The 230,686-nt window shown below is 48.6% G+C and carries 209 protein-coding genes and 1 tRNA gene (2 of these 210 only partly in view); 116 read left to right on the forward strand and 94 right to left on the reverse strand.

Annotation, left to right across the window (positions count from 1 at the left end; genetic code table 11):
- The 10 genes from CCY32_RS00995 to rmf form a co-directional block, all read left to right on the forward strand.
- A protein-coding gene (locus tag CCY32_RS00995; RefSeq protein WP_088328486.1) for a YCF48-related protein crosses the window boundary here: on the forward strand, positions 1-568 show its 3' portion. The gene continues 428 nt to the left of window position 1, outside the view; only the last 568 of its 996 coding nucleotides appear in the window; the start codon falls outside the window, past its left edge; it ends in the stop codon at positions 566-568.
- Positions 569-577: 9 nt separating this feature from the next.
- Positions 578-2,914 carry an MMPL family transporter gene (locus tag CCY32_RS01000; RefSeq protein WP_088328487.1) on the forward strand — a complete coding sequence of 779 codons (2,337 nt, stop codon included), beginning with the start codon at positions 578-580 and terminating at the stop codon, positions 2,912-2,914.
- 482 nt (positions 2,915-3,396) lie between these two features.
- The gene (locus tag CCY32_RS01005; RefSeq protein WP_088328488.1) at positions 3,397-8,223 is read left to right on the forward strand and encodes an NAD-glutamate dehydrogenase; all 4,827 of its coding nucleotides are present in this window, start codon (positions 3,397-3,399) and stop codon (positions 8,221-8,223) included.
- 108 nt (positions 8,224-8,331) lie between these two features.
- Positions 8,332-9,339, forward strand: coding sequence for a quinone-dependent dihydroorotate dehydrogenase (pyrD, locus tag CCY32_RS01010; protein WP_088328489.1), 1,008 nt, complete (start codon positions 8,332-8,334; stop codon positions 9,337-9,339).
- A gap of 104 nt (positions 9,340-9,443) precedes the next feature.
- Positions 9,444-9,971: a cell division protein ZapC domain-containing protein gene (locus CCY32_RS01015; RefSeq protein WP_088328490.1), complete on the forward strand. Its 528-nt coding sequence runs from the start codon at positions 9,444-9,446 to the stop codon at positions 9,969-9,971.
- Between the two features lie 96 nt (positions 9,972-10,067).
- Entirely contained in the window at positions 10,068-12,176 is a 2,109-nt protein-coding gene (gene rlmKL / locus CCY32_RS01020) for a bifunctional 23S rRNA (guanine(2069)-N(7))-methyltransferase RlmK/23S rRNA (guanine(2445)-N(2))-methyltransferase RlmL (RefSeq protein WP_088328491.1), read from the forward strand.
- Complete coding sequence (locus CCY32_RS01025; RefSeq protein ID WP_088328492.1) at positions 12,166-12,396, forward strand: glutaredoxin family protein; 231 nt, start codon at positions 12,166-12,168, stop codon at positions 12,394-12,396. The genes rlmKL and CCY32_RS01025 overlap by 11 nt, the downstream gene beginning before the upstream one ends.
- A complete protein-coding gene (locus CCY32_RS01030) occupies positions 12,393-14,291 on the forward strand; it encodes an ABC transporter ATP-binding protein (RefSeq protein WP_088328493.1) in 1,899 nt (632 codons plus the stop codon). The genes CCY32_RS01025 and CCY32_RS01030 overlap by 4 nt, the downstream gene beginning before the upstream one ends.
- A 44-nt stretch (positions 14,292-14,335) precedes the next feature.
- A complete protein-coding gene (locus CCY32_RS01035; protein ID WP_088328494.1) occupies positions 14,336-16,051 on the forward strand; it encodes a DUF3466 family protein in 1,716 nt (571 codons plus the stop codon).
- Positions 16,052-16,364: 313 nt separating this feature from the next.
- Entirely contained in the window at positions 16,365-16,541 is a 177-nt protein-coding gene (gene rmf, locus CCY32_RS01040) for a ribosome modulation factor (RefSeq protein WP_088328495.1), read from the forward strand.
- A 69-nt stretch (positions 16,542-16,610) separates the two neighbouring features.
- Here the strand turns inward: rmf and fabA are convergent, their stop codons facing one another.
- Positions 16,611-17,129, reverse strand: a complete 519-nt coding sequence (gene fabA / locus CCY32_RS01045) for a 3-hydroxyacyl-[acyl-carrier-protein] dehydratase FabA (protein ID WP_088328496.1) — start codon at positions 17,127-17,129, stop codon at positions 16,611-16,613.
- 168 nt (positions 17,130-17,297) lie between these two features.
- On the opposite strand from fabA, the gene CCY32_RS01050 reads away from it, so the two are divergent.
- Positions 17,298-17,543: a hypothetical protein gene (locus CCY32_RS01050; protein ID WP_088328497.1), complete on the forward strand. Its 246-nt coding sequence runs from the start codon at positions 17,298-17,300 to the stop codon at positions 17,541-17,543.
- A gap of 24 nt (positions 17,544-17,567) precedes the next feature.
- On the opposite strand, the gene CCY32_RS01055 is transcribed toward CCY32_RS01050, so the two are convergent.
- Both CCY32_RS01055 and CCY32_RS01060 read right to left on the reverse strand, forming a co-directional pair.
- Positions 17,568-19,118, reverse strand: a complete 1,551-nt coding sequence (locus CCY32_RS01055) for a Na/Pi symporter (RefSeq protein ID WP_088328498.1) — start codon at positions 19,116-19,118, stop codon at positions 17,568-17,570.
- A 12-nt stretch (positions 19,119-19,130) separates the two neighbouring features.
- Entirely contained in the window at positions 19,131-20,537 is a 1,407-nt protein-coding gene (locus CCY32_RS01060) for an MBL fold metallo-hydrolase (protein WP_088328499.1), read from the reverse strand.
- A 146-nt stretch (positions 20,538-20,683) separates the two neighbouring features.
- Between CCY32_RS01060 and CCY32_RS01065 the strand changes: the two genes are divergently transcribed.
- From CCY32_RS01065 to CCY32_RS01080, 4 genes are all read left to right on the forward strand, one after another.
- A complete protein-coding gene (locus tag CCY32_RS01065) occupies positions 20,684-21,622 on the forward strand; it encodes a L,D-transpeptidase family protein (RefSeq protein WP_088328501.1) in 939 nt (312 codons plus the stop codon).
- 78 nt (positions 21,623-21,700) lie between these two features.
- Positions 21,701-21,976 carry an Lpp/OprI family alanine-zipper lipoprotein gene (locus CCY32_RS01070; RefSeq protein ID WP_088328503.1) on the forward strand — a complete coding sequence of 92 codons (276 nt, stop codon included), beginning with the start codon at positions 21,701-21,703 and terminating at the stop codon, positions 21,974-21,976.
- Positions 21,973-22,311, forward strand: a complete 339-nt coding sequence (locus tag CCY32_RS01075) for a DUF1840 domain-containing protein (RefSeq protein WP_088328504.1) — start codon at positions 21,973-21,975, stop codon at positions 22,309-22,311. Before CCY32_RS01070 ends, CCY32_RS01075 begins: the two co-directional genes overlap by 4 nt.
- 193 nt (positions 22,312-22,504) lie before the next feature.
- A complete protein-coding gene (locus tag CCY32_RS01080; RefSeq protein WP_168171397.1) occupies positions 22,505-23,209 on the forward strand; it encodes a transporter substrate-binding domain-containing protein in 705 nt (234 codons plus the stop codon).
- 74 nt (positions 23,210-23,283) lie between these two features.
- Here CCY32_RS01080 and CCY32_RS01085 read toward each other — a convergent pair whose 3' ends face one another.
- Both CCY32_RS01085 and CCY32_RS01090 read right to left on the reverse strand, forming a co-directional pair.
- On the reverse strand, positions 23,284-24,285 hold the full coding sequence (locus CCY32_RS01085; RefSeq protein ID WP_088328508.1) for a succinylglutamate desuccinylase/aspartoacylase family protein: 1,002 nt from the start codon (positions 24,283-24,285) through the stop codon (positions 23,284-23,286).
- Positions 24,282-25,739 (reverse strand): hypothetical protein, encoded by a 1,458-nt coding sequence (locus CCY32_RS01090; RefSeq protein ID WP_088328509.1) that lies wholly within the window; start codon positions 25,737-25,739, stop codon positions 24,282-24,284. Before CCY32_RS01090 ends, CCY32_RS01085 begins: the two co-directional genes overlap by 4 nt.
- A gap of 278 nt (positions 25,740-26,017) precedes the next feature.
- Between CCY32_RS01090 and CCY32_RS01095 the strand changes: the two genes are divergently transcribed.
- The 4 genes from CCY32_RS01095 (at position 26,018) to CCY32_RS01115 (ending at position 30,116) form a co-directional block, all read left to right on the forward strand.
- Positions 26,018-27,043: a histidine kinase gene (locus CCY32_RS01095; RefSeq protein ID WP_168171398.1), complete on the forward strand. Its 1,026-nt coding sequence runs from the start codon at positions 26,018-26,020 to the stop codon at positions 27,041-27,043.
- Positions 27,040-27,804, forward strand: a complete 765-nt coding sequence (locus CCY32_RS01100) for a LytTR family DNA-binding domain-containing protein (protein ID WP_088328513.1) — start codon at positions 27,040-27,042, stop codon at positions 27,802-27,804. Before CCY32_RS01095 ends, CCY32_RS01100 begins: the two co-directional genes overlap by 4 nt.
- Positions 27,805-27,971: 167 nt before the next feature.
- Positions 27,972-29,417, forward strand: coding sequence for a hypothetical protein (locus CCY32_RS01105; RefSeq protein ID WP_141096154.1), 1,446 nt, complete (start codon positions 27,972-27,974; stop codon positions 29,415-29,417).
- A 417-nt stretch (positions 29,418-29,834) separates the two neighbouring features.
- Complete coding sequence (locus CCY32_RS01115) at positions 29,835-30,116, forward strand: hypothetical protein (RefSeq protein ID WP_141096155.1); 282 nt, start codon at positions 29,835-29,837, stop codon at positions 30,114-30,116.
- 398 nt (positions 30,117-30,514) lie between these two features.
- On the opposite strand, the gene CCY32_RS01120 is transcribed toward CCY32_RS01115, so the two are convergent.
- The 5 genes from CCY32_RS01120 to CCY32_RS01140 form a co-directional block, all read right to left on the reverse strand.
- Complete coding sequence (locus CCY32_RS01120) at positions 30,515-32,074, reverse strand: SIR2 family protein (protein ID WP_088328521.1); 1,560 nt, start codon at positions 32,072-32,074, stop codon at positions 30,515-30,517.
- Between the two features lie 13 nt (positions 32,075-32,087).
- Positions 32,088-35,498, reverse strand: a complete 3,411-nt coding sequence (locus CCY32_RS01125) for a DEAD/DEAH box helicase family protein (protein WP_246840488.1) — start codon at positions 35,496-35,498, stop codon at positions 32,088-32,090.
- A complete protein-coding gene (locus CCY32_RS01130; RefSeq protein WP_088328523.1) occupies positions 35,495-36,067 on the reverse strand; it encodes a hypothetical protein in 573 nt (190 codons plus the stop codon). Before CCY32_RS01130 ends, CCY32_RS01125 begins: the two co-directional genes overlap by 4 nt.
- Positions 36,068-36,279: 212 nt before the next feature.
- Positions 36,280-37,641, reverse strand: coding sequence for a restriction endonuclease subunit S (locus tag CCY32_RS01135; protein WP_088328525.1), 1,362 nt, complete (start codon positions 37,639-37,641; stop codon positions 36,280-36,282).
- Positions 37,641-39,677, reverse strand: a complete 2,037-nt coding sequence (locus CCY32_RS01140) for a class I SAM-dependent DNA methyltransferase (RefSeq protein ID WP_088328527.1) — start codon at positions 39,675-39,677, stop codon at positions 37,641-37,643. Before CCY32_RS01140 ends, CCY32_RS01135 begins: the two co-directional genes overlap by 1 nt.
- A 479-nt stretch (positions 39,678-40,156) precedes the next feature.
- On the opposite strand from CCY32_RS01140, the gene CCY32_RS01145 reads away from it, so the two are divergent.
- From CCY32_RS01145 to CCY32_RS01180, 7 genes are all read left to right on the forward strand, one after another.
- Positions 40,157-40,804 carry a TnsA endonuclease N-terminal domain-containing protein gene (locus tag CCY32_RS01145; protein WP_088328529.1) on the forward strand — a complete coding sequence of 216 codons (648 nt, stop codon included), beginning with the start codon at positions 40,157-40,159 and terminating at the stop codon, positions 40,802-40,804.
- A 9-nt stretch (positions 40,805-40,813) separates the two neighbouring features.
- Complete coding sequence (locus CCY32_RS01150) at positions 40,814-42,889, forward strand: DDE-type integrase/transposase/recombinase (RefSeq protein WP_088328532.1); 2,076 nt, start codon at positions 40,814-40,816, stop codon at positions 42,887-42,889.
- Entirely contained in the window at positions 42,886-43,824 is a 939-nt protein-coding gene (locus CCY32_RS01155) for a TniB family NTP-binding protein (protein WP_088328534.1), read from the forward strand. The genes CCY32_RS01150 and CCY32_RS01155 overlap by 4 nt, the downstream gene beginning before the upstream one ends.
- On the forward strand, positions 43,790-45,508 hold the full coding sequence (locus tag CCY32_RS01160; protein WP_141096156.1) for a hypothetical protein: 1,719 nt from the start codon (positions 43,790-43,792) through the stop codon (positions 45,506-45,508). The genes CCY32_RS01155 and CCY32_RS01160 overlap by 35 nt, the downstream gene beginning before the upstream one ends.
- A 687-nt stretch (positions 45,509-46,195) precedes the next feature.
- Positions 46,196-46,453, forward strand: a complete 258-nt coding sequence (locus CCY32_RS17065; protein ID WP_141096157.1) for a hypothetical protein — start codon at positions 46,196-46,198, stop codon at positions 46,451-46,453.
- A 57-nt stretch (positions 46,454-46,510) separates the two neighbouring features.
- On the forward strand, positions 46,511-47,851 hold the full coding sequence (locus CCY32_RS01175; RefSeq protein WP_088328542.1) for a hypothetical protein: 1,341 nt from the start codon (positions 46,511-46,513) through the stop codon (positions 47,849-47,851).
- Positions 47,852-48,317: 466 nt separating this feature from the next.
- Positions 48,318-49,628, forward strand: coding sequence for an aminotransferase class V-fold PLP-dependent enzyme (locus CCY32_RS01180; protein ID WP_088328544.1), 1,311 nt, complete (start codon positions 48,318-48,320; stop codon positions 49,626-49,628).
- Positions 49,629-49,686: 58 nt separating this feature from the next.
- On the opposite strand, the gene CCY32_RS01185 is transcribed toward CCY32_RS01180, so the two are convergent.
- The 5 genes from CCY32_RS01185 to CCY32_RS01205 all read right to left on the reverse strand — a co-directional run bounded on the left by CCY32_RS01185 (position 49,687) and on the right by CCY32_RS01205 (position 53,826).
- Positions 49,687-50,592, reverse strand: a complete 906-nt coding sequence (locus CCY32_RS01185) for a GGDEF domain-containing protein (RefSeq protein WP_168171399.1) — start codon at positions 50,590-50,592, stop codon at positions 49,687-49,689.
- Entirely contained in the window at positions 50,511-51,782 is a 1,272-nt protein-coding gene (locus CCY32_RS01190) for a tetratricopeptide repeat protein (protein ID WP_088328547.1), read from the reverse strand. The genes CCY32_RS01185 and CCY32_RS01190 overlap by 82 nt, the downstream gene beginning before the upstream one ends.
- 145 nt (positions 51,783-51,927) lie before the next feature.
- Complete coding sequence (locus CCY32_RS01195; RefSeq protein ID WP_088328549.1) at positions 51,928-52,218, reverse strand: high-potential iron-sulfur protein; 291 nt, start codon at positions 52,216-52,218, stop codon at positions 51,928-51,930.
- A gap of 124 nt (positions 52,219-52,342) precedes the next feature.
- Positions 52,343-53,122 (reverse strand): class II glutamine amidotransferase, encoded by a 780-nt coding sequence (locus tag CCY32_RS01200; RefSeq protein WP_088328551.1) that lies wholly within the window; start codon positions 53,120-53,122, stop codon positions 52,343-52,345.
- Positions 53,123-53,328: 206 nt separating this feature from the next.
- Complete coding sequence (locus CCY32_RS01205) at positions 53,329-53,826, reverse strand: DUF2165 family protein (RefSeq protein ID WP_088328553.1); 498 nt, start codon at positions 53,824-53,826, stop codon at positions 53,329-53,331.
- 165 nt (positions 53,827-53,991) lie between these two features.
- Here CCY32_RS01205 and CCY32_RS01210 point away from each other — a divergent pair, with 165 nt between their 5' ends.
- The gene (locus CCY32_RS01210) at positions 53,992-55,563 is read left to right on the forward strand and encodes a cation:proton antiporter (RefSeq protein ID WP_088328555.1); all 1,572 of its coding nucleotides are present in this window, start codon (positions 53,992-53,994) and stop codon (positions 55,561-55,563) included.
- 5 nt (positions 55,564-55,568) lie between these two features.
- On the opposite strand, the gene CCY32_RS01215 is transcribed toward CCY32_RS01210, so the two are convergent.
- Complete coding sequence (locus CCY32_RS01215) at positions 55,569-56,021, reverse strand: hypothetical protein (RefSeq protein ID WP_088328556.1); 453 nt, start codon at positions 56,019-56,021, stop codon at positions 55,569-55,571.
- A 238-nt stretch (positions 56,022-56,259) separates the two neighbouring features.
- Here CCY32_RS01215 and ccoN point away from each other — a divergent pair, with 238 nt between their 5' ends.
- The 14 genes from ccoN (at position 56,260) to ttcA (ending at position 68,911) form a co-directional block, all read left to right on the forward strand.
- A complete protein-coding gene (gene ccoN, locus CCY32_RS01220; RefSeq protein ID WP_088328558.1) occupies positions 56,260-57,687 on the forward strand; it encodes a cytochrome-c oxidase, cbb3-type subunit I in 1,428 nt (475 codons plus the stop codon).
- Positions 57,688-57,701: 14 nt separating this feature from the next.
- The gene (gene ccoO / locus CCY32_RS01225; RefSeq protein ID WP_088328560.1) at positions 57,702-58,307 is read left to right on the forward strand and encodes a cytochrome-c oxidase, cbb3-type subunit II; all 606 of its coding nucleotides are present in this window, start codon (positions 57,702-57,704) and stop codon (positions 58,305-58,307) included.
- Position 58,308: 1 nt separating this feature from the next.
- A complete protein-coding gene (locus CCY32_RS01230; RefSeq protein ID WP_088328562.1) occupies positions 58,309-58,500 on the forward strand; it encodes a cbb3-type cytochrome c oxidase subunit 3 in 192 nt (63 codons plus the stop codon).
- Entirely contained in the window at positions 58,493-59,446 is a 954-nt protein-coding gene (gene ccoP / locus CCY32_RS01235) for a cytochrome-c oxidase, cbb3-type subunit III (RefSeq protein WP_088328563.1), read from the forward strand. Before CCY32_RS01230 ends, ccoP begins: the two co-directional genes overlap by 8 nt.
- Before the next feature lie 70 nt (positions 59,447-59,516).
- Positions 59,517-60,005 carry a FixH family protein gene (locus CCY32_RS01240; protein WP_088328565.1) on the forward strand — a complete coding sequence of 163 codons (489 nt, stop codon included), beginning with the start codon at positions 59,517-59,519 and terminating at the stop codon, positions 60,003-60,005.
- 15 nt (positions 60,006-60,020) lie between these two features.
- The gene (locus CCY32_RS01245) at positions 60,021-62,402 is read left to right on the forward strand and encodes a heavy metal translocating P-type ATPase (protein ID WP_246840489.1); all 2,382 of its coding nucleotides are present in this window, start codon (positions 60,021-60,023) and stop codon (positions 62,400-62,402) included.
- Positions 62,399-62,581, forward strand: a complete 183-nt coding sequence (gene ccoS, locus CCY32_RS01250) for a cbb3-type cytochrome oxidase assembly protein CcoS (RefSeq protein WP_088328567.1) — start codon at positions 62,399-62,401, stop codon at positions 62,579-62,581. Before CCY32_RS01245 ends, ccoS begins: the two co-directional genes overlap by 4 nt.
- Entirely contained in the window at positions 62,571-63,230 is a 660-nt protein-coding gene (locus CCY32_RS01255) for a sulfite exporter TauE/SafE family protein (RefSeq protein WP_088328568.1), read from the forward strand. The genes ccoS and CCY32_RS01255 overlap by 11 nt, the downstream gene beginning before the upstream one ends.
- Before the next feature lie 108 nt (positions 63,231-63,338).
- The gene (fnr, locus tag CCY32_RS01260) at positions 63,339-64,079 is read left to right on the forward strand and encodes a fumarate/nitrate reduction transcriptional regulator Fnr (protein ID WP_088328570.1); all 741 of its coding nucleotides are present in this window, start codon (positions 63,339-63,341) and stop codon (positions 64,077-64,079) included.
- A gap of 119 nt (positions 64,080-64,198) precedes the next feature.
- The gene (gene uspE / locus CCY32_RS01265; RefSeq protein ID WP_088328572.1) at positions 64,199-65,131 is read left to right on the forward strand and encodes a universal stress protein UspE; all 933 of its coding nucleotides are present in this window, start codon (positions 64,199-64,201) and stop codon (positions 65,129-65,131) included.
- 238 nt (positions 65,132-65,369) lie between these two features.
- Positions 65,370-66,128 (forward strand): molybdate ABC transporter substrate-binding protein, encoded by a 759-nt coding sequence (gene modA / locus CCY32_RS01270; protein ID WP_246840490.1) that lies wholly within the window; start codon positions 65,370-65,372, stop codon positions 66,126-66,128.
- A gap of 8 nt (positions 66,129-66,136) precedes the next feature.
- Complete coding sequence (modB, locus tag CCY32_RS01275; RefSeq protein WP_088328573.1) at positions 66,137-66,820, forward strand: molybdate ABC transporter permease subunit; 684 nt, start codon at positions 66,137-66,139, stop codon at positions 66,818-66,820.
- Positions 66,821-66,830: 10 nt separating this feature from the next.
- Complete coding sequence (gene modC / locus CCY32_RS01280; protein WP_246840491.1) at positions 66,831-67,937, forward strand: molybdenum ABC transporter ATP-binding protein; 1,107 nt, start codon at positions 66,831-66,833, stop codon at positions 67,935-67,937.
- Positions 67,938-68,005: 68 nt separating this feature from the next.
- A complete protein-coding gene (gene ttcA / locus CCY32_RS01285; protein ID WP_088328575.1) occupies positions 68,006-68,911 on the forward strand; it encodes a tRNA 2-thiocytidine(32) synthetase TtcA in 906 nt (301 codons plus the stop codon).
- Positions 68,912-68,928: 17 nt separating this feature from the next.
- Here the strand turns inward: ttcA and CCY32_RS01290 are convergent, their stop codons facing one another.
- From CCY32_RS01290 to CCY32_RS01315, 6 genes are read right to left on the reverse strand one after another with little or no spacing between them, the layout of a single operon-like run.
- On the reverse strand, positions 68,929-69,585 hold the full coding sequence (locus CCY32_RS01290) for a DUF2987 domain-containing protein (protein ID WP_246840492.1): 657 nt from the start codon (positions 69,583-69,585) through the stop codon (positions 68,929-68,931).
- A complete protein-coding gene (locus CCY32_RS01295) occupies positions 69,582-70,385 on the reverse strand; it encodes a glucosaminidase domain-containing protein (RefSeq protein WP_246840493.1) in 804 nt (267 codons plus the stop codon). The genes CCY32_RS01290 and CCY32_RS01295 overlap by 4 nt, the downstream gene beginning before the upstream one ends.
- Positions 70,360-71,103: a hypothetical protein gene (locus CCY32_RS01300; RefSeq protein WP_088328578.1), complete on the reverse strand. Its 744-nt coding sequence runs from the start codon at positions 71,101-71,103 to the stop codon at positions 70,360-70,362. Before CCY32_RS01300 ends, CCY32_RS01295 begins: the two co-directional genes overlap by 26 nt.
- A gap of 42 nt (positions 71,104-71,145) precedes the next feature.
- A complete protein-coding gene (locus CCY32_RS01305) occupies positions 71,146-71,787 on the reverse strand; it encodes a LysE family translocator (RefSeq protein WP_088329217.1) in 642 nt (213 codons plus the stop codon).
- Position 71,788: 1 nt separating this feature from the next.
- On the reverse strand, positions 71,789-72,505 hold the full coding sequence (cobB, locus tag CCY32_RS01310) for a Sir2 family NAD+-dependent deacetylase (RefSeq protein WP_088328580.1): 717 nt from the start codon (positions 72,503-72,505) through the stop codon (positions 71,789-71,791).
- Positions 72,505-73,536 carry a LacI family DNA-binding transcriptional regulator gene (locus CCY32_RS01315; protein ID WP_088328582.1) on the reverse strand — a complete coding sequence of 344 codons (1,032 nt, stop codon included), beginning with the start codon at positions 73,534-73,536 and terminating at the stop codon, positions 72,505-72,507. The genes cobB and CCY32_RS01315 overlap by 1 nt, the downstream gene beginning before the upstream one ends.
- A 266-nt stretch (positions 73,537-73,802) precedes the next feature.
- Here CCY32_RS01315 and CCY32_RS01320 point away from each other — a divergent pair, with 266 nt between their 5' ends.
- Together CCY32_RS01320 and CCY32_RS01325 are read left to right on the forward strand one after the other, a co-directional pair.
- On the forward strand, positions 73,803-76,772 hold the full coding sequence (locus CCY32_RS01320) for a TonB-dependent receptor (RefSeq protein ID WP_088328584.1): 2,970 nt from the start codon (positions 73,803-73,805) through the stop codon (positions 76,770-76,772).
- Between the two features lie 120 nt (positions 76,773-76,892).
- Positions 76,893-78,422 carry a tryptophan halogenase family protein gene (locus CCY32_RS01325; protein WP_088328585.1) on the forward strand — a complete coding sequence of 510 codons (1,530 nt, stop codon included), beginning with the start codon at positions 76,893-76,895 and terminating at the stop codon, positions 78,420-78,422.
- Here the strand turns inward: CCY32_RS01325 and CCY32_RS01330 are convergent.
- On the reverse strand, positions 78,414-79,904 hold the full coding sequence (locus CCY32_RS01330; RefSeq protein ID WP_088328587.1) for a tryptophan halogenase family protein: 1,491 nt from the start codon (positions 79,902-79,904) through the stop codon (positions 78,414-78,416). The genes CCY32_RS01325 and CCY32_RS01330 overlap by 9 nt on opposite strands.
- Before the next feature lie 236 nt (positions 79,905-80,140).
- Between CCY32_RS01330 and CCY32_RS01335 the strand changes: the two genes are divergently transcribed.
- From CCY32_RS01335 to CCY32_RS01375, 9 genes are all read left to right on the forward strand, one after another.
- The gene (locus CCY32_RS01335) at positions 80,141-80,854 is read left to right on the forward strand and encodes a SapC family protein (protein ID WP_168171400.1); all 714 of its coding nucleotides are present in this window, start codon (positions 80,141-80,143) and stop codon (positions 80,852-80,854) included.
- A 356-nt stretch (positions 80,855-81,210) separates the two neighbouring features.
- Positions 81,211-82,107 (forward strand): BadF/BadG/BcrA/BcrD ATPase family protein, encoded by an 897-nt coding sequence (locus CCY32_RS01340; protein WP_088328593.1) that lies wholly within the window; start codon positions 81,211-81,213, stop codon positions 82,105-82,107.
- The gene (locus tag CCY32_RS01345) at positions 82,107-83,105 is read left to right on the forward strand and encodes an SIS domain-containing protein (RefSeq protein ID WP_088328596.1); all 999 of its coding nucleotides are present in this window, start codon (positions 82,107-82,109) and stop codon (positions 83,103-83,105) included. The genes CCY32_RS01340 and CCY32_RS01345 overlap by 1 nt, the downstream gene beginning before the upstream one ends.
- Positions 83,106-83,113: 8 nt before the next feature.
- Complete coding sequence (nagA, locus tag CCY32_RS01350; protein WP_088328599.1) at positions 83,114-84,247, forward strand: N-acetylglucosamine-6-phosphate deacetylase; 1,134 nt, start codon at positions 83,114-83,116, stop codon at positions 84,245-84,247.
- A 35-nt stretch (positions 84,248-84,282) separates the two neighbouring features.
- A complete protein-coding gene (locus tag CCY32_RS01355; RefSeq protein WP_088328601.1) occupies positions 84,283-85,614 on the forward strand; it encodes a sugar MFS transporter in 1,332 nt (443 codons plus the stop codon).
- A 10-nt stretch (positions 85,615-85,624) separates the two neighbouring features.
- Entirely contained in the window at positions 85,625-86,710 is a 1,086-nt protein-coding gene (locus CCY32_RS01360) for a heparan-alpha-glucosaminide N-acetyltransferase domain-containing protein (RefSeq protein WP_088328602.1), read from the forward strand.
- Positions 86,711-86,943: 233 nt separating this feature from the next.
- Positions 86,944-87,711 (forward strand): polyphosphate kinase 2, encoded by a 768-nt coding sequence (gene ppk2, locus CCY32_RS01365; RefSeq protein ID WP_088328604.1) that lies wholly within the window; start codon positions 86,944-86,946, stop codon positions 87,709-87,711.
- A gap of 176 nt (positions 87,712-87,887) precedes the next feature.
- Entirely contained in the window at positions 87,888-88,262 is a 375-nt protein-coding gene (locus CCY32_RS01370) for a VOC family protein (RefSeq protein WP_088328606.1), read from the forward strand.
- A gap of 89 nt (positions 88,263-88,351) precedes the next feature.
- On the forward strand, positions 88,352-89,629 hold the full coding sequence (locus CCY32_RS01375; RefSeq protein ID WP_088328608.1) for an MgtC/SapB family protein: 1,278 nt from the start codon (positions 88,352-88,354) through the stop codon (positions 89,627-89,629).
- A gap of 96 nt (positions 89,630-89,725) precedes the next feature.
- Here the strand turns inward: CCY32_RS01375 and CCY32_RS01380 are convergent, their stop codons facing one another.
- The 6 genes from CCY32_RS01380 to ppsA form a co-directional block, all read right to left on the reverse strand.
- Positions 89,726-91,915 (reverse strand): YgiQ family radical SAM protein, encoded by a 2,190-nt coding sequence (locus tag CCY32_RS01380; RefSeq protein ID WP_088328610.1) that lies wholly within the window; start codon positions 91,913-91,915, stop codon positions 89,726-89,728.
- A 95-nt stretch (positions 91,916-92,010) separates the two neighbouring features.
- The gene (locus CCY32_RS01385; RefSeq protein ID WP_088328612.1) at positions 92,011-93,030 is read right to left on the reverse strand and encodes an ABC transporter ATP-binding protein; all 1,020 of its coding nucleotides are present in this window, start codon (positions 93,028-93,030) and stop codon (positions 92,011-92,013) included.
- A gap of 14 nt (positions 93,031-93,044) precedes the next feature.
- Positions 93,045-94,556, reverse strand: coding sequence for an iron ABC transporter permease (locus CCY32_RS01390; RefSeq protein WP_088328614.1), 1,512 nt, complete (start codon positions 94,554-94,556; stop codon positions 93,045-93,047).
- Entirely contained in the window at positions 94,553-95,587 is a 1,035-nt protein-coding gene (locus CCY32_RS01395) for an ABC transporter substrate-binding protein (RefSeq protein ID WP_088328616.1), read from the reverse strand. Before CCY32_RS01395 ends, CCY32_RS01390 begins: the two co-directional genes overlap by 4 nt.
- Positions 95,588-96,397 (reverse strand): hypothetical protein, encoded by an 810-nt coding sequence (locus CCY32_RS01400; RefSeq protein WP_088328618.1) that lies wholly within the window; start codon positions 96,395-96,397, stop codon positions 95,588-95,590.
- A 217-nt stretch (positions 96,398-96,614) separates the two neighbouring features.
- Positions 96,615-98,990 carry a phosphoenolpyruvate synthase gene (ppsA, locus tag CCY32_RS01405; RefSeq protein ID WP_088328620.1) on the reverse strand — a complete coding sequence of 792 codons (2,376 nt, stop codon included), beginning with the start codon at positions 98,988-98,990 and terminating at the stop codon, positions 96,615-96,617.
- A gap of 147 nt (positions 98,991-99,137) precedes the next feature.
- On the opposite strand from ppsA, the gene CCY32_RS01410 reads away from it, so the two are divergent.
- Together CCY32_RS01410 and CCY32_RS01415 are read left to right on the forward strand one after the other, a co-directional pair.
- Positions 99,138-99,950, forward strand: coding sequence for a pyruvate, water dikinase regulatory protein (locus CCY32_RS01410; protein WP_088328622.1), 813 nt, complete (start codon positions 99,138-99,140; stop codon positions 99,948-99,950).
- 142 nt (positions 99,951-100,092) lie between these two features.
- Entirely contained in the window at positions 100,093-101,109 is a 1,017-nt protein-coding gene (locus CCY32_RS01415; protein ID WP_246840494.1) for a GGDEF domain-containing protein, read from the forward strand.
- A 7-nt stretch (positions 101,110-101,116) separates the two neighbouring features.
- On the opposite strand, the gene CCY32_RS01420 is transcribed toward CCY32_RS01415, so the two are convergent.
- The 5 genes from CCY32_RS01420 to htpX all read right to left on the reverse strand — a co-directional run bounded on the left by CCY32_RS01420 (position 101,117) and on the right by htpX (position 105,657).
- A complete protein-coding gene (locus CCY32_RS01420; protein WP_088328624.1) occupies positions 101,117-102,457 on the reverse strand; it encodes a 3-deoxy-7-phosphoheptulonate synthase class II in 1,341 nt (446 codons plus the stop codon).
- Between the two features lie 93 nt (positions 102,458-102,550).
- On the reverse strand, positions 102,551-103,288 hold the full coding sequence (locus tag CCY32_RS01425; RefSeq protein WP_088328626.1) for an ATP-binding cassette domain-containing protein: 738 nt from the start codon (positions 103,286-103,288) through the stop codon (positions 102,551-102,553).
- A 2-nt stretch (positions 103,289-103,290) separates the two neighbouring features.
- On the reverse strand, positions 103,291-104,247 hold the full coding sequence (locus CCY32_RS01430; protein ID WP_088328628.1) for an iron chelate uptake ABC transporter family permease subunit: 957 nt from the start codon (positions 104,245-104,247) through the stop codon (positions 103,291-103,293).
- Complete coding sequence (locus CCY32_RS01435; protein ID WP_088328630.1) at positions 104,247-104,723, reverse strand: low molecular weight protein-tyrosine-phosphatase; 477 nt, start codon at positions 104,721-104,723, stop codon at positions 104,247-104,249. Before CCY32_RS01435 ends, CCY32_RS01430 begins: the two co-directional genes overlap by 1 nt.
- Before the next feature lie 79 nt (positions 104,724-104,802).
- Positions 104,803-105,657, reverse strand: coding sequence for a protease HtpX (gene htpX, locus CCY32_RS01440; RefSeq protein ID WP_088329219.1), 855 nt, complete (start codon positions 105,655-105,657; stop codon positions 104,803-104,805).
- A gap of 177 nt (positions 105,658-105,834) precedes the next feature.
- Between htpX and pepE the strand changes: the two genes are divergently transcribed.
- On the forward strand, positions 105,835-106,527 hold the full coding sequence (pepE, locus tag CCY32_RS01445) for a dipeptidase PepE (RefSeq protein ID WP_088328632.1): 693 nt from the start codon (positions 105,835-105,837) through the stop codon (positions 106,525-106,527).
- 16 nt (positions 106,528-106,543) lie between these two features.
- Positions 106,544-107,170, forward strand: coding sequence for a uracil phosphoribosyltransferase (gene upp, locus CCY32_RS01450; RefSeq protein ID WP_088328634.1), 627 nt, complete (start codon positions 106,544-106,546; stop codon positions 107,168-107,170).
- A 56-nt stretch (positions 107,171-107,226) separates the two neighbouring features.
- Here upp and bioD read toward each other — a convergent pair whose 3' ends face one another.
- The 4 genes from bioD to bioB are packed head-to-tail and all read right to left on the reverse strand — an operon-like array spanning position 107,227 to position 110,948.
- On the reverse strand, positions 107,227-107,898 hold the full coding sequence (gene bioD, locus CCY32_RS01455) for a dethiobiotin synthase (RefSeq protein ID WP_088328636.1): 672 nt from the start codon (positions 107,896-107,898) through the stop codon (positions 107,227-107,229).
- A gap of 9 nt (positions 107,899-107,907) precedes the next feature.
- Entirely contained in the window at positions 107,908-108,690 is a 783-nt protein-coding gene (locus CCY32_RS01460) for a methyltransferase domain-containing protein (protein WP_088328638.1), read from the reverse strand.
- Complete coding sequence (locus CCY32_RS01465) at positions 108,680-109,849, reverse strand: 8-amino-7-oxononanoate synthase (RefSeq protein ID WP_088328639.1); 1,170 nt, start codon at positions 109,847-109,849, stop codon at positions 108,680-108,682. The genes CCY32_RS01460 and CCY32_RS01465 overlap by 11 nt, the downstream gene beginning before the upstream one ends.
- 49 nt (positions 109,850-109,898) lie before the next feature.
- The gene (bioB, locus tag CCY32_RS01470) at positions 109,899-110,948 is read right to left on the reverse strand and encodes a biotin synthase BioB (protein ID WP_088328641.1); all 1,050 of its coding nucleotides are present in this window, start codon (positions 110,946-110,948) and stop codon (positions 109,899-109,901) included.
- A gap of 104 nt (positions 110,949-111,052) precedes the next feature.
- Here bioB and bioA point away from each other — a divergent pair, with 104 nt between their 5' ends.
- Positions 111,053-112,321 (forward strand): adenosylmethionine--8-amino-7-oxononanoate transaminase, encoded by a 1,269-nt coding sequence (gene bioA / locus CCY32_RS01475; protein ID WP_088328643.1) that lies wholly within the window; start codon positions 111,053-111,055, stop codon positions 112,319-112,321.
- A 34-nt stretch (positions 112,322-112,355) separates the two neighbouring features.
- Here bioA and CCY32_RS01480 read toward each other — a convergent pair whose 3' ends face one another.
- Positions 112,356-112,742, reverse strand: a complete 387-nt coding sequence (locus tag CCY32_RS01480) for a hypothetical protein (protein WP_088328645.1) — start codon at positions 112,740-112,742, stop codon at positions 112,356-112,358.
- A 193-nt stretch (positions 112,743-112,935) separates the two neighbouring features.
- Between CCY32_RS01480 and asnS the strand changes: the two genes are divergently transcribed.
- The gene (gene asnS, locus CCY32_RS01485; RefSeq protein ID WP_088328647.1) at positions 112,936-114,333 is read left to right on the forward strand and encodes an asparagine--tRNA ligase; all 1,398 of its coding nucleotides are present in this window, start codon (positions 112,936-112,938) and stop codon (positions 114,331-114,333) included.
- Positions 114,334-114,509: 176 nt separating this feature from the next.
- Here asnS and CCY32_RS01490 read toward each other — a convergent pair whose 3' ends face one another.
- A complete protein-coding gene (locus tag CCY32_RS01490; protein ID WP_088328649.1) occupies positions 114,510-115,064 on the reverse strand; it encodes an NAD(P)H nitroreductase in 555 nt (184 codons plus the stop codon).
- Positions 115,065-115,140: 76 nt separating this feature from the next.
- Here CCY32_RS01490 and CCY32_RS01495 point away from each other — a divergent pair, with 76 nt between their 5' ends.
- Positions 115,141-115,323 carry a hypothetical protein gene (locus CCY32_RS01495; protein ID WP_088328651.1) on the forward strand — a complete coding sequence of 61 codons (183 nt, stop codon included), beginning with the start codon at positions 115,141-115,143 and terminating at the stop codon, positions 115,321-115,323.
- On the opposite strand, the gene pyrF is transcribed toward CCY32_RS01495, so the two are convergent.
- The 9 genes from pyrF to gyrA all read right to left on the reverse strand — a co-directional run bounded on the left by pyrF (position 115,320) and on the right by gyrA (position 125,732).
- Positions 115,320-116,018, reverse strand: a complete 699-nt coding sequence (gene pyrF / locus CCY32_RS01500; protein WP_088328653.1) for an orotidine-5'-phosphate decarboxylase — start codon at positions 116,016-116,018, stop codon at positions 115,320-115,322. The genes CCY32_RS01495 and pyrF overlap by 4 nt on opposite strands.
- Positions 116,019-117,188, reverse strand: a complete 1,170-nt coding sequence (lapB, locus tag CCY32_RS01505) for a lipopolysaccharide assembly protein LapB (protein ID WP_088328655.1) — start codon at positions 117,186-117,188, stop codon at positions 116,019-116,021. It abuts the gene before it with no gap.
- A gap of 5 nt (positions 117,189-117,193) precedes the next feature.
- Entirely contained in the window at positions 117,194-117,448 is a 255-nt protein-coding gene (locus tag CCY32_RS01510) for a LapA family protein (protein WP_088328657.1), read from the reverse strand.
- Between the two features lie 135 nt (positions 117,449-117,583).
- Complete coding sequence (ihfB, locus tag CCY32_RS01515; protein WP_088328659.1) at positions 117,584-117,874, reverse strand: integration host factor subunit beta; 291 nt, start codon at positions 117,872-117,874, stop codon at positions 117,584-117,586.
- A 77-nt stretch (positions 117,875-117,951) separates the two neighbouring features.
- A complete protein-coding gene (rpsA, locus tag CCY32_RS01520) occupies positions 117,952-119,625 on the reverse strand; it encodes a 30S ribosomal protein S1 (RefSeq protein ID WP_088328661.1) in 1,674 nt (557 codons plus the stop codon).
- 104 nt (positions 119,626-119,729) lie between these two features.
- Positions 119,730-120,410: a (d)CMP kinase gene (gene cmk / locus CCY32_RS01525; protein WP_088329220.1), complete on the reverse strand. Its 681-nt coding sequence runs from the start codon at positions 120,408-120,410 to the stop codon at positions 119,730-119,732.
- A 134-nt stretch (positions 120,411-120,544) separates the two neighbouring features.
- Positions 120,545-121,828 (reverse strand): 3-phosphoshikimate 1-carboxyvinyltransferase, encoded by a 1,284-nt coding sequence (gene aroA, locus CCY32_RS01530; RefSeq protein ID WP_088328663.1) that lies wholly within the window; start codon positions 121,826-121,828, stop codon positions 120,545-120,547.
- Positions 121,828-122,913 carry a 3-phosphoserine/phosphohydroxythreonine transaminase gene (gene serC, locus CCY32_RS01535; RefSeq protein WP_088328665.1) on the reverse strand — a complete coding sequence of 362 codons (1,086 nt, stop codon included), beginning with the start codon at positions 122,911-122,913 and terminating at the stop codon, positions 121,828-121,830. The genes aroA and serC overlap by 1 nt, the downstream gene beginning before the upstream one ends.
- A gap of 131 nt (positions 122,914-123,044) precedes the next feature.
- On the reverse strand, positions 123,045-125,732 hold the full coding sequence (gyrA, locus tag CCY32_RS01540; RefSeq protein WP_088328667.1) for a DNA topoisomerase (ATP-hydrolyzing) subunit A: 2,688 nt from the start codon (positions 125,730-125,732) through the stop codon (positions 123,045-123,047).
- 229 nt (positions 125,733-125,961) lie between these two features.
- On the opposite strand from gyrA, the gene ubiG reads away from it, so the two are divergent.
- The 5 genes from ubiG to yfaE all read left to right on the forward strand — a co-directional run bounded on the left by ubiG (position 125,962) and on the right by yfaE (position 131,531).
- A complete protein-coding gene (gene ubiG / locus CCY32_RS01545; RefSeq protein ID WP_088328669.1) occupies positions 125,962-126,705 on the forward strand; it encodes a bifunctional 2-polyprenyl-6-hydroxyphenol methylase/3-demethylubiquinol 3-O-methyltransferase UbiG in 744 nt (247 codons plus the stop codon).
- Positions 126,698-127,363 (forward strand): HAD-IA family hydrolase, encoded by a 666-nt coding sequence (locus CCY32_RS01550; RefSeq protein WP_088328671.1) that lies wholly within the window; start codon positions 126,698-126,700, stop codon positions 127,361-127,363. The genes ubiG and CCY32_RS01550 overlap by 8 nt, the downstream gene beginning before the upstream one ends.
- A gap of 363 nt (positions 127,364-127,726) precedes the next feature.
- Positions 127,727-130,045 (forward strand): class 1a ribonucleoside-diphosphate reductase subunit alpha, encoded by a 2,319-nt coding sequence (nrdA, locus tag CCY32_RS01555; protein ID WP_088328673.1) that lies wholly within the window; start codon positions 127,727-127,729, stop codon positions 130,043-130,045.
- A gap of 78 nt (positions 130,046-130,123) precedes the next feature.
- Positions 130,124-131,254 (forward strand): class Ia ribonucleoside-diphosphate reductase subunit beta, encoded by a 1,131-nt coding sequence (gene nrdB / locus CCY32_RS01560; protein WP_088328675.1) that lies wholly within the window; start codon positions 130,124-130,126, stop codon positions 131,252-131,254.
- Complete coding sequence (gene yfaE, locus CCY32_RS01565; protein ID WP_281492497.1) at positions 131,229-131,531, forward strand: class I ribonucleotide reductase maintenance protein YfaE; 303 nt, start codon at positions 131,229-131,231, stop codon at positions 131,529-131,531. The genes nrdB and yfaE overlap by 26 nt, the downstream gene beginning before the upstream one ends.
- A gap of 11 nt (positions 131,532-131,542) precedes the next feature.
- On the opposite strand, the gene CCY32_RS01570 is transcribed toward yfaE, so the two are convergent.
- Positions 131,543-132,337 carry a DUF2189 domain-containing protein gene (locus CCY32_RS01570; RefSeq protein ID WP_088328677.1) on the reverse strand — a complete coding sequence of 265 codons (795 nt, stop codon included), beginning with the start codon at positions 132,335-132,337 and terminating at the stop codon, positions 131,543-131,545.
- 205 nt (positions 132,338-132,542) lie between these two features.
- Here CCY32_RS01570 and CCY32_RS01575 point away from each other — a divergent pair, with 205 nt between their 5' ends.
- The 5 genes from CCY32_RS01575 (at position 132,543) to CCY32_RS01595 (ending at position 136,793) form a co-directional block, all read left to right on the forward strand.
- Positions 132,543-133,766: a pyridoxal phosphate-dependent aminotransferase gene (locus CCY32_RS01575; protein ID WP_088328679.1), complete on the forward strand. Its 1,224-nt coding sequence runs from the start codon at positions 132,543-132,545 to the stop codon at positions 133,764-133,766.
- Positions 133,766-134,362, forward strand: coding sequence for a 5'-deoxynucleotidase (gene yfbR / locus CCY32_RS01580; protein ID WP_281492498.1), 597 nt, complete (start codon positions 133,766-133,768; stop codon positions 134,360-134,362). Before CCY32_RS01575 ends, yfbR begins: the two co-directional genes overlap by 1 nt.
- Before the next feature lie 2 nt (positions 134,363-134,364).
- On the forward strand, positions 134,365-135,693 hold the full coding sequence (locus tag CCY32_RS01585) for an anti-phage deoxyguanosine triphosphatase (RefSeq protein WP_088328683.1): 1,329 nt from the start codon (positions 134,365-134,367) through the stop codon (positions 135,691-135,693).
- A 206-nt stretch (positions 135,694-135,899) separates the two neighbouring features.
- Positions 135,900-136,280 carry a hypothetical protein gene (locus tag CCY32_RS01590; RefSeq protein WP_088328685.1) on the forward strand — a complete coding sequence of 127 codons (381 nt, stop codon included), beginning with the start codon at positions 135,900-135,902 and terminating at the stop codon, positions 136,278-136,280.
- Positions 136,281-136,313: 33 nt separating this feature from the next.
- Positions 136,314-136,793 (forward strand): YchJ family metal-binding protein, encoded by a 480-nt coding sequence (locus CCY32_RS01595; RefSeq protein WP_088328687.1) that lies wholly within the window; start codon positions 136,314-136,316, stop codon positions 136,791-136,793.
- A gap of 9 nt (positions 136,794-136,802) precedes the next feature.
- Here CCY32_RS01595 and CCY32_RS01600 read toward each other — a convergent pair whose 3' ends face one another.
- Entirely contained in the window at positions 136,803-137,270 is a 468-nt protein-coding gene (locus CCY32_RS01600) for a VC2046/SO_2500 family protein (RefSeq protein ID WP_088329222.1), read from the reverse strand.
- Between the two features lie 160 nt (positions 137,271-137,430).
- Between CCY32_RS01600 and CCY32_RS01605 the strand changes: the two genes are divergently transcribed.
- Positions 137,431-139,083, forward strand: coding sequence for a response regulator (locus CCY32_RS01605; protein WP_168171402.1), 1,653 nt, complete (start codon positions 137,431-137,433; stop codon positions 139,081-139,083).
- Positions 139,080-139,355 (forward strand): hypothetical protein, encoded by a 276-nt coding sequence (locus CCY32_RS01610; protein WP_088328691.1) that lies wholly within the window; start codon positions 139,080-139,082, stop codon positions 139,353-139,355. Before CCY32_RS01605 ends, CCY32_RS01610 begins: the two co-directional genes overlap by 4 nt.
- A 69-nt stretch (positions 139,356-139,424) precedes the next feature.
- Here the strand turns inward: CCY32_RS01610 and CCY32_RS01615 are convergent, their stop codons facing one another.
- From CCY32_RS01615 to CCY32_RS01630, 4 genes are all read right to left on the reverse strand, one after another.
- Entirely contained in the window at positions 139,425-140,261 is an 837-nt protein-coding gene (locus CCY32_RS01615) for a pirin family protein (protein WP_088328693.1), read from the reverse strand.
- Between the two features lie 2 nt (positions 140,262-140,263).
- Positions 140,264-141,220 carry a glutathione S-transferase family protein gene (locus tag CCY32_RS01620; protein WP_088328695.1) on the reverse strand — a complete coding sequence of 319 codons (957 nt, stop codon included), beginning with the start codon at positions 141,218-141,220 and terminating at the stop codon, positions 140,264-140,266.
- 91 nt (positions 141,221-141,311) lie between these two features.
- The gene (gene lhgO / locus CCY32_RS01625) at positions 141,312-142,508 is read right to left on the reverse strand and encodes an L-2-hydroxyglutarate oxidase (protein WP_088328697.1); all 1,197 of its coding nucleotides are present in this window, start codon (positions 142,506-142,508) and stop codon (positions 141,312-141,314) included.
- Positions 142,505-143,335: a DUF6279 family lipoprotein gene (locus CCY32_RS01630; protein WP_088328699.1), complete on the reverse strand. Its 831-nt coding sequence runs from the start codon at positions 143,333-143,335 to the stop codon at positions 142,505-142,507. Before CCY32_RS01630 ends, lhgO begins: the two co-directional genes overlap by 4 nt.
- 106 nt (positions 143,336-143,441) lie before the next feature.
- Between CCY32_RS01630 and CCY32_RS01635 the strand changes: the two genes are divergently transcribed.
- The 6 genes from CCY32_RS01635 (at position 143,442) to CCY32_RS01665 (ending at position 151,017) form a co-directional block, all read left to right on the forward strand.
- Positions 143,442-144,449 (forward strand): ATP-dependent 6-phosphofructokinase, encoded by a 1,008-nt coding sequence (locus tag CCY32_RS01635; protein WP_088328701.1) that lies wholly within the window; start codon positions 143,442-143,444, stop codon positions 144,447-144,449.
- A gap of 261 nt (positions 144,450-144,710) precedes the next feature.
- Positions 144,711-145,391, forward strand: coding sequence for a TorF family putative porin (locus CCY32_RS01645; RefSeq protein ID WP_088328705.1), 681 nt, complete (start codon positions 144,711-144,713; stop codon positions 145,389-145,391).
- 16 nt (positions 145,392-145,407) lie between these two features.
- A complete protein-coding gene (locus tag CCY32_RS01650) occupies positions 145,408-146,130 on the forward strand; it encodes an ABC transporter substrate-binding protein (protein WP_088328707.1) in 723 nt (240 codons plus the stop codon).
- Between the two features lie 89 nt (positions 146,131-146,219).
- Positions 146,220-147,713, forward strand: coding sequence for a methyl-accepting chemotaxis protein (locus tag CCY32_RS01655; protein WP_168171403.1), 1,494 nt, complete (start codon positions 146,220-146,222; stop codon positions 147,711-147,713).
- A gap of 83 nt (positions 147,714-147,796) precedes the next feature.
- The gene (locus CCY32_RS01660) at positions 147,797-148,861 is read left to right on the forward strand and encodes an extracellular solute-binding protein (RefSeq protein WP_088328711.1); all 1,065 of its coding nucleotides are present in this window, start codon (positions 147,797-147,799) and stop codon (positions 148,859-148,861) included.
- 38 nt (positions 148,862-148,899) lie between these two features.
- Entirely contained in the window at positions 148,900-151,017 is a 2,118-nt protein-coding gene (locus CCY32_RS01665; protein ID WP_168171404.1) for an ATP-binding protein, read from the forward strand.
- On the opposite strand, the gene CCY32_RS01670 is transcribed toward CCY32_RS01665, so the two are convergent.
- From CCY32_RS01670 to CCY32_RS01685, 4 genes are all read right to left on the reverse strand, one after another.
- On the reverse strand, positions 151,011-151,829 hold the full coding sequence (locus CCY32_RS01670; protein WP_088328715.1) for a LytTR family DNA-binding domain-containing protein: 819 nt from the start codon (positions 151,827-151,829) through the stop codon (positions 151,011-151,013). The two genes, CCY32_RS01665 and CCY32_RS01670, sit on opposite strands and share 7 nt — an antisense overlap.
- Entirely contained in the window at positions 151,819-152,898 is a 1,080-nt protein-coding gene (locus CCY32_RS01675) for a histidine kinase (RefSeq protein ID WP_088328717.1), read from the reverse strand. The genes CCY32_RS01670 and CCY32_RS01675 overlap by 11 nt, the downstream gene beginning before the upstream one ends.
- A 130-nt stretch (positions 152,899-153,028) precedes the next feature.
- Positions 153,029-153,490 carry an Mpo1-like protein gene (locus CCY32_RS01680; protein WP_088328719.1) on the reverse strand — a complete coding sequence of 154 codons (462 nt, stop codon included), beginning with the start codon at positions 153,488-153,490 and terminating at the stop codon, positions 153,029-153,031.
- Between the two features lie 54 nt (positions 153,491-153,544).
- The gene (locus CCY32_RS01685; protein ID WP_088328721.1) at positions 153,545-154,237 is read right to left on the reverse strand and encodes a flagellar brake protein; all 693 of its coding nucleotides are present in this window, start codon (positions 154,235-154,237) and stop codon (positions 153,545-153,547) included.
- A gap of 132 nt (positions 154,238-154,369) precedes the next feature.
- Here CCY32_RS01685 and CCY32_RS01690 point away from each other — a divergent pair, with 132 nt between their 5' ends.
- Together CCY32_RS01690 and CCY32_RS01695 are read left to right on the forward strand one after the other, a co-directional pair.
- Positions 154,370-156,187, forward strand: a complete 1,818-nt coding sequence (locus CCY32_RS01690; RefSeq protein WP_088328723.1) for a M61 family metallopeptidase — start codon at positions 154,370-154,372, stop codon at positions 156,185-156,187.
- Entirely contained in the window at positions 156,177-156,401 is a 225-nt protein-coding gene (locus CCY32_RS01695; protein WP_088328725.1) for a hypothetical protein, read from the forward strand. Before CCY32_RS01690 ends, CCY32_RS01695 begins: the two co-directional genes overlap by 11 nt.
- Before the next feature lie 68 nt (positions 156,402-156,469).
- Here CCY32_RS01695 and CCY32_RS01700 read toward each other — a convergent pair whose 3' ends face one another.
- From CCY32_RS01700 to yejK, 4 genes are all read right to left on the reverse strand, one after another.
- A complete protein-coding gene (locus CCY32_RS01700; RefSeq protein ID WP_088328727.1) occupies positions 156,470-158,554 on the reverse strand; it encodes a M13 family metallopeptidase in 2,085 nt (694 codons plus the stop codon).
- A gap of 406 nt (positions 158,555-158,960) precedes the next feature.
- Positions 158,961-159,791: a M23 family metallopeptidase gene (locus CCY32_RS01705; RefSeq protein ID WP_246840495.1), complete on the reverse strand. Its 831-nt coding sequence runs from the start codon at positions 159,789-159,791 to the stop codon at positions 158,961-158,963.
- Entirely contained in the window at positions 159,772-160,653 is an 882-nt protein-coding gene (locus CCY32_RS01710) for a 6-carboxytetrahydropterin synthase (RefSeq protein ID WP_088328729.1), read from the reverse strand. Before CCY32_RS01710 ends, CCY32_RS01705 begins: the two co-directional genes overlap by 20 nt.
- 83 nt (positions 160,654-160,736) lie before the next feature.
- Positions 160,737-161,753 (reverse strand): nucleoid-associated protein YejK, encoded by a 1,017-nt coding sequence (gene yejK / locus CCY32_RS01715; protein ID WP_088328731.1) that lies wholly within the window; start codon positions 161,751-161,753, stop codon positions 160,737-160,739.
- 281 nt (positions 161,754-162,034) lie between these two features.
- On the opposite strand from yejK, the gene CCY32_RS01720 reads away from it, so the two are divergent.
- Positions 162,035-162,280, forward strand: a complete 246-nt coding sequence (locus CCY32_RS01720; protein ID WP_088328733.1) for a DUF1414 domain-containing protein — start codon at positions 162,035-162,037, stop codon at positions 162,278-162,280.
- Entirely contained in the window at positions 162,277-163,815 is a 1,539-nt protein-coding gene (locus tag CCY32_RS01725; protein WP_088328735.1) for a DUF3413 domain-containing protein, read from the forward strand. The genes CCY32_RS01720 and CCY32_RS01725 overlap by 4 nt, the downstream gene beginning before the upstream one ends.
- A gap of 106 nt (positions 163,816-163,921) precedes the next feature.
- Here CCY32_RS01725 and CCY32_RS01730 read toward each other — a convergent pair whose 3' ends face one another.
- The 5 genes from CCY32_RS01730 to CCY32_RS01750 all read right to left on the reverse strand — a co-directional run bounded on the left by CCY32_RS01730 (position 163,922) and on the right by CCY32_RS01750 (position 169,593).
- Positions 163,922-164,683, reverse strand: a complete 762-nt coding sequence (locus CCY32_RS01730; RefSeq protein WP_088328737.1) for an SDR family oxidoreductase — start codon at positions 164,681-164,683, stop codon at positions 163,922-163,924.
- A complete protein-coding gene (gene mmsB, locus CCY32_RS01735) occupies positions 164,684-165,580 on the reverse strand; it encodes a 3-hydroxyisobutyrate dehydrogenase (RefSeq protein ID WP_088328739.1) in 897 nt (298 codons plus the stop codon).
- A 9-nt stretch (positions 165,581-165,589) separates the two neighbouring features.
- On the reverse strand, positions 165,590-166,735 hold the full coding sequence (locus CCY32_RS01740) for an enoyl-CoA hydratase/isomerase family protein (RefSeq protein WP_088328741.1): 1,146 nt from the start codon (positions 166,733-166,735) through the stop codon (positions 165,590-165,592).
- Between the two features lie 92 nt (positions 166,736-166,827).
- Positions 166,828-167,985 carry an acyl-CoA dehydrogenase family protein gene (locus tag CCY32_RS01745; RefSeq protein ID WP_088328743.1) on the reverse strand — a complete coding sequence of 386 codons (1,158 nt, stop codon included), beginning with the start codon at positions 167,983-167,985 and terminating at the stop codon, positions 166,828-166,830.
- Between the two features lie 117 nt (positions 167,986-168,102).
- Positions 168,103-169,593, reverse strand: coding sequence for a CoA-acylating methylmalonate-semialdehyde dehydrogenase (locus CCY32_RS01750; RefSeq protein ID WP_088328745.1), 1,491 nt, complete (start codon positions 169,591-169,593; stop codon positions 168,103-168,105).
- A gap of 240 nt (positions 169,594-169,833) precedes the next feature.
- On the opposite strand from CCY32_RS01750, the gene CCY32_RS01755 reads away from it, so the two are divergent.
- Positions 169,834-171,489, forward strand: coding sequence for a response regulator (locus CCY32_RS01755; protein ID WP_088328747.1), 1,656 nt, complete (start codon positions 169,834-169,836; stop codon positions 171,487-171,489).
- A 65-nt stretch (positions 171,490-171,554) separates the two neighbouring features.
- Complete coding sequence (locus CCY32_RS01760; RefSeq protein WP_088328749.1) at positions 171,555-172,358, forward strand: thioesterase family protein; 804 nt, start codon at positions 171,555-171,557, stop codon at positions 172,356-172,358.
- 40 nt (positions 172,359-172,398) lie between these two features.
- On the opposite strand, the gene CCY32_RS01765 is transcribed toward CCY32_RS01760, so the two are convergent.
- The 3 genes from CCY32_RS01765 to CCY32_RS01775 form a co-directional block, all read right to left on the reverse strand.
- Positions 172,399-172,920, reverse strand: a complete 522-nt coding sequence (locus CCY32_RS01765; RefSeq protein WP_088328751.1) for a DUF2937 family protein — start codon at positions 172,918-172,920, stop codon at positions 172,399-172,401.
- Positions 172,917-173,309 carry an MAPEG family protein gene (locus tag CCY32_RS01770; RefSeq protein ID WP_088328753.1) on the reverse strand — a complete coding sequence of 131 codons (393 nt, stop codon included), beginning with the start codon at positions 173,307-173,309 and terminating at the stop codon, positions 172,917-172,919. Before CCY32_RS01770 ends, CCY32_RS01765 begins: the two co-directional genes overlap by 4 nt.
- A gap of 101 nt (positions 173,310-173,410) precedes the next feature.
- Positions 173,411-174,208: a transporter substrate-binding domain-containing protein gene (locus CCY32_RS01775; protein WP_168171405.1), complete on the reverse strand. Its 798-nt coding sequence runs from the start codon at positions 174,206-174,208 to the stop codon at positions 173,411-173,413.
- Between the two features lie 161 nt (positions 174,209-174,369).
- On the opposite strand from CCY32_RS01775, the gene xthA reads away from it, so the two are divergent.
- From xthA to CCY32_RS01795, 4 genes are all read left to right on the forward strand, one after another.
- Positions 174,370-175,176 carry an exodeoxyribonuclease III gene (gene xthA, locus CCY32_RS01780; protein WP_088328757.1) on the forward strand — a complete coding sequence of 269 codons (807 nt, stop codon included), beginning with the start codon at positions 174,370-174,372 and terminating at the stop codon, positions 175,174-175,176.
- Positions 175,177-175,192: 16 nt separating this feature from the next.
- Positions 175,193-175,852 (forward strand): energy-coupling factor ABC transporter permease, encoded by a 660-nt coding sequence (locus tag CCY32_RS01785; protein WP_088329224.1) that lies wholly within the window; start codon positions 175,193-175,195, stop codon positions 175,850-175,852.
- Between the two features lie 10 nt (positions 175,853-175,862).
- Positions 175,863-177,191 carry a hypothetical protein gene (locus CCY32_RS01790; RefSeq protein ID WP_088328759.1) on the forward strand — a complete coding sequence of 443 codons (1,329 nt, stop codon included), beginning with the start codon at positions 175,863-175,865 and terminating at the stop codon, positions 177,189-177,191.
- 69 nt (positions 177,192-177,260) lie between these two features.
- Positions 177,261-178,469 carry a GGDEF domain-containing protein gene (locus CCY32_RS01795; protein WP_246840496.1) on the forward strand — a complete coding sequence of 403 codons (1,209 nt, stop codon included), beginning with the start codon at positions 177,261-177,263 and terminating at the stop codon, positions 178,467-178,469.
- Between the two features lie 6 nt (positions 178,470-178,475).
- Here CCY32_RS01795 and CCY32_RS01800 read toward each other — a convergent pair whose 3' ends face one another.
- The 5 genes from CCY32_RS01800 to rimI all read right to left on the reverse strand — a co-directional run bounded on the left by CCY32_RS01800 (position 178,476) and on the right by rimI (position 184,420).
- The gene (locus tag CCY32_RS01800) at positions 178,476-179,414 is read right to left on the reverse strand and encodes a glutaminase (RefSeq protein ID WP_088328761.1); all 939 of its coding nucleotides are present in this window, start codon (positions 179,412-179,414) and stop codon (positions 178,476-178,478) included.
- On the reverse strand, positions 179,414-180,463 hold the full coding sequence (locus CCY32_RS01805; protein ID WP_088328763.1) for a CNNM domain-containing protein: 1,050 nt from the start codon (positions 180,461-180,463) through the stop codon (positions 179,414-179,416). Before CCY32_RS01805 ends, CCY32_RS01800 begins: the two co-directional genes overlap by 1 nt.
- An 81-nt stretch (positions 180,464-180,544) precedes the next feature.
- Complete coding sequence (locus CCY32_RS01810) at positions 180,545-182,587, reverse strand: S9 family peptidase (RefSeq protein WP_088328765.1); 2,043 nt, start codon at positions 182,585-182,587, stop codon at positions 180,545-180,547.
- A 105-nt stretch (positions 182,588-182,692) separates the two neighbouring features.
- Positions 182,693-183,139 (reverse strand): terminus macrodomain insulation protein YfbV, encoded by a 447-nt coding sequence (gene yfbV / locus CCY32_RS01815; protein ID WP_088328767.1) that lies wholly within the window; start codon positions 183,137-183,139, stop codon positions 182,693-182,695.
- A gap of 171 nt (positions 183,140-183,310) precedes the next feature.
- Positions 183,311-184,420 (reverse strand): ribosomal protein S18-alanine N-acetyltransferase, encoded by a 1,110-nt coding sequence (gene rimI, locus CCY32_RS01820; RefSeq protein WP_088328769.1) that lies wholly within the window; start codon positions 184,418-184,420, stop codon positions 183,311-183,313.
- Between the two features lie 183 nt (positions 184,421-184,603).
- Here rimI and CCY32_RS01825 point away from each other — a divergent pair, with 183 nt between their 5' ends.
- The 5 genes from CCY32_RS01825 to infA all read left to right on the forward strand — a co-directional run bounded on the left by CCY32_RS01825 (position 184,604) and on the right by infA (position 188,993).
- Positions 184,604-186,070, forward strand: coding sequence for a RimK family protein (locus CCY32_RS01825; RefSeq protein WP_088328771.1), 1,467 nt, complete (start codon positions 184,604-184,606; stop codon positions 186,068-186,070).
- Positions 186,071-186,136: 66 nt separating this feature from the next.
- Positions 186,137-187,090 carry a thioredoxin-disulfide reductase gene (gene trxB, locus CCY32_RS01830; RefSeq protein WP_088328773.1) on the forward strand — a complete coding sequence of 318 codons (954 nt, stop codon included), beginning with the start codon at positions 186,137-186,139 and terminating at the stop codon, positions 187,088-187,090.
- A gap of 42 nt (positions 187,091-187,132) precedes the next feature.
- Positions 187,133-187,849, forward strand: a complete 717-nt coding sequence (gene aat, locus CCY32_RS01835; RefSeq protein ID WP_088328775.1) for a leucyl/phenylalanyl-tRNA--protein transferase — start codon at positions 187,133-187,135, stop codon at positions 187,847-187,849.
- On the forward strand, positions 187,846-188,523 hold the full coding sequence (locus CCY32_RS01840) for an arginyltransferase (protein ID WP_088328777.1): 678 nt from the start codon (positions 187,846-187,848) through the stop codon (positions 188,521-188,523). Before aat ends, CCY32_RS01840 begins: the two co-directional genes overlap by 4 nt.
- A 251-nt stretch (positions 188,524-188,774) precedes the next feature.
- Positions 188,775-188,993: a translation initiation factor IF-1 gene (gene infA, locus CCY32_RS01845; RefSeq protein WP_062479992.1), complete on the forward strand. Its 219-nt coding sequence runs from the start codon at positions 188,775-188,777 to the stop codon at positions 188,991-188,993.
- A gap of 78 nt (positions 188,994-189,071) precedes the next feature.
- Here the strand turns inward: infA and clpA are convergent, their stop codons facing one another.
- A complete protein-coding gene (clpA, locus tag CCY32_RS01850) occupies positions 189,072-191,336 on the reverse strand; it encodes an ATP-dependent Clp protease ATP-binding subunit ClpA (protein WP_088328779.1) in 2,265 nt (754 codons plus the stop codon).
- A gap of 31 nt (positions 191,337-191,367) precedes the next feature.
- Positions 191,368-191,685 carry an ATP-dependent Clp protease adapter ClpS gene (clpS, locus tag CCY32_RS01855; protein WP_088328781.1) on the reverse strand — a complete coding sequence of 106 codons (318 nt, stop codon included), beginning with the start codon at positions 191,683-191,685 and terminating at the stop codon, positions 191,368-191,370.
- A 202-nt stretch (positions 191,686-191,887) separates the two neighbouring features.
- On the opposite strand from clpS, the gene cspD reads away from it, so the two are divergent.
- Entirely contained in the window at positions 191,888-192,106 is a 219-nt protein-coding gene (gene cspD, locus CCY32_RS01860) for a cold shock domain-containing protein CspD (RefSeq protein ID WP_088328783.1), read from the forward strand.
- A gap of 128 nt (positions 192,107-192,234) precedes the next feature.
- Here the strand turns inward: cspD and CCY32_RS01865 are convergent, their stop codons facing one another.
- Positions 192,235-194,475, reverse strand: coding sequence for an NADP-dependent isocitrate dehydrogenase (locus CCY32_RS01865; RefSeq protein ID WP_088328785.1), 2,241 nt, complete (start codon positions 194,473-194,475; stop codon positions 192,235-192,237).
- Between the two features lie 319 nt (positions 194,476-194,794).
- On the opposite strand from CCY32_RS01865, the gene CCY32_RS01870 reads away from it, so the two are divergent.
- From CCY32_RS01870 to CCY32_RS01895, 6 genes are all read left to right on the forward strand, one after another.
- The gene (locus CCY32_RS01870) at positions 194,795-195,334 is read left to right on the forward strand and encodes a pseudouridine synthase (RefSeq protein ID WP_088328787.1); all 540 of its coding nucleotides are present in this window, start codon (positions 194,795-194,797) and stop codon (positions 195,332-195,334) included.
- Between the two features lie 93 nt (positions 195,335-195,427).
- Positions 195,428-196,528 carry a tRNA 2-thiouridine(34) synthase MnmA gene (mnmA, locus tag CCY32_RS01875; RefSeq protein WP_088328789.1) on the forward strand — a complete coding sequence of 367 codons (1,101 nt, stop codon included), beginning with the start codon at positions 195,428-195,430 and terminating at the stop codon, positions 196,526-196,528.
- Positions 196,529-196,540: 12 nt separating this feature from the next.
- Positions 196,541-197,179, forward strand: a complete 639-nt coding sequence (gene hflD / locus CCY32_RS01880; RefSeq protein WP_088328792.1) for a high frequency lysogenization protein HflD — start codon at positions 196,541-196,543, stop codon at positions 197,177-197,179.
- A 3-nt stretch (positions 197,180-197,182) separates the two neighbouring features.
- Positions 197,183-198,556, forward strand: coding sequence for an adenylosuccinate lyase (gene purB / locus CCY32_RS01885; RefSeq protein WP_088328794.1), 1,374 nt, complete (start codon positions 197,183-197,185; stop codon positions 198,554-198,556).
- A 119-nt stretch (positions 198,557-198,675) separates the two neighbouring features.
- Entirely contained in the window at positions 198,676-199,950 is a 1,275-nt protein-coding gene (locus CCY32_RS01890) for an adenylate/guanylate cyclase domain-containing protein (RefSeq protein ID WP_168171406.1), read from the forward strand.
- A gap of 69 nt (positions 199,951-200,019) precedes the next feature.
- The gene (locus CCY32_RS01895; protein ID WP_088328798.1) at positions 200,020-200,478 is read left to right on the forward strand and encodes a GNAT family N-acetyltransferase; all 459 of its coding nucleotides are present in this window, start codon (positions 200,020-200,022) and stop codon (positions 200,476-200,478) included.
- Between the two features lie 32 nt (positions 200,479-200,510).
- On the opposite strand, the gene CCY32_RS01900 is transcribed toward CCY32_RS01895, so the two are convergent.
- Both CCY32_RS01900 and CCY32_RS01905 read right to left on the reverse strand, forming a co-directional pair.
- The gene (locus CCY32_RS01900) at positions 200,511-200,927 is read right to left on the reverse strand and encodes a DUF4826 family protein (RefSeq protein WP_088328801.1); all 417 of its coding nucleotides are present in this window, start codon (positions 200,925-200,927) and stop codon (positions 200,511-200,513) included.
- A gap of 5 nt (positions 200,928-200,932) precedes the next feature.
- Positions 200,933-203,974 carry an FAD-binding and (Fe-S)-binding domain-containing protein gene (locus CCY32_RS01905; RefSeq protein ID WP_088328804.1) on the reverse strand — a complete coding sequence of 1,014 codons (3,042 nt, stop codon included), beginning with the start codon at positions 203,972-203,974 and terminating at the stop codon, positions 200,933-200,935.
- A 10-nt stretch (positions 203,975-203,984) separates the two neighbouring features.
- Between CCY32_RS01905 and CCY32_RS17300 the strand changes: the two genes are divergently transcribed.
- Positions 203,985-204,383 carry a hypothetical protein gene (locus CCY32_RS17300; protein ID WP_246840497.1) on the forward strand — a complete coding sequence of 133 codons (399 nt, stop codon included), beginning with the start codon at positions 203,985-203,987 and terminating at the stop codon, positions 204,381-204,383.
- A 327-nt stretch (positions 204,384-204,710) separates the two neighbouring features.
- Positions 204,711-204,787 (forward strand) — tRNA-Val (locus tag CCY32_RS01915).
- A gap of 72 nt (positions 204,788-204,859) precedes the next feature.
- Here CCY32_RS01915 and CCY32_RS01920 read toward each other — a convergent pair.
- The 3 genes from CCY32_RS01920 to CCY32_RS01935 form a co-directional block, all read right to left on the reverse strand.
- Positions 204,860-205,159, reverse strand: a complete 300-nt coding sequence (locus CCY32_RS01920; protein ID WP_088328807.1) for a Rho termination factor N-terminal domain-containing protein — start codon at positions 205,157-205,159, stop codon at positions 204,860-204,862.
- A 60-nt stretch (positions 205,160-205,219) separates the two neighbouring features.
- On the reverse strand, positions 205,220-205,837 hold the full coding sequence (locus CCY32_RS01925) for an isoprenylcysteine carboxylmethyltransferase family protein (protein ID WP_088328809.1): 618 nt from the start codon (positions 205,835-205,837) through the stop codon (positions 205,220-205,222).
- 395 nt (positions 205,838-206,232) lie between these two features.
- Positions 206,233-207,297, reverse strand: coding sequence for a hypothetical protein (locus CCY32_RS01935; protein ID WP_088329227.1), 1,065 nt, complete (start codon positions 207,295-207,297; stop codon positions 206,233-206,235).
- Between the two features lie 274 nt (positions 207,298-207,571).
- Between CCY32_RS01935 and CCY32_RS01940 the strand changes: the two genes are divergently transcribed.
- From CCY32_RS01940 to CCY32_RS01960, 5 genes are all read left to right on the forward strand, one after another.
- Positions 207,572-208,090, forward strand: a complete 519-nt coding sequence (locus CCY32_RS01940) for a PTS glucose transporter subunit IIA (RefSeq protein WP_088328815.1) — start codon at positions 207,572-207,574, stop codon at positions 208,088-208,090.
- 104 nt (positions 208,091-208,194) lie between these two features.
- Complete coding sequence (locus CCY32_RS01945; RefSeq protein ID WP_088328818.1) at positions 208,195-208,554, forward strand: ArsC family reductase; 360 nt, start codon at positions 208,195-208,197, stop codon at positions 208,552-208,554.
- Entirely contained in the window at positions 208,544-209,674 is a 1,131-nt protein-coding gene (gene dapE / locus CCY32_RS01950; protein ID WP_088328820.1) for a succinyl-diaminopimelate desuccinylase, read from the forward strand. Before CCY32_RS01945 ends, dapE begins: the two co-directional genes overlap by 11 nt.
- Positions 209,668-210,333 (forward strand): M15 family metallopeptidase, encoded by a 666-nt coding sequence (locus CCY32_RS01955; protein ID WP_088328823.1) that lies wholly within the window; start codon positions 209,668-209,670, stop codon positions 210,331-210,333. The genes dapE and CCY32_RS01955 overlap by 7 nt, the downstream gene beginning before the upstream one ends.
- Positions 210,334-210,404: 71 nt before the next feature.
- A complete protein-coding gene (locus CCY32_RS01960) occupies positions 210,405-210,581 on the forward strand; it encodes a DUF2897 family protein (RefSeq protein ID WP_088328826.1) in 177 nt (58 codons plus the stop codon).
- Here CCY32_RS01960 and CCY32_RS01965 read toward each other — a convergent pair.
- Both CCY32_RS01965 and CCY32_RS01970 read right to left on the reverse strand, forming a co-directional pair.
- The gene (locus CCY32_RS01965) at positions 210,578-210,901 is read right to left on the reverse strand and encodes a heavy metal-binding domain-containing protein (RefSeq protein WP_088328830.1); all 324 of its coding nucleotides are present in this window, start codon (positions 210,899-210,901) and stop codon (positions 210,578-210,580) included. The two genes, CCY32_RS01960 and CCY32_RS01965, sit on opposite strands and share 4 nt — an antisense overlap.
- The gene (locus tag CCY32_RS01970; protein WP_088328832.1) at positions 210,879-211,322 is read right to left on the reverse strand and encodes an HIT domain-containing protein; all 444 of its coding nucleotides are present in this window, start codon (positions 211,320-211,322) and stop codon (positions 210,879-210,881) included. Before CCY32_RS01970 ends, CCY32_RS01965 begins: the two co-directional genes overlap by 23 nt.
- 159 nt (positions 211,323-211,481) lie before the next feature.
- On the opposite strand from CCY32_RS01970, the gene CCY32_RS01975 reads away from it, so the two are divergent.
- The gene (locus CCY32_RS01975) at positions 211,482-212,117 is read left to right on the forward strand and encodes a transporter substrate-binding domain-containing protein (RefSeq protein WP_168171407.1); all 636 of its coding nucleotides are present in this window, start codon (positions 211,482-211,484) and stop codon (positions 212,115-212,117) included.
- Here the strand turns inward: CCY32_RS01975 and astE are convergent.
- The 5 genes from astE to seqA form a co-directional block, all read right to left on the reverse strand.
- A complete protein-coding gene (gene astE, locus CCY32_RS01980; RefSeq protein WP_088328838.1) occupies positions 212,104-213,144 on the reverse strand; it encodes a succinylglutamate desuccinylase in 1,041 nt (346 codons plus the stop codon). The two genes, CCY32_RS01975 and astE, sit on opposite strands and share 14 nt — an antisense overlap.
- A 99-nt stretch (positions 213,145-213,243) precedes the next feature.
- Positions 213,244-214,557, reverse strand: coding sequence for a bifunctional diguanylate cyclase/phosphodiesterase (locus tag CCY32_RS01985; RefSeq protein WP_088328840.1), 1,314 nt, complete (start codon positions 214,555-214,557; stop codon positions 213,244-213,246).
- A 131-nt stretch (positions 214,558-214,688) separates the two neighbouring features.
- A complete protein-coding gene (locus CCY32_RS01990; protein WP_088329228.1) occupies positions 214,689-217,181 on the reverse strand; it encodes a glycogen/starch/alpha-glucan phosphorylase in 2,493 nt (830 codons plus the stop codon).
- Between the two features lie 231 nt (positions 217,182-217,412).
- Entirely contained in the window at positions 217,413-219,056 is a 1,644-nt protein-coding gene (gene pgm, locus CCY32_RS01995) for a phosphoglucomutase (alpha-D-glucose-1,6-bisphosphate-dependent) (protein WP_088328842.1), read from the reverse strand.
- A 24-nt stretch (positions 219,057-219,080) separates the two neighbouring features.
- The gene (gene seqA, locus CCY32_RS02000) at positions 219,081-219,638 is read right to left on the reverse strand and encodes a replication initiation negative regulator SeqA (protein WP_088328844.1); all 558 of its coding nucleotides are present in this window, start codon (positions 219,636-219,638) and stop codon (positions 219,081-219,083) included.
- Between the two features lie 110 nt (positions 219,639-219,748).
- On the opposite strand from seqA, the gene CCY32_RS02005 reads away from it, so the two are divergent.
- The 3 genes from CCY32_RS02005 to fldA all read left to right on the forward strand — a co-directional run bounded on the left by CCY32_RS02005 (position 219,749) and on the right by fldA (position 221,344).
- The gene (locus tag CCY32_RS02005; protein ID WP_088328846.1) at positions 219,749-220,507 is read left to right on the forward strand and encodes an alpha/beta fold hydrolase; all 759 of its coding nucleotides are present in this window, start codon (positions 219,749-219,751) and stop codon (positions 220,505-220,507) included.
- A gap of 63 nt (positions 220,508-220,570) precedes the next feature.
- The gene (locus tag CCY32_RS02010) at positions 220,571-220,792 is read left to right on the forward strand and encodes a DUF2788 domain-containing protein (protein WP_088328848.1); all 222 of its coding nucleotides are present in this window, start codon (positions 220,571-220,573) and stop codon (positions 220,790-220,792) included.
- A 27-nt stretch (positions 220,793-220,819) separates the two neighbouring features.
- A complete protein-coding gene (gene fldA, locus CCY32_RS02015; RefSeq protein WP_088328849.1) occupies positions 220,820-221,344 on the forward strand; it encodes a flavodoxin FldA in 525 nt (174 codons plus the stop codon).
- Positions 221,345-221,524: 180 nt separating this feature from the next.
- On the opposite strand, the gene cysB is transcribed toward fldA, so the two are convergent.
- A complete protein-coding gene (cysB, locus tag CCY32_RS02020; RefSeq protein WP_088328850.1) occupies positions 221,525-222,499 on the reverse strand; it encodes an HTH-type transcriptional regulator CysB in 975 nt (324 codons plus the stop codon).
- 208 nt (positions 222,500-222,707) lie between these two features.
- Here cysB and CCY32_RS02025 point away from each other — a divergent pair, with 208 nt between their 5' ends.
- Positions 222,708-223,400, forward strand: a complete 693-nt coding sequence (locus tag CCY32_RS02025; RefSeq protein WP_088328851.1) for a HAMP domain-containing sensor histidine kinase — start codon at positions 222,708-222,710, stop codon at positions 223,398-223,400.
- 51 nt (positions 223,401-223,451) lie between these two features.
- Entirely contained in the window at positions 223,452-224,216 is a 765-nt protein-coding gene (locus CCY32_RS02030) for a hypothetical protein (RefSeq protein ID WP_088328852.1), read from the forward strand.
- An 8-nt stretch (positions 224,217-224,224) separates the two neighbouring features.
- Here the strand turns inward: CCY32_RS02030 and CCY32_RS02035 are convergent, their stop codons facing one another.
- Positions 224,225-225,172 carry a LysR family transcriptional regulator gene (locus CCY32_RS02035; RefSeq protein ID WP_246840498.1) on the reverse strand — a complete coding sequence of 316 codons (948 nt, stop codon included), beginning with the start codon at positions 225,170-225,172 and terminating at the stop codon, positions 224,225-224,227.
- A 155-nt stretch (positions 225,173-225,327) separates the two neighbouring features.
- Between CCY32_RS02035 and CCY32_RS02040 the strand changes: the two genes are divergently transcribed.
- Both CCY32_RS02040 and CCY32_RS02045 read left to right on the forward strand, forming a co-directional pair.
- A complete protein-coding gene (locus tag CCY32_RS02040) occupies positions 225,328-226,029 on the forward strand; it encodes a CoA transferase subunit A (protein ID WP_088328856.1) in 702 nt (233 codons plus the stop codon).
- A 10-nt stretch (positions 226,030-226,039) separates the two neighbouring features.
- Positions 226,040-226,696 carry a 3-oxoacid CoA-transferase subunit B gene (locus CCY32_RS02045; protein ID WP_088328858.1) on the forward strand — a complete coding sequence of 219 codons (657 nt, stop codon included), beginning with the start codon at positions 226,040-226,042 and terminating at the stop codon, positions 226,694-226,696.
- A gap of 83 nt (positions 226,697-226,779) precedes the next feature.
- Here CCY32_RS02045 and CCY32_RS02050 read toward each other — a convergent pair whose 3' ends face one another.
- On the reverse strand, positions 226,780-228,363 hold the full coding sequence (locus CCY32_RS02050; protein WP_168171408.1) for an amidohydrolase family protein: 1,584 nt from the start codon (positions 228,361-228,363) through the stop codon (positions 226,780-226,782).
- Positions 228,364-228,641: 278 nt separating this feature from the next.
- Here CCY32_RS02050 and CCY32_RS02055 point away from each other — a divergent pair, with 278 nt between their 5' ends.
- Both CCY32_RS02055 and CCY32_RS02060 read left to right on the forward strand, forming a co-directional pair.
- Positions 228,642-229,847, forward strand: coding sequence for a polysaccharide biosynthesis protein (locus CCY32_RS02055; RefSeq protein WP_088328862.1), 1,206 nt, complete (start codon positions 228,642-228,644; stop codon positions 229,845-229,847).
- On the forward strand, positions 229,837-230,686 hold the 5' portion of the coding sequence (locus CCY32_RS02060; protein WP_088328864.1) for a glycosyltransferase. The gene runs 248 nt beyond the window's last position; 850 of the gene's 1,098 nt are visible here — the first part of the coding sequence; it begins with the start codon at positions 229,837-229,839; its stop codon lies beyond the right edge, outside the window. Before CCY32_RS02055 ends, CCY32_RS02060 begins: the two co-directional genes overlap by 11 nt.

The raw sequence follows: 230,686 nt of genomic DNA on the forward strand, positions 1-230,686 counted from the left end.
CCGCACCGAAGATGGCGGACAGACATGGAATAAGGAAGCCCACGTTTCGCTGCTCAATGAGATGGATGTGGAGTATCTTGAGTCACTGAAAGAAGAAAATATGGAATTTTATCAGAGTGAGATGGAAGCCATCTTGCCCCATCTTAATCGGGTTTCCGTGGCAGGTGACCGGTTGTTGTTGGCAGGAGAGGCCGGGACCCTGGCCATCAGTGAAGATCAGGGCCGTAATTGGCAGCGTATGGACGTGGATTACTTTGGCTCCTTTTTTGATGTTCAGCAAACCGAAGAAGGGCGAATACTGGCCGCTGGATTACGCGGTAATTTATTCGAATACGCAGATGAGCAGTGGCAGGAAATTGATACCGGTATCAGTTCGACACTCAATTCCATTATCAGTGTGGCGGGTCAGGCACCGCTAATCGTCGCCAATAAAGGCTACTATCTGTGGCTCGAAGATACTCTTCGGGTAGAACAAACTGACGATGAAGAAGCGCTGGTCAGCGGTTTGTCTTTCAATGATAAAGTCCTGGTGGTATCCGAAGCCGGTATTCAAGAACTGCAGAAGTAGAGTGCAATTATGACAAAACTGATAGATTTTTTAGAGTTAGTTATCTTCAGGCACCGGGGCTGGGTTATTGCACTTTTTGCCCTGTTCAGCGGCTATTTATTGTTACAGGCTACCAACCTGCGTTTGGATGCAGCGTTTACCAAAAATATCCCCCTGAATCACACCTATATGAAGAATTACATGAAGCACCAGAAGAACTTTGGTGGGGCAAATAATATTCTGGTATCGGTGTGTGACAGAGACTCTGATATTTTCAATGAGACGTTTTTTAATCGCCTCAAAAACGTTCATGACCAGTTGTTTTTCATACCCGGAGTCGATCGTTCTCAGGTGAAGTCACTGTATAGTGCATCAACCCGGTTTACGGAAGTGGTGGAAGAGGGGTTCTCTGGTGGCCCCGTGATTCCTGCTGATTTCTCCGCTTCTGATCCACGTGGTCTGGAGCTGGTTTCTCAGAATATCAGTAAAGCCGGCATCGTCGGACGTATGGTTTCTGATGATTTCCAATGTGCGATGGTCAGTGCACAGTTGCTTGAATTGGATCCGCAAACCGGCGAACAGCTGGACACTCTGGCCTTTGCAGAAGATCTTGAGCAGCAGTTGCGCGGTAAATTTCAGGACGACGAAATCAGTATTCACATTATTGGCTTCGCCAAAATGGTAGGCGACGTGGCAGATGGAGCTAAAGACGTCTTACTGTTTTTTGCTATCGCCATCGCCATTACCGCCATCATGGTGTACTTCTTTTGTAAGTCGTTACTGCTGACTGTATTGCCGTTGGCCTGTTCTATTATTGCTGTTATCTGGCAGATGGGATTGGTCACACTACTAGGTTTTGGCCTGGATCCCATGTCGATTCTGGTACCGTTTCTGGTCTTTGCTATCGGTGTCAGTCATGGCGTGCAGATGATCAATTCTGTGGGCAAACAGGTGGTCATGGGGCACACGGCGAAGGCCGGCGCTCAGATGGCGTTCAGGACCTTATTGATCCCAGGTGGCGTTGCCTTATTGTCTGATACCGTAGGCTTTATGACGTTGCTGGTAATAGACATCGGCATCATCAGAGAGCTGGCAATAACGGCGAGTTTGGGTGTGGCAGTGATCATTCTGACAAACCTGATTCTGCTACCGGTACTGATGTCTTATGTCAAACTGGGTGATAAATATAAAGCCAAGTTTGCCAATAAAGAGAAACGTTCAGACCATTTCTGGGAAGCGATTTCCAAATGCTCCAGCCCCAATGTAGCGAAAGTCATACTGGTTCTGGTGGCCGTGTTATTTGCCTTTGGCTGGCATCAGTCGAGTAAAATGAAAATAGGTGATCTGCATGCCGGCGCACCGGCGTTGCATGAAGACTCCCGATACAACCAGGATACCTTCCTGATTACCGACAAGTATGCCATCAGCGTAGATTATCTGTCTGTACTTGTGGAAACCACGCCTTCGGCCTGTACATCGCATCAGATTATGAGTGATATCGATGAGTTCCAGTGGAAAATGGAAAATGTGCCGGGCGTTCAATCCACGGTTAGTCTGGCCTCGGTCGCCAAGCTGATTAATGCCGGCTATAACGAGGGCAATCCTAAGTGGCGAATTCTGCCCAGGAACCAGCAAACCATGGTGCAGGCCATTTCCCGCGTGGACACATCATCGGGCCTTTTGAACGGTGATTGCTCAGTGATGCCGGTGATCCTGTTTATGGAGGATCATAAAGCCGAGACCATCAATCGTGTTGTGGATGCGGTGAAAGAATACCGTCAGCAATATGAGCGGGAGGATTTACAGTTCAAACTCGCGTCGGGTCCGGTAGGGGTGATGGCGGCAACAAATGAAGCGGTGCAAGCAGCTCAGAACCCAATGATGGCCTACGTGTTTGGTGCGGTGATTTTGCTGTGCTTACTCAGCTTCCGATCTCTGCGGGCAACATTATCAGTGGTTGTGCCGTTGTACGTCGTTTCGGTATTAGCGCAGGCGCTGATGACCAGGCTTGAAATTGGTCTGACGGTGTCGACGTTACCGGTCATTGCCCTGGGCGTGGGAATTGGTGTGGACTATGGAATTTATATTCTGTCGACCATGAGCCAACAGCTCAAGAATGGTATTCCGGTGCGTCAGGCCTATTTTGATGCACTCAAAGAGCGCGGCAGTGCCGTTCTCTTTACTGGCATTACCCTGGCGATAGGGGTCAGCACCTGGGTCTTCTCGAGCCTTAAATTCCAGATGGATATGGGCATATTGCTGACCTTTATGTTTGTGGTGAACATGCTCGGCGCCATTGTCGTATTGCCTGCTTTGGCATCGGTGTTCTGGTACAAACAGAATAGTGATAAAAAAGTGCGAAAATAATTTACATTTTTTTTATGCAACAGAGCCCGGCGAAGCTAACGACTTTGTCCGGGCTTTTGCTTTTTTGTAATTGGTTGGATCCTGCATAATTAAAGCTTTTAGCAGCCTTTATCTATAAATTCTGCACAGTTTGCTGAAAAGTTACTTAACCCCTTACAGCCCATTAAAGGTTATTTTTATCCTGGCTCCGTGCATATCTATTTTTAGCGGCTTTTTTTCCCTTGTCTGGGGCCTTTCAAAGGCCGCAGTAATCAGCGAGAATATGCTCAAAATCTAGAGAACTCAGTTCTTTAGCTGCTGATGTCACCAAGCCGGTACGCTTAGCTTAAATGCAACAGCAGTGTTTTAACGCCAAGGTACTCTGAACCTGTCACATAATAACTGGCACAGCAAACAACCCTGTTGCCTGTGTCGTGAAATCGATGGATAGGACGCTTTGGTATACAATTTGCCCTACAAAGTCTGCATAACAAGGTAGAAAAATGACGGTTGATAACCAGCACTCTGTACTTCTGGATAATGTTTACACATTAATTCGCAAGAAAGTGGATAAATCGCAGGCGCAACTGGTGGAGCAGTTTGCCAGAATTCTTTTTAAAAATATTTCCCGTGATGATTTGGAAAACCGCGTCGATAGCGACCTTTATGGCGCCAGCCTGAGTTTGTGGAACGAGTTTTCTGACTACCATGACAGCGAACCTTTTATCCGTGTGTTTAATCCGGAAATTGGCAAGCACGGATGGCAGTCATCGCATACCATCATAGAGATTATCACTGAAGATATGCCCTTTCTGGTTGATTCAGTGCGTATGGCCATCAACCGTCTGAGTATTACGGCTCATCTGCTTCTGCACAGCCCCATAGCGGTAAAACGCGATAAACAGCATCGCGTAGAAAGCCTGTTAGACAGCAAGCAGGAAGGTCACGGCAAGCAGACCATTTTCCTGATTGAGATTGACCGTCAGACCAGCAAAAAAGCACTACAAGAGATTGAAAAAGAGTTGCACTCTGTACTGGATGAAGTGCAGTTAGCCGTATCCGACTGGATGCCAATGAAAGCGCAGCTCAAGGACATTATTGCTAATTATGACAAGCAACCCTGTCCTGCGGGAGAAGAAGCACAAAAGCAGACCCACGCTTTCTTGCGCTGGATCAGCAATGAAAACTTCACCCTGATGGGGTATCGCCATTATCAGGCGAAAGCGATTGAAGGTGATTACCGCTGGATCGCAGACAATGATTCCAGTCTGGGACTGATGAAAAACTCTGTGAGCAACAGAGAGCGGCTACTTTCTAAGCTACCGGTTTCCGCACAACAGGAAACCCTCAGTGATAATCCGTTGATTCTGACGAAAACCAATTCGAAATCACGGGTTCATCGCCCAGCCTATATGGACTATATAGGTATTAAGGAGTTTGATAAGCAGGGCAATGTGGTGGGTGAGCACCGCTTTATCGGTTTGTATTCTTCCGCCTTTTACAATGCCGGTGCATATGAAGTGCCTGTGCTCAAAGATAAAATTGCGCGCATGAGCAATAACTCCGGATTCGATAAGTCTTCTCATGCGTACAAAGCGTTTTTGAATATTCTGGAAACCTATCCCCGTGATGAACTGATTCAGGCCAATGAATCTGAGTTGGGTAAAATTGCGCTGGGTATTTTTCAGATGCAGGAGCGAGGCATATCGCGCCTGTTTATGCGTCGCGATGTATTCGGTCGCTTCTATTCCTGTATGGTGTTTGTGCCCAGAGAGCGCTACAACACCCAATTGCGTAAAGAAACACAGGCCTTACTGCAGAAATCCTTTAACAGTAATCAGGACGTAGAATTTACCACCTATTTTTCTGAATCTGTTTATGCCCGTACCCATTACATCGTCAGGGTGAAGAATAACAATGTGGAAATCAATGTGAAGGAAATTGAGAAAAATATCATTGAACTGAGCAAACGCTGGGAAGATAAACTCAGCAGTGCCCTGAGAAGCACCTATGGTGAAGCCCGTGGCAAGCAATTAGATGAAAAATATCTGAGCGCCTTTCCCCGCAGTTACAAAGAACACAATCTGCCTACCACGACGGTAGTGGATATTGAAAAAATTGAGAGTCTGACCGATACCCACACGCTGGATATGTTGTTCTATCGGCCGCAGGAAGAGTCGGCTGACAGTGAGGCAGTGAAACTGAAACTGTTCCATCGTAATCAGCCTATTCATCTGTCCGCTGTGCTCCCGATGCTTGAGCACTTTGGTTTGCGGGTGATTGACGAGAGTCCATATCAGGTCAAGGCCAGTGATGGCAGCGTAAACTGGATCATGGATTTTTCCATGTTACACACGGCCAGCAATAAAATGAGCCTTGAGCAGGCCCAGGAGCTGTTCCAGGACGCGTTCTCCAAGGTTTGGTATCAGCAACTCGAGGATGATGCGTTCAACCGGTTGGTTCTTGGAGCCGGTTTACCTGGCAGAAAAGTAACCATTCTGCGGGCCTATGCGAAATACATGCGCCAGACGGGCAGTTCCTTCAGTAAAAACTACATCGCGCGAACGCTGGATGCCTATCCGGGGATCGCGACCTTGCTGGTCAACCTGTTTGAACAACGTTTTGACCCAAAAGTTAAGCGGTCTGAGAAGAAAGAAGAGGCCCTACTGGCCAAGGTTAAGGAAAGTCTGGACAACGTTTCAAATCTTGATGATGACCGGATTATCCGTCGTTATCTGGATATGATCATGGCCACACTCAGAACCAACTTCTACCAGTTGGATGAACAAGGTAATGACAAGTCCTATATTTCCTTCAAATTGCTCCCTGAGCTGATCCCGGAAATGCCATTGCCGCTACCCAAGTTCGAAATTTTTGTGTATTCGCCAAGAGTTGAAGGGGTGCACTTGCGCGGCGGTAAAGTCGCCCGTGGTGGTCTGCGCTGGTCTGACCGACAAGAAGATTTCCGTACCGAAGTGTTGGGGCTGGTGAAGGCGCAACAGGTAAAAAATACGGTGATTGTGCCGGTGGGCGCCAAAGGCGGATTTGTATGTAAAAACCTGCCAGTTGGTGAGGGACGCCAGGCGATCTTTGAAGAGGGCAAGGCCTGTTACAAGATTTTCATTCGTTCTTTGCTCGATATTACCGACAACATTGTTCAGGGCGAAGTGGTGCACCCGAAAGACGTGGCAAGACTGGATGAGGATGACCCCTATCTGGTTGTTGCTGCGGACAAAGGTACGGCAACCTTTTCTGACATTGCCAATGGCATTGCTGAGGAATACAACTTCTGGCTGGGGGATGCATTTGCCTCAGGTGGCAGTGTGGGCTACGACCATAAAGGTATGGGAATTACGGCCCGTGGTGCGTGGGAATCCGTTAAGCGCCATTTCCTGGAAATGGGCATCAACTGTCAGACCACAGATTTCACCTGTGTGGGTATCGGTGATATGGCGGGCGATGTGTTCGGTAACGGCATGTTGTTATCCAAACATATCCGTCTGGTTGCCGCCTTTAACCACATGCATATTTTCTTCGACCCCAACCCGGATGCCGCCAGTACTTATAAAGAGCGTGAGCGTTTATTTAAAGATCCGTCTTTGAACTGGGCCGATTATGACACGTCACTGATTTCTAAAGGCGGTGGTGTGTTCTCGCGCGCGGATAAATCCATCAAACTTTCTCCTGAAATGAAGAAGTGGCTGGGTACCAAGCAACTGACCATGACGCCTAACGAGCTGATTAAAAACATCCTGCAAATGGAAGTGGATCTGCTCTGGAACGGCGGTATCGGCACCTACATGAAGGGCTCAAAAGAAACCCATGCCGATGTGGGGGATCGCGCCAATGATGACTTGCGTGTCAACGGTAAGCAGGTTAAAGCCAAAGTCATCGGTGAGGGTGGCAACTTAGGTTTCACTCAGTTAGGCCGTATTGAATATTGTGCGAATGGCGGGCGCATGAACACCGACTTTATTGATAACGTGGGTGGCGTGGACTGTTCGGATAATGAAGTGAACATCAAGATCCTGCTCAATACGCTGGTGCAGGACGGAGAGTTAACCATCAAGCAGCGCAATAAGCTGCTCTATGATATGACCGATGACGTAGCACAGATAGTGCTTCAGGATTGTAAGCGTCAGACTCAGTCAATTTCCATTGATGAGTTAGGTGGTGGTGACAGGCTTAAAGAGCAACTGCGATTTATCCATGGTCTGGAGCGCGAGGGTAATCTGAATCGCGAACTGGAATTTATTCCATCCGATGATGAATTGTCAGAGCGCCAGGCGTCTGCAAAAGGCCTGACTCGTCCGGAAATGTCGGTGTTGCTGGCATATGGCAAAATGGGTCTGAAAGAGAAGCTGAATATTCCTGAGGTGACGGATAATCCCTATCACGCTAAGTTGCTGATCAGCGCCTTTCCGAAACCCTTGCAGGAACGGTTTGCCGAGCAGATGACTCAGCATCCACTTAGGGCAGAGATCATTGCCACTAAGCTGACCAATAACATGCTCAATGATATGGGACTGAACTTTGCGTTCCGCCTTCAGGAAGAGACTGGTGCCAGCATCTCAGAAGTGGTTAATGCCTACTCGGTGGTGAAGGGTATTTTCGGTATGGAGCGCCTGTGGCGTGATATTGAAAAACTCGAAGATAAAATCAGCAGTGAACTGGTACTGAGCATGCTCGATGATATGCGCCGCACCTTACGTCGTGCTTCACGCTGGTATCTTCGTCATGGCAACAAATCTCTGGCCATTGACGAGGCTGTTGAATCATACCGTGACACCTTTGCGGATCTGAGCAAAAACCTGCAGCATTATCTGGTGGAAGAGGAGTATCAGGAGCTTGAATCCAAAGCGCTGAAACTGACTAAGGGCGGTGTTCCCGATGATATCGCGTATCAGGTGGGCAGTCTGAGTAACTTGTTCTCCTGTCTTGATTTGGCGCAGATTGCCAGGAACGAGAACAAACCGGTTTCCCTGGTGGCGAGCCTTTATTACCGTTTGGGTAATAAGCTGCAACTGCACTGGTTCCTGGATCAAATCAACCGTCAGTCTGTCAGCAATCATTGGCAGGCTCTGGCAAGGGCCTCTTACCGTGAAGAATTGGACTGGCAGCAACGGGCGATTACCTCGGTGTTGTTGAAGTTCGAACCGGATAACAAAGATGCTCAGGCCATCCTGGATAACTGGATGGAAGCACATAAAGTGCTGCTGGAGCGCTGGTACCATATGATGTCTGAATTCAAGACCAGTACCACACATGAATTTGCAAAATTCTCGGTGGCCTTAAGAGAGCTTATGTTGCTTAGTCTGAATTGCGCCTAAGCATCGATTGAGATTTTGTATATAATGCCCCGGTTTTACCGGGGTTTTTTTTATCCGTAAGAGCCCACTACGCGGTATTGTTTATTTTTCGGCGAGGAGCCAGTGCCCATGTATGCCTTTTTCAGAGATCTGTTGTTTAGCCTGGACGCGGAGCGTTCCCATGATCTGAGTATGGGATTTTTAAAACACAGTCAACACACCTTATTTAAGGGCATCTATTCACAGAAGTTGCCACCTAAACCCGTTCAGCTTCTGGGCATGAACTTTCCTAATCCTGTGGGACTGGCCGCAGGCTTAGACAAAAATGGAGAGTGCATTGACGCGTTTGCTGCCATGGGCTTTGGTTTTATCGAAATCGGTACCGTGACACCGCGCCCTCAGCCGGGCAATGATAAACCCCGGTTGTTTCGCCTGCCTCAGTCACAAGCCATTATCAATCGTATGGGCTTCAATAACAAAGGTGTGGATTATCTGGTTGAGCAGGTGAAACAGGCCGAGTATCAGGGCGTGTTGGGTATCAATATTGGCAAAAATAAAACCACGCCGGAAGAAAACGCGCTGGATGATTATGTCGCCTGTTTGCACAAAGTCTATGCCCATGCCAGTTATATCACCATCAATATTTCTTCACCGAATACGCCAGGACTGCGCAATCTGCAGTATGGCGAAGCGCTGGATTCGTTGCTACGTGGACTGAAATTACAACAACAACAGTTAGCCCAGCGGCATGGTAAGTACGTGCCTATCCTGGTGAAGATAGCGCCGGATCTCAGCGATGAAGAATTAGAGGATATCGCGCGTTCTCTCATGCAAAGCGGCATGGATGGTGTCATTGCCACGAATACCACCCTGAGCCGTGAAAAAGTGCAAGGACAAGAGCATGCCGAGGAGAGTGGGGGACTCAGTGGTGAACCACTGACGGATCAGAGCCAGGCGATCGTGATCAAGCTTAAATCGGCTCTGCAAGGCAGCATGCCCATTATTGGTGTCGGTGGCATCCATTCAGCCGAGACGGCCAAAGCGAGGTTAGAGGCGGGATCGGATTTGATCCAGATATACTCCTCATTGATCTATCAGGGGCCTAAGTTGATCGCAAAGATCCTCAAAGGCTTATAAAGATCTTGCTGCGATCCTGACTGACTATCAAAAAAAATTATTAATGATAATAAGTGCTTAGGTGTATCGTCAGGATAAATAAGAACAAGCGCAGGAGGCTCATCATGTTGCAACCCGATACAGACTGGCAATGGTTTTACGATACGCAACACGGGTGTTTATCGCTGTCTATGGGTGAGATGCAGTTTACTACGCCATACACGTACAAAGCGCTGAATCGGGCACCGGTCAATCCGGCGCCTTTTGACTTGCAGGATTTAGAACATTATGCCGATGTCGCTAATGAACTGGAGCAATGCAGTCTGTCCTACAGCGCCGCTCAGCGAACACAGATAGCGCTGAATACCTGTGCTGCGCTGCGTTATCATAAGCCGCTCATGCCCAAAAGCTGGTTTTTCAATCGCGTCGCACAATCCGGCCATTTTCATCGTCTTGCCTACTTAAGTACCTCTGCAGCAGAGGTCAGAGTATGGGTGGTGGAAGACAAGCAGAGTAGTTGTTTGTGCATGCTGTTGGATCCACAGCTTGAGCTTCAGCCAGGCAAAACACTGAAACAATTTGAACTGATTCGGGTGACTCCGGACTGTCTGTTACCCTGCATGGAAACGTCTTTTCAGCTTAAACGCGCCTGAAAAACTGCCTAAAGCCGTCACGGAACCATGGGTATACATGGATTGGTGCTGGCATTTCCCTTATAATCCCCGCCTTTGAAATTTAACGGCCAGTCTATGCACGCTTTTCTGATAACCACATCCAAGGGGCTGGATGATCTGCTGATGCAGGAGATCGCAACGCTGTGCCCCGAACTCAGCCTAAAATCCAAGCCTGGGCAGGTGTTGTTTGAAGGAGAGTTAGAGGATGCCTACCGGATTTGTTTGTGGTCCAGGCTGGCCAATCGGGTTCTGTTGTGCCTGGCAGAGGGCGACGTTAACGATGCAGAACAGTTGTATCAGATAGCGAGTAGTGTCAACTGGTCCTTGCAAATGGACGTGACGCAACAATTTGTGGTGGATTTTATCGGAACCAACCGGGCTATCAACAACAGCCAGTTCGGGGCCGTTAAAGTTAAAGATGCCATTGTTGACCAGTTTCAGGAACTCTATGAACGTCGCCCCAATGTAAGTAAAGACAACCCGCATCTGCGTATCCAGTGCCGCTTGTGGCGCCAGCATCTGGGCATCTATTTGGACCTCAGTGGACACAGTTTACATCAGCGCCATTATCGTCTTAAAGCAGGGGATGCGCCGGTTAAAGAGCATATCGCTGCGGCCATGCTGTATCGCAGTGGTTGGGCTAATGACAGCGCCAAGACATTGGCCGACCCGATGTGTGGAGCCGGCACGGTAGCGATCGAGGCCGCATTGATTGCAAGCAATGTTGCGCCGGGCTTGTCTCGCCAACAGTGGGGTTTTAGTCACTGGAAAAAACACCAACCAGCGCTTTGGCAAAGCTTGTTGGACGAAGCGGAATCACAACAGCGCCCTTGTAGTTGTGCCATTTTTGCAAATGATATTGATCGCAACATGGTGACGCTGGCTAAACAGAATGCGTCGGCCGCAGGTGTTGCCCATGACATCATCTTTTCCAACCAAGATGCGCTGAGCTGGCGTTGCGATACACAGCAGCCAGGCTACATCGTATCAAATCCACCCTACGGCGAGAGGCTTGGTGAGCTGACTCAGTTGCTCGGGTTGTTTGCCCAGTGGGGGCTGCACCTGAAACAAGATTTCAAGGGCTGGAAACTCTCATTGCTCACGTCTAACCGTGATTTACTGCGTCAGATGAAATTGATGGCTGCCAAGGCATATCAGTTATACAACGGTAAGCTCGCCTGTCAGTTAGTGAATTTTCAGTTGGATGAACAAAACTGCGAGATTCGCGAGCAGGCCCCGCCGGGTAGTGACTTTGCAAACAGGCTGAAGAAGAACCTGCATCGGTTGAAAGGGTGGCTGAAACAGTTAGATAGCAATTGCTATCGTATCTACGATGCGGATTTACCAGAATATAATCTGGCCATCGATATCTACGCTGACTGGGTTGTGGTGCAGGAGTATGCGGCACCTAAAGACATACCCGAAAGCAAAACCCGCAAGCGTCTTATGGATGCGCTGATGCAGCTTCCTTCGGTACTGGATATTGATAATGAAAAGGTGGTGCTGAAGGTTCGTCAGCAGCAAAAAGGCAAAGAACAGTATCAGAAGCTGGCAACCGAAAAAGAGTATATGCAGGTGTGGGAAAACGGTGCCCGATATTGGGTCAATCTCAAAGATTACCTGGATACCGGCCTGTTTCTCGACCATCGCACTACTCGCGAAATGGTCAAAAAAAGAAGCAAAAACAAAGATGTATTGAACCTTTTTGCGTACACCGGGACGGTATCTGTGCAAGCCGCGTTGGGTGGCGCTAAATCAGTGACCACGGTGGATATGTCCAAAACCTATCTGGAATGGGCGAAGCGTAATTTTGAATTAAACAAACTGAATAACGTTTATCAGTTCCGTTTTTTACAGGAAGACTGTCTGAAGTGGTTGCAGGAGCATCAGGGGCAGTACGATCTTATTTTCATCGATCCACCTTCCTTTTCAAACTCCAAACGGATGCAGGATACCTGGGATGTGCAGCGTGACCATGTTGCATTATTAGACGATGCTAAACGTTGTCTCAAAAAGGGTGGAGAGATCCTGTTCTCAAATAATCTGCGCTCGTTTAAGCTCGATGAACAGGGGCTAAGGGAAAAGGGATTAATCGCAGAAAATATCAGTAACCAAACCTTACCGGAAGATTTTAAGCGTAATCCTAAGATTCATCATTGCTGGGTGCTACGTCATGCAGACTAGTGTCACGCTGTTCAGCACCGAGGGCTGTCACTTATGTGAGCAGGCCAAAGAGATGGTTGAGAAGATCGCTCCGCACATCTCCATGACGGTTAAGGACATTGCTTATGATGATGAGCTCTACGAGCAATATCGTTACCACATTCCGGTGCTAAAAACGGCATCCGGGGCAGAGTTGAACTGGCCCTTTGAACCCGCAACACTGAAAGAGTTTTTGTCTTGAGTTTATTGCAGCTGAAAAACGCACAACTGGCTTTCGGCCATCATGCTTTATTGGATCACGTGGAGCTTGTCATCCAGCCTCAGGAGAGGGTGTGTCTGGTAGGAAGAAACGGGTGTGGCAAGTCGACACTGTTGAAAGTGATAGAGGGCAGCCTGCAACTTGATGATGGTCAACGTATTACCGCAGCAGAAACTGTCATAGCCCGACTCGAACAGGATCCCCCGCAGTCTCTGCAACAAAGCATCTTTGATTATGTGGCAGAAGGGCTGGCTGAATCGGGCGAGTTACTCAAGGCCTGGTTTGCCATCACCGCTAAAGTGGCCAATGAGCCCACTGAGCAAAATCTTAAACGCATGGAGAGCCTGCAGACGGAGCTGGACCATTTGAACGCGTGGCAGTTTGAACAGCGTATCACACAGGTCCTGACGCAACTGGAACTGGACGGTGAACAATCGTTGTCGTCCCTGTCGGGTGGCTGGCGACGCAAAGCCGCACTGGCCCGGGCACTGGTAACGGCACCAGATATTTTACTGCTTGATGAGCCGACCAACCACCTTGATGTACAAAGTATTCAGTGGCTGGAAAAAGTGCTGGCAGAATTCAACGGTACCGTGGTGTTTGTAAGCCATGACCGGGCATTTATTCGCAATATTGCAAGTCGCATCGTGGATTTGGATCGCGGGCAGCTGACAAGCTACCCGGGGAACTACCAGCAGTATTTAGATAAAAAAGCGGCGGATCTGGCTGTTGAGCAAAGTCACAATGCCCTGTTTGATAAAAAACTCTCGGAAGAGGAGCGTTGGATCCGTCAGGGAATCAAAGCTCGGCGTACACGCAATGAAGGGCGGGTCAGGGCACTTAAGGCCCTGCGTCAGGAGCGCGCGCAACGACGTCAGGTACAAGGTACCGCCAAGGTAAGTCTGGCCGATAGTCAGTCATCCGGGAAGCTGGTCTTTGAAGCGAGTGACTTGCGTTATCATATCGAGGGCAAGCCCATTGTAGAAAACCTTGATTTCACGCTCATCAGAGGTGATAAGTTGGCGCTAATTGGGGCCAACGGTTGTGGTAAGAGTACGCTAATCAGGTTGTTATTGGGACAATTACAGCCGGATTCTGGTAGTGTCCGCCAGGGTACTAATATTGAGCTGGCTTACTTCGACCAGCACCGAATAGCATTGGATCAGAATGCCAGCGTAGTAGATGCTGTTGCTGAGGGGAAAAAAGAGCTGACCATAAATGGTCGTACCCGTCATGTGATCAGTTATCTACAGGATTATCTGTTTGCACCCGATCGGGTTCAGGCTCCGGTCAGTTCACTCTCAGGGGGTGAACGAAATCGCCTGCTGCTGGCTAAGTTACTGGCCAAGCCCAGTAATCTTTTGATTCTCGATGAACCGACCAATGATCTGGATGTAGAGACCCTTGAGCTCCTTGAGGAAACCCTGAGTCAGTACCCTGGCACCGTGATTTTGGTCAGTCATGACCGGGAATTTGTCGATAATGTGGTCACCTCCAGCCTGTATTTTGAAGGTGAGGGCAAGGTTCGTGAGTTTGTTGGTGGCTATACGGAGATAAAACAGTGGTACGGGCAACAAAATAATACCGTACGAACGGAAACTAATCGCAAAGCGCAAAGTCCAACGGCCAGAACTGCGCCGGCCAAGGGGCAGAAGCTTTCGTACAAATTTCAGCTTGAGCTTGAACAGTTGCCACAGAAGATAGAACAACTTGAGCAACAGATTGAGACATGGGAAAAGCAAATTAATGACCCGGATTTTTTTAATCAGGATCCGGAACAAACCTCCAGCCAGCTGGAAAAGCTTGCTAAAGCGCATAAAGAACTTGAGCAAGCCTATGACAGATGGGAAGAATTAGATAGCATGTCACAGGCCTGATGGCCCTGGAGACCAATAGTGCTTGCAGTAACACAGGATAACAGATGATAAAAACAAGATTTTACCCCTTATCGACATTAGCACTGGCCTGTTTCAGTCTCGGCGCGAGTGCCGCCAGCTACGAGATAATCGAACTGGATGCAGCCTCCAAAGGGGTTGCCAGCTTCGCTGCTGCTGCCGGAGCACAGGGGCAGGCAGGCGTGCTGGTGCAAACACCGTTCAATCCGCCTATCGATGTCAGTTTACTGAATCTGGATGACAATGAAGCCCTGCGCACGCAATTGAATGATCCTGACGCGGTAGAGGCCGGGCAGATCAGTGAAGAAGATTTAGTCGTTATATACCGTTTTTTAATCGGCAGTGTGCCCAATAATCCCTTGTACCAAAAGTTGGGCAGCATACAAAGCTACCTGACTGACGCCAATGGCAGTGAAGAAGTGACAGGCTTTGATGTAACAGATGCCGATATAGGGGGGCTGAGTCGCAGTGTGGATACCTTTGTTACCGATATCAATGGTACCGGTGACGTGGCCGGTTATGGCAGTGCACCTTTTACAAAGTATCCCTGGGTGAATGAGAATGACGAAGCCCTGACCTATGTTGCCAGAGATTTTGAAACACGGGCGTTTGTGCAGATTAATGGACAAACCGTTCCGCTGGTGCCGGAAGATACCTCCCTGGGAGGATACAGTCGGGCCAATGCGCTGACCGACAATTACCTTGTTGCAGGCGAGATAAGCACCGAAGCCAATGAAATTCTGCTGGATGCACTGGATAATTGTAATGACGAAGATACTCGGGGCGATGTTCCCATCGAGGTCTGTTTTAACAATATCGCCAATGGACTGGAGTCTAACTATAGCCGCACCTTAGATCGCTTCTACCAGATACGCGCCAGTGTCTGGCAACTGGATGCCAGCGGCAGCATTGTAGATCAGACTCAGTACGGTATCAGCTATCAGCCGGAAGAAGATGATACGGGCGTCTATGCCAGCCGCGCCGCTGACGTTAATGAACAGGGCATTGCGGTAGGGCAAAGCAGCCATCTCAACCCGTTCCGTGATTCTGTGGTAAGAAATTATGCGGCGGTCTTTGCTGATGGTGAGGTAAAGGCATTTGCTGATCAGGAAGACTACTCTATTTCGACGTTAAACCGGTCTAATACCCTCAGTGCGGCAACTGCGATTAATAATAACAACGTGGCCGTCGGCTATGCGGTGAAGACCATCAATGGTTTCGATCGTACGAAGTTTTTCACTTATGACATCGACAGTGAGGAGCTCGTGTTTCCGGATGACTTTTTCCCCGGCTCTGCAAGTATAGCCAGAGACATTAACGATCAAGGGATGGTGGTCGGTGAAGGTGAAGTCGATACCGTGATCGGCGGTTCTACCCGACGTCGCCACGCCTTTTTGTACGACCTGAATGATCAGAGTTTTACCGATTTAAACGATGTGGTGGCATGTGACTCGCCTTACACTCTGGTACAGGCCCACAGTATTAATGAACGCGGTGAAATCGTCGCTGTGGCCACTGTGAGCGGCGTACGCAAAGACATTACCGGCGAGCCTGTTCTGGATGATGCCGGAAATCAAATTGCTGAGGAAACGGTCGTCACGGTTAAGCTTGCTCCTATTCCGGGTGGTTCAGTGGAGGAATGTGATAACGCAGAAGATAAGCAGGAACGCCAAGGAGCCGGAATCAGCTGGTTATTACTTCCTTTAATGCTGCTGGGCTTCAGACGGTTTTTATCCCGCTAGGTGTGTCACCCTGGTTGGGCTGTTCAATCTGATTGACAGCTGTCACTACCCTCCAAGAAAAAAGCCCCTGTTTTCAGGGGCTTTTTCTTTTTCCTGGAGTTATCCAATTGATTTAAAATCATATTCCATAAAGCGCGTTTTATGACAAATTTATTACAAAATAATGTAAGGAAAATGTCAGAACAATTCAGTGACTTAATAAAAGTCAATCACTACCTGTAAACGACTGCATTGAACCATTTGTTGAGATCCTCTATCACATATATGTGGTCGCAACGATCACACCATTAAACTCTACGGATGAGGTATCTAAATGAAAAGACAGAAAAGAGATAAACTTTCCCGTGCTCATGCTAAAGGCTATCAGGCCGGCATATCTGGTCGTTCAAAAGACATTTGCCCATATCAGACAATGGATAGCCGTTCTCAGTGGTTAGGTGGGTGGCGAGCCGCCCAGGAAGATCGAAGTATTGGGTTAGTGAATCGCTAGTCCGTCATCTCGTACGAAAAAAAAGCCCCCACGGGGCTTTTTTAATGTCTGTTAGCGGCATATCCTGCCTCAGAAATTACTGGTGTCCTGGAACAGTCCTACCTTGAGGTCTTTTGCCTCATAGATTTTTCTGCCGTCGACTTCAACAATTCCATCAGCCATTCCCATAAACAGCTTGCGCTTAATCACACGCTTCATGTGAATTTTATAGGTGACTTTTTTAGCGGTTGGTAGAATCTGGCCCGTGAATTTCACTTCACCCACCCCTAAAGCACGTCCTTTTCCAGGACCTTCGCACCAGCCCAGGAAAAAACCAACCAATTGCCACATTGCATCCAACCCCAAACAACCGGGCATGACGGGATCACCGGGGAAATGGCAGTCGAAGAACCACAAATCCGGTGAAATATCCAACTCAGCCACGATATGACCTTTGTCGTAATCGCCACCTTGCTCTGAAATGGTGACGATTCTGTCCATCATTAACATATTGGGCGCGGGGAGCTGACTGTTGCCTGGACCGAATAATTCACCGCGGCTACAGGCCAACAAATCTTCCCGGGAAAAGCTAGATTGTTTGAGTGTCATATTTCACTTATGGTTGAGGATGATTGAGCGCCTTAATTTAGCGAACACTCGTGCGCCAAACAACTCTGAACAGTGATATTTTTTTGTTCAGTATCAACAGAATAAAACACCAAGTCCGGTGAGAGTGATAATATTCACGCAAACACAGGCAAAGATGTTCGGTCTCAGATGAAAAACACCAATGTGAATGCAGAAAAACAACGACGCTTCCGTGAAAGGCAAAAGGAAAAGGGACGTAAAGAAGTCCGGGGCTATGTGAACCCTAAAGCGATGCAGTGCTATCAGGAATTGGCCGAAAAAAGCGGCTGGACAGACAGTGAACTACTTAGCAATGCGTTACGCGTAACCTATGCCGCCTACCGCTGCGGACAAATTAAGCTGTTAAATGAATGGCTTAAAAAGCACGACTACTAATAGGTAACAGCAGGATGGCTATGATTACGCCTGAGTGGCAGAAGGTTCTTGCTCATGCGCTTCAAACTCACTCATGCTCCTACTGACTTCTCGCAGTCGACGCACAAAGCGCAAGCCATTGCTCAGCCCGTTAAGGCACTGCTCTAAGCGGGTCAAATCTAATTTTTTCTCGACACTGGTACGTATCATTGTCAGCCTGAGTTGCTGATACTCCTGATTCAGTTGCTGCCAGACTGACTCATCCTGTTCCCCTGTATCCTGAACCACATGCTGGAGTTTCTCTAACCACTGCGTGACCGCGGGAAGATAAGCATAGATTTGTGGATCGTCATGATATGTTGTTGAAAATTCTGTGTAGGACTGTATGGCTGTAGACAATCCATGCAGGGTAGCCAGTGCGGTTTCGAACTCTGCACTCTGTGCCTCAGTGAGCGTATTGCGACTGGCTTTTCCGACGAACTCTTTTGCCAGCTTTATCTTCAGGGATGCTTCGTTAATAGTGCTCAGCGAAGCGGGGGTAATGACGCCAAAAGATTTCACATGATCATGGAGGTGTCGGGTTTGTTTGTATAAGGCGTTAAGCGCAAGTTCCGGTACCGATGCGATATTGCTGTCCAGTTCACTATGACGATATTTGTTGCTCCTGAAACAGGTTAACAACCATTTTGATAGCAATGGCTCAATGGGTAGCATCAGCAATACGCCCAAAACATTAAAACCGCTATGGAAAATTGCCAGCATGAGCGGCAGAGACGCTGAATCCGCATCGATATGATTTCGTACCAGCCACAATAAGAGTGGCAGAATAAGCAGTGCGACAGCGCCCGTTAACAGGTTAAACAGAATGTGTGCCAGTACCAGTCGTTTTGCGCTACTGGAAGCGCCAAATGCAGAAATGACAGCTGTAGACGTGGTGCCGACATTCGCCCCTATGACGGCCGCAGCAGCCATGTCCAGCTGTGCCATGCCGGTGGCACTGGCGGTTAAAATGATCGCCAGAGATGCACTGGAAGACTGAGTTAAAATGGTTAAAACAATGCCAAGGAATAGTCCCATTAACACCGGGCTGCTTATGACAGTACTGAGGTTTTCCGGTCCTATATGAATGCCAGAGAAACTTTGCTGCAGTGAGGCGATGCCCATGAACAGCAACCCAAAACCCGCCAGGGCCATACCCAGCGACTGGCCTCTGACCCTTGGCGAAAACACTTTTAGCAGGGCACCTACGCCAATCAGGGGGAGGGTAATGGCGCTGATATCCAGTTTAAAACCCACCAGGGTCACCAGCCAGGCCGTTAGGGTGGTTCCTACGTTACTGCCGAAGATGACCCAGACCGACTGAGAGAAGGTCATCAATCCCGCATTGATAAAACCGATGGTGGCGACCGTCACCGCACTGGATGATTGCACGATGCCGGTTACCAGTACGCCGGCTAAAAATCCTTTGCGCCGGTTAGAGATCCATTTTCCCAGAAGGTGCTCAAGGGCCTTACCGCCCGCCACTTTGAGCCCTTCTGTCATCAGCCACATGCCCAACAGAAAAAGGCCCAGGGCACCGAGTATTTGCATCCACATGATATTGTCTCGTTAAAACACCAGACTATGGTTTCGTGCCGGAATGCTGACCCGCAGCTGTTGCTCTTTATACAGACGATCAGCAAGTGCCTGCTGAGCTTTTGGTTCGCCATGCACCAATACCACCTCGGGCACTGGTTTAAAGTGGCTAATCCACCGTACGAGTCCTGATTGGCCCGCGTGGGCAGAGAAACCGCCCAGTGTTTCGATTTGCGACTTGACTACATACTGCTCGCCGAAAAGCTTGATGTGTTTCGCGCCGTCTACCAGTATTCTGCCCAGCGTTCCTCTGGCCTGGAAGCCGACGAATATGAGGGTGTTATGGGGATTCCAGATACGTTGTTTAAAGTGGTGGCGAATTCTTCCACCGGTGCACATACCGCTTCCGGCGATAATAATGGCGCCATTTTTTATTTTATTGATGGCCATAGAATCTTCCGGTGTGACAGATAAAAACAGGTTAGGTAAAAAATCCTCCAGCGGCGCTTTGTGTGATGCATCAAGATGACGAGTGTCTTCTTTGGATAGCAACTCCAGCCACTTTTCATAGATTCTCGTCACCTCAATTGCCATGGGGCTGTCGAGAAAAATCTGCCAGTTATCGAGCTTATTCTGTTGGCGCAAGCACCCCAGATGAAACAGAATTTCTTGTGTGCGGCCAACGGCAAAAGAGGGGATCATGACATTGCCGCCACGCTTCCAGGTTTCCTTGAGTATTTGCTCCAGTTGCACCAGTGTATCTTCTTCAGTGCGGTGCTCCCGGTCTCCATAGGTACTCTCCATCAGAACCAGATCCGCTTTGGTGGGAGAGCTGGGATCGTTCATCAACACCGCATCCCGTTTACCAAGATCACCGCTGAAGACCAGCGTCTTCTCTTTACCTCGCTCTGTAAAGGTCAGTTCAACAATTGAGGAACCCAGTATGTGCCCTGCATCATGCAGACGAAGCGTTACCGCAGCAGAACAAATGAGCCTTTTTTCACAGTAGTCTAAGCCATCACAAAGTTCGAAAACCCGTTCCACATCTTCCATGGTGTACTCAGGCTCACGAACAGGCTTACCCTGGCGTTTACGCTTAAGGTTGTCACGCTCCAGATCTCTTTCATACAGTCCAGCAGCGTCTTTCAACATGACGGTCAACAAATCGGCCGTGGCCTTGGTGCAATATATTGGCCCTGAAAATCCCTGGTGAACCAGTTTGGGCAGCATGCCACAATGATCAAGGTGACCATGGGACAATACCAGCGCATCAATAGTCTCCGGATTAAACGCAAAGTGTTCCTCTTCGAGACGACTGATTAAATCACCGCCCTGATGCATTCCGCAATCCAGCAATATTTTCCCGAAACACTCAGATTCCAGCAGGTGGCAACTGCCGGTGACTTCCTGCGCCGCACCTAAAAAGGTTACTGTAGCCATACTCTCTATTCCTTTTATCCGCTTGCTGTTAGCTTAGCCATATTGTGATGTTACGCCAGATGTATCTGGCCTGTGTTGATATAGATCAGCGATTGGAACGACGGACAATGACGCAGAGGTTCTAATTAAAGTAGACTAGTGATGAAATGAGTAAAGGCGGTAAGCTATTGAAAAAAAATGGCCTTTTAAGGAATTTCCGGGCGCTATTGGGGATAACCCTAGCCGGTTTAGCGGCAGCGCGATGCTGGGCGGTCAGTTATGATCTGCCCGGTGTTGACAGCGATCTGATTGGTAAAAATATTGAAGTGGTTGTCCAGAAGGGGCAAACACTGGCGGATATCGCAGACCAATATTCTCTTGGATTTAACGAGCTGGTGCTGGCTAATCCGGGCGTAGATCCCTGGTTACCCAAGCCAGGTAGTCAGATTCTGTTACCGATGCAGCGGATATTGCCAGACATTCGTCATGGGGTGGTGATCAATCTGGCTGAGTTCAGGTTGTACTATTTTCCCCCAAAGCAGAGCAAGGTGATCACTTATCCTGTTGGTATAGGCCGTCAGGGGTGGGAGACGCCAGTGACGCAGACCCGGGTGACAGGTAAAAATAAAGATCCATGGTGGCGGGTTCCTGAGAGTGTCAGGGCTGAGCATCGCAAACAGGGCAGGGAACTGCCGGAGCTGGTGAGACCTGGCAAAGATAACCCTCTTGGCGGATATGCCATTAACCTGGATTTACCCGGCTATTTGTTACACGGCACCAATAAGGCGTTTGGTGTGGGCACCCGCATCAGCCATGGTTGTATCCGTCTGAGAAATGACGACATTGCAAACTTGTACCAGCAGCTGCCGGAAGGCACCCCGGTAACGATTATTGACCAACCGGTAAAAACAGGCTGGCATAAAGAAAAATTGATGCTGCAGGTTTATCCGCCGCTGGCAACACCTCAGTGGAATAATCTGACCCCTGTGACATCAGCGGTAGTTAAAGCAAGTCAGTCGCACGACAACGTAAAAATAGACTGGAAAATATTACTGACAACGGCAAAAAAACAACAAGGACTTGTGCAACAGGTGTCTGATAATTGAAGAATAAATTGCACACTGGCGAGATTTGACTAGGTTTAATGGGGCCAATACCGTTAATTTAATGAACAAGGAGGCAATATGAAAAAACACCTTATAACGATGATATCTCTTGCTGCAGTGATGAGTCTGGGGGGGTGCGCATCGAATAACAGCGATGCACTGCAGGCTCAGGTTGATCAACTGCAAAGTGAAATGAATCGCCTGAAAAGCAAAGTTAGCGAGAATGGTACAGCGGTAAAGGCCGCGCAGCGACAGGCTGATATGGCAACGAGTGAGGCAAAAAAAGCGCAACAAATGGCCAGTGATAATGATGAGCGTGCCAAGCGTATGTTTGAACGTTGCTGCAATAAATGATTGTTACCTTCAAAACAAAGGCATACAGCAACATCACCTTGTTTGGTGATGTTGCTGTGCAGTTGCTTAAAATGATGGGACAAACAGGGAAAGTCCCCGGTGCCATTAAAGACGAGGATGTCATATTGGCTCATGACCGTCTCAAAAGAGCCCTTGCAACCCTGCCCGAGAACGAGGAAACAGATAACCCATCCGATGACTCAGACGCAGAAGACCAGGATGATGAGGAGCAGGAGAGCCCCGTAAGTCTGCGAAATCGTGCTAAACCCTTGTTGGCGTTGTTGGCCAGTGCGGCAAAGGACAACGTTCATGTCAGTTGGGAGGCAGGCGGATAAGTTAGGCGGTGATGTTAATTCAACGCCTAAAGTCGCCTGCTCCTCTTACTGATATTTTACTCAGTTGTCACTCGCGCTAGGATATTCGCACCATATCTGCTTTTATGAGTAAGCTATCAACACCCGATTGAATAGACACCGAAAGTTAAAATGCTTAGTTAGGCGCATCAGTCATCCAATGCTGGTGTGTATAGTGATACTGCTTGTTTCTCAGGTGAGTAGGGCGGCAGAACCCCTGAGGATCGCAGTTAATCACATTGAAGGGATGTTGGAAGAGCATAACAACGAAGCCCCCTACACCGAGATTCTGACCCATTTGCAGCAAGGTACATCTGGCTCGGTAAGCTATTTCTATTATCCGGGCAGCCGGGCCTCTAAGGCTTTTAATGAGCATGAAGTGGACTGCCTTTTTCCCAGTAGCTTAGGTGTTCACAACGAAAAAAGCCGGCTGATAGAAAGCCTTGCATTCAATACGGCGAAAGCGTACTTCATTGGTTATGAAGAATACCGCACAGAATCCTTGCTGTTACCACGACAGCGTCCGGTGATGATTGCGTATCGCCGGGGTAACACCTTCGGAGGGCGTATTGAGGAACTGGTACACCAGGCACTGGTTGAGGTAAACAGTGACAGTCAGGCCAAATTGCTGTTGGATAAGGGAAGAGTCGATGTGATGTTAGTTTATCTGCCTGATGCGATGCATCTGATTAATCAACAAAAGACTCCTGCCTTGATCTACACCGACGCATCCCACTTTTATTCTCAGAATGACAGCATGCTGTGCCATGACTCTCAGGGGGCCAGTCGCTTTATCACGACTATCAACGAAAGACTGGCTAAAATGCAGGATAGCGGCGCGCTCAAGCGTATTCTTAGTAAGGCTTATATTCAGCCCTGAACAACCGATACAAGGGCAACCTGTGTTCTGTTTTGTTAAACCCAACTCACGCGTTGTAAAAGTATCTGATTGACTCAATCCTCAACCACATAAAACAAACAGTCCGATTTGGCGATATCCGCATTGGTGGTAATCATAAAGAGCTTGAGCGGGCATTTTGTCATCAGTTGATTTCTCTCTACCCGAAACCAGCGTGTGAGCAGGTTAGCATCACCATCTAAACTCAGTGCATTCAGATTGTTATTGTTGATCCACCCCAAAGCCGTGCCTTCAGGGGTCTCGCCAAAGTTGTATTTTTCAATGTCTTTATGTAGGGTCACCGCTTTGTCGGCGAGGGGAACATCGGCATAGGCGATATCACAACCCTCTGATAACTCAACCCGACGAGGCATCTTAAGCTGCTCTACATGTTGTTTTGAAACAAACACATCCTTGGCACTGAGGAATGAAATAAGCCCGTTGTAAGCGACTCTGTCAGCCACTTCATCCTGGGCTCCACCGGCCTCTACTGTAATGATGGGCCCGCCCAACTCCTGTTCCATAATCGCGCCGAGGCGGATCGGGGTAAGGATCATACGATGACTAAAATGAGAGGCCAGAGCCAGGTGTTGTTCGGTAGCCTGGGTACTGACACAAAACGCCGGGCCACTCCCCGAGGTGTTATGCATATCAACCACTGCCTGCGGTGAAAATCCGCGGATTTGCGCTTCGATCGCCTGTGCAAGTTGGTGTTGTAAGTCTTTGATATCCTTCCCGAAGCAGCGATTTAAGTCGGCTTGACCTGGCAGCATGCGATGACTGAAAAGCGGCTCGGTTTTGGCTGCGGCTACTGAGGCTATAATGAATTTTGTCTCAACTTCAGGAATAAAATCCTCATTGAGCAAACGGTGTAAGGCCTTGAGCCCGGAGGGCTCATTGCCATGCAGAAGCGTAACGATGATCCTGCACTGAGAACGATTCTTTCCCGGTATATGAAACACGCAGGGGCCGGGAAGATAATGCAGAAAACGGCTGAGGGTTTTACCTTTTGCCAGCTCAAATGGCGGATGAAGATGCTGTAAGTGTATTCCACTCATTTTGCCAGCTCCCAATTTGCTACCGGCTCGCCGCTGGTAGAAAAGTGCATGTAGTCCTCAAGCATTCGACTCAGTGCTTGCTGTTGATCTCCTTTACCCAAATAGCTATCTAGCCGGTTCAGTTGCCAACTCGCTCCGGTTACACCGTGACTCAGACGTTTTTCAACGACGCTCAGAAGACTGTCTATTTCGCTCCTGGATACCTCAAGATGCTCCAGTCCTTTAGCCGCCTCTGGCAGTAATTGGCCAATAATCTCAGTCACCCGACTTTCTCGCAATCCGTGCTGGTTGTCTAAAGGCCATAATATACTGGCATCCAGCCCATGTTGTGCGGCGCGATAGAAGTTAAATTCAGCGTAAGGGAAGGGGACTTTAGGTAGTAGCTGGGGCATGTGTTCTGCCAGCGCCACCGTTAAACCTATAGCCAGTGCAGCATTGGCCATCATATCGATAACAGAGGGGCCTGCCGGTAAATAGCGGTATTCAATGCGTAAATGGCCTCCCTTTTTATGTTCAAAGACCGGTCGGTTCCATGACCAGACTGTACCATGATGCAGGCAGAGTTCAGCAAAAGGGGTATTATCTTCGCTGATGTAGGGCATAAGCGGGCAGTGTAGCGCAACGTTCTCCGCAAACAGTTCCCAGGCACCTTGGCGCACCCAGCCGTGGCCAAAGCTGACTCTCGAGGGTTGTCGCCATCGCGTCAGCCCTGGGTGGCGGGAGTCGATAGACTGTTTAAACAGTGCAATGCGGGTTTCCTGCCATAGCCTTTGTCCCAGAAAAGTGGGTGAGTTCCCTGATATGGCCAGTACCAGCGAGGTGGCCAGCTGGGCGGCGTTGAAATAGCGTGCAAAATCCGCAGCAGAAACTTTCAGATGAACCTGAAAAGAGGTATTGGCACCTTCCAGGGTCACTTCATCACAGCTCATCTTCAGCGAGTCCTGGCCATTAATATCAACCACAAAGGGTTCGCCTTTAAGGGCACTGAGTTCATTGGTCAGTGCGCGATAACGGGCACGGTCTGTCATATAGTCGCGCTGTAGATGGGTGCTGTTTAAGGTTGGCAGGATGCCAATTGTCGCAATTTTTGCATCCATGCTCGCCGCTTGCTGACGCAATGTTTTAAGAATCGGTAATAATTCAGCTTCCATTGCACTGAAGGGTTTACCCTGAGCCGTGACCGGCGACAGATTGATCTCCAGATTAAAGCGATTCAGTTCTTCGGTGAGTAACGGATGCGCCATGGAGGTAAGAAGCTCTTCATTGTACGGGGCGGGCAATCCATTTTTGTCTGTGATGTAGAGCTCGAGTTCCGCACCGATACTGGCTGGTCCATCAGAGAATCCTGGCTGCTCAATAACCGTTTTAAGCTCATCAAGTTGCTGCTGCAGACGTTTACGGTACTCAGTGTGTTCGGCTGGTGTAAAGTGATCTTTATTAAGTGCTTGTCCCATAAGCGCCATTTTGAATTGGTTTACTATTACTATAGGCTAATTGTCATATCTTGACCTAAAACGAATCTGATTAAGTCTGTGTTTTTTGTAAAGATTTTTGCTTTTTGAGCAGGAAAGTGGGGGAGGTCTCCGAGCTGCAAGAAGAGTAAACGAGAAGCCCAACTCAATCACCTTATGCTTTATCGTTTTGACCCCAAAGGTGGTAGTTAGCTGAACAGAATCAGTTTATAGTTCAAGCCTGTCTAGATGCCCTAAACCCGCTGATGCAAGGCGCTAAAGTGTTTAAGTATCCCGTTCTTATTCTGGCCAACGTCGCCTTCTGGTTTACCTACCTGTTACTGGAACATATCAGCCACCTGCTGTATGGGAAAAACCACTGGCAGGGAAGCGTTTTTGTATCCCTCTTTATGATAATGGCGACCACTCTTTTGGCGTGGTTCCATCATAAACTCAGAAATCATTCTGTTGTCATCAGATACTCGGTACTGCTGGTTTGGAGCGCAGTAACCCTTATTATCTGGAACAATCTGGCCATAGTGCTGCATGGGCACTTGAGTATTGAGGCGCTGTTCAGTGCGCCAATGCTGGATTTGCTCTCGGGTAGCGCCTACCGGGTGTTATTGATTCTGTGTTGGGCAGGGCTCTTTGCCTTAGGTTATGTATATCTGGAAAAACAATCCCAAAAACGCGATGCGGAGAAGGCTATTCACACCGCAAAAGACGCTCAGTTGCAGCTGTTGATGTCACAGTTAAACCCTCACTTTCTGTTTAACGTGCTTAACTCTCTGGATGTTGCCATATTGGAAAAAAATACAGAATCGGCCCATGCCATGCTGGTGAAGCTTAGCCAATTTTTGCGCACCACCTTAGATAACCAATTTGACACCAAAATACCACTTGAGCAGGAGCTAAAACTCCTGGGCCACTTTGTCGAGATAGAACAGCAGCGTGGTAAAGATCTTCTGAATATTAACTATCACATTCAAAATCAGGCGAAGTCAGCCTTTCTACCACCACTGATACTGCAGCCTCTTGCAGAGAATGCGATAAAGTTTAGCCGGCAACTGATGGCCGACTGTGATATCGATTTACGTGCCAGTGTCGAAGCTGGCAGGCTTTGCGTGGAAATTACCAATCCTTACCGAGAAAGCCAGGGGGATCAAATACACGGAACCCAAACCGGACTCAAGAATGTTACAGAACGATTAGCGTTACTTTATGGTGATGACGCCCAGATAACTTCTCGGACTGAGAATGCCCGCTTTACGGTCAGGATCTGCCTGCCTTATGAGGTAGCAGCATGACGGTGAATTGCTGGATTATTGATGATGAGCCTGCTGCGCACAAAGGCATATTGTTGGCGTTACAAAAGCACCGTGACTTTGAGGTGATATACCAGGGGCACAGTGCCGATGACCCACAGCTCAAACAGCTGGCGACACCCGATCTGGTGTTTCTCGATATAGAAATGCCTACGGGCACTGGCTTTCAATTGCTCAGCCTTTGGGAGCATCAGATCCCTCAGATCGTATTTATTACAGCTTATCATCAGTATGCGGTTGAGGCCTTTGATCATAACGCACTGGACTATCTGCTTAAGCCAATTGAGCAGGCTCGTTTTGATGTGATGATCGAAAAAGTTCGTCAGCGAATCAATGAAAAGTCACTGGTGTCTAAGCGCTCTGCCGTTGAAGCCCTCTACACACAATTGAAGCAACAGGCTTCCCCCATGGGGCTGAGCATTAAAACCAGTGAGGGACTGTTTTACGTCAGGCAGAAGCAGATTATCTACATAGAAGCGGTGGCTGATCACCTTGCGTATCATTTTGAAAATAAGACCCTGTTATCTAGAGACTCCTTCAAGCGGTTAAGTCTGGATCTGGATCCTGACTTTTTTTTTCGCTGTCATAAATCCTATATCGTAAATACTGCTCACGTTTTGCGAGTAGAAAAAGGTCGTTATGGCGATGCCATACTGACGATGAGTCAGGGCGACAAGGTTAAAATGAGTCGTCGCTATAAAGACCTGTTGAAACACCTGCAAAAACACGGCATTAAAGCGTAGCCGCTCAGCGTAGATTTCTAGCCGCTTATTTAATCTAGGTAGGTTTGCATTGGGCTGGATGTCAATGTGCCCTCACGACCATCCATGAGGATTACTTTGCTATGCCATCAACTAAACTATACCGGTTCACACACAGGCTTTTTAATCGCCTCATCTCATGCTTCATATTGACTTCAATAAGCGTTATTTCATTGCAGGTCTCTGCTGATAACTCACAAAGTGAAGACATTGGAGCCATAGAGTCTCAGATCATCAATAAAGTGATTGCCGCTTATGGCGGTGATGCGCTGATCAATGCGGCCGCCCTCAAAATCACTGACTATAACAAGGGGCCCTGGCCCGGGGAGAGTGAAATACCGGGTGTACCTGAAATTTGGCGAATCAATGAAGAGCTTACCATTGATTATTCGACCAAGCGTAAGAGCCTGTTATCTTACCGTGTTCCCCGTACCACCATTGATTTGGAAAAATGGATCCATGATGGAACAACCACCATCATGTATGACATTTTGCATAACAAGTACTCAGTAGAAAACTGGGCAGACTTCCATCGATTGGGTGCCAGTGTTGAGCGCAGCAGTGATACCTTGCAGGCCAGACGATTGCATTACGATGTCAAAGAAGCGGACTATCTCGGCGATGAGTATTACCGTGGAATACCACACCAGAAACTAGCGGTAACGCTTAAATCAGGCGCTCAGTTCACCTATTTTGTTGATAAAGAGACCGGAGTGATTCGCAAGATACGCAGAGAACACCCCAATATCGACCTGTTGTACATCTTCGCCAACCACCAGAAGGTCGATGACTTGCTGTTTGCTGCGGATTTAAATTTCTTTGTTGATGGAAACTTGCGACTGACTTCAGTCAAACGAGCCCTGGAGACAAACCCTGATCTTGAACTCGCTTTTGAGGGCTTCAAAGACTATACCCCCTGGGGCGAGACCATTGACCGCTCTATGCTACGCGCCGAAAAGTTAGCCGATGGGGTGTACCAGGCCGGTAAAGGGCGCTCCATGACGGTTTTTATCGAACAATCGGGCCATTTTACCGCCGTTGGCTCTGCAGATGCGTTAAGTGAAAATTTCGCCGCCATTGCAGCCTTCACTGACATCAACAAGCCCATCAACGAATTTATTGTGACGCATCACCATAATGCCAACCTCAGAGGCTTAGAACAGGCACTCGAGCTGGGCGCTAAGCTGGTTGTGGCTGCTTCACATAAACCCAGTATCATGGCCTCATTATCCGGCAATTGGTCTGATGACGATGTGATTGAGATAACTGATCGCCATGCATATTCTCTGGGCAACATTGAGCTTTATGATATTGCCACAGCCCATGCACAGCACTACCTGCTTGTGTATTTACCAGCAGCCAGGATGGTGATCGCTGAAGATCACTATGTTACTGATTTAAAAACTGCCAAACCGAGGGTCTATCATGACATGGTCCGTTTTGCCCGGGCTCTGGATGCATTAGCTCTGGATGTTCAATCCCTTATCGATATCAGGGGCTGGAGAAAATTTAGCCTTGATGAATTCAAAGCCTGGACTCAGAGTTTTGAAATAAAAGGCTGCCCCAAAAACATGCATATTTGCGCCAACGGCTGATGAAGTAGGGGACTCAGTCCCCTGTAAATCAGTGGGCTTGCTGTTGTTGCATATTTATTGTGCAAATGGCTTCACAGATTCTTCACAGCAATGTTGTCTTACTAGGGTTCCTGTCATCCAGAAAAAGATAATGAACATGAAATTGCATGCTAAAACGATCAAGTTAAATACTGTGGGTCCGGCTAACTTTCGCTCACACCGCTTACACAATGAGGACAGGCGGCTGCTGGTCATGCCGCGCCGGCGTTCTTTATTTGGCGAATACTTTATGCTGGCAGGACTGGGTTTTATGGGGGGATTTTCATCCTGCTGTTAATTGATGAGCAAATCAGCGCAAGACCTTTTACCATCATTATGCTGGTTCTCGGAACCTTATACATTGTCCTGAAAAAGCTGTTTAAAAGATGCTACAACCAAGTGATTTTTGATAAAGACAAAAATCTCATTTTCAGTACCTACCAGAAAAATGTCTCTGTGCCGATGACTGACATTATTGATGTGGGGATAAAGAAACGGCGTATATACGGCGGATTACACGATGAGCATTCGGGTGCCTACAGGGCTTATGACATTCAGCTTAGGGATAAAAACGGACAGCGCTATTCGGTGCTCAGCCATGCAGGATTTAACGATGTTGAGACCATGGCTATTCAGATTGCACAGTTTTTAAAGGTGGATCTGGTGATACACGATAGTTAAATCTAATCGCGTATGAGTTCGGTGCGAGTTTGACACATGGTTGAGTGATATTTGAAAAACGGTCGTGCACATTTACTACGACTTATTGCCAGACATGATCCCAAATTATGAAACCACACTGAATGCGGATTTCTTTAAGCATCAGGTTGACCGTGTTCTGCATTACATTAATCAGCAATGATGGATGGGTGCTGCTAAGCAGCCGCGCACTTTAGGGCGCGCCTGCGTGCAGCAACCCATACCAATTGCCACAGATAACCCCCCTGACCATCTGATACTTAATTACCACTAATGTATATTATGTTAAATTAATAACGTATTTATTATAGGGCGTGCAGGCTATGTGTGTCGTTTCTATTCCAGTTCTGGAATGGCTTTCTAGCGAAGCTGGAATTTCACTACCAGCCCCACTTTAATCGATCGTAGAAGGAAGCTAGCTTTCGGAAGCTACTAGCATAATTAGAATTGCTGTATTCAGTCTTATCTATGTTGTCGATTAAGAATTTTTTGAGCAAATCCAAATCGATTTTGTCACGAGTAAGAAAAGGTATATATGCCGACGCATTCTCTGGAGTACATGAATCTATGATATACGCTAAGTCTTTATGTCGGTATTTCCTGAAAAATGGCTTAGAATACATTTGCAGCCTGTAAGTCTTGAGGTCCTTTTCAACTACTTTTGAAATGTTCCATTGTAAGCACTTATCATCATATGTGTCTCTGTCAGCTATTCCGATTTCTTGAAGATATTTGAAAGTTGGAACATATGGAGTGTTTTTACAGAGTGTTGGAATAACCTTTTCAAGGAGCTGAGCAGGATCATATTTCTTGTTGTCTAACAATAAATCCTCGATTAATTCTGGGACTTTTATAGTTGCATAACCTTGCTTAGCTGGTTTATCTATCTCTTGTGAAGCAACACCCACCCCTACAAGGAACTCAACGTCTTCTTTAGTTTCAATTTCATCAATATCTACAACGCATATCTTATTTTCAGGTTCTGACGATCTCACCAGTTCATATAACTGCTCTTTACAGTAGCGTAACACTCTTGCTGGAATCTTTCGTTTAGTAGCATCTATTGCTTCATAAACTGGTATAAAATCATTTGTCTTGACTAGCACCAATGGAATTTGAGTTCCATCAATCGATAGGTATGTTTCTGAAATACTTGGGTTTTCACCTTCATTGAGCCTTTGTACAAATATGAGGTTTCGTCTTAATTGATCTAACTTATCTTCCCCCATACAAGCTGTAATCGCGCTTAGTAGGCTGCTTACATTTTCATCAGATATTGAGTATCCAATAAATACTATTGGATGTTCAACGAAGAGGGTTATCAACTTTGCTGCTAGGTAGGTATTCTTGTCATTAAATTCAGCGTAGTCATTATCTGTTATAACTAAAGAGTTCGGTCGACTAGAACACCCATGAATCTTATATATCTCCCCCACTTCTTGTGGATTTGAAAACAGTAACTCGTCTTGCCCTATATAAGTGCGATGCTCTGGAAACAACTGTTCTATAAACATATCCCAGTTTGTTGTAATCACCCCATCGACATTCAATCCAGAAAGTAGTGCTACCTCTTGCTTGTAATCTGATGATAAAGCTTTTGATTGATCTAGTGTTGAAAGGTAGTTGCAGATTTCAATTCTTAGCGCAGATGTCTCATCTATAACTTTACTTTTGAACCGGTCGACGTTTTTTTTATACTCTTCGGCTTCCCACCAGTATTTATTAAAGTCTTTCGCTAATAATGTAGCGACAGCTGGAAGGTTCCCGTTTGCTGTTGCTAAGTAATACTCGAATGGTTTGCCTGCAACACAATACTTTTCTAATAGGCCCCTCCAATCCTCAAGTCCAAGGTAGCGCCGAGAGAAGCCAGATCCTAAGAATAGAAATGGGCCTGCCATACTACTTTGAAATATTTCTATTAATGCGCTCTTTATATCCATATTTAGCTCTTTTTCATTTGTTTTGTATTAACATATCAAACATCAATTCGGCAAAGCGCTTTGATGCATCCTTGCTCGCCAGTACCTTCATGGCCATATCACTGTGAATGCCCATGCTGTCTATTACGGCTTTATTGATCGCATTTGGGAAAGCGCCAAGTAGCGCTTGTTCCTTGGTGTTATTGCTAACCTGTTCCATGGCCTCTTCGTTCTCTTCCACTTTTGTTCTAATGGTATTGGCATAGCTGAGCATGTCACCATCAGTGAAATTTTCACCGGCGAACAGATCATTCAAGCGCTCTATGATCTCACGTAATAGCTCTGTCTTTTTCTCGCGAGGTGTGGCCCCTGCCCCCTCTTTCACTGCTTTTAAGTATGCTTTTTCCTGTTCGGCTACTAACCTGAGGTCCTGCTCTCGGCGCTGATGTAGTTTGTAATGCGTCATTACCACATCTTCCAGTGGGATCTCCTCGTTAATCACTTCAATCCGCAACAAAGGGTGCAGCTCTTTTGCAAACAAGGTCAGCTTTTCTAAATCTTCATCTTCGAAATTGACAATTTGCGAGCTGAATTCGTAAAAACGGCAGAAACCTATTAAGTCTTTGCGGAAGACTTCCAATGCATCACGTGCACGTTTCGTTTCTACCACGCTGTTATCAGCGTAATTAATAGCTTTCTCGTTACCGTCTTTCTTTGCGCGTTGCAGCTCTTTTTGTGAATGCTGATAAACTTCATTAGCATCCTGATAGCGTTTTTTAAAACGTTCGACTGCGGGTTTACAGATGCTGAGCAGCTTGTCTTGACCGACTTTCTTATCGTGGTACGCATTAAAAAAGGCTTCCACTTCATGCCATTGATAAATTCGGGCGTCATCAAGTTTGTGTTTAAGCTCATACACCAAATTGGGATCAGAAACAGCGTTTAGCTCAGCGGTTTGAAAGAAAACCTTGAATTCCTCCAGCACATCTTGTGGGTCGTTAACGAAGTCCAACACAAAGGTTTGCTCTTTACCCCGATATATCCTATTCAACCTCGACAGTGTTTGTATGCATTCAACGCCTTTAAGTGGCTTATCTACGTACATGGCTACCAGCTTAGGTTGGTCGAAACCTGTCTGAAACTTGTTCGCAACCAACATTACCTGATAGTCGGGCGTATCAAAGGCTTTGCGCATATCACGGCCCTTTAACCCCGGATTCATGCCATTTTCGGTAAAAGCAGAATCAGGAATATCAGGATCATTCACTTCACCAGAGAATGCCACCATCGCATTAATACCCTGATAGCCTTTGTCCCGAACATATTTTTCAAAGGCGAGTTTATAGCGAACCGCTTCTAGCCTGCTTGATGTAACGACCATGGCTTTAGCTTCACCATTAAGCAAGTGCTTAATACGGCTATTAAAGTGCTCGACGATGACTTCGACTTTCTGAGCAATATTGTAAGGATGCAAGCGCACCCACTTGGCTAGCTTGGAAGCCGCTTTTTTGCTATCTACTTCAGAGTCTGCATCTGGCGATTTATGTGCAAGCTTATAAGCCACGTTATAGCTGGTGTAATTTTGTAGTACATCAAGAATAAAGCCCTCTTCAATGGCCTGTCGCATTGAATACACATGGAAAGGCCGTGGCTTGTTCTCATCACTCAATGGTTCATCTGGTTTCTCGGTACGACCGAATAACTCAAGGGTTTTGGCTTTGGGTGTCGCGGTAAACGCGAAGTAACTGATTTTGTTCGAGCCTTTACGGGCCTCTAACGTTAATCGAAGAATGTCTTCACTGCTGAGCTCTTCATCTGAGTTATCAATTTGTTCTGCCATCAGCACTTCACGCAGCTTACGCGCGGTGGTTCCCGTCTGACTCGAATGTGCTTCATCGGCAATCACCGCAAAGCTTTTACCGGCAAGGCTGGTATCTTCCCGTATCGCGTCAAGTACAAAAGGAAAGGTTTGGATCGTCACAATGATAATGGCCGTGCCGGATTTTAACGCTTCGGCTAGCTGAGCCGATTTTGCGCCCTGCCCATCCTCACGGTTCACCCGTGCAATCATGCCCTCATTGTGTTCAAACTGATAAATGGTGTCCTGAAGCTGGCTGTCTAGCACGGTGCGGTCGGTGATCACAATGACAGAATCAAATACCTTATCACCGGCTTTTTTATTCAGTTCAGGGTGTTCCGTATGGTAATGCAAAGACGCAGTTTGATGGCTTAGCCACGCAATAGAGTTCGATTTACCTGATCCGGCACTATGTTGAATCAGGTATTTTTGCCCCGTTCCTTCCAATTCAACGGCGTTAAGCAGAGTCGACACGGCAGACCACTGATGATACCGGGGAAAGATCATGGTCTCTTTACGTTTGATCCTGCCGTCAGGCTGCTCTTCTTCAGTGATTTGAAGATGAATATAGCGCCCCAGAATGGTCAGTAGGTTGTCGCGGTCGAATACTTCCTTCCATAAATACTGGGTTGCATAACCTTCATCTGGGGTGTCGTTACCACTGCCGCCATCGGCTGTGCCTTGGTCAAACGGCAAGAAGAAGGTTTTAGCGCCATCCAGTTTGGTGGTCATGGCGACGTTGTTCTGACTTACAGCAAAATGAACCAAGGCACCACGCTTAAATATCAGTAACGGCTCTGGCTTTTTGGTGACAGGATCTTTGGGTAACCTGTCTTTCATATACTGAATTTTGGCGTTTTCGATACTTTGCTTAAATTCAGATTTCAGTTCCAGCGTGGCAATGGGAAGCCCGTTGATAAACAGCACCAAATCAATACGCCACTTTTTAGCCGTCTTTTTGTTTGGATCCGGTTGAACATCATCTTCTTTGACTTCCGCATACGGGCTATAAACGACCTCGGGCACTACTCGCAGGATATTTTGGTTATAGCGCTCAGTCGCATCAGGATTAAGGTCATGGTCGGGCTTAAAGGCACAGAGCGAAAACTTAGCCCCGCGATCCACTACCTTGTTACGTAGCACCCAAAGCGTACCTTTGTTTGGGTTTTCCAAATCTCTCACAACAGCTTTTAATAGCGCTTCTTCGGGATCTTTATGAAAACTGGAAAGCTTTTGCCATTGTTGTGGATGCGTGGCTTTCACATAGGCAATGAGGTCTTGCGGGTACAGCGCCCGCTCTTGATCGTAATACTTGTTCTCGCCGACTTCCCAGCCTTGGTCAGCTAACGCCTGAATAATATCGTTTTGGAAAACTGCTTCGTTGACTTTGCTTCTATTCGGATTTTTACTATTACCACTCAAATAATTGAAGGGGTCCTTATGAGATTTTGAGAGTTTCATCATTGCTAGCCCTGAAAACTCTTCAACACCGGAACTTAATTCAACTCTTCTTCGCCTGTTTAATGGTGGCGCTTCATTGTCATCTCTGTCAACTGGGCTATTTTTTTTATTGTTTTTATCTGTCATCTCTCAGCCCCTAAGCAACTATCAACCACATTCACATTGATTGGTTTTCTAGAAGATGCTTCATCTAAATCAGCACCAATGAACACAGCGGCACCCATCACTAGCGGCACGCACCCGCCTAAAACAAACCTAATGCCTGCATTCAGTTTGCTGTTTCTTTTATTATTTACGGTAGAGTTCTCATCGCAACACTCGGCAAGCTCTCTAAAAATCTCATTAGTAATCCCCTCAACACCTGTGTCTGAATCACCTGAATTGATGTGAAATTGACGCCTTTTCTCAAAGTCACCCAAAGATGGGATATAGGAGTATTCGTTTCCCCAAAATGATTTAATCACTAAGATAGCGGCTCCTGCTAGAGTGAGCGTGGAGATTAAAAGGAGAATTGCCGTAGTAATGACCGGCCAAGAAACACCGATTGTTAAATTTTTGGCCATGTAGACAAGTAACCCGCCTACTGCCACGAGAAACGCCAACAGCAACTGAGCTCTCGCCGTTATTTCTCTCTTCGTTTCCAGCTCTAGGGCGTATTGCTCTCTATAAAACTCTAAAAGGTTATTAACTTCCATGATGTATTCACTTTGTTTTTACAGTTATCTCGCGACTACTTTTTCTGGCTTACGGTTTCCTAACGCCAACGTTTGTGGCTTTAACATAGGCAATCAGATCTTGTGGGTACAGCGCCCGCTGCTTGTCATAATGTTTGTTCTCACCAACTTCCCAGCTTTGGTCCGCCAATGCCTGAAGTATATCGTTTTGAAAAATCACCTCCTGTGATTTGCTAGGCATGGGCTTCCTCCGTTTTGGGTGGTTGCCAGTTGCGGACGTCGATTTTACCGGTAACGGCAGCAGCAATTATGGCTTGTTTTTTTTCTTTTAATAACCTTACTGCGTCTTCTGATTTTTCTACTAAGTATGAAAACTTATTATGTGTTTCGAGACAGAATGAAACAATTTTAGTTTGCTCTGCCAATGAAGGCAGTGTGCATTTTAAGTCACCAAGGATTGCCATATTTAGCCCTTCCATTGTTGAGCCTTGGGAAGCCTCTCGCAGCTTATTTTGATAGGGTTTAGATAATATTAATTGCTTCATAAATCTATTATTTACCAACGCGCTATTCAGCTTATACCTAACCAAACGAGGATTAATGATGCCGGTTTCAAATGTGTCTGGCACAACAGTAGCCTTTCCTATTGAACCCATGACAGATATTAATAGGTCTCCAGAGTGAAGTTTATATCGCCTCATTTCGTTAAATTTTTCTTCATCAATGTAGTAATCACCAACTGTTAGGTCGTCCGCAATTACCTGCTGCTGCCCGTAAACCTTATAGCCATTTTCTGTGTACATGCTTTTAGTGAGGGACGCTCCATACGGTCCTGCGGCTTTTTCAGATACAAGGTACTTTAAACTAATTACTGTCCAATGTTCCGGCACTTCACCCAGCCACTCAACCCCCGAATCTTTCATCGACACATCAGGATAAAGGCCTTTGGTAACGGCATGGGAAATCACGGCTTGGCGCTTTTCTTTTAGCAACTCAATCAGCTTTTCTTGCTTAGCAATCAGGGCATCGATTTTGGCGGTTTCGTGGTCGAGGAAGTTGGCGATATTCACTTGTTCATCAAATTTAGGAGCAGAAACCTTCAATGCTGCAACTTTTTCTTGATTGATATTTGGTTGCCCACCACCCGACGCTAAATTGACAATCTCTTGTCTAAAAGCACATAACCAGTAAAAAACATACTTATTACTAAGGCGCTTTGATGTTGGCAATACGCAGCAAGCTTGGTTCGTGGTGGCATCAATCCCGAAAATTCCTATTCGACCAATTGTTGCGCCATACATAGCAATAGCTACTGAACCAATGGGATATGTTTTGAGTGTTGGATATCTTTTTATTGCTTCAAGGCTAAGTTTTTTCCTAGTGTTTAGTATGACGTTTTCTCTAAGCTCGCCTGTAGTCACCCATGGAATCTCACCAGAAAAATACTCTTCTTTATTCGTGTCTGGCGTCGTTCCAGAGCCTATTCCGCTGACTGCATGCGATAATTTCCATAAATCCCAACTTACTGGAATCTCTCCCAACCACTCAACGCCTGTATCCTTATACTCAGGATATCTATGATACTTCCCTGTCATCAGGAGTGTACCTCCTGAAGCAGTTGCATGATTTCAGCACTGACTTTATCCAAGTCTGCGTCGATTTCTTCTAGGCTGCGTGGTGGCTTGTATTCGTAGAAATGGCGGTTAAACGGGATTTCATAGCCGACAATGCCGACCTTTCCGTCTTTTTCATCCCGCTTCGTTTCGTCTATCCATGCCAGTGGTACGTGGGGTTTTACCTCACGCTCAAAATACGAGTAAATATCTTCTTTAAGCGGCACATTTTCATAGTCACGCAGGTCCGGGTTTGGCTCCATCTCGCCTTTATTTTTGCCCGATTCGAAATAGCATATTTCAGCGTCGTCATTATGCTCACCGAAGAACTTGACCAATGCTTTTTTGTTGGCGGCTGAAGGCTTCGCTGGTGCGATGACCTTTAGAAACTCATTGCGACTCATCAGCGTGGTGCCTTCAGCCAGTGTTGACAGTTCCGCGTAACCAATCGGAGGCTCTGGTAGGTCTTCTAAATCCGGCTGCTTCTTGCGCTCAGATTCCAGCATCTGCTGGTAATAATCATCGAGTTTTTCTTTGGTGATGGTGAAAGAAAGCTGTAGTGGTCGTTCGACAGTGATACGACGATAGCCGAAATCTTTATAATCAAAAATCTTACTGACTTGCTTCGAGTTTTCTGGGGAGGCCTCAAATTCACCGAACAACCGAACAATCTTCTCGATGCTCTCGTCTGGCAGGTATTTACGTTTTGAGCCTAATGACTTGCGCATTGACGAGTAGAAATTATTTTCAGGATTTTCTTTATCGTCGGTACTGGCGTTAATCAGCTGCACCTTGCCTTTGCGATGGGCAGGTTTATGATTGGTGAGCACCCAGATGTAAGTCGCAATGCCTGTGTTGTAGAACATGTCGGTGGGCAGCGCGATAATCGCTTCCAATAAGTCGTGCTCTAACACATAACGGCGAATTTCACTTTCACCACTACCCGCGCCACCGGTAAATAACGGCGAGCCATTTAAAATGATACCAATGCGTGAGCCACCTTCTGATGGGCTGTGCATCTTACTGATTAAATGAAGCAGGAAAAGCAGCGAGCCGTCAGATACACGGGGCAAGCCCGGTCCAAAGCGGCCATCATAGCCTTTAACCTTATGCTCATCGCTGATGACTTTCTGGACTTTCTTCCAATCCACACCGAAAGGCGGATTACTTAGCATGTAGGAAAAGTTCTGATGGATTAATTGGTCGTTAGAGAGCGTGTTGCCCAGTTTGATTTTATCGACATCCTGCCCTTTGACCAACATGTCGGCTTTACAAATCGCGTAAGACTCTGGGTTTAGCTCCTGACCAAAGGCGACCAGTTTGGCCTTTTCATTCATTTCATGGACGTATTCCATCCCTGAAGATAGAAAGCCGCCGGTTCCGGCAGTCGGGTCGTAAATGGTACGAACAATTCCCGGCTGCGTCAGCACATCATTGTCTTCAATAAACGTCAGCGAGGTGGTCAGGTGAACGATATCACGTGGGGTAAAGTGCTCCCCTGCTGTCTCATTTGAGCTCTCTGCAAAACGGCGGATAAGCTCTTCGAACACCAACCCCATATGATGGTTGTCGATGGTGTCAGGGTGCAAGTCAGTATTAGCGAAACGCTTAGCGACCTTGTATAGCAAGTCCGCCTCAGCCAATTTATCCAGTGTGTTGTAAAAATCAAAGTGCTCAAAGATTTCGCGAGCACTGGGGCTAAACGCACGAACATAGGCTTCGAGGTTATCAACGACACCGGTCTCGCCAAGGTGGTTTAAGTCCATTTTGCTGGTGTTGTAGAAGCTCAGCTCTGCCACGTGCTTAAGGATTTGCTCTTGCGCCTCGGGTGGCATGTTCTTTACTTCGTCATACTTATCCAGAACCGTCTTTTTCTTGTCTTCCAAGACGCATTCCAGTCGGCGTAATAAGGTAAACGGGAGAATAATGCGGCCATACTGGCTTTGCTTGAAGTCACCGCGAAGAAGGTCAGCTACAGACCAGATAAAGGCAGCGGTTGATGAGAAATTTTCAGTCATACGTTTCTTATTCTTTTACGCTTGTCCATAAACTTGCACCAATGTAACGCGATCTAACGAAAAATGCATGGCCTTCCAACCACGCTTTGTGGCTGCTGAACGACATCGAGCCCCTTTTCTTGTCTCTAACTCAGGAAAAGGTTGGCTTACCACACCTGCTTATCGCTCGTTTTTTAAACTGATTTCATCTAACCCACTTTTCGTATAGAACATCCTGCAATAACAAGTCGCCCCCGTGTTTATGTGCTTTATATAGTAATTATCTTTTTTGTGTCGAAATAGGATGGAAAAATTTTAATATTTTCATCTGCTTAAAATTTAAGCAAAAAAATAAAACACAAAAAAAGATAATAGTTATCTTTAAACAAGCGTAAGGCTCAAAAGTGATACTTAACTCTGGCGGAATTTGCGTTATCTTCACAGGTTGACTTAAATCGTATGAGGTTTAATCAAACCTGTTTCATGGAGTTAGAGAGCAGATGCGCAACGTAGAGAACAATACCGATTTAACTAGACCGATAAAGCGAAAAGGACCGGTTTTCGCTACGGGTTACTTTGCGACGAGCAAGAATATTCATCGTCTCTACTTTGAATCTTTTTTAGAGCTTTCTGCCATGCTGCACTATGAATACGATCCTACTGTTGATTTCATAGACTCCCAGCCCGCCTCATTTGAACTACAAGTGGGTAACAAAATTGTCAGATACTCTCCCGATCTTTTAATAAGACGCATGCCCAATGAATTGGTTTATGTCGAAGTCAAACCAACAAACAAGCTTAAGAAGAAGAAAGTCCGCAACAAGCACGCAGCACTTCGGATAGCGTTAAAACAGTTAGGCCGGGAGTTTGTCGAGTTTACTGAAGAGGACATACCGAATACCCGGTATAAAAATCTAGAGTTGCTGCATCAAGGCGCGAGCTCTTATCAAGGGGCTATTCCAAACGTTAACGATGCTCTAGTTGCGCTGCCACAAGAGTGCACCACTGTCGGCGACGCCCTCTCGTCACTTAGCTCCAGTGGCCTGCACCAGAACATGCTGCATTACCTGTTATTTAAACAATATTTTCGCTGCGATTTGGATAAGCCGCTGACCAATGATTCGGTGATTTATTCGAACGTAGCCTAGGAGATCCCGATGGCTGATTTAACAATGGCTAACCTTTCATTCAGCGAAGGGCAGATCTTTTATTACGAAGAGCATGAAAACCACTTTTACATAGAATCTGTGGCGAATAGAGAGCCCACAGACATTCTGTATTGTGTGCCCTTTGATACTGAATCGCGAACCCCCCTATCAGATTTACCTCCACATCGGTTCAAAGCCAGTGTTGTGACCAAAGCTATGTGGGATGGACAGGCTGAGTTTATCGATCCTACTGCGGCTCAAGCAGAACCTATTTCACCGACCAGCAAGCAACAAGCGCGAATCGACATGTGGGTCGAGTTCATGGAAATTCTCAAAACAGACAACTATGGACGACTTCCCCGCGCAAATGACGCTGTCAGTAAAGCAATACAAAAAATGAACTGGGTGAAATACAACTATCAAACGCCCAGCCTTTCAAATTGCCAAGAAAAGATTAAACGGTACGACGAGGCTGAGCAGCAAGCGCGAGCATTATGCCCACATGGCTCACATGCAATGACAGGCGCATCAAAAGTAGCACCTGCGACCGAAGAGTTGATGTTGAACTATCTTGACGATTATTTCTTAGTTCATAAACCAAAGCACAACGTAAATCCCGCTGAAATCTATCGACAATTCAGCGAAGAATTTGAATCACTACATCGCAAGCATCCTGCCCTATATCCCAAGCTTCCGTGCATGGAAACGTTCTATAAGCGCATCCGAGCGTTGGATAAAATCGTCGTGGCAATGAAACGCCTTGGCGATAATGAAAGAAAAAAATTACAGCGTCAGCGTAAGACAGAGTTTATTGTGGACAGGATCCTTCAACGTGTCGAAATTGATGCCGTTCATGTGTCGATGGGGATCATCAAATATGTCGACAATGGCAGAACGCAGAAAAGAATTTATCGTGGCCGTATTGTTCTTATGCTGGCTATTGATGTTTTTTCTCGGGCTATTATTGGTTACTCCTATCACATCGGCAAGAAGCCGGGCGAAAACGCAGACCTTTCTGTTGAGTGCTTCAAAAGTGTATTGATGCCAAAACGTGGGGAGCTTGATTGGCCTATTTTTGGCAAACCGATGTATGTGGTCTCCGATGGCAGCACTGCTGCCGCAGGTAATCAACATCATGAGGCGGTGACCTCGACCGGTGCAATCCATATCACTACCCAAACAGGTCAACCATGGAAGAAGCCCTTCATTGAGCGGCTGATAGGCACGGTTCGCAAGGAGTTTTTCGGTAAATTAGATACCTACTTGGGAAGCAAGGTATTCAGAAACCATGACCACCTCAACAGTGATGATGCAGTTGAAAAAGTGGTGCTGCAAAAAGGCAAAAAGCACTGTTTTACAGAAGAAGAGTTTTTAGAAAGACTGGAACACTATATCACTGAAATTTATAATAAAAATCCACACAAAGGTCTTGGAGATAACTCCCCTCTTGAGGTCTGGAAAAAGTCGGTCAGCAAAAATCAATCCCACTTTGTGACACTGCCCCGCGAACACTCAGCCTTTACTCGCATGGGACTCTACTTGAAATCGAGAAAAATCTACTCCGATGGGTCGGTGCGAGTAAAAAATGCACTCTACTCCTCACCAAAGTTAAAGTCGCTGTACGGCACAGTTAGCGAGATTGATATTTATTATTCAGATGTCAATGTAAGGCATGTTTCATTTATGCATAAAGGTAAATGGTATAGCGCTGATCTCTGCCCCGCGAATTACACGCCGACTGATACGGACCAGCGCAGTGAGCTTGATTATTGTCGTGACAATCAACATGGGCCGAAAAAAACAAGCAGCAGAAGAAAGAGTTACGAGCCGGAACCCGCCCTGCATGTGGTTAAGAAATCAAGCTCCAACGGCAAGTCTGATGGTGTTACCCAAGACAAGGTACAGAACATTTCTCTTGATAGTAATACTGCAAAAGCGGACATAGAAGCTTTGGAGGCAGAACGGCTGAAAAACCTTCCACCTCAGGCGAAAAATATCAATCCGGTCAGCGTGACGGAAGACGTTACTAAAACTAAAACCACCGATACTACAAGTAGAAAACGCAATATTGGGAAAAAACTATGACACTTTTAGACAAATCGGTGCTACTAGAGAGTTTGACCGTCTCTCAGGGCTCACTGGAGAAGGACCTAGATACCCTGAAGCTCGAACTGGATAAGATATTGGCCTCTTCAACAAAAGGCCGAGGGGTCGTCATAAGCGGTGAATCTGGTTCCGGCAAAACAACATTACTGAAAAAATTCATTGAACAGATCCGAAATGAAGTCAGTGAGTCGAAGGCATTTGAAATTGTGTACATGGAAACGCCAAGCAACCCGGTTGGTAAGGATCTATTTGAGACCATGCTTGAGGCCGCTGGTAGTCCTTTCGATTCTATCGAGAAACTATCCAGACTCAAAGAGCGTCAACAGCAACGCGAAATAGAAACCTTAATTAAAAACCGTAATATTCGGGTTTGGGTTCTTGATGAGTTTCAGCAAGCCACTGAAAAGTGGGGAGATAAAAAAATACGTCAAACCGCTGACTTTTTGAAGCTTATACTCAATAACTTTCCCATACTGCTTATATTCGCCGGAACCGATAAAGTTAGGAGACTGTTGGAAAATGAACAGTTTGATTCCCGCGCTACCCCGATAGAGAAACGTCCGGTCACAATCAGCAATATTTCAGCATGGACAGAGTACCTAGATTATCTTGCGACGCTGCAAGAGTACGCAAAAATCGAAGGCATCAAATGGGACGATCCGAAGATTGCGCTTTCTATATTTTATGATTCTCGCGGCGACCTCAGAAAAATCACAGATATCCTTCAGACCGCACTGCTACTAGCGCATAGGAGTGGTGACAGCAAGTTATTCAAAAAGCACTTTATAGAAGCATGGAAGCCGCGATATAGGCACTCTGAAAACGAAGAAGTGTACTTTAAAAGCAATACCTTTGAGCAGCCACTAGAAAAGCTCATGGATGCCTTACGTATTAATTACGATGTCGATGCATAGTATGAACAATAGCAGTATCTACGGCGCCATCGCTCGCATTGCCGATTTTTACGGTATGTCCTCGGCGGTAGAATTGCTGAGACGGCTAAACATTCCTGCGCCAAAGACACCCATGGACTACTCAAGCGAGCTAATCGATGCCGTGATGAGTAACGCAACAATCTGTCACGATGCAAAGCGTTTTATGCCATGGCTAACAAACACTATGGTATGTGAGGAACGCTATCCGGCAATCGCATATAGTAAAAAATTCAGAGCATGTAAGCATTGTCTCCGGGAGGGTATTCTTCACCAAGAATACTGGCAGAAGATTCATTACACCCATTGCTTAACACATTCCGTTCCCCTTACAGATAGTTGTGTTCACATCTATGCCGATAACGACTGGGAAGAAGATGAGATTGGTTGCAAACAGTGTGTTTACGATGTGGAGTCAGCCCCTACCCCACACTACCTTCGGCATTGGGACTCTTTTACGGATAAAGCTCAGGCGGATGCTTTTGTACAGCAATTGCTTAATATTGCTGAGCTGATGATCCGTCCCTTCGACTTTTTTGATGCACAGATAGCATGGGACAAACTTTCTATATCGGAAACAACATCCATCTTAGAAAACGCTTTTATTCTTGCTGGGAAACCTGAAGCCACAGCTGTTTGGACGAAACTGGTAACTGATCATCGCGCGTCGGTAGCTTCGTTAGGAAATACGGCTTTAATGTATGGCTTAGACAAAGTTAAATCCGCGCTTCGCCGCGTGAGTTGGGATACAAGCGATACCGACATCAATATTGCGACGATACTAAATCACTATCATACCCAGCATGACAAAGGGCTATTGCGCACGAGATACCACATTGGCGACGAAGATTCGGGTGACGCAGTTTCTTTCAAAGCTTCGGGAGCTGTGATTGGCACTATTCTGGATGTCGATAGCCGGGGATTGACAGAGCTGGTGAATAACAGAGTTTTACCTGTCAGGAAAACCTCAGCTCGTTTTGACAAGCTTATCTTTGACGTAAGAGACGTAGCGAGCGCAGTCCGAGACATTTTTGTGTTTCCCTTACCGGGGCACGTCCAAGCCGTATCTGTTGCTGGAACAAGTCAGAAAGTGCTTGATACCTTGTTGCTGGATACTAAACGAATAACGACAGCGTTGATTTCAGGACGACTGAAAGGTTATTGGGCAATAAACTCGACAGAGTCACTTATCAACCGTTCTACAGTATCCGCTAGCAGCCTTGCTGAACTGTTCGAGCATGAGCTTGAAAATAGCGACCATTTATCAATTGTAGTGACAGCAAAATTGCTGGGTATTCAAACGACCGGAGTAAAAGGACTGGTTCAACGCCAACTACTCAGGTGGGCGCCTTGGCAAAGAACATGTGCACAAGTGGTCGATATTGAATCCATAAGAACATTCTTTGAGAACTATATTTGCATTAATCGCGAGGCAATCTTAAAGGGTAAAAACGTAACAGCCATCGTCGACGATATTTTTAACTGCTGCGGAAAGTCGCCTGATGTCAGGTTCAACGAGTTCAGAGACCCAACCACGGTTGTACTATATAAAAAGGCATCATTGGCCCCATGCTGCTCTGTCTTAGCAACTAACCAACTGGAGGCCCTGAAGAAGGTTGGTGTAGACCTATCTAAAAAAGTTAAACGCTTTGCGAATGCAGCGTAGCTGATCCGGACATTGAGCAGTTATTCGGACAGGCAGCTGTGAGTGATTGCAGTTCATCGCACCTATAGAAATGTAATCCAGACATTCATTCGAATCCACCGAGTTCTTTTGACTCGACGAACAGGAGTAACGCTTCAACACTTCGAGCATCATCTTCACGAATTATTTGCGCGGGAGCTTTACCAGCGAACCCCGATAAAGAACTAGTTGTAAACCATCGCCAGTGCTCGGCCGGAGAGTCAAACCAACTTTTCACTCTGTCAAAAATTGTCAACACGGCCTGCAATCGCCTATGCGAAGCCTCATCTTTGCTGTTCTGCAAGACACTGGGACTTATCCCTATTGACGAATAGAACTCGGCTTCACTAATCCCTGCCGATGAGATGATTTCTTGTATTTGCTTTCGGTTTTGGAAGTCCAATTGAAAATTCGACGGATCGTATTGCCATACTTGAATTATAGACACGTTAATCCACGATTGAAGCACTCTACTGATATCAATATTCGTTGGTGGCGACAAGATATAGCCGAAGATGCGGCAGCGGGACTCAAACAATTCCGCCTTCGAATTTACCGGCGCGATTCATTGTGTCATTTTGGGGGGAGAGGTCACTAATCACATTACAATGCAAGACCACATTAGAAGCGCTAATCTTGTAGACTACTAAATCAGATCCCCTAAATTGCATGGAAGTTACTGATGGAAAAAATGCACCACTTAATTCCTGCATTTCGCTGGACCAGAATGGGATGATTATTCCTGAAGTTAGCAACTACAGGAGAGCAACCATGACTTCAAAGAAAACAACCAAAACAGCGACACCTATGACAGTTGAAGCGGCACAGCGAATACAAAGCGCAACTGCCACCGCTAATGGAGGGAAAGTCCCCAAAGGAAGCTTCGCTGCAAGAGCTATGAGTAAAGCTGCCAAGTCAAAATCGTGAATGGATTCAGGAGGGGCTAATATGGCCCCTCAAACGGAAATAGGATGAATACTCGACATGACTATTTTTAATGAACCTTATCCAAATATCGGGATTGTTTTACAGAAAATAGCAGGTCTAGCTGATACCAGCAGATTAGCATTCAATAACAACAATAAACGGTATCGTAAAGATGAAGACTATGGGGCTAGAAAGACGGTGGATGCCGCTGTACTCCAAGACTCCATCGAGCAGTTGTTTTTAAAACCACTAAGCAAAACAGTATCAGATGAGTTTGGACGATACTTTGCGGCTTACGTGCGCCTTGGCCTATCAAACTACATAGAACTCATGAAGCACGTGCCGATGGAAGCTATTGAGCGCAAAAGGGTTGTGGAAATGCTAAACCTTCATCTATTTGTTGAGTCACTAGCAAGCTTAATCTGGCAGCTTGGTAGAGAACAGATGCAAGCCAACGACATCCCTGCGTTTTATTTCGAAGAAAATCCAATTCAAACTCTCATTCGTTTTTACGAAACTCAAGTTTGTTCAGGCGGCCCTAACTTTAATCAATATTTTGAAGAAAATATTCGCACCGCAACGAAATGGCGTTCAGGTCATGAGATCCCAAATATTGGCAGCTTGCAGAGCATTGCTAGGTGGGCAACTTTGTCCAGCCCAGATGCCGCAGATGAAGATAAACAAGCTTTATTTTTATGCCGCTTCATCGCCGCTTTTCACAAAAAAACACAGTATAAGTATGTAGAGCCATTGAGGCATGCCATTGCCTTTAGGTTAAAAAATGGCACCGAACCGCAGATATACCTCCACAACCTGTTTCGTGAATTCTATGCACAAGAAATACAACGGTCAGACTTACATGATTTGGCAACCTTTGCCCTGCAACTACACCAAGAGTTGAAGCGGTCATCAGGAAAACCAGAAGGAAGCTACAAAGAGCTAACTGAAAAAGTGAACTTTCTTAATGACCTAATGTTGCGACATGGTGTAGAAGCACAACTCGATTACCATTGTGAGTGGTTTAGAGGGCGTCTGGCGATATTGAGCGGTGACATTGAGAACGCAGGAGATCACTACGCCAATGCTGTCGAAAAATCTTTATATAAAGCAGGTAACAACATTAGGGACTTATTAAAAGAAGCTTTAGCGGTAAATGCCATTCAGAAGAAACCCTACAAACCCACTTTAAAAAAATTAAAAAATCGCGCTCTTACATTCTACCCCAAAATAATAGAACCCAAACTGAGGAATCTTCCGGTAACAGTTACAGATGAGGATATCTTCGAGTGGCGATTGTGGTTCATTGCCCGATTTCCAAAACGTGGTTGGTTCAAAGAAGGCATCCCGGTTTTGGAAAGGAGGGTGCAAGAAATGAAAATTAGAGGTTGTGATAAGTAAGTGATAAAGCTTTGGTGGCACTGGCTTGTTTAATCACTTCCGAGAAAAAGGCAAACTGTATTTTACAGCAAGTTTGTTAGCCGAAGACCTAAGACATAAGGAAAATAGTCTGCTCGAACACGATCGTTTGCGAACGATGGCAACGTGTGTCATATTATGACAATAAAAAGATAATTCTGTTTAAATAACAAACGATTCCAGTGCTTGTAGATTTTTAGTCGGATTCCGGCTTTTAAATAGAATACTTTTTTCCTCCCTAATAGATTTTCATCTCTAAGTTATTGATATTGCTAATAGCGGATTCCAGTCATGGAATGGAACCGACATGTGTGTAATAACTAAGATAAGTGCCCTTTCCGACCGTAATGGCCTATCAGTCGCAAACCATGAGCAAGTTCATCGAAGAAAAATGACGGCGTTTTCAGCGGCCAACTATACTGGAACTAACTTCACTGGAGATACCTCAATGCACCGCCGAAATTTTCTCACTGGTACAGGCCTGCTCGCTGCTGGCAGTTTAATGGGACTGAATTTATCAGCATCTGCCAAAGCGGCAGAAACAGCAGGTAAAACTGTCATTGCTCAAGCCGATTGGACTACTTTACGTAATCTGTTTTCGCTGACTCATGACTACATTCATTTGGCGACGTTCTTACTGGCGTCTCACCCAAAACCTGTGGCTGATGCCATAGCCGCTCACAGACAGGCTTTTGACGAAAATCCTGCTGATTACTGGCATGAACATTTTGAAACTATCGATCACCGTGTATCAGCTTCGGCGGCAGCCTATATGGGTGGAAAAGCTGAACAAATTGCCCTTACGGACAGCACTACTATGGGTCTTGGGATAATCTACAGTGGTTTAAAATTAGAGCCAGATGATGAGGTGATTCAAACCGTACACGATCATTATTCTACCGATTTATCGCTACAGCTAAGGGCTGAGCGAACAGGAGCGAATGTTCGCCGTATTAAACTCTACGAGAGCCCCGAGAATGTCAGTATTAATGAAGTGATTAACAATATTTCAAAGGCGATTACAGATAAAACCAGAGTATTAGCAGTGACCTGGGTGCACTCCTCTACCGGAGTTAAGTTGCCGATTAAGGATATCTCAGAAGTTGTCGCCCGCACGAATCAAAGCAGAGCTGAAAAGGATAAGATTTTGTTTTGTGTAGATGGTGTACACGGCTTTGGTATTGAAGACGTCGACATTGAAGCACTGGGTTGTGACTTTTTTATTGCGGGTACGCACAAGTGGATTTTCGGCCCCAGAGGTACCGGAGTCATTTGGGGTTCGGATCGTGGATGGTCGAGAACGACAGCGGTTATTCCGAGTTTTAGTCGCTCATATGATGTTTGGCTTGGAGGCAGTACTCAAGATCAGGTACCCGTCGGTGAACACATGTCACCAGGCGGATTTCATTCATTTGAACACCGCTGGGCACTGCCTCAGGCTTTCGAACTGCATTTGCAGCTTGGTAAGGCTCAGGTTCAAAAACGTATCCATGAATTAAACCAGCAAACCAAAGAAGGCTTGGCCAAGATGTCTCATGTGAAGCTTTATACCCCCATGAACCCTGACTTGTCCTCTGGGCTGGTGTGTTTTGATGTGGATGGCATCCCTGCGAATGAGGTCGTAAAGAGAGTGCATGATAAAAAAATCATTATGAGCGCTACGCCCTATCGTCAAAGCTATGCGCGTTTTGCACCCGCCCTCATAAATAATGAAAGAGAGATAGATGCAGCGTTAGAGGCTATCAGCAAATTAGCCTGATACTGCCAGGTTCAGTTCTGGCAAGAGAGGTATTGCAACGCTTTTCTTATAGCCAGGGCTAGGGCCAGCGAATGTTTTGCTCACTTTCTAGTGACGTCACAACAGTGGAGTCGGCCTCATTGAGTAAACCTTGTATCTCTGTTGTAGAGAGCTTTTCGACTTGTGATAACCGGGTTGATATTGATTCGATACCCACGAAACAGTTTCGACCGCTGCGCTTTGACGCATACAGACAATGATCTGCCAGCTTAAGCAACGTCGAAAACTGACCGGCCGGACCATGTTCAGAAATGACTAAAGGAAAGCAGGCAAAACCAACCGAACAAGTCACATCCAGCGAACCAGGTGACATGTCAAAACTGGTATCGCTCACCGCCGTTAGCAGTCGAGCGGCAATGTCCGTAGCTTCCCTTCTATCAGTCTGTCGGGCCACACAAACAAACTCTTCACCACCCCAGCGAATCAGATAGTCGGATTCACGGAACACACTTTTTAACCTGGCTTTAAGCTGTATCAACACACGATCCCCGCCGTCATGCCCGAAGCGATCATTGATCTGCTTAAAGTGGTCCAGATCGAGAATAAAGAGGATCAGGTCGGCGTTTTTTGGTAAGGCCTGCTTACCTCTGTAATGATTTTCATAAGCTCGTTGGCTCAGATCCAGGTCGCTGTGTATATGCTGTTCAACGTATAAACGGTTGTTTAATCCGGTTAATGAATCGCTTAGGCTGAGGGCTTCCACCTTCTCATAAGCATCACGGAGCTTCTGGTTAGTATTTTGAAGTTGCTCGGTTCGCTCTTTGACAAGTTTACTGAGACGGCTATTCAGTCGCTTTCGCTGATAACCGCGGTAGCCAAGCAACACAAGGATAAAACCGGCGATTAAGCCAGTGATAATCCATTTTCGCTGATACTGTTGTCTTTCCAGCTGAACATCCTGCAGTGCCCTCTCCTTTTCCAGCAAGGCGTTCTGTGCTCGTTCTTTACAAATTCGGTTTGTGCCTGCATGGCTGCTATTGCTGCGACACGCTTCTCATTAAGCAGCTTGTCATCCAAGGCCTGCTTTCGTTTTAGTGACTCAAAAGCGTTTTGCACCTCATCGAGGCGTAAATACACTTCGCTGCGCTGTGCTTCGAGTAGGGCTTCATCGCGTAATTCGTTATTGAGCCTGGCCAGTTCAAGCCCCCGCTCTATGTAATTCAACGCTTCAGCGTAACGCTCTTGTTTAAAACTGACATCCGCCAGCATCCCCAGGGCATCCAGCTCCAGACTGCGGTACTGACCCGCCCTGGCACGTTCGAGAATCTCAAGCAATTGAGCATAGGCGCTGTCATAGTTGCCTGTATTAATATCGACCTGAGCCATAGAGCTCAGTGCCCAATCTGTATCTCTAGGTGCCTGGATCTGTTTGAAGAGCCTTATGGCCTCAAGGATATGAGTCCGCCCGTCTTCATGCTTGCCCAGATGCGAAAGCATGTAGCCCACTTTATTGTGGCTATAGGCCATATCTTTAGGGTTGTTGCGTTCGGTATCCATTTTCAGGGCATCCTGAAAGAACTCCAATGCCTTTTCATGGTCTCCCATGACTCGATACAGATCGCCGAGATTATAGATGCCCGTTGCAATGCCACCGCTATCGTCAAGCTGGTAATCAATCTCCAGAGATTTTTGGTGGGCTTGCAAGGCTTCTTCAAATTGTCCCATTTTTTCCAGCACCAGACCGATACTGTTATAGGTATTGCCAATTGAGACCAGATCATTCAGTTGCTGATAAATCTGCATAGAAAGATATATGTAGCTAAGCGCCTGGGGATAGTCAGTCTGGTACCGATAGGTCAAACCAAGTTGACGATAACTGTCGGCAAGCCATTTTCTCTGTTTAGCGTCCTGAAAGATGGTAATGGAGCGATTGAGGTAGTCCTGGGCCAGACTATACTCGTTGCGTTCCATATGGTTTCTGGCCAGAGCAAAAAAGGCCCGGCCCTGAAATAATGGATTGTCAGATTGCTCTGCCTTACTAACCAGTTGTTGAGCCAGCTCGTCAGCGCGATCCATCTGCCCCTGCTCACGGGCCTGGGTTACCTGATTGTAGAGTGTATCGATTTCGTTTTCGGAACCAGCCGCGCTGGCATGACTAGCGACCCAAATGGTCATTATTAGCAGCGATTGTATGGTATGTATGAATCGCAACGGGACAGGCCCCGGCAGAAAAAATGTAGGCACAACTCTACCCTATTCTCGCTGACGGTCACAGCGGTTATGAGGGTGGTTGTACCTGATGAATGGTTACGCGTTACCCTTAACCACCCTTGGCCCAGGCCGCACACCAACCTTTATTGGCAACCAGTTTATTCGGGAACAAGGCGCAGGGTCGCCAGTCTTTATCAGCCTCCCCTTGAATATGCATGCAATTCGAACAGTCCTGCCCATCTTTTGTAGATTCATGCACGTACTGAAGTGCCTTAGCACTCGGATTATCCAGGCTGAGCTTTTCCTGAGCTCCGGCTCTGAGGCTAATGCCCCCTGTGGTCAGGCCAATAAGCGTAGCGCCTGATATTTTAAGAAAACCGCGTCTGTCAATATTCGACATGTTTTCACCTCTGGTCTGTTGAGAAAGAGAATAATTGTTATTTATCAGCCCCCTGAAACAACAAAGGCCCGTCACATGACGGGCCAATGAGGGACACACACCAACTTATACTAGCAGATGCGCATTATGGATCGATTTGCAGTACCACTTCGCCCAACTTAAACAAAACACACTCCCCTGGCTGCATCTTTTGCCAGTGCTCGTTATTAGTCAGTGGCTCTGTGGCTATAACCGTCACCACATCATTGATGGTTGTGTGCTCAGAAAAGTCGATATCGACATCAATGTCTGACAACCGTGCCACGCTGAATGGTGCACGTCGGGTAATCCAATGCAATTTCGTTGAGCAAAACGCCAACAAATAATCACCGTCGGTAATCAACATATTAAAGACCCCGCGTTGATGGAGCTGCTTTGTTTTTTTGCTGAGAAAGCGAAAAGCCGCTTTGCGGTTCGAAGGACGATTAGGATAACGCTTTGCCAATTCGCTGAGTAAATAACAAAACGCCCTCTCACTGTCGGTGGTGCCAACCGGGGTATAGCCAGAGCATGGCAAATCCTTGAAGGTACTGAGCTGTCCATTGTGTGCATAGGTCCAGTACCGTCCCCACAATTCACGGGTAAAAGGGTGAGTGTTCTCCAGTGCAATACGTCCTCTGTTGGCCTGACGGATATGGGCAAGTACTGCACAGCTTTTCATTGGATAGTCGGAAACCAGATCGGCTATCTGAGAATTGTGACTGGGATTTGGGTCCTTAAAGGTATTGACCCCTTTATTGTTGTAAAAGGCCACACCCCAGCCATCTTTATGAGGACCTGTCCGCCCTCCCCGTTCACGCAGCCCTTTGAAGCTAAAGCAAATATCCGTTGGCACATTGGCCGACATTCCCATCAGTTCACACATTGTAATCTGGCGCTATCTAGGTAAAAACGGTTGGATAGACTATACCCTAGGGCATTCACAGCCGCCAAGCACTGTAAGAGAACATGATATGCCGCGTCGCTAATATGCTGTGCTGATGGGGCAAAGCACATACATCCTCTAACGCTAAGGGACATATGTGCCACTTTCTGTGATGTCGCTAGCTTTCTCTCGCGGTGTAATGCCGGCTAATCAATCAGATCTTCGGAATCTTTTTGCAGGATAATCATTAATACCACCGCCATTTGGATTGAGTACCAGAAAGCCCCCTCCAGTGCTGTGCTACCGGTTGCTGTTTGCCACATCTGGAAGTACGCACCGCCAATGGCGGAAAACAATCCTAACCACACCAAAATGGCGACCATTAAACCGATCGCAGCAAAGTGTTTTGCCTTATGAAACGTTGCAGCATCACGCTTCAGTGCTCTGAACATGTCATAGGCCCCGCGGAGGATAAGAAAGCCGGCGAGCAGTTCAAACAAAATAATCAGGCCTAAGATAAGCCAAATCAGGCCGTCCGTGGTGATAGATGGGCCAATACTTTGGGGGTAAAGTTCATGGCCTTGCATCGAGACCGTCAGTTTGACGAAACTAAATGCAGCATCCAGGTTCATGAGGTTTTGCAGCCCATACAGCAAGCAAAACAGTGAGGCGAAGGCCACTAACAGGGTTTTTAACAGCCGCATAGGGATATCCTTATAATTTATGTCTCCTGCACTGTTCAATTTAGCAGCTAGATCAATGCTTTGCACTTTTTCGTTTAAATGAATTAATTATGGATAAGGCTTTGATTTAACCCGGGGGTGTCTATTATTCTAGGCATCATCACTGCGCCATAGAGAAACCGCAACATGGATTTTATCTGGATACTGTTCGCCTTCGTTTGTGGCCTGGGCGTTAAGCTGCTGCATTTCCCGCCACTAATCGGTTTCCTTGCCGCTGGCTTTATTCTGAATTTCGCAGGTTTTCAACCTGCCGACAGCCTCAATACTCTGGCCAATCTTGGGATCACGCTACTGCTGTTTACCATCGGGCTTAAACTCAACATCCGTGATCTGTTAAAGCGAGAGGTCTGGTTAGGAACCGGCGGCCACATGCTTGTGTGGTCGGCGCTGGTGTGCCTGTTTTGTATCGGCCTGAGCTCTGTGGGTCTGGCTTATCTGGACATTTTAGACTGGCAGTCGGCGGCATTGCTGGGCTTTGCATTGAGCTTCAGCAGTACAGTGTGCATCGTAAAAATGCTCGAAGAAGCGGGTGAAATGAAAACCCGGCACGGTAAAGTGGCCATCGGCGTGCTGGTTATGCAGGATATTTTAGCAGTACTGTTCTTGGTGGGCGCCACAGGTAAAGTGCCATCCGTGTATGCTATCGGGCTGCTGGGGTTGCTGCTGATAAAACCGCTTCTAAACCGCCTGGTATCCATGGCGGGACACGGTGAACTCTTGCCCCTGACCGGATTTTTTCTTGCCCTTGGGGGCTATGAACTGTTTAACCTGGTCGGCATAAAAGGCGACCTGGGCGCTTTGCTGATGGGTATTCTGCTCAGCAGTCATATCAAGTCTGCCGAACTGAACAAGGCATTGTTGAGTTTTAAAGACCTGTTTTTAATCGGTTTTTTCTTATCAATCGGTTTTACTGCCCTACCCGATTTACAGATGGTAGGAATAGCGCTGCTGCTTTGTCTTATCCTGCCACTTAAGTTTATTTTGTTCTTCTTTATTTTCACAGGTCTGAGGTTACGTGGACGTACTGCTTATTTATCAGGCATGGCGTTATCTAATTTCAGTGAGTTTGGTCTGATCGTCGCAGCGTTGTGTGTTGAGCAGTCCTTGCTGAGCAAGGAATGGCTGGTGATCCTGGCGCTGGCTGTCTCATTTTCCTTTGTCATTACCAGTGTTATTTACCGTTACGCTCATACCGGATACTCCCGATATCAGAGTCTCATAAAAGGATTCGAAAAATCGCGGCGCCTGCCAGAGGATGTCTATCAGCAACCAGCCAACGCAGAAGTGTTGGTCGTGGGCATGGGACGTGTCGGTAAAGGGGCCTTTCTTGCCCTGAGTGAAGTGCTCGGTGAACAGGTCTGGGGTATGGACGCCGACCGGGACCGCGTAGAACGGCAGCAGGCGCTGGGTATGCAGGTGATGCTGGGGGACGGTGAAGATGCGGACTTATGGGATAATATGGATCTCCGCGGCACTAACCTGATTCTTCTTGCGCTGCCCTCCACTGAAGATATACGACACATTCACGATCAGTTGCGCAAAGCCGGTTACAAGGGGCAGTTGGCGGCCATCGCTCGCTATGAGGATGAGCGTATTGAAATGATTCAGCATGGTATCGATCACGTATTCAACTTTTACACCGAGGCCGGTACCGGCTTTGCCGAAGAGAGCCTGCAATTACTGAAAAAAGCGGCCTGACACGATTATTGTGGGTAGTGAGTATGGAAGTCCAGCTGGCGAAAAAAGGAATTACCATCGCGGCTGAATTCCATGACCAGCTTCCAATGCATGCTGGGTTCTCTGCAACTTCCAAGAAAGCTCATGCCAGTAACCGGGGCTTGTTGACGATCAAGAAACACCACTGTTCGTCCCATATACATGTTGACCCCCTCTATATGGGCGGATTCCAGGCGATACTGATCGGGTACATAGAATACAAAATTCAGCGGCTCCTCAATTGGAACGGGGCGTGGTGACAGGCTTACCCGGCCCCACTCGGCGCCAAGTTTGAATTCACAGTCAGATTGATCCAGGACGCAATGCCCTTCGTTCACAGAAGTATTCTTGCCTGGGTTTTGCAACCAGGCGGAGAGACTGAATAGGGCTATCAGCACCACCGCACTTAACACCATATAAAAGGATTTGGTTGCCGGCATAATGTTGTGTTTTGGTTAACAAATTAGCGCATCAGTGTGAATTATTGACCGGGATCAATCAAGGTTCAGATAGTCTATCTTTTTGGGGGTAAAAACTTTATCATTTGCGCCCGAAGTCCAGTCATTTACAGGTGAATTATCAATCGCTTAATTCATCTGTTTATTGGCGAAATCTGTTTTGTTTTCTAAGGTTGTCGAAGACAAAACAATTCATACTAGAAGCGGAAGATTCAAAAAAATGAATGAAACCAGTCGAGCACATCCGGAATACAACTACAAGGTAGTGCGGCAGTTTGCCGTCATGACGGTGATTTGGGGAATTGTCGGCATGACAGTTGGTGTTCTCCTAGCAGCGCAACTTATCTGGCCTGAGCTGAACTTTAATACGCCCTGGCTCACCTACTCAAGGCTCCGTCCACTGCATACCAATGCCGTTATTTTTGCCTTTGGGGGCTGCGCCCTGTTCGCCACCTCATACTATATCGTCCAGCGAACCTGCCAGACTAAAGTCTTTAGTGACAAATTAGCGTCATTTACCTTCTGGGGATGGCAGGCTGTGATTGTGCTTGCGGCCATTACCCTGCCACTGGGCCTGACTTCATCAAAAGAGTATGCCGAACTGGAATGGCCCATTGATATTCTGATTACTCTGGTATGGGTTGCCTATGCGATTAACTTTTTTGGCACCCTGGTGATCAGAAAAACATCTCATATCTATGTTGCCAACTGGTTTCTTGGCGCCTTTATTCTTACCGTGGCGGTCTTGCATATTGCAAACTCCATGGCGATACCGGTTTCCTTTACCAAGTCCTACTCCCTGTATGCCGGTGCAGTCGATGCGATGATGCAGTGGTGGTATGGACACAATGCGGTCGGCTTCTTCCTGACGGCCGGATTCCTGGGCATGATGTATTATTTTGTGCCCAAGCAGGCGGGACGTCCGGTATATTCCTACCGCTTGTCGGTGGTGCACTTCTGGGCGCTAATTTCCCTGTATATCTGGGCAGGTCCTCACCATCTTCACTATACCGCACTGCCTGACTGGACTCAGTCGCTGGGCATGGTGATGTCTGTAATCCTGTTTGTTCCCTCCTGGGGCGGTATGATCAACGGTATCATGACGCTCTCCGGTGCCTGGCATAAACTGCGTACAGACCCCGTTTTGCGTTTCCTTATCGTGTCCCTGTCTTTCTATGGCATGTCTACATTTGAAGGGCCAATGATGGCCATCAAAACCGTGAACGCCCTCTCCCATTACACGGACTGGACAGTGGGCCACGTGCACTCAGGTGCATTGGGTTGGGTTGCCATGATTTCTATTGGCTCCATCTATCATCTGATTCCGGTATTGTTCGCGCAGCCTCGCATGTACAGTACCAGGCTTATCAATATTCATTTCTGGTTGACGACGATTGGCGTGGTGCTCTACATCGTTGCCATGTGGATCTCCGGTGTGATGCAAGGTCTGATGTGGCGCGCGGTGAATACCGATGGCACGCTCACCTACAGCTTTATTGAAAGTATCGAAGCGTCAAAACCTTTCTACTTTGTTCGCTTCATAGGCGGCTGTTTTGTGGTGGCAGGCATGATCCTCATGGCCTACAACTGCTACCGCACCATTCGTGCACCCAAAGACAGCCTGCAAGCTGAACCGCAACCGGCATAAGGGAACAGGCAGAAATGAAAAACGTACATGAAATTGTAGAAAAAAACACCGGTCTGTTGGCCATTCTTATTCTGGTGGTCATCAGTTTTGGTGCGCTGGTTGAAATCGCGCCACTGATGTTTCAGAAGCAGGTAACTGAGCCGGTTAAAGGACTCAAACCCTACACTGCACTGGAATTAGAAGGTCGCGATATTTATATTCGTGAGGGCTGCGTGGGATGTCATAGTCAGATGATTCGTCCCTTCCGCTCAGAAACGGAACGTTACGGCCATTATTCTGTTGCGGGTGAGTCTGTGTGGGAACGTCCCTTCCTGTGGGGCTCTAAGCGCACCGGCCCTGATTTGGCTCGTGTTGGTGGGCGCTACAGTGATGAATGGCACCGTGTGCATCTGATAGATCCCAGAGCCGTGGTGCCTGAATCCAATATGCCGGGCTTCCCCTGGCTGGCTGAAAACACCCTCGACGGTGAGTTAACTGCCAAGAAAATGGAAGTGTTCAGAGATCTCGGCGTGCCCTATACCGATGAGGATATTGCCGGTGCCAAGGATGCGGTCAAAGGTAAAACGGAAATGCAGGCGCTGATTGCTTACCTGCAGTCACTTGGAAAGGCGTTGAACTAACATGGATGCGGTCACCATAAACGTCATCTGGACTGTAGCCATCTTTGTCATTTTTGTTGCCATTGTTATCTGGGCCTACAGCAAGCGTAACCGTAAAGGCTTCGAAGAAGCCGCTAATCTGGTGTTTGACGACGATAAGTCCGCCCAGGACAAGGTAAAACAAAATAAGCGGGAGTCATCTAGCAATGAGTAGCTTTTGGAGCATTTTCATTTCAGTCATTACCCTGGGGACCATCCTCGGCTGCTTTCTTTTATTACGCTGGTGTTTAAAAAACATGACCGGCGTCGAAGAAGGCGACGATATGCATCATGAATTTGATGGGATTGTTGAGATTAATAACCCTCTGCCCCGTTGGTGGACCATCATGTTTTATGTGACCATCGTCTGGGGTGTGATTTATCTGGCCCTTTACCCTGGTCTGGGCAATTTTGCCGGCTTGTTAGGTTGGAAAAGCTCCAATCAGGACGTTCGCAGTCTGGAAGAATCCCGCGCGGCTACGCAAAAAGCGTTGGAAAATGGCGAGTTGGTGGAGTATGACCGTCAGATGCAGCAGGCTGAAGAGCGGTTTGGCCCTATTTTTGAAGCCTATGCCAAACGTGATGTAAAAGATTTAGCCAATGATCCAGAGGCACTCAAAGTTGGTCAGCGTTTGTTTCTGCAAAACTGTGCTCAGTGCCATGGTTCCGATGCCCGTGGTATGCGTGGCTTTCCTAACCTGACCGATGACGACTGGTTATATGGTGGCAGCCCGGAACAGATCCGCACCTCCTTGTTGCAAGGCCGTCAGGGCGCGATGCCGGGATGGATTGACGCGTTTGGTGAAAAAGGCATTGAAGAGATAGTAGCTTACACACTGAGCCTCAGTGGTCGTAAGGTGGATCCAGATCTGGCGCAGGCCGGTGAAGCGAGATTTGCGGCCTGTGCCGCCTGTCATGGTCAGGATGGTAAAGGAAACTATGCCATGGGGGCACCTAACCTGACGGATAACACCTGGCTTTATGGCGGCAGTGAAAAGGCGGTGACGGAAACGCTCACCCATGGTCGAAATGGTGTGATGCCGGCCTGGAAGAAGATCTTGGGCGAAGATAAAATCCATTTGCTGACGGCATATGTATACAGTTTGTCTCAGGACGAATGAGATTAAGCTAATCCAAGAAAAAGCCTCGTTTTGACGGGGCTTTTTACCATTTACTGGAAGAAATATTGATATGAATCCAATGCCCCCGCCCTGGTATAAGCAGTTCTGGCCCTGGTTCCTGATTGCTATTCCGGTAGTATCCATAGCTTTGAGTATCAATTTGCTGAGACTGGCAACAACCGGTCAGGACAGCATGGTCATCGAGGATTATTACAAAGAAGGTAAAGCCATCAACATGCGCCTGGAAAAAATCACTGCGGCGCAAAACTTAGGAATAGAAACCTTACTCAGTGTTGACGATGACACGGTGGTATTGAATTTTACGCAAGGGGCACCGTCGGACGGCACCGCACTGAAACTGTTTTTTCAGCATCCGACCTTGCAGGACGAGGATTTTCAGCTGATGCTGACGCGCAATTCGCCGGGACGATACAGTGGCGAATTACCGCGGTCTATCTCTGGTAAATGGCATCTGACGCTGGAGCCTTTTGATCAGCAATGGCGTATCTATCAGGTTATTGGTCTGCCCAGGCAGGATCCGATCCGTTTCATTCCTTAACCACAGGCGTTTTACGTGCACTGTTACCATTGCCATCAGGAAGTTACTGAGCCTCAGCGCTATACCACAGAGGTGTTGGGTGAGATGCGTCAGATGTGTTGTCCGGGGTGCCAGGCGGTGGCCGAAGCGATCGTCGCAAATGGCCTGGAAGACTACTATAAATTCCGAACGGAACCGGCAAGTCGTGCCGATGAAAAAATGCTGCAAACGACGCTGGATAAACTGTCATTATATGATCAGCCAGAGCTTCAGGAAGAGTTTGTTACCAGTGACGCCGAGCACAACACCATTCAGCTGAGTGTGGAAGGCATCAGCTGTGCCGCGTGTGCCTGGTTAATAGAAAAGAAACTCAGCGTCATCCCGGGGATCGTTCAGGTCGGGGTGAATGTCAGTGCCCGGCGTGCATTAGTGCGCTGGCAGCAGAATCGCATTAACCTGAGCGATATTCTCGCGGCCATTGAGAAACTGGGCTATCACGCCCTGCCTTTTCAGCCACAGCAACATGAGGAGCAGTTCAAACAAACCAGTCAGTCTTTTCTTAAGCGGCTGGGACTTTCTGGCCTCATGACCATGCAGGTCATGATGATTGCTTTTGCCCTGTATTTTGGCCTGTTTGGTAATCTCGATGATGATATTCGTATTTTCCTTCACTGGGTGAGCCTGCTTCTGACCTTACCGGTGGTGCTTATTTCCGGTGCGGGCTTTTATCGTGGTGCTATAAGAGCCCTCAGAGCCGGTAGTGTGAATATGGATGTTCCCATCACCGTGGCCATTTGGGCCTTATTTATTGCCAGCGCCAAGGCGACGGTGCTGGAACAGGGCGAAGTCTTCTTTGAATCGGTGTGTATGTTCATCTTCTTACTGCTGATTAGCCGGTATCTGGAACATAAATCTCGTCACCAGGCAGCCCTCATTTCTGCCAATATGAGTCAGTATGTACCCGTCACTGCGCGGGTTATCCAGGATGGCAAAACAACCGATTGTCTGGCAAAAACGCTCAAACCCGGGCAAGTGGTACTAGTGCGAAGCGGTGAAACCATACCTGTAGACGCTATTGTCACTGAGGGTAAGAGTTACGTAGACGAGTCTATGCTAACCGGTGAGTTCTCGCCGGTGGTCAAGCAGTCGGGGGATCGGGTCTTCGGCGGCACAATTAATCAACATAGTGCGCTGACGCTGGAGGTGTCTCGACCGCTAAAAGAAGCGCTGGTCAATCAGATTATCCGCCTTCAGGATCAGGCGATGTTGAGTAAGCCCGCTATTTCACAGCTGGCTGACAAGGTAGCGCGCTACTTTGTCTTTGCAGTGCTGATCATTGCCGCACTGACCTATGGGTTCTGGTATTGGCAGGACAACCCGGATGCGTTTTGGATCATGGCAGCGGTATTGGTAGCCACCTGCCCTTGTGCGCTGGGATTGGCGACGCCCTCCGCGTTAACCTGTGCCATGGCCAGTCTCAATCATCGTGGTGTGTTGTTAAAACGCGCCGATCTGCTCGAGGTGATTACCCGTGTTGACCAGGTGGCTTTTGATAAAACCGGTACCCTGACACAAGGACGCTTCAGCCTCAACGGTATTCATAACCTGTCAGATGAACCTGATGCGCAATTATTGTCCCGTGCTGCATCGCTGGAACACTATTCAGAACACCCTATTGCACGAGCCTTCGATCCCTACCCTGGGGAATACAGTGTATCAGCCATAACAACACAGCCTGGCTATGGCCTCAGTGGAGAAATAGAGGGGTGTTGTTATCGCCTAGGCAGCGCCAGAATGATGCGTCATGCAGTGCCCGAATCGTTAGGCGAGTGTAATGTTTTTTTAGAGAATGACCTTCAGTTGCTCGGGGCATTTTCGATCACTGATAGCCTGCGTGAAGAGGCGCCAGCGAGCCTTGAACAGCTGAACTTCTGCGAAAAGCTGATTATTAGTGGCGATATACAACAAAATGTTGATGCGGTGGCCTCTCAACTGGGGATTGAGCATTGTTATGCGCAATGTACCCCTGAACAAAAACTCCAACATCTGACCACCTTGCAGCAACAGGGGCATGTTGTGATGATGGTAGGAGATGGTATTAATGATACACCGGTGATGGCTGCGGCAGATGTTTCGGTGGCGGTGGGCGGTGCCACCGATCTGGCAAAAAATGCGGCCGATATTATTCTTGTGACGCCGTCTTTGGCGCTGCTGCCCGAGCTTTTTAAAATGGCACGCAAAACCCGTCGTAAAATCATTCAGAATATGGCCTGGGCGCTGGGGTATAATTTGTCTGTCTTGCCTCTGGCTGTGGCCGGATTTCTCACCCCCTGGATGGGTGTTATTGGCATGTCTGTCAGTTCCATTCTGGTGGTCGGGAATTCGGTACGTTTATTAACAAAAAGGTCCTCTTCTTGAGCATATTGTACTTTCTGATTCCAATCGCCATTTTGTTGGTGACCGTTGCTGTGGTGGTATTCTTTTGGGCTGTAAAATCCGGGCAATTTGAAGATCTGGAGCGCCACGGCACCAGCATCCTGTTTGAAGAAGATGACGTGAAACAGGAAAAACAGCACAAGGAAAAAGATGAGCACTGAACCCTTGTGGCTGGGCGCGTTGCTGATTGGCCTTGCAGGGAGTGTTCATTGTGTGGCCATGTGCGGCGGTATCGTCGGTGCGTTGACCTTCTCTATTCCGCAGCATAAAGATGCCCTGCCCTTTATTCTTAGTTATCACTTCGGGCGCATTCTCAGCTACACAGCCGCAGGTGCCCTGACAGGAAGTCTCGGTGCGCTGTTTTCCCATCAGGTTACTCACGGCGTGATGATACTAAACCTGCTCAGTGGAGTGTTTTTGATAGCGCTGGGACTCTATATTGCTAACTGGTGGCGTGGATTGGCTGCATTGGAAGCATTGGGTGCCAGGCTCTGGAAACCGCTCGTCCCTTTTTCAAAGCGCTTTATTCCCTTTAAACACCCTATTTCTGCCTTACCCTATGGCATGATCTGGGGATGGCTGCCTTGTGGTCTGGTTTATTCTACCTTGTCCTGGAGCCTGGCCAGCGGCGGGGCCAAACAGGGTGCCATTGTCATGCTCATGTTTGGTCTGGGCACGCTGCCAGCACTAGTGACACTGGGTGTGTTTAGTCAGCAGTTAAAAGGGGTGCTGCGCCAGCCTATTACCAAGAACATCATCGCATTGTGCCTGCTCGTATTAGGCTCGTATATCATAGTAAACGCGTTGTAACGCTGATATTTCATGATGATTTCGACCATAGTCTGCTGGTGACAGTCAATCAAATAATGCTAAGCTCAAAAGCGAATGAAATTAAGAATAAGAGATTACTGGTAGCCTATGAATCAACATCGTGAATGTGCCATTAGTTGTCAGAACTGCAGTATCAGTCAGCTTTGCCTGCCTTTTACCCTAAACAGCAATGAACTGGACAAGCTGGACAACATTATCCAGCGTAAGCGGCCGTTCCAGAAAAACGATAAGTTATTTCAATCAGGTGATGGTCTCATCAGCCTGTTCGCTGTGCGTTCGGGATCGTTTAAGAGTTATGCGCTGGCCAGCGATGGTGAAGAGCAGATTACGGCATTTCATCTGCCCGGCGATATTATTGGGTTTGACTCTATTAACAACAAAGTGCACAAAACCTCTGCTCAGGCGCTGGAAACGTCGATGGTTTGCGAGATCCCCTTTCAGACGCTTGAACATCTGTCCGGTGACCTACCACGGCTCAGACAGCAGGTTATGCGTATGATGAGCAATGAGATTCAATCCGATCAAGAGATGTTACTACTACTCAACAAGAGAACCGCGCATCAACGACTGGCTCATTTCCTTACCCAACTGGCTAATCGCTATCATCAGCGTGGATTTTCAGCGACCCAGTTCAGGCTCAGTATGACCCGGGCTGAAATTGGGAACTATCTGGGCTTGACGGTGGAAACCATCAGCCGTTTACTGACCCGCTTTCAGAAGCTGGGTATGATTCAGGTCGACGGTAAATTTATTACCTTGCTGGAGCCTGAACTGCTCAAGGAAGCACTGGAAAACCCCGTGTTGGCAGGACTGGACAGCAAAGCCTGAGCGAGTGTGCGCTGAATCATTGATTTAAAACAACAAAGGCTGCATTTTTCTCATCCTGGGTTGGAAAAAAACGTCTGTTGTACATAGACTTATGGCATCTTTAAAGAAAGGGACAAAAGATGGTCAATTATCAGAAACTGCTCGTTGTTATCGATCCTACCAGTGAACAGCAAAAAGCGTTGAGTCGCGCTTTGCTGATTGCACAGAAAACCGGCGCCAGCATTACCGCCTTTTTATCTATTTATGATTTTTCCTACGAAATGACCACCATGCTGTCAGTAGATGAACGTGAAACCATGCGTCAGGCGGTGGTTGATGACAGGACCGAGTGGTTGACTGATCTGATTAATGAGCAAGTACAGGATAAGAATCTCGCTGTGGATGCCAAGGTTGTGTGGCACAACCGTCCCTATGAAAGCATTATTTATGAGGTGATTGATAACCACTACGATCTGATTGTCAAAGGAACCCATGAGCACAGTGGTCTTAAATCCGTCATCTTCACGCCTACTGACTGGCACCTGATGCGCAAGGCGCCGGTACCGGTATTACTGGTCAAGGAGCATGAATGGCCGGAACACGGCAATATTCTCGCTGCAGTGAATGTCGGTACGGAGGATAAGGATCATCAATCATTGAATCAGCAAGTTACACATACGGCACTGGCTTTCGCCCGCACCCTCCATGGGAAGCTGAATCTGGTGAACTCCTATCCGGGGACGCCGGTTAATATTGCCGTGGAAATTCCTGAATTCGACCCATCGGATTTCAATGAGTCAGTTAAAAACTATCACACTGAGTCGATGAAAACCTTCGCTAGTGCCCATGGCGTGGCCGATGAGCACTGCTTTGTAAAAGAGGGACTGCCAGAAGATGTGATCCCCTCCATCGCTAAAAAAATCGATGCGGAGCTGGTTGTCTTAGGAACAGTGGGACGGCATGGCATTTCCGCTGCTCTGATTGGTAATACGGCGGAACATGTCATTGATGCGTTGGACTGTGATGTCCTGACCCTCAAACCCGAGGGCTTTGTCAGCCCGCTACAAAAGTAACCTTAGCCGCCAGACCGGGAATACACCGGTCTGGCGTTCATGACCTTCTCACCCGCCCTTACCCGCTTTCCCTTGTCTATTTATTTGCGCGCCAAGGTGTGTTGCCAGGGTCCGTTTATCGCCCGGTGGGTCCGGACTTCCGGATTAACGCGCTTTGTTTTCATCTTGAACTCGGAGACAACTTGAGTAACTGTATAGGCATCATGAACAATGCCTGCAAGCTGATAAGGATGAGAAGTTGGTAATACGCAACAAACTCAGGGTAGCGATACTGTTTATGGCGTTGTCCTGTCATGCCGGCGCACAGGATGTCGATGTGGCAGTGGCGAGTAATTTTGCCGCGATTATGCAGGATATTAAGGGGAGATTCGAAAAAAACAGCCCCTATCAGGTGCGGTTATCCTTTGGCTCTTCAGGAAAGATATTTGCGCAGATACAACATGGCGCGCCTTTTGATATGTTTTTATCCGCAGATCAGGCCAAGCCTGAGGCATTGGAAGAACTCGGCCTCGGTGTGAAGGGCAGTCGTTTTACTTATGCCGTGGGTGGCCTCGCGTTGTGGTCATCTGAGACTGGAATAACCCCGACAGATCTGGAAGCGATGTTAAAGGGCGCGAAAATGAATAAACTCGCGTTGGCTAACCCTAAACTGGCCCCATATGGGGTCGCTGCGGCACAGGTGTTAGAGCAGCTTGATATCAAAGCGCTCACAGAGCCTAATTGGGTAATGGGTGAGAATATTGCGCAGACGTATCAGTTTGTGGCTACCGGTAATGCAAAACTGGGGTTTGTGGCACTATCGCAAGTGTTACAGGACAATAAGGTGAAAACAGGAAGTGCCTGGATCATCCCACAAACACTGTATTATCCCATACGACAACAAGCCGTTTTACTGCAACGCGGGCGTGAAAATATGGCGGCCAATGCGCTGCTTAACTATCTCAAAAGTGCAGAAGCCCGCGAGATAATTACATCATATGGCTATACAACGGAATAATCCCCCTTATGTTATCTGAAACCGATCTGGGCGCGATTTGGCTAACACTGAGACTAGCTACCACAGTGACGTTGCTGTTGCTGCTAATCGGCACGCCGATTGCCTGGTGGCTGGCCCGCACCCACTCCTGGCTCAAAGGTCCTGTGAGCGCCATTGTTGCCCTGCCTCTGGTACTGCCGCCTACCGTCTTAGGCTTCTATTTACTCATTGCGATGGGCCCTCAGGGAATGATAGGTCAGTTGACTCAGGAACTGGGACTTGGACTGCTGCCCTTCACTTTCTGGGGATTGGTGGTGGCATCGGTTTTTTATTCCATGCCCTTTGTCGTGCAACCCATACAAAATGCCATGGAAAACCTTGGTAACCGTCCTCTTGAGGTGGCAGCCACCCTCAGAGCCGGACCATGGGATCGCTTTTTCACCGTGGTGATCCCCATCACCAAGCCCGGTTTTGTTACCGCATCAATTTTGGGTTTTGCTCATACTGTGGGGGAATTTGGCGTGGTATTGATGATCGGGGGAAATATCCCAGGTCAGACGCGAGTGGTGTCAGTACAGATCTATGATCATGTGGAAGCACTGGAGTACACACAGGCCCATACACTGGCAGCCACCATGGTAATTTTCTCTTTTGCAGTGTTACTGGCCATGTATGTGTTTCAGCGTAATAAGCCTGTATGGGGCATAAAGTAGGACGACATCAGTGACTTCCATTGGCACACGGGATGGGCTGATTGTTCAGCTCGATATGCAGTATAAAAAACAACACCACGAGAACTTTTCCCTGAGGGTGGCGTTGACGCTCCCGGGCTCGGGTATTACCGGCATTCTGGGCCCTTCAGGCTCGGGGAAAACCACGTTATTGCGCTGTATTGCGGGCCTGGAGCAGCCCCATGATGGGTTGGTGATGGTCAATGGACAGCGATGGCAAGATAAAGATAATGTGGTTCCCACTCATGACCGTCCACTGGGGTATGTGTTTCAGGAGGCCAGCCTGTTCCCCCACCTTAGTGCCAAAGGTAACCTGGAGTTTGCGCTTAAACGGGCGACATCCAGCGCTGCGTCAATTGCCTATGACAAGGTTCTCGAGGTGATGGGAATCGAGAGGTTACTGGGCCGTTACCCGACGGAATTATCTGGAGGCGAACGACAGCGTGTGGCCATCGCCAGAGCGCTGCTTATTCAACCCCAACTGCTGTTAATGGATGAACCGCTGTCGTCTTTGGATGATGCAAGAAAACATGAAATTCTGCCTTATCTGGAAGACATTCGACAGAGTTTTGATATTCCAATCCTGTATGTCAGTCATTCGATGGAGGAGATCGCCAGACTGGCTGACTACGTTGTCGTGATGGAAAACGGACAGGCTATTGCGCAAGGGCCGTTAAACGAGGTCTTTACCCGTATGGATTTGCCGCTGGCAATGGATGATCAGACAGGCGTGGTGTGGCAGGGTGAGATCATTGAGCATGACTCAACCTGGCAGTTAGCCAGAATCCGATGCGCCGGAGGGGAATTATGGATTCGTGACGGTGGAGATCGCATTGGGGATAGGGTAAGAGTCAGAGTGCTGGCCAAAGATGTTAGCTTATCTTTAGGATGTCATACGGATTCCAGTATCCTGAACCGTGTGGCAGTGACGGTATCACAACTGGGACCGGATCAGGACAGCGCGATGCAATTGGTGAAACTCAAAGCCGCTGAGGATTACATCATAGCCCGCCTGACGCGCCGCTCAGTGGCGCACCTCAAACTCGAACCCGGCCTGAATCTTTGGGCACAGATTAAATCGGTAGCAATAGTGCAATAGTGACACATAGCTGTGCTGTGCTTATTTCGCTATAATCGCCCCCCTCAGTGATACAGGGCAGAGAGTCGATGCATTTTTCCGAGCTAAGCAGCAAACAGAAATACAGCTTTAATAAATTACAAAAACGCCTGCGTCGTGGCGTAGGTAAAGCCATTGAAGACTTCAACATGGTTGAAGAAGGCGATCGGATAATGGTATGCCTTTCCGGCGGCAAAGACAGCTATACCCTGCTTGATATTTTGCTCTATTTGCAGCGCATTGCCCCAATTCGTTTTGATTTGGTGGCTGTTAATCTGGATCAGAAACAGCCAGGCTTTCCGGCACATGTGCTTCCTGAATACCTCAGTCAGCTTGGTGTTGAATATAAAATCGTTACCGAAGACACCTACTCTATCGTTAAAGACAAGATTCCCGAAGGTAAAACCACCTGCTCATTGTGTTCACGGCTCAGACGCGGCATTTTATATCGCACCGCAACGGAGCTCGGCGCCACCAAAATAGCCCTCGGGCATCATCGTGATGATATGCTCGAAACCCTTTTCCTTAATATGTTTTATGGTGGCAAGTTAAAGTCCATGCCCCCTAAACTGGTTAGTGACGACGGTAAGCAAATGGTCATTCGTCCGCTGGCTTACTGCGCCGAAAAAGACATTGACCGTTATGCGCAACACCTCAACTTCCCTATTATTCCCTGCAATCTTTGCGGCTCTCAGGAAAACCTGCAACGTAAAGTTATCAAGCAGATGTTGCAGCAGTGGGATAAGCAATACCCCGGGCGTATCGAAAATATGGCGCGCGCATTACAAAACATTGCCCCTTCACACCTTGCCGATACCAATTTGTTTGACTTTGTTGGTCTGAAAACGCAGGACAAGCCCTTTACCGACGGAGATATCGCTTTTGATGAGCCGCTTTCCAGCAGCGAAGAGCCGGTCAGAGCCTCGGCAGAGGTACAGGTAATTAGTCTGGGCTAATGCGGGGCCTGGCAGGGTTATTCCAGCCAGGCAAGAATACGCAGCGGTTTCTCAGGTAAAGTCAGAGTAGCCCTGCCCTGTTGTTGCAGCCAGTCATTACTCAGACGTAATTGCTCGTCGTGCAAAGCAGGTAATGCATTGTCACCGTCATAGGCAATCTGTGACGTGGGCGAGTTACCAAATTGCAGAATCAGCCCTTTCACCTCTGGCATCATAAATGACATGAAACCACCCATCTGCTCGAAAAATGCAACATACTGGCGTTGTAATAATTGCAGAGTATTAACGGAATATTCGGTGGCAAGCTGAGAGTCAGTGGTTTCCAGTTGCACCGACATATCACAATACTTTGCACTATCATCGAATTCGATATGCACGGCGGCCTGAGCCAGCTTTAATGCGCGCTCTGACGGTAACCGAAAGCGCTGTTCCGCAGAGACCTGCAACTCAATATCCTGCTTTGGCGTGCGAATAAAGGCGCGGTTTATCCGGCACAGTCTGCTTTCTTGCTGGTGCGCAAAACCAAAAGCGAATTGCAGGTCAGGCATGCTCTCGCTATCGAGCTTGCGCGTATGACTGTACAGGCTGGCATAATCAAGCTCCAGCGTATCGGCGTGAGTCAGACCGGCAAAACCACTCAGCAGGGCTGCAACCCCATAACACCATTTCATCATGCGTCAATGTACTTTCTGTTAAACCGGATCATCTCCAGCAGTTCATCAATATAATCCTGCCCGCGCTCTGAGTAGCTCATCAAACCTTGCGCTAGTGGTTCTGCGGCAATCTGCTGTTGGTTATTACGCAACTTAGCGCGAATGGTACGCAGATCACTATAGGCATAGTGGGTATTGATATTGCGCAAATAGGCACTGACAGCATGGGACAGGTCCCGGAATTTGGCCACTTCATGGGCGGCATCGTCATCCCGCGATTTTGGCACAAAACCACAACCGCGGCGGAAACACCACATGCCGAAAAAGTTATAGCCTTTGCGCGCGAATCGTGAGGTACCCCAGGCGGATTCGTTAGCGGCCTGCGCCAGTACCAATTCGAGCGGAACAATATCGACCCGTCGCAGCAACTTGCTTATGTCCTGTGCCGTGGTCGGAGTTGCCTCCAAATCATACTTTTTGGCAATTTTTTCCAGCTTGCTTTTTTGCACTTGTGTGAGCTTTTCTGAACTGGCCATTTTTTGTTGCAAGGCGTGCAATAAGGCCCGTTCTTTGAGAATGATCTGATTATGATATCTGACAGCTGGCCTCAGGTAGTCAAAAAAGGCTTCTTTCTTGGCTGGAATACTGTCCATTTTAGAAAACTCAGGGATCGGTTGTGACATCACCTCAGGGACAGGAATGCCATATTCCGGCTCACGTTGTGTAAAGGGATAGATAAGCGCACCGGTCACAAGCACGGCAAACAGCCCCCGCAGTGCAAGATGAGCAGGATGTTTACGCATAAAATATCGATTCCGCATTGTCTTCTCCATCGGGTGACGTGACCTGCACAGCAATACCAAAGATATCGCGATACAGTACTCCTTTCACATTATAATACAGTGGTCCGACCCAGATAAGCGCAATACCCAAAGTCGCAATCACCAGTAAGAGCAGGATAGCAAACAACAGATACAGTAAAACGAACTGCGGCCAGCTGTGGCTGACGACCCTCACCGACGTATAGATAGCACGCCATGGCGTCATGCCTTTTTCAACAATCAGTGGCAGGGTAAAACTGCAGGCAATCATCAGATACAGGCCTGGCACTATCAACAACATCAATCCAATATTAACCAGCAGGCCCACCATCAGTGATGCCAGCCCCAGGACCAATGTTTTTGGCACGAAGTGAAACAGGTGTGTGGGTCTTGAAATACCACCGACACTGTGGTTTACCCCCATCATGATAAGTCCGGTAATAAGCGGTGCACTAATCAGCGTGATGATTAACTCGATATAAAACTGAACACTGGGATTTAGTATGTCTCCGCCTTGGTTTTGGATCAGGCTGAAACTGACCATAACCACCAAAAACACCAGTGAAAAGAGCATTAAAAGGGCTTGTAACAATGTCCACTTAGTTAACTGCGTAATTTTCCAGGCTTCTTTGAGCACGGCTTCAAGATTGACGTTAAAATCGCCGGACAGGGCTTTATGCATGGAACCGCCCAACTCCAGTCTTTTCTTTTCCTGCACGGGATAGTATGCCTGTTGCTGTCTTTCAGTGACCCTATTTTATCAGCTATCTGTCGGGAACACTAAGCGTAGCGCAAGAGCAATAAGCACCAGCCCCATTAGTCGGTCAAACCAATAGCCCTGTTGGATTAGAAAAGAACGAACCCTGGTAGCGCTTAACAGGCAAGATAACCCGATAAACCAGAGTGCCGTTGCCAAAGCAAGGTATGCACCATACACGAGTTTGATACTGGTGGGGGTGTGTGCAGAAATGGCCACGGCAAACAGCGACAAAAAGAATAACGTGGCTTTAGGATTCAGGCCATTGGTGACAAATCCAACGACAAAAGCCCGTTTGTCGGACAAATCACCCTGATGCTGTTGTTTATCCTTCACTAAAGAAGTGTCAGCGGCAGGACGGCTTTTCAGGGCCATCAGTCCGATGTAGCCCAGATAGAGAGCAGCAACATAGCTGAGTAAATTAAACAGCCAGGGGGTGGTCTGAATCACCAGACCTATACCCAACATGGAATACGCCACATGTAATAAAATGGCAATACCAATCCCCAAACTGGTAAAAATGGCGGCTCTGCGACCAAAACGCACACTGTGGCGAACCACAACAGCAAAGTCTGGTCCGGGACTCGCCACGGCCAGTAAATGTACACTGGCGATAGTTAAAAACTCGACCCAGCATGACGACAAATCAGACACGGTATCCGTCTCCAATCAGACTGCGAATATACTCTGGGACTACGTTTGAGGCAGGGCCATAGTGACCAGCATCGAATGCCAGGCCGCTTTTTTCCATATTCAGTTCCACCGTTTTCGCTCCACTGTGTGCTGCCAATTGCGCAAAGCCTGCAGCCGGGTAAACCTGCCCAGAGGTACCAATGGCAATAAACAGGTCCGCCCGACGTAATGCCGACTCAATTTTGTTCATTTGCTTTGGTATTTCGCCAAACCAGACAATATCCGGGCGCATGGCAGAGGGAGGCTGGCAACACTGACATAAGGTTGTGCTGTCCAGATCACCACTGATGACTACTGTTTTGTGGCTTTTCAGGCAACGGGCCTGATTGAGCTGACCGTGCATAGCAATCAGTTGTTCACTTCCCGCCCGCTGATGAAGGTTATCGACATTTTGAGTGACCAGCAAAAAGTCTCCCAGGCATGCCTTTTCCAGTGCCGCCAGAGCCAGATGAGCGGCATTAGGTTTGATATCATCCTGTTTAAGTTGCGCGCGCCTGGCATTGTAAAAACGGTACACCAGCGCGGGGTTGGCGGCAAAGGCCTCTGGTGTCGCCACCTCTTCCACCCGGTGCTGCTCCCATAACCCATTATTATCACGAAAGGTTTTAAGGCCTGATTCAGCAGATATTCCGGCACCGGTGAGCACCACAATATTGGCTTTAAGTGACATCACTGCTGTACTCTCTGCGTAGACTCCCGTACCACCAAATCCGGTTCAAAGTGCTGATGTTGAACCGTTTTACCTTTACCGGTGCGCTGTGCGACCACTTGTGAGATCAGTAATTCGGCGGCTTTTCTGGCAATAATATTGGTTGGCTGCGCCGCAGTGGTCAGTTTGGGCCAGGTCTGCCTTGAAAACGGGCTGTCCTCAAAGCCGGCTATCGACAATTGTTCGGGAACCTCAACATTCATCAGGCGTGATGCGAACAGCGCACCGGCAGCGATTTCATCGTTACAGGCAAAAATCGCCGTAGGTGGCTTGGGGAGGCTAAGCAAATGTTTGGCTCCCTTAACCCCGGTTTCAAAGGAGTATTGGCCTTCAAAAAGGTAGTCGGAATCAACCTTAATCCCCGCCGTTTCCAGTGCTTCACGATAGCCATTGTAGCGCTCGTCGGTAGAGCGGTGGCCCTTATCCCCACTGATAAAAGCAATATCCTGATGCCCAAGCTGAATAAGGTGTTCGGTAATATGTAATGCCGCCTCATGGTCATGTACAAATATGCAGGGTGTCGCTTCAGGTTGCTTGCCAGACCCGGAGATAATCCGCACAAATTGAAGGTCCATTTCAGCCAGGGCTTGCAGGACTTCGGGCATCTCAGATAAAGGTGGTGAAATCACCAGACCCGCCAGTTGTGATTTTGTCACCATGTTTTTCAGTTCATCACAGATATTTGGTGAACTCGATTTGCATGGGTGTATGACCAGCTCGTAGCCTCGGTCTTTGCACTCTGCCAGAATGCCGTTTTGCATATCGATAACATAGTATGCATTGGGGTTGTCATAGACATAGCCGATGGTATAAGAACGGGTGCCAGCAAGGTTTCTCGCAGCAAGATTTGGTTCGTAGCTCAGTTGGCGAATTGCTTCGTTGACTTTATCGATGGTGTCGGCCCGAACCGATGCTTCTTTATTAATGACCCTGGATACGGTCTTAATGGACACGCCTGCCAGTTGTGCAACGTCCTTAATAGTTGATTTCATTTAATTTCCCGGCAAATGTTTATGGTGATTAGTAAACATGATGAACCCCTGAAATGCCAGCCCTTTATAGCTCATTCGGCGTCGCGATGGCCATACAAGTGTGAATGTAAGTTTTTTGTAACATACAGGTTGCCACCTTGAAAATTATGTTGTAAGTTAAGCCTTAATGACAACGCTGTCATGGATTTTGTCGGCGATTGTCATTTTAAATAAGAGTGAATGACAACGCTGTCATCACAAAATAAACAGCTTCATGAGAGGGCATCATGACATCAACTAAACTCAATAAAATCACTCAGGGTCTTAGCCTGGCGATGATGGTGACGGCGACCATCAGCACTCAAAACGTTATGGCACAACAAGAGGACTCTGACGAAGCAAAGAGTAACGCAGTAGAAGTTATTCAAATTCGCGGTCTGAGAGCATCCACTAAAGCCGATTTAAACAATAAACGCTTTGCTGACGGCATTCTGGATAGTATTACCGCAGATGACATTGGTAAGCTTCCGGATATCACTATTGCAGATACCCTGCAGCGGGTCCCTGGTATCCAGATCAACCGCTCAGCGGGTGAAGGTTCTGGAGTGAATATCCGCGGCGTGGGCTCTGTAGGTACATTACTAAATGGAGAGCAATTCTTAAGTGCTGGCTCCATTACAACGCTGCAGCCTAACTTCTCTGACATTCCCTCTGCTCTGGTGAGCGGTATTGATGTTCATAAGTCCCCTACTTCCAAAATATTGGCTGGTGGGATTTCAGGTACCTTGGATCTGAAAACGATCAGACCTTTTAGCCTTGATGAAGGTGTAACCTTTGCCAGCTCCGCAGAAGTTTCCCGTGGTAATTACACTGGTGAAACCGATCCGAAAGTTACCGCATTCGTTGGTTACAATACTGACCGTTTTGCTGTATCTACCTCAGTGTCATGGGATCGCGTAAATCTGGCCAATTATCGACTGGGCACGCCTAATATTGGTTGGTCTGGTGCACAAACTGAAGGTAACGCCTGGGATGGCATAGGCGAAGATCGCACCGGTGACGGTGACCAAAACGATGCGCTAGTGACCTTCATCGGCTACGGCAACATGAACAGAAACACTGAGCGGGAGCGTCTGGGTATTACCTCTACGATGCAAGCCCAGCTGACCAATTCTGTGGAAATGGTTGCCGATGTGTTTTATACCGAAATGGATGATGCTGACCGCTCTATCGGCCTGGTGGCGGACAACGCCTGGGGCGATTTTGGCTGGGAACAGCATGGTGACGACCTGACCTCGCGCGGTGTTATTGCCGATGGTGGCCTGGCAGGCTCTGAATTATATACTGCCAATACCGGTGTGCTGAATGCACCGCGTGTCGCCTCTACCTCAGAAAGTCGCACTAATGATCGTGATTCTCTCAACCTGAACCTGGAATTTAAATTTGATAACGGGGGGCCGTTAAGTGGCTCGGTTCGTTATATTCACGGTGAAGGTCAACGGGAAACCACCCATAATATTGCGCAGTCTTTCTTAACCGATGGTGCCAGCCAAAGCCTGTTCCGTAACGATGGCACGGGTGAGATTCCTGTGCATCCACAGGGTGTATCCGGCCGTGTTCCGGTCATCCGTGATTTTAGTGGTGAACATCCTCAGCTGACCTATCCTTCTGACCTGGGTCAGAATATGGAAGACTATGCGATTATCTCTACCTACTCAGAAGAGAACTACTACGAAGAAGCCACGCTGGATGTCTTGCGTGCCGACGGTACCTACCGTCTGGAATCTTCAGATTTAACGACGGTTGAGTTTGGGGTACGCAAAGGGCGTCGTGATGTGAAGCGTGACACTTATGTATTGCTGGCGCCAATCAACCAGGATGGTTTGAGCACCGATGTAATGTGGAAAGATCAGGGCGAGGTTGCCAACGATACCAATGGCGATGGTGTGTTCAGCCGTGCCGGTGGTGATAAGACCATTGGTTATGACAATTACCTGAATTTTGCCAATCTGCCCTCATCCTGGGTTATTCAATCCAATGATTTCGGTCCCGCAGATATTGGTAATTTCTACTTTATAAACCCAGAGATAATGGACGATCATATTGGGTTCCAAAATACCCTTTATCCGGGGAACTTTAAACAATCCCAGCCTGGCGAATCCTACAATGTTTTAGAAAGTACCAAGTCAGCTTACTTTAATCTGAAATTTGACGGAGAATTAGGCAGTTTGCCCTACAAAGCAAATGTTGGATTGCAGTATATAAAAACCGATCTGACGGTAATGCAGAACTTGCTGGGTTCTGAGGTAGTTTGTCGTGCTTGCCCTGGCATCGTAGATTCTGTAGGACAGGTCGTGACGGATCAGTCTTACTCAGACACCCTGCCCGCGCTGAACTTGCGTCTGAATCTGACCGATGATCTGGTTGCCAGAGCCAGCTACGGTAAAACCATGAATCGTCTGGACACCCGTAATCTAGGTGGTGGTATGAATGTCGGCACGACGATCAACCAGGGTGAAGTGTCTGATGTACCAGTGGGCGAACGCTATGCGGTTGAAGCTAACCGGACTGGTAACCCTAACCTCAAACCAACACGCGCCACTAACCATGATCTGACCCTAGAATGGTATTTCTCTGACACCGGATTGCTCAGTGTGGCCTGGTTTAAGATGGATATTGAATCTAACCTGACCACTGACGTCAGCACCGAGTTTGTACCGGATGCCGATGGCATAGTGAGACGTCAGGTGCAGGTTCGTGGTCCGGTGAATGGTGACGGCGGTACCATTAAAGGGTATGAGTTTGCCTATCAACAGGGCTTCGATTTCCTACCCGGATTCTGGAGCGGTTTCGGTGCGGGTCTGAACTATACCTATGCACCGAGTACCTCTGACACCCGTGATTTTGAAGGCAATAAACTGCCACTCAATGACAACTCAGAGAACTCCGGTAATGCCGTGTTGTGGTATGAAAAAGGCCCCTTGCAGGTTCGTTTAGCTGCAAACTATCGCTCTGAGCGTTTTGTTGGTCAAAGCGGTCGTAACTTTGGCGGTGGCGGTCTTGCTTTGTACGCCGAAGGCACCACTTATATTGATATGTCGGCCAGTTACGATATTAACGACAATATCAGTGTGTACTTCTCAGGCAGCAACTTAACGGAAGAGTTTGAGAATATGTACTACCAGTGGGAAGACTTTACCATAGCTCAGGATATCTATGAGCGTCGACTGACAATGGGCGTTCGCGGTCGTTGGTAAAACCTAACCTCTGTTGGTTACGTTAAATACGCATCCCCGTTGTTTACACAGCGGGGATTTTTTATTTTTAATCGTACAGAGGGCTGTGTAGCATAGTGACCTCTGTAAGGTGTACCAATCATGCAAAACAACACTGAGAAAACTCGGCATATACTGGTGCTGGGTGGCGGCACAGCGGGCTGGATGACGGCCATGATCATGGCGAAACAGTGGCAGCATCAACCCGTGCATATCTCCCTGCTGGAATCCAGTGATATCGGTATCATTGGTGTAGGGGAAGGCTCCACACCTGCTCTGAGACAGTTTTTTGAGCGTATGGATATTCCTGAACAGGAATGGATGCCTGCATGCAATGCCACTTATAAGGTGGGCATTACGTTTGACCAGTGGTCCACCCGCCAAGGTTATGAAAGTTATTTCCATCCCTTTAAATTCCGGTTGGACGAGCAGTTTGCTCAGGCCTTTTTTCATAGTGCAGCGATGCGCCGCCAAGGGTTAGATGTCAGTGCCCATCCCAATCAATTTTTTCTGTCTCCGTTACTGGCACAGAAACACCTTGCACCGGTGCCTCATTACAATTTCCCCTTTGAGCCCAATTACGGCTATCACTTCGACTCTGCATTGCTGGGACGTTTCTTAAGAGATAAGGCCAAAGCGTTGGGCGTGACGCATGTAGAAGGTAAGGTACATGATGTATTGCTATCACCCAGTGGCCACCTTCAGGCGCTGAAGATCGAACAGGGCGAGCAGATCGGCGCGGATTTTTTTGTAGATTGCTCAGGATTCGCGGCTGTGTTGATACAAAAAGCCCTTAAGGTACCGTTTATCAGCTTTGAGTCTAACCTGTTTAACAACGCGGCAGTGGCCATTCCCAGTGAAATCACAGATGAAGTTCCCTCCCAAACCCTCTCCACGGCGATGAAAAACGGCTGGCGGTGGCAGATCCCTCTGACCAACCGTTTTGGCAATGGATACGTTTACAGTGATCATTATTGTAGCGCTGATGAAGCTGAGACGGAGCTGCGACATGCTCTGGATCTTGTGGACAGTGCCGTCGAGGCCAGGCACCTGCATATGAAAGTCGGAAGAGTGCAGCACCACTGGTATAAAAACTGCCTTGCCATTGGCCTGTCTCAGGGATTTATAGAGCCCCTTGAAGCAACGGCGCTGTTTCTGGTTCAACAAGCGGCGGCACTGTTTGTGGATGCCTATGAAAAAGGCCAGTTCACTGAACAACACCAGCAGGCTTATAACGCGAGGATCAATGGTTACTTTGAAGGAATACGCGATTATATTGTTGGCCACTACATCACCAACAGTCGTTCAGACAGTCAATATTGGCTGGATTGTCAGAATAACCAGGACAATCTGTCCGACTCATTGCGTCATATTCTGGAGGTTTGGAATAGCGGAGGAAACCTTGTAGAGGAGCTGCACAGACAAAACGTTACGCAGTACTACTCACCGATTTCCTGGCACTGTCTGCTCGCCGGAAGCGGCTATTTTGGTCAGCAAAATACGCTACAGCGCCCCGCTGCCACGGACAAACAGGTGAACCTGAAGAAAATCTCTGAGTTTCTGCACCGCTGCAGCCTGAATTTTGATTCTCACAAGCAGTTCCTGGAACAAAAGCTAACCCGGTCAGCTTAAACAGCGGCGCAGGAACTCAGTGTGAGAGGGACTCTTCTGAACGGCCCCCATGATGCGTTCGCGCATGGTAGATAATCCCCGGTTGATCATCGTGTCGGGGAACTGCCGGATGCTGGCATCATAGCTCGACGGGTAGTACCGGCAACCATCAAACAATGCCAGCCAGCTGTTAGGTTGGAAAATCTCGTGACGCTGGCGGGGCAACAAACCGTTTGCCTTGAACAAGGCCATTCTGTGAGTGAGGCTTTCAGGCAGGCTGATATCTCTGTAGTCCTGCCAGAATTTTCCTTGGCGCTGATTAAGACAATAATGTAACAAGACAAAATCGCGCACGCTCTCATATTCTTTTTGAATACGAAGGTTAAATTCATCACGCAATGCTACCTGCATCGAGGTGTCTGGTAACAGCAGTTTAATTTTTTCAATAGCGGTTTCGATCAGGGCTATATTGGTACTTTCTATGGGTTCAAAGAACCCGGCCGCAAGCCCCAGAGCAATACAGTTTTTATTCCAGGCCTTGTTACGCATACCGGGAACAAAGCGCAGTATCCTCGGCGCGTGCAGCAAAGGCTCGCCAATATTGGCTCTGAGCTCATTTTCAGCTTCCTCATCGCTCTGGTGAGCACGACTGTACACCAGACCATTGCCCTGACGGTGCTGCAACGGAATCTTCCATTGCCACCCGGCTTCTCTGGCATTTGCCTGCGTATACGGAGCAGGCTCTCCTTCCAGTTCACTTTGTGCCACCACTGCAGAGTCGCAAAGCAGCCAATGACTCCAATCCTGGTAACCTGTTTTGAGTGTTTGCTCGATCAGTACGCCACGAAAGCCACTGCAATCAAGGAATAACTCTCCTTCTACACAGCGCTTATTGTCCAGATGAAGCGCACGAATAAAGCCATTTTCCAAAACGGTGTCTACCCGTTCAACTTTGGCATCGATACACTCTACCCCGTTGGCGATACCATGTTCTTTGAGCATGGAGGCAAACAATCCCGCATCGAGGTGCAGGGCCCAGTCAAAAACCGACAGGGATGACTGGGGATTGGTGGGCGGCAGACTAAATCGATGATGCCTGGCCAACTGCACGGCCACGCAATATTCTTCTAATGCGGTTGCTGCATCTGTTTCACGTTGTTTTAACCAGTAATGATGAAAAGGCACGCCGTTTAACGCTTCGCCGTAGCTACCAAAGGGATGTATAAAACTGCTGTTTTCTTGTAGCCAGCCATTAAACTGGATACCCAACTTGCAGGTTGCCTGTGTTTTGCGCATCACGTCTTCATCCGTCAGTCCCAATTGTGCGTAGAATCGACGTATAGTGGGTATTGTTGCCTCCCCTACCCCAATAGTGCCAATCTCTGAAGACTCTACTAGGGTCACTTGCAAGTGGGGATAACTGTGTTTAAGACTGGTGGCTGCCATCCAGCCCGCTGTTCCGCCGCCCACAATGACCAATTTCTGAATCGGTTGATGTGCCATCTTCGCCTCATTGTTATACCGTGATGTCAGTCACGTACTGTGCTTACAACAAACAATTCACCATAATGACAGCGTTATCATTTTACAAGTATTTTCATTTCCCTGGCGCGCATAAAGCGCTGTCACAAAATACGAACAACCTTGTTGCCCCTTATCCGGCAGGCCTACTCGTCTTCCTGTTGAGTTTGTGTCAGAGTATGGCGCTATTTCTTAACCACTACATGCAAGGTAAATCAATGAGTGAAAAAATTGTCCCTGTGGATCACGCCCATCACGCTAAGCTGAAAGTCGACAATAAAGCGATGCATACACTGTTCAGCAATGATCACGTCATTCCCGTGCTGGTTCGCGAATTTGTGGGTGTGGCAGCACAGTTCCCCATCGTGTTTGTGCGCAATGAAAACAGTCAACAACTTCACGCTGTGGCCATGATGGGGCTAAAGCGGGGCGAAAACCTTTATTGTCAGGACGATAAATGGTCAGCACTTTACCTGCCACAATCTATGCGCAACGCGCCCTTCTCCATCGGTCCCAAAAGTGAAGGAGCTGAAGAACTCGCCGTGTGCATTGATGAAAATCACCCTCTGGTAGGGACGGACAAAGAATTTGCCTTGTATGATGAACAAGGAGAGCAAACAGAGTTTTTGCAGGCGAGATCGAAAGCCATTGCATCCTATATTAACGATACGCAGCAAACGATGAAGTTTATTGCTTTGCTGGAACAACACGATTTGCTGAGTCCCCGTGATATGCAGATTAAGATGAACAACGGCGAGGAACTCACCATCGGTGGGATCCTCGGAATTGATGAAGAAAAACTCAGTCAACTTGATACAGAAGTGTTTAACACGCTTCGCCAGCAAGGATTGTTGGCACCCATTTATGCTCAGTTATTCTCAATGCAGCAAATTCACCGTCTTACGGCGCTCTATATGCAAAAGCATGGTTAACGCTATGTTCTGAACAGGGAGTATCCTGCTCCCTTTTTTTCTGCTCTTCTTGCTCGTATTCACATAAATTACCACAAAGCCTTTGCATATTTTAAAAGCTTTGTTAACATAAATGACAGCGCTGTCATTTAACCTTAAGAAGTGCACTAAATGTGTCCAGAACGATGCGGCATCTCTAATGATTAAGCTCACGAAACAGCAGCGCAGTATGACGAGAAAGCAAAAAGAACATAATGGTCTTCCCGTTTTGTTTTGCCAGTCGTAATGACAACGCTGTCATTATCCTGTTATGGTAAGCAACTCTGGTAGATACCTGAAGCATCACTTAGTCAGCTTCAGTACGTAAAGGGTAATCTATGATAAACCAGCAGAAATACTTCCTGGGTGTAGACGGCGGCGGTAGCAAGTGCCGGGTCTTATTGACCAATGAGCTTGGTGAAGCACTGGGTGAAGGAATTTCCGGCCCGGCTAACCCTAACCAGGGTTTGGACCAGGCCATAAACTCTATTCTGTCTGCCACTGAACAGGCGCTGAAACAGGCCGACCTTCCATCCCATTGCATTGATAAAATTCATGCGGGTGTTGGGCTGGCTGGCGTTAATCTGCCAAAGTATCGAAGAATGCTGGAGCAATGGGATCATCCTTTTGCACAAATGCATATCACCACTGATCTGGAAATTGCCTGTCTGGGTGCCCACGACGGTGAGGACGGCGCGGTGATCATCTCGGGTACGGGTTCGGTTGGTATGGTCTGTAACAAGGGTACACAACATGCCTTTGGGGGCTATGGTTTTAGTGTCGGAGACCAGGGCAGCGGTGCCTGGATTGGTCATCAGGCCGTGATTCAGTGCCTGCTCGCACTCGATGGCCTCAGACCCCGTTCAGAACTCGTGGACAAGCTCCTGAGTTTTACCCAGTGTGCTGATACCCAGCAGCTCGCCGAGAAAATGGCTAACCTGCCCCCTTCAGCCTATGCCCGACTGGCTCCATTGGTCATTGCTCAGGCCGAATCACAAAAAGATGCAATAGCACTGGATATTCTTATGTCAGCCGCGGACTATATCAACCAGTTGTCGAGAAAGCTGCTGTCATTTCATCCGCCCCGACTGGCGATGATAGGAGGACTGGCTGAGCCCATCAGAAGTTGGTTGGCAGAAGACGTCAAGCCTCATATACAGGAGGCTATCCATAGTCCTGAAGTCGGCGCCATTTTGTATATTAAACAAAAATCTGTAATAAGTGAGAACGTGTAATGTCCACCACTCTGATGGCTTTGGAAGCCACACAAACTCCGCAACGTATTCAAACTCAGTTGAAAGAAAACCGCCAGGCATGTGCTGAACTGGGCAAAAAGATTAGGGATTTTGACCCGGCATTGGTGCTGATGGTTGGCAGAGGCTCGTCGGATCATGCTGGCGTGTTTGCCAAATACCTGATCGAGGTCGAGACCGGCACCCCGGTTACGGCATCGGCCCCCTCTGTGGCCAGCGTGTATGGTAAATCCCTCAAGCTTGAACGGGCATTGGTGATTGTGATTTCTCAATCCGGTCGCAGCCCCGACATACTGGCGCAGGCGGAGTCTGCAAAAAACGCCGGTGCACTGGTTGTGGCACTGGTTAACGATATCAGCTCCCCCTTGGCTCAGTGTGTTGACATGGTATTGCCACTCAATGCAGGTGAAGAGAAAGCCGTTGCCGCGACAAAAAGTTATCTATGCACGCTCAGTGCGTTGTTGCAAATGGTGGCCTACTGGAAAGAGGATGCGTCTTTGATTGAGGCTCTCGATGGATTGCCTGCCCAGCTGCAGCAGAGCATCGAATCACCGGCACAACTTAGCGTCGATTTTATTCGTGATTTGCGTCACTGTGTGGTGCTAGGAAGAGGCTTTGGTTATGCCATTGGACGTGAGATTGCCTTAAAGCTCAAAGAAGTGTGTAGCGTACATGCCGAGGCATTTTCCAGCGCAGAGTTTCTACATGGCCCGGTGACTCTGGTTGAAAAAAAGCTGGCAGTGATTGATATCACTATTGACGATGAATCCTTTGAGTCTCATCGCCAGCAAATAAGCGAAGTAACGCGCCGCGGAGCAAAGGTTACTGGCTTCTCTCAACCGGTCAGGACCATGCATCCAAGGTTAGCACCGCTGAGCCTACTGCAACGCTTTTATCTGGATGTTGAAAAGGTCGCCCTGCAATTGGGATATAACCCCGATGCACCGGCTGGCTTAAATAAAGTTACTCAGACACTGTAGGTGTGATGATGTTGATTACCTATCAGGCAAAACATTTCTTTGACGGTGATACGATGCATGAAAATGCCACGGTTACTGTCAAAGACAACCGAGTGCACTCCCTGGCACCGCAACCCGGAGCGAAGGTTATCGAACTAGATGGCCTGCTTGCTCCGGGTTTTATCGATGTACAGGTTAATGGCGGTGGTGGTGCATTGTTTAACACCGAGACCAATATCGAGGGGCTGCGCACGATCAGCAAGGCCCACAGTCAGTTTGGTACAACGGCCATGACACCCACACTGATTACTGATGATATTACACGCATAAGCATGGCTGCAGATGCCATGGCCGAGGCATTAGCGCAAAGGCTTCCCGGTGTGATAGGCATTCATTTTGAAGGTCCTCACCTGAGCACTCCCAAAAAAGGCATTCACCGGGAAAAGTTTATCCGCGCTATCAGTGATGCTGAACTGGCGCAATTTTGTCGACAGGATCTGGGCAAAGTCATTGTTACGCTGGCACCAGAAAACGTGCCGCCTGATATTATCGCCGAGCTGGTCAGACAGGGCGTAAAGGTCTGTCTTGGCCACACTAATGCCGATGCCGATACCACTTTAAAAGCTCTGGAGGCCGGTGCCACAGGGTTCACTCATTTGTATAACGCCATGTCGCCGCTTACAAGTCGTGCACCCGGTGTGGTGGGTGCGGCCTTGGCTGATGATGAAAGCTACGCGGGTCTGATTGTGGACTTATACCATGTTCATCCAATCAGTGCCCGGGCAGCCATTCGGGCTAAAGGTAAAAACCGCATCATGCTGGTTACTGATGCAATGGCCCATGTGGGCTCCAATGTCAGCGAACTCCCCTTCTTCGATACCCGAATTGTCAGAGAGGGTGACAAACTGACTATTCCTGGCGGCACGCTGGCCGGTTCAGCCCTGGATATGGCCAGTGCAGTGAGAAACAGCCACCTTCAACTGGGGCTGCCGCTCAACGATTGTCTGCAAATGGCCGCGCTGACGCCAGCTGCGTATTTAGGGCTCGATCATAAGATGGGTAAGTTACAACCTGGTTACCAGGCGGACATGGTGCTTTTAGATAAGCACCTTGAGGTGAGCAACTGCTGGATAGCAGGCAATACCTGCTTCAGCGCAGAATAACAAAAACAACCCGACACTATTAAAAGGTATTTTTTATGGCTACAGCAGAAACCACAAGTAATCCGACTGCCAGTAATAGCAGCCTGGTGCCCATGATGATCATTGGTACGCTGTTTTTTATTTTTGGCTTTGTCACCTGGCTAAACGGCGCCCTTATCCCGTTTTTGCAGATTGTGTGCGATCTTACGGAGACGCAATCTCTGTTTGTCGCCTTTGCCTTTTATATTGCCTATACCGTGATGGCACTGCCGATGGCCTGGTTATTGGAACGCACCGGATATAAAAATGGCATGTCTCTTGGCCTGGTGATGATCGCCGCAGGGAGTCTGGTGTTTATTCCAGCCGCCTGGTCACAGGAATTCGCCGTATTTTTGCTTGCGCAGTTTATTGTTGGTACCGGACTGACCATACTACAAACCGCATCCAACCCCTACATAGTGCATATTGGTCCGCAGGAAAGTGCAGCAGCACGGATTTCTGTCATGGGGCTGCTAAATAAAGGCGCCGGCATTGTTGCGCCAATCGTGTTTACGGCATTGGTGTTGGGAGAATTCTCTGATGTCACTGCAAAATCGGTTGCTGCTATGGCACCCGCTGAACGGGCGGCACAAATTGATGCACTGGCGAATGGTTTAATTCTGCCTTATCTGGGGATGGCAATCGCATTGCTGGTGTTAGCCTTGGCGATGAAGTTCTCGTCTTTGCCGGATCTTGATATTGAAGAAGGCGATGAGGAAACGAGCGCAAGTAACAGTGAAAAAACCTCCATTTTGCAATTTCCACAATTGGTGCTCGGTGCCCTCGCCTTGTTTGTCTACGTGGGTGTAGAAGTCATCGCAGGTGACACTATTGGCCTGTTTGGCTCTAAGCTGGGTGTCGCCAATGCGACGTCCCTCACCTCCTACACCATGGCCTTTATGGTGCTGGGGTACCTGTTGGGGCTGGTGTTGATTCCTCGCTACCTCAAACAGGAACAAGCTTTGATGCTGTCGGCTATTGGCGGTATTGCCTTGTCACTGGCAGTGGTGTTTTCCAGTGCCGAGAGTCAATGGTTAAGCGCCATGTTGTGGGGCTGGATGGGGTTACCCACCTTGCCAAATACGGTGGCGTTTGTGGCATTGCTTGGCTTTGCCAATGCGCTGGTATGGCCTGCTGTCTGGCCACTGGCCTTGTCGGGGCTGGGCAAGTTTACCGCGCGCGGTGCAGCATTACTGATTATGGGCATTGCCGGAGGTGCCGTTTTGCCGCTTATTTATGGGCTCATATCTGATGCGAGCAACAATCAGCAGGCTTATCTGATGATGATTCCCTGCTATCTCTATATTCTGCATTTTGCCCTTGTCGGCCATAAAAAACGCAGCTGGTGAGGAGCAGATAATGCAACGTGAAATCAGTCTGGATATATTCCGAGGTCTGACACTGGCTGCCATGATTCTGGTCAACACTCCGGGCTCATGGGGTGCCGTGTACTGGCCTCTGTTACACGCAATGTGGCACGGCCTGACACCAACCGATCTGGTCTTCCCGTTCTTTTTGTTTATTGTTGGTGCGGCCATGTTTCATTCCATGAGTCGACTACCTAAAGGTCATATTCCGTGGCTGAAAATCTTTAAACGCACCGCGCTGTTGTTTCTGATTGGCTTGTTGCTGAGTATTTATCCCTTTGATGAATCGCCAAGTGAGTGGCGTATTATGGGTGTTTTACAGCGTATCGCTCTTTGTTACTGCCTAGCCTCATTATTGATACTGAGTATTGGTAATAAAACGGCGCTATGGCTGACCTGTGGTCTGATATTGCTGGGCTATTACCTGATAATGATGACGGCTTCTGAGCCCTGGGCGCTGGAGTCTAATCTGGCCAGGCAGTTTGACCTCTTCGTATTGGGCGCGAACCACCTGTATACAGGTTTTGGTGTTGCTTTTGACCCAGAAGGGTTGCTCTCTACCTTACCGGCCACGGTTACAGTGTTAACCGGCTACCTTACCAGCGCCATGTTAAGCCGCTGCACCACCAATCCCGAAAAGCTAATACGACTATCCGCAATGGGCATTCTGGCGTTACTGGCGGGACTCGTCTTTCATCAGTGGATGCCGATTAATAAGCCTTTATGGACTTCCAGTTATGTATTGGTATGCAGCGGTTTTGCCTGGTTGCTGCTGGCTTTGATTATATTTGTCTATGACATACAGAACTGGAAGAAACCGTTACACTGGGCGCAGGTATATGGTAGCAACCCCCTGTTTATTTACGTGCTGTCCTCATTGTTTGCTACCACCATGGGGCAGGTGTTGCGCTTTAATATTGATGGTGAAATGACCAGTGCGTATCGCTTAGGCTATACATTGCTTAACCAGTTTCTGTCACCCTACAATGCCTCCCTGGCGTTTGCTTTGATCGTGGTTGGGCTGTTCTATTTGCTCAGTGCCTGGCTGTTTAAGCGTCAGATCTTTATTAAGCTGTAAATACCAGGGAGCAGCCCCACATTGGTCTGCTCCCACCCTTCATTGTGCACAATTTGTGTGTTGCCTCTGCTATCTTTTAGCCAGAACATTTCTCGTGCCTTGTGGACATCCATTTTCTGAAAACGCCCCTGTCTCTCATCGCAGCCTTTTAAAGACAGGTTCGGAATTTTCACTGATACTGACCATGACAAAGCATATACTCTGGCTTCATGCTTAGCGACAGGCAGGTTTTGATGAACAAGCAGGATTACAAAAAACACCTCAGGCAACTACAACAGGAACTGATTCATTTGCAACAGTGGGTCGCCGAGACGGGTCAGAAACTGGTGGTGGTTTTTGAAGGGCGCGACGCAGCAGGCAAAGGCGGTGCAATTAAAGCCATCAGCGAAAGGCTTAATCCACGCATTGTGCGAACGGTCGCGCTCGGGAAACCCTCTGACAAAGAGCGCCAGCAGTGGTATTTCCAGCGTTACGTTGAGCATCTCCCCGCGGCGGGGGAAATGGTGTTGTTTGATCGCAGCTGGTACAACCGGGCTGGCGTTGAGAAAGTCATGGGATTTTGTACCGACAACGAATATCAGGAGTTCCTGCGGGCCTGCCCCGAGTTCGAGCGAATGTTAATTCGCTCTGGGATGTTTTTGGTAAAGTACTGGTTTAGTGTATCGGCAGATGTTCAGGAATTGCGCTTTAAAGAGCGCCTTAACAACCCGCTGAAACGCTGGAAATTTTCAGACATGGACCTGATATCTCGTCGTCGCTGGCGTGAATACAGTGTTGCCCGTAACCAGATGTTTGCCTATACAGACACGCCGGAGAGTCCCTGGTATGTGATTGACAGTAATGAAGACAAAACGGCCCGCTTAAACTGTATGGCTCATTTGCTTTCATTGTTGCCCTATCAACCTGTGCCCTTTCCTGAGGTGACACTCCCGGACATCAGTGAATCACATCGTGACATTGCTCTTCCCGAAAATATTAAGCGCGTGCCGCCTAAGTTTTAGTCCATACCAGTAAGAAACAAACCTAGAGTGTAAAGCCCGTTAAGTGAGACGCTGTTTTTAGGCTGATACAGGAGTCCCATTTTGTCCCCGTCTGCAGTGGTTTTAACACAATGATGTGGCTGACGGGTCGAGTCTCTGCTTTACTGACTAAGTGATTAATTTCAACAAGGCAGAAAATGATGAATACAAATCCCGTAGGATGGTTTGAAATACCCGTAACAGATATCAACCGGGCGAAGGCGTTTTATGCCGCAGCTTTTGATATGGCCTTTGAGATGCTCGAAATGGGCCCGTGTCAGATGGCCATGTTCCCATTTAACCACGAGCAACCGGGGTGTAGCGGTGCGCTGGTAAAAGGACCAGACTATGAGCCTGCTAAAGGGGGCATACAAATCTATTTTATGTGCGAAGAGGTCACTGCACAGTTAGCCAGAATTGAAGAGTCAGGTGGTCAGGTGATTCAGGAAAAGCTAGAGATCGGTGAGCATGGCTTTATTGGACTGTTCAAAGACTGTGAGGGAAATACGCTGGGGCTGCACTCCAGACAATAGAATCTGTTCGCTCCTGAGATGGTATTCCTTCCTGCTCTTGCACTGTGCAGGCACTATTAACTATGCTGGTGACATTCTGTTAAACCATCATGTTGTGGGGCACATTGCCAGACTATATCTATAATTCATCTTTCGTCTTACTCGGTATTTCGCTGGCCATTGGCCTGTTGATTGGTATCGAGCGAGGTTGGAAGCAACGAACCGCCAATGAAGGTCATCGCATAGCCGGCCTTCGCACTTACGGTTTAACCGGATTAGCCGGTGGCTGTAGTGCCATCATGCAACCCTTTGTGGGACAACTAACCATAGGATTATTGTTCCTTGGCTTTGCGCTGGCTGTCAGTATGGCTTACCTGCGTGGTAAACAACATTCCGAAGATGCCAGTATCACCAGCCTGGTCAGTTTGTTACTGACCTATATGCTGGGCATGTTAGCAGCATTTGAACAGATTGAACTGGCGGCATCCGCCGCCATTATCACCGCCTTGCTGCTGCGCTACAAAGAACTTCTGCATGGCTGGTTACGCCAGTTAGAAGACCATGAGCTCAAAGCCGGCCTGCAACTGCTGCTCATCTCCATTGTGCTGCTGCCGGTCTTACCCGATCAGGGTTATGGTCCCTGGCAGGTTCTCAACCCTTATGAAATCTGGTGGATGGTGGTATTGATCGCCGGGATTTCCTTCGTTGGCTATTTCGCCATGAAATTTGCTGGCACCGACAAAGGCATCATTTTAACCGCGCTGAGTGCCGGTCTGGCTTCTTCAACCGCACTGACTTTGCATTTTTCCAGACTAGCCAGAGAACAAACATCACTACAACGTCAGCTGAGCGCGGGTATTCTAATCGCCTGTGGCACCATGTTCCCCCGGGTGGTACTGATTGCCACGTTAATCAATCCGGCACTGCTGTCATTATTGTGGTGGCCAATGGCGGTGATGATGCTGGTCATTCTGCTCAGTGCCGGGTTGCTGTGGAAAACCCGCGCAGTACAACAGCCAGCCTCTCTGACACGGCTTCTTAATCCCCTGGCGCTTCAGTCTGCGGTGTTATTCGGCGGATTGTTAATGGTGATTTTATTATTAGGGCAGTGGATGCGTGAACTCTTTGGTGACACGGGCATTTATGCCCTGGCACTGGTATCGGGTATTGCTGATGTGGATCCGATTAACCTGACGCTGGCCAGAATGAGTCTGGACAATACCACGCTGACGGTCGCTGTCAGCGGCATAGTCATCGCTGCGTGCAGTAATTCACTGGTAAAAGCAATAATGGCGGTATCCATTGCCGGCAAAGCCATGCTGTTTCATGTGCTGCTACCCTTGTTGGGCGCCATCAGTTGTGGCCTCTTAAGTCTGTTGATGGTGTAATCCTGTAAGGCAAACAGAGCGACTCACTGAGGCTATATATCGACGCTAAAACCCGGGAAAGCGACATACTTTCCCGGGTATAGGTTTATGAGAACCTTATGGCTTCGGGACTCTGCTGGTATTCTTGGCCGTGCGGCGTTTCTTCTGCCATCTGGGCTGAGGCGGCAAGCCGGTATGTTTGGTTAATGCGCGCTCGCCACGGCCGGGTTTCTGGGCCTTCTGACGTTTTTCATCGACGCTTTCTGGGGGTACCAGGTGTTGTGGTCCCCGCCCTATCAAATCCTCACGTCCCATTTTTTTCAGTGCCTCGCGGATCTGGGCAAAATTCTTAGGATCATGATAACGCAGCATGGCTTTATGCAAACGTCGCTGAATCTCACCTTTCGCTGCAGGTACGGTTTCACTGTCCTTGGTCACTTTTTTCAGTGAATTAACCCCTGTATGGTACATCGTAGTGGCGCTGGCCATGGGCGACGGATAAAAGTTCTGTACCTGATCCAGCTTGAAACGATTTTCTTTCAGCCAGATCGCCAGCGCCAGCATGTCTTCATCGGTTGTGCCCGGGTGCGAAGCGATAAAATAGGGGATCAGATACTGCTTCTTACCCGCTTCGGCAGAATACTTATCAAACAGCTCTTTAAAGCGGTAGTAACTGCCCATACCGGGCTTCATCATTTTTGACAGCGGGCCTTCTTCTGTATGCTCAGGTGCAATTTTCAGGTATCCGCCCACGTGGTGGCGCGCCAGCTCCTCAACATAGCGAGGATCTTCCACGGCCAGGTCATAACGCACCCCTGAGGCGATCAGAATCTTTTTGATCCCTTTAAGCTCTCTCGCCCGTCGATATAAGTTAATCGTCGGGGTATGGTCGGTGTCCATATGGGCACAGATTGAGGGGTAAACGCAAGAGGGCCGTCGGCAGGTCGCCTCTGCTTTGGGGCTGCGGCATTTCAACCTGTACATATTGGCAGTGGGGCCACCCAAATCTGAAATAACCCCGGTAAAACCCGGTACTTTGTCGCGAATGTCTTCGATTTCACGAATGATTGAGTCTTCTGAGCGGCTTTGTATGATGCGCCCTTCGTGCTCAGTAATAGAACAAAATGAACAGCCTCCATAGCAGCCACGCATAATGTTTACCGAGAAACGAATCATCTCATAGGCAGGGATCTTTGCATCCCCATACACAGGATGAGGTACGCGCTGATAGGGCAAATCAAATACGGCGTCCATCTCTTCTGTTTCCAGCGGCATGGCCGGCGGATTGATCCAGATATGTCTGTCACCGTGACGCTGCATCAGTGCTCTTGCACAGCCAGGATTGGTTTCCTGGTGCAGAATGCGTGAAGTATGTGCGTATAGAGGTTTATTCGCAGAGACCGTCTCAAAGGCGGGCAACTTGACGTAAACCTTTTCCCAGGGTTTGCGGCGTGTATCTGGTTGTACGACCACCGGCTTGGCCTGTGCAGACGTATCGCTATCGCCCTGGGCCTTCTTATCGTCACAGTCAGAGATGGTTTGATAAGGACTCGGGATCGGGTCTATTTTTCCGGGTCGGTCTAATTGGGTAGAGTCCACACCCTGCCACTCTTCAAGCGCCTGCTTTACGATAATGGCCGTGCCGCGCACATCACGAATATCGGATATGGCTTCTCCGGCAGCAAGACGATGCGTGACTTCAATCAGAGGACGTTCCGCATTTCCATACATCAACATGTCAGCTTTGGCATCAAATAACACCGACCGGCGTACTTTTTCAGACCAGTAGTCATAATGGGCTATGCGCCTGAGGCTCGCTTCGATACCACCAATGATCAGTGGTACGTCTTTGTAGGCTTCGCGACACCGTTGAGCATACACGGTCACCGCCCTATCCGGGCGTTTACCCCCAACATTGCCGGGTGTGTAGGCATCATCGTGACGCAGCTTTTTGTCCGCAGTATACCGATTAATCATCGAGTCCATGTTACCTGCGGTAACGCCAAAATAGAGGTTAGGTTTACCCAATGCCATAAACGCGTCTTTACTGCGCCAGTCGGGCTGCGCAATAATGCCTACCCTAAAACCATGAGACTCCAGCACACGGCCAATAACGGCCATGCCAAAGCTGGGATGATCCACATAGGCATCGCCCGTTACCAGAATGATATCGCAGCTATCCCACCCCAACTCATCCATCTCTGCGCGACTCATTGGCAGAAAAGGCGCTGTGCCATAGCAATGGGCCCAGTACTTAGGGTAAGAGAACAGCGAGCGTTCGGCTTTAATCGTAGCGGTTACATTCATATATGGGGCAGCACCTGAAGAAGTAGAAGGCGAAAAACGCTGCGCAGTATACCTGATTTCACCTGATTATTTGTAGAAATATTAACCAAACATTGTCAGAGTCGATTAAACGCCGCAAGCGGATGGGTGGTGGTGATTCGCATGCTGACCCGCTGCCCCGGCGCCAGTTGTTGTTCATGATTCACCCGGACTCGCAGTTCAATATCCTTGTCTTCCAGTTGCACAGCATAAAAGCGTGCGCCCCCTTCATATCTGACCCACTTTATGTAGCCCTCTCCTTTTTCATCCTGATGCACACTTAAATCATCTGGACGCAACAGTAAGTCAATGTTGTCACAGGCTTCATTGATGGGAATAGCTGGAGCCTCACCTAATGTGGTCATAGCTATTTTCTTATCTGCTGACAAACGACCTGGCAAAAAACTCGCTTCCCCGAGGAAGCGGGCAACGAAACGGTCTGAAGGCTCTGAGAAACACCGTTCTGGCGTGTCCAGTTGATGCAATCTTCCGCCTTTTAGCACGCCAATTCTGTCACCAACAGAGAGCGCCTCTTCCTGATCATGTGTCACCCAAATTGCGGGTACGCCTGCTTTTTTTAGTGCGTCTCGTATTTCCCATCTCAGGCTGTCTTTGAGTGCAGCATCCAGATTTGACAGGGGTTCATCTAACAGAACACATTGGGGATCGTGCGCAAGTGTACGAGCCAGCGCCACACGTTGCTTTTGCCCTCCTGACAGCGTGGCGGGCCAGGCATGGCGATGTGCATCTAATCCCAGTAAACGTATCCAGTGTTCTGCCCGATCGCGACGTTTGAGTTTAAAATAAATGTTCTGCTCGACACTTAGATGTGGAAACAAAGCGAAATCCTGGAAAACCATTCCCAGTTGGCGCTTCTCGGGTGGAATCAGCTGTTTTGCGGTGGCGCGCCAGTTTGCTAGGGAAATCGTCCCGGCGTGTATCGGCACCAATCCGGCAAGGACGTTTAAGATGGTCGTTTTACCGCACCCGGTGGGACCTACCAGCATCAGTATTTCGTCTTTTTCGAGGCTGAAACTGACGTCACTGACCACCTGATGCTCGCCGTAATAAACGGCTAAATTACTAACATCTAACATATGACCACCTATCCTTAAGGATCTGACAGTTCGATTTCGGCACGACGCTCACCCGATAGCATGAGCATGAGTATCAGCACCGACATCAGAATAAGTAACAATCCGGGTATGGCGGCATGACCAAAATAGCCGGCTTCGTATACCCGCCATAAATACGTGGCCAGTGTCTCAAATCCGGTAGGGCCTAACATCAGCGTTGCAGGAAGTTCACGCATTGCTTCCAAAAAAACCAGCGCAGCGCCGGCAACAATGCCGCGCACTGTCAGCGGCAGAGTAATGCGCCTGAAGGTCTCCGCTGGGCGTGCGCCAAGTAAACGAGCTGCGCTGACCAGACTCGGATCCAGACGTTCCGAGGCGGTTCTCACGGCACCGACAGCCAGCGGTAAAAAACGCAATACATAGGCGATGACAAGCAGCCCCAGCGTTTGATAAAGCCAGGGCAATTGCAAACCGACATACACCAGTGCCGTACCCATAACAATTCCCGGCACCCCAAAGCCAAGATAGGTAATACGTTCCATTACCCTGCCGGATTTTGAGCGTATCGCAGCATGCGCTACTGGAATGGCCAGCAACACCGCGACCGCGGCGGCAAGCAACGAGGCATAAGCTGAATTAAAGGCGTATTGTAGCTCAAAGTTGCCGCTGCCCTCACGCCACAGCCACAGGCTGAAAACGGATAAAGGTAGCATAATCGCCAGGATCAGCACCGGCAAAAAAGCACTCACCATTACCGCCCGCTGCCATCTTCCCGGCCAGAGTCGTAATGGTCGTCCGGGCATTTCTTTAGTGCCTGTCACCCTCGACTCGATAAACACTAACAGCGCGACAATACACAGTAACTGCAGTGACAACATGGCTGCCTGGCTTAAACCAAAGGCGTTATATTCCACGTATATCACACGGGTAAAGGTGTCCACTTGCATGATGGCCGGTGTGCCAAAATCAGATAACGCATACAGGGCAGCCAACAAGGCACCCGCTGCAATGCCCCGAGTCACTCTGGGCAGCACCACACTAAAAAGACAGCCTGGCAATGACATACCGAGTGTTCGCGCTGCATTAACCTGACTGGCATCCAGACTGCGTAATGCGCTGCGCGTGGTTAACAAGACAAAGGGATAGGTATAGAGGGTCATCACCATAACAGCACCGGGCATGCCTCTGACCGCAGGCAGCGACAGTCCCAGGGCATTGTCGATTTCACCACCAGGGCCAAACGCTGCATAGAGTGTAAAGGCACCAATATAACTAGGCATAGCCAGCGGCGCAGTCAGTAACACCAACCAGGTTTTACGCAACGGCGTTTCTACATAGGCGGTAAACAGGGCCAGAGGCACACCAATCAGTGTCGCACCCAGCGCGGTCAGTGACATCAGAGTGAGTGTGTTAATCATCACTCTGATATTATGCGGATCAAAAACTTGCGCAGACTCAGAGGCGAGCACCGCCAACACGATAATCGGCCCTATCGCCAGTGCGGCAATCAGTGCACTGGGAAGATATGACAGGGGAATGGTCTTCATAACACTCCGACATCCCGCATCATATCTAAGGTAGGACGTAAATCAGCGAGTTGGGTAAGATCCAGTTTTGGCGGCGACATGCTGGATAAGCCTGGCAAACCCGCTGGCATAGAAACGCCATTGACCAGTGGAATTTCATAGGCTTCGGAGGCAAGATAAGACTGCACTTCCTGCGTTAACAGGTAACGAATAAAGTTAACTGCCGTGCTATTTTCACTCAAACATACGATGCCGGAGGCATTAACCAGACACCCTGCATCGTTCTTCGTAAAGGCAAGTTCTATATTCGCCTGTGGTTTTCCGGCTTTAAGACGCAGACTGTAATAATGGTTAGCTAAACCCAGGTCCACTTCTCCCCGTTCTACAGCCATTACCACGCCGAGCTCGCCGGCATAACTGGTAGAGCGAGCTTTCATTGCACTAAGCCAATCAGCGGTCTGCTGTTCGCCGTTGAGTAAGCGCATGGCGGTCACAAACGACTGAAAAGACGCATAGGCGGGTGCCCAGCCTATAGACAGTTGGCTGTCAGCCAGTGCCATAATGCTATCAGGGATGGCACTGGCAGCAATGCGTTGTGGGTTGTACGGTAAAGTACGAATACGCCCCGTGACTGGCGCCCACTGAGGATACTGAAACCCTGCCTTAAGTTGCGACGTCAGTTCTGGCGGCAAGGATTTTGCCAGACCGTTTGCCGTCACCAGCCCAATGGCACCAGAATCTACTGCCCAGAACAGATCAGCCCGCCGAACACCGGCCCTGGCTTCTGCCACAAGCGTATTAGCCAGTGCAGCAGTGGCGCCCCGGCGTACACGTAAATCCAAGTCAGGGTTCCTATCTCGGATCGCATCCAGGACCTTTTCATATAACCCCCCTTCTCCCCGACCCAGGTACAGGGTCAGTTCACCGGTTAATGACGGTAGTTGCTCCACTGAAAGGGCCATGCGCTGATCGCTCTGAAATGCGCGTGCCCAGGGCGTCGCTGTGAGAAAACTGGCAGCGGCTATACCCTGAATAAAGGATCTGCGATGCACTTAAAATACGTCCCTGGTGCTCTTTTCAGCCTTGTTGAGTAAGCCTTGTGCCTGATTAAGCTTGGTCTGCATCTGCGTCACAATTTGACGAATGATGGTAATGTCAGCCTGTTCTTTGAGAGCCACGGGTAAGGTCACATTGAAATCTTTTTCCAGCCCTTCTACCAGCGATGCATCCTGTTCTATGAGTTGCCCTTCCAGACCTTCAAACAGATTCAGGTAAGTGCTATGCACAATATCAATAGCCTGTTGAGGCAGTTTTTCCGCCGCTTTGGCCACAACACGGTCTAAACGGTGGTTAATTTCAGTAATGGTCTGACTGGCAGTACCCGGGCTGTTTTCCTTACCGGCTTGCGCGAGCTTACCCTGCTGCTGATATTGAGCCGCCAGCTTAACCGCACCTAACGCCTGCCACAGACTCGTTTCAAAAAGCCTTTGTTGCTGACGCACCTGTTGTAGCGCTTTACCTTTTTCTATTGCATCTTTGACACCGAATAAACCCTGCCAAATCAAGGCATAAACCGGCACATAGCTGGTTTCGATGGCGGCATGAAAATCAACGGCTTCCCAGTAATCGATCAGAACATCGGATTGCACTCCCTGTTTGCCTTTGTCGGCATAGGTTGCAATAACCTCATCCACCTGACGGATCAGCATGTCGACTTCTTCGCTGTAGTGAGGAATATGTTGTTGCAGTTGATGGACATGCTCACCAATAGGGCCATTTGCGTAAACAGATGTCGACGCCACTGCCAGGCCCATTGCGATGCCCGCCACCATACGTTGACTGGTTTTATAGATGCGCTGCATAGTTAGCCTTTGTCTAGTATAAAGAAGTGCAAATGATACTTATTATCAGCAAAGAATGAAAGTCCCCCAATGTGGGTACCAGGGCCTAGTGACCATAAAGAAGAGTCAGCATCTTCTGCCATTCAATAAAAAAAGGGAAACGCCACGGTTTGCGTTTCCCTTTATTGTTCAGTTCGTTCTCAGCTGACGAACCATCAGCCTGCGTGGTTGTGCCCCATCAGTCCTGGTGCTGCTCTGCCAGGTAAAGCCAGGTGTCGATGACGGTGTCCGGATTAAGCGACACACTGTCGATTCCCTGCTCCACCAGCCAGGCCGCAAGATCTTCATGGTCTGATGGTCCCTGACCGCAGATACCGACATATTTACCGCGCGCTTTGGCAGCCTTAATCGCCATGGCTAACAAGATTTTAACCGCTTCATTACGCTCGTCGAATAGATGAGCAATCACGCCCGAATCCCGATCCAGTCCGAGTGTGAGCTGCGTCAAATCGTTCGAGCCGATAGAAAAGCCATCAAAAATATCCAGGAATTGATCGGCTAACAGCGCATTGGACGGTAATTCACACATCATGATGACACGCAATCCATTTTCACCCTGTCTGAGCCCCTGCTCTTCGAGTAGCTCAATCACCTTGCGTCCCTCTTCGAGGGTTCTGACAAAGGGGATCATAATCTCCACGTTGGTCAGGTCCATCTGGTTGCGTACCCGCTTGATGGCTTCACATTCCAGCGCAAAACAATCACGGAAATCTTCGGAGATATAACGACTTGCACCACGGAAACCCAACATCGGGTTTTCTTCGTGGGGCTCATATTGGTATCCGCCCACCAGGTTAAAGTATTCGTTAGACTTGAAGTCTGACATGCGCACGATCACTTTCTCAGGCGAGAATGCGGCACCGATAGTGGCAATACCTTCTACGAGTTTTTCAACATAGAACTCAACCGGCGAGCTGTAGCCTGCCATTAAATCATCGATTTCGGCTTTGACATCATCGGGTTGTTGGTCGTAGTTCAGCAACGCTTTGGGATGTACGCCAATCATACGGTTGATAATAAACTCAAGACGGGCAAGGCCCACCCCGGCATGAGGCAACCGGGCAAAGTCAAAGGCCCGATCCGGGTTACCCACGTTCATCATGACTTTTAGCTTCATATCAGGCATGGCATCAATGCGCGACGTCACCACATCGAAATCCAGCACATCGCCATAGATATAACCGGTATCCCCTTCTGCGCAGGAAACAGTGACTTTGTCACCGTTCTGGATTTGTGCCGTGGCATCACCACAGCCGACCACTGCCGGAATACCCAGCTCTCTGGCGATGATTGCTGCATGACAGGTGCGTCCACCACGATTAGTTACAATGGCAGAGGCCTTTTTCATGATCGGCTCCCAGTCAGGATCCGTCATGTCGGTAACAAGCACATCACCGGGCTGAATTTTATTCATTTCATCAATAGAGCCAAGTACTTTGGCTTCACCGCTACCGATTTTATGTCCGATGGCGCGACCTTCGCAGACTATGTTAGCTTCGCCTTTGAGCTGAAAACGCTCTATGCTTTGCGCGTCGTCACGGCTGCGCACCGTTTCAGGGCGTGCCTGTACGATATAGAGTTTCCCGTCAGTACCATCTTTTGCCCATTCAATGTCCATGGGCCGCTGGTAATGCTTCTCAATGATTTGCGCCTGCTTGGCTAATTCCATCACTTCCTGATCATTGAGTGAGAACCGATGACTGTCAGCAGCATCAACATCAACAATGTCCACCTGTTTACCGTGACTGGCATCGTCTGAGTAGATCATTTTCTTCAGTTTGCTGCCCAGATTTCGACGCACAACGGCGGGTTTGCCTTTTTCAAGGGTTGGCTTGTGGACATAGAATTCGTCTGGATTCACCGCCCCCTGTACCACCATTTCGCCGAGGCCGAAAGATGAGGTGATAAACACCACATCTTCGAAACCCGATTCGGTGTCAATGGTAAACATGACGCCGGAGGACGCGCAATCAGAGCGCACCATGCGCTGAATGCCAGCCGATAACGCCACGCCTTTGTGATCGTATCCCTGGTGAACACGATAGGAAATCGCTCGATCATTAAATAAAGAGGCATACACATGCTTAATCGCAATCAGCACATTGTCGTAACCCTTTACATTAAGAAAAGTTTCTTGCTGACCGGCAAAAGACGCATCGGGCATATCTTCGGCTGTCGCAGAAGAGCGTACCGCAAACGAGGCCTCACCGCCTGCTTCTTGCTGGAGTTGGTCGAACGCTGCCTGGATGGCGGCTTCGAGTTCGGGCTGGAAGGGCGTGTCGATAATCCACTGACGTATCTCTGCGCCCGCTTTGGTCAGCGCATCCACATCATCCACATCCAGAGCATCCAGGGTTTCATGGATACGCGCATCCAGCCCACTTTGTTCGAGAAATTCGTTAAACGCCTCAGCGGTAGTCGCAAATCCTCCCGGCACCATGACACCGGCATTGGCCAGATTGGAAATCATTTCACCCAGAGAGGCATTTTTGCCCCCCACTCTATCCACATCATGCATGCCTAACTGCTGATACCACAAGACGTATTTCTGCACCGCTAGCTCTCCTGAATATATCCGTGAATTCAAAGCCAATGAGATAACAACTGACTTTTATCGCTGGGGATTTTAGAATGCGGGTAATAACAAAGTAAAATTTTATTTGTTTTCGTAATAAATTTACAACATTGTTAAGGAATTGTTTTGCGCACTGCCTACTATATATCAGATGGAACCGCGATAACCTCAGAAGTGTTTGGTCATGCGTTATTGTCCCTTTTCCCTACCGAATTCAATCATATCACCATTCCCTTTGTGGAAACGTCGGAACATGCAGAACGCGTAAACGCGCAAATCGCCAAAACTTTTAGTGACAGCAGTGAACGTCCTTTGGTGTTTTATACCATCGTTAATTCTGATGTCCGTGAAATTATTTCAAACTCCGTGGGCATTAATTACAATTTCCTCGACCAGTTTGTGGCGCCATTGGAAAAAATACTGGGTATTCCGGCCAAACCGGAAAAACATCGTACCCACAGCATTCATGAAAAGACCTATGATATTCGTATTGAAGCGGTCAACTATGCACTGGCAAACGATGATGGCAGTAATACGGACAATTATGATGAGGCGGATATCATTTTAGTGGGAGTATCACGCTCGGGTAAGACACCGACCAGCCTTTATTTGGCATTACAGTATGGTATCAAAGCGGCTAACTATCCATTCACAGAAGAAGATATGGGCGATATGCTGAAACTGCCTGCAAAATTGCGCCGTTTTAAACAAAAACTATTTGGCCTGACCATCAATCCTGAACGTTTACATCAGATTCGATCTGAGCGCAGGGCTAACAGCAAATATGCCTCTATGCGTCAATGCCGTATGGAATTGCGGGAAGTGGAAAATCTGTATCGCAGAGAATGTATTCCGTTTTTGAACAGTACAAAGTATTCCATTGAAGAGATTTCAGCAAAAATTCTGGCAGAGACCGGACTGCAGCGTAAAAAATACTGATAATCCGAGGTGAAAATGGTACACAAAGGCAATGTAAGGTGGCAGTGGACGCCGGGTATTCGCGCCTTAAGTGGCAAAGATACTCGCCTGTTACATACAAAAATACGCAACAGGCCCAGCGCGGGTCAATAAGCAAAGGCCGATGATGTTATACCGACTGAAAAATGATTTTCGACTCTCTATCATCACGCTGCTGAGTGTCTGCGCCATTGTCGGTATTACGCCCTTTGCGGTGTATCGCCTGATTAACGGCGACCAGTTAGCCGCCATTGTCGATACCCTTATTTTACTCAGTATTTGCAGTGTCATGGCATATGCCTGGATGTCCGGGGATACCCGTCGCAGCGGCGTTATTATGGCAGTGGTAGTATGCTGCGGTGGCCTGGTAGTGGTGAGTCTGCAACACATTATCGGGTTGTTCTGGCTGTACCCATGTTTTATCACCAGTTTTTTCCTGACCTCCTCCCGGTTAGCTGTGCTAATCAATGGTCTGGCATTATTTACCCTTGGGGTGTTCAAGGTGGGTAATATCCCATCAGAACAACTCGTCTCGTTCATTACCACCGCGATCGTGGTCAGTGCTTGTGCCTATGTGTTTTCTCGTCGCAATGAGTCTCAGCGACGTCGCCTGGAACAGCTGGCGACGCTGGATCCTCTCACCGGTGTTAAAAATCGTCGCGCCATGGAGGAAGAGTTACATAAGGCTGTACTAAACCTGCAGCGCCATCAGATTCAATACGGGCTGGCGATCATCGATTTAGATCATTTTAAAGCGATTAATGACGAGCATGGACATGCCGAGGGTGACCAGGTTCTGATTAAATGTGTGGATATCATCACTGACCAGATCAGACAGTCAGATCAGCTTTTCCGCTTTGGTGGCGAAGAGTTTGTGTTGCTGCTGCCAGGAACTGATGAGTCCGGGCTGATTTCTGTCACGCAAAACCTGCTTGAGGTGATCAGAGAACAATTACAAAGCCCCTCTGCCAGAGTAACAGCGTCCTTTGGCCTGGCCTGCCTTGGGGCCAAGGAAAATGCTGATGACTGGATGGCGCGCGCCGACAGCGCGCTTTATCAGGCGAAAGAAAACGGCCGCGACCAGGTGGTGATGGCGGACTCTGCGTCACACCATCCACAAAAAGATACCGCCGTGGCGTAACCGCCGGTTAGGCTTTGAGGTGATCAGCCACCAGAAAAGCCAGTTCCAACACCTGATCGGCGTTCAGCCTTGGGTCACACTGTGTCTGATAACACTCAGCCAGGTCCGATTCGCTAATCTTGTAAGCGCCCCCGGTACACTCAGTGACATGCTGTCCGGTCATTTCAAGGTGAATACCCCCTGCATGGGTGCCCTCACTCTGATGAGCCTGGAAAAACTGACGTATTTCGCGCAATATGGCATCAAAATTACGGGTCTTATAACCACTTGAGGCTTTAACCGTATTACCGTGCATGGGATCTGAGCTCCATACCACTTTACGTCCCTCCTGCTTTACCCGGCGCAGCAACTTGGGCAGTTTGTCAGCAAGATTGTCGGCGCCCATTCGGGTAATCAGCGTCAGGCGGCCTGCTTCATTATCAGGGTTGAGTGCATCGATTAAACGGATAAGTTCATCTTCCTGCATGCCGGGACCAATCTTGACCCCCACAGGGTTATGAATACCCCGGAAGAACTCAACGTGGGCATGATCAAGCTGTCGCGTTCGCTCCCCAATCCACAACATGTGTGCAGAGCAGTTGTACCATTTTCCGGTCAGGGTATCGTTGCGGGTCAGCGCCTGTTCATAATTGAGTAAAAGTGCCTCGTGTGACGTAAACAAACTGGTTTCATGGAGCGCTGAATTGTTGCTGGAATTAATCCCCACCACTTCCATAAAAGAAAGTGCATCCTGAATGCGCTGGGCCATATCCTGATACCGCTCTTTGAGCGGATTGTTCTCAACAAAAGCCATATTCCAGCGATTCACCTGATGAAGATCCGCCAGTCCACCCTGCGCGAAAGCCCGCAGCAGGTTTAATGTGGCCGCAGAGCGGTGGTATGCTTCAATCATTCGTTCCGGATTGGGCTGACGTGCCTCATCAGTGAACGCAAAGTCATTGATGATATCTCCCCGGTAACTGGGTAAGGCCACGCCATCAATGGTTTCCATATCGCTGGAGCGAGGCTTGGCGTATTGACCAGCCATGCGTGCAACTTTGGTTACCGGGCAGCGCCCTGCAAAGGTCAGCACGATGGCCATTTGCAGAATAACTTTAAAGGTGTCTCGGATCTTTGGCGCGTTAAACTCATCAAAGGACTCGGCGCAATCTCCCCCTTGCAGCAAAAAACCCTTTCCTTCAGCCACGTCTCCAAGCTGACGGAACAGTTCACGGGCTTCGGCAGCAAACACCAGAGGTGGATATTTGGCCAACCGCGCTTCGGCATTTTGCAGTTGTTGCTGATCTTGATAGGTGGGTTGTTGTTGAATAGGCAGCTTGCGCCAGCTATCAGGTTGCCACTGAGTCACGTCAATTCCTTAAATGCGTTGATTATTCCAAAACGATATGAATTCTGCTCAAAGCAGAGTCTGAAACTTACGGTTTCTGAAAGAAAATTTCAATTAGAGATAAGTCTGAATTAGGCGATTTTGTTCTGTATCGGCAACAATGCGCACATTACAGGCAAACACTTCGCTCAGTCGAGCTTCGGTCAGTACCGCGTTAGGCACATCGTCTGCCGTGAGTTTTCCTTCGTGCATCAACCAGATGCGGTTGGCATATCGTTCAGCCAGGTTAAGCTGATGATGGCTCATGATGAGCATATTTCCCTTTCTTACCAGTTCATTGAGCAAAATACACAGTCGGTGTTGATGGGAAAAATCTAACCCCTGTACCGGTTCATCCAGCAAAATCAGCGCTTTTCCGTCGTCTATGGCCGGCCAGATTTGCATCAGACAGCGGGCAATCTGTACCCGTCGTTGTTCTCCACCGGAGAGCTCATTTAGCGGACGATGCAGGAACTGCGTGATATCCAGAGCCTGTTCCAGCTCATCTGGCAGTGGGCGCGTATCGCAAAAAAAGCTCAGGCTTTCTTCTACGGTCAGCGCAAAAACACTGCGATGGGTTTGTTCCATCAGGCAGCGACAGGTTGCAAGTTCTGCCGTAGAGTAATGGTAAAGGTTTCTGCCTTCGAGCCAGATAGTGCCCTGCTGCGCAGTGATAAGCCCGGCAATCAGGTTTAACAGACTGGATTTGCCGGAACCGTTAGGACCCAGAAGATGAATCGCATCCCCTGGAACCACATCCAGGCTGACCTGTTTTATCCGTTGGGGAAGCGAGAGCCCCTCAATCCTTAACATGGTTATCGTGCCGCCAGTTTAATCACAGAATAGAGAAATACCGGCCCACCCAGCGTCGCCGTCAGCATCGACACCGGTACGGCGACACCGCCAAACAGATCAGAGACCAGAATGACCAGCAACATGAGTATGGCCCCCAGCAAAGCCGATGCGGGGAGAATAAAACGGTTGTCAAAACCGAATACATTGCGCAGTAAATGAGGCACCAAAAGCCCGACAAAGGCGATTGAACCTGCTAGGGATACGGCAACGCCAACTAAAAAGGCACTCACGAGCAGCATTCTGGGATAAAAGCGGACGATATCCAGGCCCGCCAATTGAGCGCTGCGTTGCCCCATATACAGCCAGTTTAACGCCCGTCCCTGAATGATCACCACGCCCAGTGCCAGGCAAACCGGCAGCAATGCCAGCAACACCAGCTGCAGGCTGGCCTGATGAAGACTGCCCAGCAACCAGAACGTCAGGTTTCTCAGTGACTGAGCATCAGAAAAGAAATACAGCCACGCAATAATCCCACCGCTGAGTGTAGATATCGCAATGCCAGCCAAGATCACGCCACTTCCAGACACCAGACTCAGCCGTCTTGCCAGTACATATATCAACAGTGTCGAGAGCAGCGCGCCAATAAAACTGAACAAAGGGAGGCCGTACTCCAGTAAGACAGCGCTGAGACTGCCTCCGATGAGCAGATAAATGGCTGCAAACAGGCTTGCACCACTGCTAATACCAATGATGCCGGGGTCTGCCAGGGGGTTGCGCAGCATTACCTGTAATAAGGCCGAGCTGGTTGCCAGACTCGCCCCCACCATCATGGCGCATAGTACCAGGGGTAAGCGCAACTGCAGCAAAATTTGCCGGTCTACCTGCTCGGAAAACTGAAGATCACGGAGCAGGACAAAGACAGCAAGGGTAAGCAATATCAATGACAACAGACTGAGCAGTCTGGTGCGGTAAAACATCAGGGTGCAGAGCTCTTCATTTTTCGGATCAGGCCGTCACATCCCTGCTCCACTAAATCTAACACCAACTCAAAACCGCGACGACCACCATAGTAGGGATCGGGCACTTCAATTTGTTCGTGACCGGCATACTCGAGAAACAGTTGAATTTTATGCTGGTACTCTTCAGGACAGCGCGCCAGCAGATCATCCTGATTGGACTGATCCATAGCCAGAATCAAATCATACTGCGCAAAATCTTCCTCACTCACCGGTCTTGAACGCTGTCCCTTAAAGCTGTACCCACGCTTTTCTCCGGCCTCACAGGTGCGCCGATCAGGAAGGCTGCCAGCGTGAAACCCCGATGTGCCGGCTGAATCAACACGCACCTTTAGCGCCGTTTTAGCCACCTTGTGCTTGAAAATCGCATGGGCTGTCGGTGATCGGCACAGATTACCAAGACAAACAAATAAAACCGAAAACTCACCCTGAGACATGCCTGATTCCCGCGCTAAAAAAGGGGCTCTACTATGTCAGAATTACTCTGCCAGTCAAGCCGCGCCTGTCGCTATAGTATTACGCTTTGTGTTGTAACGCCTGGATGCGTTTTTCCAGCGGAGGATGGCTGCGAAACAGCTCTGCCACCGCCGACTTGCCGCGAATACCAAAGGCCATCATGGTACCGTCGAGTTGCGATTCCTGGCTGTATTTTAGTCGTTGCAAGGCGGCAATCATTTTATTGCGTCCTACTAATGCGGCAGAACCTGAATCAGCGCGGTATTCGCGGTAGCGACTAAAGGCCATAACAATAATACTGGCGAGAATGCCAAAAACCATTTCAAGAATAAAAACGGTAGCCATATAAGCAAAGAATCCGCCTTGATTATTATTGCCGCGTAGCGCATTGGCCACAACGCGGGCCAGGAAGATCACAAAGGTATTCACCACCCCTTGTAATAAGGTCATGGTGACCATGTCTCCATTGGCGATATGGCTGATTTCATGTGCCAGTACGCCTTCAATTTCGTCCTGGCGCATGTTCTCAAGCAGCCCAGTGGATACCGCTACCAGGGCATTGTTTCGGTTGGCCCCGGTAGCAAAGGCGTTCATGTCAGCAGAGCGATAAATTGCCACTTCAGGCATTCCAATGCCGGCTTGTTCCGAGAGTCTGGCGATGGTATCGACGAGCCATTTTTCAGTGCTGTTGACCGGCTCTGCAATGACATGAGCACCAACAGAACGTTTAGCAATCCATTTGGACATCAGCAAAGATATAAAAGCGCCGCCAAAGCCAAAGATGCTGGCAAAGACCAATAAACCACCATTACCTTGCATGGTCAGCCCAAACAGCGGCAAAACCAGGTTAAGTACAATACCGAGAACCAGAACAACGGCTAAGTTGGTAGCAATAAACAGCAGTACACGTTTCATCATCAACACTCCAATGACATTTCTGGACTAATATTGGGCCCTGGGACCGCCTTTTCAAATGTTTAAACTGTGAGCAAATATTTCGCCATAGCATTTAATGGCCGCGCTCGTGCCTGACTTATAGCAGCACGGCGGGTATACTCAAACTCTTTTTTATGGTGTACACAGGAAAGTTTCATGCAGCTTCTCATGCTTAGCAGCTCCAAAGAGGGAAACAGCGAATTTTTACAAACCGCCCGGCCGATGATTGAGCGTCATCTAGACGGTATCCAGAATGTGCTTTTTATTCCCTATGCGGGGGTTACCCTTGACTGGGATGACTACACTAAAAAAGTGCAGCAGGCGCTGCCGAAACTCCAGGTCACAGGTATTCATGAGCATGAAGATGGGGAAGCTGCCCTCAGTCAAGCCAGCGCAATTGTCACCGGTGGTGGCAACACTTTTCATCTGCTTAATGAGCTGTATCAACGTCAATTGATTGAACCACTTCGAACACAGGTATCAAACGGTGTGCCTTATATTGGCTGGAGTGCCGGGGCCAACATTTGTGGCAATAGTATCCGCACCACCAATGACATGCCCATTGTTGCCCCGCCAAGTTTTGAGGCCTTAAATTTGGTGCCCTTTCAGATTAACCCCCATTACAGCGATTATCAGCCCCCCGGCTTTAATGGTGAAACCCGCGCTCAGCGCTTAGCTGAATTTATGGTACTGGAACCACACATGCCCATCGTAGGTATTCGTGAAGGCGGAGCCTTAGTGAGGCAAAATGACCGCCTGACCCTGGCGGGCGTCCACCCTGCTGTGGTATTTCAGGGGGGACATCAACGGGACGTGCAGCCGGGCGACGATCTTTCTGATTTACTCTAATACTTAAGGAGTCATCATGTCAGTCACTGAAATCAATCATCCACTGGTCAAGCATAAAGTCGGATTGCTGCGAAAAGATGGCATCAGTACCCGTGAGTTTCGTCAGTTGGCCAGTGAAATTGGCAGTTTATTGACCTATGAGGCAACTGCTGACCTGGCTTTGGAAAAAACCCCTATCCGCTGCTGGAGTGGAGATATTCAGGTCGATCAGATTCAGGGTAAAAAAGTGACCATCGTGCCCATTTTACGGGCAGGTCTGGGCATGCTCGATGGGGTACTGGAACTCATCCCTAACGCCAGAATCAGCGTGGTGGGAATGTATAGAGATGAGACCACGCTAAAGCCGGTATCTTATTTTCAGAAACTGAGTGCTGACCTCGATCAGCGCCTGGCCATTATCGTCGACCCGATGCTGGCGACCGGGGGTTCCATGATCGCCACCATAGACTTACTCAAACAACATGGCGCCACGTCCATTAAGGCGCTGGTACTAGTTGCCGCCCCTGAAGGCATTCAGGCATTACAACGTGCACATCCTGATGTGGAACTGTATACCGCAGCTATCGATGAGTGTTTAAACGAACGGGGCTACATCCTGCCTGGCCTTGGTGATGCCGGTGACAAACTGTTTGGCACTAAGTAAGCCTTAGCAGGGATGCAAATCAACACAATGGCGCTCACCGAAGGCATGATAAAACCTTAGAACAACGGGGTTAAATCAAGGTATTGCTGTGATGATTCAGGATCATTAAGACGTGGGATATAGCCTAAAAAGGGAGCCTGGATACGCTGTTTAAGGCTCTCCAGGTTGGTCTCAATGTGTGGCATATCCAGTTCCACCTGATTGGCAACCCATCCTGCCAGATTCAGACCGTCAGCAGCAATGGCTTCACAGGTTAACAGCGCATGGTTAAGACAACCCAGGCGCATACCCACGACAAGAATCACATCTATCTTTTCTGCTTTGACAAAATCAGAGAGATAATCGTCATCGCCAAGGGGCAACCTCCACCCGCCTGCCCCTTCCGTAAACAGGTAATCTGCGCCGAGTTGCTTGAGTTTATGATAGTGTTCGGTGAGACGCTTCAGAGAAATCACCTGCCCCTGCTCTTTTGCCGCAATATGCGGCGCAATGGCAGGTAAAAAAGTAAAGGGGTTCACCTGCTCATAGGTAAGGGCGAGCGTTGATGCCGCCTGAAGCGTCAACGCATCTGCATTGCGCAAGCCATCCTCTGTCTCTTCGCTACCGGAGGCCACAGGTTTAAAACCAATGGTCTGAAAACGTCGATAAGCAAGCTGATGCAACATGGTTGCTGTGACAAAGGTCTTGCCGACTTCGGTATCGGTGCCGGTAACGAAAAAGCTTTTCATAAGTTATTATTATTCCGTTTGTTTTTGTATTTCCAAGAAAGTTACCTGATAGCTCAGCGGTAAGCCTTTATCTTGTGCAAAATGTTCACTGTAGCATGCCTGAAGGCGTTGTAATTGTTTACGAGATAACCGCTGCTTTGGATGATTTACCAATACGCCTGCACCGACGTCTTTAATCGAATGCAGGACGGCAAAGATATCCGTATGCCAGCTGGTAAAACACTTTTCTGTTACGCCAGCGTCAAACCCTGCCGCAATGGCAGCGGTGCACATGCTGTGACTATCCTCAAAGCTGTTAACATGAGCAGGTTCAGCGAGCTGCAACCAACTTTGATTAAGCTCTGCTAATGACCCCTTAGCCATAATTGCCAGCACCCCCCTGGCCCCGGGCTTCATCACCCGGTAAAGCTCCTGCATGACCTTCTCAAGAGGTTGGCACCACTGCAGTGCCATTGAAGAAAAGACGCCATCAATAGTGCTATCGGCCAGGGGCAGGTTTTCTGCATCCGCCACCTCAAAGTGCAGGTTATTGAAGGGGTAACGCTGCCGTGCAACATTGACCATACCCGCGGCGATATCCACACCGATAACCCGGGTAGCCTGTTGCGCCAGCTGTGCGCTGATTCTGCCTGTTCCGCAACCAAGATCCATGACCCATTTCTTTGCGGGTGAGAACAGACTCATTGCATGGCTGGCAATGTCCCGCTGAATTCCGGCAACGTGGTCATAGTCTTCGGCCGCTTTGCTGAACTGGCGTGCAATACGTTGTTTGAGCTCTGCTTCATTGTACATGTGTCATGCCTTTTTCTATGGCACTGACCAACAGACGTATTGTCTTTGCATCATGCGCAGTGGTAAGCGTTACGCGTAACCTGGCGCTACCTTCGGCAACCGTTGGCGTGCGTATCGCTCCAACCCAAAACCCTTCATTTTTTATGTATTCTGCCACTGCCATTGTTTTATCGGACGGCCCGATAATCACCGGCTGAATGGCGGTTTCAGAGTCACTGACGGGCAAACCACAGGCTGTGCTTAACTGACGAAATAACCGAATATTTTCATTAAGACGATCCCTGCGCCACTGTTCCTTATTAAGTAGTTTGAGACTGGCCAATGTGATCTCGGCCATCAGCGGTGACATGGCGGTCGAGTAGATATAGTGCCTGGCAAAATTAACCAGATAGTCATATATCTGAGTATTCGTCGCGATAAACGCGCCACTGGTGGCTGCCGCTTTACCAAAGGTTGCCATTAGCAGTGGCAACGCGGTTTGCGTTAACTGATGAGCTTGTGCAGTGCCGCCACCCTGCTCTCCTAAAACGCCAAAGCCATGAGCATCATCAAGCATCAACATGGCGCCATGTTGATTGCACATTTTAGCCAGGTCTTTACTCGGTGCCTGGTCACCGTCCATGCTGAACACGCCCTCGCTTAGCACTAAGACATCCTCGCTTTGCTGAGCACGAGTCAATAACCGGCTCAGATGTTGTGTGTCATTATGAGAGAAGCGCTTGAGTCTCGCCTTACTGGCTAACGCACCATCCAGCATGGAGGCATGACTTAACCGGTCAGCCAGAACCACCCCACCGTGGCGCATTAAGGCCTGAATCACAGCGTGGTTGGCACTGAATCCTGAATTAAACAGCAGAACCCTGTCCCGATTAAGCAGTTGTGCTAAGTGGTCTTGCAGGCGCTGATGGCTGGCGGTATAGCCCGTTACCAGGGGGGAGGCCCCACTGCCAGGGGCAGCGACTTCAACGGCATCGATAACATGCTGTCGAAGCGCCTGTTGCTGGCCGATACCCAAATAATCATTGGAGGCGAAGTTATAATACCAGCGACCTGCGATCTGTATTCGGATCCCATCTTGTTTTTCTATCAGCGCTTGTTCACGATACAAATCGCGCGTTGCCCGTTCTGCCAGATCGTTGGCAATAAATTCAAAGCTCATGGTTAATCCGGCAAATATGTTGTGGACTATCGACTGCGGCGGACTCTATTTACACACTTGCATCATAAAATAACGTATCAGTTTGCTTGTCATGTAAGGCGTCTTTCAGCACCGCTTCATGGGCTTCATCAGAATATTCACGGCGTCGTTCGGTATTGATTCCGAGCTTTTTAAATAACCGTACGTCGGAATCCTCTTCAGGGTTGGAGGTTGTCAGCAGCTTGCAACCGTAAAAAATTGAATTGGCCCCGGCAAAGAAACACAGCGCCTGCATCTGCTCGTTCATGGCTTCCCTACCCGCTGAGAGGCGCACATGGCTCTTGGGCATCATAATGCGCGCCACGGCAATGGTACGAATAAATTCGAATTGGTCCAAATCCTCAACCTGATCTAAGGGCGTCCCCTCGACCTTGACCAACATGTTAATCGGCACGCTTTCAGGCTGTGGTTCAAGGTTGGCCAACTGGGCTAACAATCCGGCCCGATCATTCGCGCTTTCCCCCATACCAACGATGCCACCAGAACACACATTCATACCCGCGGAACGCACATTATTGAGTGTATCCAGACGGTCCTGATAGGTTCGGGTACTGATGATCTCGCCGTAAAATTCCTCTGATGTATCGAGGTTGTGATTATAGTAATCCAGTCCCGCGTCTTTGAGCATCATCGCCTGTTCCCTGCTCAGCATACCCAGCGTCATGCAGGTTTCCAGACCCAGCGCTTTGACCCCTTTAATCATCTCTATGACATACGGCATATCCCTGTCTTTGGGATTGCGCCATGCTGCGCCCATACAGAAACGAGTGGATCCAGCCTGACGGGCTTCTCTGGCACGCTCAAGTACCTTTTCTACTTCCATCAACCGTTCTTTTTCCAGGCCGGTGTCATAGCGAGCACTTTGCGGGCAATACTTGCAGTCTTCCGGGCAGGCTCCTGTTTTGATGGACAACAACGTGCTGACCTGCACCTCATTGGGATTGAAGTGCTGGCGGTGCACCATTTGCGCCTTGAACAGCAGATCGTTAAATGGCAACGCAAACAATTCACGTACCTGTTCTTTATTCCAGTCGTGGCGGATTTCTGCTGACACCTGCATGGGGTTTCCTTTACTTCGAAATTTAGCTCCAGTAGTCTATGCGCGGACCCTGAGTTGTCAACCTGTTTCAGATTTATAACTTTACATCTGGTTAAATTATCATCATGGATACCGCATTCGATCAACGCCATATCTGGCACCCCTACACGTCAGCAATCAATCCACTACCTTGTTATCCGGTTGCTCGCGCGGATGGCGTGTATCTGCAACTTGAAAGCGGTGAACGGCTGATTGATGGCATGGCGTCCTGGTGGGCGGCCATTCATGGCTATAATCATGCCGCTTTGAATCAGGCCGCACATGAACAAATCGACACCATGGCCCATGTGATGTTTGGAGGGCTCACCCACGCCCCTGCCATCGAGTTGTGTAAGAAGTTGGTTGCGATGACACCTGAGGGGCTGGAGCGCGTGTTTCTGGCCGATTCAGGCTCGGTATCCGTTGAGGTAGCGATGAAAATGGCCCTACAGTTCTGGGCCTGCCAGGGCAACCGTCAGAAAAGGCGCTTTTTGAGCCCGCGCAATGGTTATCATGGCGATACCTTTGCCGCCATGTCAGTTTGCGATCCCGTTAATGGCATGCACAGCTTGTTTAGCGACGCACTCAGTCCGCAGATTTTTGCCCCGGCACCGCAGACCCGTTTCAATCAGCTTTGGAATGAAGATGACATCGCGCCATTGGCTGAACTGATGGAGCAACATCATCATGATATTGCCGCATTAATCCTCGAACCCGTGGTTCAGGGTGCCGGCGGCATGCGAATTTATCACCCGGAATATTTGCGCCGTTGTCGTCAGCTTTGTGATGAGTACGATATCCTGTTGATTTGCGATGAAATTGCCACCGGGTTTGGCCGAACCGGTAAGCTGTTTGCCTGTGAACATGCCGATATCAGTCCTGATATACTTTGCCTGGGTAAGGCACTGACCGGTGGCTACATGACTCTGGCGGCAACGCTGTGCAGTGAAGATGTTGCCATGGGAGTCTGTCAGGGCAGCCCAGGCGTGTTTATGCACGGGCCAACATATATGGGTAACCCACTCGCGTGCGCGGTAGCCAATGCCAGCCTTGACATCATTATGCAGGGACAATGGCAGCGTCAGGTCGGGCAGATCGAAGCGCAGCTTAAAAAAGAACTGTTACCACTGATCAAGCTCGACGCTGTTACCGATACCAGAGTGTTAGGTGCTATTGGCGTTGTAGAAACGCATACAGCGGTAGATGTTGCCCGTATTCAGCAACATTTTGTCCAACAAGGCGTGTGGATAAGGCCATTTGGTAAACTGGTGTATATTATGCCGCCCTACATTATCTCACAAGCACAACTCAACCAGCTCATTGGGGCGATAAAAAGCGCGTTGCAACACGCCTGAAGCCATCAGGACATCGTGCTAATGGCCGTTCCGGTTAGATAAATTCCCACAACAACCAGATCAGACTGATGAGGGTGCCGGCAAAAAGAAAAAACAGGTTCAGCCACAACCCATCATTGCGGCGCCGCGCCCGCTTGGCCCGTAAATACAGAGCCAGGCCGCTTAGAAGAAAGCAACTGGTGAGCAGCAACAGCAGTATGAGAGTCATCGGCGCATCCCAGACATCCCTGCTCTCAACGTTTTTATAATCGAAGAAGCCTGGAGACAGTTCCGGTCTTGCATAATGAAACACGAGCATGGCAACCACAAACAGGCACCAGCCGAGAATGACCCCGACCGTTAAAGTGCGGTACAATGCATCCTGCTTTGCTGGGGTTTGTCGGCGGTCGGTGCCATCCCAGTGTTTATTGTCTTTATTCATGGTTTATTTTTGCTTGAGTCTGCCTGCCAGCCAAGTAAGATGACACCCCTTATCGGCAGCACTCATTCAGGCTGTGAGGTGTCGATATCCTGAATAGACCAAAATAGCATCATTTGCTAAATTTTTTCGAATTTTCAATTAATTGTAGAACATATTAGCAGGATCCCGGGCCGGGATTCTACGGAGAGGTTAGATGGCGCATACCCCAGTAGTTGATATTCTTACAGGCCAACATGCACAAGGTGCAACGGTAACGGTTAAAGGTTGGGTTCGCACCCGCCGTGACTCGAAAGCCGGATTGTCTTTTATCGCCCTGCATGATGGCAGTTGCTTCGATCCGGTTCAGGTCATTGCCCTCAATAGCCTTGAAAATTATCAACAGATTCAGAAACTCACTACAGGATGTTCCATATCGGTACGCGGTGTCGTGAAAGCGTCTGAGGGACAGGGCCAGGCTGTGGAAATCGAAGCAGACAGCGTGGACGTACTGGGCTGGGTGGAAAACCCTGATAGCTACCCTATGGCGGCAAAACGTCACAGTGTCGAGTTTTTACGTGAACATGCCCACTTACGCCCTCGCACCAATGTCATTGGTGCCGTAACCCGGATTCGCAACTGCTTGTCCCAGGCCATTCACCGTTTCTTCCACGAACGAGGCTATTTCTGGATCAGTACCCCCATCGTCACCGCAAGTGATTGTGAGGGGGCTGGAGAAATGTTCAGGGTCTCAACCCTCGACATGCTTAATCTCCCCAAAAACGACAAGGGAGAGGTAGATTACGGACAGGACTTTTTCGGTAAAGAAGCGTTTCTGACCGTTTCCGGCCAGCTTAACGTAGAAACCTATGCCTGTGCCATGTCTAAAGTATATACCTTCGGTCCCACCTTCCGTGCTGAAAACTCTAATACCAGTCGCCACCTGGCAGAGTTCTGGATGATTGAACCGGAAGTCGCCTTTGCGGACCTGAATGATGTCGCTCAGCTGGCTGAGGACATGCTCAAATATGTGTTTAAGGCCGTACTCGAAGAGCGAGCTGATGACATGGCCTTCTTTGCTCAGCGCATTAATAAAGATGCCATCAGCCGACTTGAGAAAGTCATCGACCAGGACTTCGTGCGTATGGATTACACCGATGCCATCGATATCCTGCAAAAATCCGGCAAAACCTTCGAATTCCCAGTCGCCTGGGGAGTCGATCTGTCATCGGAGCATGAGCGCTATCTCGCCGAAGAGCACGTGGGTGCACCGATCATCATGCAGAACTATCCAAAAGACATTAAAGCCTTCTATATGCGTATTAATGATGACAACAAAACCGTTGCGGCCATGGATGTACTCGCGCCGGGTATTGGTGAAATCATAGGTGGCTCACAGCGTGAAGAGCGTCTTGATGTGTTTGATTGGCGCCTGGAAGAGATGGGGCTGGATAAAGAGGATTACAGCTGGTACCGCGATCTGCGCCGCTATGGCACGGTACCCCACTCTGGCTTTGGTCTGGGTTTTGAGCGTTTGGTCGCTTATGTTACCGGCATGCAGAATGTGCGCGATGTGATCCCCTTCCCCCGCACACCCGGTAGCGCCAACTACTAGAAAGATACACTCAGTACAACAAAAAACGGGCCCCTGGCCCGTTTTTTTTATCCTAAATTTTTCTTTAACCAGTTTGTTGAGACTCAAGAGAAGATGAGTAAAAGTTGTTTTTCACAGCTTAGCGAAATCGTGTTGAAAGAGAACACTTAACATCAACCCGGGCAAGCGAGCCTGAGCTACTCGCTCCAGAATTCAAAGAATTGACTTGGATCCGGCACAGGTTTGGGTAAGGGTTGAGTGACCGGCGAGCCTAAATACAAAAAGCCCATAATTTCATCTTGTTCTGCAACATTGAGGGCCTTTTTCACTTCTTCATTCTGTGCATAACTCCCCGTGCGCCAGATACCTGAAAATCCCTGTGCAACGGCAGCCATTTGCATGGCATGCACTGCACACGCTGTTGAAGCCACCTGCTCTATCCATGGCACTTTATCGTGCTCTTTATGGTGGCATATCGCGACAATCAGCATGGGGGCACGAAGCGGTAACTGCGATGCCCGTTCGATATCTTTTTCCGACATATCCGTATTAATAGCCGCCAACTCAAAGACTTCACCCAGTCTTTTCAATCCTTTTCCCTGACAGACAATAAACCGCCAGGGTTTGAGTGACATATGGTCTGGCGCTCTCAAGGCTGCCTGCATGATGTTGTCGAGGCTTTCACCGGTTGGAGCAGGATCTTGCAGTCTCGGCTGAGACGAGCGATTGAGTAATAAATCCAAAGCTTGCATAAAATGGATACCAGTATTCAGATTGGTGTGTTCTACACTAAAAATGCCACTTCATCCGCCTGGAGTAAACCGGTAAATGACAAAAGCAGAGAGATCAGCCCAACGCGGTAAATTACAACAGTTGTTTGATAATGCCGGGCTTAAACGCAATGAAAATACGGCCCGGCTAATTAAAGCTTACGCCGAAGACGATCCTAAGCGCATTGCCAGGCTAATTCAGGCCTGGCTGAAAGAAGATGAGAAAAAAGCACGACCTTAGCCCATTAACGACTGATTAATGTTACTCAATGCCTTCGCCGGATCGGCTGCCTGAGTGATAGGTCGGCCTATGACCATATAATCCACTCCCGCATGAAGTGCCTGCTCGGGCGTCATTACCCGCTGCTGATCGCCCAAGGCTGCGCCCTGAGGTCGGATTCCTGGTGTGACTAACTTAAACGACGAACCAAAACGTTGCTTCAGTGCCTTCGCTTCCTGGGCTGAACATACCACACCATCTAGTCCGGCCTGGTTTGTCAGGGTCGCCAGATGATTTACCTGATCAGCGGGTGAGCGTGAAATGCCAATCTCAGACAAATCGTCTGCCGACATACTGGTAAGTACAGTCACGGCAATCAGCAATGGGCGCTGCTCACCAAATTCCTGTAAAGCCTGAAGGCTGGTTTGCATCATTTTCGTGCCGCCACTGGCATGTACATTTATCATCCACACCCCCAATTCTGCCGCGGCACAACAGGCTTTTGCTACCGTAGTCGGGATATCGTGAAACTTCAGATCTAAAAATACGTCAAAATCACGGGAAACCAGTTGTTTGACAAAGTCAGGGCCAAAATACGTAAACATTTCTTTGCCTACCTTCAAACGACAGGTTGTGGGGTCGACACTATCAGCAAAGCTGAGCGCTTTATGCTCAGAATCAAAATCTAATGCCACCACTACTTTTGCATCTTTCATCTATTCTCCGTCCAAGCCTTTGATAGGCTTCACAACCCCCCATTTTTTGCAGGATGGGCATAACCAATGAATTTTGCGGCCGGAAAAACCGCAGGAAACACAACGATACTTAGGCCGTTGTTCAATTTGTTCGTGGATCAGCTCTTGCAACATCCCCAGACTGATGTCCACCTGTTGCCCACCATCGTGCTCACGGTACTGGGAAATCAGTGTTTCGAAGCCTTTCATGGTGGGTTTCTCTCGCAATTGTCTGAGCAGGAACTCGGACGCCTCCGCCGTCTGCCCTTTTCTTGCCAACAGTCTTGAACGCGCCAGGTAGGCCGTAGCACATTGCTGATAATACGCTTCCAGCATGGCTTCCAGAGCACTATAGTCGTCACACTGCTGTGCACACTCCTCCATCAGTGGTACCGCCTCACTGAGCCAGGTAATATCGCGTACAGGTACCTGCTGTAAATAATTCTGGGCTTGTGCATAGTCTTGTTGTTCGATCGCCATTTTCCCCAACGTCAACCAGGGACGTACGGCGTGCTCATCGGACAAAATGGCTTTTTGCAGACACTTTTCAGCTTCTTTATAGCCTTGCTTCTTTAAGTGAACTTCTGCCTGCTCACAATAAAAATGCGATACCCGCTCACATAGTTCCAGACTGTCGCCGTGGCAATCGACCATCTTCTCGGCCAGTTCAATGGCCCTCTCCCACTCCTTGGTGCTTTGATAAATATTAAACAGTTGTTGCTGGGCATCCAGAAAATACTTGTCACTGTCGAGCAATTGTAAAAAGACGGCTTCAGCGCGTTCTAAAAAGCCCGCCAGCAGATAATCTCTGCCTAATTCTTTGAGGGCCTGCTGTTTTTGCGCCTCGGAGAGCTGTTCCTTGTCCACCAGGTTTTGATGGACGCGGATAGCCCGATCGAGCTCACCCCGATGGCGAAAGAAGTTGCCCATCGCAATGTGTGTCTCCACTGTGTCGCTGTCCACGTTGATCATTTTCATCAAGGTATCAACCGCTTTATCAGGCTGATCGGACAGCAAGAAATTGAGACCACGATAATAATGGCGGGAGAGAATACTGGACTGTTTTCGTTGCGCCTGGCGCACACTGTTGCGTCCCATGACCCAGCCATATCCTGCGGCAACGGGCAGAAGGAGGAAAAGAAGCTCAAGCATTGAGCTCAGGCTCCCGGAGAAGCTTGGGTCACTTTGCTACGCCGGCGCGCCCTGATGCGATAACTGATAAACCATAACGCCCCGATGATCAGGCTCAGCAGGATACCGCTGACCAAACAAATGGCCATTAATACCGATAAAGGAAGTGTGCTTTGTGCAATCAGATAATTAACCTGAACCAGTTGTTCATTTTGTGCGCCTACCGCCAACGCCAGCAGGAACACCAACAAAGCAAGCAATAACGCCAGTATCAGTTTCAAGGGGAACTCCAGCAGACCACATAAAACGGCAGAACATTTTATGCAGTATAAAAAATAGAGATTTGATTATACCAATGAATTGCAAAGAAAAAAAAACGGCATTCTGAAAAGAATGCCGTTTTTATTCAATATCTATTAATGGCTCATACCATCATTGACTCGTTCCCTGAGTTCTTTACCCGGTTTAAAATGTGGAACGTACTTACCATCCAGTTTAACAGTTTCACCTGTTTTAGGGTTTCTGCCCACGCGGGGTGCCCGATAATGCAGAGAGAAACTACCAAATCCGCGGATCTCGATGCGCTCTCCTTTTTGCAGAGTCTGCGCCATCTGTTCCAGCATTTCCTTTATTGCCAGCTCAACATCCTTAGCAGGAATATGTTGAGACTGTTCGGCCAGTCTTTCGATTAATTCCGATTTGGTCATGGCAACCTCGTTGTCCTGGTAAAGCCCTACAGTTACCGATGAAGTCAGAGGGGAGACCAAAACGGTCTCCCGTTCTGTTACTCTTCGCCTTTGGCTGCTTTAAAGGCTTCTGCCATTGCGCTGCCAAAGCCACCATCGTCCTGTTGGTTCACTTTTTCAATCGCTTCTTTCTCTTCCGCCTGATCTTTTGCCTTCACAGACAAACTCACAACACGGTTTTTGCGATCTACACCAACGAACTTGGCTTCAATGTCTTCACCGACATTTACCACTTCAGAAGCATCTTCTACACGGTCACGCATCAAATCAGCTGCGCGGATGTAACCTTCAACTTCTTCAGCCAGCTCAACTGTTACGCCTTTGGCGTCTACAGCGGTAACCTTACCAACAACGATAGCACCTTTCTTGTTATCTGTCAGATACTTATTGAAAGGATCTTCTTCGATTTGCTTAACGCCAAGAGAGATACGCTCACGCTCTGGATCAACCTGCAGTACGATGGCAGAAATTTCATCACCTTTCTTGAATTCACGTACTGCTTCTTCTCCGGTCTTGTTCCAGGAGATATCAGACAGGTGAACCAGACCATCGATGCCGCCATCCAGACCAATGAAGATACCGAAGTCAGTGATAGACTTGATCTTACCTGACACTTTGTCGCCTTTGTTGTGCGACTTAGCAAACTCTTCCCAAGGATTAGGTTTACATTGTTTCAGGCCAAGTGAAATACGGCGACGTTCTTCGTCGATTTCCAGAACCATAACTTCAACGGTGTCACCAAGATTGACCACCTTAGAGGGGTGAATGTTCTTGTTGGTCCAATCCATTTCTGAAACGTGAACCAGACCTTCAACACCGTCTTCAATCTCAACGAAACAACCGTAGTCAGTCAGATTAGTCACCTGACCGCTCAGGCGAGTACCTTCCGGATAACGATCTGCAATTTCTGTCCATGGATCGCTGCCCATTTGCTTCATGCCCAGAGACACGCGCGATTTTTCGCGATCAAACTTAAGGACCTTAACCTGAATCTCATCACCTACGTTAACGATCTCGCTGGGGTGTTTAACACGCTTCCAGGCCATATCGGTGATGTGCAACAGACCGTCTACACCACCCAGATCAACGAACGCACCGTAGTCTGTCAGGTTCTTAACAATACCTTTAACTTCCAGACCTTCTTCGAGGTTGGCCAGCAACTGCTCACGCTCAGCACTGTTTTCAGCTTCGATAACAGCGCGACGGGAAACCACAACGTTATTACGCTTGGCATCCAGTTTAATAACTTTAAATTCGAGTTCCTTGCCTTCCAGGTGAGTGGTGTCACGCACTGGACGAACATCAACCAAAGAACCAGGCAAGAAGGCGCGTACGGCATTCACTTCAACCGTAAAGCCACCTTTGACCTTACCATTGATCACACCAATGATAGTGGCCTTTTCATCATAAGCTTTTTCTAACTCAACCCAGGCTTCATGACGCTTGGCTTTTTCGCGAGACAGGATGGTTTCACCAAAGCCGTCTTCCACCGCATCCAGTGCCACATCAACGGTATCGCCCACTGCGATTTCCAGGTTGCCTTCAGCATTTTTAAACTGCTCGGCAGGGATGGCACTTTCAGACTTAAGACCCGCATCGACCAGAACAATATCTTTATCGATCGCAACAACAGTACCTTTTACGATGGCACCAGGACGGGTTTCAAGTTGTTTTAAACTTTCTTCAAAAAGTTGAGCAAAATTTTCAGTCATAATTTGATTAATTTACATATTGACATCCACTCAGCACTCCCGCTAATGTGGGGTTGTTCGTATTGGCTCGTACCTTCCTGGCCCCGAGCAGCTTTTCCATTTCGCTACTGTTTATGAATTTTACTTTCTACAAAATCCATAACAGTATCAAGCACTTGCTCTACCGTCATTTGCGTAGAGTCAACCACTAATGCATCTTCAGCCGCCTTTAAAGGCGCGACCGAACGGTTCATATCCCGCTCATCACGCGCTTTTATGTCGGTCAAAAGGCGGTCAATGCTAACATCGCGCCCCTTATCTTTCAACTGCTTGTAGCGTCGCTTCGCCCTCTCCTCGGCGGATGCGGTAAGAAAGACTTTTGCTTCTGCATTAGGGAATACCACCGTTCCCATATCTCGTCCATCTGCCACTAATCCTGGCGACTCTTTAAACGCTCTCTGACGACGTAATAATGCTTCTCTGACACGAGGTAAAGAGGCCACCTGGGATGCCAGTGCCCCCACTTCTTCACTACGAATACTGTCGCTGACATCTTCGCCTTCAAGAATAATGCGGGTATGTCCATCCTGGATGTCGAAGTTGACGTCTAACCCGGAGGCAAGCGGAACAAGCCCAAGTTCATCCTGGGTATCGATCTGGTGATGCACAGAGGCCACGGCTAACACACGGTAAATGGCACCGCTGTCGAGAAAGTGCCAGCCGAGCCGTGCTGCGAGCAGTGCACTGACAGTGCCTTTTCCCGCTCCACTCGGTCCGTCGATCGTTATGACAGCTGCTGATTGCATCTCTTCTCCAATATCAGTCCTGGCTAAAAACGCGCGCAATTATACGCCTTAACCAGGGATAAGCAATTTAAGTGGGAAATAGGTTGGCTAAACGGGACAATCTAGCCGGCCCCGCTAACCAAACTGAGAGCAATTCAACGCTGGCAGACCCGAGCGAATTGTTCGAAGTAATCCGGAAAGGTTTTTGCCGTGCATCCTGGATCATTAATCACAACGGCTGTATCTCCCAGTGCAACCAGAGAAAAACACATGGCAATCCGATGATCATTGTATGTATCGATACAGGCTTCGTGTAACTTGGCTGGCGGGGTGATCTCTATAAAGTCCTGTCCTTCCACAACATGGGCACCCACTTTTCTTAATTCGGTGGCCATCGCATGCAGGCGATCGGTTTCTTTTACACGCCAGTTGTAGATATTGCGAATCGCAGTGGTGCCTTGCGCAAAAAGCGCAGTGGTGGCGATGGTCATGGCCGCATCGGGAATGGCGTTCATATCCATATCGACTGCGTTCAACTCACCACGCTCTACCTCTATGGAGGCTGCATTCCATGTGATCCGTGCACCCATCGCCTCGAGCACCCTGGCAAAGTTCTTATCGCCCTGAATACTGTCTCTGCCAATACCCGTGACACGCACTTTCCCACCCTTTATTGCTGCTGCGGCGAGGAAGTAAGAGGCCGATGACGCATCCCCCTCAACTAAAAAGTGCCCGGGTGAACGGTAGGTTTGTCCCGCGGCGATCACAAATCGTTGATGATCATGATTTTCTACCTGTACACCAAATTTCGCCATGGTATCTAAGGTAATATCAATGTAGGGCTTTGATACCAACTCCCCGATAATATCGATCTGCACCTCGCCTTTGAGCAGTGGAGCCGCCATCAGCACGGCTGTCAAAAACTGACTGGAGACACTGCCGTCCACTTGAATCGTCCCACCTGACAAGGATTTACCTTTAATCAGAAGCGGTGGAAAGCCATCGTTTTTAAGACATTGAATATCCGCGCCCAGTGCAATTAATGCATCGGTAAGCGCACCGATAGGCCGCTCTTCCATGCGCGGTTCGCCGGTCAGTTCAAACACGCCCTGAGAAACAGCCAGGGCTGCCGCCAGAGGACGCATTGCCGTACCAGCATTCCCCAGGAACAAGGTTTGAGGTTGAGACACATTAAATGCACCTCCCAGTCCTTGCACACGGCACTCAGTCTTATCATCACTCAGTTGATAACTGACACCCAACTGGCTCAGTGCCTTTAACATATGACGAATGTCTTCACTGTCGAGCAAATTAGTCAGCAATGTCTCGCCTTGAGCCAGTGCTGCTAACAGTAATGCCCGATTGGATAAACTTTTGGAACCTGGCAGGTTAATTTCACCGTCGATGCTGGCGACGGGTTCAAGTCTGAGTTGCTCCATCAGCCCATCCTTTTTTCAAAGTCGGTCATAAAATCAACCAACGCCCGCACACCCTCTAAAGGCATGGCATTGTAAATACTTGCCCGCATCCCCCCTACACTCCGATGCCCCGCCAGGGCAGTCAATCCGGCTTGTTCGGCTTGTTGCAAAAAGACGTTGTCCAGTGCAGGGTCCTGCAACTGGAACGGAACATTCATTTTTGAGCGGTAAGAAGCGTGGATCCGGTTGATATAAAAACCCGACTCGTCGATACATTGGTACAACAGTGCGGCTTTAGCATCATTGCGACGCTGCATCTCGCTTACCCCACCTTCTGCTTTAAGCCATTTGAAGACCAGACCTGCCAGGTACCAGGCAAAAGTAGGCGGTGTATTGAACATCGAGCCCTGCTCGGCTTGCAGCTGATAGTCAAATATTGACGGGGTGTCTTTCCTGGCTTTACCTAACAGCGCGTCATTGACAATTACGACAGAAAGTCCGGAAGGCCCAATATTTTTCTGCGCACCAGCGTAAATGACTCCAAAACGCGACACATCTACCGGCGATGACAAAATGGTAGACGACATATCTGCCACAATAGGAACATCCCCGGTTTGTGGTATGTCGTTAATCGCGATGCCATCCACCGTTTCATTGGGACAATAGTGAAAATACGCTGCGGCCGGATTAAGACGCCACTTATCGGGATCCGGCATCTGAATGACGCCGTCCAGGGTTTCAGCTTCCGCCACCTGAGAAGGTTGCAGATATTTTTCCGCTTCCTTGATGGCAGCGGCTGACCATGAACCCGATACCAGGTAGTCGGCCGACTGGCCTTCACCACTTAAGTTCATGGGCACCGCAGAGAACTGTCCGCGGCCTCCTCCGTGAGTAAAAAGCACCCGATAATTGTCCGGGATACTGAGCAACTCACGCAAATCTGACTCGGCCTGTTGCGCTAACTCCACAAACGCTTTGCTGCGATGACTGAGTTCCATTACAGAACAACCATGACCCTGCCAGTCCAGTAATTCTGCCTGGGCCTGGGCCATAACCGGGGCCGGCAACATAGCGGGACCGGCACAAAAATTAAACACCTTACTCATTCATACTCTCACAACAACAAACGAGCGGCCTATCGACCGCTCGTTTTAATCAGACTAAAGAGGACATAACCTTCTTACTGAGGTCTTTTATGATCAGGTGAAAATACCGCACCTGACATGCATCCTCCGGCTCAATCTTCTGTCGTTATTGCGCCGTCATTATCGGTATTGGCATCCGAGATGCTGGACTCGTGTTCCTGCACACCTTCTTCTTCAGCGAGGGCATCAGAGGCATCAACCTCTTCAATCCGCTGTAGTCCGACCACGTGCTCATTTTCACCCGTACGGATCAACCTGACACCCTGGGTGTTACGGCCAACCGTAGAGACTTCGGATACCCGGGTACGTACCAATGTACCCTGATCACTGATAAGCATGATCTCATCTGTCTCGTCAACCTGTACAGCACCCACAACAGCGCCATTTCGTTCCGAAACTTTGATTGATACCACGCCCTGAGTGGCTCGGCTTTTCGCCGGATAATCATCCAGTGGCGTGCGTTTACCGAAACCGTTTTCTGTCACGGTCAATACCGCACCATCCCCTTGGGGCACAATCAGGGATACCACTTTCTGATTATCCTGCAGACGAATGCCACGTACACCGGTTGCTGTGCGCCCCATTGGCCGCAAGGCCAGAATTTCTTCACCTGTTTCAGGATCAATTTTCACCTCACCGGTCTCTGAATCCCGAGCTTTTTCGTTAAAGCGCACCACTTTGCCCGCATCGGAGAACAGCATGATATCACTTTGCCCGTCAGTCAGTGCGACACCTATCAATTCGTCACCTTCGTTCAAATTGACGGCAATAATACCGCTGGCGCGCGGACGGGAATATTGACTCAGTTCAGTTTTCTTAACCGTACCAAAGGCGGTTGCCATCAATACATAGCGATCATCCACAAATTCACTGATTGGCATCATCGCTGTGATGCGTTCATTTTCTTCCAGTGGCAGGATGTTGACAATTGGCCGGCCTCTGGCGTTACGTCCTGCCAATGGCAGACGATAGGTCTTAATCCAGTAAAGTCGCCCGCGGGTGGAGAAACAAAGGATATAGTCGTGTGTATTGGCTACCAACAACTTGTTAATGAAGTCTTCATCTTTCATCTTCGTGGCTGACTTGCCTTTGCCGCCCCGCTTCTGTGCTTCATAGTCGGCCAGGCGCTGATACTTCACATAACCTTCATGAGACAAGGTAACCACGACATCTTCACGTTCGATCAGATCTTCGATATCAATGTCATGACTGGCCGCAGTAATTTCTGTACGGCGTTCATCACCGTACTCATCGCGGATTTTTTCCAGCTCTTCACGAATCACTTCCATCAGGCGTTCTGGACTGGCAAGGATATGCATTAATTCAGCAATCTGTTCCAGTAACTCTTTGTATTCGGCCAGAATTTTATCGTGTTCCAGGCCTGTAAGCTTATGCAGACGCAATTCCAGAATGGCCTGTGCCTGGGCTTCCGTTAAATAGTACTGACCATCACGAATACCGAATTCAGGCTCTAACCAGTCAGGCCTTGCTGCATCCACGCCGGCTCTCTCAAGCATATCGGCCACGTCACCCAGAGCCCAACCTTGTGCAACCAGCGAGGCCTTTGCATCTGCCGGGCTTTGGGACGCTTTGATCAAAGCTATAACCGGGTCGATGTTTGCCAATGCAACCGCGAGACCTTCAAGGATATGAGCACGATCTCTTGCCTTGCGCAGTTCGAAAACAGTTCTGCGGGTCACCACTTCACGACGATGCAGGACAAACGCTTCAAGTATTTCTTTGAGATTAAATATCTTCGGCTGGGTGTTATCCAGCGCCACCATGTTAATGCCAAACACAGTCTGTAACTGGGTCTGAGCATACAGGTGGTTAAGCAATACTTCGGCTGATTCGTTACGCTTCACCTCTACCACGATGCGCATACCATCTTTGTCAGATTCATCGCGCAGCGCAGAAATCCCTTCGATTTTCTTTTCTTTAACCAGTTCGGCAATCTTTTCTATCAACCTTGCCTTGTTAACCTGGTAGGGTATTTCATTGATAATGATGGTTTCTTTACCATTATCTTCGGTTTCTATCTCTGCCTTGGCCCGAAGATAGATACGACCGCGACCCGTGCGATAAGCTTCCTCAATACCCTTGCGTCCGCTGATCATTGCTGCAGTGGGGAAATCAGGGCCGGGAATATACTGCATCAGCTCTTCAATGCTGATGTCCGGATTATTAATCAGTGCAATACAACCCGTAATCACTTCCGTAAGGTTGTGAGGAGGGATATTTGTTGCCATCCCAACCGCAATACCAGAGGAGCCATTCACCAAAAGATTGGGCACTTTGGTCGGTAAGACTTCTGGAATCTGTTCGGTACCGTCATAGTTGGGCACAAAATTAACCGTTTCTTTTTCCAGATCGGCTAACAATTCATGTGAAATTTTGGCCATACGAACTTCGGTATAACGCATGGCAGCAGCAGAGTCGCCATCCACTGAACCAAAGTTACCCTGACCATCGACCAACATGTAGCGCAAGGAGAAAGGCTGGGCCATTCGCACTATGGTGTCATATACCGCCGAATCACCATGTGGGTGATATTTACCTATTACATCACCGACGACCCTGGCGGACTTTTTATACGGCTTGTTGAAGTCGTTTTTCAGCTCATTCATGGCAAACAGTACACGCCGGTGTACTGGTTTGAGACCATCGCGGACGTCAGGCAAGGCACGCCCTACAATGACGCTCATGGCATAATCCAGATAACTGCTTTTCAGTTCATCTTCTATATTAATGGGGAGAATTTCTTTGGCGCGATCAGTCATATACAGCCCTGTTCCCTTTTTTATAATCTACATCTTCCGGTCTCAATATCGGCCATAGCCGTTAACGGGCACCGGTAAATTTTTTGGTTTCGTTTAGGGTTTTGGTAGCCGTCAATAGTACCACCTAAATTTACAAATAAATAGCCGCTGATTGCTCATTCAGCCCTATCTATGCCAGTGGCAGATGTTTATACTGATGTCCTTATTTTTTTAGCCGAAAGAGCATGCGATGTTGCAACAAGATGCCCCTTCAACCAACCACTCAGCGAATGTGGATCAACAGGAAATCGATAAGTTTTCAGCCCTCGCCAGTCGCTGGTGGGATCGGGACGGCGAATTCAAGCCATTGCATCAGATTAACCCCTTGCGTCTTGATTACATTAGTCAGAACAGTCATGGCTTGTTCGAAAAACGTGTGCTTGATGTGGGCTGCGGTGGTGGCATTCTGGCCGAGAGTATGGCGCAGCAGGGAGCTAAGGTCACCGGCATAGATATGGCGCAGGATGCGCTGGAAGTCGCGCGTCTGCACGGTTTGGAAAGCGGGGTTGAGGTAACGTATCAACTTTGCACCGTTGAGGACTTCGCGGCACAGCAACCGGCACAGTTTGACGTGGTCACCTGCATGGAAATGCTCGAACATGTGCCTGATCCCGAATCCGTTGTAAAAGCCTGTGCCAAATTAGTCAAGCCTGGCGGACAGGTGTTTTTTTCGACCTTAAACCGCAACATCAAGTCCTATCTGATGGCGATTATAGGTGCAGAATACGTGCTCAATCTGGTGCCCAAAGGGACTCATCAACACAGCAAATTTATTCGTCCCAGTGAACTGATTGGCTGGCTCGATGATACGGCCCTGTTGTGTCGCGATATTCAGGGTTTGCACCTCAACCCACTGGGGGGGGATTATTATCTGTCTGATAAGAATGTCGATGTAAATTACCTTTTGAACTGCATCCGGCCCGAGCATGACTGATATCATCTCCCCCAAAGCGATGCTGTTCGACCTCGATGGCACCTTGCTGGATACGGCCAGAGACATGGGCAATGCTCTGAATAAAATGTTAGCGCAGTATGCGTTGCCGTTACGTGAATACGATGAATATCGACCCATCGCCTCTCACGGCGCCAAAGGAATGTTAGCGCTGGGTTTTGGTAATACTCTGGCCGATTTCTCTTATGACACGCTCAGGGCAGAATTTTTATCTCACTATGAACAGCAACTGCAGCACCATACCTGTTTATTTAACGGCGTCAGACAGGTGATTGAGGGGTTGCACAGTGCCAATTTGCCCTGGGGCATTGTTACCAATAAGCCCGGTTATCTGACTACCAACCTGCTATCCCATTACCCGGAATTGCGTCAGGCGCATATTATCATCAGTGGCGATACCCTGCCCCAGCGTAAACCCCACCCGGCTCAGTTGGTAAAAGCACAACAACATATTGGCGTGGCGGCAGAACAGATCTGGTACGTGGGCGACGCTGAGCGGGATATTCAGGCAGCGCGGGCTGCAACAATGGTGCCTGTACTGGCTGAATATGGCTATATTTGCCCCAGTGAAGGCCCCGAGCACTGGGATACGGCATTACGTATTCAGAGCCCGGACGCTCTGCTTGAGTACCTGAACTGAATTTGCTTGCCTGTTGCTTAAGAGGAAGCGTTTTGTCAGGGGCATAGATCGTATTTTTATAGCGCCAACCTTTTTTGGATTTAAATATTTTATGAGTCAAATATCTGATTTTCAGCTATTGCATTCCTGAGCATCCCTTGCTGTTAGCCACTATTCAGTGAGTCGCTACTAACCTCTTTTCACCCTGGTGTCTGAATGCCCAATAAAACACCAGATATTGGGTTGCATATCATCAAAAACCTCACTATCTTGTGTCCTGTTGAGAAGCGGTTGTGACCATTTTTCAACATAAATTCCTCCGTACAGCAGTATATCGCTGTGCCTAGAGTGCGCTAAACAGATAACAACAAGACGGCTACTGGCATGAATAATACGCTTCTCGTTACCAAACGCTCTGGCGAACAAGAGCACCTTGATCTGGACAAAATTCACAAAGTCATCACCTGGGCTGCCAAAGGATTACAGAACGTATCTGTGTCTCAGGTAGAGATAAAGGCACATATCCAGTTTTATGATGGCATCAAAACCTCAGATATCCATGAAACACTGATCAAGTCAGCCGCGGATCTGATCGCCAAAGAAAGCCCCGACTACCAATATCTGGCGGCCAGACTGGCAATCTTCCATCTGCGTAAAAAAGCCTATGGTCAATTTGAACCGCCTGCGTTGTACCAGCATGTGGCGAAAATGGTCGACATGGGCAAATATGACCATCACTTACTGGAAGATTACACCCAGGCCGAGTTTGAGCAGATGGATGAGTATCTGGATCATTGGCGGGATATGGATTTCAGTTATGCTGCGGTGAAGCAGTTAGAAGGCAAATACCTTGTTCAGAACCGGGTAACCGGCGAAATCTACGAAAGCGCACAGTTTCTGTATATTCTGGTAGCGGCGTGTCTGTTTGCCAATTATCCAAAAGAAACGCGGATGGACTACATCAAACGTTTCTATGATGCCGTCTCCAAATTTAAAATATCGCTGCCTACCCCAATCATGTCCGGTGTGCGCACCCCTACCCGTCAATTCAGCTCCTGTGTTTTGATTGAATGCGGGGACAGCCTTGATTCGATTAACGCCACGGCCAGTGCCATCGTTAAATATGTCAGCCAACGTGCAGGCATCGGTATCAACGCTGGTCGAATTCGCGCTCTGGGTAGCCCCATTCGCGGTGGTGAAGCCTTTCATACGGGCTGTCTGCCTTTTTACAAGTATTTCCAGACTGCCGTAAAGAGTTGTTCTCAAGGTGGCGTTCGTGGTGGTGCTGCAACCTTGTTTTATCCCCTCTGGCACCTGGAAGTGGAGTCATTGCTGGTATTAAAAAATAATCGGGGCGTTGAAGAGAATCGCGTCAGACATCTCGATTATGGTGTGCAATTTAACAAGCTCATGTATCAGCGTTTGATCAAGGATGAACATATCACGCTGTTCAGTCCGTCAGATGTACCTGGATTATATGATGCGTTTTTCGCCGATCAGGATAAATTCGAGCAGTTGTACATCAAGTATGAGCAGGACCCGGGCATCCGTAAAAAGCAGATTAAAGCGGTGGAACTGTTTAGTCTGTTTATGCAGGAGCGCGCCAGCACAGGCCGGATTTATTTACAGAATGTGGATCATTGCAACACGCACAGCCCGTTTGATCCGCAGGTTGCCCCTGTACGTCAGAGCAATCTGTGTCTGGAGATCGCGCTGCCGACCAAGCCCCTTGAACATGTCAATGACGAGAACGGCGAGATTGCCCTGTGTACCCTTTCTGCCTTTAATCTCGGCGCCATTGAGAGCCTGGATGAGCTCGAAGAAATGGCTGAGCTTGCCGTGCGCGCCCTCGACAGTTTGCTGGATTATCAGGATTACCCGGTTCCGGCCGCATACAATGCGACAATGGGTCGTCGGACGCTGGGGGTCGGTGTCATTAACTTTGCCTACTACCTGGCCAAGCATGGAGTACGTTACTCTGATGGCAGCGCCAATGGACTCGTTCACCGTACATTTGAAGCCATTCAGTACTATTTATTAAAAGCCTCAAACAATCTGGCAAAAGAGAAAGGTGCGTGTCCGAAATTTAACGAAACCACTTATGCCAAAGGCGTTATGCCCATCGACAGCTATAAGAAAGATCTCGATGGGGTTTGCAATGAGCCATTGCAATATGACTGGGATGGCTTAAGAGAGGCGATTCAGCAACATGGCCTGCGCAACAGTACACTGTCGGCGCTGATGCCATCAGAAACCTCATCGCAGATCTCCAATGCCACCAATGGTATTGAACCGCCCAGAGGCCATATCAGTATCAAGTCGAGTAAAGACGGCGTACTGAAACAGGTCGTGCCAGAGTATGAGCGCCTGAAAAATCAGTATGAGTTGTTATGGGACATTCCATCGAATGACGGATACCTGCAGCTGGTGGCCATTATGCAGAAGTTTGTTGATCAAACGATCTCAGCCAATACCAGCTATGACCCGGGCAAATACGATGGCGGCAAAGTCCCCATGAAACTGCTGCTCAAAGACTTGTTAACAGCCTACAAACTGGGCGTAAAAACGCTGTATTACCATAACACCCGTGATGGTGCCTCCGACACCCAGGGTGAGATGGTTGCGAAAAAAGCAGAGCGCCCTGCGGTAGAAGCTGTAATTGAAGAAGATGACGATTGCGCAGGCGGTGCCTGTAAGATTTAACCTCTATCCGTGGTTGGCAGTCCCTGTCTCAGATAGGGACTGCCAATGAAATATCAGCATCACTAAATCGAACAATCAATGAAATACACCACGTTTAACCAGCAAGTATCCAATCCGCTGACAGAGCCTATGTTCTTCGGCAATCCGGTCAATGTTGCCCGTTATGACCAGCAAAAACACAGTATTTTTGAGAAGTTAATTGAGAAGCAGATTTCATTCTTCTGGCGTCCCGAAGAAGTGGATGTCAGCAAAGACCGGGTCGACTTCCAAAAACTGACCGATCCTGAAAAGCATATTTTCATTTCTAATCTTAAATACCAGACATTGCTGGACTCTGTTCAGGGACGCAGTCCGAATATCGCGTTTCTACCTATCGTTTCGTTACCCGAACTGGAAACCTGGATAGAAACCTGGTCGTTTTTTGAGACCATACACTCCCGTTCATATACCCATATTCTGCGTAACTTGTTTTCTGATCCCAGCGATGTCTTTGAAGATATCGTGCTCAATGAAGAAATAAAGTTGCGTGCATCCGATATCTCCCGCTACTACGATGACTTGATTTTTGCCACGCAGCTTTGGCAGACACAAGGGGAAGGCCGTCATCATGTTGATGGACAGGATTATCTGATCAATCAACGTGAACTGAAGAAAAAGCTTTATTTGTGCATGAACTCAGTGAATGCACTCGAAGCCATTCGTTTCTACGTGTCTTTTGCCTGTACTTTTGCCTTTGCCGAGCGCGAAATGATGGAAGGTAATTCGAAAATCATCCGTCTCATTGCCCGTGACGAAAACCTGCACCTGACATCAACGCAGCACATTCTCAATCTGTGGGCGAAAGGCAAGGATGACCCTGAGATGCAGGAAGTGGCCGAGGAATGCCATGACCAGGCCAGAGATATTTTCATTAAAGCGGTAGAACAAGAGAAAAAGTGGGCCAGTTATCTGTTCCAGCACGGCTCTATGATTGGGCTTAACAAAGACATCCTGTGCCAGTATGTAGAGTTTATCGCTACCCATAGAATGTCCGCTATTGGCATGGAGTCTCCTTTTGAGGTGACCACCAATCCACTGCCATGGATGAATAACTATCTGAACTCTGACAATGTTCAGGTGGCGCCGCAGGAATCAGAGATCAGTTCTTACCTGGTGGGTCAGATAGACAGCGAAGTAAATGCGGATGACTTCGGAGATTTCGATCTCTGAGGTCATGGATAAAGTCTGTAACACCTTTCAGGTCAGTGTGGAAAATGTCACACCTTCCCTGCCTTGTACCAATGAATGTACCTTGTTAGAAAGCCTCGAGTCTCATAAGCTCGAGGTGCACTCTCATTGCCGCGAGGGCTTCTGTGGTGCCTGTCGAACCAAACTCATCAGTGGCACTGTGGATTATGTTACCGATCCGCTGGCCTATATTGATGACGACGAAATATTACCCTGCTGCTGTATCCCCACTTCCAATCTGGTGATTAAACCCGGCTAGCGGTGTATTTACTACTGGTATTGGCGCGGCCGCTTCACCTCTATGGTATCGATATAGCCGTGCCAGGTGGCGTAGCCAATCAGTGGCATGAGTATGATAAATCCGGCGAAACCCGTTACAAACCCAATCCCAACACTGGTTGCAATGATCCCGGCCCATATCAGCATCGGCACTTTGTTAGTCCATACCGCATGCATACTGGTCAGCACCGCTGTCGCCAAATCCACCCGACGCTCCATGAGTGTGGGTTGGGTAAAGGCACTGATAAAAAACACCAGCAACGTAAAGCCCATACCAATCACCGTGCCCAATGCCAGAAATGGCAACAAATTCTCAAAGTTTTCGTCCAGATATGGGGGGTACAGTGCATGTATTATCGATGCAATACGTAACCAGAAGATCATCAGCATGACCAGTAACAACCCGAAACCCCACTCGTTCACGGCATTGCGTTTTACCGCTTTAATACTGTGCCACAAGCTGGGTTGATGGCCCTTTTCCAGTTCCCAACTAATGTCATACAAGGCTGCAGCCAGGAACGGCCCGATTAACATGAAACAGACAATAGAAGGCAGAATAACGAGGTGCCAACCGGTTAGCGTCACCAGATAAGTAATGAGCCAGGGAATGGCCGCAAAAATTAAACCATAAAAGGCTGTTAACACAGGCGCTCTAGTCACATCCCGCCAGCCCAGTACCAACCACTTCACAGGGTCGCCGGCAGCTAGCTTCCTGCAAGGAATGACTCGGGCTATGCCGCTCTGTGTCATCGGGGTTTGAGGCGCCTGTTTAAAGGACTCTGACATCGTCACTCCGGAATATTTGACTGATATAATGACTTTACGCCAAGAATAACCAAAGGGGTCAATATATAATCAATTATTATTAAAAATCTGCCCACCAAATACGGAAGCTATATCAAAATGCCATGCATATAGACAAAGATCTTCTTGCCACACACCAGAGCCCGGTAATACCCTGTAGGCCTTATTTTCACGACCTGATTGCTAGATGAGACAGATTGTAAAATCCAGTAAACTCAATGACGTATGTTATGACATTCGTGGACCGGTGCTAACCGAAGCAAAACGCCTCGAAGATGAGGGACATCGGGTACTGAAACTCAATATCGGTAACCCCGCACCTTTTGGATTTGAAGCCCCGGACGATATATTAAAGGATGTCATCCGTAACCTTCCGACAGCGCAGGGCTATGGGGATGCACAGGGCATCTACTCAGCCCGGGTGGCGGTGATGCAGTATTACCAGCAACAGGGCATCACCAATATCGACATTGAAGATGTGTATATTGGTAATGGCGTCAGCGAACTGATTGTTATGGCCATGCAGGCACTGCTGAACACCCATGACGAAGTCCTTATTCCAAGCCCCGACTATCCTTTGTGGACCGCAGCGGTCAGTCTGTCATCCGGAACCCCTGTGCACTATCAATGTGATGAACAGGCCGGGTGGTTTCCTGATATTAATGATATCAAAGCAAAAATTACCGCCAATACACGTGCCATCGTACTCATCAATCCCAATAATCCCACCGGAGCGGTATATTCCCGCGAACTGTTGTTACAGGTAATCGAGCTGGCACGACAGCATAATCTGGTGATATTCAGTGATGAGATTTACGATAAAATTCTCTACGATGAAGCCAAGCATCAGTGTATTGCCGCACTCGCCGATGATGTGTTCTTTGTGACGCTGAGCGGATTGTCAAAGAATTATCGTGTAGCCGGTTTTCGGGTAGGCTGGATGCTGATCAGCGGCAATAAAAAATTAGGCCGTAGCTATATGCAAGGTCTAACTCTGCTCAGCTCCATGCGTATGTGTGCCAACGTTCCATGTCAGCATGCCTTACAGACCGCATTAGGTGGATATCAGAGTATCAATGATTTAGTGCGCGCAGACGGACGCTTGCGATTGCAGCGTGATATTGCGTGGCGCATGTTGGATCAGATACCGGGTATTTCATGCGTTAAACCTAAAGGCGCCATGTATTGTTTTGCAAAGGTGGATGAGCGCAAATTTTCGATTCAGGATGACGAACTAATGGTGCTGGACTTGTTACGTCAGGAAAAAGTGTTGTTGGTGCATGGTCGGGCCTTTAACCTCAAACAAGGGTGTTATTTTCGCCTGGTGTTTTTACCGCATACGGATCAGCTTCATAGCGCGCTGAATAAAATTGAACGCTTCTTTACCCATTATCAGCAGAGGCAACTGTAGTGAAACCTCAATCCAGCCATTTTTTCGCCCATTTATCGAGAATGAAGCTGATTAATCGTTGGCCATTGATGCGCAACGTCAGTACAGAGAATGTACAGGAGCACAGCCTGCAAGTGGCGATGGTGGCCCACGCCCTGGCACTGATTCGCAATAAATACTTTGGTGGCAATTTGGATCCTTACCGCATTGCGACACTGGCGATGTTTCATGATGTCTCAGAAGTACTGACCGGCGACCTGCCAACACCGGTGAAATACTTTAATCCGGCAATCAGTAAGGAATATAAAAAGATAGAGACTATCGCCGAACAGAAGCTGCTGGATATGACACCGGATGCCTTTCGTGATGATTACGCTGAATTAATTGATCATCACCGCCACAGTGAACCGGAGCGTTTTATTATCAAAGCGGCAGATGTCATTTGTGCCTATTTAAAGACACTTGAAGAGCTGGCCGCTGGCAACCATGAATTTGAACTGGCTAAAAAACGGCTGGATAGAATTCTCAGTGATTATCAGTCCGATGAAGTGAATTATTTCATTCAGGCCTATGTGCCGAGCTTTTCACTGAGTCTGGATGAAATTACACAGGAATAAACATGATACGAGCTCCCTGGCTAGCCCGACAGCATCCACAACCTGAACGTCAGGGAGATCAACGTAGCGCTTTTCAACGTGACAAAGCACGTATTTTGCATTCTGCCGCATTCCGGCGATTGCAGGCCAAAACACAGGTTTTAGGTGTAGGAGGCAATGACTTTCATCGTACCCGCCTCACCCACTCTCTGGAAGCGGCACAAATCGGTACTGGCATTGCCTCACAATTGCAGCAGAAGTTCCCTCAACTGGCCGATGCGCTGAAACTGAGCGACCCTCTGATTGAAGCCCTTTGCCTTGCTCATGACATCGGGCATCCGCCATTTGGTCATGGCGGCGAAGCGGCCCTGAACTACATGATGCGGGATCACGGTGGTTTTGAAGGAAATGGGCAGACTTTCCGAATCCTTACCAAGCTCGAACTCTATACCGCCGATGCCGGGATGAACCTTTGCAGGCGCACCCTGCTCGGCCTGATAAAATATCCCGGACTCCTTGACCAACTTCAAAAGTGCCCCACGCCTCAGCCGACAGGAGAGACACTCAAACTTAATCAGTGGTATCCGGCCAAAGGGTTATTTAGTGATGATGCCAGCGTTTTTGAGTGGTTACTCGAGCCCCTCAGTGACAATGACAAGAGCTTATTTACACAGATAGAACAACGCGATTCTGAACACAGCAAAACCCGTTACAAATCCTTTGATTGTTCAATTATGGAATTGGCAGACGACATTGCCTATAGTATCCACGATCTTGAGGACGCAATTGTCAGTGGGATGGTCAACAAAGAAGAATTTACCACTCTGGTTTCTGAGCCTATCGCCGCCCTTCAACTGACAAATCTGAGTGAATTACTTCCACTTCTGACTGAGAAGTTATTCAGTGCACGTCATTATGATCGCAAAGACGCCATAGGTGCTTTGGTTAACAGCTTTATCACAGCGGTCGACATCCGACGTTTAGCGGTCCCATTTGACGAACCCCTGTTGCAATACAATGCGGTGCTCACCGAAGATGTTGCCTTAGCCCTGAGCCTGTTCAAAAAATTTGTATACGACAAGGTTATCCAATCACACGACGTACAAATGATGGAGTTTAAAGGACAGCAACTGGTGATGGCACTGTTTTCAGCGTTAAGCTCTGACCCAATGCGTTTGCTCCCCGAAAACACCAAAACACGCTGGCTCGAAGCTCATCAGCAGGGCCAAAACATGCGTGTTATCGCAGATTATATCGCTGGTATGACCGATGAATACGCCTCCAGGTTGTATAACCAGCTGTTCTTACCCAAAAGTACTTTGGGCTTTAGTCACACCACCCTTCCCTACTAAAGCAGTCTGTTGCCAGACTCTGGATAACGAATAACGCCGGTAACGCGTAACCCAAGTCTCTGTTTTTTTGTCTAAAACCTCAACTCAAATTGACGTTTAAACCGATCAAAACCCGGTCTAAAAGCGGTAATAAAAAAACACTTGCATGTTTATATATACAGTACTACTGTTTATACAACCACTGTATATATAAACAAGGTATCGACATGGCTGGTATTACTGCTCTTTCACAAAACACCCTGAATTCCGGGTTAGTTGACCTCTCACTGAGTCATGATGACATGATGGAGTGGACTGACCGGTTCAAATCAGGTCGCCGGTGGGTATACCTGTTGTCTAATCAACTGTGCTTTAAACAAGCGGGTCATAAGATTCATCTTCCAAATCCAGGTAAGGAAACCCTGCTCCTTTGGCTGGAAAAAATTATTCTGGGTGGTCAGGCCGCGGTCCTATTCGTTGATAATCTTGAACTCGACGAAGTTCGCCGGACCCGGTTACAACAGGTTTGCCGTAAAATGGATGTGCTGCTGGTCAATCTTCGCGACAAACCTGCGGATGCCAACACATTGGTGTATGGGCCGTGGTAAACTAGCGCTTTAGCGTATTAAAACCTAATTCAAATGAGTGACTATTGTGACTGCGGCATGCCGCTTCCCTACTCGGATTGCTGTGGATTATTACATCAGAGCAAGACGGTGGCAGATTCAGCTGAGCAGCTAATGCGCTCAAGGTATACGGCTTTTGCGCGCCAAAATGTTGATTATATTCTTAAAACTCAGACAACATTGCCGGAAAAAGCGTCGCGGCTGGAGTTGGAGCGGGATTTATCTACCATAAAATGGTTAAGGCTTGAGGTCATCTCCTATACCAGCGTTTCTCAGACACAGGCACAGGTTGAGTTTTGTGCGTACGCAATGGACTCGTCAGGTTCCCATAAGCAGCTTGTCCGGCATCATGAAATCTCTTTATTTTGTCTCGCTGAAAAGGGTTGGTTGTATGAAAGTGGCAAGATCCAGGCCGATTCCGGTGAGCTGAAATGGCAACGTAATGCTCCCTGTGTCTGTGGTAGCGGGCGTAAATTTAAACGATGCTGTGCTTAAACTGTCGGGTCAGGCAGCCTGGTATTGACGTGCTTTATCGATAACCTCAAGTAAATTGGTCTCATCAACCTGCAAAGGCTCAACGCTTCCTCCTTTTAACTTCTGACGACATGACCAGCTGGTATTTTCCACCACCTCATCATCGAGTCTTTTATTGTCGTTAAAGACCGATAACGGGCTCGGGTGCAAGCAATGCCAGAGCCTCGCAGAAGCCAGTTGCTGCTGATTTACATACTGAGCATGTTGAGCTTCAAACTCCCAGTGCTGGGTTTCTGCTTTTAGGGGGATCTCTGGTGCTTTGTCTAAATGTGACTGGCTTTCAGCCCAATGCTGTTCTTTCGATGCCTCCAGACGAGGCCTGTCAAGCAGGTTGTCCTGCAACATGGCCAGCAGCAACGCAAAGTTCGCTCCGTTACCCTGGCTGGCAGCTTTGCTCAGACTGCTGTTTAGCTCAAAATCCAGTACAACAGGTTGCATAAGATCCCAAAAAAAATACCTACACAATCGTTATCGTCATGTCCCTGCAATACTTAATCAGAACCTGGTTCACATCGCGCCCTACAGCCCTTGCTTTCATCTACAGATTCAAAGAAGATGGCATAAGTATCTGATATTCAATAGACGTTGTTACTTTTTCATGGCCTCCCTGTCTTATCACAATAAACGTGTTCTGGTTGTAGACGACCAACGCCCTTTTTTGATCTTGTTGCGTGGTATTATGAACAACCTTGGCGCACAGTCTGTGGTGGTGGTGCAAAATGGCGAATCCGCTATCGCTGCCTGTCGACATGAAAAGTTCGACATTATTATCTCTGACCTTCATTTGGGCAGCGATAAGAAAAATGGCTATCAATTGTTAGAAGAACTCAGAATCCGCAAACTGATCCGCCCCACTACCGTGTACATTATGGTAAGTGCCGACAGTGACCGGCCTATGGTTTTAGGCAGTATTGAAAAGCAACCCGATGATTATCTGATAAAGCCTTTTTCCCAGGCTCAGCTTCACAACCGTATCGCCAAAGCGCACCATAAGAGACTGACATTACGACATGTGTACGAAAAAGCGATGAACGGCGACAACGATGGCGCCATTGCTGCGTGTCGTGCACTCATCAGTGACAATAAAAAATACAGCCGCGCTTGTGCTGCTGTGCTCATCGATTTGCTGTGGCGCGAACAGCGCTATGCTGAGGCGCTCAATCTGCTTGAGTCACTCTCTCAGTCAAAGGCCCTCCCCTGGGTGACCATTGCCCTGGCAAGAACACATTTATTAATGAACGACACCAAAAAAGCCATGTATTTCGCCCGCAAGATTTGTATGCAGCGGCTGTTTATGGTGGATGGTCTGGACTTACTCGCACAGGCGCATATGCAAAGCGAATCTCTTGAAGAGGCCCTCGACTCCATCCAAAAAGCATTAGCGATGGCGCCTTACTCACTGACCCGACAGTTTCTGGGTTGCGAAATTGCCAGGCTGGCGGGTGACTACGAGATGGCTAAAAACTGCTGCCAGGCGATTTTGGAACAGAGTAAGAAGTCTGTTCATCGCAGCGTTTTACATCTGTGTAATTACGTACGCAGTATCTTAGATGCCGCCGAGAAAGCCGAAGACAAACGACAGAAAAACAAGTTTCAGCAAGAGGCAATGTTGGTCTTGCAGCGCAATCGCAATGACGAGTTACTGACCCGTACCAAAGAGGCGTTCGATTACGGCGTATATGAAGATTTGGTGGGTGCTCGCATTAACTTTATCGATGGTAAGCTGATCGAAGCGAAACGTCTGCTCAATGAAACGCAGTATCAATTGCGTAAAAAGTTTGATCATTACCCGATGACTCTGGCCCCGGATTCCATCGATCTGATGTGTGATTTAGGCGAATATGAAGAGCTTGGGGATCTGCTCGAACAACTCAAGGACAGCGATATTCAACTGGATACCAACCTCAAATATCTCATCGATAAAACCGAAGACCGCACTAATAAGGTTAAGCAGCAGTATAATAAACACAACCGGGATGGCCTGAAAAAGTATTCTCAGGGGCAATACCAGGCGGCGTATGACGCCTTCATAGCAGCTCAGGAGCTGGCACCTATGAATACGGGTGTGGCCCTTAATTTATTGCAATGCCTGCTAAAATTACAGGAAAAAGCCGCCAAACCTGATCTCACTCTGCTGGCTAAATGTCGGCAGACATTCAGGATGCTCGACGGAATGCGATTGTCTGACTCCCATCAGGCCAAATTTAATAGCATCAGGGATGATGTAAAACACTATCTGGAGCGTACATGAAACGATTTTTAGCCGTGTCCTCAATCCTGCCTATGTTAACGGCCTGCATGAGCACAGAGAACCCCTGTGAAAGAGTCTTAGAGGTAAAGCAGCAGGAGCAACAGTGCGCTGAATGGCGAAAAGTGATGATGGATAAGAATCACCCTCAACAAGCTCTGACAGCCAAAAAACGCTACGAAGAAGCCTGTCTGGACTTGCGTTATTATCGTGACCAGTACGATACCATCTGCAAAGGTGATGAGACCCCTATCGGGGAAAGACGAAAAAATTAAGAGGATTATCCACTTTCCATACAGGATGCGACAACCCGTTAAGGTTATCGCATCCAGATCTGACATAGATTATTGTCTTTGTACCAGCTTTCCCTGCTGGTAGTCCTTTAGCGCTTGCTCTATTTCTGCTCGAGTGTTCATCACAAATGGACCGTACTGCTCCACCGGCTCATTGATTGGCTCCCCGGCGACCAGTATCAGCCGGGCATGCTCCTGCAACAGGATTTCCACCTGGTTTCCTTCGCCCAACACCCCAATTTCGCCGCGTTTTAATGTGGTAGCGCCAATGCTGACCTGCCCTTCATAGCAGTACACAAAAGCACTGTGTCCCGAGTCAGTGGGCAGTGTGATCGGCTCACAATCGGCACTATGGACATCTAAAAACAATGGTTTAACGGCCTGAGTTGTGACCGCACCGCTGACACCATCTAACTCGCCGGCAAGCACACGAATACGGATACCATCACCTTTAGACAGCTCAGGAACTTGTGCAGAGGGAATATCCTGATATCCCGGTGCTGACATTTTTTCCGATGCGGGTAAGTTTACCCAAAGTTGAAAGCCACGCATTTCACCCTCTGTCTGTTTCGGCATCTCTTCATGGATGATGCCACTGCCTGCATTCATCCATTGCAACCCCCCATCTTCAATCAGCCCCTCGTTACCGACAGAATCCTTATGACCCATTTTACCTTTGAGCATATAAGTTACGGTCTGAAAACCTCGGTGCGGGTGTGGCGGAAATCCAGCCAGATAGTCACCGGGCACATCTGAGCCAAACTCATCTAACAGCAGAAAAGGGTCGAGACGTGTCAGTCCGGGTTGTCCGATAATTCGTGTTAACGCAACACCCGCCCCATCACTGGTTTTCATCCCCCGTGCTTTACGCATGATTGTTCTGTTCATTGTCAGGCTCCTCTTCCGTGAGGTTGTTTAAAGTTCAGCTCAGGGCCTTTTGGAACCACTCTGGTTGGATTAATGGTCTTATGGCTGAAGTAATAATGGCGTTTAATATGATCAAGATTTACGGTCTCAGCGATACCAGGGTACTGATAGAGCTCACGCAAATAACCACTGAGATGTTCGTAATCCGCAATACGGCGAACGTTACATTTGAAGTGCCCGACATACACCGCATCAAAGCGAATTAATGTGGTAAACAGGCGCCAGTCGGCTTCAGTGATTTGATTTCCAGCAAGGTACCGTTGCCCCGAAAGTCTCTCTTCCAGGCGATCAAGTTCAGCGAAAAGTTCGTCAACGGCTTCCTCATAAGCTTCCTGCGTCGTTGCAAAACCTGCCTTGTAAACCCCGTTATTGATGTTGTTGTACACCGTTTCATTAATATCATCTATTTGAGATTTCAGGTGCTTGGGGTAAAAGTCCAGCGTATTGCCCGTTAGCGAATCAAATGCTGAATTAAATATGCGGATAATCTCGGCAGATTCATTGTTCACTATGGTCTCGGTCTGTTTATCCCACAAAACAGGGACGGTGACCCTGCCTGAATAATCCCCCACTGCAGTTGTGTAGAGTTGATGCATATATTGATGTCCATACACCGCATCGTCCGTTGCATCCGGATAGCCACCAAACTCCCAGCCATTTTCAAGCATATCGGGACTCACTACGGACACCGAAATGTGGGTCTCCAGTTGCTTTAGCTTTCTGAATATCAGAGTCCGATGTGCCCAGGGACAGGCTAGTGATACATAAAGATGGTAACGCCCTGATTCGGGTTTAAACTTGCTGTCAGCACTGCTGGAAATCCAATCCCGAAAGCGTGCCGCATCCCGCTCAAAGCGCCCTCCTGATTTTTTTGTGTCATACCACTTGTCATGCCACTGACCATCTATCAGCAAACCCATAAGGCTCTCCTGTTGAATTAATCGACAGCCGCATTAAAGCAGTTAACTAAAGTGATTAATATTGCAATAAATACTCATCATCATTCTAATTTTACGAAAGTTTATCGACTACCGCTTCTGCAATGGGCAGTGCTGAGGTGGCGGCGGGCGACGGTGCATTGCCCAGGTGCAGAGAGCGTTCAGTCGTCACAAATCTAAAGTCATGCAGCAATTCTCCCTGCTGACTGACTGCCTGCGCTCGGATACCACTTCGGTAGGGCTTGAGATCAGCTAGCTGTAGCTGTGGGCAGTATCGCTGTGCCTTGTCAAGGTAAGCGCGTTTATTTAACGAACCATACATCTCACTGATGCCACTGCGCCAATACTGGCTGAGTAACTTCCACAGCCCCGGGTAGCTTAAGGTTTGGCTCAGTTCTGCAGCATTGATTGAGCGCCAGCTGTAGGCTTCTCGTGCCAGGGCCAGTACAGCATTAGGTCCAACAGTGACAGAGCCATCGATCATTCTTGTCAGGTGCACGCCCAAAAAAGGTAATTCGGGATCAGGCACCGGATAAATCAGGTGACGAATGATGTCATTATGCTGTGAATCGAGTCTGAAATATTCACCGCGAAAAGGAATGATACGAAAATCAGGTTCCAGCCCCTGGAGTCGGATCAAATTGTCTGCATAAAGTCCGGCACAGTTAACAAATCCATCGCTCCTGAAATGTTGCTCTCCACAACGCAGACGGATGCCCTGTCCATTTTCTTCCAATGCCGTGACCTTATGGTTATAAAAAATTTGTGCGCCAGCCGATTGCGCCAGTCCCAGTAAAGTGCGGGTAATGGCGGTGTAGTCAGTAATACCTGTCTGGGCAACATAGATGGCCGCCTTGCCGCGTATCGCGTTTTCTTCTTTTGCTAACTGTCGCTCATCCAGCACGACGGGCGAAAGCTGATTCTGCTGACACCTGTGATACAGGGTATTCAGTCTCTCCTCCTCTTTATCGTCGGTGGCCACAATCAGCTTTCCACACTGCAAAAAGGGCAGATTATAACGCCGGCAAAATGCCAGCGTTCGCTCCAGCCCCTCTCTGCAGTAGCGGGCTTTGAGGCTACCCGGTTGATAATAGACACCGGCGTGAATCACGCCTGAATTACGTCCTGTCTGATGCTGAGCTGCCTGCAGTTCTTTCTCAACTATTGCCACACGTTTTCCAGGATGACGCTCGAGGTATATGTGGGCGCAGGCAGCGCCCAGTATGCCGGCTCCGGCAATAATCAAGTCAAAGTGTTGTTCTGTGCTCATGATGGTCCAATCAAATTGTCCAACTGCTGAATAAGGTTATTGATTTCACGATTAAGGTGCGCCCGTTGTCGAGAGGTCAGGCTGCGGTTAAGCTCATGCAGCATTTTTGCATAGACGCCACGATTATGCGCCGCTTGTTGCTGATATTGAACTGATTCGAATTGCTGAGGGCGGGTAAGCACATCATTCAATTGTGTGCGCCACGGGTTACCATCCTGTCGTTCAAGCAGCACAGAACGCGCCGCGTCCTGCCACGTCCGCCGGTAAGCCATCCAGGCATCGAAATTATCGGTTAACTGTTGTACATGGGCAGTGATCAGATGTTGCTGATATTCCGTTAAGGGGCCAATCCAGCGCTTCACGTCGTCTATTCTCTCCTCAACACGCTCATCATTTTCCTCCCGATAGTGCCGCTTCTCACGTTTCTCGTTACGCGCTTGTAATGCAACAAATAGAGACTGAATTTGCTCATCTGTAAGGGTTAACGCAAGATCACTGATATCATCGCTCAGGGTCTCAATCAGCCGCAACCAATGCGCACGTCCTTTATCAAACTCCACCATCCATTGTGCCTCGGTTAATGGTGCTTCGTTTATCCGGGCCTGCAAATCAATCAGATGGCGCCGATAGCTGTCCAGCTCCTGGTTGCGGTGCCATTTCAGCCATTTTCCCATGTATTGGTCAAATACCCGCTTTTGCGCCGTATTGAGCTCTACATAATCATCAATATACCAATGCACCAGCCAATCCAGATTATTGTATACAAAGCCAGTGGAACACCCCGCTAAACTGATGGTGAGAACCACGCCGAGTAGAAACTTTTTCATCTGACTACCTGATACTTTAATTTGCCTGTTATCTTATACCCTCAGATTTACAGAATTGATCGTTACCTGTCTAATCAGAAACGAAATACCAGCATCAGGAAGCGCTATGAAAAGAATTGCCTTGTTAACCTCAGGTGGCGATGCCCCTGGAATGAATGCTGCTATCCGCGCCATCGTTCTGGCCTGTCACTATGAGGGCATTGTGCCGCTTGGTTATCGACATGGTTTTAACGGGTTACTGGAACAAGAATACCGTGTTCTTGAGACGGAAGATGTGTACAACATTATCCAACGTGGCGGAACGATTCTTAAAAGTGCTCGCTGTCAGGCCTTTACTACTGAACAGGGTGCTCGCACCGCCGCCCGCAATCTCGATGAGGCCAATGTAGATGGCTTGATTATTATCGGGGGAGATGGCTCCTTCCATGGTGCCGAGCACCTGTCTAAATATTGGCAAGGCAAGATTGTCGGACTGCCTGGTACCATCGACAATGATATCAATGGTACGGATGCCACCATTGGCTACTACACCGCTATTGATACGGCTTTAGAGAGTATCGATAAAGTACGTGATACGGCGGATGCGTTTGAGCGCATTTTTTTAATAGAAGTGATGGGAAGGCACGCCGGGTTCATCGGTCTGAGTGCCGCGGTATGCTCAGGTGCAGAACAGGTCCTGCTGCCTGAGCTTTATGCGGATGCGCCGCCTGAGCTGGAAATCCTCGCGGAACACATCAAACGGGCTCAGAGAATACGTGGAAAATGCAGTTATATTATGGTCATGTCTGAGAACCTGTGGCCCGGTGGCGCCACAGATCTGGCCAAACAGTTGCAGTCCAGTACCGGAATTGAATGCAGGCCGGTTATTTTGGGACACGTGCAACGTGGCGGCTCACCGGTTAGCCTTGATCGTATGCTGGCCTCAAAACTGGGCGCCTATGCCGTTGAAGCCTTATGCGAAGGTAAAACCGGCATCATGATTGGTGAGCGCAATCATCAGTTGGTTGAAGTGCCCTTTCAGCAAAGCTGGAATAAGACTAAAGCTCTTGACCCCTATCTTGTAAAAATTCAGCGTCAGATTTTCGATTTGGTCAGCAACGAAAAGCCACACTGACACCGCTTTAACCTTAAAGACCGTTTTTAGTTATAACAATAAAGTCGTTTCCCGGATACCGTCACCGTGCGCGCCGGGAGTCGTCCCCTCCCTGCCTATCGGTTTTACCTGCATATAAATATTCCTGTCATGGGCTTTCCCTCGCCATACCTGAGCTACAGCGATACCAGAAAAAATTATTAGTAAGAGTTTGATTACAAAAAGTTGCAAAACCTGAAACTGCACTATACTTAATCTGAAAATCTCTTAGGAAACAACACTATGCATCGTAAAACACTCGCTTTACTTGCCACTCTTTCTTGCTCATTGAGCGCACAGGCCGAGTGGTCTTCAACCGTCACCCTCGCCAGCGATTACCTGTTTAACGGCGTCAGTCAGACAGATGAAAAGCCCGCGTTGCAGGCCAGTCTCGATTGGGCTGGCGACAGCGGCTGGTATGCCGGCGTCTGGGGATCTAACGTTGATTTTGGTGATGACACCAACCTGGAAGTGGATCTGTATGCCGGCTATTACCAGGATATTAATGACAGTGTCGGCCTTGATGTTGGCATCGCACAGTACACCTATCATGGGGCCAGTTACAGTGATGAAGGTAACTACGCAGAAGCCTATATGAAATGGGCTTTGGGTAATACCGAGCTCAACTTCTGGTACGCATGGGATTACTTTGGCACTGGGGCCGGTCATTACATCGTCATGCTCAACCACACCATTGAAATCAATGATGATCTCTCTGTGCTGCTGGGTGTCGACCGTTCTACCAGTATGGACAGTGACAAATTTCAATGGGAAGACGGCGAAGATTCTTACATACACTGGCAAGCCACTGCCAATTACAGCCTCTCGGGTTTCGACCTTTCTCTGGGTGTCCAGGGAACAGACCTGGATACCTACGGTGATACCCGTGTGCTGCTAACCGTTGGCAGAACTTTCAGTTTCTGATTAGGGAGATGCAACCATGAAATCCATCCTGATCCTATTGGTCATACTTGTTTTTACGCCCTTTTCTCGCGCGGAGACGCTCTATCTGACATCGCTGGACTGGCCGCCCTACTCCGGGAAAAAGCTCACAGAACAGGGAGCTTCTGTCGCCGTGGCTAAGGCCGCCTTTGCGGCCATGGGGCATGAACTGATTGTTGAATTCTACCCATGGAGCCGGGCTGTAAAGCTCGCCAGTGATGATAAAAAGTATGTGGGCTACTTCCCTGAATACGCCTACGAGTCGGAGCAATTTGTTTTTTCCGATTCCATGGGTCAGGGACCTCTTGGACTCGTGCAGAACAAGAGTAAACCCATAAACTGGAATACGGTTAGCGATCTTACCCAGTATAAGCTCGGAGTGGTTCAGGATTACGTCAACACCGAGGAATTGGATGCACTTATCGCCAGCGGTGACATCAGTGCCCAGGCCGTGGTATCAGACGATAAGAATGTGCAAAAGGTCGCTGCTGGTCGAATTGATGCCGCGGTTATCGATGGCAACGTACTGAGCTACATGCTGACTCATGATAGCAATCTGAAGTCGCTGGCAGACAAAGTTGAACTGAACGAAAAGCTTCTTGTAAACAAAGATCTGCACATTGCCTTCGAAAATACTAATGAAGGTGCCAAATGGCGCGATATCTTTAATCAGGGACTCAAAAAAATAAATATTGAGGCCATTATGGCTAAGTACCTATGACGGCCCCTTAATATTAAGGCCATGGTGTTAGCGGCACAGAGGAGGTGCTGCGTAACACACAGAAACTAACCTCTGACGTTGAGATGCTCATGAAGTTTACAAAGTCCATATCCTTTAAGCTGATTATTGCTGCGCTGACCCTTGTTTTAGTCGTTGTTCTGGTGTTGGGCGTTTATGACTACAATGTACAAAGCAAACGATTAAAGCAGCGCCAACAGACCCAAATTACCCTGATGGAATCGCGTTTGCAGCTTAACTTACCCGCCGCCATGTGGAATTTTGAAGAAGGCCAGATGGAGCGCATTCTCAATGCAGAGCAGCAGTCAGAGGATGTGGCAATGCTGGAAATCATCAACGATTCCGGTGAAAAGGTCATGCAATCCAGTGGTAAAAGTACCAGTGAGACCCGCAATATTACCCTGCGTTATGAAGAAGATGGCAATGCCACCGAACTGGGTAAGGTTCGCATCCATATTGATAATACCGCCATTGAAGAGCAGCTCAGCAGCCTCGCCATCGGCGCTCTGGTCAAAGGCTTATTGCTGGCAGGATTGTTGGTGGCAGCTATTTATCTGTTGTTCAATAAGCTTGTCATCGCCCCGCTGTCAGATGTCGCCAATGCGCTTGAAAATATTGCCCGGGGTGAAGGTGACCTGACCCGCAGACTGGTGGTAAAACGTGATGACGAAATTGGCAAAGTGGCCGAGTCTTTCAATGTGTTTGTAGAAAAAATTCAGACCCTGGTGTTATCCATTCAGGAAGTGGTTGAGCAGACTCTGAACAATGCACAAAGCGTCCACGATGGCACAGAGGCCGGCCGTGGCCACCTGCAAAAGCAACAATCGGAAACAGATCAGGTTGCCACCGCTATCACACAAATGTCTTCTTCTGCTAAGGAAATTGCACACAATGTTCAGCTAACAGCTGATTCCGCTGACCATGTTAGTGAGGATGCAAAGAAAGTCTCAGAGATCATTCGTACCTCGGTCAACTCTATCAACAACCTGTCCGAGCAGCTCGAACAGGCTGCCTCGGTGGTCGGGTCACTTGAAAGCGACGTAGAAGGCATCGTTACCGTGCTTGAGGTAATTCGTAGCATTGCCGAACAAACCAACCTGCTCGCCCTTAATGCCGCTATTGAGGCTGCCAGGGCCGGAGATCAGGGACGCGGCTTCGCCGTAGTTGCCGATGAAGTCAGAGCGCTGGCTTCCAGAACACAGGACAGCACGTCACAGATTCAACAAACCATAGAAAAACTGCAAAGCAGTGCCAAGTCCGCCGTTTCGGTTATGGAACAGAGCCAGAGTCAAAGTAAAGAGTCAGTTGAAAACGCCCGCAGTTCCGGCGATTCCATCAGTGGCATTCTTGAGTCAACCAGTGAAATCACTTCAATGGCGACACAAATTGCCACAGCCGTCGAGCAGCAGAGTACCGTTGCTGAAGAACTCAGTCATAACGTTAATCGTATCGTCAGTGCCGGTCACGACAGCCTTCACCAGCTTGAAGAAATGACTGAGAGTTCACAAAGCATGCATGAAACTGCAGAGCGACTGAGTCGCCTTGCCCGACAGTTTAAAGCCTGACACTCAGGGACGACCTCCATTGCACGGAGGCCCAACTGCGGGAACCTTTCTATCGGGTTCCCCTACTTTTGAGGAGCATCCCAATGCGACTTATTACCCTGAGTACGGCGCTGGCTGTACTGGTGTCCTGTTCAGCCTGGTCAAAGATCCAACTCAATGTACTGGAGTGGGAGGGCTACGTCAGTCCTTTTGCTGCTGAATTTACAGCGTATGCAAAAGACAAAGGCATGGATGTCGAACTCAATATTCTGTCCCCCTATATCACCAATCCGGAACAGATTTTTAAAGCATTAAGAGCTAAAACCGCTGACGTTGTTACCCCAACCCACAATTACTATAAAATGAATCAGGACAAGCTGTTTCAGGTGTTACAGCCAATAGACTTCACTCGGTTACAGCACTACCCCAAAGTTTTAGCGTCATTACGCAGCGCCGGCTACGATAATTTTAACGGTCAGAAATATTCGGTGCCACTGCTTGGTGGCTCATACGGCTTAGCCTACAATCAGGACAAAGTCAGTGCGCCAGAATCCTGGGCTGTGCTGTGGGATCCGGCAAACAAGGGCAAATACAGCGTCACAGACGACCAGTTCGAAGCCAACTTGTATATCACGATGCTGGTGCTCGGCTATCCCCCACAGACATTCTATGATGTAGACAGCGGCAGCTTCGATGAGCAACAAGTTCAGGCAAAACTCAATCAACTGGTGGCAAATGCGCAATCATTCTGGGGAGGCATGCCAGAAGCCAGCACCATGCAGCAACTGAGTTATGTAACCGATTATTGGTTTGGTGTCGCAGCGGCCAATGATGCGGGACAGAGCTGGGCGCTCGCGAACCCTAAAGAGGGGCAAACTGTCTGGCTGGATACCCTTGCTATAGGTAAACATGTTGATGCAGAGAAGCTTAAGGCCAGCTATCTACTCTTTGATTTTCTGATCAGTGAGCCAGTTCAGAAGCGCATCCTGGAAATGTACGGCTCTATCATCGTCAATAGTGCTACCGCAGAGCTGTTGGAACCAGAAATGGCAGAAAAAGGTCGGGTTGGGGATGAAACATTTTTCGTAGAGGAAATGTTCTGGCAACCGATGAACTCAAGAACCCGCAATATCTATAAAGATATGTGGAAAAAAGCACGTCAACAGTAAATGTTAATGTGCCGATGCTGCCAACTCTCAGACAGAATATGAATATTAAGACGCGCATACTGGTGTTTGTGATTCTGTTTGAGGTGTTGGCGTACTCGACACTACAGATTTTCAATACGCTGATTTACAAACAAGCACTGGATGAGTTTAAACAAGGTGAGATCCGTGCTGTTTTCAATACCACTATCAGCAAGATCAACAGCCTCACTCAGTCTATGGAACAAAGCGTTATCGATCTGGCGATTAACGGTGAGGCCCTCTATCAGCTGCGTCATACCAATCATCTGTCAACCGACGCAATCAGCGCATTGGCGCAAAGCACACTGATAAAGAAGTTTTCCAGTTTCAGGCAGGCCATGGGGGGAGGTCTTTGGTATCAGCCTTATGTTATTGACAATCAGACCCGTTACTTTGGCCCTTATGTATTTAGAGATGAGCAGGATAACATTACCTTTACCTGGGATCTGAATACACCAGAATACGACTATCTGAATCAGGATTGGTATCGACTCGCGGTTGATAATGACTGGGGACGAAAACAACCTGATTTCAGAGCGACGTTCTGGACCGAGCCGTACCGCGACGGCGCCGGTTCTTTTTCACTGATGATGACGGTAGATGCAGTCATGGTTGATTCGCGCCAGGAGCCGATTGGATTGGCAACCGTCGACTGGTCACTGGCTCAAATCACCCGCTTTCTTGACAGCATCCGGGTCACCGAGAACGCTATCCCATTTTTGTTTCACCGGGCGTCAGGGCTCATTTTAAGCTATCCGGCCGATGTTAGCCTGGTAATGGAGTCGACCACTCAACTGCCCTGGGCGGCACCGTTAATACAACGTCCCCATCAGGCGGGAATTAATCAGATTTCGGCACTACAACATAGCGACAACCTCGTGTTCTACCAAACCACTGAACAAGGTTTTGTGTTTGGCTCGCTGGTGCCCCAAAGTGATCTTCGTCGAGCTGTGGATGAAGTGTCGCGCCTGACGTTACTGACCGGCAGTGCCATCGGTCTGGGATTTATTCTGCTGATGATTTTTATTCTTCGCGCCCTGTTCAGCCCCTTTGACCAGGTATTGAGCACCATTAAACGCTCCATCAGCTATGGCAAAAATAAACAGGTGATGCTTAATCAGGTTGAATATGACAAGAAAAACGAATTCACCCCAATCATTACCGCACTGAATGATGTCTACCATCAGGTAAAGACGTACGTCAGTGAAATAGAACAGACCAATGCGCAGCTGATGGCTTCACAACAAGAGGTCAGGCAACTCAATGCCATGCTAGAGAAGAAAGTGGCGCTACGTACCGCCGAACTGGAAACCAAGACGAAAGAAGTAACAGACTCACTGGAGCGGTTAAGACGCACGCAGCAGCAATTGGTTGAGAACGAGAAGCACGCCTCTCTGGGCAGATTAGTAGCCGGCGTTGCACATCAGATTAATACACCACTGGGTATTTGTGTTACGGCGGCCTCCATGTTGGAAAATATCGCCAAAACGGTTCATGACAAGGCCGTCACCGGGAAAATGAGTAAAAACGAATTCAACCAGGCTCACGAAAAGATTATGCAAAGTGCGGAACTGCTCAGTGAAAATCTGCAACGGGCCACGAACCTGATCACCAGCTTCAAACAAGTGGCGGTGGACAATGACAAGCAACAAAACCGCTGGTTTAATCTGTGTGAGTATATCGACAGCATCTTGTTGTCATTACGTTCGCGCATAGAACAAACTCCCCACCGCATCGAGTGCCAGTACGAACAGGAAATCCGCTTGTTCGCCTCACCTGGTGCGTTGGCGCAGATACTCAGCCAGCTGGTAGAAAACGCGCTGACTTATGCCTTTGATGATACAAGACCCGGCACCATCACGATTGGGGTTAGTCAGCAACATGAGACACTGAACATTAAGGTCAGCGACGATGGCTGTGGAATGCCAGAAGCCGTCCGTAAGCAGGTATTCGACCCGTTTTTTTCAACCAGTAAAGAACAGCTCGGCAATGGACTCGGCCTGCATATCGTTTACAACCTGGTAATTCAGAAACTGGGCGGCGATATCCGCTGTGACAGCGAGCCCGGGTCAGGTACCACGTTTACCATCAGTATTCCACTGAGCAAAGAGAGCGAGCCTGAATCACAACATCAGTGATTAATCATTTCTTTGACTCTGTCCCGGTGACTACGACTGACTTTGAGCTCAGTGCCGTTTTCCAGTACCAGATGATATTCACCGCTCACATGGCTCACCAGTTTGCTGACAAAATGGATGTTAGCAATGGCTGAACGATGCACCCTCACAAAGCGTCGGGGATCGAGCTCCTGCTCCAGTTCTTTCATGGTGCGGCGCATAATGTGGGTACCACTTTTCGAATGCACACACATATAGTCTCCAGCGGCGTCAATCCACTGAATTTCAGATACCGGCACACGGGTTATTTCGTTTCCGTCTTTAATCGCCAGGATGTCGGGATACTGGCTGATAGGCTCGCCCTGCGACAAACGCCTTAATATGTCCTCGCAATCATCACCCGTAAATTCCGCAACCAACTGAGCAAGGGTGTTCTTCTGCTGCCCCTGTTGCCTCAGAGCCATGTTCTGATGCACTTTCTCCAGCGCATTTGCCAGGCGCTTTTCGTCCACTGGCTTCAACACATAATCAAGCGCGTGCACTTCAAATGCCTTGATAGCATAAGTATCGTATGCCGTTACAAAAATGATCAGGGGCAAGGTTTCCATCGACTGTTCCAGCATATGGATAACCTGAAAACCATTTAAACCTGGCATCTGAATGTCCAGAAACACCAAATCAGGGGCTAACTGTAATATTGACTCCACCGCCTCGTTACCATTTTTACATTCCTGCACCAGTTCGATTTCTTCAAAAGCCCCCAGGCGCACGGCAAGTCCCTTTCTGGCAAGCGGTTCATCATCGACAATAATGGTAGTTATTTTAGTTTGCATCCTGAGCCACCTCATAAGGAATTCTGATACTGACTTTTACCCCGCTGGGCTGATTGTCGGAAATTACGAAAGAAAAATTGTTCTGATACAAAGAATGCAGGCGCTGCTGAATATTCGGGAGTCCCACACCGCCATGCCGGCGAAGTTGTCCATCCACAATTTCGGCGCCAGGGCCATTATCAGAGACCTCAATCAACAAATCCTGCCCGAAAGACTTGGCGTGGATACTGATTTTTCCCCCACTCTCGGTTCTGGCAATGGCATATTTGATGGCGTTTTCAATCAAGGGTTGCAAAATCAGACTGGGGACCAGTGCTTTACGGGATTCCGGGGCAACATCCCAGGTTACCGTAAGGCGGTCTTCAAAGCGGACTTTCTCAATTTCCAGATAGAGGTCAATAGCCTGAATTTCCTGTTCAAACGGGACCTTTTTAATCGGATCCTTATCCAGCGAATAGCGCAGAAAGTCACTCAGCCTGGATACCATGGCGTTAGCGGTCTGATTGTCTTTTATCAGTACCAATGTCGAAATGGCATTGAGGGTATTGAACAGAAAATGTGGATTGAGCTGATAACGAAGCATCTTTAGATGAGCCTGGTGGGCCATCGTCGATGCGGTCAGAGCATTCTGTTTTTCTTGCTGCATCAACTGGTAATACTTGATACCAAAGTACAAGCCACTCCAACACACAATAATAGAAAAAGAATTCACACTGTTACTGAAATAGTAAATCCATTCATCAGGACGATAGCCGTGTTTGTAGATTTCCCAGTAATTGATGTTTTTTATCACGGCCCATAGTACGCCTACCAGATAAGAAGCAGCCAGCGCGAATAACACCATTTTCCAGGGTTTGAGATACCAAAGTCGACGAAACACATAACGCAGGGGTATTGTGATCAACCAGCCAGCGTAGGCATTGAGAAGGATCACAAACAGCCAGATACTGCGCATATCATGTAAAAAGGAGCCGAGATAGTAAACCAACGCGAAACCAGCCCAGCCTGCGGTATGCAGCAACCAGAACTGACGCTCCTTATCTTCAAACAGCTTTTGCCAATGGATCAATGGAGACTCTCAGCGATTAATCACAATCTTGATTATACGGCATGGCGGAGTGAGTCTGACGTTGCTTATCGTAGTCCTGGCCTGATCTGCCGCAATCAGGCACTCCTTCGGAAAATGTGAGCCTGGCGATTCAATACGGAATATTGAGTCGCTTGAGCCAATGCACCCACCACCAGGCCGGCCCTACCAACAAAAACTGTATATCTTTAAAAAATGAAGGTTTTTTGCCTTCAATATGGTGGCCTACAAATTGTAGGATCCACATCACCACAAACAATCCCAGACAGAACTGCCACACTGAAATCTGTAGATTATGTAAAAGATAAATCAACTGAAAAGAAAACACGGAAAGTAAGGTCATTGCCGCACCAATAGGTCCGGACAAACGGAAATAATAATACAATACCGGCACCATCAGTAAATGCGCCCAGGTAGCACCAAACTGTTCTAACCACTGCGGTACCGGTATCGACCAGATTAAGCCAATGGTGACAAAGTAAATCGCCGGCACGGCAATGCAGTGGATGATCACATTCGTTTTGTTCTGATGACTTTCGCCATATTCATTTAGCAGTCTTTCAATTTGTCTCATGCTTATCCCCTAACGGATGCGCCAGTTCCTGGCATTATCTTGATCCTTTGTTTACTAGAACTCAATGGATATTTCCGCCAGCAAGGTATTGAGTTTGTCAGGATCATTCTCACCTTCAACAAACTGAATCCCATAAAAAGTGCTTACATCATCGCTCTTATTATTCACTACCTTACCTTTGACTGCGTACTCAGTATCATTGTTGCCCGGTATCTTCAGCATGAGTTGCTTGCCCACCAGTTTGAGGTTGCCCAACTGCTCTTTTTTGATGCCAATTCGACACCCTTTTGAGGAGATATCCAGGATCATTGCTTTTAAAAACGGCTTGTCGGTCTCTATGGTGGCTAACTGCACCGGCGTGCGTGTGGAGGTACGCTTTTCCGATCTTAGCCCCTGATTCTGAATGGCAGTAGGAAAGCTCAGAAAAATTAACGGCACAGGACGGGTTGCAACCAGAATGATGTTGCTCTTAAACGCGATCACTTCGCCGGTTTCATCCTCCAGAATAAAGCGAACAATCAGACTATTGTCCGCGTAGATAGCGTCTTTCAGCGAGCCCCATTTAGATTCATCAGGATAGCGAAGAATAATACAGCGGGTGCCGTCCATACCAACAAACTCAGTGCGCACACGCTTGGCAGCGGTGGGCGATTTAACCTGTACATCCAGGGACATGCCTGGTCGCAGTGAGCGTAGCTTACGCAAATCACTGGTAGACAGACCGCTTTTCTCCGAGAGTATTGCCATCTTTATTACTCTGCACACTACATTAAATTATTATCTTGTTATTATTGTGTTTTTTCGGCGGCGATACCAGTAAAGCCGCACCTCAACATGCTAATGCACCCATTTTTTTGAGATTTTGAGAAAAGGTAACCTATGTCCCCTCGCCTCAGCTATCAGCTAAACCTTGAACAAGCAGATCGCCATCTTTTTGAAGTCACCCTGCGCATTCCTGTGCAGCCTCAGGATAGCCTGACCTTAAGCCTGCCTGCGTGGATCCCCGGGTCTTACATGATTCGGGATTTTGCCAAGAACCTTGTCAGTCTTAAAGCCTTTGATGAAAAAGGACAATCCGTCCCCATTACAAAAACAGAGAAACACAGCTGGCATCTCAAGAATACGGGGCAGGCAATACAGGTTGTCTATCAGGTCTACGCGTTCGACACCTCTGTGCGTACCGCTTATCTGGATAATCAAAGGGCCTTTTTTAACGGCACCAGTCTTTTTTTAAAAGTCAGTGGGTTAGAGAACTGTCCTCACCATCTATGTATCCAGGCACCACCGGACAAGCCAGCATGGCGGGTTGCAACTGGCTTAACACGGGCGCAGGAGACAAAAAAGTATGGGTTTGGTGACTACCAGGCAAAAAGCTATGCAGAACTCATAGACTGCCCGGTGGAAATAGGCAGCTTTGATGTGCACGAATTTGATGTTGCCGGTGTGCCTCATCACCTGGTCCTAAGCGGCAAACATTATGCAGACATGCCGAGAATCTGTGCTGATATTGCCGCTATCTGCCACCACCATATCAGACTGTTTGAACCGCAAACCCAAACCCCACCTTTTTCCGAGTACTGGTTTTTAACCAATATTCTGCCTGAAGGTTTCGGTGGATTAGAGCACAGAAACTCAACCGCACTGTTATGTTCCACATTTGATTTTTTGTGCACCAATGATACGAAAAAATCAGACGCCTACATTGGTTTTCTCAGCCTGGTCTCCCATGAGTATTTTCATGCCTGGAATGTCTGTCGTATTAAGCCTGACGTGTTTATTGAGCCCGACCTGAGCAAAGAATGCTATACCCGTCAGCTTTGGGCTTACGAAGGCATCACATCTTATTATGACGACTTTAGCCTGTTCCGGTGCGGCCTTATCGATTTCAGTCAATATCTTACACTGCTGGAAAAGACCATGAGTCGGGTATATCGGGGGCGCGGGCAGATGAAACAATCGGTGTCAGATTCCAGCTTTGATGCCTGGACCCGCTTTTATCAACAAGGCGAAGACGCCATCAATAATATTGTCAGCTATTACACCAAAGGTGCATTGATTGCGTTGTGGCTGGATATTCATATTCGTATGCACTCCGATGGGCAGAAAAGCCTGGACGAGATGATGAGCGCCCTGTGGCAGAACTACGGCAAACAGGACGTTGGCACCAGCGATGAGGATTTTTATACGCTGATCACCAACTTAACGGAACCGTCTCTGGCAAAACGTCTGAAACAGTTGCTGCACGAAGAAGGTGTACTGGACTTATCCTCAGAGCTTAAAACCATGGGTGTTGAGCAATCCGTGCATCCTGTGGCAGTGAAAGACTGCCTGAGCCGGGCAGAAAACAGTACCGAGCTTTACTTAGGGCTGCTGCATAAGCCGCATTTGCAGGGTCTTGAAGTCAGCGCTGTGTTAGAAGACTCACCAGCAGAAGCGGCCGGTATTTACGCAAAAGACATCCTTTTGGCACTGGATCATCTGAAACTGGACAATCAAAGCCTGATATCACTGAATAACGTTTTAGTTCCCGGTAGCGCTTATAGGGTGCATCTTTTTCGCCAAAACCGTTTGATTGAAACGACCATCACGCCGAGTCCATCGCCATCTCTGGCTATCAGGCTCACGGAAAAAGACAACGCCAAATCTCAAATCTGGAAAAAGCTGACGGGTGAAAAGGATAATACCAATGTCTGTTGAAGTGCTGCTCACCTATACCTTTGGCTCAGAACAACAAGCCAACCGCTTTATTAATGTTCTGAAAAACTGGGATGTTAATGACGTAGATGCTCGACTGCACGCTGCCAGTCACAGGGTTCAAGTCCGCTATCAATACTCACAACAGGGCTTTGATTTTACTTGCTCTGCACTTGATGATTTGGCGGGAGAATATGGAGGCAGTGAAGACAAATAATGCCTAAAAGCCTCCTTCAGCAATAAAAAAGCCGGCCCTGGGCCGGCTCTTACTTTATTACTCGCTGCTTACCAGATACGCACTCGTTCTTCCGGTGGCAGATACAGGGCATCACCCGGTTGCACATCAAACGCCTCATACCAGGCGTCATGATTTCGCGGTGCCAAGGCACGATAGCGCCCTGGTGAATGGGTTCCTGCTCTTAACTGATTAAGCATGCTCTGCTCGGTACGTTTCTCTTTCCATACCTGTGCCCATGCAAGGAAGAAGCGCTGATCGCCGGTAAGACCGTCAATTACCGGCGCTTCCTCTCCATTGAGGCTGAGCTGATAAGCATGATAAGCCATAGCGAGCCCGCCAACGTCACCAATGTTTTCACCAAGACTGTTCTCGCCGTTTACAAAATTCCCCTCTATGGGTTCATATTGACTGTATTGTTCGGCCAGCTTTTCGGTTTTCGCTTCAAAGGCAGCGCGGTCAGCATCGGTCCACCAGTTGCTTTGTATGCCTTTGGCATCGGATTTTGAGCCCTGGTCATCAAAACCATGTCCCATTTCATGACCGATAACGGCACCAATAGCACCGTAGTTTACCGCCGGATCCGCATTAGGATCGAAAAACGGAGCCTGCAGAATGGCTGCAGGGAACACGATTTCATTAAAAGAACTGTTGTAATAGGCATTGACCTGTTGAGGAGGCATACCCCAGCGCTCGCGATCCGTTGGCAGCAATTCACGTTCTACGTCCTGGGCCTGGAAGAACTTGCGTAAATTACGCACATTGGTCATCAGATCCTCATCACTGATTTGCAAGCCCTCGAAGGACTGCCACTCATCGGGATAACCGATCTTCGGTCTGAATGCCTGTAACTTAGCCAACGCATTCTCTTTGGTTTCCTCGCCCATCCAGTCAAGATTACGAATACGCTCTCCTAACGCAGTGCGCAGGTTCTCGACTAACTCAGCCATTTGCTCTTTCGAGCTTTGCGGGAAATAGCGATCCACATACACTTTGCCTATGGCGAAGCCCAGAGACTCCACACCAGACATTTGACTAATGGCCCGTTTCCAGCGCGCACGAGGCTCTTGCTGTCCACTGAGGGTCTTACCATAGAAATCAAAATTAGCCAGATAGATATCATCTGACAACAACGACGCATTGCCACTGATACTGTGATAAGTCAGATAGTCTTTCCAGACGTCAATAGGAGTGCTGTTTACAATCTCGATTACCGCTCTGATGGGTTCGGGTTGTGTCACGTTAAGCTGGGGCACTTTTAACCCTGAAGGCGCAAAGTACGCATCCCAGTTAAAGCCTGGGTAAGCCTCACTGAGATCGGCACGCGCTATCTGATTCAGCGTCAGATCCCGGTCTCGGCGCTTTTCTCTTGGCCATTGAGCCTGAGCGATTCGCGTTTCAAGCTCCAGAATACCCTGGGCCTTTTGTTCAGCATTTTCGGCACCGGCAAACTGCAACATCTGCGCGATATGAGCCACATACTGCTTACGTATGGTGTCAAAGCGTTCTGTTTCCTCGAGATAGTAGTCTCTGTCTGGCAGGCCCAATCCGCCTACGCCCATGCTGACTTCGTACTCATTGGGGTCGAGTCTGTTATACCACATGCCACTCCATATTGGCGTGCTGGTGCCTGTCAGCCATGCATTGCCAAATACAGCAGGCAATTCCTCAGTGGATTTCAGCGCTTCAATGTCATCAAGAAGGGGCTCAATAGGGCTGATGCCTTTTTGATTGACGGCCTCCACATTCATGTACGCATTATAAAAATCGGCGATGAGCTTCTCTTCACCGGACAGGTCAGAGGCCGCAGCCAACTCTTCTACAATTGACTTAACCTGTTCCTCGCTGCGATCTGCCAGCGCAGTAAAGGCACCATAACGGGTCTTGTCTGCAGGCATTTCAAAGTTTTCATACCAGTTACCACTGGCATACATGAAAAAGTCATCACCAGGTTTGACGGATTCGTCACGGGCGCTCAAATCTACGCCAAATGAACCCATTTCTGGCGCAGCACTTTTCGGCGCGACCTGGGCGGTGGTATCGGGCTGATTAGCCTGTTGTTCAGCGCTATTGTCTTTACAGGCCCCCAGCATCACTGCTGACGCCACCATGGTGGCTACTAGGGTTTTTTGCATCGTTATCCTCACACTGTTGTTTTGTATTAATCCGCAGCTAAACAGACCAAGCCGAAGTGACAAAGCAGCGCTTTGGCAAACTGGTTCCGCAAGGGATTGAAGGGATTAACTCAAAGGGTGATAAACACAGGCTTGCCGACTTTTTCACCATGGGCATCAGGGAGAGTTCAAGCGTCCTACCCACTACCGCTATATTGGGGGCCAAGCCACAGAGCCTGCTAATGACCGCTTTTACATCAAGCTCTTCTGACCCACTTGGGGTAGGCTGTTATCTGTGCGGATTAACATTCTGGTTATAAGCCATACAGTTATATCAGATTTGTCACGCTGAGTGTGCGCTTTGTGACTGGAACGGTCGCTTTATGACTATGCTTCAGCGGATTTTTTGTAAAAAGATATTGCCAGATTAACGAGGCGGGACCAAAAGTTGCGGATCTAATCGCTGTGACAACCAGTTGATGCGCCAGTCCAGATGTGGACCAGTGGTGCGCCCCGTGGCGCCCATTTCAGCGATTTTATCGCCTTGTCTGACTTCATCCCCCTCCGTCACAAGACTCTTGGAGAGGTGTATAAACGTAGAAGTCACGCCAAAACCATGATCCAGAATGAGCGTGCCGCCAGAGTAGTACATATCAGCAACCCACAGCACTACCACACCGTCAGCCGGAGCAACCACGGTGGTGCCAACGGGACCGGCCACATCCAGGCCATAATGAGGGCGCTTAGGAACACCGTTAAACACACGCTGACTGCCATACACGCCGGAAACCGGCCCCTGTGCGGGCCAAATAAAAGGTTGCAAGAAATGCAGGTGCTCTGACAGCGTATTACGTGCACGATAAATTTTACGATTATCCTCGGCGATGCGCTGCAACACACTATCCGCTGGCGTCACATACTTTTGTGCAACCCCTTCGATACGTTGTACAGGGTAGTCTCTTTTTTCAATCTCCAGATTCAGGGTGCGGCGGTCCTGACCATTGATAACCGTCAATGTTTGTGAAGCACTGGCATCACGGCCAAACCCCACTACAAAATGCCCCTTCTCGCCCACTTTTACGTCTTCTGAATTGAGCATCAACCGACTGCCCGGGGTAACCTCACCTGTGATCCATCCGCCCTGAATAAGATTCCCCTGATAGCGAATTTCAGGTGTTGCCGTCACTGCCACAGAACACGACAGCATCAGCATAAACAGCGCGACATTCACCTGGCATTTAATTGCTGGCAATGGCACCTTTGCCCACTCCTTCATATGCCTGTACGGTGAAGTGCTTTTCTGGTTGTACACCTTTGAGTTCATCAGCCATAAACTGAGCCAGACACTCTACCGTTGAATCGGTGTCGATGAGGTCACATTCCGCTTCCGCGATAGCCAGCTCGAAAAGGCCCTGAGAGGATTCATAGCTGAACAAACAATGACCACTAAGATCCACCTCGCGGGCTTCCTTCGACAGATTCAAAACCTCAGCATCCACCAGATCTTCTCGCGTTCCGATATAGATATCGCGCCATCTTCTCGCCCAGTATTGCTGCGCGTCAACATCCGGTTCATTATTCACATACACCTTAATGCGTGAACGGTGACCATGAGCGATACGCTGGCAATTACCCTCATGCTTCTTCAGTCCATGAGTATAGTGATAGTAAGGCTCATTAATTTCTTCACAACGCAGGTTCAGGGTTAATCCCTGAACATTCTGTGGTAAATGGGTTGCGATAATGTCCTTGAGATACTGGCTAACCGATTGCATACAAATACGCTCAGCATAAATGAAGGCATACGCCTCGGCAGGGCAATACAAGTGGATTGAGCGTCCGTGGGTACGCATAAAATCCACCCAGACCTGGTCCGTACTGGCTTCGTGGGTAATCTGGCTGCAATGGTGTTCAGCGGGAACCAATAGCTTGTGATCAACATGTTCATCAATAAGCCGTTTCAATTGCTTTTTCACCAGTGAAAAGTCCAGAACCATGCTCTGGTCATCCAGTCCACCATCGAGGATCACATCCACAATCCAACTCTCACCGACCATGCCCCTCTCAGGGCACAGGTAAGAAAAATCCATTACGGTTAAATCATTTACAAATAATTGCATGGTCAGAGTAGTCAAAAAATACAGCGTTTATTATAACCTGAAGTGCAGCCAAAGTGTCAGCTTCAGCGTGGCTTCGCGTAAACCTATGATTGTGATTTAAGCAGCTGGTCTTTCAGATTAGGTGGCACCCCATTTATGATAAGGGTATCACTGGCGGCATCGTATTGAACCCGCTCGCCCAATAACGTGCGGTCAAAGTTAATACTGAGTCCGCCCCCCTGACCTGAAAACTTACTCAGCCCTTTTAAAACAGCGCGATCAGCGGGAAAATCTTCCTCTATGGCGGTCTCCTGCTGGTGCTGGCGAACAAAACTGTAGAAATCCTGACCAGGTTCTGACGAGGGTATCCGTTCAGACAATTCCGGTAGACTAATATGCTCACCCTGCTCCAGCTTTTCCTTGTAGTAGTCCGATACGGCCTTTCGGCTCTGCTGTTTTTCCTGTGCATCAAGTTGCTCACTGGCCAGGAATTCATCTACCTGAGACACCAGTTGTTTGTTTTGCTCTTTGGTATCAACCTTTTCTTCACAGGCTAAAAAACTAAGGAAAAAATCCGATACTTTGCGTCCGGCCCTGCCTTTGATAAAACTCACATAACGCTGCTTATCACGATTAACCTGCATCTCGGTAATATCGATCCTGGCCGCCAGTTGCATTTTCGCCAGGTCCAGGTGATCACTGTAATTTAATTCCAGATCCTGATTGATCTCGACATGCTCACGGGTATTGATCACCGCAACCAATAAGTAATCTGTGGCCAAAAACTGATAACGGCAAAATACCACAAAGCCCGTTTCCAACGTGGCAAAATCCATCAGTTTCTGGCGCAGTAAATCTGCCGTTTTAACACTGAATTGGTGAAATGACAGTTCGTCGGCAAACAGCCCGGTCAACAAGCCGGGAAAGGCCCCGTCAGGCTCATCACTCAGTCCCCCAACTCCCTTACCCGGCTTAGTGTTGTAGGTATGATGTAGCTGTTGGGCCAACCCTTCGATGGCGGCACTGATTTCAAAACACGCGGTCCTTGGTACCAGTACCAATTCCTGATCAGCGTTAAGCCTGAGTTGATGTACAACAAAATCTTGAATAACGGCACTCATGTATGCGCACTCTTTGGTTTAATGACAGGAATCAAGCGGGTGAACGATGGTGATGCAGCATCAACCATTAAAAAAGTACCTCACACGCTTGCACACAGGGCCGACAAGGATATGATATCAAAAGGAATAATCAACCACCCAAGGTAATTTCCTTATGTTACACTCTAGCCGATTGACCATTATGTTGGGCTTTCATGCCGAATAACAACATAACGGGACAATTTTCCGACGAAAACAGTTAATCATCCACGGCCACCGACGGGTTGGGTAAAGGTTAGAACATGCCGCAAAAATCAAAATATTCAGATAGCCAATTCGATCATCTCACCCAGGACCTCATCACCGTCTTAGAAAAGCACCAGGCAGACAGAGAATTATCTTTGATGGCGCTGGGTAATCTGATTACCGGCATATTCAATCATCAGGTAGACGCACAGCGACGGGCATCGCTGGCAAATGACTTCACCCGCATTCTGCTAAAAAGCATCGACCTGCCCGCCAACAGTAAACAGAATAACAGCCAATGATTTTAGGTGATACGCCAAGACGCCAACGCGTCTCAAAATTGGTTGCCTGGGGCCATTGGTTTGCCCTGAGCAATATCATTATTGCCATCTGTATTGCATCGATTTACGTGTTTAATTCCGGCATGCCGGATACCGCCATCGGCATGCTTTACCTGTTCAGCAACTGGTTTAGTCACATTGCCTTTCTGACCTTTATTGGTTTTATCCTTTTAGTGTTGCCGCAGTGCTACCTGGTCCCCAATGTTAAAGTGGTTAAGGTTGTCAGTTCCGTGTTTGCGGCCATTGGCCTCGCCTTACTGGCATTTGATGCATTGTTGTATACCAAACATGGCTTGCATCTGAGTCTGAGTTCGGTGGAAGTGATTCGCAGCGAAACCCGCAGCGCCATGGCCAGCTTTACCTGGCAACAGTGGAGCTACCTGAGTCTGTTGTTTATGGTGTGGCTGTCACTGCAGCTGATTATTGCCAATGCGCTGTGGCAGCGCGTAGAGCGATTACAAAAGCAACGGGTAGGACTGCCGATCCTGACCTTCTTCGTGATTTGTTTTGTCAGTAGTCACGGGGCACATATATGGGCCGATGCCAAGTTATATCAGCCCATTGTCAAACAGGATGATATGTTTCCCCTATCCTATCCGGCAACGGCAAAAACCTTAATGTCTAAATACGATTTGCTCGATCTGCAAAATTACCAGCGACGCAAAGAACTGCAACTCAGCAGCCCTTTCCAATCCGCCACCTATCCTCTGGAGCCTGTGTATTGCGGGATTAATGAGGCCTCCAGTGTAGTGGTTCTGCTGAGTAACGAGCCGGGCGAACTGGGGCACTTTGGCTCGGCGTTATTGTTACGTCAATATCCACAGCATTATGATATTTCAGCCGATCAGGCCTCTGCCCGCTTTTCTGTGCTCTACGGGCTGCCCGCACTGTATCGGACCGCATTGGAGTCTCGTGTCCCGGTGCCACTGGATTTGACTCATGAATTAGGTCTGGATACCTTCATTTACGCCTCAGCATCCCTGCCTGCTGGCGTAACCAGCCTGCAGGTGGACTGGGCCGAATTTCTCACACGGGTCACCGCAGACAAGCCTAAACTGGCCATTGGCTTTGTCGACGAGCAGGAGTTAAACATCTTGCTTGCCGGCAAACTGCATCAACGCAACAAACTCGTGCTGACACAGATGAGACCGAATCAGGAAGTGAATTTGTTGACCAATTTCCCGTTGCCCGACTCTCGTCCTCCATCGAGCCACGAAGACCTGTTGCCTACCGTAATGGACCTTGTACAGTGCAGTGCACCCGTCAGCCACTACAGTACCGGTCAGTCACTGCTCAGCCCTCAGCGAAACTGGCTGGTTAGCAACAGCAACAGTAAGCTGGTGTTATTAGAAGGTGATCAACGCATCGAGGTGGACGGTCAGGGAAATTACAGAATATCCGATCTGGTTTCAGGTGAACGTAGCCCCGACAAACTGAACATGAGCCGCTTGAGCCAGGGGGTAAAACATCTCAGTCGCTTCAGTGCACAGCGATAAATCCAGGGCTAAGATGGTCTTTGATGGAATGTAATAAATAAAAAAGCGTGGTGAAACCACGCTTTTTTTAAGATTCGGTCACAACAGAGAAGGTAATCTCTTCTGGTTAAACCCGCGTACCGCCATCAAGTTCCAATACACGCCCGGTAAAGTACTCGTTTTCAAATATAAACCGAGCGGCATCGGCCACTTCTGATGGCTCTGCTAGGCGCCGCAGTGGCACAGCACTGAGAAAACGCTCACGCATGTCCGGACGCATTTGCGCTGCCATCGCCGTTTCTACCAGTCCCGGAGCGATGCAACCTGTGCGAATCCCAAAGCGCGCCAGCTCTTTCGCCCAGGTCACCGTCATTGCGGCGACGGCAGCCTTAGACGCCGAGTAGTTACTTTGTCCTGCATTACCAGCCCGTGACACCGATGAAATATTAATAATCACGCCCTTACTCTGGCTTTCCACCATAACCGCTGCGGCTTCTCTTGCACACAAAAACGTGCCGGTCACATTCACATCGAGTACAGATTGAAATTGCTGTTGCGACATTCTGTCTACAACCTGACCTTCTTTGACTTTCAGCAACATGCCATCTCGCATGATACCCGCACTGTTTACCAGACCGTTCAGGGCACCAAAATGCTTGCGAACCTGAGTAAACGTATTAGCGACATCTTGTTCATTGGAAACATCCAGTACAAACCCTTTTGCCACGCCACCTTTTTTTTCCAATTGTGCGACTGCGTTCTCGAGGGATTCCTGCTGTCTGTCTAATAACGCCACTTTGGCACCGCGTTCACAAAAATGCTCTGCCATAGCGAATCCCAGACCCTGTGCAGCCCCGGTAATGGCAATGACTTTATCGGTTATTTGCATTTACTTATCCTTATCATTCTGTTCAAAAAGGGTAAAAATACTGGAGAAATCTTTGCCACCATTACCCTTAAGGCTGTGCAATCCATAAAGGCTCTGGGCCAATGCGCCCATGGGTGTGGGTGAATTACTCTGTACGGCGGTATCCATCGCCAGACCTAAGTCCTTTTTCATCAGATCTACCAGAAAGCCGCCCTGATATCCGTTACTCGATGGCACATTCTCCATCACTCCGGGGCACGGATTGTATTTATCCAGCGTCCAGTTAGCGCCTGAGCTTTGCTGCATGATTTTTGAAAGTACATTAGGATCCAGACCATTATTCATACCTAAGCGCAGTGCTTCGCTGGTTCCTGCCATGAGTACCGCTAACAACATGTTGTTACAGATTTTAGCAACCTGACCGGCCCCATGGTCTCCGGCATGAAAGATATTCTTACCCATGGCTTCAAGCACAGGCTGAGCCTGTTTAAACTGCATTTGTGTGCCACCTACGATAAAGGTCAGGGTCCCCGCTGTGGCACCGGCCACCCCGCCTGAAACCGGGGCATCGATAAAGTTAATATCTTTGTTACTGAGCTCCCGGGCCAATGTTATTGCCGACTCGGCATCAATAGTACTGGAATCGATCACCAACGTGCCGGGCTTAAGGGCTCTGACCACCTCTTCATTTTCAAGATATAGCGCTTTAACATGGCGCCCCGCGGGTAACATGGATATGACAACGGTTGACTCGGCGACAGCTTCAGCGGCTGTCCCTGCTAATTTGGCCCCCTGTGCAACCAGTGGCGCTGCACTTTCAGGTTGCAGATCAAAAACAGTGAGATCAAATCCGGCTTTGAGTAAATTGGCCGCCATTGGCCCACCCATGTTGCCTAATCCAATAAACGCAATTTTCATTGTCGATCCTTATTCTTGTAAATCATTGAGCGGATGATCTTGTGCCGCCCATGGGGACGTAAAAAAGTGCTCTATCAGCGAATCCGGCACCCCTTCCACGTCGGCGTACTTCCACTTTGGCTGATTGTCTTTATCTATCAACAGTGCCCTGACACCCTCGGCAAACTCACCCACTTCTGCGCAGCGGCAGGACAAGCCCAGCTCCATACGAAAGCATTCTTCGAGACTTTTACCCTGCCCTTGCTTGAGTTGTTCGAACAGAATTCTCGCCGTGATGGGCGAGCCGGCTTTTAGGGTGGCAATCGCTTTATTCAGCCATTTATCGTCACCCTTATCCGCAGCAATCAACTTGGCAATGACATCTGCCAACTGCGCTTCTTTGCTGATCTGCTCAATGAGTGAGGTATGGGGCTGTAGATTGGACGCAGGCATCAGTTGATGGCTCTCTTCTGAGAATTGCATGCAGATTTCACTGAGCTTCTCATGATTTAAGGTTGGCGCATCGGTCCACTGGCATTGTTGCAGTTGTTCAATAAAATCGTCATATCGTTGCTCATCAATAAGATGATCAGCAAGTCCGACAAAACAGGCGTCATTGGCATTAATGCTGGCACCGGTGAGCCCCAGAAACAGACCGCAACCACTGGGCATGCGATTAAGAAACCAACTGCCTCCCACATCAGGATACAGACCGATTGAGATCTCCGGCATGGCGATACGGGCTTTTTCTGTCACGATACGATGACTGGCCCCTGCCATTAAACCCAGACCTCCGCCCATGGTAATGCCATGTCCCCAGACCACCAGTGGCTTGTCATAACGATGAATCAGGTGATCAAGACGGTACTCTCGGGTAAAAAACTCTTCCACCAGGGCGGGGGTTTCACCCGGCTCTGATTGCATGGCCTTGTACATGGCAACCACATCGCCGCCTGCACAAAAGGCTTTCTGCCCCGCTCCATCGAGCACCACCAGAGCCACATCATCATCTTCTCGCCAGGCTAACAGAGTTGGCAGCAGAGCCTCGATCATAGGCAGACTCAACGCATTTAATGCCTTGGGGTTGTTCAGCCTCGCATGGCCTATGACTTTACCGCTTTGGGTTTTTATCTTGTTAAAGATAACCCAATCCTGTGTTGTATCTTGTTCTGACATCTTTTCTCCTTAAGCAGTGCACCAACGACCACTGATGTTGCCGTATCGTTGGACGATTCACTTATGCGCTGTCGGTGTTGGCCACCCTCTACCTAGCGTATTTCTCCGGCACCCTCTGCCAAAACCCTGCGGGCGATGATCAGTCGCATAATCTCGTTGGTGCCTTCAAGAATCTGGTGCACCCTGACATCCCTGACATGACGCTCCAGGGGATACTCGCGGATGTATCCATAGCCACCGTGAATTTGCAGAGCCTGGTCACACACCTGAAAACCAACGTCGGTGGCAAAGCGTTTTGCCATGGCACAATAAGCTGTCTTTTCCGGATCCTGCTGATCCAATTTAAACGCGGCGAGTCTGACCATTTGTCTGGCCGCCACCAGGTCAGTATTCATATCGGCCAGTTTAAATTGCAGTGCCTGAAAAGCAGCAAGGGGTTTTCCGAACTGTTGACGTTCATGCATGTAATCACGGGCCGTATTCAGGGCCTGTTGTGCGGTGCCGATTGAGCAAGTGGCGATATTGACCCGACCGCCATCCAGGCCCTGCATCGCAAACTTAAAGCCCTCACCTTCCTTGCCCAGCAATGCATTCAGCGGAACCTTTACATCCTCAAAACTGACCAGTCTTGTAGGCTGCGCGTTCCACCCCATTTTTTCTTCGGCTTTACCGTACACAATGCCCTCTGCATCTGCCGGAATGACCAGTGCCGAGATGCCCTTTGGCCCGGCTTCGCCAGTGCGAACCATGACCACCATGACATCGGTTTCGCCAGCACCGGAGATAAACATTTTTGAACCGTTGACCACATAATGATCACCCTCTTTTTTAGCGCTGGTACGCAGGGCTGCGGCATCAGAGCCTGAACCGGGTTCTGTGAGGCAGTATGAGGCGAGTTTTTCACCACTGACTAAATCGTCACACCACTGTTTTTTTAGCGCTTCTGTTCCCCAGGTAGCGATCATCCAGGTGGCCATATTGTGTATGGTCATCATGGCGGTAGTGGCCGTACAGCCCATGGATAACTCTTCAAAGATGATGGACGAATCCAGTCTGGACAGTCCAAGCCCACCGGCTTCTTCTGGCGTGTAAAGACCACAGAATCCGAGCTCACCAGCGCGCTGTATCACATCTTTAGGAAAATGATGCTGCTTGTCCCACTCTGCGGCATGGGGTGCCAATTCCTGTTGCGCGAATTGTCTGGCTGTTTCGGCAAATGCCTGCTGGTCATCAGTAAGGTTAAAGTTCACGTGCTATCACCTTCTTATCGTATTTTTAACGGTCGCCCCGAGGCGACCTGACTTTCTCACTCGCATCCTCTGGCCCATTGCTTCTGCGAGGATCCTTTTTTTTCAATGACTACCCGATCAACGCAGGCTAATGGTCATGTTGGGACCATGGGAAATATCGTCTTCGAACCAGCGACTGGTAATGGTTTTGGTTTCCGTATAGAAACGAACCGCCTGCTTACCGTATGCATGCAAATCACCGTAGAAGGAATTCTTCCAACCGGTAAACGAGAAGAACGGCAGTGGCACCGGAATCGGAACATTGATACCCACCTGACCCACTTCAATTTCATGCTGATACTTACGTGCTGCGGCGCCATTGGCTGTAAAAATGCTGGTGCCGTTACCATACGGATTGCGATTGACCAGTTCGATAGCCTCCTCCAGAGTATCCACTGTCACACAGCAGAGCACCGGACCAAAGATTTCCTCTTTGTAGATGCTCATTTGCTCTGTCACATCACTAAATACCGTGGGGCCAACCCAGTTACCCTGTTCGTATCCGGGCAAGTTAAACTCAGAGCCATCTACCAGGCAGGTGGCGCCTTCCTGCTTACCTTGCTCTATCAGGGATAGCACACGCTGCTTTGCTTTATCACTGATCAGTGGACCAAATCCGGCTTCTTTGTCATTCCACAGACCCGGTTTAACCTGGGCTATCTTCTCTGACAGTTCCTCAATCCAATCCTTAGATTCACCGACAAAGACCGCCACGGATATCGCCATACAGCGCTGACCTGCAGCCCCCACCGAGGCCCCTACAAGATTATTCAGTACCTGCGCTTTATTGGCATCGGGCATGATCACGGAGTGGTTCTTGGCACCAGCAAAGCACTGGGCTCGTTTCATGTTATCGGTAGCAGTTTTATAAATGTGTTGTCCCACCGGTACCGAACCGACAAATGACACTGCCTTAATGTCTTCATGATGGAGCAAGTGGTCCACTTGCTCTGCGCCACCATGTACAATGTTTAACAGACCTTTAGGTGCCCCTGCTTCTAAGAAGAGTTCGGCCAGACGTGTTGGTGTCATCGGATCCTGCTCTGAGGGTTTCAGCACAAAGGTGTTGCCGGCCGCTATGGCTAAGGGGAACATCCACAGCGGAATCATGGCCGGAAAGTTGAAGGGCGTGATCCCCGCGCAAACGCCTAAGGGTTGCGTGTAACTGTAGGTATCGATTCCTCTTGCAACATTTTCAACTGTCTCCCCCATCATCAGTGACGGAATGTTCATCGCTTGCTCCACGACTTCTATGCCACGCCAGACATCGCCTTTCGCATCATCAAATGTTTTACCGGTTTCCTGACTGAGAATTTCTGCGATTTCATCATGATGGGCTTTGAGTAGTGCCTGATAACGCATCATTAACCGTGCCCGCTCGGGAACCGCCACATTGCGCCAGGTTTTAAAGGCTTCTTTGGCACTGGCAACGGCCCGTTCCATCTCGTCATGGGTGGCACAGGGTGCCTGGGCAATAACCTGATTATCTGCCGGGTTCGTCACATCGAGGTATTGGGTTGAATCGGAAGCAATAAACTCTCCGTTTATCAATAAAGGAATCTTCTTCATGGGCCACCTGTCATGTCTTACGCTGCGCCGAATGCAGTCTGTTAATAAAGTGTGAGGTACATTAGCAGAATTTTTACCTTAACGTTAACGTCAACAAAGTAAAAACGATGAACTAGTTAAATTTCTCTGTAAACTAGCTTAGACAGCTTGCAGGCAACTGTCATACTGTGTGCATCCGGCGTACAGCTTGCTATGCTAAACCCTGTCTGGCCCATACTTGTTCGCGGTAGAGAGGAATATTTGGATACCAACAAAATCAACATTGCCGTTGTAGAAGACAATGGTGTTGCCCGCATCAACCTGCGAAATCACCTGCTGGAAATGGGCTTTTCTGATATCGGTTGTTACAGCCACGGCAGAGAACTCAAGCCTGCACTCAAACAACGCCACTTCCATTTGCTACTGATGGATTTTCATCTGGGCCTTTACAAAAATGGCGTTGAAGTCATCAACGAGTTACAAAAAGAGGGCCTGCTTAAGCCCTCAACCTGTATTGTCTTTGTCACCTCGGACCGGGTACCCATGATTGTAGGCCAAATCATGGACGTGCATCCCGATGCCCTGGTTTTAAAGCCATATACCATTCGTAACCTGGAAAAAACCTTACTCTCCTGCATGCGTTTTCATCATGTGATGAAACCCGTTTTAGATTGCATGGATAAAGGCGATTACGAGAATTCCCTTGCCAGGTTAGAGGAGTTGATGGCGCACAACAAAGAGCCCAAATATCGCACCAATATGATCAAGCTCAAGGCGAGGATTTTGCTCAAGCTCCAGCGCTATAAAGAAAGTGCTGCAATCTATGAGGAGGTATTAAAAACCTCTGACAAAATTATCTGGGCCAAATGGGGCCTGATCCAAAGTACCCATTTGATGGGGGAAACGCAAAGAAGTGAAAAAATGCTGGAGGCCATGCTCGATACTCACCTTACCAGCGATAAAGCCTGTGAATGGCTGGCACGCATTAACATCGATAAAGAAGATTATGACAACGCTCAGCGTTATCTGGACAGAATCAAAGACGGTGAGTTGTCTCTTTCAGCTGCACGCCTAAAAGCCTACCTATACGAAACCCAGGATCAAATGGACGAAGCCATTCGTCTGCTGGAAAAGAAACGCGAATCGAATCGCAATATCCGTGAGCGCTTCACCGAACTATCACTGGATCTGGCCCGGTGTTATCTCAATAAGGCGCGCGATACACCGATGAACGAGCGTGGCAAGCATCTCCAGGTTGCGCGCTTTCTGATAGGTGGTGCCGGACGAAATATGCAGGGCAATGATATTGAGATAAAACGCAATTACATGACAGCCCTGGCAGCCGTGCTGGAGGACGACAAGGTCAAGGCCCGTGAGTTGCTATCCCAGGAAGGTCTGCAAGATACCAGTTTTATGGATATTCCAACCCTTTCTGATGCGGTCAGCACCTGGCATGACCTCGGTGAAAAAGGCAAAGCCTCTGAGTTATTACATGAGCTTGAAGTTAAACTGACACAGTTACCCGACGAAAATGAACGTACTGTATCCAGTCTGATGATGCGTAAAAACGAACAGGTGATGGGCGACAAGAAGTCGCGGGCACTGGAGTTCAATAAAAAAGGCCTGGAGTATTATGTTAAGGACAACTTTAACGATGCCATCGATCTGTTCTATCAGGCTTATATACTCTTCCCGAGTGAGCCCGCTTTCAGTCTCAACCTGCTTCAGTCCATGGTTGAGGCGAAAAAACTGGTCCACAAAAAAGCCAGTATCGCCAGTGTTAAAGAAGAACTGACCAGTCAATCGCTATCTACTGCCAACGCCAAGCGCTATGCCGGTATCGCGCAAAAGATAGACAAAGATCAACTGGATAAATTAGCCATTGATGAACTTAATAACGCTCAACCCGAGGGTTGAACTTCTCCTTTACCCAACACATCTGACCAGTTAAGCTGCAGCTTTTCAGCCGTTGTGAGAACACCATGCATATTGATCAGCTACTCGAACAGATACAGCAACATGCTGACCAGGAGACCACGCCCATTACGGTGCCAAAGAGCTGGACACAAGGTCGAACACTATTTGGCGGCATATCTGCAGCGCTGCTTTATGAAGCCATCAGACACAAAGTCAAAGGGGATCGCGTACTGCGCTCGCTGACGACGAATTTCGTGGGTCCCCTGGCCCCGGAACGCCCCTTTGAGATCCGGATTAGTGTGTTAAGGGAAGGCAAAAATGTTACGCAGGTAACCGCCAACGCGTTGCAGGATAACCAGGTGGCTGTGTTTTGTCAGGCCTGTTTCGGTGTTCAGCGTGAGTCGAAAATCTCGGTTAAAAGTAGTACCACGCACACCATGACACCGCCACAAAAAGCTAAATTTATTCCACAGATACCGAAAGTCACGCCTAAGTTTCTTAAGCATATCGATCTTAGTCTGACAGAAGGCGGCTTGCCTTTTACGGCTAAAAAAACCAGTAAAACCTGCGGTTGGATGCGCTTTAGCCAACACCCTGAAAAAATAACCGATGCTCACCTGATTGCGCTGATTGATGCCTGGCCCCCAACAATACTGCAAATGTTACGCTGGCCCGCACCCGCCAGCACCATGAGCTGGAATCTGGAATTTATCCATCCCCACGCACCGGTAGCCAGTGATGACTGGTTTGCGTATCAGGCCGATACACGCCAAGCCGCAGATGGATACTGTCACAGCGAAGCAAATATCTGGGACGCTAAAGGCGAACTGGTTGCCATCAGCCGTCAAATCATTGCTGTTTTTGATTAAATCCACTCACCTCATGCTCTGTGGACAGCTACCAGTGAATTCAACGATGCTGACGCGAACGAAAGGGTAAAGCACAGACACCAATCAGTATGTCCACTAAGACCATGACACTGATAGCCACCACTAGCCCCCAGCCAATCGCCTGGGCATTGAGCACCACCTGATAATCATATTGTGCCCTGGCTTCTGCAAACAATCGGGGATCAGCAGCGAACAGAGCGTACCAGATCCGATGCCACTGGGACTGCTGCAGCTTCGCTTGCAGTCCGTGCAAATAATCTCTTCGGTCGACGAGCGTTTGCAGGCTAGTGCCACCGGCTCGAATGGCCGCATCGGCATTTTGTCTATATCGCGCAATTAACTGCTCAATACTGCCATCGGTATGCAGGCGTGCATCCTCAATGAAAGGCCCTAAACTTTGCTGTGCTTCACTCAGGTGAGACAGCAAGGTATTTTCATACTGATTGATAAAAGCAGGCAGTTGAACACCGGCCAGCAAAGCCGCCATAAAAGCGAGGAGCCTGATATAGCCATGACAGGTATGAAGCAGGCCTTTTATCATCCCCCCCACCCCAGTCTTGGCAAGGTAAAGCCAATGGCGATTCCCGCGCCGGCTAACAGCACCATAAAGGTAAATAACATGCCCAACACCCTCAAGCGCATATTTCCCGCCACGATGGCATAAGCGTGGACGACGCGACCGCCCAGTAACAACAGACACAACCCATGAATCACGCCTGCAGATAACCCCAACGCTTCAAGCATAAAAATCATCAGTAGCGCCAGCGGCAAATACTCCAGTGCATTACCCTGTGCGCGAATCGCTAACTGCAATTGTGGGTTGTTACCATCCCCAATCGCCACTTTGTGCTGATTTCGCAAGACGATCACTCTGGCTGAGAGAAAGGCTACCAATAAGCTGAGAATGCCAGTGTAAAAAAGCGTAATCATAAGCCTCCTTAGTTCGTATTCCAGGTTTAACGCTACACGGCAAAAACCTGTATGTTTTCCTATGCCTACACCAAGTCAGTAAAAAGGCTATTTACTTTCTCTTATGTGCCTGCTTGTTCTGATGCCAAATGTGTTCGTATGGTCTGCTGCCACTGCACATAATCGTGTTTGCTAAAACCATATTTCTCAAAAAGCTGTTTTAACATGGGTAAGGGATATACGGCTCTAAGCCCGTCATTCAGGCGGTTTAAAATTCTGTTACCCTTAGCACTGTTTTTAAGCGTGACGACGTGGATATGACTGCTCATTAACACCTCACCGACAGGCTTAAGGCAGTCCTCACCAGCGGCACTGTGGCAATAAAACCTGGCTAAAGTCGTTCCCAGAATCACATAATCCAGGCGCTTTACCTTGAGCATCTGATACAAATCCGAGCTGTCTTTAACCGGATAGATATTGGCAAACCCTAATTCATTGGCCAGTTTTTCATGCTGTGACTGTGCTACCGCGCCAACCACGGCACTCTGCAGAGGAATCTCTTGCAACTTTTTAACAGGATTTGAAGGTAGGGTGTACAGCATACTCCCCTCCGCCGCCAAAGGATGACTAAAACTCAACCAGGTTTGTCGCTGTGGGGTTTCCAGCACACCGAAAATCAACTGAATTTTGTGGTTTTTCAATCGCTTTATAGCCCCATCCCAGGAGCCTTGTTGGGGGATCAACTCTATTCCAGCCTGCAAAGCCCCGTGCTGCAGGATTTCCCAGGACAGTCCGTAAGCAGTCGATGCTGACACAAAGCCATCATGGGGTTCAAAAACAGCGATAGGTACCTGCTTTTCGGCGGCCGCCACCCCCTGAATGAGCAGATAAAAAGTAATTGTTTTGAAAAAGCCTCGCAAGCTCATCATCTCCACGACTGGTCTTCGCTCACTTAACAACCACACTATGACAGAGCAGTACTGAAGAGTATAGCGGCCTTGTGCTGAATAGCTTTAAACAGGGTTACCGCTGCCGGGTGATTTTGCTACCATAAGCCAACTTTCCTGAAACAGCGACCGACATGAAGTTTATTTCTTTTAATATCAATGGAATACGAGCAAGACTGCACCAGTTACAGGCCCTGATCGATAAGCATCAGCCCGATGTTATCGGATTGCAGGAAACCAAGGTGCATGATGACATGTTTCCCCTGGCAGATGTCCAGGCCATGGGCTATGAGGTCCATTATCATGGCCAGAAGGGCCATTATGGTGTTGCCTTGTTGTCGAAACAGTCCCCTTCTTCAATCCAATGCGGCTATCCCGACGACGACCCGGAAGCACAACGTCGCATGATTATGGCCACCTATACCCTGGCTGACGGTCAGTCCGTCAGAGTCCTTAATGGTTATTTCCCGCAGGGAGAAAACAGGGAGCACGAGACGAAATTCCCCGCCAAGCGCAAGTTTTACGCGGACCTGATGACCTACCTCAAAGCCCATCACACGCCACAAGAGAACCTCATTGTTATGGGTGATGTGAATATATCCCACCAGGATCAGGATATCGGCATCGGTGAGCCAAACCGTCTTCGCTGGCTGAAAACCGGTAAATGTAGCTTTCTTCCGGAAGAGCGGGTATGGCTTAACACGCTGCTGGACTGGGGTCTGAATGACAGTTTCCGTAGCCAACACCCCGATGTGGACGATCAGTTCAGCTGGTTTGATTATCGCTCCCGCGGATTTGATGACAACCGGGGCCTGCGTATCGATCTCATTCTGGCCACAGATTCCTTACATCAAAGGTTGGTTGATAGCGGTATTGATTATCAGCTAAGGGGGATTGAAAAGCCTTCTGATCACGCACCAATCTGGGCCGAATACCAGTGATACAGGACAGCTGATTTTGTTTGAGAGCATCACCTTACTCCAGGGTTTGGCATGGGGTGTCTATATTGCTATTTTGGCGACATTGTTACGCGCATTACCTGGCGATATGCTAGCTAACAGCAAGAAACACCAGCACCTGCTGTTTGGCTCGGCAGCGTGCTTGTTTGTGCTGTGGTTGTTTCGCGCCGGTATTTATCAGGGACTAAATGTACATTTTCTTTGGCTTACCGCGCTGACGCTGGTGTTGGGGTATCGTGTGGCGCTGCTCAGTGCCAGTATCGCCCTGTTAGGTGTCACTCTGGTAGGCAAAGAGTCCTGGTCGATGCTCGGTGTCAATGGTCTGTTAGGGCTGGTGTTGCCCATCAGCCTCAGTTACCTGATCTACAACGTTTCTTTTCACAAACTTCCACGACACTTTTTCATTTACGTGTTCGTCTGTGCGTTTTTGCCTGGTGCGATGATGATCGCGCTGAAAATGCTGACGCTGGGCGGATACTATTGGCTGGAGAATATTCACGAGTGGGAAGTGATACGGGATAATTATCTTATTCTGATTCCCTTGTTACTGTTTCCGGAAGCCATGTTAAATGGCATGACTATGACCCTATTGGTCATGTATAAACCCTCGTGGGTGTATACCTTTTACGATAAATTTTATCTTAACGATAAACATTGAGGAATTAGCGATGGTGCACAAATGTTCCAGATTGGCCCTATTAAGCGTTCTTTTCATTTGTGTGCCGATTGCACACGCACAGACTCCTCTAAACGCTCAGCAACGTGTAGAAGCCAGCCTGCAGGATGAGCCTTTTTATCAGCAGGTGCTAAAAGCATCCGCTTTAATGCCCGCAGACACCACTGATACGAATCTGGGGTGTGAGATTCGAGGTGGGGCACCGGTTCCAGAATATGCGACGGCAACACAGAGTCAACTTAACCAACCTGACTGGGAGTCCCGCATTCGCGCTGACTGGGACTTTTTTAAAGGTACCGAAGAGAATACCCGGTTGTTGGTCATCGATTATCGCATGCAGGAATCGCAATTGGCCTACCGTTATCTAGCCAACCGGCAAAGCCAAAACCAGTTGTATGAACCCTGGAGCACGTCCAAAGTCATGGCAATCACGGCGGCCATCAGTGCGGCACGGGCACAAGGAGTCGGTGCACAGAGCCTTGCTGGTGGTGTCGTCCCTGTTGCAGATCTGATCACCAGTATTCACACCTACACCCCCTTTGGCGGCGCTGACGGCAATTCCAACGCCATTGCCACGTACTTAGTCAATGCCGCAGGCCGGGACTATATTACGGGCCTGTTTCAGGGGAATTGGCTGAAATTAAATGACGCACGTATCGGTTTGCGTGGGGGGTATTATGTTGAAATCTTCAACCCCGGTGCCCCTTTTTGGAGCGATCCTGTTTCAGGTAAAAAAGCTGCTATGCCAGTTCTCACTGCGAACACGGCAGATCCCGGCTACCGTAGTTATCGCTGTGATGCGTGCGCCCTGACCGGCAATAAACCTATGACCACCCTGGCGCAGGCAGAATGGCTTAAGCGCCTTGCCGTGCATGGACGTGACAATGTCAGCCCACATCCGAATCTGACACCATCAGATGTGCGTACACTCTTTTATGGCATGGGTCATTCCGATGCTAAAAGCGAGCATGGCGGTATGATTGCCGGGATTTCACGTCTCATCCCCCATGCGATCAGTCGCGCCCTGGGCGGGAATGAAGATAACGCCAAAGTCCTGCTGGATGAACTTAACCAAGGAAAGTGGCGTATTTTTCAGAAGCTTGGCTGGGGTCCCAGTGGTACCCGGGGAATGTCAGAAGTGGCAATGCTGGCCCATGTTTGTTTGCCTGGCGTTCAGGGAGGGCGAGAGTTTACGCTCGCGGCACAGGCTGCTGTGGAAGGAGACGCTGAAATACGGGTGAATGATGCCGCTAAGAAAATACAAACGCTGTTAACCTCTGGCATGCATGCACTGCTCAATCAGCCCGTTGCTCGTCAATGAGCAATTCATCCTGTTTCGATACGCGAATGACGCTCATGATGAGGTAGACCCGTGCTCAAAGAGAAATTCATGTCGTTATTGCATCGTCTGCTACCGGTACTGATGCTGCTTGGCCTGGTGCAATGGGTGGCACAGCGTAATCATTCGCTGTTATTTCGCTGGTCAGAACAACTCAGTTATCTGCCACTGGTCAGCATCATTTTTACCATGCTGGTGGCCACAAAATTCGGTCGCAGTCGGGTGGTCATCGCCTGTCTGCTACTGGCATACCTGTGCATTGAGGGTCTGTGGCCAGCCAACCAGTACATTGCCTTTGTCTCACTCTTTCTCACAGCCCCGGCATTGACCGTACTATTGGGATTGTTACTGTGGGACAGAGACAGAGGTTTCGCGCTGCCAAACCTTTTGCTGACACTACTTTGGATGACCGCAGCGGTACTTGTTACGTACGCCTTATTTGAGCATTTCCCCGAACAATGGTTACATTGGCTAAAACCGATTAATACACTGCTTCCACAATCCATAAGCCCCCTGCTTTCTCCTGTCCACTGGAGTCTGTACCTTGTGCTGTTATTGTTCGGCTTGTTAAGACTGATACTCAATACCAGTCATAGCCATTGTATGTTGTTTACCAGTATGTTGATGATGCCCGTGCTGGCACATCAGGATCAGTTTTTTATCACTCAGGTAACGGTCTTTACCCTCTCTTTGGTGTTTCTTACTGCGGTCATCATCGACAGTCATAACATGGCCTTTAAGGACGAGTTGACCACCATCCCCTCCCGTCGCGCACTGATGCAGTATGTTCAGACACTCGGCACCCGCTATGTGGTAGCGATGGCAGACATCGACCATTTTAAATCATTCAATGATAGCTATGGCCATGATGTTGGCGATCAGGTGCTCAAACTGGTGGCAAGTAAACTTCAGAAAGTCAGTGGTGGGGGTAAGGCTTTTCGTTATGGTGGCGAAGAGTTTACGCTGCTCTTTCCCCGCAAATCTGTACACCAGGTGCTTCCTCACCTGGAACAACTGCGCGAGGACATCGCTGCGTACACCATGGTTATCCGTGCTCATGACCGGCCGGTCAAAAAGTCGGCAAAAAAGACCAATCCGCACCGCCGCGCATCAGTCCAGAAAAAGGTCAATGTGAGCTGTAGTTTTGGGGTGGCCTCGCGAAGCAGACTCCACAGTCAATTTTCAGCCGTTCTTAAACTCGCCGATCAGGCATTATACGACGCCAAAAAAGCAGGCAGAAACTGTGTTAAAAGTCGTTAAGCCCGACTAATACACTGACAGGCCTAATTGTTCGGCCAGCCTGGTAATCATGTGCATCCCCAGACAAGAGTTACCAAAATGGTTAAGCCGCGGGCTCCAGGCACAGATAACGCCATACCCCGGTACAATCGCAACAATCCCCCCGCCTACCCCGCTTTTTGCAGGTAAACCAACGGTAAAGGCAAACTCACCAGACTGATCGTACATGCCGCTGGTAGACAAAATGGCATTGACACGGTGTGCGTCACGGCGTGAACAGATCATCCCGTTGGTCTGGGGATGAACACCTCGGTTAGCCAGAAATGTGAGGCTTGTGGCCAGTTGCTGACAACTCAGGGTTACCGAACATTGGTAGAAATAATGCTCCAGTACCCTTTCTACGTCAGCCTCAATATTTCCAAAACTTTTCATCAGATATGCCATGGCAGCATTGCGACTGCCATGTTGCTTTTCCGATTGAAACACACCCTCATCAACAAATATCTGTTCACAGCCGGCCAATTGACGAATAAAGCTGATAAACGCCTGGCGACTGGCCGAATAATGCTTCACCAGCACATCGGCAATCAAAATAGCACCGGCATTAATGAAGGGATTACGCGGAATACCGTGCTCGTATTCAAGTTGAACAATGGAATTAAAGGGCAGACCTGAGGGCTCCATATGTACCCGTTGCCAGAGACTATCGCCAACCCGGTTCATGGCCATCACCAGTCCCAGAATCTTTGAAATACTTTGAATCGAAAAACCCGTCTGAGCATCCCCTGCACTGTAAAGTTTTCCATCAATAGTGGCTAACGCCAACCCCACCTGTTCTGGTTTTACGTTGGCCAAAGCAGGAATATAGTCAGCGACCTTGCCGGTTGCCGGAAGCGCTCGCGCCTCCTCTACCAGTTGCTGTACGAAAGTCGGGATGTCAAACTCATGCTTTACCGTCCAGTCCATTAGTCGTCCTTATGAATCATCATTTCTGATTCCCGACGCCGGCTCATCAAATGTGCCAGTTTCTTCATACTGATGTTTTTGTCTTTCTCATCAACGATTTCCATGCCCAGCATGGCTTCGAGCAAATCTTCCAGGGTCAGAATGCCTTCTAATCCCCCGTATTCATCTACCACCAATAGCATGTGTGCGCGATTATCGAGGAAATAGTCAAAGGTGCGTACCAACGGCATGCTACTGAGCATGGTCACCATCTCTTTGCGGTACTCTTTGAGTTCACGTTTGCCATTGCCTCTGGCCTGAGCGAGCAATAAATCGGTTTTCAGAACAAAACCCGATACTTTCTCCGGCTCATCTTCGTACACCGGAATACGGGAAAACGACGTGTTGTCGTGCTTGTGAAAAAACGTCTCTACGTTCATCGACTCGGGAACAGAAAACACCACGGTGCGGTGTGTCATGGCTTCTCTGATAGTCAATTGATGCAGATTGAGCAGATTTTGCAGAATATGTGCCTCGCGCATGGCCAATTGCCCTTCGTCTTTAGACAGTTCTGCCATTGCCAACAATTCTGCCCGGTTGAGTCCCTTTAACGGATTATCATCGGTAAAATGCCGGGTTAGCCAATCTGACATTTTCACGAAAGGATACAAAACCACGATCAGATATTTGAGGAAATATGCCGTTGCAGGGGCCAATTGGCGCCAATACGTGGCTCCCAGTGTTTTAGGAATGATCTCTGACAAAATCAATATCAACAGGGTCAATACTGCCGAGGCGAGGCCCAGGTAGGCATTCCCAAACACAACCGCTGCCTGTGCACCGGCTCCTGCCGCACCAAAGGTATGAGCGAACGTGTTTAAGGTAAGGATAGCGGATAACGGGCGGTTGATATCGCTGGTTTGCTGGCGCAGCAGTGCACCGCTTGGCTTGCCCTGCTCTTCCTGAACAGAAATATAGGCAGATGACACACTCAGGATCACCGCCTCGGCTACAGAACATAAAAACGAAAAGCCCAGCGCAACAAACACATAGACTAAAAGCAAAATCATAATGCCGGTATCCTTAAAAAAACAGGCTCCTGATTGGGAGCCTGTTTTGTATCAAAATTCCTTGGCAAAGGCCATCATGGATTAGGGCTTGTCGCTGTTTTCAGGTTGATGCTGCCTGAACCACCATAAAATGTACTCAACCTTACTCATCAGATTACTGGGGCGCTTATAGATTCCATGTGGGGCATCAGGAATTCTTACCATTGCCGTCTCAACCCCCTCCAGTTTAAGCGCCTGATAATATTGTTCAGATTCCGAAATGGGAGTCCGATAATCCGCTTCCCCGGTTAACAACATCGTTGGTGTTGTGACATTGCCCACATAACTGATTGGTGAGCGCTGCATATACCCCTCAAGATCTTCCCAGGGTTTTGCGCCAAACCAGTATTTATAAAAATACGGATACAAATCCGAGGTAAGCACGAAGCTGTACCAATTGATCACGGGTTTTGCCACTACGGCTGCCCGAAAGCGATCCGTGTGCCCAACTATCCAGGCCGTCAGCACGCCGCCACCGGAGCCTCCCGTCACATAGAGTTGTTGTTCGTCAATAAAACCGCGTTCAATCACCTTATCGACCGCCGACATGAGATCATCGTAGTCCTGGCTCGGATAATTCAGATGAATGGTCTGCGCAAACTCCTTACCATAGCTGGAGCTGCCCCGTGGATTGATGTACACCACCACATAACCAGACGCCGCATATAACTGGATTTCAGAGGCAAAATGAGGCCCATAGGCTGTCACCGGCCCCCCATGAATTTCCAGTATCATTGGATAGGTCTGCTCTTTATCAAATCCTGGTGGATAAGCTATCCATCCCTGAATATCACGCCCATCTGCAGAAGACTTGAACCAGAACTCCTCAATCTCTGCCAAGGTTTTATGACCCAATGCATCGTCGTTAAGATGGGTCAGTCGAGAATCCTTACCGGCTTTATGCATACCCACATCCGCGGGCCTGTCGGGGGAGGAATAGGCATAGGTGAGCACACCGTTTTCCGCAACATCGAATTCGCTGCTGGTATAAGGGCGGCCGTAGGACTGACCACCTAACTTATCAGTGATCTGACGGCGTTCACCTTTAAGTGGCTGGAATGCTATGTGCGTTTTGCCCTGATCATCATATTGAATATACAACCCGCGGCCCTTTGCATCCCAATGGATACTGTCGATGCGACGATCCAGATCCGCAGTCAACGTGCGGGTGTTCCCGGATGACAAATCACGCACATAAAGTTGCGCGTTCTCATAGTTAGTGCCTTTATCATCGTAACCCAGATAGGCAAGGTATTTTCCATCAGGCGACAGAGACGGCTGATCATCGGGACCATTTCTGTCAGTCATGGCATGTATCTCTCCGGTTGCCATGTCCAGACGATAAATATCGCTGTTTACGGGCTCCAAACGGAAATTTTCATTACGGTTCGCAGAGAAATACAATGCACTGCCATCCTGACTCCAGCTCATTGCACCATTATGATTAAACTCATCAAAAGTAAGCTGACGCGGTGTGCCGCCATCGGCACTTAACACAAAAATCTGCGTGTAGCCTGGCGTCGTATAACCGCCACCATCGAATCGATAGTACAGGTCGTCGATGTAAACAGCCGGTTCTGCCCACTCTGCTCCCTCAGGCTTACCAGGCAATGAGACTGGCGGTGTGGTTTTTTCAGGGACAAACATCTGAAAGGCCAGATACTTCCCATCAGCAGACCAGGTCAGTCTTGAGGGAGATGAGGTAAGGTTTGTCATCTGTCCACTGGCGCCGGTTTGTAACCATCGCATATGTATCTGAGGTTGTCCCGATTCGGTAGAGATATACGCCAGCCGATGGTTATCCGGAGACAACGCCAGTCCAAATTGTTGGTGTTTACCGGTGGTAACAGGGGTGAGTTCTCCCTGTGCAGTGACTTTCCAGATATTACCCAGCTTTTTGTCACTGTGAATATCCATATAGTGGCGAACAAAATACACCGCGTCACCTGCATCGGTGATGTTCAGGTCAGCAGCATATTCTAGATCGAAGACGTCAGCTGATTTCAGTATCTGATGCTCTTGTGCCGACACAGCACAACATGCCATAACCAGAGCTGAAGCACCTAAAGCTGTGATTAATTTCATTGTTTTTTCCGTTTTTTGGTCGTGAAGCTAGTGTTGCATCCCTGTACTAACTTGTCACCCGGGCTTTGTCGCAGAAAATCAGGTACTGAGCAGTATGGCCTTTAGTCAGAACCATTGGCGGGTAAAGACTTTATCCAGTTCTTTAAATGCGGTTCCAAGCAGATGAGCTAACTCTTTGTAGCGCGGGCGCGCTTTGGCTTGCTGTAAATTACATCCCTGTTGGCGCATCTTTTGGTGGATTTCACGGTACCAGTGGGCCATGGCAGGTGGTAGTTGTTGATTAGAGCGATGCCCCAGCCACAGTAAGCCCTGCATTGGCAGACTGATAAAAAAAGCCGCCAGAGCAAGTGCCTGCGGTAAGGCACCGTGTCCTAAGGTCATCACATGCGCAAAGGCTACCAAAATTGCCATCGCCGGCATGTAGCGAATACTAAAACGTGTAGCGGCAATCACACGGCACTCAGGAAACAGACCATAAAGTTCTTTCTTCATTGGCCATGTTTGCATATAGGCCTGACCATCTTTGAATAAAGTTGGAATTGACTGCGCCATATTTGCCTCTCGTCATAACGCTGCGGACGCCCAGAACCGAAACCTTTAGCGCCCTCTAAATTATAAGTGTATCAGCTATCCAGACCACGACGGTTAAAAAAAAGCCTGTTTCAGGCTAAGGCTCAGTTTTCACTCGTGATTTAACCACAGCATATGTTGTGTCAATCCCCTTTAGCTTTGCTCGCGAGGTTGTAATACCAGCGTGCTGGTGAGCCTTTCTCGACCAAACAAAGCCATTTTAATAAACTCTTCTCTGCTCACTGGCACGTCGATAAAATCCAGTTCCGTTTGCCAGGGTTCATGATCCATCTCAGGGTCTGTAACGGAAACACATTGAGAATCGGCGGCTGAAACCAGCACCCAGTGTGGCGCCTTGTTCCGGGTTAATCGCCAGACACTAATCAGGCTTACCAACACGGCTCCCTGAGACAGATAGTGGTCCAATTGTGCCAAGGTTAAAGGTGAATAATGCTGGGTAATGTCCGTGTGCTCGGCTTCACTGAGAAAGTGTTCATGTACCCGTTGCATAACCTCTTTTTTCTGTGGATCGCGCACCGAATTCAAAAAGGGCACACTGGTCTGGCTGACAAATAAATCCACCTTATAGCCTCGACGCCAGGCACTCAGCGCCAACCCCAGACCACTGCAACCACCGTGTCCCGACGTCATATAGATTGTCGTGGCTTCACGCCATATCTGAATTTCTTCCTGTGCTGTCATGCAGTAGGCTTTGTCGATTTTGTGCATTGCCATCATCAGGCTCGCCGGTCCACACGTGAAATCCAGGGTTTGCTGATAGCGCTTGGTAGGATGCGTATTGCGCGGAGCGGTGCCAAGACTTTTTTCCATCTGCAATGCGTCGCTGCCATCTTCATAGTATCCCTTCACGACGCCTATTCTGTGGTAACCCAGCTTACGATACAGACCGATAGCAGCCTCATTGTCAGTCCTGACTTCCAGGCGCATAAACAGGCACAATTGTTCTGCTGCTCGTCGCTGTACATCTTTAAGCAGAGTATTGGCAACACCCTGTCCACGGCAATCATCTGCTACGGCGATTGAATAAAGCCTGGCCAGTTGCGTTCCCTTGCGATACAGCACCAGCGCATAGCCAGCAAGCACCTCTCCTTGCATGGCAAGGATAAGGCTGCAATGCCCTTTGCGGATAAAGTAGCTGAAGCTGCGTCTGGATATCTTATCGGTACTGAAACTGTGTTTTTCTAGCGCCACTAAGGCGGGTATGTCTGCAGCAACAGCACAGCGTAAATGAAAGCGATTCAAAGAAGGTAGCCTGCGTTAATTAAGCAATGCAGTGTATTGCGTATGTAGAAAAAAACAACATATCAAAAAAGATTTTTCTAATCGATTTATTCCATTATTAAAATGGATATTTTCCTGTACTTTAGCGCTGATTGATATCATCTACACTGAACAGTCAGATTCAGTCTTTTTTTAAGGAAAACTATGTCCGGATACTATGTGGTGGTTGACGACCTGGATGACTGGGGCCCCTACTTCCCCAGTCGGGAAGTGATATCGTTCGAGCAATATCTGGCTAAAACAGATGGGACAAATGAACGTACGGTACGCATTCTCAACCTGTGTCGCAACAAACGTGCACTGGGCCGTGGATATTACTGTTCATTATTGGCCGAAGCCCGTGGCCACAAAGTTATTCCAGACATCAGCACCATTAATGACTTGCGTCGCAAGAAGCTCTACAGCCTGCGCTTAGAGGATATTGCCAAGTCATTGCACAAGCTAAAAGCAGAAGATGAGCATGACACGCTGACAATCAGAGTCTTTCTTGGTGAAACACCGCATAAGGATTGCGCAGATCTGGCCAAGGCTGTATTTGATCGCTTTCCGGCCCCCATACTGGAAGTGACGCTGAGCAAAAACCGTCATTGGTCTTTAGAAAAAATCCAGCCTCTGTCTTTGCAGGATATTGAAAATGAGGCGGAACAGGAATTTTTAGCCAATACCCTTGAGCGATTTAGCAACAGGCTCTGGCGAAAACCGAAAGCACGAAAACATTATCGCTATGATGTCGCCATGCTATGTGATGCAGCAGAGGCGATGCCTCCCAGCGATAAAAAGGCGCTGAATAGTTTTGTCAAAGCCGCTGACAAGCTGGGGATTAACCTCGAACCCATTGGCAAGAAAGACTATGTTCGACTGGCAGAATACGACGGTCTTTTTATTCGCGAGACCACCTCCATCGATCATCATACCTATCGGTTTGCTAAAAAGGCAGAAGCCGAAGGAATGGTGGTAATCGATGATCCGACGTCGATATTACGCTGTACCAATAAGGTGTATCTGGCGGATTTGCTGCGCACAAATAAAGTGCCGACGCCCAAGACACTGCTGCTGAGTAATACAGACAAACCCAGTTTAGAGCACGCCATTGAGTATTTGGGGCTGCCCATAGTACTGAAAATTCCCGATGGCGCATTCTCCCGTGGCATGTTCAAAGCCACGAATATGGATGAACTGGTGGATGCAATGAAACAATTAACTCGCACCTCTGCCTTGGTTTTGGCGCAGGAGTTCCTATATACCGACTATGACTGGCGAATCGGTGTGCTGAATAATAAGCCGTTGTATGCCTGCCGTTACTTTATGGTTAAAGGTCATTGGCAAATATACCGTCATGATGATGCAACCAATGTTGCCACAGGTGGGTTTGAAACCATGCCCACTTATGAGGTTCCTCCCAAGGTATTGGATGCAGCATTGCGCGCTTGCAAGCTGATTGGCAATGGTTTTTATGGGGTTGATATCAAACAAACGGCCGAAGGAAAAGTGGCGGTGATTGAAGTTAATGATAATCCCAGCATTGACTCTGGAGTTGAAGATAAATTCCTGGGTCAAGCACTGTATCAGGAAGTTATGGCAGAATTCCTGCGCCGGATGGAGTTACAATAAACCATCTCGCCGGCTTTAAGCAAAGCAGGCGAGCACGACGTGAACTTTTAATGAATTGGAGAAATTATGGCTGAATCAAGACATAGCCGTCTGATGATTTTGGGCTCTGGCCCTGCCGGCTATACCGCTGCGGTCTATGCCGCACGGGCGAACCTGAACCCGGTACTGATTACCGGGATGCAACAGGGTGGACAGTTAACCACTACCACAGATGTCGAGAATTGGCCTGGTGATGCTGAGGGGCTGCAGGGTCCTGATCTGATGGTCAGGATGCAAAAACATGCTGAACGCTTCGATACAGAGATCCTCTTTGACCACATTAATGAGGTGGATTTTTCAAAGCGCCCTTTCACCTTAAAAGGTGACAGTGGAGCCTATACCTGTGACGCATTGATCATTTCCACCGGCGCATCGGCAAAGTATTTAGGGCTGGAGAGTGAGCAGGCCTTTATGGGTAAAGGTGTGTCTGCCTGTGCGACCTGTGATGGTTTTTTCTATCGCAATCAGAAAGTCGCCGTTATCGGTGGCGGTAATACCGCTGTTGAAGAAGCGCTGTATTTATCCAACATCGCCTCAGAAGTCCATGTAATTCACCGCCGCGACAGTTTCCGCAGCGAAAAGATTCTTGCCGATCGTCTGATGGAAAAAGCAAAGAATGGCAATGTCGTCTTGCACCTGAACAAGACATTGGATGAAGTGCTGGGTGACGATATGGGCGTTAATAAAATCCGTATCCGCGACACGCAAAATGATGGTACTGAAGAGCTGGAGGTCATGGGGGTATTCATTGCCATCGGACACAAGCCCAACACCGATATGTTTGAAGGTCAGTTAGACATGAAGGATGGCTACATCAAAATCAAGAGTGGCCTGGATGGTGGCGCAACATCCACCAGCGTTGAGGGCGTTTTCGCTGCCGGGGATGTCTGTGACCATGTCTATCGTCAGGCCATTACTTCGGCCGGAACCGGCTGTATGGCTGCACTGGATGCAGAAAAATATCTGGACGGTCTGGAGTAACACCAATCGAGCAGACCGCACCGCGGTCTGCTCCACCCGCCTATGACTCTGTCTCTGCCCAAACTCAATCAGGAACTTCAATTCCCCTCTCCTGAATACGCGCTCAGCGATCCCGATGGATTGCTCGCTTTTGGCGGCGACCTGTCTGTTGAACGCTTACTGCTTGCATACCGTAATGGGATATTTCCCTGGTTTACGGAAGGTGAACCCGTTCTTTGGTGGTCCCCCTCTACACGCGGCATTCTGGAGCTGGATGACTTTATCTGCCATAGGAGTCTGCGAAAGCTGGCCCGCAGCGGAGCGTATCGGGTGACACTCAATCACGACTTTGAACAGGTTATTCAGTGTTGTGCCAAGGTGCCGAGGTCAGATAATGGCACCTGGATCACCACGGCCATGGTGGACGCCTACATTCACTTGCATCAACGCGGCTATGCCCACTCCATAGAGGTCTGGCAACAGGACTCGCTGGTGGGAGGGCTCTATGGCGTCAGCGCCGGCCGGGTTTTTTGTGGTGAGTCGATGTTTCATTTGCGCAGCAATACATCCAAACTGGCGTTTTATTACCTGGTCATGTGGCTGAAGCGTCATCAGTTCGACTTTATCGACTGTCAGCTACCCAACCCCCACCTGAACAGCCTCGGTTGCCGAGCCATATCAAGAGAAGTTTTTTTACCGCGTCTGCGCGCAGCCTGTAAACAGCACACCGATGCCGCTGTCTGGCATGCTACGCCCCTTACAACGCAGCTTCAGCCATGAGATTCGCTGTTACTCAGGCTTTTCCGTGCAGTTACCTATCTGATAGGCAAGAACAGGTATTGCTGCACCTGAATGACGAGCCTATTAGCAATGACACTTACACCCGCTTACTTCAGAACGGCTTTCGCCGCAGTGGAGATGCCCTGTATCGTCCTCACTGCCCTGCCTGCAATGCCTGTCAATCTCTGCGGGTACTGGTGTCTGAGTTCGAACCCAGTCGCAATCAACGTCGCATCCTCAGCAGGAATCACGATCTGACTGTCACGCTACAAACACAAAGTCAGGATGACTACTATCCCTTGTTTGAAGCCTATATTCATGAGCGCCACTCTCAAGGCAGCATGTTTCCACCAAGTGTGGAGCAATACCGACATTTTATTAATAGCTACTGGGCTGATACCCGCTTCATGGACATTCGGCTGAAGGATCGACTGGTGGCCGTGGCCATCACCGATACCATCGGTGACGGACTATCGGCGCTGTATACGTTTTTCGACAGCGCCCTGCAAAAACGTTCTTTAGGAACCTTTGCCATACTCCAACAAATCGCTTTGGCTAAAGAGTTGCAAAAACCGCATTTATATCTGGGTTATCAAATAGACGAATGTAATAAAATGAATTACAAGGCCCGTTTTCAACCTAACCAACGCTTTATTGGCAATAAATGGCTGTGATTTTCTGATAACAGGTAAAAATAGCGGCTTTAGCTTTACACTGGGTCGGTTATTGGGCAAAATCTGCGCGGCATTTTATGTTAAGCTGTTAGCACTCTATAATTCGCACAGTGAAATACTTCGCAGGGATAGCGCTCAGCACGGGTCCAGTACCACATGTTCTCTGAGGAAAAAGTATATAAATGACAATCTGGCGAGCGGGATTGCTTGTTTCAGATGAGACTGAATTTTTAAAAAGGTAATAATTTTAGATGGCGAAAGAAGACTGTATTGAAATGGAAGGCACGGTTTTGGACACGCTTCCAAATACCATGTTTCGTGTTGAGTTGGAAAATGGTCATGTGGTTACCGCACATATCTCCGGTAAAATGCGTAAAAACTACATCCGAATTCTCACCGGTGACAAAGTCACGGTGGAACTGACACCCTATGACCTTACCAAGGGCCGCATCGTTTATCGTGCCCGTTAGTCTTCAAATTATTCTCAGATAATTAAAAAAGCCCAACAACGTTGGGCTTTTTTATTAGTCTTGCATAAAGCCGTGCCGCTAAGCCTCTACTTCATTGTCATCAGTGGCATAGTCAAAGTGCAACTTATCATCCACCAGATCAATTTTGACACTGCCACCGGCCAGAAGCTCACCGAATAACAACTGGTTAGCCAGCTCTTTTTTGATCTGCTCCTGAATCAGGCGTGCCATCGGTCTGGCTCCCATGGTTTTATCATAGCCCTGCTCGGCCAACCATGCCCGGGCCGCCGTAGACACTTCCAGCGAAACGCCCTTTGCATCCAGTTGCACTTGCAACTCGACAATAAACTTATCAACAACCTGCAAGATCACTTCCGGCTCAAGGTGATTAAACCAGATAATGCCGTCAAGGCGATTTCTGAACTCCGGACTGAACACCCGGTTGATTTCGTCCATCGCATCATGGCTGTGATCTTGTTGCTTAAAGCCAATAGACTTACGTATCGTTTCCTGAACCCCCGCATTGGTGGTCATCACCAGCACCACATTTCGGAAGTCGACCTTACGCCCATTATTATCGGTGAGCGTGCCGTGATCCATCACCTGCAAGAGAATGTTGTAAATATCACTGTGAGCTTTTTCAATCTCATCCAGCAAGACCACCGAATAAGGGTGTTTGATCACCGCATCTGTCAGCAAGCCGCCCTGATCGAATCCCACATACCCCGGAGGCGCGCCAATTAAACGGCTGACCGCGTGGCGTTCCATGTATTCTGACATGTCGAAACGCTGCAGCTCCACCCCCATTATCTTAGCCAATTGCTGAGTGACTTCTGTTTTGCCCACGCCGGTCGGCCCCGCAAACAAGAAGCTACCAATCGGTTTGGTTTCATTACCCAGCCCCGAACGGGAGAGTCGAATGGCATCCGTCAGTGTGCTTATTGCATTGTCCTGACCAAATACAACCATCTTAAGATCCCGGTCCAGGCTCTTCAGCACTTCTTTATCAGAGGCTGACACAGACTTTTCCGGGATACGGGCCATTTTCGCAATAATATGCTCAATTTCACCGACACCAATGGTTTTTTTGCGTTTTGACACGGGCAACAAGCGCTGACTGGCACCCGCTTCGTCCATCACATCAATCGCTTTGTCAGGTAAATGGCGCTCATTAATGTATTTGGCCGACAACTCCGCTGCGGCCTTTACGGCCTTTTGAGTAAAACGGACACCGTGATGTTTTTCATAGCGTGACTTCAATCCCATCAAAATTTTTGTGGTGTCCTCAACGCTCGGCTCATTCACGTCAATCTTCTGGAATCGGCGTGCCAGTGCACGATCTTTTTCAAAAATACCCTGATATTCCTGATAGGTGGTGGAGCCAATACAGCGCAACTCTCCGCTAGAAAGCTTGGGCTTAAGCAAATTCGACGCATCCATAACGCCTCCGGATGCTGCTCCGGCACCAATGATGGTATGGATTTCGTCGATAAACAGGATAGCATGTTCGTCTTTTTCTAAATCTTTCAGAATAGACTTCAACCGTTTTTCAAAATCACCACGATATTTGGTACCGGCCAGCAACCCTCCCAGATCCAGTGAATACACGGTGGCTTTAGAAATCACTTCGGGGACTTCTTCGTTGACAATGCGGTACGCCAACCCCTCCGCGATAGCGGTTTTACCCACGCCGGCCTCTCCCACCAACAGAGGGTTATTCTTACGACGACGGCACAGGATCTGAATGGTCCGTTCCAGTTCCAGGTTACGACCGATCAGCGGGTCTACTTTACCTTCTTTCACCATCAGATTGAGATTGCTGGCGTACTTCTCCAGCGTAGTGCTGCCTTCCTCGGTTTCCTGGGCTTCTTCCTCGCGATCCGTATGCGGTGCACTCTCGTCTTCTGATTTAGTCACACCATGGGAAATATAATTGACCACATCAAGGCGGGTTACATCGGCTTTTTTAAGAATATATACCGCCTGGGATTCCTGCTCACTGAAAATAGCCACCAACACATTCGCCCCGGAGACCTCATCTTTACCAGATGACTGCACATGGAACACCGCTCTTTGCAGTACGCGCTGAAAACCGAGAGTGGGCTGTGTTTCCCGGTCAGATTCCGGCCCGTCAAGAATTAATGGCGTGGTATCTTTTACAAAATCGGTAAGCTCGGCTTTCAAAGAGTCGATATTTGCACCACAGGCTCTGAGTGCGTCACGCGCTGAGATATTATCCAGCAGCGCTAGCAGCAGATGTTCTACCGTCATAAACTCATGACGGTGCTCTCTGGCAAATACAAATGCCTGATTTAATGTCTGCTCCAAGTCTTTATTCAACATATCCGACCCTCTTACTACTGACGATGCGTCTTCACGCCTGTTCCATAAAGCACATCAATGGATGTTGGTGCTTTCTGGAGAACTGATTAACCTGCATCACTTTGGTCTCTGCCACCTCCGCAGTGTAGACACCACAGATGGCTTTGCCCTCATAATGCACGGTTAACATTAACTGGTTGGCCTTTTCGGCACTCATATTAAAAAAACGCATCAATACTTCGACTACAAAATCCATTGGCGTGTAATCGTCATTATTGAGCATAACCTTATACATAGGTGGTGGCTGAAGCTTTTTCTTTACCGCTTCTAGCTGCTTATCATGACTGATGATGCTGCTGTCTTTACCCATACAGAAATAATAGCCGTTGTTCGTCAAATCAATCAGTGGATTTGTTATTTTTTAATGAAATGTAGAAATTGGCCTTGACATAAACAGGTTAAAAAATCTACATTTTTGAGTGCACCCGGCATTTGGCGGATGCTTTTAGCCTTACACTACCATTGTGGGGGCTAAATCAGGACAGTTCAAGGGATCAAGAGGAAGCAGAAGTATGACAGTTGGTAAGGTCAAATGGTTCAATAATGCAAAAGGGTTTGGTTTTATTGTTCCAGAGGATGGTGGTGAAGACGTTTTTGCACACTATTCGACAATCCAGATGGACGGGTATCGTTCCCTGAAAGCCGGTCAGGAAGTGAAATTTGAAGTTCAGCAAGGCCCTAAAGGGTTGCACGCTGAAAACATCGAGCTCTCTGACGAACCGGAACGTTAAGCCCCCATGCGCAGTGGTAATCTATCACCACTTAGAACAGCGTATCGCCAGGCATAAAAAAAGCAGATAGTTACCTATCTGCTTTTTTATTGGTCAGGGCCTGTGACTCATGCGCAAGCCCGTGGGGATCACGCCTTCTCTTTTAGCTCGCTGAGAATGCGGGTAAACGTCTGGCTTGGGAACATCGCCTTACGGGTTTTTTCTTCATCGGGATAATAGTAGCCACCAATGTCCGCGGGTTGCCCCTGTGTGGCGTCAATTTCGGCAAGAATCTGCTGCTCATTTTCACGCAATACTTTGGCCAAAGGCTTAAACAGCTCTGCCATCTGAGTATCTTCTGTCTGCGCAGCCACTTCATCGGCCCAGAACATGGCGAGGTAAAAGTGCTCGCCGCGGTTATCCAGTTCACCGGCTTTGCGCAACGGTGATTTACCTTCGTTAAGCAAGGTTTCTGTGGCTTTGTCCAGTGCTGTTGCCAGCACCTTGGCCTTGCCATTACCTTGTTTAATAGCCAGGTCCTCCAAAGATACCGCCAAGGCAAGGAATTCCCCGAGCGAATCCCAGCGCAGGTGACCTTCTTCTGTGAACTGCTGAACATGCTTAGGTGCAGACCCGCCGGCTCCGGTCTCGAACAAGCCGCCACCAGCCATTAGTGGCACGATAGAGAGCATTTTTGCACTGGTGCCCAGTTCTAAAATAGGGAATAAATCGGTCAGGTAGTCACGCAGTACGTTTCCGGTCACAGATATGGTATCCAGACCACGAATACAGCGCTCCATCGTGTAACGAATGGCGCGAACCGGGGACATTATCTGAATGTCCAGACCGTCTGTGTCATGCTCTTTGAGGTATTCCGTCACTTTCTTAATCAACTGAGCATCATGCGCGCGCTCGTCATCCAGCCAGAAGATCGCTGGCATACCGGAGAGACGGGAGCGGGTTACTGCCAGTTTCACCCAATCACGAATCGGTGCATCTTTGGCCTGACACATGCGCCAGATATCACCCTCTTCCACTTCATGTTCCATCAGAACTTTGTCGTCCTGATCGATAATACGTACCACACCGTCCCCTTTCATTTCAAAGGTTTTATCGTGCGAGCCATACTCTTCGGCTTTTTGCGCCATCAGGCCTACATTGGGCACGGTACCCATTGTAGTAGGGTCAAACGCACCGTGTGTCTTACAGAAGTTAATCACTTCCTGATAAATCGTGGCGTAGGTGCTTTCTGGTATTACCGCTTTCGTGTCATGCAGTTTTCCATCGGGTCCCCACATCTGGCCAGAGCTACGGATCATGGCTGGCATAGAGGCATCGACAATTACGTCACTGGGGACATGCAGGTTAGATATGCCTTTGTCAGAATTCACCATGGCAATAGGCGGACGATTCGCATAAACCGCATTAATATCATGCTGAATCTCAGAACGTTGAGACTCGGGCAGGCTTTCAATTTTTTCGTACACACTGCCCAGCCCATCGTTTGGATTCACACCCAGCTCTTCAAATAAATCGGCATACTTATCAAAGAGTTCTTTATAGAATACTTTGACACAGTGGCCGAATACGATGGGGTGCGACACCTTCATCATCGTGGCCTTCACATGCAAAGAAAACAGCACACCGGTTTCTTTAGCATCTTCTATTTGTTCTTCAAAAAAGCGACACAGTGCTTTCTTGCTCATAAACATGCCGTCAATCACTTCACCTTCAAGCAGATCGACACGAGACTTAAGCACTGTAACCTGGCCGTTTTTATCGCTAAATTCGATACGAACATGGCCAGCCTTGTCTACAGTTAACGACTTCTCACCAGAATAGAAATCACCACCTCGCATGTGCGCTACGTGTGAGCGGGACGCCTGACTCCACTCCCCCATCGAATGCGGATGCTTCTTAGCATAGTTTTTTACCGCTGTCGGCGCCCGACGGTCAGAGTTACCTTCTCGCAACACCGGATTTACTGCACTACCCAGTACCTTGGAATATCTCTGGTTAATTTCTTTCTCTTTATCATCCTTTGGCTCAGCCGGAAATGGCGGCACCATGAACCCTTTGCTGCGCAGTTCTTTTATGGCGGCATTAAGTTGTGGAATCGATGCACTGATATTGGGCAATTTGATAATGTTGGTTTCTGGTTGCTGGGTCAGCTCACCCAATATAGTCAGCGCGTCGGGAACCTGCTGTTCGTCACTGAGATAATCCGGGAACGTGGCCAGAATACGTGCTGCCAACGAGATATCGCTGGTTTCTACCTCAATACCTGCAGGCGCAGCAAAAGAGCGGATAATAGGGAGCAAAGAATAGGTAGCCAGCGCGGGGGCTTCGTCCGTCTTGGTGTAGATAATCTTAGACTTGGATGTCGTCATGGTATACCTCGGTTCTGGCAGCCCTAAACCAGGCTGCTTTGTGTTTCCGGGCCAGCATAACGGCTGTTGTTATGCCCTCCCTGGGATTACTGATGCCGTATGCTGGGTCCGGCGGGGACACAACGGGAGATGCGCATCAGGATTAAAAGGTTTGTGTTGCCCTATTTGTTGCTTCACGCAACGGCATTTTGCCTTGCGTCGAACAAAACGTTGGCTGATCATATATGGTCATTTTAGTGAAGTACAAGTCCTGCCAGGTATACTTTGGTGCAACATCGACACCTTTTTTCTTTACGGGATACAATTTTAAGGTCTTTTAATGCATAAAAAACGCCTTGTCTTGTTCAACAAACCCTTTGGGGTATTGACGCAATTTACCGATGACGATAACCGTCCGACCCTCAAAGACTACATTGATATTCCCGGTATTTACGCCGCCGGACGCCTCGATAAAGACAGCGAGGGATTGCTGGTATTAACCGACGATGGAAAGCTACAACATAAACTGGCCGACCCTAAACATAAAACCAGCAAGACATATTGGGTCCAGGTAGAAGGAGAACCTTCGGAACAACATCTGCAACAGCTGCGGGACGGTGTCGAGCTTAAAGATGGCCCCACTCAGCCGGCCAAAGTGGACTTTATGGAAGAGCCGCGACTGTGGCCGCGCAATCCTCCCGTAAGGTTTAGAAAGTCTGTTCCCACTACCTGGCTGAGTATCACTCTCACGGAAGGGAGAAACAGACAGGTCAGACGCATGACGGCTCATATTGGGTTCCCCACCCTTCGCCTGGTGCGCTATCGTATTGGCAACTGGACGCTGGATGGTCTGGATGTGGGTACTTATAGACAAATTTAGACTGCCATAGCACGCATTGCAGATGCGCTGCACGGTCAATTCTGCTAGAATTCGCGCTCTTTTAAACCGGTCTGGATTGTAAGCTCGTTTTCTATGTCAGATAACAGTCAGATTAAAGTCATAGTCGGCATGTCCGGCGGTGTAGATTCCTCAGTTTCCGCTTATCTGCTTAAAGAGCAGGGCTATCAGGTTGAAGGCCTGTTTATGAAAAACTGGGAAGAAGATGACAACGATGAGTATTGTGCCGCTGCAGAGGATCTTAAGGACGCACAAGCAGTAGCCGATAAACTCGGCATTCCCCTGCGCAGCATTAATTTTGCTGCAGAATACTGGGATCAGGTCTTTGAATATTTTCTTGCAGAATACCGTGCCGGTCGCACGCCTAATCCTGACATTATGTGCAATAAGGAAATCAAGTTTAAAGCCTTTTTAGACTTCGCCACCGAGGACCTTGGCGCCGACTATATTGCCACTGGCCATTATGTACGCAGAGTGAAAAGGGATGGCCACTGGCAGTTGCAGCGCGGGTTGGATGACAACAAAGATCAGAGCTATTTTCTTTACACCCTCAAAGAGCATCAGTTGGCACAAACCCTCTTTCCGGTTGGAGAATTGGAAAAGCCTCGGGTCAGGGAAATTGCTGCCGAACAGGGCCTGATCACTCATGATAAGAAAGACAGCACCGGCATCTGCTTTATCGGTGAACGCAAGTTTAAGGACTTTCTCAGCCAGTATTTGCCAGCCCAGCCCGGCATTATCGAAACCGCCGAAGGCGAACAAATCGGTGAGCATGAAGGGCTGATGTATCACACACTGGGGCAACGTAAAGGTCTGCATATTGGTGGTCTCAAAGACCACGGCGATGAGCCCTGGTACGTCGTCGACAAAGACGTTGAACGAAACGTGCTGATTGTAGGCCAGGGAGATGACCATCCTCGCCTTTATTCCACTGGCCTGATTGCCAAACAACTGGAATGGACTGACAGCAGCGGCCCCGGGCAAGCTATACGTTGTATGGTCAAGACACGTTACCGCCAGCAGGATATTCCCTGTCAGATAACACCGACGCAAACAGGCCAACTGGAAGTTCACTTCGATACGCCGCAAAAAGCGGTCACACCCGGACAATCAGCGGTCTTCTATAAGGATGATATTTGCCTGGGTGGCGGCATTATCGAACGTTACATTCGCTAATTTGATGATAAAATGAACAATACTGAACTAGACAAAGCCATTGCCCTTGCTGGTGTATGCCAGTCGGCAAGCCTGGTAAAGCTGCTTGCCCGAAAAGGTAAAGCCGATGAGCAGGCATTTGCCGCCAGCATCAACAGCCTCATAGTTACCGATCCGAAACAGGTCGAGGACGTCTTTGGCTCGATGGATAACCTGACACTGGGTTTCACCACGCTGGAATCACAATTAAGCAGTAAGCCTGACGCAAAAGACGCGGAAATCACACGCTATATTGCCAGTATTTTAGGGTTGGAACGAAAACTCAGTCGTCATAGTAAGAGCATGAATGAACTGGGCGAGCGTATCTCTCACATTAAGCGCCAGCAGACACTGTATGATCTGCTTGATGAACCGGCTTTGGCCAATATGGCGCGTATCTATTCGGATGTCATCAGCCCCATCGGTCCGAAAATTCAGGTGGCGGGCGATCCGAATATACTCAAGCAAACCAGTATTCAACATCGGGTCAGAGCCTGTCTGCTGGCCGGCGTTCGTGCCGCGGTTCTGTGGCGCCAGCTCGGCGGAAAGCGCCGGCAGATACTGTTCTCACGTAAAACGATTCTCAGCTGTGCCGAGCAGGCACTTCAACGACTTAACGCTTCAGGAGCCTAAATCATGGAACTTTCATCCTTAACTGCGGTGTCACCGGTAGACGGCCGCTATGGCAGTAAAACCGCAGAATTACGATCTATTTTCAGTGAATTTGGTCTGATCAAATTTAGGGTGCAGGTAGAAGTACGCTGGTTGCAAAAACTGGCCGAGATCGACGGGATTAACGAAGTTCCGTCCTTTAGCCCTGAAGCCAGTGCAGCGCTTAACACTATTGTAAACGAGTTTTCTGAGGCAGATGCTGCACGCATAAAAGACATAGAGCGCACCACCAATCATGACGTGAAGGCGGTGGAGTATTTTCTCAAAGAAAAAGTGGCTGACAATGAAGAACTCAATAATGTGACAGAGTTCATTCATTTTGCCTGCACCTCAGAAGACATTAACAACCTTTCCCACGCACTGATGCTCAAAACCGCCCGGGATGACGTTATTCTGCCCTATTTTGACAAGCTTATCGGTGAGCTGGGACGCATGGCAAAGGAATACAAATCCATCGCCATGATGGCCCGCACTCATGGTCAGCCTGCCTCTCCCACTACCATGGGCAAAGAAATGGCTAATGTGATGGTCAGATTAAAGCGCCAGCGCAATCAACTGGCTCAGGTGGAACTATTGGGTAAACTAAATGGCGCCGTGGGTAACTATAACGCCCATTTGTCAGCCTATCCGGAGCTTGATTGGGAAGCCATCTCGGAAGCATTTGTAACCAGTCTGGGGATTCAGTGGAATGCATACACCACTCAAATTGAACCACACGATTATATCGCTGAAATGTTTGATGCCATTGCCCGATTTAACACGGTACTCATCGACTTCGACCGAGATGTTTGGGGTTATATCGCTTTGGGTCACTTTAAACAAAAGACGGTGGCCGGAGAAATTGGCTCATCAACCATGCCCCACAAGGTTAATCCCATTGATTTTGAGAACTCTGAAGGCAACCTGGGATTGGCCAATGCCATTTTCGATCACCTGGCGGCAAAGCTGCCCATATCACGCTGGCAACGGGATCTTACGGATTCCACGGTACTCAGAAATCTTGGCGTCGCAATAGGCTATTCACTTATCGCCTATCAAGCCAGTCTTAAGGGCATCAGCAAACTGGAAGTTAATGAAGCGAGTCTGGCACAGGAACTGGATGCCAACTGGGAGCTTCTGGCAGAGCCTGTACAAACGGTAATGCGTCGCTACGGTATTGAAAAACCTTATGAAAAGCTCAAAGAACTGACCCGTGGCAAGCGCATTAACCAACAGAAACTGGCAGAGTTTATCGACACACTGGCGTTACCTGATGAGGCCAGAGCAGAACTCAGGGCACTGACCCCCGCCACATATGTGGGCCAGGCCGAGCAATTGGTAGATAAGCTCTTTCGCTAAACATAGTTAACAGCTTATCGGAATCGCCATAAGCTTGCGTACGTGTCATAAGTCAGCCAGCCTGAACTATACTTAAAGCCCAACGTTGTTGGGCTTTTTTTATGGCAGAAGGAACTGGCATGCTCACATCCCTACTCAAGACCTGGATCTGGGCCGGAATCTCAGATAACTGGCATCAGGATATCAGTCCGCTGCGGCTCACCAACCTGCTTGCGTTACTTGTGTTCATCGTACTGATGATGCACTTACCTTTACACCTTTTATACTGGTCACAAGGGGGTGATCGCCAGGCGATCATGCTTTTGCTGCATTGCCTGATCACGCCATTGGTACCCTTGTCTGCACAGATGGGTCACCCGGCTATTGGGCGACGTATTCTGATCTTGTGCTTTGCCAGTTATATCACCCTCTCCAGTTTGTACCTCGGACATTACAGCGCGACCCACCTTTTTCTCATTCAGGGTTTTGTTATCAGTCCCTTTTTATATCAGGCCCATGAAAACAAGTTGATATGGCTGAGCGTCAGCACGTTCTTATTGCTGTTTGTGGTATTGGCCTACCAGCAGGTTAATCATATTGGCATTACGTATCAGGGTGACTATCAGTATGCGGTGCGCCAGTTCACCCATATCAGTTTTGCCCTGGCGTCATTATTGTGTGCCTATTTTATCCGCAAAGATCACATCAGCAGTTGGCGCAGACTGTATGCTGAACAAAGTCGTTCACATCAGTTGCTGCTCAATATTCTGCCTGAATCCATCGCTGAGCGTCTGAAACACAACCCTCAGACACTGGCCGATTATCACAGTAGTGCCACCATTCTGTTTGCCGACATTTGCCAGTTTACTGACATCACCAATAGCCGCTCACCGCGCCAATTAGTGGCTTTTTTGAGCGAGCTTTACGGTGGTTTCGACACCTTGTTGAAAAAGCATGGATTGGAAAAAATCAAAACCAATGGCGATGAATACATGGCGGTTTGTGGTGTCCCTGACTATTTTGATGACCATGCATGTCGTGCCTGTCGCTGCGCGCTGGACATGATGCGTTGTTTTGAGCGAATCAGTACCAGTTATAAGATCACCAATGGCCTGCGCATTGGTATTAATACCGGCGAGGTGGTCGCTGGCGTTATTGGCACCAACAAGTTTAGTTACGACTTATGGGGTGACAGCGTCAATCTGGCATCGAGGATGGAAAGTCAGGGCGCCAGCAACCAGATTCAGATCAGTGAATACACGTACCGGCAGGTTCGCCAACTATTTCACTGTTTGCCTCGAGGCCGCATACCCATAAAAGGCATGGGCGAATACCATACCTATTGGCTAACGCAAACACTCCCCAGTGGACAGCCTTCATCGCAAAAAAATCCACGCCAGCGCCAATTTGATTAATATTTAATCACATCCTAAACTTGTAGGTCGGCGCAATGATGCGCCGTATGGATACCGGAGGCCAGCTCGATGTCTTTTACGACAAAAAATGTCGACTGGATGAGTGCCAGAAAAGAGCTCACTAGAATCAGAGAAAAAGTGTTTGTGTGCGAATGGCGAATCCCCAGGGAAGTGGAGTTTGATCAACAGGATCACAGCGCCTGCCACGTTTTAATCTGCAATGAGCAGGGTGAAGAAGTCGCCACAGGGCGCATCACACCTGCCGGTGAGATCGGTCGCATTGCCGTGGTGAGTGGTTGTCGCAAGCCGGAAGTGTATACACAGTTAATTTCCGCACTGCTAACCATTGCAAGAGCCCAGGGGTTAGAGAGTGTGACCGTTCAATGTGAGTTGGAAGGCGTTAGCATTTATCAACAACAAGGTTTTCATCCCGTCGGAAGTGTCTTTATGGATGCCGGCATCCCGCGTCAGCGGATGTGCTGCAATATCGACCATTTCAACATCCCCAGAGTGGAGTTAACCCACTAGCTTAATCAGGGGCCGTTAGGCCCCTGCTATTTTTATCCCTGCCTCCAGACATTATCCTGCTCAGTCATTTGGTAGAGTAATTGCGCCTTGTTGTCCAGCAAGTCAGCGAATTCCTCCTGAGTCTTGTCGCCGGCAGACACCTGACGGATATTTTCTGATTTCATCTGCCAGCCCAATGCCAAATGGCGAAGCGCCGCACGTGCATCTTTAGCCGCACTAAGCGGAAGCACATCGGTAGGAAGGTCTCCTGCCACAGCCCAGTAATATTTGCCTTCTGTACTTTGCACTTTCCAGGCTGTTACCCAGGGTGCCAGATAACGACTCTCTTCCATTTTTACACTTTGTACGATTATTCCTTTCTCGGCCAAAAACTTACTGCACTTTTGCAATTGTGTTTTAACCCAATCAGAAACTTGCTCTTCATTCATCGGCTGCGGTTGTTGTGTCATTATTATTATTCCTCTAAAACGCCAAGCAGTGCTTGAAGCGGATGCCGTGGTTTAAACCCTTGTATTCTAGCGGTTTGACTTCGGCATGAATAGCCTGTGGCCAGAACTTGAGCCGGGCTAAGCTCTTTGAGCGCGTGTTTCCAGCTTAAGTCAAAGATACCGAAGGAGTTGTCCAGGTGGCTGGTTTCATGTCCGTAGGTTCCTGCCATGCCACAACAGCCTACGGACACCGGTGTCAAGGTCAGGCCAAAGCGACTAAAAATCTGTTGCCACTGTTTTTCAGCACTCGGCAGCGCCGTTTTCTCTGTACAATGGGCAAAGAGCGCAAAATCTGTATTTTCTAGATTATCATCAGAGGCCTCAGGCAACACCTCTGAGTCAATCGTCTGCAACCATTCATGCACCAGCAATACCTGAAAATTCCCACGCTCTTGTCCCAAGACTTTGCTGTACTCGTCTCGGTAACACAACACCAGTGATGGATCGACGCCCACCATGGGAATTCCCAATATGCCAACCTGATTAAGAAAATCCGCAGAATTTCGCGCTGTTGCAGCGAATTCCTTCAAAAATCCTTTTACATGCTGCGGCTTTCCATTGGGCTTAAAGGGCAACAAGACGGGGGTCAGACCCAGTTTCTTTGCCAGCTTGACCAAATCGGTGATGACCTCCGCTTCGTAGAAACTGGTAAAGGGATCCTGCACGATTAATACGTGGCGCTGACGTTGCTTTTCATTTAGTTTCTGCAACGCGTTCAAATCAAAACTTGCCGCTTCCCCGACACGCTGGTTCAGCACAGGTACCGATAATATCGGCGCATCCACATAGCCAAGCGTATTCCTAAGTAATGCCTTAACAGGCTTTAGGCCCATCACGTTGTTCACCAGGGTTGGCATTTTTGCCAGCCAAGGCGCCATTGTTTCAATATTCGCAACCAGATAATCTTTCAGCGGCCGCGCATAGCGACTGTAATACAAGCTCAAAAAACGAGCCCGAAAACCAGGCACATCCACATTTACCGGACATTGACTGGCACAGGCTTTACAGGCGAGGCATCCCTCCATGGCTTCCATCACCTGGTGAGAGAAGTCTTCTTTTTGTCGTTTATCGCGACTGTTTCTGAGGCGTTGCCAAAATGAAGGCGCACTGTCGCTTTTTTCCAAGTCATTAATATCCACCCCCTGATTTGACAACAGACGCAGCCACTCGCGCATTAAGCCCGCCCGCCCCTTGGGGCTGTGGCGTCGATCTCGGGTAATCTTACTGGAGGGACACATGGGCGACGTGGTGTCATAGTTAAAGCATAAGCCATTGCCATTACAACTCATTGCCGGCTCAAAGGCTTCACGCACAGCAACAGGAATTTGCCTGTCATAGGTGCCACGCTTAGTATCAGCGACTCTGACCAGCGCTTCATCCGAGTCAAACGGCGTACAAATTTTACCTGGATTCATTTTATTGAGTGGATCAAAGGCCGTTTTGATGTGACGCAATTCGTTAAACAGCTCGTCTCCGAAAAAGGCGGGCCCATACTCACTCCGATAACCTTTGCCATGCTCACCCCACATCAGGCCACCGTATTTTGCCACTAAGGCCACCACCTGATCGGAAATTTGCTGCATCAGTTTTTCCTGCTCAGGATCACACAGATCCAGTGCAGGTCTGACGTGCAGCACCCCGGCATCCACGTGACCAAACATGCCATAATGCAGGCCCTGGCTATCTAATAATGCTCTGAATTCCATGATGAAATCAGCCAGCTTTTCAGGTGGTACTGCCGTATCTTCTGCAAACGCTACCGGCTTTTTATCCCCTTTGGTTTTGCCAAGTAACCCCACTGCTTTCTTGCGCATGGCGTATATCTTACTAATTTGGCTGGTGTCAGAAGTCAGCTGATAGCCAATCACACCGGCCTGACCACTGGCGATATATTCATCCAGCTTTTCACATAAGGTTTTCACCTTGTGTTCCATGTCCCTGGCATCTTCGCTGTTGTATTCCACCATATTCAAACCCAGCAGCGTTTTATCCGGTACCTCCTGAATAAGATCGCTGACTGAGTGCCAGATAATGTCTTCTCTGGCCAGGTTAAGCACTTTGCTATCAACGGTTTCTACCGAAGTAGCTTGCGCTGCCACCATCTGAGGTGCATGTCGAAGCGCTGACTCAAAGGAATCATATTTAACATTCACCAGGGTTTTAAATTTGGCGATAGGCGTGACATTGAGCTTTGCTTGCGCCACAAAGGCTAAGGACCCTTCGGAGCCGGTTATAATGCGGCTGAGATCAAAGTGGGACAAACTGTCGTCAAAGACATGTTCAAGATCATAACCGGTCAAAAAGCGGTTAAGGCGCGGAAACTTTGCCAGAATCTGTTCGCGCTTTTGCTCACACGTGTTCAGTACCTGTTTAACGACCCTGCCGATAGGGCTGTTTTCATCGGCTTGCTTTCGGGCCTCTTCAACCGGTACAGGATGTGTATCCAGTAACGTCCCGTCTGCAAGCACACTGCGCAATGCCAGCACATGATCACTGGTTTTCCCATACACCAGTGATCCCTGCCCTGATGCATCAGTGTTAATCATGCCACCAATGGTGGCACGGTTGCTGGTAGAGAGATCCGGGGCAAAAAAGTATCCATGGGGTCGTAAAAAGTCATTTAGCTGGTCTTTTACCACGCCCGCTTCCACCTTGACCCACCCCTCTTTGGCATTGAAGTCCAGAATACGATTCATGTAGCGGGACAAATCCACCACGATACCAGAGGTCAGAGACTGACCATTGGTTCCGGTGCCACCACCGCGAGCAGAAAAACGTACCTGTGTATGCAGCTCAGCCAATTGCCCCAGGTATTGTAAGTCCTCTATGTTTTTGGGGAACACTACCGCCTGAGGCAATTTCTGGTAAACCGAGTTGTCCGTTGCTACTGCCAGTCGACTGGCGTAGCTGGTTTCGATATCACCGCTAAAACCCGCCTCGGGCAGTGCGTGCAAATAATCCAGATAACTTTGTTCAACAGATGAGAGGGCGTCGACTCGGGGTAACATTGGCAACTTCATGTTATTTAAAGTGGGCGGTATTATACCACAGGCGAGGATTTACGCATGGCCTGAGCACATGGGTAGGCCTGACTTTTTAGTTCATTTTGACATCAGTTGTAACAGTTATCAGCATGTCATTTCTTCTCTTAGTGGTAGGCTTAAATGGACCTATTATCAAAAAGTGAGTCCACTTATGTTACGAAACCTGCGTATTGCAATGGGCGTTTTACTCGCCGTCATTGGCGTTGTTTTTGCCATTTTGCCTGGATCGATTTTGTTCTTGTTGGCCGGGCTGGTGCTATTGAGTATGGAATTTCCGAAAATGCGCAAAGGCTTGTGGGGCTGTCAAAAAGCCATGCAACGCAGCGCTCAAAAGCTGGATCGCTACTTCCTTAACCGAAAATTACGACGCTGAGCCTTTGTTGTCGGTAAGCCTGAACATCAATTTCCGGGCAGGTAATAGTGAACAAAACATCTATCTGGGGGCTGATATTGTCTCCATCATCTCAATATGATTCTTCAGATATGACTTCAGGGCCAAATAATGGGCGTGCTGTTATTGTTCATACTTGGAGCAAAAAGTCTCTTATACCGGCAACCTGCGTTCAAAGAACTGTCCGATACTGAGCAGAATTACAGCAGTTGAACCGTTCCGGCGAAAAAGCACTTGCACCCGTCAAGCCCCATGGCTATTATACGCGCCGTTTCCGGTTATCACCGCTAACACCTGAAAACCTATCGTGCGTCCGTAGCTCAGTTGGTTAGAGCGCTGCCTTGACATGGCAGAGGTCGGTAGTTCGAGTCTACTCGGACGCACCACTTCCCACCAGGTTTCTGTTTTACTTCTGAACAAATCAAAATCCACGCCAATGAAATTGAATTTGCGAGCTCTTACTGTTGTCGACGCAGCGCCTCGATCAACTCAGCTTTATTCATTTTACTGCGCCCCTCAATATGCCTTTCTTTTGCCAGATTGTATAACTGCACCCGCGTGCGTTGCTCATAGGAAGTATGCGGATTGCCGGTGCCCTGGGTAATAGAGTTTGGCGTCCGGCCCTCTTCCCTGCGTTGCTGGTTGACGGTTTTCGCAGCAATGCGTTTAGCTGCCTGCTCACTCAGCCCTCTTTCTTCCTCGCTGGCCTTGATGTGCTGGTATTGCCGCTCATCTTTGTTAGTCCATACTTTTGGCACTATGACCTCCAGTTTCTTTGTAACTCGTACAGGTAGTATACCTGAGCGTCCGATTCAGAGTTAAAGCCAGCGCCTTACATTGCGCCGGTATAGCGCATAATCTTGTGGGAAACGCGCACTAAGGTGTGCCTCTTCTGATTTTACCTGTCGGTGCAGTGTTACCTGGCCGACCAACAGGCAAACAAGAGAAAACATCGAGGGCAGCGCCAGAAAAAATCCCAGTTGCGCCATGGCTACTCCCACAAACATGGGATTTCTGGATAATCCATACACACCCTGAGTCATCAGTCCCTCAGGTTGATATGGATCGATACCTGAACGCCAGCGATCTCCTAACAACAGATGGATGCTCATGGTCCCCACAAAACCCACGCTGAGTAAAATCATGCCGGTAATCACTACCGGCGCGTGGTACAAAGAGGAAAACATCCCCAGATAGTGCTCAGTTTGGGGCAGAAAAAAGCGCCAAACGCATACCATCCAGATTGCAATTCTGAAAACGCGAAAAAGGATGTGATTCCACCAGGTTGCACAAAAGCGTTGGCCAGGGAAAATGACTTCTGTGTGCTGAGACCGTTTTTTCACAGTAATACTGACCACATAAAATGCCGCTACAAAGGTATAAAATGCCGCAAGAAATATGCGGCTAAACGCGATAGCGGTGCCCGTACTGTCCATATTGATTCCCGGCCGGTGGTACTAATGCAAAGAAAAAAGCCTGACCTTACATGATAAAAGGTACGTGTTTTTTATCACAAATCTGAGCACGGCAAAAATGCCCTCCCCCCAGTCACACACAACACTGCACTTTTTTATCTTTCGTTGGTGCCTGCAAATTGCACTTGAGCAGCCACTGTCTTCATATAAACAAGGTAAACATATCGAATCACAGAGCCCCTCCTTTACAGCACTTGCCATCAATACGTACGCCATAAAAACCATTCACACGAAAGTGTCGATCTGCCCAGGGGGCGATTGTCGTACCACAGCAGAAGAGAAAAAAACCACTGTATTGATGAATCATCAGGTGGCGGAAATGTTTTTTTCTCGCCAGGCTGTCAATCCTCGACAGGCTAAAACGCTAGAGGCTTAATCTTATCGGCCACATGAGCATCTTGTGCCAGCTCCATAAAGGCCTCGCCAAGGCGGTCAGACTCACTGATGACTTTTTGCCAATACGGAATACGCTGCTCGGGCGTCATTTTTTCAAAATCTTTTCGATCGGGGATCTTCCCGTAGGGTAGCGATGCCACAAACTCGTCTGACGGCACCAGCATCAGCGTATTGGCGTAACTTTTCGCTGAAGGTCTGCGGGAAGGAAGCTTCTTGTCGAACCAGCCCGGCACCGGCGTTTTATAAAAATGTGGGTAAAACACCAGCCCCTGATTCGGGCCAAACTGTAAGTCAAAGTGATAGTCGATAATGCCGCCATCACGGTACATTCCGGGCGGTGCGCCGGGTATATTCTTGACCCCTTCGAGCACCACCGGAATCGACCCCGAGGCCAGCAGTGCCGCCTTGAGATTTGCTGTAGAAAGCGCCACCCTATGGCTGGACATTGAGTGGGGATCGTCAATGCTAAGGTTGGCTCCGGGCACAGAAAACACAAAACGCTGATAAAAGTGTTGCAGGTGTTTGCGTTTGACCATATTAGCAGTGGCGCTGGCGAGCAGACCGCTGAGCTGCAGAGGTTTGTTTTCCAAGGCTGTCGTGCCACGGCAGCGGGCAACGATAAAGTGAGCTCGAATAACCGGGTTATTCAGTATTTCATCAACACCATGCTCACCCAATACATAATCTAATAACGCCCTGCCCTTATGTGTAATTTCTCTGGCATCAGGTTTTGCCGAATAAATTGTTTGTGAATACCGCTGTGCAAGACGGTTTATGGCGGCCAGAGGGTCTTGCTGCGCAAAACACGCAAAACGAAAGGCACCTGCGGAGGAGCCAATGGCGTGCAGAGGAGACTGCCTGCCCGCAAAAAACTCCGAAAAAACGACTTTGTCCAGCCCTGCCAGCACAAACCATTTGGGGCCCCCAGAGGCCCCCAGTGCATAATCAAATAACGCCTGTTTGAGTCCATTTTGACGGATTCTTTCCAGGGCGTTGGGCCCTGCATACAATTCAAGTTCAGCCATAATGACCCCAAAACCTGCTGAAAAACGCGTTAAACTGAGCGGATTATACAAAAATTCAACCACTTAGTTTGATCAATCTGGCATCGATTTGATGCCATTTTCAACGGTTGGGGAAAAACCGTACACTCGATTTATTTTCTTTTTAAACATTCACTTAGGGCACTTATAAAGAGTACTTAACAAGGTTATCCACAGATAGTGTGGATATGTAGAAAAGTATCAACAGAGAAAACCAATGTTATACTCATGACAAGGCTCTATTTCTAAGTAATTTATGTCATTGCCCGCACCGTTTACGCTTTCTGTGTCAGATAGTGGCCTCAAGGACTGTAAGATACGCCTTGATATCACCGCACCACTCAGCGGCAAAGTCGCGCCACTGGATCAGGTAGCCAACTCGATATTCAGCAGTGGCTTGCTTGGGGCGGGCGTGAGCATTTCACCAACCGGGCATACCGTATTGTCGCCTTTTAGCGGTGTGATACTGGCTATCAGTCCGACCAAAGAGCAACTGCGCATTAAAAGTCGTCAGGGTCTTGAGGTATTGATACAAATTGGCATTAACAGTCATAAAATGATGAGCGAAGGCTTTAAACTGCGCGTTCGGGTCGGTGAGAACGTTAGGGCGGGTCAACCTCTGATGGAATTCGATCTGCGAAAACTCAGGCTCTACGCGACTTCTCCTGTGTGTTTCGTGCTGGTCCCTATATTGTCGCGTTTAAAGCACATTCAGGGGCATTATCACAGTCTGATGGCAGGAGAGGATCCCTGCATGACACTATTTATAGATTAGTTATGGTGTTATCTGGCCGACATAGCTTATAGCCAGGGCATATCGAAACCCTGTGTAAAATCCGCTAAGCTGTAGACCCTTCTTATCAGAAAACAACAGAGATTATGACCACGCTGTACGGTATAAAAAACTGCGACACCATTAAGAAAGCCCTCAAATGGCTTAAACAGCACGATATCCCGCATACATTTCATGACTATCGCCAGGATGGCCTGGATGCAGACTGGCTTGAGGCACGCATTCACGGGTTAGGCCTGTCTGCACTGGTGAATAAGCGTGGTACCACCTATCGTCAACTTGACGCTGCCCAAAAAGCTGCACTGGAAGAAGAAGATAAGCAAGCCGGATTGCACCTGCTATTGCAAGCGCCGGCGATGATCAAGCGCCCTCTGTTAGCGCACAACGATGGGTATTATCTGGGTTTTAACGCTGACCAATACGCGAGTCTGTTTAATGCAAAATGATGTTCTTGCCCTCGCCAAAGCGCTAATCAGTAAAGACTCCGTCACACCTAATGACGCGGGCTGTCAGACACTGATGGCCGAGTTCTTAAAACCACTTGGCTTTGATATTGAAATGCTGCCCTTTGAAGATACGCTCAATATGTGGGCACGACGCAACTCCTCAGGGCCGCTTCTGTGTTTTGCCGGACATACCGATGTGGTACCAGCCGGTCCGTTAGAAAAGTGGCACACCCCACCTTTCAAACCAACAGAGAAAGATGGCTATTTGTATGGTCGTGGCGCCGCCGATATGAAAGGCAGTCTGGCGGCTATGCTCAGCGCTGTGCATAACTTCGTTAGCCGCCACCCTGAGCACAGTGGCTCCATTGCCTTTTTAATTACCAGCGATGAAGAAGGTCCTTTTATCAATGGCACCACCCGCGTTATTGATACCCTGGAAGCGCGCAATGAAAAAATTGACTGGTGTATCGTGGGGGAACCTTCCAGCACAGACAAGCTGGGCGATGTGGTTAAAAATGGTCGCCGCGGTTCTCTGACCGGTCATTTAACCATCAAAGGTATACAGGGGCACGTCGCCTATCCTCACCTGGCGCGAAATCCTGTTCATCAGGCGGCCCCTGCCTTAGCCGAACTGGCAACCACAGAGTGGGATAAAGGAAATGCGTTTTTCCCTCCCACCAGCTTCCAGATTTCTAACTTAAATGCAGGCACCGGTGCTGGCAATGTCATTCCCGGTGAGATGCAGGTGCAGTTCAATTTTCGCTTTTCCACCGAAGTCACCGATCAGCAGTTAATTGAGCGCTCCAGGGCTATACTTGATAAACATGGTCTGGAATATGACCTTAGCTGGACGTTCAATGGGCAACCCTTTCTGACCGACAGTGGTCACCTGGTCAACGCCACCACCGCGGCCATAGAGAAAGTCTGTGGCAGAGCGACCAAGCTCTCCACCGCGGGCGGAACGTCAGACGGACGCTTTATCGCCCCGACCGGCGCACAGGTTATTGAACTGGGGCCGGTTAACGCCACCATTCATAAGGTAAACGAGTGTGTGCGCATTGAGGATCTCTATCAACTGGCTGATACCTACGAAGCCATACTCGAAAATTTGTTATGCTAACTTTCGAGCAGCTCAGCGGACAACAAGACAGTCACCTGATAGAAGCCGAGGCGGGCCATAAATTGCAAAAAGCGGTAGCGACAGCATTTAGTGCCATGCGCGAAGCAGCCGCATCAGACGGTGTCGGAGTGGATTTACTTAGCTGTTTTCGCAGTTTTGAACGCCAGATGCGAATCTGGAATGAAAAGTGGCATGGCCTGCGGCCAATTCTGGATGATCGGCACCAACCCCTTGATCCGCAACTGCTGAGCGACAAAGAAAAGCTGTTCGCTATTTTGCGCTTTTCAGCACTTCCCGGCACCAGCCGTCATCACTGGGGCTCAGACTTCGATGTGTTTGATGCCAAAGCGGTACATGCGTGTGATCAACCGTTTCAGCTAATCAGCGAAGAGTATCAACCACATGGTCCCTGCTTTGAGCTTTCAACATGGCTGAGCCATCATGCTGACGCCTTTGGATTCTACCGCCCCTATACCGGGGCCGCAGGCTCAGTGGCCCCTGAGCCATGGCATCTCAGCCACCGGGCTACCGCCGAACCACTGATTGCACAGATGACCAGCGAACGCCTGGGACCGCTGTTAGAAAAAACCGACCTTGCTGGTAAAGACACGGTATTATTGCACCTGGATGAAATTATCCGCCGATATGTCAGGTTTTAGCCTGTCCAACGCCCTACTTTATGCGCAGTGTGAAATAATATCTCACTGCGTACCATCAACCGGAGGATCCCATGACCTGGGAAGTCGCACTGTTTATCGCCCTGCCGCTGGGGTTTATTATCGGTAATATTATGCTGGTCAAGCACACAGCTAAAATGAAAATGCCTTCTTTACAAGACCATCAACCTGATAAAAAAGATAAGGCAGCACATGACTCTGCCAACAAGGAAACCGATAAAACAGATTAATCCCGGTAGCGCACTGCTGTGCCGCTGATGCTCACCATCAGCATGCTCCCCTGCTTGCCCACCACTTCGTAATCAATATCTACGCCAATGACGGCATTCGCACCCATTTGCCGCGCCTCATTTTCCAGCTCAGCAAATGCGATTTTTCGTGCCCGGGTTAATTCATCTTCATAGGAACCGGAGCGGCCGCCCACGATATCGCGAATAGAGGCAAAAATATCTTTAAACACATTTGCCCCCATCACGGCTTCGCCAACCACTACCCCGAGATAGGCCTCTACGCTTTTGTTCTCAAGACTATGGGTTGTACTGATGATCATGCTCTCTCTCACATTGTTGTTGCTCTAATAGTTTTCTAAGGGCGGCGATTTCCGTTTCACCCCGTGTCGGTGAATAAGCCGTAGCAGGTAATTTCCCCCACACAGGCTGAGGCCACGCAGGGTCATCCTTAAACCGGGCAATATGATGAATATGTAATTGGGGCACCTTATTTCCCAGCGCTGCCACGTTTAGCTTATCGGGTTTGCAATGCTGTTGCAGTGCGCAGCTCATCCATGCAGATTCACGCCACAGTTGCTGCTGGTCGGCCTGATTCATATCAATAATTTCACTGATGTTCTTTCGCCTGGGCACCAGAATTGTCCATGGATACTGACAGTCATTCATCAGCAGAACCCTTGATAAGGGTAGATCGGTAATCAGCAAGCAATCGCGTTGCAATTGGGGATGCAGTGCAAACATATTTTTCGAGCTGGCTCTGTGGTGGCTATTAACTTATTCTAAACCTAATTGATTTGCCAGAGGTGGCTGCTTTTGTTAGCAAAGGTTACAGTACGTTTTTTGGTCTTTTGGGTCAGCATATTAATATTCTATAGCCACGAACTCTTGGCGCAGCCACCGTTGCAGGTCGTCACTGAACTTTCCCCGCCGGCACAAACGCTGGTCGATGATCAGGTCGCAGGGACGGTCACCGAGCGTGTTCGGGCCATTCTTGACGCGGCTAACCTTAGCGCAGAATTTCGCATGTATCCGTGGGCCCGCGCCTACAACCTGACCCTTTCGCGTGCCAATACGCTGATCTATGCAATGGCCAGAACCCCGGTCAGAGAACAACACTTCCATTGGATTGCACCTGTGGGTGAATATCGTCTGGGGTTATTGCGGTTACGTTCCAACCAGCACGCCCTGATCAGTACACTGGATGACGCTAAGGCGCTGGTTACCGCGGTACAACGTGAGGATGTTGCCGTGGAATATTTAGCCACTCAAGGTTTTGAGGAAGGAAAGTCACTCCTCATTACCGCGGATATCACCGCATCCTGGGAGCTATTACTGAAGGGTAAAGTCGATTTTATTGTTGAAGATCCAGATGCCATGCAAGGCATGCTCGAACAATTTGCCGTCAGTGCCAGCCAGGTCGATATGGTGTATCTGATCCCACAGCTGGCTCAAACTACCTGGCTGGCGGCCAGCCTTAACACTGATCGCCAGCTTGTAGAACGCTTACAAAACGCCGCAGCGGCTATGCCTCACTGATTCGCGTTGGCACGACGGTCAGCAGTGCGCGTTGCCCCAAGGCGACCTTGGCGTTAGGAAAGACAATGGCTTCGCCTTGCTGTTCTACTTTATAGGTAGCCCCCGGCTCTTCAGCCAGCACAAAGCCCAACGGAAAATCAGTGAAGTTTGGCGTATCGTCGTCGAAATTCAGCTTAAAATCTTCTTTGGTACGATTAATTACCTGATTAATGGTGAAAATATGAAAGTCCTCTTCACGATAAGCCGGTAATTTCAGCTCTGTCTCTGTCACCAATGCCGTCAGTGTGTTTCTGGCCTGTTCAAAGCGACTCATATCGTTTTCCCCAAAGGGCCTGACTTTGCCCAGTTCCACCGTAAACGCATCGGCAGCAAATTCATTGGAGGAAAAATAGCTGAAGGTGGTCGTTGGCCCATTGGAAAGCAGAATCGTATTGACGCCGCAGGCAAGCAAAAAGCACAGCTGGCTGGTTTTCCAGGGCTTATTATGACGAAAGGGATAAACAGCAAACTTTTCATTTTTAGAGGCGCGAATGGCCGTATGTAAATCGTAATGACAGCGATAATCCTGTCCTAAACGCTCACCGGCGGCATAAAACTCCCTGATGGCATCTTCCAGCGTTTTAGCACGCTGACGCTCCTCATTCACCAGCCCCGGCCCTTGTGAGTGAGCCCCGCTGAACAGACGATTCATATTCTCTTCAACAAAGCGCTCACCGATATCCATTGCGGGCAAATTACCGAACAAAAACAAGACCCGCTGGCGCGCTCTGAGCTTGCCGGTGAGTAAGTCAGCGACAAGCTGGTCACAGATCTCAATGGGCGCAGTTTCATTACCGTGCACCCCACAAGACAGGACAATGTCTTTACCCGCCGGATCATTTGGGGTGAAACTGATAATCCCCGGGGCGGTAATGGACACATCCGTGCCATCAGATAAGGTAAAGCGAGAGGGCTTAGAAAAAAGCGTCGGCTGAGTGCGGCTTAAGTGTAAGAACTGACCATTTTCGATTAAATGCTGATTGCTCATGAACTATCTGTGTAGGGAGTTAATAAGGCGAGCTAGTCTAACAAACTTTCTGGCCCCCGACACGCTCTGGTTCATCCTCAGGCCTGCACGGGATAAGGTTTAGCCAACGCGGTGTTGATAAGCAAGGGAGGTCCCCACCATCAGATCGGTGTGCGTCAGCTCCACTAATTCTGCGAAAGGCACGGCTCTGGAAAACAGAAAACCCTGCCCCTTCATAATGCCCATATCTCGCAGGATATGAAGCTGTTCAACGGTTTCGATACCTTCAGCGATAACCTGGCAATCGATAGATTCAGCAATCAACTGAGAGGCCTGGATGATCGCTTTGTTGACCGGGTTATGCTCCAGTCCCATTACAAATGTCTTATCAATTTTAATGGTATCGAGCTTAATATCGCGGATATAAGCCAGATTCGAGTACCCTTTACCAAAATCATCCACTGCGATCTTCAGTCCCAGCTTCTTGATGTCAGATAACTGTCGTTTCACCAGTAAGGAATTTGAAAGGGCCACATCCTCAGTAAGCTCCAGCTCTATTTTTGCCATATCAACCTGATACACGCTGGCCAGCTGACGCACCTTTGAAACGAATCTGGAATCATATAGCTGGGTGGGTGAAATGTTTACCGAGACCTGTAGATCCTGCCCCTGACTGTGCAATCGATGGGCACTGTAAAAAGCTTTTTCCAGTACCCAGTAGCCCACCTCATTCATCATATTGTAGGACTCGGCAGCTTCAATAAAGGAGCCTGGTACAATGATGCCATCAAGCGGATGGTTCCAGCGCAACAGACATTCCGCACCGACAATTTGTAAGCTCTGCAAGTCCACCTTAGGTTGAAAATACAGCTCCAGTTCGTCGTTAGCAAAGGCGCGCTTCAAATCCGCTTTTAAGGCCAGCGAGCGACCGGTTTCGGCTTTTTCGGTCAGACTGATGATTTGAAAGTTATCATATTTATTCTGTTTGGCTTGCTTTAGCGCCGCTTCGGCTGCCGAAAAAATGCGACTGATTTCCCTGTTATGGCGTTCATTGGACACCGCGCCGACGTTAAAATCAGCGACAAACGCATGTTCTTCAAAACTGATTGGGGTCTTGAAATGCTCGATAAGATGGCTGTAAAAACTGTGCAGCTGTGCCTCGGTGTGGGTTCCAGGCAGCATTAGTCCAAAGATATCCCCACTGATGCGTCCCAACAGACAAGGTTCGCCGAACAGCACTTCAATCCTTTTAGCCACTTCCGCCAGAATGATGTCGCCAATGCGGTAGCCAAAACTGCTACTGACATCGGAAAAACGCACCACGTCCACAAGCATTAACGACAGGCACGGGTCCGCGTGGATCTGCTGCTCGATACGATCCAAAAAAGCATACCTGTTGGGAATGGCCGCCAGTGACGGGTTATTAAGACTCATTGAGTACTGCAACACCTCTTAAAATCTGGCCGGATTCTATCCATAATTCGGCAAAAAAAAAGCCCAAAGATGTATTTTTGAGCTTTTCCCTTCTAAACAACTGTAAAGTTGTCAAAAATACACTTATTCAATCACTCTACATGACAGGACGTTAAGCGCCAAATTCTCTGTACATACTCACGTATAGATCTGTCAGAGGTAAACTTACCCATGCGAGCTGTATTGATGATGGCTTTGCGGGCCCAACCTGCCTTATCGCGGTATGCCCGGTCCGCTTTTTGCTGCGCCTCGGAATACGCGTCAAAGTCAGCCAGCACCAGATAAGGATCGCCGCCATCCAATAAACTTTGTTTTACAGAGGCGAGTTCACCCGGCTTGCCAGGCGTAAAATAATCCGTTTCCAGCCAATCCAGCACCGCTTTGATTTCGCGGCTATTGTCGTAAATGTCATAGGGGTTGTAACCGGCCGCCCGCACCTTTTCTACTTCTTCAACGGTGAGACCAAAAATGAAGATGTTTTCATCCCCCACTTCTTCAGCAATTTCGATGTTAGCACCATCCAGCGTGCCGACGGTCAGCGCTCCATTGAGCGCCAGTTTCATATTACCTGTACCCGACGCTTCCTTGCCCGCTGTAGAAATCTGCTCCGAGATATCTGCAGCAGGTATCATCTTTTCAGCCAGGCTGACACGGTAGTTAGGTAAAAAGACCACCTTGAGTTTGTGATTAACCCGCACATCATTATTAATTTTATCTGCTACTTTATTGATGGCATAGATAATGTCTTTAGCCAGCTTATAGCCGGGCGCGGCTTTGGCACCAAACAAAAATGCGCGGGGATGCATATCATAATCCGGGTTCTCAAGCAGTCGACGATACAACGCCATAATATGCAGCAGATTCAGATGCTGACGCTTATATTCGTGCAGGCGTTTAATCTGAATATCAAAAATCATATTCGGATCCAGTTCAACACCAGTCAGTGCCTTGACTTCCGCAGCCAGCTTCACCTTATTGTCATGTTTGATTTGCATAAACTGCTGCTGAAACACCTTATCATCGGCAAAGTTCGCCAGTCCCTGTAGCTTGTCCAGATCGGTCGGCCACTGGTCGCCAATGCGGCTGTTAATCAGCTCCGATAACGCAGGGTTACAGGCTTTCAGCCAACGCCGCGGTGTAATGCCATTGGTGACGTTGGTGAGTTTACCCGGCCACAGTTGTTCAAACTCGGGGAAGAGATTTTCCTTGACCAGACGGGAGTGGATTTCCGCTACCCCGTTAACAGCAAAGGATCCGATCACCGACAGGTTACCCATTCGAATCATCTTCTCGCTGCTCTCCTCAATGATTGAAAGCTTACGCTTCATGGCATCATCACCAGGCCACTTCTTGTCCACATCGAGCATAAAGCGATGATTGATTTCATAGATAATTTCAAGATGACGGGGCAAAATCTTCGCCAGCATGCGAGCTGGCCACTTTTCAAGTGCTTCGGGTAACAGTGTATGGTTGGTATACGCAAAGGTGTTGCTGCTAATTTTCCAGGCCGTATCCCAGTCCATGTGGGCCCGATCCACCAGAATTCGCATCAGTTCAGGAATGGCGATAGCCGGATGCGTATCATTGAGCTGAATCACAACCTGCTCAGCAAAGCGGCTCCAGTCATCACCATGGGCGCGCTTGTAGCGACGAATAATGTCTTTGAGTGAACAGGCACAAAAGAAGTACTGCTGGATTAAACGTAATTCTTTGCCGGCTTCGGTTTCGTCATTGGGGTACAACACTTTGGAAATGGTTTCAGCCTGTACATTTTCACGCTGAGCATCTACGTACCCTCCGGCATTGAAGACATCCCAGTTAAAGTAATCTGACGCCTGACTCTCCCACAGCCGTAACACATTGACAGTTTTACCACCGTATCCCACCACAGGGATATCCCAGGGTACCCCTTTAACGATGGAACCTGGGTGCCACTCTTTATGAATCTGGCCTTTGTCGCCATACTTGGTTTCCACATACCCGTACAAGGGAATTTCCTGAATCGACTCGGGGCGGCAAATTTCCCAGGGGTTGCCGTAATCGCGCCAACTGTCGGGCCGCTCTATTTGGGCACCACTGCGTATTTCCTGACGGAACAATCCATGCTCATAATGTAAGCCATAACCAATGGCTGGTAATTCAAGGGTGGCAAGGGAGTCAATAAAGCACGCCGCCAGTCGCCCAAGGCCGCCATTACCGAGCGCCATATCCGGCTCCTGCTCCATCACATCAGACAGTTCTACGCCAAGTTCGCGCATTGCCTGATGGGTTTTCTCGAACAACCCAAGGTTATGTAGATTGTTGGACATTAACCGTCCCATTAGAAATTCGGCGGAGAAATAATGTACTGCCCGGGTGTCATTCATATAATGAGCTTTCTGAGTACTACGCAGCCGTTCCAACACCTGTTCCTGCACGGCCGCACAGGCGGCTTTCCACCATGCGTGATCATTCGCTTTATTCTCATCGGTGCCAAGTGAACAGTGCAGGTGGCGTACGATTGCCTGCTTGATATCATCCTTACTCAGCTCGTTGAGCTTACCTGGCGCCGATACCGGCTTAGGGGCTGTTTGGGTTTTCTTCATCATCTTGTCTCCGCCGTGATTCACTCAGGCAATGGTGTGCTTAGCGAAAAGCCGCACCGCAGCTAAAATGTAATTAAATTACAAAGATAAATTAAGTCTACCCCTTTTTCGTCGAAATAAAATGCTCAAAATGTTATTTTTTAGTTAAAAAAAAGGCCAGAAAAACATTTCCGGCCTCATTTTGTCATAAAATTACACTTTCATAACATCTTGTTATCAATATTTTAGCACTTAGCCATCGAAAACTCCGGCGATAAGTTCCTGTGCTTCATTAAGTAACAGGTTCAGGTGTGCATCATCCTTAAAACTCTCCGCGTAAATCTTGTATACCGCTTCGGTACCAGAGGGTCTGGCTGCAAACCAGCCATTTTCAGTACACACCTTAAGGCCGCCAATTGCAGCATCATTACCGGGGGCCTGAGTCAAAACATGGGTAATGGGCTCGCCAGCCAGCGCTTTGGATGTCAGCGAATCGGCACTCATCTTGGTCAGTTTACTTTTTTGGCTGGCACTGGCACCCACATCCAGACGTCGATAACGGGGTGTTCCTAAAGAATGAGTAAGCTGTTGATAATGTTTCGCCGGATCATGACCGGTGACGGCGAGAATTTCTGCAGCCAACAGACACATAATCATACCGTCTTTATCGGTGGCCCAGGGTTGTCCGTTGCGGCGCAGAAAAATCCCCCCAGCACTCTCCTCGCCAGCAAAGCCCATGCTGCCTTCGAGTAAATAAGGCACGAACCATTTGAAGCCTACGGGCATCTCTGCCAGCTCTCGCCCCAGAGCCCCTGCAACGCGGTCAATTAAAGCGCTGGATACCAGAGTCTTACCAATTTTCATATCTTTTGACCAGTCACTGCGATGGCGATACAAATAGTCAATCGCTACACAGAGGTAATGATTTGGATTCATCAGACCACTGCCTTGACAGACAATGCCATGGCGATCGAAATCAGCATCGTTGCCCCAGGCCAGATCAAAGCGGTCCTTCAATGCAATCAGGCCAGCCATGGCTGAAGGTGAAGAACAATCCATCCGTATCTTTCCATCTTTATCCAGGTGCATAAACCGGAATGTCGGATCCTGATACGGATTGACCACTTCGATATTTAGCCGGTATTGCTCTGCAATACGATGCCAGTAGTGCAGCCCCGCGCCCCCAAGCGGATCGGTGCCTAGTTTGAGGCCCGCACCCGCAATAGCCTGCATATCGATGACCTGGTCCAACTCGTCGATATAACTTTGCGCAAAATCTTTTTCGTGTACCAGCCCACTGTTAAGGGCACTGGCAAAGGTCATTCTCTTGACCCCTTTTAGATCGGCACCAATCAGATCGTTAGCCCGGGTCTGGATGGCATCGGTCACCTGGGTATCTGCAGGTCCCCCGTGGGGCGGGTTATACTTAAATCCGCCATCTCCAGGGGGGTTATGGGAAGGCGTTATCACCACGCCATCTCCCATGCCGCTTTGCCTGCTCCGGTTATAACTTAAAATAGCGTGAGAAATGGCCGGTGTAGGCGTATACCCTCGATCGACTTCAACAACCAGATTGACACCATTTGCGCACAACACTTCAACCGCTGTCATAAAAGCCGGTTCTGATAGAGCGTGTGTATCCATCCCCATGAAAAGCGGCCCACTGATATCATGGGCGGCTCGAAATTCCGCCAGCGCCTGACAAATCGCAGCGATGTGCCAGTCATTGAAGGTACGTGTCAATGCACTGCCGCGGTGACCGGAAGTACCAAACGCCACCGCGTGAGCAGGATTTGTCTTATCCGGTTGATAACTGTAATAAGCAGAAACCAATCGGGGGATATTAATTAAGTCTTGCGGACCAGCCAGTTGTCCGGCGCGGGGATCGAGTGCCATAGCGTTATCCTTTAGAACTGAGCGTTATTCATCTGATTGTGATGGTTCCAACAGTGCAGCAAGCGCCCGGGTATCTGCATCACTGTATGCCAGCACTCTCGCCACTTCTTGTAACATTGTCATTTTTTTCGCACTGTTATTATTGGTCACTACCCAGTAATGACTCTCAGGCAGTTGTTTCGGATTGGTGCTACTGCCGCTGGCCATTAGTTGATCTTTACTGGTAGCGAAATACACCCGATTGCGCCCACGCAGTTCCAATACTTTGGAAAAACGATCCGGATTAAACTTAGCCAACGCGCCCAGCAATGTTAAAAATCGGTCAACGGTGCGTTTTTGTCGGCTTACCCCTACTCGCTCCAGGTAACCAAAGAGTTCTTGCTCCTGGCGCGATGGCGGTGTGTCGGAAATTGGTGCAGGCTCAGGCGCGACTGCTGTTTTCAGCGGTGACGGGGGTTGTGCCTTTGATGTATTTTCGCCCAGCAATAAGCGACGCAAAATATCTGAGGCGCTCTCACCAATATCTTGAGTCTGCATGGCGATATAACGGTATAAATCTTCATCTATTTCAATGGTTTTCATCTATCACTACCAGTGTGCTTGCTGATTCAACTTGCTATTATACGGGGTCAGTGAATCGGTTACAGTACAGCATTTAGCCAAGTTATGCTTTTTATTAGCAGGAGCCATCCATGTCATTAAACTATCAGAAAAGCGGACACGGCAGTCCGGTTATTTTATTACATGGGTTGTTTGGCAGCCTGGAAAACCTCAATGGTATCAAGCGCGCCCTGGAAGCAAACCATCTGGTTGTCAGTGTAGATTTGCCCGATCACGGTCAGTCACCTCACTCTGATGCTTTCAGCTATACCGAGTATGCTCAAGCCATATTGTCACTGATGGATGAACTGGACCTGCACAACGTCGCGATAGTAGGCCACTCGATGGGAGGCAAGGTCGCCATGACAATGGCTTTAACCCATCCTGAACGGGTCTCAGGACTGGTGGTCGCAGACATTGCACCGGTCAGTTATCCTGACAGACACAGTGGCATCATTGACGCGCTCAAATCGGTCGATCTGAATAGCCTGCAACGTCGTAGTGATGCCGATAAACAACTCGCTGAGTCTATCCGCGAACCTGGGGTTCGTCAGTTTCTGCTCAAGAGTCTGCAAAAAACAGACAGTGGCTGGTGCTGGCAGTTTAATCTATCTCTGCTGGATCGGGCCTATGCCAGCATCACGGCCTGGCCTGATATCGATAAGGTGTATGACGGACCGGTGCTCTTTATAAAAGGAGGCCGCTCCGATTATCTATTACCAGAGCACAAGGGGCAGATAGGTAGACTGTTTAAACACAGTCAGGGGCATATTATACCGGATGCGGGGCATTGGCTTCATGCAGAAAAACCGCAGCAATTTAATAAAATTGTGGCAGATTTTCTTGCCTAAGACTGATTCTCATTAGTAAATGTGCTATAGTCCGCGCCGATTTTAACCGGCACAGAAACAGGCATGCTGAGTCAATATTACGAACAGATCGAGGCAATTGCCTTAAACCTGTCACTGACAGCACTTTTTCTTCTGATGGCCTATGCGGTACACGATGTTCTGAAGAAAAACGATGTGCCCATGGTTGGCCGCTTTGTGGTCTACCTGGTGTTGTTTCTGGGTGCCGCCGGATTTCTGGCGAAAGGGTTTATTCAAGTATTCTGGCAATCTTCAGGTGTGGGTTAATCCCACAGGACAGAGGTATCTGAAAATATGGCAAGCGTGGGTCTATTTTTTGGCAGCGACACGGGCAACACCGAACATGTTGCCAAAATGATACAAAAAGAACTGGGCAAACAACTGATCGAAGTTCACGACATCGCCAAGAGCAGCAAGGAACAAATTGCTGATTTTGACCTGTTGATGTTTGGCATTCCGACCTGGTATTACGGTGAAGCCCAATGTGACTGGGACGACTTTTTCCCGGAACTGGAAGAAATTGATTTCACCGACAAACTGGTGGCGATTTTCGGTTGTGGCGATCAGGAAGATTACGCGGAATATTTTCTTGATGCCATGGGCATGATCCGGGATATCGTCGAAGCGCGCGGCGCCATTGTTATTGGTCACTGGCCTACCGAAAGTTACCAGTTTGAAGCCAGCAAAGGTATGGCCGATGATGATCATTTTGTTGGTCTGGGTATTGACGAAGACCGTCAACCGGAGCTGACGGAGCAACGTGTGAAAAGCTGGTGCAAGCAGGTGTATGAAGAGATGTGCCTGGCTGAGCTCGAGTAATTCGCACAAACAAAGCGTTCCTGGATATCGTCGGGGAGTGTTCCCGACAACCCCGACATACCATCCTTCCCTGGATATCGTCGGGGAGTGCTCCCGACAACCCCGACATACCATCCTTCCCTGGATATAAAAAGCCGCCAACGGTTTCGATGGCGGCTTTTTTAATGGCATTATCGCCTGTTATTTTACTGGCAGTGTGAGCCCCTTGAACATTTTCTCAACGTCTTCATTGCTCTTTTGCATCATTGCTTTTTCCACTACGCTTTTGGTCAGATGCGGTGCGAACCGCTCGATAAAGTCATACATGTAACTGCGCAGGAAAGACCCTTTCCTAAAACCAATTTTGGTGGTGCTGTACTGAAACAGGTGACTGGCGTCTATTTTCACCAGATCGCCATCAAGGCGCTCATCCAGAGCCATTGAAGCAATGACGCCAATGCCGACACCCAGACGGACATAGGTTTTGATGACATCCGCATCCGTCGCGGTAAACACAATCTTTGGCTCTAAGCCTGCTCGGTTGAAGGCATCGTCAAGCTCTGAGCGTCCGGTAAAACCAAACACGTAGGTGACCAGGGGAAACTGGGCAATATCTTCGATGGTAATTGATGTCTTATTTGCCAATGGATGCTCTCGATTGACAATAATACTGCGATTCCAGTGATAACAGGGCAACATGACTAAATCGTTATATAAATGCAGCGCTTCGGTAGCAATGGCGAAATCCGCTTCACCTTTCGCAGCCAGGTCACTAATCTGTGATGGCGTTCCCTGATGCATGTGCAAAGACACTTTGGGGTATTTGCTCATAAAGCCTTGTATCACCGGTGGCAGCGCATAGCGGGCTTGAGTATGGGTCGTGGCGATATTGAGCTTACCCTGATCCGGTAACGTGTGCTCCCGGGCAACCGCTTTTATACTCTCGACTTTGGCAAGGATCTGCCTGGAAATGTTGATCACATCCTGCCCGGCTTCCGTTACATGTGTCAGGTGCTTACCACTACGGCCGAATATCTGCACGCCCAACTCATCTTCCAGCATCCGCACCTGTTTGCTGATGCCAGGCTGAGAGGTATAGAGGCTTTCAGCCGTGGCAGATACGTTCAGATTATTGTTGAGGACTTCGACGATGTAACGTAATTGCTGTAGTTTCATTGTGACCCGGCATTACCCTGTAATGTTTACCTTTATATGCGAAATTTATATACTAAACGGCAGATTAATTCCATAAAATTTTAGATGAGTCCCATCCATTTACCCATAAAAGTTAACGTCTGCCGCCTTATTAATCGGTGCAAGCTCGACTTTTACTGCGTCCAGTTACCTGTTATAACAACAATATCAAATCAACGCTGTGCTCACTATGCCAAATTCAAATAAGCAAATCGATTTTTCCACGGTGCTGGCGGCCGGTGTGCATGATATGAAGAACTCATTGTGCCTGCTGTTACAGTCTGTTGAAAACCTGTCACGAGAGCTTCCCAAAGACAATACGGTGATCACCTCGAATCTGGCCAGCCTGCAATATGAAGCCTTTCGTCTGAATACCGGACTGATGCAGTTGCTGTCATTGTACCGGGCTGAGAAACAGAAACTGCCGGTGAGTATTGATGAGGTCTATGTTGAAGATCTGATTGACGACATTCTGGCAACCAATGAAACCTATATTGTCAACAAACACATGGACCTGGAGGTTCATCAGCCTGACGAGCTAGCCTGGTATCTGGACGGTGATTTGATCAATTTGTTGCTCAATGACATTTTGATTAATGCTATGCGCTACAGCAATAAAAAACTCCGTTTAAGCTGCTTTGAAGAGGACGGCATGCTCAATTTTACCCTTGAAGATGACGGACCGGGTTATCCACAGATCATGCTTCAGGCTGGCAATACGGAGATGACGGATTTTGATATCAGCACGGGCCGCACAGGCCTGGGGCTGTTTTTTGCCCGCATGATAGCGCAGGCTCATACCAACAACGGCAGGTGTGGCTCCATTCATCTGGAAAACGGCGGCAGCCTTGGGGGGAGTGTTTTTACCCTTAAAATACCCTAATATGCGGCATAAGACCGTCTGTATCTGGACTGATAACAAAGTGAAAAAACTATGTTCACCATAATAATTATACTCATTGTCGCCTTGATCATTATCGCCATCGTGATCAACGCCATTCAGCAACACCGGGAACAGGTGGAGGCAGAAAAACGGGCCGAGCATGCTAAGCTCAAAACCATTGTTGATGAAACAGAAGATGCGCTGATGGCAGCCGCGCATATCCCCGTCTCGCAACATATGATTCTGGTGCTCAATAAGCGCATCCTCAATGGGCTGAAAGAGATGTTGGAGCTTAATCCTAAGGCCAAGGACTTAAAACAGCGCATTAAAGATGCAGAAGAACGGGTCAAATCTATAGATACCAATCAGCCGCCGCCGGGTAATGAGAACTTTAGCTTGCCTGACAACGACAAGCAGATCATCGTTCTCATACAAGGCATTAAAAAGCTACGCACCATACTGCGCTCAGAAAACGCCAAGGGCAAAGTGGACACACAGGTCTTTCTTGCCGAGGACAAGCGTATGGCCAGATTGCAGCTAAAAATTAATGTGGAAACATTAGTTAAACGCGGCAGAAGCGCTATTAAGTCGGATATGCTTGGCTCCGCCCGACAGTACTTCGAGAAAGCCATTGCCGCCCTGAATGCCTCTTCCGAACAGGACGAGTACACCGTAGCGAGAAAACAGGAGCTGGAGCAAAACCTTGAAACCATTCAAAACAACCTGCGCAATGCCAACGCACAGGATCGCGCCAGAAAGCGCGAAGAAGAAAGAGACGAACTGGACGAGTTGTTTGCGCCGAAGAAGAAATGGTAGGCAACAGACTAGGATTGCAGCAGCGTTTGCCAATCTGATTGCTGCAATTGTTCCAGCAAACGGGCGGCGGGTACAGATAAACTGCCGCGGCTTCGCGTTATCACCCCTACGGGTTTGCCTTGCACAACCCTAAGCGGAACACAACGCAGTCCCCGTCCCTGCATTTCCTGTCGGCAAATACCAGGGACCACTGACAGTCCCATACCTGACGCCACCAACTGCCCTACCGTAGACAGCTGACTGGCTTCAGCCACAAGCGTCACATCTACCCCGGCATGGTGTAATGATTGATCGCACCAATCGCGGATACTCGACCCTCTGTTCATTGCCACATAGTTTTGCTGTTGTAACTCTTCCCACGACAGATGAAGCCGTGAAGCAAGCTGATGTTGCGGTGCCATAATCACCAGAAACGTGTCATCAAAAAGTGGCAGAAAATTCAGCCCTTCCATTTGTCTGGCTTCAAAAATAATCCCCAGCTCAGCCCTTTCGTCCAATACGGCTTCCACCACGCGTTCCATCACCACATCGAGTATCGCAATATTGATACTGCTGTGATGTTGATGAAACTGGCTCAGTACTGCGGGTAACAAGCTGTTGGCAAAAGAAGGCATCGCCGCTACCGTGAGCTTACCGCGTTGCATGGCAAATAAATTATGCAAATCGGTAAAAGCCTCATCCCAGTCCCGCAGCAAACGCTGTGCAACCGGTAAAAAATTGCGCCCCTCCTGCGTCAGATGCACTGCCCGAGTTGTTCGGGACAATAATTTCCCACCTATCAGGTCCTCAAATTTCTTTATAGCAATGGACAGTGCCGGTTGAGACAAATGCAGGCGATCTGCGGCCTCAGCGAAAGAACCACTTTGTGCAAGCTGAACAAACACTTGCAACTGACGATAGGAAACGGATTTACCGCCTAAGTGCATAGGCGTTGAGGAAGTTATAGGTTGAGACATGACATAAGATACTATTAATTTATTTAACTTATTATTAACTAAATTATATTAATTTTACATATTCTAATTGCTGACTAATACTAATGTCGGTTTCAAAGACAACAACATCAAACCCATAGTGCCGACAACAGCGCTGTGCCAATCAGGAGAACGACATGGCAGGTTTTGACAAAGTAGTATCCAGCTATGAAGAGGCCATGGCCGGATTAAAGAACGATATGACCATTATTGCCGGAGGCTTCGGTCTGTGCGGTATTCCCGAGGGATTGATTGCCCAGATTAAAAAGATGGGCGTGAGCGGACTCACCGTGGTGTCGAATAATTGCGGCGTCGATGGTTTCGGTCTGGGCATTTTACTAGAAGATAAACAAATCAGAAAAATGGTCGCTTCCTATGTGGGTGAAAACGCGCTGTTTGAGAAACAGCTGCTTAACGGGGAGCTGGAAGTAGAGCTCACGCCACAAGGCACACTGGCTGAAAAAATGCGCGCCGGGGGAGCAGGTATCCCCGCCTTTTTCACTGCTACCGGATACGGCACACCGGTGGGAGAAGGTAAAGAGGTAAGAGAGTTTAACGGGCGTCCCTATATCATGGAGGAATCCATCACCGGCGATTTTGCCATTGTTAAAGCCTACAAGGCCGATAGGTATGGCAACTGTATTTATCGCCATACCGCTCAGAATTTCAATCCTATGGCCGCCACAGCGGGCAAAATTACCGTGGTTGAAGTCGAAGAGATCGTCGAACCCGGTGAAATCCCACCCAGTCAGATCCATACTCCAGGTATTTATGTAGACCGGGTAATCCAAGGCACGTTCGAGAAGCGAATCGAACGCAAAGTGACACGCAGCGCATAAGGAGAAAAACATGGCCCTTTCAAGAGAACAAATTGCGATGCGCGTTGCGCAGGAATTTAAAGACGGTAGCTATGTCAATCTGGGAATTGGCATCCCTACTCTGGCCGCCAATTACGTTTCTGACGACATTTCCGTCATGCTACAGTCAGAAAATGGCTTATTGGGCATGGGACGTTATCCCTCAGAAAATGAGGTGGATGCCGACATGATCAATGCCGGAAAAGAGACGGTCACCGCCAGTACAGGCGCGTCCATTTTCAGCTCTGCGGAGAGCTTTGCGATGATCCGCGGTGGCCATGTGGATTTTACCGTGTTGGGTGCCTTTGAGGTCGATCAACAGGGCAATATTGCTTCGTGGATGATTCCAGGCAAACTGGTCAAAGGTATGGGCGGCGCCATGGATTTAGTGGCCGGGGCAAAAAATATCATTGTCACCATGACCCATGCAGATAAACATGGCAATTCCAAATTACTGGAACACTGCAAACTGCCGCTGACGGGTGTGAATTGTATTACCCATATCATCACCGACCTGGCCATGCTGGAAATTAAGGATAACGCCTTTCATCTTCGCGAGCGGGCACCAGGTGTCAGCGTCGATGAGATTCGTGAAAAAACCGCCGGAAACCTGATTGTTGAAGGCGATATTCCGGAAATGCGCGTTTAATCCATTCAACAAAAACATCAGAACCCATTATCCCTGGCCGCAATGGCCAGGGCCTCGCTTTATTACCCCAGGTTGTCTGTGTCTCATTGGGCTAGTGCATTTGCAGAGCGTTTTATTACCTGCCCCGCTTTGATACCGGTCACTTTGCCCCTGGCCACTGCAGCCTGTCCATTCACCCACAACCATTCTACGCCGCTACTGTGCTGCTGCGGCTGGAGATACGTAGCACGAGCAGCAAAACGCGCTGGGTCGAATATCACCACATCCGCCACATAGCCGTTTTTCAATTTACCTCGCTTACCCAACGCAAACGTCTGCGCCGCCAGGGTGCTGCTTCGATACAGAAAACCCTCAAGGCTGAGTACGCTGTTCTCTTTGACATATTGGGTATATTTTCTGGGAAAGGAAGCATACTTGCGAGGATGTCCGCTACTGCCATCGGAGGAGGTCATGGTCCAGTCCTGCATCATAAAATGCTTCACATCCTGCTGTTGCATATTAAAACTGGCGACCCCGTCACCTTTTCCTTCTTTTACGATGGCAATGGCCATATCCACAGCACTGCGTTGAGATTCCAAAGCCAGTTGCTTAAGTGTTTTACCCTGATACTGAGGCATTGTCGCATCGGTGAACAGCAATGCATCAGCTCCCCCGCGACGACGCAGGTTATCCTGCACCTGAGCTTTAATGGTTTTATGGTGTGCGGGATCTTCTAAGCGCCGTATCAAGGCCTCATGGCCATCAGCTCTGGCCCATGCTGGTATTAGCGCTGCCGTGATGCTTGACCCCGAAGCTAGCCAGGGATATTGGTCTGCAGTGATTCGCAGGCCTCTTTCACGGGCCTGGTTAATCAGTGCAACCACCTCTTTGCTTTGCCCCCATACATCCACACCCAATGCCTTGATATGGGAGATATTTGCTGCGATACCGGCCTGCTCCGCCACAGTAATCACCTCGTTAACTGAGGCTAGTAGCCCAACAGAGTAACTACTTTCATCACGAATATGGCTGTCGTAGTGCCCGCCATATTGTTGGACCACTTCTGCCAGTGCGATAACTTCATTAATTTGCGCGTAACTACCCGGCACATAATACAATCCGGAAGACAGTCCCATGGCGCCATGTTTCATAGCCAGTGCAACCTTTTCCCGCATTTGCTCAAGCTCTGCTTCTGTGGGTGGCCGATTTGCCATCCCTATCACCGCCTTGCGGACACTATTATGTCCTACATACAACGCGACATTCGTGCCCACACCCTGCCTCTGATAGCGGGACATCTGTGTCACAACATCCGCCGGGCCCCCGCCATCATTGTTGCAAAATACCGAGGTCACCCCCTGGGTCAGATAGTTGGCATTGAGGTTACCCGGACCACCATTAAAATCACGACAGGCATGAGTATGCGGATCAATAAATCCTGCGCTCACCACCAGGCCAGTGGCATCTATGCTCTCAAGGGGGTGAATATTTTCCGGCAGGTGTGGACCAACGTGTGTAATAAGGCCTTTATCTATGACCACTACACCTTGATAAGGCCCTTGTCGGTCGCCGGTATAGATGCGATCAGATTGAATCAGCCAATCAACCTGTTTCGCCATCACTGACCAGGACATGGCCCACATTACCCCCAAAAAGAGCAGTAAGTAGTGTTTTGTAAGCTGCCCCATGAGGACTCCTGTTTGAACGTATTCCTTGTCGTGCATCATACCTTAGCCTGAGCTTGCAGCCCATTTATCTGGATATGCCCGTGTCTTAATATTAAAACAACACGTGGCAGCATCTGATGCCTCGCCGAAGCGTGTTGTCTTGCCCACGGAGATTGTCTTTAACACCAGATTAACGCATCATTACCGTACAATAATCATAAAAACATTACCCGTATCTGATGCCCCTGAGGTTTCCTTTTGCCACACATGCCTTGCTGACACTTACTGCCAATCTCTGTATGGCAGCCAGCAATTGGCTGTTGCTGGTGATCATTGCCAAGGTATTCGGCGATTATTCTCTGGGCGAGGTAGCACTCTCGCTGTCTGTTCTTTCCCCCCTATTTTTACTCAGCAGCTTCAAGCTGCGCACACTATTGATTACGGATACACACAACGAATACCCTATCGCCCAGTACTTTCATGCACGTTTTATCGCCAATACGGTTTTACTTCTTTGCTTACCGCTGGTGTGCTGGGCACTGCTGAGTGAGATCGATGCGATAATTGTAATACTCATCGCATTGTATAAATGGTGCGACGCCTGGTTTGAACTGAATATCAGCCTGCGTCACCGTTTAAGAGCCTTTTCAGCCTCCGCTGCCTGGTTAATTTGCCGTGCGCTGGTCACGGTGATGGCATTAGCGCTGGCGTTTTTATCAGATAATCTGCTTCTGACGCTAATACTGTGGGTCTGTGTAACTGCCACCTTTGCCCTTTTGGCTACACTGAAAAGCAGTGCGCTGATTCTGGCCCACTTTCAGCAAACTTTTTCGCTGGGGATCTGGCGTTGGCAGAGGCTGCGGGTGTCGTTAGCGTTATTTAAAAAATATCATACCCTGAGCATCGCCCTGATGTTCTCCTCGCTGTTTGTCTATCTTCCAAATCTGTTTTTACAGCATTTGCAGGGCGTCAGTGATGCGGGCCGCTTTGCCGCGATCAGCTACTTCCTGGTGGCAGGCAGCATGCTCATAACCAGCATTGCACAAACCGCTCAACCTCTTCTTAGTCGCTTGCAAGCAGAGCGTGATTACCAAAAACTACGGCGAACCAGCGCTGTGCTGTGCGCCCTGGGCCTTGCAATCGGACTGTTGGCTCTGTTGATAACCCTGGGGTTGGGGCCACAACTGTTGAGTTGGGTCTACCATCCTGGCTTTATACAGATGGCTGATGAGCTCAACTGGATTATGGCTGCAGCCATGATCCGCTACGCCTATATCTTCTTAGGGACCACCCTCAATGCCTTTCGTGAGTTTGCTGTGCAAACTCGTATTGCCGGGGCCGGCACACTGGCCATGGCATTGAGCTGCGCTCTGCTTATTCCCAGTCATGGAACGATGGGCGCAGCCTACGCCATGTTTATCGCCACCAGCCTGGAATTGCTGTTATATATCCTTTTCTTGTTGCGCTGGCCCCCCTTGAGTAAAGAGGCGATCAATGACCACTAGGGTATTGCACGTATTCGGTATCATGAACCGTGGAGGAGCAGAGCTGCGCACGCTGGCACTCATGCCCTCTATGCAGGCGCTGGGTTATGAATTCCATTTTTGTGTGTTAAGTGGCGCTGAAGGCGCCCTGGACGACGATATCCGCGCGATGGGCGGTCAGATCCATTATTTGAAACTTGGCCCTGCGTTTATCTGGCGCTTTGTGCGGCTGTTAAAGCATCAGCATATCAGTATCCTCCACACACATGTGGCGCTGGTGTCCGGCTTGCTGGTATTGCTGGGTGCCATTGCTGGTGTGAAAAAGCGTATCAGCCATTTGCGCTCCACACTGGACACACGATCCTCATCGATACTGCGGATATGGCGTAATGCCTTGCTACGACGCTGTTTATACCGGTTCAGCCATCACGTTCTTGGGGTCTGTCAGGGCGCATTGCAATGTCAGTGGCCTGACTATGCGCAGCGTCCGAAGTGCCAGGTAATCTACAATGGCATGGCGCTGCCTCCTATTGAGGAGAAAGCGGATTTTTGGTCTGCATGGATTGAAGGCTATGCTGGCCAGCCCGTAGTGGTTCATCTGGCACGGATGAATCCGGCTAAAAACCATACTGCTGTTATAGCGATATTTAATGCGTACCTGAGCGCACATGAGGATGCATTCCTGGTTCTAATTGGAAAAGAAGACCCTCTTATCAAAACGCAACTCAATCAGTTTATAGCGGAAAAAGGTATTGCAGATCGTGTGATATTTCTGTCTGAACAAGCACAACCGCTGGCCTTTCTGCGTCACGCTCAGGCGCTGCTGTTTCCCTCGCTATGGGAGGGCTTGCCGGGCGCTG

The sequence above is a fragment of the Lacimicrobium sp. SS2-24 genome (genome assembly GCF_002201535.1).
In the GTDB taxonomy this organism is placed as follows: domain Bacteria; phylum Pseudomonadota; class Gammaproteobacteria; order Enterobacterales; family Alteromonadaceae; genus Lacimicrobium.

Coding starts and splice junctions, on each gene's coding strand:
- CCY32_RS01330 (WP_088328587.1), bottom strand. CDS start 79,904: ATGGCACATCAACCGATTCAGAAATTGGTCATTGTGGGCGGCGGAACA.
- CCY32_RS01465 (WP_088328639.1), bottom strand. CDS start 109,849: ATGAGCTTTGAATTTATTGCCAACGATCTGGCAGAACGGGCAACGCGC.
- CCY32_RS01550 (WP_088328671.1), top strand. CDS start 126,698: ATGACTGATATCATCTCCCCCAAAGCGATGCTGTTCGACCTCGATGGC.
- CCY32_RS01730 (WP_088328737.1), bottom strand. CDS start 164,683: ATGCAAATAACCGATAAAGTCATTGCCATTACCGGGGCTGCACAGGGT.
- CCY32_RS01925 (WP_088328809.1), bottom strand. CDS start 205,837: ATGGACAGTACGGGCACCGCTATCGCGTTTAGCCGCATATTTCTTGCG.
- asnS (WP_088328647.1), top strand. CDS start 112,936: ATGGCGCATACCCCAGTAGTTGATATTCTTACAGGCCAACATGCACAA.
- pyrF (WP_088328653.1), bottom strand. CDS start 116,018: ATGAAAGATGCAAAAGTAGTGGTGGCATTAGATTTTGATTCTGAGCAT.
- CCY32_RS01175 (WP_088328542.1), top strand. CDS start 46,511: ATGACTATTTTTAATGAACCTTATCCAAATATCGGGATTGTTTTACAG.
- CCY32_RS01055 (WP_088328498.1), bottom strand. CDS start 19,118: ATGTGGATGCAAATACTCGGTGCCCTGGGCCTTTTTCTGTTGGGCATG.
- CCY32_RS01680 (WP_088328719.1), bottom strand. CDS start 153,490: ATGAGACAAATTGAAAGACTGCTAAATGAATATGGCGAAAGTCATCAG.
- CCY32_RS01480 (WP_088328645.1), bottom strand. CDS start 112,742: ATGAATAAAGACAATAAACACTGGGATGGCACCGACCGCCGACAAACC.
- CCY32_RS02025 (WP_088328851.1), top strand. CDS start 222,708: ATGCCAAATTCAAATAAGCAAATCGATTTTTCCACGGTGCTGGCGGCC.
- CCY32_RS01945 (WP_088328818.1), top strand. CDS start 208,195: ATGACCACGCTGTACGGTATAAAAAACTGCGACACCATTAAGAAAGCC.
- CCY32_RS01415 (WP_246840494.1), top strand. CDS start 100,093: ATGATGTTATACCGACTGAAAAATGATTTTCGACTCTCTATCATCACG.
- fnr (WP_088328570.1), top strand. CDS start 63,339: ATGAATCAACATCGTGAATGTGCCATTAGTTGTCAGAACTGCAGTATC.
- CCY32_RS01050 (WP_088328497.1), top strand. CDS start 17,298: ATGAAAAACACCAATGTGAATGCAGAAAAACAACGACGCTTCCGTGAA.
- CCY32_RS01130 (WP_088328523.1), bottom strand. CDS start 36,067: ATGGAAGTTAATAACCTTTTAGAGTTTTATAGAGAGCAATACGCCCTA.
- CCY32_RS01600 (WP_088329222.1), bottom strand. CDS start 137,270: ATGCAACCTGTTGTACTGGATTTTGAGCTAAACAGCAGTCTGAGCAAA.
- CCY32_RS01025 (WP_088328492.1), top strand. CDS start 12,166: ATGCAGACTAGTGTCACGCTGTTCAGCACCGAGGGCTGTCACTTATGT.
- bioD (WP_088328636.1), bottom strand. CDS start 107,898: ATGAAAAGCTTTTTCGTTACCGGCACCGATACCGAAGTCGGCAAGACC.
- CCY32_RS01585 (WP_088328683.1), top strand. CDS start 134,365: ATGATACGAGCTCCCTGGCTAGCCCGACAGCATCCACAACCTGAACGT.
- CCY32_RS01645 (WP_088328705.1), top strand. CDS start 144,711: ATGCATCGTAAAACACTCGCTTTACTTGCCACTCTTTCTTGCTCATTG.
- cobB (WP_088328580.1), bottom strand. CDS start 72,505: ATGTCACTTAAAGCCAATATTGTGGTGCTCACCGGTGCCGGAATATCT.
- CCY32_RS01370 (WP_088328606.1), top strand. CDS start 87,888: ATGATGAATACAAATCCCGTAGGATGGTTTGAAATACCCGTAACAGAT.
- CCY32_RS01665 (WP_168171404.1), top strand. CDS start 148,900: ATGAATATTAAGACGCGCATACTGGTGTTTGTGATTCTGTTTGAGGTG.
- uspE (WP_088328572.1), top strand. CDS start 64,199: ATGGTCAATTATCAGAAACTGCTCGTTGTTATCGATCCTACCAGTGAA.
- fabA (WP_088328496.1), bottom strand. CDS start 17,129: ATGACACTCAAACAATCTAGCTTTTCCCGGGAAGATTTGTTGGCCTGT.
- CCY32_RS02045 (WP_088328858.1), top strand. CDS start 226,040: ATGGCCCTTTCAAGAGAACAAATTGCGATGCGCGTTGCGCAGGAATTT.
- ppk2 (WP_088328604.1), top strand. CDS start 86,944: ATGAACAAGCAGGATTACAAAAAACACCTCAGGCAACTACAACAGGAA.
- CCY32_RS01655 (WP_168171403.1), top strand. CDS start 146,220: ATGAAGTTTACAAAGTCCATATCCTTTAAGCTGATTATTGCTGCGCTG.
- CCY32_RS01140 (WP_088328527.1), bottom strand. CDS start 39,677: ATGACTGAAAATTTCTCATCAACCGCTGCCTTTATCTGGTCTGTAGCT.
- fldA (WP_088328849.1), top strand. CDS start 220,820: ATGGCAAGCGTGGGTCTATTTTTTGGCAGCGACACGGGCAACACCGAA.
- CCY32_RS01765 (WP_088328751.1), bottom strand. CDS start 172,920: ATGATAAAAGGCCTGCTTCATACCTGTCATGGCTATATCAGGCTCCTC.
- CCY32_RS01795 (WP_246840496.1), top strand. CDS start 177,261: ATGTCGTTATTGCATCGTCTGCTACCGGTACTGATGCTGCTTGGCCTG.
- CCY32_RS01005 (WP_088328488.1), top strand. CDS start 3,397: ATGACGGTTGATAACCAGCACTCTGTACTTCTGGATAATGTTTACACA.
- CCY32_RS01385 (WP_088328612.1), bottom strand. CDS start 93,030: ATGTTAGATGTTAGTAATTTAGCCGTTTATTACGGCGAGCATCAGGTG.
- pepE (WP_088328632.1), top strand. CDS start 105,835: ATGCAGCTTCTCATGCTTAGCAGCTCCAAAGAGGGAAACAGCGAATTT.
- CCY32_RS01990 (WP_088329228.1), bottom strand. CDS start 217,181: ATGAAGAAAACCCAAACAGCCCCTAAGCCGGTATCGGCGCCAGGTAAG.
- CCY32_RS01630 (WP_088328699.1), bottom strand. CDS start 143,335: ATGAAAAAGTTTCTACTCGGCGTGGTTCTCACCATCAGTTTAGCGGGG.
- ccoP (WP_088328563.1), top strand. CDS start 58,493: ATGAGTAGCTTTTGGAGCATTTTCATTTCAGTCATTACCCTGGGGACC.
- CCY32_RS01325 (WP_088328585.1), top strand. CDS start 76,893: ATGCAAAACAACACTGAGAAAACTCGGCATATACTGGTGCTGGGTGGC.
- CCY32_RS01345 (WP_088328596.1), top strand. CDS start 82,107: ATGTCCACCACTCTGATGGCTTTGGAAGCCACACAAACTCCGCAACGT.
- CCY32_RS01315 (WP_088328582.1), bottom strand. CDS start 73,536: ATGAAATCAACTATTAAGGACGTTGCACAACTGGCAGGCGTGTCCATT.
- CCY32_RS01900 (WP_088328801.1), bottom strand. CDS start 200,927: ATGACACAACAACCGCAGCCGATGAATGAAGAGCAAGTTTCTGATTGG.
- CCY32_RS01810 (WP_088328765.1), bottom strand. CDS start 182,587: ATGAAATTAATCACAGCTTTAGGTGCTTCAGCTCTGGTTATGGCATGT.
- CCY32_RS01360 (WP_088328602.1), top strand. CDS start 85,625: ATGCAACGTGAAATCAGTCTGGATATATTCCGAGGTCTGACACTGGCT.
- CCY32_RS01740 (WP_088328741.1), bottom strand. CDS start 166,735: ATGTCAGAACAAGATACAACACAGGATTGGGTTATCTTTAACAAGATA.
- CCY32_RS01340 (WP_088328593.1), top strand. CDS start 81,211: ATGATAAACCAGCAGAAATACTTCCTGGGTGTAGACGGCGGCGGTAGC.
- CCY32_RS01015 (WP_088328490.1), top strand. CDS start 9,444: ATGTTGCAACCCGATACAGACTGGCAATGGTTTTACGATACGCAACAC.
- CCY32_RS01160 (WP_141096156.1), top strand. CDS start 43,790: ATGCCTTACGTATTAATTACGATGTCGATGCATAGTATGAACAATAGC.
- CCY32_RS02050 (WP_168171408.1), bottom strand. CDS start 228,363: ATGGGGCAGCTTACAAAACACTACTTACTGCTCTTTTTGGGGGTAATG.
- CCY32_RS01575 (WP_088328679.1), top strand. CDS start 132,543: ATGAGACAGATTGTAAAATCCAGTAAACTCAATGACGTATGTTATGAC.
- cspD (WP_088328783.1), top strand. CDS start 191,888: ATGACAGTTGGTAAGGTCAAATGGTTCAATAATGCAAAAGGGTTTGGT.
- ihfB (WP_088328659.1), bottom strand. CDS start 117,874: ATGACCAAATCGGAATTAATCGAAAGACTGGCCGAACAGTCTCAACAT.
- CCY32_RS01940 (WP_088328815.1), top strand. CDS start 207,572: ATGTCATTGCCCGCACCGTTTACGCTTTCTGTGTCAGATAGTGGCCTC.
- CCY32_RS01490 (WP_088328649.1), bottom strand. CDS start 115,064: ATGCAAGCTTTGGATTTATTACTCAATCGCTCGTCTCAGCCGAGACTG.
- CCY32_RS01660 (WP_088328711.1), top strand. CDS start 147,797: ATGCGACTTATTACCCTGAGTACGGCGCTGGCTGTACTGGTGTCCTGT.
- CCY32_RS01720 (WP_088328733.1), top strand. CDS start 162,035: ATGCCGCAAAAATCAAAATATTCAGATAGCCAATTCGATCATCTCACC.
- xthA (WP_088328757.1), top strand. CDS start 174,370: ATGAAGTTTATTTCTTTTAATATCAATGGAATACGAGCAAGACTGCAC.
- yfbV (WP_088328767.1), bottom strand. CDS start 183,139: ATGGCGCAGTCAATTCCAACTTTATTCAAAGATGGTCAGGCCTATATG.
- CCY32_RS01970 (WP_088328832.1), bottom strand. CDS start 211,322: ATGTTTGCACTGCATCCCCAATTGCAACGCGATTGCTTGCTGATTACC.
- clpS (WP_088328781.1), bottom strand. CDS start 191,685: ATGGGTAAAGACAGCAGCATCATCAGTCATGATAAGCAGCTAGAAGCG.
- CCY32_RS01615 (WP_088328693.1), bottom strand. CDS start 140,261: ATGAACAGAACAATCATGCGTAAAGCACGGGGGATGAAAACCAGTGAT.
- CCY32_RS01955 (WP_088328823.1), top strand. CDS start 209,668: ATGCTAACTTTCGAGCAGCTCAGCGGACAACAAGACAGTCACCTGATA.
- mmsB (WP_088328739.1), bottom strand. CDS start 165,580: ATGAAAATTGCGTTTATTGGATTAGGCAACATGGGTGGGCCAATGGCG.
- CCY32_RS01320 (WP_088328584.1), top strand. CDS start 73,803: ATGACATCAACTAAACTCAATAAAATCACTCAGGGTCTTAGCCTGGCG.
- CCY32_RS01400 (WP_088328618.1), bottom strand. CDS start 96,397: ATGCAGCGCATCTATAAAACCAGTCAACGTATGGTGGCGGGCATCGCA.
- CCY32_RS01090 (WP_088328509.1), bottom strand. CDS start 25,739: ATGGGACAAGCACTTAATAAAGATCACTTTACACCAGCCGAACACACT.
- CCY32_RS01590 (WP_088328685.1), top strand. CDS start 135,900: ATGGCTGGTATTACTGCTCTTTCACAAAACACCCTGAATTCCGGGTTA.
- CCY32_RS01100 (WP_088328513.1), top strand. CDS start 27,040: ATGACGGTGAATTGCTGGATTATTGATGATGAGCCTGCTGCGCACAAA.
- ccoN (WP_088328558.1), top strand. CDS start 56,260: ATGAATGAAACCAGTCGAGCACATCCGGAATACAACTACAAGGTAGTG.
- CCY32_RS01685 (WP_088328721.1), bottom strand. CDS start 154,237: ATGGCAATACTCTCGGAGAAAAGCGGTCTGTCTACCAGTGATTTGCGT.
- CCY32_RS17300 (WP_246840497.1), top strand. CDS start 203,985: ATGTTATTTAAAGTGGGCGGTATTATACCACAGGCGAGGATTTACGCA.
- CCY32_RS01870 (WP_088328787.1), top strand. CDS start 194,795: ATGCATAAAAAACGCCTTGTCTTGTTCAACAAACCCTTTGGGGTATTG.
- CCY32_RS01985 (WP_088328840.1), bottom strand. CDS start 214,557: ATGAGTCTTAATAACCCGTCACTGGCGGCCATTCCCAACAGGTATGCT.
- seqA (WP_088328844.1), bottom strand. CDS start 219,638: ATGAAAACCATTGAAATAGATGAAGATTTATACCGTTATATCGCCATG.
- CCY32_RS02035 (WP_246840498.1), bottom strand. CDS start 225,172: ATGTCTCAACCTATAACTTCCTCAACGCCTATGCACTTAGGCGGTAAA.
- ccoO (WP_088328560.1), top strand. CDS start 57,702: ATGAAAAACGTACATGAAATTGTAGAAAAAAACACCGGTCTGTTGGCC.
- CCY32_RS01700 (WP_088328727.1), bottom strand. CDS start 158,554: ATGCAAAAAACCCTAGTAGCCACCATGGTGGCGTCAGCAGTGATGCTG.
- CCY32_RS01605 (WP_168171402.1), top strand. CDS start 137,431: ATGGCCTCCCTGTCTTATCACAATAAACGTGTTCTGGTTGTAGACGAC.
- CCY32_RS01390 (WP_088328614.1), bottom strand. CDS start 94,556: ATGAAGACCATTCCCCTGTCATATCTTCCCAGTGCACTGATTGCCGCA.
- CCY32_RS01070 (WP_088328503.1), top strand. CDS start 21,701: ATGAAAAAACACCTTATAACGATGATATCTCTTGCTGCAGTGATGAGT.
- nrdB (WP_088328675.1), top strand. CDS start 130,124: ATGAAATACACCACGTTTAACCAGCAAGTATCCAATCCGCTGACAGAG.
- CCY32_RS01000 (WP_088328487.1), top strand. CDS start 578: ATGACAAAACTGATAGATTTTTTAGAGTTAGTTATCTTCAGGCACCGG.
- CCY32_RS01120 (WP_088328521.1), bottom strand. CDS start 32,074: ATGGATATAAAGAGCGCATTAATAGAAATATTTCAAAGTAGTATGGCA.
- CCY32_RS01125 (WP_246840488.1), bottom strand. CDS start 35,498: ATGACAGATAAAAACAATAAAAAAAATAGCCCAGTTGACAGAGATGAC.
- modB (WP_088328573.1), top strand. CDS start 66,137: ATGTTATCTGAAACCGATCTGGGCGCGATTTGGCTAACACTGAGACTA.
- CCY32_RS01180 (WP_088328544.1), top strand. CDS start 48,318: ATGCACCGCCGAAATTTTCTCACTGGTACAGGCCTGCTCGCTGCTGGC.
- CCY32_RS01190 (WP_088328547.1), bottom strand. CDS start 51,782: ATGACCATTTGGGTCGCTAGTCATGCCAGCGCGGCTGGTTCCGAAAAC.
- ubiG (WP_088328669.1), top strand. CDS start 125,962: ATGTTGCAACAAGATGCCCCTTCAACCAACCACTCAGCGAATGTGGAT.
- CCY32_RS02055 (WP_088328862.1), top strand. CDS start 228,642: ATGGCAGCCAGCAATTGGCTGTTGCTGGTGATCATTGCCAAGGTATTC.
- CCY32_RS01710 (WP_088328729.1), bottom strand. CDS start 160,653: ATGCAATTATTTGTAAATGATTTAACCGTAATGGATTTTTCTTACCTG.
- CCY32_RS01805 (WP_088328763.1), bottom strand. CDS start 180,463: ATGATTTTGCTTTTAGTCTATGTGTTTGTTGCGCTGGGCTTTTCGTTT.
- CCY32_RS01435 (WP_088328630.1), bottom strand. CDS start 104,723: ATGTCTCAGGGTGAGTTTTCGGTTTTATTTGTTTGTCTTGGTAATCTG.
- CCY32_RS01570 (WP_088328677.1), bottom strand. CDS start 132,337: ATGTCAGAGTCCTTTAAACAGGCGCCTCAAACCCCGATGACACAGAGC.
- CCY32_RS17065 (WP_141096157.1), top strand. CDS start 46,196: ATGGAAGTTACTGATGGAAAAAATGCACCACTTAATTCCTGCATTTCG.
- pyrD (WP_088328489.1), top strand. CDS start 8,332: ATGTATGCCTTTTTCAGAGATCTGTTGTTTAGCCTGGACGCGGAGCGT.
- cmk (WP_088329220.1), bottom strand. CDS start 120,410: ATGCAATCAGCAGCTGTCATAACGATCGACGGACCGAGTGGAGCGGGA.
- CCY32_RS01750 (WP_088328745.1), bottom strand. CDS start 169,593: ATGAAGAAGATTCCTTTATTGATAAACGGAGAGTTTATTGCTTCCGAT.
- CCY32_RS01355 (WP_088328601.1), top strand. CDS start 84,283: ATGGCTACAGCAGAAACCACAAGTAATCCGACTGCCAGTAATAGCAGC.
- CCY32_RS01670 (WP_088328715.1), bottom strand. CDS start 151,829: ATGCAAACTAAAATAACTACCATTATTGTCGATGATGAACCGCTTGCC.
- CCY32_RS01075 (WP_088328504.1), top strand. CDS start 21,973: ATGATTGTTACCTTCAAAACAAAGGCATACAGCAACATCACCTTGTTT.
- CCY32_RS01865 (WP_088328785.1), bottom strand. CDS start 194,475: ATGACGACATCCAAGTCTAAGATTATCTACACCAAGACGGACGAAGCC.
- CCY32_RS01960 (WP_088328826.1), top strand. CDS start 210,405: ATGACCTGGGAAGTCGCACTGTTTATCGCCCTGCCGCTGGGGTTTATT.
- nrdA (WP_088328673.1), top strand. CDS start 127,727: ATGAATAATACGCTTCTCGTTACCAAACGCTCTGGCGAACAAGAGCAC.
- CCY32_RS01895 (WP_088328798.1), top strand. CDS start 200,020: ATGTCTTTTACGACAAAAAATGTCGACTGGATGAGTGCCAGAAAAGAG.
- CCY32_RS01255 (WP_088328568.1), top strand. CDS start 62,571: ATGAGCACTGAACCCTTGTGGCTGGGCGCGTTGCTGATTGGCCTTGCA.
- yejK (WP_088328731.1), bottom strand. CDS start 161,753: ATGAGTGCCGTTATTCAAGATTTTGTTGTACATCAACTCAGGCTTAAC.
- CCY32_RS01290 (WP_246840492.1), bottom strand. CDS start 69,585: ATGATGAAATGGTGTTATGGGGTTGCAGCCCTGCTGAGTGGTTTTGCC.
- CCY32_RS01215 (WP_088328556.1), bottom strand. CDS start 56,021: ATGCCGGCAACCAAATCCTTTTATATGGTGTTAAGTGCGGTGGTGCTG.
- clpA (WP_088328779.1), bottom strand. CDS start 191,336: ATGTTGAATAAAGACTTGGAGCAGACATTAAATCAGGCATTTGTATTT.
- pgm (WP_088328842.1), bottom strand. CDS start 219,056: ATGGCACTCGATCCCCGCGCCGGACAACTGGCTGGTCCGCAAGACTTA.
- CCY32_RS02040 (WP_088328856.1), top strand. CDS start 225,328: ATGGCAGGTTTTGACAAAGTAGTATCCAGCTATGAAGAGGCCATGGCC.
- CCY32_RS01335 (WP_168171400.1), top strand. CDS start 80,141: ATGAGTGAAAAAATTGTCCCTGTGGATCACGCCCATCACGCTAAGCTG.
- cysB (WP_088328850.1), bottom strand. CDS start 222,499: ATGAAACTACAGCAATTACGTTACATCGTCGAAGTCCTCAACAATAAT.
- CCY32_RS01060 (WP_088328499.1), bottom strand. CDS start 20,537: ATGGCTACAGTAACCTTTTTAGGTGCGGCGCAGGAAGTCACCGGCAGT.
- aroA (WP_088328663.1), bottom strand. CDS start 121,828: ATGGAGCAACTCAGACTTGAACCCGTCGCCAGCATCGACGGTGAAATT.
- lhgO (WP_088328697.1), bottom strand. CDS start 142,508: ATGAGCACAGAACAACACTTTGACTTGATTATTGCCGGAGCCGGCATA.
- CCY32_RS01890 (WP_168171406.1), top strand. CDS start 198,676: ATGCTCACATCCCTACTCAAGACCTGGATCTGGGCCGGAATCTCAGAT.
- CCY32_RS01825 (WP_088328771.1), top strand. CDS start 184,604: ATGTCCGGATACTATGTGGTGGTTGACGACCTGGATGACTGGGGCCCC.
- CCY32_RS01150 (WP_088328532.1), top strand. CDS start 40,814: ATGGCTGATTTAACAATGGCTAACCTTTCATTCAGCGAAGGGCAGATC.
- CCY32_RS01425 (WP_088328626.1), bottom strand. CDS start 103,288: ATGTTAAGGATTGAGGGGCTCTCGCTTCCCCAACGGATAAAACAGGTC.
- CCY32_RS01610 (WP_088328691.1), top strand. CDS start 139,080: ATGAAACGATTTTTAGCCGTGTCCTCAATCCTGCCTATGTTAACGGCC.
- CCY32_RS02005 (WP_088328846.1), top strand. CDS start 219,749: ATGTCATTAAACTATCAGAAAAGCGGACACGGCAGTCCGGTTATTTTA.
- CCY32_RS01065 (WP_088328501.1), top strand. CDS start 20,684: ATGAGTAAAGGCGGTAAGCTATTGAAAAAAAATGGCCTTTTAAGGAAT.
- gyrA (WP_088328667.1), bottom strand. CDS start 125,732: ATGACTGATCGCGCCAAAGAAATTCTCCCCATTAATATAGAAGATGAA.
- mnmA (WP_088328789.1), top strand. CDS start 195,428: ATGTCAGATAACAGTCAGATTAAAGTCATAGTCGGCATGTCCGGCGGT.
- CCY32_RS01905 (WP_088328804.1), bottom strand. CDS start 203,974: ATGTTACCCCGAGTCGACGCCCTCTCATCTGTTGAACAAAGTTATCTG.
- rlmKL (WP_088328491.1), top strand. CDS start 10,068: ATGCACGCTTTTCTGATAACCACATCCAAGGGGCTGGATGATCTGCTG.
- CCY32_RS01840 (WP_088328777.1), top strand. CDS start 187,846: ATGAGATTCGCTGTTACTCAGGCTTTTCCGTGCAGTTACCTATCTGAT.
- rpsA (WP_088328661.1), bottom strand. CDS start 119,625: ATGACTGAAAATTTTGCTCAACTTTTTGAAGAAAGTTTAAAACAACTT.
- bioA (WP_088328643.1), top strand. CDS start 111,053: ATGGATACCGCATTCGATCAACGCCATATCTGGCACCCCTACACGTCA.
- lapB (WP_088328655.1), bottom strand. CDS start 117,188: ATGCTTGAGCTTCTTTTCCTCCTTCTGCCCGTTGCCGCAGGATATGGC.
- CCY32_RS01205 (WP_088328553.1), bottom strand. CDS start 53,826: ATGCGGCTGTTAAAAACCCTGTTAGTGGCCTTCGCCTCACTGTTTTGC.
- CCY32_RS02010 (WP_088328848.1), top strand. CDS start 220,571: ATGCTGAGTCAATATTACGAACAGATCGAGGCAATTGCCTTAAACCTG.
- CCY32_RS01200 (WP_088328551.1), bottom strand. CDS start 53,122: ATGTGTGAACTGATGGGAATGTCGGCCAATGTGCCAACGGATATTTGC.
- bioB (WP_088328641.1), bottom strand. CDS start 110,948: ATGCAGGTGTCAGCAGAAATCCGCCACGACTGGAATAAAGAACAGGTA.
- CCY32_RS01800 (WP_088328761.1), bottom strand. CDS start 179,414: ATGGACTGGACGGTAAAGCATGAGTTTGACATCCCGACTTTCGTACAG.
- purB (WP_088328794.1), top strand. CDS start 197,183: ATGGAACTTTCATCCTTAACTGCGGTGTCACCGGTAGACGGCCGCTAT.
- CCY32_RS01155 (WP_088328534.1), top strand. CDS start 42,886: ATGACACTTTTAGACAAATCGGTGCTACTAGAGAGTTTGACCGTCTCT.
- dapE (WP_088328820.1), top strand. CDS start 208,544: ATGCAAAATGATGTTCTTGCCCTCGCCAAAGCGCTAATCAGTAAAGAC.
- rmf (WP_088328495.1), top strand. CDS start 16,365: ATGAAAAGACAGAAAAGAGATAAACTTTCCCGTGCTCATGCTAAAGGC.
- CCY32_RS01650 (WP_088328707.1), top strand. CDS start 145,408: ATGAAATCCATCCTGATCCTATTGGTCATACTTGTTTTTACGCCCTTT.
- CCY32_RS01965 (WP_088328830.1), bottom strand. CDS start 210,901: ATGATCATCAGTACAACCCATAGTCTTGAGAACAAAAGCGTAGAGGCC.
- CCY32_RS01380 (WP_088328610.1), bottom strand. CDS start 91,915: ATGAATGTAACCGCTACGATTAAAGCCGAACGCTCGCTGTTCTCTTAC.
- CCY32_RS01135 (WP_088328525.1), bottom strand. CDS start 37,641: ATGACAGGGAAGTATCATAGATATCCTGAGTATAAGGATACAGGCGTT.
- CCY32_RS01935 (WP_088329227.1), bottom strand. CDS start 207,297: ATGGCTGAACTTGAATTGTATGCAGGGCCCAACGCCCTGGAAAGAATC.
- CCY32_RS01635 (WP_088328701.1), top strand. CDS start 143,442: ATGAAAAGAATTGCCTTGTTAACCTCAGGTGGCGATGCCCCTGGAATG.
- upp (WP_088328634.1), top strand. CDS start 106,544: ATGTCAGTCACTGAAATCAATCATCCACTGGTCAAGCATAAAGTCGGA.
- CCY32_RS01295 (WP_246840493.1), bottom strand. CDS start 70,385: ATGCGGAATCGATATTTTATGCGTAAACATCCTGCTCATCTTGCACTG.
- CCY32_RS01760 (WP_088328749.1), top strand. CDS start 171,555: ATGCATATTGATCAGCTACTCGAACAGATACAGCAACATGCTGACCAG.
- yfaE (WP_281492497.1), top strand. CDS start 131,229: ATGACTTCGGAGATTTCGATCTCTGAGGTCATGGATAAAGTCTGTAAC.
- ttcA (WP_088328575.1), top strand. CDS start 68,006: ATGCATTTTTCCGAGCTAAGCAGCAAACAGAAATACAGCTTTAATAAA.
- infA (WP_062479992.1), top strand. CDS start 188,775: ATGGCGAAAGAAGACTGTATTGAAATGGAAGGCACGGTTTTGGACACG.
- CCY32_RS01240 (WP_088328565.1), top strand. CDS start 59,517: ATGAATCCAATGCCCCCGCCCTGGTATAAGCAGTTCTGGCCCTGGTTC.
- CCY32_RS01595 (WP_088328687.1), top strand. CDS start 136,314: ATGAGTGACTATTGTGACTGCGGCATGCCGCTTCCCTACTCGGATTGC.
- CCY32_RS02030 (WP_088328852.1), top strand. CDS start 223,452: ATGTTCACCATAATAATTATACTCATTGTCGCCTTGATCATTATCGCC.
- CCY32_RS01770 (WP_088328753.1), bottom strand. CDS start 173,309: ATGATTACGCTTTTTTACACTGGCATTCTCAGCTTATTGGTAGCCTTT.
- hflD (WP_088328792.1), top strand. CDS start 196,541: ATGAACAATACTGAACTAGACAAAGCCATTGCCCTTGCTGGTGTATGC.
- CCY32_RS01690 (WP_088328723.1), top strand. CDS start 154,370: ATGTCCCCTCGCCTCAGCTATCAGCTAAACCTTGAACAAGCAGATCGC.
- CCY32_RS01210 (WP_088328555.1), top strand. CDS start 53,992: ATGGATTTTATCTGGATACTGTTCGCCTTCGTTTGTGGCCTGGGCGTT.
- CCY32_RS01375 (WP_088328608.1), top strand. CDS start 88,352: ATGTTGTGGGGCACATTGCCAGACTATATCTATAATTCATCTTTCGTC.
- CCY32_RS01085 (WP_088328508.1), bottom strand. CDS start 24,285: ATGAGTGGAATACACTTACAGCATCTTCATCCGCCATTTGAGCTGGCA.
- CCY32_RS01035 (WP_088328494.1), top strand. CDS start 14,336: ATGATAAAAACAAGATTTTACCCCTTATCGACATTAGCACTGGCCTGT.
- CCY32_RS01230 (WP_088328562.1), top strand. CDS start 58,309: ATGGATGCGGTCACCATAAACGTCATCTGGACTGTAGCCATCTTTGTC.
- nagA (WP_088328599.1), top strand. CDS start 83,114: ATGTTGATTACCTATCAGGCAAAACATTTCTTTGACGGTGATACGATG.
- CCY32_RS01145 (WP_088328529.1), top strand. CDS start 40,157: ATGCGCAACGTAGAGAACAATACCGATTTAACTAGACCGATAAAGCGA.
- CCY32_RS01195 (WP_088328549.1), bottom strand. CDS start 52,218: ATGTCGAATATTGACAGACGCGGTTTTCTTAAAATATCAGGCGCTACG.
- serC (WP_088328665.1), bottom strand. CDS start 122,913: ATGAGTAAGGTGTTTAATTTTTGTGCCGGTCCCGCTATGTTGCCGGCC.
- trxB (WP_088328773.1), top strand. CDS start 186,137: ATGGCTGAATCAAGACATAGCCGTCTGATGATTTTGGGCTCTGGCCCT.
- CCY32_RS01695 (WP_088328725.1), top strand. CDS start 156,177: ATGTCTGTTGAAGTGCTGCTCACCTATACCTTTGGCTCAGAACAACAA.
- CCY32_RS01725 (WP_088328735.1), top strand. CDS start 162,277: ATGATTTTAGGTGATACGCCAAGACGCCAACGCGTCTCAAAATTGGTT.
- astE (WP_088328838.1), bottom strand. CDS start 213,144: ATGAGCAATCAGCATTTAATCGAAAATGGTCAGTTCTTACACTTAAGC.
- CCY32_RS01460 (WP_088328638.1), bottom strand. CDS start 108,690: ATGTACAATGAAGCAGAGCTCAAACAACGTATTGCACGCCAGTTCAGC.
- CCY32_RS01790 (WP_088328759.1), top strand. CDS start 175,863: ATGGTGCACAAATGTTCCAGATTGGCCCTATTAAGCGTTCTTTTCATT.
- CCY32_RS01430 (WP_088328628.1), bottom strand. CDS start 104,247: ATGTTTTACCGCACCAGACTGCTCAGTCTGTTGTCATTGATATTGCTT.
- aat (WP_088328775.1), top strand. CDS start 187,133: ATGACTCTGTCTCTGCCCAAACTCAATCAGGAACTTCAATTCCCCTCT.
- htpX (WP_088329219.1), bottom strand. CDS start 105,657: ATGAAACGTGTACTGCTGTTTATTGCTACCAACTTAGCCGTTGTTCTG.
- CCY32_RS01620 (WP_088328695.1), bottom strand. CDS start 141,220: ATGGGTTTGCTGATAGATGGTCAGTGGCATGACAAGTGGTATGACACA.
- CCY32_RS01495 (WP_088328651.1), top strand. CDS start 115,141: ATGACAAAAGCAGAGAGATCAGCCCAACGCGGTAAATTACAACAGTTG.